The sequence below is a fragment of the Maridesulfovibrio sp. genome, assembly GCF_965230075.1.
In the GTDB taxonomy this organism is placed as follows: domain Bacteria; phylum Desulfobacterota; class Desulfovibrionia; order Desulfovibrionales; family Desulfovibrionaceae; genus Maridesulfovibrio.
Window position 1 is genome coordinate 2,525,001 of sequence record NZ_OZ245945.1, and the last position, 230,686, is coordinate 2,755,686.

Annotated in this window: 218 protein-coding genes, 1 tRNA gene and 1 riboswitch (1 of these 220 running past the window's edge); of the genes, 75 read left to right on the forward strand and 144 right to left on the reverse strand. The window is 47.8% G+C overall.

Annotation, left to right across the window (positions count from 1 at the left end; translation table 11 throughout):
- Positions 1-415: 415 nt before the first annotated feature.
- The 17 genes from ACO05Z_RS11445 to ACO05Z_RS11525 form a co-directional block, all read right to left on the reverse strand.
- A complete protein-coding gene (locus tag ACO05Z_RS11445; RefSeq protein WP_421902306.1) occupies positions 416-1,426 on the reverse strand; it encodes a PEGA domain-containing protein in 1,011 nt (336 codons plus the stop codon).
- An 83-nt stretch (positions 1,427-1,509) separates the two neighbouring features.
- Positions 1,510-1,863 carry an aspartate 1-decarboxylase gene (gene panD / locus ACO05Z_RS11450; protein ID WP_421902307.1) on the reverse strand — a complete coding sequence of 118 codons (354 nt, stop codon included), beginning with the start codon at positions 1,861-1,863 and terminating at the stop codon, positions 1,510-1,512.
- Positions 1,864-2,044: 181 nt separating this feature from the next.
- Entirely contained in the window at positions 2,045-2,272 is a 228-nt protein-coding gene (locus ACO05Z_RS11455; RefSeq protein ID WP_421902308.1) for a MoaD/ThiS family protein, read from the reverse strand.
- 151 nt (positions 2,273-2,423) lie between these two features.
- Positions 2,424-3,344: a manganese-dependent inorganic pyrophosphatase gene (locus tag ACO05Z_RS11460; RefSeq protein WP_421902309.1), complete on the reverse strand. Its 921-nt coding sequence runs from the start codon at positions 3,342-3,344 to the stop codon at positions 2,424-2,426.
- 75 nt (positions 3,345-3,419) lie between these two features.
- Positions 3,420-4,118, reverse strand: a complete 699-nt coding sequence (locus ACO05Z_RS11465; protein WP_421904184.1) for a PTS sugar transporter subunit IIC — start codon at positions 4,116-4,118, stop codon at positions 3,420-3,422.
- A gap of 13 nt (positions 4,119-4,131) precedes the next feature.
- Positions 4,132-4,593, reverse strand: coding sequence for a PTS sugar transporter subunit IIB (locus ACO05Z_RS11470; RefSeq protein ID WP_421902310.1), 462 nt, complete (start codon positions 4,591-4,593; stop codon positions 4,132-4,134).
- 2 nt (positions 4,594-4,595) lie between these two features.
- Positions 4,596-5,024 (reverse strand): PTS sugar transporter subunit IIA, encoded by a 429-nt coding sequence (locus tag ACO05Z_RS11475; RefSeq protein ID WP_421902311.1) that lies wholly within the window; start codon positions 5,022-5,024, stop codon positions 4,596-4,598.
- A gap of 29 nt (positions 5,025-5,053) precedes the next feature.
- Entirely contained in the window at positions 5,054-5,935 is an 882-nt protein-coding gene (rapZ, locus tag ACO05Z_RS11480; RefSeq protein WP_421902312.1) for an RNase adapter RapZ, read from the reverse strand.
- A 97-nt stretch (positions 5,936-6,032) separates the two neighbouring features.
- A complete protein-coding gene (locus ACO05Z_RS11485; protein ID WP_421902313.1) occupies positions 6,033-6,482 on the reverse strand; it encodes a PTS sugar transporter subunit IIA in 450 nt (149 codons plus the stop codon).
- A gap of 3 nt (positions 6,483-6,485) precedes the next feature.
- Positions 6,486-7,022: a ribosome hibernation-promoting factor, HPF/YfiA family gene (hpf, locus tag ACO05Z_RS11490; protein ID WP_421902314.1), complete on the reverse strand. Its 537-nt coding sequence runs from the start codon at positions 7,020-7,022 to the stop codon at positions 6,486-6,488.
- 51 nt (positions 7,023-7,073) lie between these two features.
- Entirely contained in the window at positions 7,074-8,489 is a 1,416-nt protein-coding gene (gene rpoN, locus ACO05Z_RS11495; protein ID WP_421902315.1) for an RNA polymerase factor sigma-54, read from the reverse strand.
- A gap of 331 nt (positions 8,490-8,820) precedes the next feature.
- Positions 8,821-9,543 (reverse strand): LPS export ABC transporter ATP-binding protein, encoded by a 723-nt coding sequence (gene lptB / locus ACO05Z_RS11500; protein ID WP_421902316.1) that lies wholly within the window; start codon positions 9,541-9,543, stop codon positions 8,821-8,823.
- A gap of 17 nt (positions 9,544-9,560) precedes the next feature.
- Positions 9,561-11,186: an LptA/OstA family protein gene (locus ACO05Z_RS11505; protein ID WP_421902317.1), complete on the reverse strand. Its 1,626-nt coding sequence runs from the start codon at positions 11,184-11,186 to the stop codon at positions 9,561-9,563.
- Between the two features lie 14 nt (positions 11,187-11,200).
- On the reverse strand, positions 11,201-11,791 hold the full coding sequence (gene lptC, locus ACO05Z_RS11510; RefSeq protein WP_421902318.1) for an LPS export ABC transporter periplasmic protein LptC: 591 nt from the start codon (positions 11,789-11,791) through the stop codon (positions 11,201-11,203).
- The gene (locus tag ACO05Z_RS11515; RefSeq protein WP_421902319.1) at positions 11,792-12,313 is read right to left on the reverse strand and encodes a KdsC family phosphatase; all 522 of its coding nucleotides are present in this window, start codon (positions 12,311-12,313) and stop codon (positions 11,792-11,794) included.
- Positions 12,303-13,115, reverse strand: coding sequence for a 3-deoxy-8-phosphooctulonate synthase (gene kdsA / locus ACO05Z_RS11520; RefSeq protein ID WP_421902320.1), 813 nt, complete (start codon positions 13,113-13,115; stop codon positions 12,303-12,305). Before kdsA ends, ACO05Z_RS11515 begins: the two co-directional genes overlap by 11 nt.
- 76 nt (positions 13,116-13,191) lie before the next feature.
- On the reverse strand, positions 13,192-14,826 hold the full coding sequence (locus ACO05Z_RS11525) for a CTP synthase (RefSeq protein ID WP_421902321.1): 1,635 nt from the start codon (positions 14,824-14,826) through the stop codon (positions 13,192-13,194).
- 289 nt (positions 14,827-15,115) lie between these two features.
- Between ACO05Z_RS11525 and ACO05Z_RS11530 the strand changes: the two genes are divergently transcribed.
- From ACO05Z_RS11530 to ACO05Z_RS11540, 3 genes are all read left to right on the forward strand, one after another.
- Entirely contained in the window at positions 15,116-15,925 is an 810-nt protein-coding gene (locus ACO05Z_RS11530; protein WP_421902322.1) for a phosphoribosylformylglycinamidine synthase subunit PurQ, read from the forward strand.
- A gap of 281 nt (positions 15,926-16,206) precedes the next feature.
- Positions 16,207-16,716, forward strand: a complete 510-nt coding sequence (locus tag ACO05Z_RS11535) for a nucleoside deaminase (protein ID WP_421902323.1) — start codon at positions 16,207-16,209, stop codon at positions 16,714-16,716.
- A gap of 458 nt (positions 16,717-17,174) precedes the next feature.
- Entirely contained in the window at positions 17,175-17,324 is a 150-nt protein-coding gene (locus ACO05Z_RS11540; protein ID WP_421902324.1) for a hypothetical protein, read from the forward strand.
- 90 nt (positions 17,325-17,414) lie between these two features.
- On the opposite strand, the gene ACO05Z_RS11545 is transcribed toward ACO05Z_RS11540, so the two are convergent.
- Positions 17,415-18,650 (reverse strand): phosphatidylserine decarboxylase, encoded by a 1,236-nt coding sequence (locus ACO05Z_RS11545; RefSeq protein WP_421902325.1) that lies wholly within the window; start codon positions 18,648-18,650, stop codon positions 17,415-17,417.
- A 265-nt stretch (positions 18,651-18,915) separates the two neighbouring features.
- Here ACO05Z_RS11545 and ACO05Z_RS11550 point away from each other — a divergent pair.
- Positions 18,916-19,008 (forward strand) — tRNA-Ser (locus ACO05Z_RS11550).
- An 81-nt stretch (positions 19,009-19,089) separates the two neighbouring features.
- Here the strand turns inward: ACO05Z_RS11550 and ACO05Z_RS11555 are convergent.
- The 3 genes from ACO05Z_RS11555 to ACO05Z_RS11565 form a co-directional block, all read right to left on the reverse strand.
- A complete protein-coding gene (locus ACO05Z_RS11555; protein ID WP_421902326.1) occupies positions 19,090-19,731 on the reverse strand; it encodes a VPLPA-CTERM sorting domain-containing protein in 642 nt (213 codons plus the stop codon).
- A 305-nt stretch (positions 19,732-20,036) separates the two neighbouring features.
- Complete coding sequence (locus tag ACO05Z_RS11560; RefSeq protein WP_421902327.1) at positions 20,037-20,510, reverse strand: Sbal_3080 family lipoprotein; 474 nt, start codon at positions 20,508-20,510, stop codon at positions 20,037-20,039.
- Between the two features lie 109 nt (positions 20,511-20,619).
- Positions 20,620-21,447, reverse strand: coding sequence for a class I SAM-dependent methyltransferase (locus ACO05Z_RS11565; protein ID WP_421902328.1), 828 nt, complete (start codon positions 21,445-21,447; stop codon positions 20,620-20,622).
- A 213-nt stretch (positions 21,448-21,660) separates the two neighbouring features.
- On the opposite strand from ACO05Z_RS11565, the gene ACO05Z_RS11570 reads away from it, so the two are divergent.
- On the forward strand, positions 21,661-23,010 hold the full coding sequence (locus tag ACO05Z_RS11570; RefSeq protein WP_421902329.1) for a DEAD/DEAH box helicase: 1,350 nt from the start codon (positions 21,661-21,663) through the stop codon (positions 23,008-23,010).
- Between the two features lie 60 nt (positions 23,011-23,070).
- Here the strand turns inward: ACO05Z_RS11570 and ACO05Z_RS11575 are convergent, their stop codons facing one another.
- Positions 23,071-23,697, reverse strand: a complete 627-nt coding sequence (locus tag ACO05Z_RS11575) for a LysE family translocator (protein ID WP_421902330.1) — start codon at positions 23,695-23,697, stop codon at positions 23,071-23,073.
- 108 nt (positions 23,698-23,805) lie between these two features.
- Here ACO05Z_RS11575 and ACO05Z_RS11580 point away from each other — a divergent pair, with 108 nt between their 5' ends.
- Complete coding sequence (locus tag ACO05Z_RS11580) at positions 23,806-24,678, forward strand: LysR family transcriptional regulator (RefSeq protein ID WP_421902331.1); 873 nt, start codon at positions 23,806-23,808, stop codon at positions 24,676-24,678.
- A gap of 20 nt (positions 24,679-24,698) precedes the next feature.
- Here the strand turns inward: ACO05Z_RS11580 and ACO05Z_RS11585 are convergent, their stop codons facing one another.
- Entirely contained in the window at positions 24,699-25,607 is a 909-nt protein-coding gene (locus ACO05Z_RS11585) for an AraC family transcriptional regulator N-terminal domain-containing protein (protein WP_421902332.1), read from the reverse strand.
- A gap of 181 nt (positions 25,608-25,788) precedes the next feature.
- On the opposite strand from ACO05Z_RS11585, the gene ACO05Z_RS11590 reads away from it, so the two are divergent.
- Positions 25,789-26,961 (forward strand): iron-containing alcohol dehydrogenase, encoded by a 1,173-nt coding sequence (locus ACO05Z_RS11590; RefSeq protein ID WP_421902333.1) that lies wholly within the window; start codon positions 25,789-25,791, stop codon positions 26,959-26,961.
- Positions 26,962-27,021: 60 nt separating this feature from the next.
- On the opposite strand, the gene ACO05Z_RS11595 is transcribed toward ACO05Z_RS11590, so the two are convergent.
- Positions 27,022-28,716: an FAD-dependent oxidoreductase gene (locus ACO05Z_RS11595; protein ID WP_421902334.1), complete on the reverse strand. Its 1,695-nt coding sequence runs from the start codon at positions 28,714-28,716 to the stop codon at positions 27,022-27,024.
- A 152-nt stretch (positions 28,717-28,868) separates the two neighbouring features.
- Positions 28,869-29,201 (reverse strand): CGGC domain-containing protein, encoded by a 333-nt coding sequence (locus ACO05Z_RS11600; protein WP_421902335.1) that lies wholly within the window; start codon positions 29,199-29,201, stop codon positions 28,869-28,871.
- A gap of 135 nt (positions 29,202-29,336) precedes the next feature.
- On the opposite strand from ACO05Z_RS11600, the gene ACO05Z_RS11605 reads away from it, so the two are divergent.
- From ACO05Z_RS11605 to ACO05Z_RS11625, 5 genes are all read left to right on the forward strand, one after another.
- Positions 29,337-30,230 (forward strand): LysR family transcriptional regulator, encoded by an 894-nt coding sequence (locus tag ACO05Z_RS11605; RefSeq protein ID WP_421902336.1) that lies wholly within the window; start codon positions 29,337-29,339, stop codon positions 30,228-30,230.
- Positions 30,231-30,338: 108 nt separating this feature from the next.
- Positions 30,339-31,067: a PAS domain-containing protein gene (locus ACO05Z_RS11610; protein WP_421902337.1), complete on the forward strand. Its 729-nt coding sequence runs from the start codon at positions 30,339-30,341 to the stop codon at positions 31,065-31,067.
- A gap of 270 nt (positions 31,068-31,337) precedes the next feature.
- Positions 31,338-32,528: an efflux RND transporter periplasmic adaptor subunit gene (locus ACO05Z_RS11615; RefSeq protein WP_421902338.1), complete on the forward strand. Its 1,191-nt coding sequence runs from the start codon at positions 31,338-31,340 to the stop codon at positions 32,526-32,528.
- Between the two features lie 94 nt (positions 32,529-32,622).
- Positions 32,623-35,778, forward strand: coding sequence for an efflux RND transporter permease subunit (locus ACO05Z_RS11620; RefSeq protein ID WP_421902339.1), 3,156 nt, complete (start codon positions 32,623-32,625; stop codon positions 35,776-35,778).
- Positions 35,779-35,957: 179 nt separating this feature from the next.
- Positions 35,958-36,836, forward strand: a complete 879-nt coding sequence (locus tag ACO05Z_RS11625) for a TIGR02285 family protein (protein WP_421902340.1) — start codon at positions 35,958-35,960, stop codon at positions 36,834-36,836.
- Positions 36,837-36,896: 60 nt separating this feature from the next.
- On the opposite strand, the gene ACO05Z_RS11630 is transcribed toward ACO05Z_RS11625, so the two are convergent.
- From ACO05Z_RS11630 to ACO05Z_RS11650, 5 genes are all read right to left on the reverse strand, one after another.
- On the reverse strand, positions 36,897-37,280 hold the full coding sequence (locus ACO05Z_RS11630; protein ID WP_421902341.1) for a ferredoxin-thioredoxin reductase catalytic domain-containing protein: 384 nt from the start codon (positions 37,278-37,280) through the stop codon (positions 36,897-36,899).
- Between the two features lie 155 nt (positions 37,281-37,435).
- Positions 37,436-38,140, reverse strand: coding sequence for an HAD family hydrolase (locus ACO05Z_RS11635; RefSeq protein WP_421902342.1), 705 nt, complete (start codon positions 38,138-38,140; stop codon positions 37,436-37,438).
- A 106-nt stretch (positions 38,141-38,246) separates the two neighbouring features.
- Entirely contained in the window at positions 38,247-39,170 is a 924-nt protein-coding gene (locus tag ACO05Z_RS11640; RefSeq protein ID WP_421902343.1) for a bifunctional helix-turn-helix transcriptional regulator/GNAT family N-acetyltransferase, read from the reverse strand.
- Positions 39,171-39,347: 177 nt separating this feature from the next.
- The gene (locus ACO05Z_RS11645; protein WP_421902344.1) at positions 39,348-40,028 is read right to left on the reverse strand and encodes a 4Fe-4S binding protein; all 681 of its coding nucleotides are present in this window, start codon (positions 40,026-40,028) and stop codon (positions 39,348-39,350) included.
- 71 nt (positions 40,029-40,099) lie between these two features.
- Positions 40,100-40,990: an AraC family transcriptional regulator gene (locus tag ACO05Z_RS11650; protein WP_421902345.1), complete on the reverse strand. Its 891-nt coding sequence runs from the start codon at positions 40,988-40,990 to the stop codon at positions 40,100-40,102.
- A 185-nt stretch (positions 40,991-41,175) separates the two neighbouring features.
- On the opposite strand from ACO05Z_RS11650, the gene ACO05Z_RS11655 reads away from it, so the two are divergent.
- The 3 genes from ACO05Z_RS11655 to ACO05Z_RS11665 all read left to right on the forward strand — a co-directional run bounded on the left by ACO05Z_RS11655 (position 41,176) and on the right by ACO05Z_RS11665 (position 44,466).
- Positions 41,176-42,039 carry a TIGR02285 family protein gene (locus ACO05Z_RS11655; RefSeq protein WP_421902346.1) on the forward strand — a complete coding sequence of 288 codons (864 nt, stop codon included), beginning with the start codon at positions 41,176-41,178 and terminating at the stop codon, positions 42,037-42,039.
- 70 nt (positions 42,040-42,109) lie between these two features.
- Positions 42,110-42,487, forward strand: a complete 378-nt coding sequence (locus tag ACO05Z_RS11660; RefSeq protein ID WP_421902347.1) for a PH domain-containing protein — start codon at positions 42,110-42,112, stop codon at positions 42,485-42,487.
- Between the two features lie 140 nt (positions 42,488-42,627).
- Positions 42,628-44,466: a UbiD family decarboxylase gene (locus tag ACO05Z_RS11665; protein WP_421902348.1), complete on the forward strand. Its 1,839-nt coding sequence runs from the start codon at positions 42,628-42,630 to the stop codon at positions 44,464-44,466.
- Positions 44,467-44,544: 78 nt separating this feature from the next.
- Here the strand turns inward: ACO05Z_RS11665 and ACO05Z_RS11670 are convergent, their stop codons facing one another.
- A complete protein-coding gene (locus ACO05Z_RS11670) occupies positions 44,545-45,309 on the reverse strand; it encodes a substrate-binding periplasmic protein (protein WP_421902349.1) in 765 nt (254 codons plus the stop codon).
- 216 nt (positions 45,310-45,525) lie between these two features.
- On the opposite strand from ACO05Z_RS11670, the gene ACO05Z_RS11675 reads away from it, so the two are divergent.
- Positions 45,526-46,797: a hypothetical protein gene (locus tag ACO05Z_RS11675; RefSeq protein WP_421902350.1), complete on the forward strand. Its 1,272-nt coding sequence runs from the start codon at positions 45,526-45,528 to the stop codon at positions 46,795-46,797.
- Between the two features lie 44 nt (positions 46,798-46,841).
- Here the strand turns inward: ACO05Z_RS11675 and ACO05Z_RS11680 are convergent, their stop codons facing one another.
- Complete coding sequence (locus ACO05Z_RS11680; RefSeq protein ID WP_421902351.1) at positions 46,842-47,339, reverse strand: hypothetical protein; 498 nt, start codon at positions 47,337-47,339, stop codon at positions 46,842-46,844.
- A 154-nt stretch (positions 47,340-47,493) separates the two neighbouring features.
- On the opposite strand from ACO05Z_RS11680, the gene ACO05Z_RS11685 reads away from it, so the two are divergent.
- Entirely contained in the window at positions 47,494-48,093 is a 600-nt protein-coding gene (locus tag ACO05Z_RS11685) for a DJ-1/PfpI family protein (protein ID WP_421902352.1), read from the forward strand.
- Between the two features lie 80 nt (positions 48,094-48,173).
- On the opposite strand, the gene ACO05Z_RS11690 is transcribed toward ACO05Z_RS11685, so the two are convergent.
- From ACO05Z_RS11690 to glnH, 4 genes are all read right to left on the reverse strand, one after another.
- Positions 48,174-48,749: a calcium-binding protein gene (locus ACO05Z_RS11690; protein WP_421902353.1), complete on the reverse strand. Its 576-nt coding sequence runs from the start codon at positions 48,747-48,749 to the stop codon at positions 48,174-48,176.
- 149 nt (positions 48,750-48,898) lie between these two features.
- Complete coding sequence (locus tag ACO05Z_RS11695) at positions 48,899-49,630, reverse strand: amino acid ABC transporter ATP-binding protein (protein ID WP_421902354.1); 732 nt, start codon at positions 49,628-49,630, stop codon at positions 48,899-48,901.
- 4 nt (positions 49,631-49,634) lie between these two features.
- Entirely contained in the window at positions 49,635-50,303 is a 669-nt protein-coding gene (locus ACO05Z_RS11700; protein ID WP_421902355.1) for an amino acid ABC transporter permease, read from the reverse strand.
- A gap of 78 nt (positions 50,304-50,381) precedes the next feature.
- Entirely contained in the window at positions 50,382-51,125 is a 744-nt protein-coding gene (gene glnH, locus ACO05Z_RS11705; RefSeq protein ID WP_421902356.1) for a glutamine ABC transporter substrate-binding protein GlnH, read from the reverse strand.
- Positions 51,126-51,958: 833 nt separating this feature from the next.
- Here glnH and ACO05Z_RS11710 point away from each other — a divergent pair.
- The 3 genes from ACO05Z_RS11710 to ACO05Z_RS11720 all read left to right on the forward strand — a co-directional run bounded on the left by ACO05Z_RS11710 (position 51,959) and on the right by ACO05Z_RS11720 (position 56,649).
- A complete protein-coding gene (locus tag ACO05Z_RS11710; protein WP_421902357.1) occupies positions 51,959-54,145 on the forward strand; it encodes a glutamine synthetase III in 2,187 nt (728 codons plus the stop codon).
- A 151-nt stretch (positions 54,146-54,296) separates the two neighbouring features.
- Positions 54,297-54,839 carry a hypothetical protein gene (locus ACO05Z_RS11715; protein WP_421902358.1) on the forward strand — a complete coding sequence of 181 codons (543 nt, stop codon included), beginning with the start codon at positions 54,297-54,299 and terminating at the stop codon, positions 54,837-54,839.
- Positions 54,840-55,110: 271 nt separating this feature from the next.
- Complete coding sequence (locus ACO05Z_RS11720) at positions 55,111-56,649, forward strand: methyl-accepting chemotaxis protein (RefSeq protein WP_421902359.1); 1,539 nt, start codon at positions 55,111-55,113, stop codon at positions 56,647-56,649.
- 48 nt (positions 56,650-56,697) lie between these two features.
- Here the strand turns inward: ACO05Z_RS11720 and ACO05Z_RS11725 are convergent, their stop codons facing one another.
- The 3 genes from ACO05Z_RS11725 to ACO05Z_RS11735 form a co-directional block, all read right to left on the reverse strand.
- Positions 56,698-56,925 carry a YgdI/YgdR family lipoprotein gene (locus ACO05Z_RS11725; protein ID WP_421902360.1) on the reverse strand — a complete coding sequence of 76 codons (228 nt, stop codon included), beginning with the start codon at positions 56,923-56,925 and terminating at the stop codon, positions 56,698-56,700.
- Between the two features lie 68 nt (positions 56,926-56,993).
- A complete protein-coding gene (locus tag ACO05Z_RS11730; RefSeq protein WP_421902361.1) occupies positions 56,994-58,646 on the reverse strand; it encodes a glycosyltransferase in 1,653 nt (550 codons plus the stop codon).
- A 10-nt stretch (positions 58,647-58,656) separates the two neighbouring features.
- Entirely contained in the window at positions 58,657-60,348 is a 1,692-nt protein-coding gene (locus tag ACO05Z_RS11735) for a CgeB family protein (RefSeq protein ID WP_421902362.1), read from the reverse strand.
- Between the two features lie 132 nt (positions 60,349-60,480).
- On the opposite strand from ACO05Z_RS11735, the gene ACO05Z_RS11740 reads away from it, so the two are divergent.
- A complete protein-coding gene (locus ACO05Z_RS11740) occupies positions 60,481-61,173 on the forward strand; it encodes a CatA-like O-acetyltransferase (RefSeq protein WP_421902363.1) in 693 nt (230 codons plus the stop codon).
- 57 nt (positions 61,174-61,230) lie between these two features.
- On the opposite strand, the gene ACO05Z_RS11745 is transcribed toward ACO05Z_RS11740, so the two are convergent.
- Positions 61,231-61,506 (reverse strand): GIY-YIG nuclease family protein, encoded by a 276-nt coding sequence (locus tag ACO05Z_RS11745; protein ID WP_421902364.1) that lies wholly within the window; start codon positions 61,504-61,506, stop codon positions 61,231-61,233.
- Between the two features lie 246 nt (positions 61,507-61,752).
- Between ACO05Z_RS11745 and ACO05Z_RS11750 the strand changes: the two genes are divergently transcribed.
- The 5 genes from ACO05Z_RS11750 to ACO05Z_RS11770 all read left to right on the forward strand — a co-directional run bounded on the left by ACO05Z_RS11750 (position 61,753) and on the right by ACO05Z_RS11770 (position 67,409).
- On the forward strand, positions 61,753-63,747 hold the full coding sequence (locus ACO05Z_RS11750) for an ABC-F family ATP-binding cassette domain-containing protein (RefSeq protein WP_421902365.1): 1,995 nt from the start codon (positions 61,753-61,755) through the stop codon (positions 63,745-63,747).
- On the forward strand, positions 63,747-64,151 hold the full coding sequence (locus tag ACO05Z_RS11755) for a (deoxy)nucleoside triphosphate pyrophosphohydrolase (RefSeq protein ID WP_421902366.1): 405 nt from the start codon (positions 63,747-63,749) through the stop codon (positions 64,149-64,151). The genes ACO05Z_RS11750 and ACO05Z_RS11755 overlap by 1 nt, the downstream gene beginning before the upstream one ends.
- 117 nt (positions 64,152-64,268) lie before the next feature.
- Positions 64,269-65,141: a methylenetetrahydrofolate reductase gene (locus ACO05Z_RS11760; protein WP_421902367.1), complete on the forward strand. Its 873-nt coding sequence runs from the start codon at positions 64,269-64,271 to the stop codon at positions 65,139-65,141.
- A gap of 93 nt (positions 65,142-65,234) precedes the next feature.
- Positions 65,235-66,263 carry an aspartate-semialdehyde dehydrogenase gene (locus ACO05Z_RS11765; RefSeq protein WP_421902368.1) on the forward strand — a complete coding sequence of 343 codons (1,029 nt, stop codon included), beginning with the start codon at positions 65,235-65,237 and terminating at the stop codon, positions 66,261-66,263.
- 195 nt (positions 66,264-66,458) lie between these two features.
- Positions 66,459-67,409, forward strand: a complete 951-nt coding sequence (locus tag ACO05Z_RS11770; protein ID WP_421902369.1) for an aminotransferase class IV — start codon at positions 66,459-66,461, stop codon at positions 67,407-67,409.
- 58 nt (positions 67,410-67,467) lie between these two features.
- Here ACO05Z_RS11770 and cobI read toward each other — a convergent pair whose 3' ends face one another.
- From cobI to trmFO, 7 genes are all read right to left on the reverse strand, one after another.
- A complete protein-coding gene (gene cobI / locus ACO05Z_RS11775) occupies positions 67,468-68,175 on the reverse strand; it encodes a precorrin-2 C(20)-methyltransferase (RefSeq protein ID WP_421902370.1) in 708 nt (235 codons plus the stop codon).
- Complete coding sequence (locus ACO05Z_RS11780) at positions 68,176-69,102, reverse strand: ABC transporter substrate-binding protein (RefSeq protein ID WP_421902371.1); 927 nt, start codon at positions 69,100-69,102, stop codon at positions 68,176-68,178. It abuts the gene before it with no gap.
- Entirely contained in the window at positions 69,020-69,796 is a 777-nt protein-coding gene (locus ACO05Z_RS11785) for an ABC transporter ATP-binding protein (protein ID WP_421902372.1), read from the reverse strand. Before ACO05Z_RS11785 ends, ACO05Z_RS11780 begins: the two co-directional genes overlap by 83 nt.
- Positions 69,793-70,848 (reverse strand): FecCD family ABC transporter permease, encoded by a 1,056-nt coding sequence (locus tag ACO05Z_RS11790; RefSeq protein ID WP_421902373.1) that lies wholly within the window; start codon positions 70,846-70,848, stop codon positions 69,793-69,795. Before ACO05Z_RS11790 ends, ACO05Z_RS11785 begins: the two co-directional genes overlap by 4 nt.
- A gap of 18 nt (positions 70,849-70,866) precedes the next feature.
- Positions 70,867-71,769 carry a sirohydrochlorin cobaltochelatase gene (locus ACO05Z_RS11795; RefSeq protein WP_421902374.1) on the reverse strand — a complete coding sequence of 301 codons (903 nt, stop codon included), beginning with the start codon at positions 71,767-71,769 and terminating at the stop codon, positions 70,867-70,869.
- A gap of 102 nt (positions 71,770-71,871) precedes the next feature.
- Positions 71,872-72,088, reverse strand: a riboswitch (cobalamin riboswitch).
- Positions 72,089-72,143: 55 nt separating this feature from the next.
- Positions 72,144-73,475, reverse strand: a complete 1,332-nt coding sequence (locus ACO05Z_RS11800; RefSeq protein ID WP_421902375.1) for an MATE family efflux transporter — start codon at positions 73,473-73,475, stop codon at positions 72,144-72,146.
- A 1-nt stretch (position 73,476) separates the two neighbouring features.
- Positions 73,477-74,796 carry a methylenetetrahydrofolate--tRNA-(uracil(54)-C(5))-methyltransferase (FADH(2)-oxidizing) TrmFO gene (gene trmFO, locus ACO05Z_RS11805; protein WP_421902376.1) on the reverse strand — a complete coding sequence of 440 codons (1,320 nt, stop codon included), beginning with the start codon at positions 74,794-74,796 and terminating at the stop codon, positions 73,477-73,479.
- 99 nt (positions 74,797-74,895) lie between these two features.
- On the opposite strand from trmFO, the gene ACO05Z_RS11810 reads away from it, so the two are divergent.
- Complete coding sequence (locus ACO05Z_RS11810; protein WP_421902377.1) at positions 74,896-75,858, forward strand: ABC transporter ATP-binding protein; 963 nt, start codon at positions 74,896-74,898, stop codon at positions 75,856-75,858.
- Between the two features lie 17 nt (positions 75,859-75,875).
- Positions 75,876-76,832, forward strand: a complete 957-nt coding sequence (locus ACO05Z_RS11815) for an ABC transporter ATP-binding protein (protein ID WP_421902378.1) — start codon at positions 75,876-75,878, stop codon at positions 76,830-76,832.
- 59 nt (positions 76,833-76,891) lie between these two features.
- Here the strand turns inward: ACO05Z_RS11815 and ACO05Z_RS11820 are convergent, their stop codons facing one another.
- The 5 genes from ACO05Z_RS11820 to ACO05Z_RS11840 all read right to left on the reverse strand — a co-directional run bounded on the left by ACO05Z_RS11820 (position 76,892) and on the right by ACO05Z_RS11840 (position 81,460).
- Positions 76,892-78,103, reverse strand: a complete 1,212-nt coding sequence (locus ACO05Z_RS11820) for an L-serine ammonia-lyase (RefSeq protein WP_421902379.1) — start codon at positions 78,101-78,103, stop codon at positions 76,892-76,894.
- Between the two features lie 282 nt (positions 78,104-78,385).
- Positions 78,386-78,832 carry an arsenate reductase ArsC gene (locus ACO05Z_RS11825; RefSeq protein ID WP_421902380.1) on the reverse strand — a complete coding sequence of 149 codons (447 nt, stop codon included), beginning with the start codon at positions 78,830-78,832 and terminating at the stop codon, positions 78,386-78,388.
- Between the two features lie 109 nt (positions 78,833-78,941).
- Positions 78,942-79,925, reverse strand: a complete 984-nt coding sequence (locus ACO05Z_RS11830) for an ABC transporter substrate-binding protein (RefSeq protein WP_421902381.1) — start codon at positions 79,923-79,925, stop codon at positions 78,942-78,944.
- Between the two features lie 40 nt (positions 79,926-79,965).
- Positions 79,966-80,454 carry a universal stress protein gene (locus ACO05Z_RS11835; protein WP_421902382.1) on the reverse strand — a complete coding sequence of 163 codons (489 nt, stop codon included), beginning with the start codon at positions 80,452-80,454 and terminating at the stop codon, positions 79,966-79,968.
- Positions 80,455-80,494: 40 nt separating this feature from the next.
- Positions 80,495-81,460, reverse strand: a complete 966-nt coding sequence (locus tag ACO05Z_RS11840; protein WP_421902383.1) for a serine/threonine protein kinase — start codon at positions 81,458-81,460, stop codon at positions 80,495-80,497.
- A 225-nt stretch (positions 81,461-81,685) separates the two neighbouring features.
- Here ACO05Z_RS11840 and rsgA point away from each other — a divergent pair, with 225 nt between their 5' ends.
- On the forward strand, positions 81,686-82,723 hold the full coding sequence (gene rsgA / locus ACO05Z_RS11845; protein WP_421902384.1) for a ribosome small subunit-dependent GTPase A: 1,038 nt from the start codon (positions 81,686-81,688) through the stop codon (positions 82,721-82,723).
- Positions 82,724-82,774: 51 nt separating this feature from the next.
- Here rsgA and ACO05Z_RS11850 read toward each other — a convergent pair whose 3' ends face one another.
- The 4 genes from ACO05Z_RS11850 to ACO05Z_RS11865 form a co-directional block, all read right to left on the reverse strand.
- Entirely contained in the window at positions 82,775-84,154 is a 1,380-nt protein-coding gene (locus ACO05Z_RS11850) for an esterase-like activity of phytase family protein (RefSeq protein WP_421902385.1), read from the reverse strand.
- A 144-nt stretch (positions 84,155-84,298) separates the two neighbouring features.
- Complete coding sequence (locus tag ACO05Z_RS11855; RefSeq protein ID WP_421902386.1) at positions 84,299-85,201, reverse strand: TIGR01777 family oxidoreductase; 903 nt, start codon at positions 85,199-85,201, stop codon at positions 84,299-84,301.
- Positions 85,202-85,219: 18 nt separating this feature from the next.
- Positions 85,220-87,283, reverse strand: a complete 2,064-nt coding sequence (locus ACO05Z_RS11860) for a transporter substrate-binding domain-containing protein (protein ID WP_421902387.1) — start codon at positions 87,281-87,283, stop codon at positions 85,220-85,222.
- 199 nt (positions 87,284-87,482) lie between these two features.
- Positions 87,483-88,055 (reverse strand): TetR/AcrR family transcriptional regulator, encoded by a 573-nt coding sequence (locus ACO05Z_RS11865; protein ID WP_421902388.1) that lies wholly within the window; start codon positions 88,053-88,055, stop codon positions 87,483-87,485.
- An 836-nt stretch (positions 88,056-88,891) separates the two neighbouring features.
- Here ACO05Z_RS11865 and ACO05Z_RS11870 point away from each other — a divergent pair.
- The 8 genes from ACO05Z_RS11870 (at position 88,892) to ACO05Z_RS11905 (ending at position 98,131) form a co-directional block, all read left to right on the forward strand.
- Positions 88,892-89,314: a universal stress protein gene (locus ACO05Z_RS11870; protein WP_421902389.1), complete on the forward strand. Its 423-nt coding sequence runs from the start codon at positions 88,892-88,894 to the stop codon at positions 89,312-89,314.
- A gap of 130 nt (positions 89,315-89,444) precedes the next feature.
- Entirely contained in the window at positions 89,445-90,362 is a 918-nt protein-coding gene (locus ACO05Z_RS11875) for an exopolyphosphatase (RefSeq protein ID WP_421902390.1), read from the forward strand.
- A 96-nt stretch (positions 90,363-90,458) separates the two neighbouring features.
- Entirely contained in the window at positions 90,459-90,893 is a 435-nt protein-coding gene (locus ACO05Z_RS11880; RefSeq protein WP_421902391.1) for a LexA family protein, read from the forward strand.
- Entirely contained in the window at positions 90,893-92,164 is a 1,272-nt protein-coding gene (locus ACO05Z_RS11885; RefSeq protein ID WP_421902392.1) for a Y-family DNA polymerase, read from the forward strand. The genes ACO05Z_RS11880 and ACO05Z_RS11885 overlap by 1 nt, the downstream gene beginning before the upstream one ends.
- Positions 92,165-92,350: 186 nt before the next feature.
- The gene (locus ACO05Z_RS11890) at positions 92,351-93,058 is read left to right on the forward strand and encodes a tetratricopeptide repeat protein (RefSeq protein WP_421902393.1); all 708 of its coding nucleotides are present in this window, start codon (positions 92,351-92,353) and stop codon (positions 93,056-93,058) included.
- A gap of 403 nt (positions 93,059-93,461) precedes the next feature.
- Complete coding sequence (locus ACO05Z_RS11895; protein WP_421902394.1) at positions 93,462-94,880, forward strand: biotin carboxylase N-terminal domain-containing protein; 1,419 nt, start codon at positions 93,462-93,464, stop codon at positions 94,878-94,880.
- A gap of 9 nt (positions 94,881-94,889) precedes the next feature.
- Positions 94,890-97,148: a carboxyl transferase domain-containing protein gene (locus ACO05Z_RS11900; protein ID WP_421902395.1), complete on the forward strand. Its 2,259-nt coding sequence runs from the start codon at positions 94,890-94,892 to the stop codon at positions 97,146-97,148.
- Positions 97,149-97,564: 416 nt separating this feature from the next.
- Complete coding sequence (locus ACO05Z_RS11905; RefSeq protein WP_421902396.1) at positions 97,565-98,131, forward strand: hypothetical protein; 567 nt, start codon at positions 97,565-97,567, stop codon at positions 98,129-98,131.
- A 78-nt stretch (positions 98,132-98,209) separates the two neighbouring features.
- Here ACO05Z_RS11905 and ACO05Z_RS11910 read toward each other — a convergent pair whose 3' ends face one another.
- The 3 genes from ACO05Z_RS11910 to ACO05Z_RS11920 form a co-directional block, all read right to left on the reverse strand.
- Positions 98,210-99,955 carry a tetratricopeptide repeat protein gene (locus tag ACO05Z_RS11910; protein ID WP_421902397.1) on the reverse strand — a complete coding sequence of 582 codons (1,746 nt, stop codon included), beginning with the start codon at positions 99,953-99,955 and terminating at the stop codon, positions 98,210-98,212.
- Between the two features lie 161 nt (positions 99,956-100,116).
- Entirely contained in the window at positions 100,117-100,269 is a 153-nt protein-coding gene (locus ACO05Z_RS11915) for a hypothetical protein (protein ID WP_421902398.1), read from the reverse strand.
- Positions 100,270-100,299: 30 nt separating this feature from the next.
- Positions 100,300-100,707, reverse strand: coding sequence for a winged helix-turn-helix domain-containing protein (locus tag ACO05Z_RS11920; protein ID WP_421902399.1), 408 nt, complete (start codon positions 100,705-100,707; stop codon positions 100,300-100,302).
- 288 nt (positions 100,708-100,995) lie between these two features.
- Between ACO05Z_RS11920 and ACO05Z_RS11925 the strand changes: the two genes are divergently transcribed.
- The 5 genes from ACO05Z_RS11925 to thiL all read left to right on the forward strand — a co-directional run bounded on the left by ACO05Z_RS11925 (position 100,996) and on the right by thiL (position 107,835).
- Entirely contained in the window at positions 100,996-102,387 is a 1,392-nt protein-coding gene (locus ACO05Z_RS11925) for an MATE family efflux transporter (protein WP_421902400.1), read from the forward strand.
- Positions 102,380-103,264 carry a DUF2156 domain-containing protein gene (locus ACO05Z_RS11930; RefSeq protein WP_421902401.1) on the forward strand — a complete coding sequence of 295 codons (885 nt, stop codon included), beginning with the start codon at positions 102,380-102,382 and terminating at the stop codon, positions 103,262-103,264. Before ACO05Z_RS11925 ends, ACO05Z_RS11930 begins: the two co-directional genes overlap by 8 nt.
- A 46-nt stretch (positions 103,265-103,310) precedes the next feature.
- Positions 103,311-104,606 carry an alkaline phosphatase family protein gene (locus tag ACO05Z_RS11935; protein ID WP_421902402.1) on the forward strand — a complete coding sequence of 432 codons (1,296 nt, stop codon included), beginning with the start codon at positions 103,311-103,313 and terminating at the stop codon, positions 104,604-104,606.
- A 126-nt stretch (positions 104,607-104,732) separates the two neighbouring features.
- The gene (locus ACO05Z_RS11940) at positions 104,733-106,856 is read left to right on the forward strand and encodes an ATP-dependent helicase (RefSeq protein WP_421902403.1); all 2,124 of its coding nucleotides are present in this window, start codon (positions 104,733-104,735) and stop codon (positions 106,854-106,856) included.
- Positions 106,857-106,863: 7 nt separating this feature from the next.
- Complete coding sequence (gene thiL / locus ACO05Z_RS11945) at positions 106,864-107,835, forward strand: thiamine-phosphate kinase (protein ID WP_421902404.1); 972 nt, start codon at positions 106,864-106,866, stop codon at positions 107,833-107,835.
- Here the strand turns inward: thiL and trhA are convergent, their stop codons facing one another.
- A complete protein-coding gene (gene trhA, locus ACO05Z_RS11950; RefSeq protein ID WP_421902405.1) occupies positions 107,836-108,495 on the reverse strand; it encodes a PAQR family membrane homeostasis protein TrhA in 660 nt (219 codons plus the stop codon). It lies immediately after the preceding gene.
- Between the two features lie 228 nt (positions 108,496-108,723).
- Positions 108,724-109,992, reverse strand: a complete 1,269-nt coding sequence (gene thiC / locus ACO05Z_RS11955; protein ID WP_421902406.1) for a phosphomethylpyrimidine synthase ThiC — start codon at positions 109,990-109,992, stop codon at positions 108,724-108,726.
- A gap of 328 nt (positions 109,993-110,320) precedes the next feature.
- Between thiC and ACO05Z_RS11960 the strand changes: the two genes are divergently transcribed.
- From ACO05Z_RS11960 to ACO05Z_RS11990, 7 genes are all read left to right on the forward strand, one after another.
- The gene (locus tag ACO05Z_RS11960; RefSeq protein WP_421902407.1) at positions 110,321-112,027 is read left to right on the forward strand and encodes a Na+/H+ antiporter NhaC family protein; all 1,707 of its coding nucleotides are present in this window, start codon (positions 110,321-110,323) and stop codon (positions 112,025-112,027) included.
- A 136-nt stretch (positions 112,028-112,163) separates the two neighbouring features.
- Complete coding sequence (locus tag ACO05Z_RS11965; RefSeq protein WP_421902408.1) at positions 112,164-112,766, forward strand: TetR/AcrR family transcriptional regulator; 603 nt, start codon at positions 112,164-112,166, stop codon at positions 112,764-112,766.
- 2 nt (positions 112,767-112,768) lie between these two features.
- A complete protein-coding gene (locus tag ACO05Z_RS11970; protein ID WP_421902409.1) occupies positions 112,769-113,803 on the forward strand; it encodes an HlyD family secretion protein in 1,035 nt (344 codons plus the stop codon).
- Positions 113,796-114,710, forward strand: coding sequence for an ABC transporter ATP-binding protein (locus ACO05Z_RS11975; protein WP_421902410.1), 915 nt, complete (start codon positions 113,796-113,798; stop codon positions 114,708-114,710). Before ACO05Z_RS11970 ends, ACO05Z_RS11975 begins: the two co-directional genes overlap by 8 nt.
- Entirely contained in the window at positions 114,707-115,846 is a 1,140-nt protein-coding gene (locus ACO05Z_RS11980; protein WP_421902412.1) for an ABC transporter permease, read from the forward strand. Before ACO05Z_RS11975 ends, ACO05Z_RS11980 begins: the two co-directional genes overlap by 4 nt.
- A gap of 169 nt (positions 115,847-116,015) precedes the next feature.
- On the forward strand, positions 116,016-116,795 hold the full coding sequence (locus tag ACO05Z_RS11985; RefSeq protein ID WP_421902413.1) for a DUF4198 domain-containing protein: 780 nt from the start codon (positions 116,016-116,018) through the stop codon (positions 116,793-116,795).
- Positions 116,796-117,290, forward strand: coding sequence for a hypothetical protein (locus ACO05Z_RS11990; RefSeq protein ID WP_421902414.1), 495 nt, complete (start codon positions 116,796-116,798; stop codon positions 117,288-117,290).
- Here the strand turns inward: ACO05Z_RS11990 and ACO05Z_RS11995 are convergent.
- Complete coding sequence (locus tag ACO05Z_RS11995) at positions 117,287-117,973, reverse strand: hypothetical protein (protein ID WP_421902415.1); 687 nt, start codon at positions 117,971-117,973, stop codon at positions 117,287-117,289. The genes ACO05Z_RS11990 and ACO05Z_RS11995 overlap by 4 nt on opposite strands.
- Positions 117,974-118,243: 270 nt before the next feature.
- On the opposite strand from ACO05Z_RS11995, the gene ACO05Z_RS12000 reads away from it, so the two are divergent.
- Positions 118,244-118,561, forward strand: coding sequence for a hypothetical protein (locus tag ACO05Z_RS12000; protein ID WP_421902416.1), 318 nt, complete (start codon positions 118,244-118,246; stop codon positions 118,559-118,561).
- 38 nt (positions 118,562-118,599) lie between these two features.
- Here ACO05Z_RS12000 and ACO05Z_RS12005 read toward each other — a convergent pair whose 3' ends face one another.
- The 15 genes from ACO05Z_RS12005 to ACO05Z_RS12075 all read right to left on the reverse strand — a co-directional run bounded on the left by ACO05Z_RS12005 (position 118,600) and on the right by ACO05Z_RS12075 (position 128,301).
- Complete coding sequence (locus tag ACO05Z_RS12005) at positions 118,600-120,267, reverse strand: portal protein (RefSeq protein WP_421902417.1); 1,668 nt, start codon at positions 120,265-120,267, stop codon at positions 118,600-118,602.
- Positions 120,268-120,277: 10 nt separating this feature from the next.
- A complete protein-coding gene (locus tag ACO05Z_RS12010) occupies positions 120,278-120,391 on the reverse strand; it encodes a Com family DNA-binding transcriptional regulator (protein WP_163292364.1) in 114 nt (37 codons plus the stop codon).
- Entirely contained in the window at positions 120,388-120,867 is a 480-nt protein-coding gene (locus ACO05Z_RS12015) for an aminobutyrate aminotransferase (protein WP_421902418.1), read from the reverse strand. Before ACO05Z_RS12015 ends, ACO05Z_RS12010 begins: the two co-directional genes overlap by 4 nt.
- A gap of 8 nt (positions 120,868-120,875) precedes the next feature.
- Complete coding sequence (locus ACO05Z_RS12020) at positions 120,876-121,136, reverse strand: hypothetical protein (protein WP_421902419.1); 261 nt, start codon at positions 121,134-121,136, stop codon at positions 120,876-120,878.
- Between the two features lie 2 nt (positions 121,137-121,138).
- The gene (locus ACO05Z_RS12025) at positions 121,139-121,729 is read right to left on the reverse strand and encodes a GNAT family N-acetyltransferase (RefSeq protein WP_421902420.1); all 591 of its coding nucleotides are present in this window, start codon (positions 121,727-121,729) and stop codon (positions 121,139-121,141) included.
- Entirely contained in the window at positions 121,729-123,270 is a 1,542-nt protein-coding gene (locus ACO05Z_RS12030; RefSeq protein WP_421902421.1) for a hypothetical protein, read from the reverse strand. The genes ACO05Z_RS12025 and ACO05Z_RS12030 overlap by 1 nt, the downstream gene beginning before the upstream one ends.
- Entirely contained in the window at positions 123,239-123,520 is a 282-nt protein-coding gene (locus ACO05Z_RS12035) for a hypothetical protein (protein ID WP_421902422.1), read from the reverse strand. Before ACO05Z_RS12035 ends, ACO05Z_RS12030 begins: the two co-directional genes overlap by 32 nt.
- Before the next feature lie 157 nt (positions 123,521-123,677).
- Positions 123,678-123,902 (reverse strand): hypothetical protein, encoded by a 225-nt coding sequence (locus ACO05Z_RS12040; RefSeq protein WP_421902423.1) that lies wholly within the window; start codon positions 123,900-123,902, stop codon positions 123,678-123,680.
- On the reverse strand, positions 123,899-124,108 hold the full coding sequence (locus ACO05Z_RS12045) for a hypothetical protein (protein ID WP_136673149.1): 210 nt from the start codon (positions 124,106-124,108) through the stop codon (positions 123,899-123,901). The genes ACO05Z_RS12040 and ACO05Z_RS12045 overlap by 4 nt, the downstream gene beginning before the upstream one ends.
- On the reverse strand, positions 124,101-124,490 hold the full coding sequence (locus ACO05Z_RS12050; RefSeq protein ID WP_421902424.1) for a holin family protein: 390 nt from the start codon (positions 124,488-124,490) through the stop codon (positions 124,101-124,103). The genes ACO05Z_RS12045 and ACO05Z_RS12050 overlap by 8 nt, the downstream gene beginning before the upstream one ends.
- Positions 124,487-124,693, reverse strand: coding sequence for a hypothetical protein (locus ACO05Z_RS12055; protein ID WP_421902425.1), 207 nt, complete (start codon positions 124,691-124,693; stop codon positions 124,487-124,489). The genes ACO05Z_RS12050 and ACO05Z_RS12055 overlap by 4 nt, the downstream gene beginning before the upstream one ends.
- 161 nt (positions 124,694-124,854) lie before the next feature.
- A complete protein-coding gene (locus ACO05Z_RS12060; protein ID WP_421902426.1) occupies positions 124,855-125,610 on the reverse strand; it encodes a sulfite exporter TauE/SafE family protein in 756 nt (251 codons plus the stop codon).
- Positions 125,611-125,612: 2 nt separating this feature from the next.
- Entirely contained in the window at positions 125,613-125,993 is a 381-nt protein-coding gene (locus tag ACO05Z_RS12065; RefSeq protein WP_421902427.1) for a rhodanese-like domain-containing protein, read from the reverse strand.
- A 206-nt stretch (positions 125,994-126,199) separates the two neighbouring features.
- Positions 126,200-127,210: a hypothetical protein gene (locus ACO05Z_RS12070; protein WP_421902428.1), complete on the reverse strand. Its 1,011-nt coding sequence runs from the start codon at positions 127,208-127,210 to the stop codon at positions 126,200-126,202.
- A gap of 125 nt (positions 127,211-127,335) precedes the next feature.
- On the reverse strand, positions 127,336-128,301 hold the full coding sequence (locus ACO05Z_RS12075) for an MDR/zinc-dependent alcohol dehydrogenase-like family protein (RefSeq protein ID WP_421902429.1): 966 nt from the start codon (positions 128,299-128,301) through the stop codon (positions 127,336-127,338).
- A gap of 231 nt (positions 128,302-128,532) precedes the next feature.
- On the opposite strand from ACO05Z_RS12075, the gene ACO05Z_RS12080 reads away from it, so the two are divergent.
- Positions 128,533-130,953: a methyl-accepting chemotaxis protein gene (locus ACO05Z_RS12080; RefSeq protein ID WP_421902430.1), complete on the forward strand. Its 2,421-nt coding sequence runs from the start codon at positions 128,533-128,535 to the stop codon at positions 130,951-130,953.
- A gap of 78 nt (positions 130,954-131,031) precedes the next feature.
- Here the strand turns inward: ACO05Z_RS12080 and hpnA are convergent, their stop codons facing one another.
- From hpnA to ACO05Z_RS12110, 6 genes are all read right to left on the reverse strand, one after another.
- Entirely contained in the window at positions 131,032-132,024 is a 993-nt protein-coding gene (gene hpnA, locus ACO05Z_RS12085) for a hopanoid-associated sugar epimerase (protein WP_421902431.1), read from the reverse strand.
- A gap of 194 nt (positions 132,025-132,218) precedes the next feature.
- Positions 132,219-132,830, reverse strand: coding sequence for a hypothetical protein (locus tag ACO05Z_RS12090; RefSeq protein WP_421902432.1), 612 nt, complete (start codon positions 132,828-132,830; stop codon positions 132,219-132,221).
- A 130-nt stretch (positions 132,831-132,960) separates the two neighbouring features.
- The gene (locus tag ACO05Z_RS12095) at positions 132,961-134,703 is read right to left on the reverse strand and encodes a carbon starvation protein A (protein WP_421902433.1); all 1,743 of its coding nucleotides are present in this window, start codon (positions 134,701-134,703) and stop codon (positions 132,961-132,963) included.
- A gap of 387 nt (positions 134,704-135,090) precedes the next feature.
- Positions 135,091-135,843, reverse strand: a complete 753-nt coding sequence (locus tag ACO05Z_RS12100; protein WP_421902434.1) for an N-acyl homoserine lactonase family protein — start codon at positions 135,841-135,843, stop codon at positions 135,091-135,093.
- A gap of 73 nt (positions 135,844-135,916) precedes the next feature.
- Positions 135,917-136,252: a YciI family protein gene (locus ACO05Z_RS12105; RefSeq protein ID WP_421902435.1), complete on the reverse strand. Its 336-nt coding sequence runs from the start codon at positions 136,250-136,252 to the stop codon at positions 135,917-135,919.
- 10 nt (positions 136,253-136,262) lie between these two features.
- Complete coding sequence (locus ACO05Z_RS12110) at positions 136,263-136,679, reverse strand: MarR family winged helix-turn-helix transcriptional regulator (protein ID WP_421902436.1); 417 nt, start codon at positions 136,677-136,679, stop codon at positions 136,263-136,265.
- 436 nt (positions 136,680-137,115) lie between these two features.
- Between ACO05Z_RS12110 and ACO05Z_RS12115 the strand changes: the two genes are divergently transcribed.
- The 6 genes from ACO05Z_RS12115 to ACO05Z_RS12140 all read left to right on the forward strand — a co-directional run bounded on the left by ACO05Z_RS12115 (position 137,116) and on the right by ACO05Z_RS12140 (position 144,892).
- The gene (locus ACO05Z_RS12115; protein WP_421902437.1) at positions 137,116-137,889 is read left to right on the forward strand and encodes a DUF169 domain-containing protein; all 774 of its coding nucleotides are present in this window, start codon (positions 137,116-137,118) and stop codon (positions 137,887-137,889) included.
- Positions 137,890-138,064: 175 nt separating this feature from the next.
- Complete coding sequence (locus ACO05Z_RS12120) at positions 138,065-139,225, forward strand: sulfite exporter TauE/SafE family protein (RefSeq protein ID WP_421902438.1); 1,161 nt, start codon at positions 138,065-138,067, stop codon at positions 139,223-139,225.
- A 112-nt stretch (positions 139,226-139,337) separates the two neighbouring features.
- Positions 139,338-139,964, forward strand: coding sequence for a hypothetical protein (locus ACO05Z_RS12125; protein WP_421902439.1), 627 nt, complete (start codon positions 139,338-139,340; stop codon positions 139,962-139,964).
- 52 nt (positions 139,965-140,016) lie between these two features.
- Positions 140,017-140,961: a phosphate/phosphite/phosphonate ABC transporter substrate-binding protein gene (locus ACO05Z_RS12130; protein ID WP_421902440.1), complete on the forward strand. Its 945-nt coding sequence runs from the start codon at positions 140,017-140,019 to the stop codon at positions 140,959-140,961.
- 10 nt (positions 140,962-140,971) lie between these two features.
- Complete coding sequence (locus tag ACO05Z_RS12135) at positions 140,972-142,900, forward strand: ATP-binding protein (RefSeq protein ID WP_421902441.1); 1,929 nt, start codon at positions 140,972-140,974, stop codon at positions 142,898-142,900.
- Between the two features lie 45 nt (positions 142,901-142,945).
- The gene (locus ACO05Z_RS12140; protein ID WP_421902442.1) at positions 142,946-144,892 is read left to right on the forward strand and encodes a PEP/pyruvate-binding domain-containing protein; all 1,947 of its coding nucleotides are present in this window, start codon (positions 142,946-142,948) and stop codon (positions 144,890-144,892) included.
- Positions 144,893-144,899: 7 nt separating this feature from the next.
- Here ACO05Z_RS12140 and ACO05Z_RS12145 read toward each other — a convergent pair whose 3' ends face one another.
- The 8 genes from ACO05Z_RS12145 to ACO05Z_RS12180 form a co-directional block, all read right to left on the reverse strand.
- A complete protein-coding gene (locus tag ACO05Z_RS12145) occupies positions 144,900-145,643 on the reverse strand; it encodes a tetratricopeptide repeat protein (protein WP_421902443.1) in 744 nt (247 codons plus the stop codon).
- A gap of 79 nt (positions 145,644-145,722) precedes the next feature.
- Positions 145,723-147,339, reverse strand: coding sequence for a SpoIID/LytB domain-containing protein (locus ACO05Z_RS12150; protein ID WP_421902444.1), 1,617 nt, complete (start codon positions 147,337-147,339; stop codon positions 145,723-145,725).
- A complete protein-coding gene (locus ACO05Z_RS12155; protein WP_421902445.1) occupies positions 147,329-149,719 on the reverse strand; it encodes a right-handed parallel beta-helix repeat-containing protein in 2,391 nt (796 codons plus the stop codon). The genes ACO05Z_RS12150 and ACO05Z_RS12155 overlap by 11 nt, the downstream gene beginning before the upstream one ends.
- 2 nt (positions 149,720-149,721) lie before the next feature.
- The gene (locus ACO05Z_RS12160; protein WP_421902446.1) at positions 149,722-151,896 is read right to left on the reverse strand and encodes a hypothetical protein; all 2,175 of its coding nucleotides are present in this window, start codon (positions 151,894-151,896) and stop codon (positions 149,722-149,724) included.
- A 20-nt stretch (positions 151,897-151,916) separates the two neighbouring features.
- Positions 151,917-152,891, reverse strand: a complete 975-nt coding sequence (locus ACO05Z_RS12165; protein WP_421902447.1) for a hypothetical protein — start codon at positions 152,889-152,891, stop codon at positions 151,917-151,919.
- 14 nt (positions 152,892-152,905) lie between these two features.
- Positions 152,906-154,111, reverse strand: a complete 1,206-nt coding sequence (locus ACO05Z_RS12170) for an S-layer homology domain-containing protein (protein WP_421902448.1) — start codon at positions 154,109-154,111, stop codon at positions 152,906-152,908.
- Positions 154,112-154,236: 125 nt separating this feature from the next.
- The gene (locus ACO05Z_RS12175; RefSeq protein WP_421902449.1) at positions 154,237-155,343 is read right to left on the reverse strand and encodes a hypothetical protein; all 1,107 of its coding nucleotides are present in this window, start codon (positions 155,341-155,343) and stop codon (positions 154,237-154,239) included.
- A gap of 29 nt (positions 155,344-155,372) precedes the next feature.
- Positions 155,373-156,314, reverse strand: a complete 942-nt coding sequence (locus ACO05Z_RS12180; RefSeq protein WP_421902450.1) for a hypothetical protein — start codon at positions 156,312-156,314, stop codon at positions 155,373-155,375.
- Positions 156,315-156,852: 538 nt separating this feature from the next.
- On the opposite strand from ACO05Z_RS12180, the gene ACO05Z_RS12185 reads away from it, so the two are divergent.
- Positions 156,853-157,329: a hypothetical protein gene (locus ACO05Z_RS12185; protein ID WP_421902451.1), complete on the forward strand. Its 477-nt coding sequence runs from the start codon at positions 156,853-156,855 to the stop codon at positions 157,327-157,329.
- Between the two features lie 79 nt (positions 157,330-157,408).
- On the opposite strand, the gene ACO05Z_RS12190 is transcribed toward ACO05Z_RS12185, so the two are convergent.
- Both ACO05Z_RS12190 and ACO05Z_RS12195 read right to left on the reverse strand, forming a co-directional pair.
- Positions 157,409-157,900 carry a YajQ family cyclic di-GMP-binding protein gene (locus tag ACO05Z_RS12190; RefSeq protein ID WP_421902452.1) on the reverse strand — a complete coding sequence of 164 codons (492 nt, stop codon included), beginning with the start codon at positions 157,898-157,900 and terminating at the stop codon, positions 157,409-157,411.
- 104 nt (positions 157,901-158,004) lie between these two features.
- Complete coding sequence (locus ACO05Z_RS12195; RefSeq protein WP_421902453.1) at positions 158,005-158,334, reverse strand: STAS domain-containing protein; 330 nt, start codon at positions 158,332-158,334, stop codon at positions 158,005-158,007.
- 139 nt (positions 158,335-158,473) lie between these two features.
- Here ACO05Z_RS12195 and ACO05Z_RS12200 point away from each other — a divergent pair, with 139 nt between their 5' ends.
- Together ACO05Z_RS12200 and ACO05Z_RS12205 are read left to right on the forward strand one after the other, a co-directional pair.
- Positions 158,474-158,770, forward strand: coding sequence for a YciI family protein (locus tag ACO05Z_RS12200; RefSeq protein ID WP_421902454.1), 297 nt, complete (start codon positions 158,474-158,476; stop codon positions 158,768-158,770).
- 154 nt (positions 158,771-158,924) lie between these two features.
- Positions 158,925-159,389: an arsenate reductase ArsC gene (locus ACO05Z_RS12205; protein ID WP_421902455.1), complete on the forward strand. Its 465-nt coding sequence runs from the start codon at positions 158,925-158,927 to the stop codon at positions 159,387-159,389.
- 64 nt (positions 159,390-159,453) lie between these two features.
- On the opposite strand, the gene ACO05Z_RS12210 is transcribed toward ACO05Z_RS12205, so the two are convergent.
- From ACO05Z_RS12210 to ACO05Z_RS12230, 5 genes are all read right to left on the reverse strand, one after another.
- A complete protein-coding gene (locus tag ACO05Z_RS12210; protein WP_421902456.1) occupies positions 159,454-161,661 on the reverse strand; it encodes an EAL domain-containing protein in 2,208 nt (735 codons plus the stop codon).
- A gap of 115 nt (positions 161,662-161,776) precedes the next feature.
- Complete coding sequence (locus tag ACO05Z_RS12215; RefSeq protein WP_421902457.1) at positions 161,777-162,184, reverse strand: bacteriohemerythrin; 408 nt, start codon at positions 162,182-162,184, stop codon at positions 161,777-161,779.
- A gap of 16 nt (positions 162,185-162,200) precedes the next feature.
- Complete coding sequence (locus ACO05Z_RS12220; RefSeq protein WP_421902458.1) at positions 162,201-165,203, reverse strand: HD domain-containing phosphohydrolase; 3,003 nt, start codon at positions 165,201-165,203, stop codon at positions 162,201-162,203.
- A 154-nt stretch (positions 165,204-165,357) separates the two neighbouring features.
- Complete coding sequence (locus ACO05Z_RS12225) at positions 165,358-166,488, reverse strand: hypothetical protein (RefSeq protein WP_421902459.1); 1,131 nt, start codon at positions 166,486-166,488, stop codon at positions 165,358-165,360.
- A gap of 30 nt (positions 166,489-166,518) precedes the next feature.
- Entirely contained in the window at positions 166,519-166,710 is a 192-nt protein-coding gene (locus ACO05Z_RS12230; protein WP_421902460.1) for a hypothetical protein, read from the reverse strand.
- A 453-nt stretch (positions 166,711-167,163) separates the two neighbouring features.
- Here ACO05Z_RS12230 and nhaB point away from each other — a divergent pair, with 453 nt between their 5' ends.
- Both nhaB and tsaA read left to right on the forward strand, forming a co-directional pair.
- A complete protein-coding gene (nhaB, locus tag ACO05Z_RS12235; RefSeq protein ID WP_421902461.1) occupies positions 167,164-168,786 on the forward strand; it encodes a sodium/proton antiporter NhaB in 1,623 nt (540 codons plus the stop codon).
- A gap of 138 nt (positions 168,787-168,924) precedes the next feature.
- A complete protein-coding gene (gene tsaA / locus ACO05Z_RS12240) occupies positions 168,925-169,317 on the forward strand; it encodes a tRNA (N6-threonylcarbamoyladenosine(37)-N6)-methyltransferase TrmO (RefSeq protein WP_421902462.1) in 393 nt (130 codons plus the stop codon).
- A gap of 175 nt (positions 169,318-169,492) precedes the next feature.
- Here the strand turns inward: tsaA and infA are convergent, their stop codons facing one another.
- The 12 genes from infA to ACO05Z_RS12300 all read right to left on the reverse strand — a co-directional run bounded on the left by infA (position 169,493) and on the right by ACO05Z_RS12300 (position 177,270).
- Positions 169,493-169,711: a translation initiation factor IF-1 gene (gene infA / locus ACO05Z_RS12245; protein WP_320170158.1), complete on the reverse strand. Its 219-nt coding sequence runs from the start codon at positions 169,709-169,711 to the stop codon at positions 169,493-169,495.
- 185 nt (positions 169,712-169,896) lie between these two features.
- A complete protein-coding gene (locus tag ACO05Z_RS12250; RefSeq protein ID WP_421902463.1) occupies positions 169,897-170,163 on the reverse strand; it encodes an RNA recognition motif domain-containing protein in 267 nt (88 codons plus the stop codon).
- A gap of 284 nt (positions 170,164-170,447) precedes the next feature.
- Positions 170,448-171,437 carry a ketol-acid reductoisomerase gene (ilvC, locus tag ACO05Z_RS12255; RefSeq protein ID WP_421902464.1) on the reverse strand — a complete coding sequence of 330 codons (990 nt, stop codon included), beginning with the start codon at positions 171,435-171,437 and terminating at the stop codon, positions 170,448-170,450.
- 125 nt (positions 171,438-171,562) lie between these two features.
- A complete protein-coding gene (gene ilvN, locus ACO05Z_RS12260) occupies positions 171,563-172,045 on the reverse strand; it encodes an acetolactate synthase small subunit (RefSeq protein ID WP_421902465.1) in 483 nt (160 codons plus the stop codon).
- Between the two features lie 9 nt (positions 172,046-172,054).
- The gene (gene ilvB, locus ACO05Z_RS12265; RefSeq protein ID WP_421902466.1) at positions 172,055-173,749 is read right to left on the reverse strand and encodes a biosynthetic-type acetolactate synthase large subunit; all 1,695 of its coding nucleotides are present in this window, start codon (positions 173,747-173,749) and stop codon (positions 172,055-172,057) included.
- A gap of 12 nt (positions 173,750-173,761) precedes the next feature.
- The gene (locus ACO05Z_RS12270; RefSeq protein WP_421902467.1) at positions 173,762-173,980 is read right to left on the reverse strand and encodes a DUF465 domain-containing protein; all 219 of its coding nucleotides are present in this window, start codon (positions 173,978-173,980) and stop codon (positions 173,762-173,764) included.
- Between the two features lie 30 nt (positions 173,981-174,010).
- Complete coding sequence (locus tag ACO05Z_RS12275; protein WP_421902468.1) at positions 174,011-174,331, reverse strand: DUF167 domain-containing protein; 321 nt, start codon at positions 174,329-174,331, stop codon at positions 174,011-174,013.
- Complete coding sequence (locus ACO05Z_RS12280) at positions 174,328-174,831, reverse strand: DivIVA domain-containing protein (RefSeq protein WP_421902469.1); 504 nt, start codon at positions 174,829-174,831, stop codon at positions 174,328-174,330. The genes ACO05Z_RS12275 and ACO05Z_RS12280 overlap by 4 nt, the downstream gene beginning before the upstream one ends.
- 15 nt (positions 174,832-174,846) lie before the next feature.
- Entirely contained in the window at positions 174,847-175,137 is a 291-nt protein-coding gene (locus ACO05Z_RS12285; RefSeq protein ID WP_015852274.1) for a YggT family protein, read from the reverse strand.
- A 191-nt stretch (positions 175,138-175,328) separates the two neighbouring features.
- Complete coding sequence (locus ACO05Z_RS12290; RefSeq protein WP_421902470.1) at positions 175,329-176,039, reverse strand: HAD family hydrolase; 711 nt, start codon at positions 176,037-176,039, stop codon at positions 175,329-175,331.
- Between the two features lie 21 nt (positions 176,040-176,060).
- Positions 176,061-176,858 carry a hypothetical protein gene (locus ACO05Z_RS12295; RefSeq protein WP_421902471.1) on the reverse strand — a complete coding sequence of 266 codons (798 nt, stop codon included), beginning with the start codon at positions 176,856-176,858 and terminating at the stop codon, positions 176,061-176,063.
- Between the two features lie 37 nt (positions 176,859-176,895).
- Positions 176,896-177,270: a hypothetical protein gene (locus tag ACO05Z_RS12300; protein ID WP_421902472.1), complete on the reverse strand. Its 375-nt coding sequence runs from the start codon at positions 177,268-177,270 to the stop codon at positions 176,896-176,898.
- Between the two features lie 190 nt (positions 177,271-177,460).
- Between ACO05Z_RS12300 and ACO05Z_RS12305 the strand changes: the two genes are divergently transcribed.
- Positions 177,461-177,646 carry a twin-arginine translocase TatA/TatE family subunit gene (locus ACO05Z_RS12305; protein WP_421902473.1) on the forward strand — a complete coding sequence of 62 codons (186 nt, stop codon included), beginning with the start codon at positions 177,461-177,463 and terminating at the stop codon, positions 177,644-177,646.
- A 70-nt stretch (positions 177,647-177,716) separates the two neighbouring features.
- Here ACO05Z_RS12305 and ACO05Z_RS12310 read toward each other — a convergent pair whose 3' ends face one another.
- Genes ACO05Z_RS12310 through ACO05Z_RS12340 form a run of 7 tightly spaced genes read right to left on the reverse strand, consistent with a single transcriptional unit; the run spans position 177,717 to position 183,964 of the window.
- Positions 177,717-178,292, reverse strand: a complete 576-nt coding sequence (locus ACO05Z_RS12310; RefSeq protein ID WP_421902474.1) for a CDP-alcohol phosphatidyltransferase family protein — start codon at positions 178,290-178,292, stop codon at positions 177,717-177,719.
- Between the two features lie 12 nt (positions 178,293-178,304).
- Positions 178,305-179,261 carry a hypothetical protein gene (locus tag ACO05Z_RS12315; protein ID WP_421902475.1) on the reverse strand — a complete coding sequence of 319 codons (957 nt, stop codon included), beginning with the start codon at positions 179,259-179,261 and terminating at the stop codon, positions 178,305-178,307.
- 18 nt (positions 179,262-179,279) lie between these two features.
- Positions 179,280-180,329, reverse strand: coding sequence for a hypothetical protein (locus ACO05Z_RS12320; protein ID WP_421902476.1), 1,050 nt, complete (start codon positions 180,327-180,329; stop codon positions 179,280-179,282).
- Between the two features lie 55 nt (positions 180,330-180,384).
- Positions 180,385-181,305, reverse strand: coding sequence for a tRNA (adenosine(37)-N6)-dimethylallyltransferase MiaA (gene miaA, locus ACO05Z_RS12325; RefSeq protein WP_421902477.1), 921 nt, complete (start codon positions 181,303-181,305; stop codon positions 180,385-180,387).
- On the reverse strand, positions 181,306-181,806 hold the full coding sequence (coaD, locus tag ACO05Z_RS12330; RefSeq protein ID WP_015852283.1) for a pantetheine-phosphate adenylyltransferase: 501 nt from the start codon (positions 181,804-181,806) through the stop codon (positions 181,306-181,308). It abuts the gene before it with no gap.
- Entirely contained in the window at positions 181,794-182,354 is a 561-nt protein-coding gene (gene rsmD / locus ACO05Z_RS12335; RefSeq protein ID WP_421902478.1) for a 16S rRNA (guanine(966)-N(2))-methyltransferase RsmD, read from the reverse strand. Before rsmD ends, coaD begins: the two co-directional genes overlap by 13 nt.
- Before the next feature lie 2 nt (positions 182,355-182,356).
- Positions 182,357-183,964 carry an MBL fold metallo-hydrolase RNA specificity domain-containing protein gene (locus ACO05Z_RS12340; RefSeq protein WP_421902480.1) on the reverse strand — a complete coding sequence of 536 codons (1,608 nt, stop codon included), beginning with the start codon at positions 183,962-183,964 and terminating at the stop codon, positions 182,357-182,359.
- 123 nt (positions 183,965-184,087) lie between these two features.
- On the opposite strand from ACO05Z_RS12340, the gene ACO05Z_RS12345 reads away from it, so the two are divergent.
- The 5 genes from ACO05Z_RS12345 (at position 184,088) to ACO05Z_RS12365 (ending at position 188,855) form a co-directional block, all read left to right on the forward strand.
- Positions 184,088-184,975, forward strand: a complete 888-nt coding sequence (locus ACO05Z_RS12345; protein WP_421902481.1) for a DMT family transporter — start codon at positions 184,088-184,090, stop codon at positions 184,973-184,975.
- A 473-nt stretch (positions 184,976-185,448) separates the two neighbouring features.
- Positions 185,449-185,670: a hypothetical protein gene (locus tag ACO05Z_RS12350; RefSeq protein ID WP_421902482.1), complete on the forward strand. Its 222-nt coding sequence runs from the start codon at positions 185,449-185,451 to the stop codon at positions 185,668-185,670.
- A 330-nt stretch (positions 185,671-186,000) separates the two neighbouring features.
- Positions 186,001-186,978: a tungstate ABC transporter substrate-binding protein WtpA gene (gene wtpA, locus ACO05Z_RS12355; protein WP_421902483.1), complete on the forward strand. Its 978-nt coding sequence runs from the start codon at positions 186,001-186,003 to the stop codon at positions 186,976-186,978.
- Between the two features lie 54 nt (positions 186,979-187,032).
- Positions 187,033-187,821: an ABC transporter permease subunit gene (locus ACO05Z_RS12360; RefSeq protein ID WP_421902484.1), complete on the forward strand. Its 789-nt coding sequence runs from the start codon at positions 187,033-187,035 to the stop codon at positions 187,819-187,821.
- A complete protein-coding gene (locus tag ACO05Z_RS12365; RefSeq protein WP_421902485.1) occupies positions 187,818-188,855 on the forward strand; it encodes an ABC transporter ATP-binding protein in 1,038 nt (345 codons plus the stop codon). The genes ACO05Z_RS12360 and ACO05Z_RS12365 overlap by 4 nt, the downstream gene beginning before the upstream one ends.
- Here ACO05Z_RS12365 and ACO05Z_RS12370 read toward each other — a convergent pair.
- The 12 genes from ACO05Z_RS12370 to ACO05Z_RS12425 form a co-directional block, all read right to left on the reverse strand.
- Positions 188,852-190,300: a polysaccharide biosynthesis C-terminal domain-containing protein gene (locus ACO05Z_RS12370; protein ID WP_421902486.1), complete on the reverse strand. Its 1,449-nt coding sequence runs from the start codon at positions 190,298-190,300 to the stop codon at positions 188,852-188,854. The genes ACO05Z_RS12365 and ACO05Z_RS12370 overlap by 4 nt on opposite strands.
- Positions 190,301-190,334: 34 nt before the next feature.
- On the reverse strand, positions 190,335-192,266 hold the full coding sequence (locus ACO05Z_RS12375) for a heparinase II/III domain-containing protein (RefSeq protein WP_421902487.1): 1,932 nt from the start codon (positions 192,264-192,266) through the stop codon (positions 190,335-190,337).
- A gap of 14 nt (positions 192,267-192,280) precedes the next feature.
- On the reverse strand, positions 192,281-193,261 hold the full coding sequence (locus ACO05Z_RS12380) for an ExeA family protein (RefSeq protein ID WP_421902488.1): 981 nt from the start codon (positions 193,259-193,261) through the stop codon (positions 192,281-192,283).
- A gap of 12 nt (positions 193,262-193,273) precedes the next feature.
- Positions 193,274-194,161: a polysaccharide biosynthesis tyrosine autokinase gene (locus ACO05Z_RS12385; protein ID WP_421902489.1), complete on the reverse strand. Its 888-nt coding sequence runs from the start codon at positions 194,159-194,161 to the stop codon at positions 193,274-193,276.
- A gap of 16 nt (positions 194,162-194,177) precedes the next feature.
- Entirely contained in the window at positions 194,178-195,929 is a 1,752-nt protein-coding gene (locus ACO05Z_RS12390) for a GumC family protein (protein ID WP_421902490.1), read from the reverse strand.
- A gap of 12 nt (positions 195,930-195,941) precedes the next feature.
- Positions 195,942-197,627 (reverse strand): hypothetical protein, encoded by a 1,686-nt coding sequence (locus tag ACO05Z_RS12395; protein ID WP_421902491.1) that lies wholly within the window; start codon positions 197,625-197,627, stop codon positions 195,942-195,944.
- Positions 197,628-197,665: 38 nt separating this feature from the next.
- Complete coding sequence (locus ACO05Z_RS12400) at positions 197,666-198,163, reverse strand: polysaccharide biosynthesis/export family protein (RefSeq protein WP_421902492.1); 498 nt, start codon at positions 198,161-198,163, stop codon at positions 197,666-197,668.
- 152 nt (positions 198,164-198,315) lie between these two features.
- Positions 198,316-199,707 (reverse strand): undecaprenyl-phosphate glucose phosphotransferase, encoded by a 1,392-nt coding sequence (locus ACO05Z_RS12405; protein ID WP_421902493.1) that lies wholly within the window; start codon positions 199,705-199,707, stop codon positions 198,316-198,318.
- A gap of 119 nt (positions 199,708-199,826) precedes the next feature.
- Positions 199,827-202,211: a tetratricopeptide repeat protein gene (locus ACO05Z_RS12410; RefSeq protein WP_421902494.1), complete on the reverse strand. Its 2,385-nt coding sequence runs from the start codon at positions 202,209-202,211 to the stop codon at positions 199,827-199,829.
- Between the two features lie 36 nt (positions 202,212-202,247).
- Positions 202,248-203,756, reverse strand: coding sequence for a VPLPA-CTERM-specific exosortase XrtD (gene xrtD, locus ACO05Z_RS12415; protein ID WP_421902495.1), 1,509 nt, complete (start codon positions 203,754-203,756; stop codon positions 202,248-202,250).
- A gap of 137 nt (positions 203,757-203,893) precedes the next feature.
- Positions 203,894-205,129 carry an O-antigen ligase family protein gene (locus ACO05Z_RS12420; protein ID WP_421902496.1) on the reverse strand — a complete coding sequence of 412 codons (1,236 nt, stop codon included), beginning with the start codon at positions 205,127-205,129 and terminating at the stop codon, positions 203,894-203,896.
- Between the two features lie 57 nt (positions 205,130-205,186).
- Positions 205,187-206,269, reverse strand: a complete 1,083-nt coding sequence (locus tag ACO05Z_RS12425; protein WP_421902498.1) for a glycosyltransferase family 4 protein — start codon at positions 206,267-206,269, stop codon at positions 205,187-205,189.
- A 257-nt stretch (positions 206,270-206,526) separates the two neighbouring features.
- Here ACO05Z_RS12425 and ACO05Z_RS12430 point away from each other — a divergent pair, with 257 nt between their 5' ends.
- Complete coding sequence (locus ACO05Z_RS12430) at positions 206,527-208,797, forward strand: GGDEF domain-containing protein (protein ID WP_421902500.1); 2,271 nt, start codon at positions 206,527-206,529, stop codon at positions 208,795-208,797.
- A 6-nt stretch (positions 208,798-208,803) separates the two neighbouring features.
- Here the strand turns inward: ACO05Z_RS12430 and ACO05Z_RS12435 are convergent, their stop codons facing one another.
- The 6 genes from ACO05Z_RS12435 to ACO05Z_RS12460 all read right to left on the reverse strand — a co-directional run bounded on the left by ACO05Z_RS12435 (position 208,804) and on the right by ACO05Z_RS12460 (position 215,955).
- Positions 208,804-210,996, reverse strand: coding sequence for an ATP-dependent RecD-like DNA helicase (locus ACO05Z_RS12435; protein ID WP_421902501.1), 2,193 nt, complete (start codon positions 210,994-210,996; stop codon positions 208,804-208,806).
- 252 nt (positions 210,997-211,248) lie between these two features.
- Complete coding sequence (gene recR / locus ACO05Z_RS12440; RefSeq protein WP_421902502.1) at positions 211,249-211,854, reverse strand: recombination mediator RecR; 606 nt, start codon at positions 211,852-211,854, stop codon at positions 211,249-211,251.
- 164 nt (positions 211,855-212,018) lie between these two features.
- The gene (locus tag ACO05Z_RS12445) at positions 212,019-212,330 is read right to left on the reverse strand and encodes a YbaB/EbfC family nucleoid-associated protein (protein WP_421902503.1); all 312 of its coding nucleotides are present in this window, start codon (positions 212,328-212,330) and stop codon (positions 212,019-212,021) included.
- Between the two features lie 68 nt (positions 212,331-212,398).
- Complete coding sequence (gene dnaX, locus ACO05Z_RS12450; RefSeq protein WP_421902504.1) at positions 212,399-214,330, reverse strand: DNA polymerase III subunit gamma/tau; 1,932 nt, start codon at positions 214,328-214,330, stop codon at positions 212,399-212,401.
- Between the two features lie 159 nt (positions 214,331-214,489).
- A complete protein-coding gene (locus ACO05Z_RS12455; protein ID WP_421902505.1) occupies positions 214,490-215,413 on the reverse strand; it encodes a branched-chain amino acid transaminase in 924 nt (307 codons plus the stop codon).
- Positions 215,414-215,646: 233 nt separating this feature from the next.
- Complete coding sequence (locus tag ACO05Z_RS12460; protein WP_421902506.1) at positions 215,647-215,955, reverse strand: isoamylase early set domain-containing protein; 309 nt, start codon at positions 215,953-215,955, stop codon at positions 215,647-215,649.
- A 336-nt stretch (positions 215,956-216,291) separates the two neighbouring features.
- On the opposite strand from ACO05Z_RS12460, the gene ACO05Z_RS12465 reads away from it, so the two are divergent.
- The 5 genes from ACO05Z_RS12465 to ACO05Z_RS12485 all read left to right on the forward strand — a co-directional run bounded on the left by ACO05Z_RS12465 (position 216,292) and on the right by ACO05Z_RS12485 (position 221,369).
- Complete coding sequence (locus tag ACO05Z_RS12465; protein WP_421902507.1) at positions 216,292-217,467, forward strand: aminotransferase class I/II-fold pyridoxal phosphate-dependent enzyme; 1,176 nt, start codon at positions 216,292-216,294, stop codon at positions 217,465-217,467.
- An 89-nt stretch (positions 217,468-217,556) separates the two neighbouring features.
- A complete protein-coding gene (locus tag ACO05Z_RS12470; protein ID WP_421902508.1) occupies positions 217,557-218,846 on the forward strand; it encodes a homoserine dehydrogenase in 1,290 nt (429 codons plus the stop codon).
- A 9-nt stretch (positions 218,847-218,855) separates the two neighbouring features.
- Positions 218,856-220,037 (forward strand): cofactor-independent phosphoglycerate mutase, encoded by a 1,182-nt coding sequence (locus ACO05Z_RS12475; RefSeq protein ID WP_421902509.1) that lies wholly within the window; start codon positions 218,856-218,858, stop codon positions 220,035-220,037.
- A 2-nt stretch (positions 220,038-220,039) separates the two neighbouring features.
- Positions 220,040-220,450 carry an acyl-CoA thioesterase gene (locus tag ACO05Z_RS12480; RefSeq protein WP_421902510.1) on the forward strand — a complete coding sequence of 137 codons (411 nt, stop codon included), beginning with the start codon at positions 220,040-220,042 and terminating at the stop codon, positions 220,448-220,450.
- A gap of 133 nt (positions 220,451-220,583) precedes the next feature.
- Entirely contained in the window at positions 220,584-221,369 is a 786-nt protein-coding gene (locus tag ACO05Z_RS12485; protein ID WP_421902511.1) for an amidohydrolase family protein, read from the forward strand.
- Between the two features lie 35 nt (positions 221,370-221,404).
- On the opposite strand, the gene ACO05Z_RS12490 is transcribed toward ACO05Z_RS12485, so the two are convergent.
- The 9 genes from ACO05Z_RS12490 to gpt form a co-directional block, all read right to left on the reverse strand.
- Positions 221,405-221,908: a DUF2867 domain-containing protein gene (locus ACO05Z_RS12490; protein WP_421902512.1), complete on the reverse strand. Its 504-nt coding sequence runs from the start codon at positions 221,906-221,908 to the stop codon at positions 221,405-221,407.
- Positions 221,905-222,372: a pyridoxamine 5'-phosphate oxidase family protein gene (locus ACO05Z_RS12495; protein ID WP_421902514.1), complete on the reverse strand. Its 468-nt coding sequence runs from the start codon at positions 222,370-222,372 to the stop codon at positions 221,905-221,907. Before ACO05Z_RS12495 ends, ACO05Z_RS12490 begins: the two co-directional genes overlap by 4 nt.
- A gap of 16 nt (positions 222,373-222,388) precedes the next feature.
- The gene (locus tag ACO05Z_RS12500; RefSeq protein WP_421902515.1) at positions 222,389-222,958 is read right to left on the reverse strand and encodes a TetR/AcrR family transcriptional regulator; all 570 of its coding nucleotides are present in this window, start codon (positions 222,956-222,958) and stop codon (positions 222,389-222,391) included.
- Positions 222,959-223,112: 154 nt separating this feature from the next.
- On the reverse strand, positions 223,113-223,610 hold the full coding sequence (locus tag ACO05Z_RS12505) for a cytochrome c3 family protein (protein WP_421902516.1): 498 nt from the start codon (positions 223,608-223,610) through the stop codon (positions 223,113-223,115).
- 503 nt (positions 223,611-224,113) lie between these two features.
- Entirely contained in the window at positions 224,114-225,652 is a 1,539-nt protein-coding gene (locus tag ACO05Z_RS12510; RefSeq protein ID WP_421902517.1) for an ABC transporter ATP-binding protein, read from the reverse strand.
- Positions 225,653-225,660: 8 nt separating this feature from the next.
- A complete protein-coding gene (locus ACO05Z_RS12515; RefSeq protein ID WP_421902518.1) occupies positions 225,661-226,581 on the reverse strand; it encodes an ABC transporter permease in 921 nt (306 codons plus the stop codon).
- Positions 226,582-226,593: 12 nt separating this feature from the next.
- Positions 226,594-227,652, reverse strand: coding sequence for an ABC transporter permease (locus ACO05Z_RS12520; protein ID WP_421902519.1), 1,059 nt, complete (start codon positions 227,650-227,652; stop codon positions 226,594-226,596).
- Positions 227,653-227,658: 6 nt separating this feature from the next.
- Positions 227,659-228,735 (reverse strand): BMP family ABC transporter substrate-binding protein, encoded by a 1,077-nt coding sequence (locus ACO05Z_RS12525; protein ID WP_421902520.1) that lies wholly within the window; start codon positions 228,733-228,735, stop codon positions 227,659-227,661.
- Between the two features lie 177 nt (positions 228,736-228,912).
- A complete protein-coding gene (gene gpt / locus ACO05Z_RS12530; RefSeq protein ID WP_421904185.1) occupies positions 228,913-229,383 on the reverse strand; it encodes a xanthine phosphoribosyltransferase in 471 nt (156 codons plus the stop codon).
- 358 nt (positions 229,384-229,741) lie between these two features.
- Between gpt and ACO05Z_RS12535 the strand changes: the two genes are divergently transcribed.
- Positions 229,742-230,686: the 5' portion of a GGDEF domain-containing protein gene (locus ACO05Z_RS12535; RefSeq protein ID WP_421902521.1), read on the forward strand. It continues 138 nt past the right edge of the window; 945 of the gene's 1,083 nt are visible here — the first part of the coding sequence; the start codon lies at positions 229,742-229,744; its stop codon lies beyond the right edge, outside the window.

Below are 230,686 nucleotides of genomic sequence, written 5' to 3' on the forward strand. Positions count from 1 at the left end.
CTTTGCTTTCACTCAGTGCGGAGAGGGAACCTATTCAAACTCGCAGCCCCTGTCAATCATTAATTTCGATGTTCTCACAAAATATTTTTTCAATGATCTCAGCGCCTTACTTTCGCTCAGCGCGGATTGGGAAACTATGTAATCCCGCTCCGAATGTCAACCGCTAATGTCCGGTCAGTCAAAAAAAAATCTCAGCTGTGCTGCGCCCGTTCAGGGCCGCCATCAGCCGAGGAAAGAGGTTCTATGGAAAACTGCGCTTGGGGTCAAGGGGTTTTTGAATTATTGTTGGTATATTTGAGCATTGAATTACAAGAATGGCTTAATGGTGCGGGTTACACAGTAATTGAAGATAAACATAATATAAAAAGGGTAGAGAATTCATCCCTACCCTCTATACTATCGAATACCTAAAAGACTACTTCTTATCGTTGGTAATCATATCCAAAACTTCCAAAGCCTGAGCAGGATTAACACTCACCCCAGCCTTCACTTTCGTAGACGAAGACTTCTTCGTGTAGGTATCACCATCCCAACCTTCACTGGATGAACCACCTTTAGCCGTGACACCACCATGTATTGTCGGGGCAGCCATAGCACCAGCCTTAACTGCGTCCTTTAAAAAAGTATCCGAGTTCATTGTAGCCGGCTGTGAAGTTTCTACCCCACTCCTATCATCGGTAATCATGGAAGTAGACGCACCATTACCGAGTATGCTCCATTTACCCTCACCTACCCTACTGGCCTTGGCATCATATTTAGATGTTTGGCCATGGGCGGTCATCTTTAATATAAAGGAACGGGTCGGCGCATCATATCCGGGAAGCACTGACCCTACTTTTACATCATACTTTATCCCGGTCTGTGAATTGGTCCAGTTAAAATCTGTCCCGGATTTCATAGTTTCCAGAATATAGCTGATTTGAGCACGGTCAGTTGTTGTCAGGCTTTGAATATCCGGCGCAGTTGATCCGGTCATCTCATACTGAGCCTGTGCTGTAAGCGGAACAAGCTGGACTGACACGGCAGAAGGAGCCAACACATAAGCATCGCCAGTCTCCTCCTGTGAATCAATAGAGTTCACCCCCTGCATCATTCCCCATGCTGTTTTATCTCCACCGCTACCAACTGCCATGGAAGAAGATTGCATCCCCTGAGACACCGCCTTCATCATCACTTTTTCCTGCTGGTAGACACGCTTAATGATCACATCCTGCTGACGGTACTGATCCTTCTTCACCGTAATAATATGATCAGCATTACGCGGTAGATCCACCGTACACGGAGAAGTGCAGACAACTTTACCATCTGCGTAAACAGTGGCACCCATGGGATTAGTCGAAACAGGTACAGATTGAGTCTTGATTACCGGAGCGCAACCGGACGCAAGAGCCAAACCGCAAAATATCGCTATAAATCTTTTCTTCATTAAATCCTCCCTTCTGATGCCTACTCTATACATAATATATAGGAATAAAAAAAGGCGCGGTAAACCGCGCCTTTTTGGTAGAGCTATTCAGCTTTCTTAACCTTGTTCCCGTCACCGAGAAGAACAACCTGTGGCTTATGAAGCCCAAGTTCATCTTCATCCAACCATGTGTAGGAACAAATAATAATCTTTTGTCCGGCTTCACCCTTATGTGCGGCTGCGCCGTTCAAACAAAATTCACCCGGACCGCCTTCAATGGCGTAGGTGGTAAGCCTTTCCCCGTTATCGACATTCAACACATCGACTCGTTCAAAGGGAAGGATTCCCGCTTTTTCCAGCAAATCCACATCAATTGAAATAGAACCTTCGTAATCGACATTTGCGTCGGTGATGGTTGCCCTGTGGATTTTTGACTTTAAAAGGCATCTACTGCCCATATTTTCCTCCTTCAGGAGTATTTAATTTTCCTGAACGGATAAGCCGATACCATGGGTTCAATAGATTATCAATATAATAAATATTACTTTTATTTATCCAAGTATATACTCACTCACAAACAAAACATCAAAAAACTAATACATTACCCAGTTAAGAAGAAATTTAAATCAAATAAAAAAATCAGCCGCCACCTACTGCTGGAAAAACACCAACCCGGTCACCATCCTGAAGTGCTGTATCAAACTTTGAAGACTTACCGTTAATAAAAACAATTTTTACCTCATCAATAGGAATCCCTACCCTTCCGAGTACATCTGTAACTGTCTCGCCTTCTGCTATAGGATATGCTTCAGAGTTCTCAGGACTCTTAACAGCGAAGGTAGCGTAACAAAGCAAAGTAATATTCATAGTACCCCATATTTAATGCCCACAGGCGGTTGAACCTAACAAAAAGAAACTTAAAAAAATTAATACACGAAATCAACCTCAACCAACCTGTAACAAAAAAGGCCCGGCAGAACTAATTCTGCCGGACCTGAAGAAACGATGTATACTTAACTTATGCGGAGAAAGCTTTCTCGAAGTTAGGTACAACCTGCTTTTTACGGGACATTACGCCTTCGAGGTATACTTTGGTACCTTCGGGAGCAACACCGAATGCTTTTTCAACAACGGAAGGATCGTCAGAAACGATGAGCATTTCGGAACCTTCTTTCATGATGTCGGTAAGCAGCAGGAAACAGCTGTGACGGCCGTCAGCTTTAACTTTTTCAAGTTCTGCGTAGAGGTCATCTTTGATGTCGTTGAATACGGACAGGTCAACAACTTCGAGCTGGCCGATGCCAACTTTGTTGCCGGACATATCGAAATCTTTGTAGTCACGGAAGATGAGTTCGTTCATGGAAGCGCCAGCTACTGCGGACTTAACGTTGAACATTTCCATTCCGAGAGCCATAACGTCTTCAACACCAGCGATCTTAGCCAGTTCTGCAACAGCTTCTTTGTCAGCATCGGTGCAGGTTACGGACTTGAACATAACGGTGTCGGAGAGGATTGCACAGAGAAGTACGCCAGCAATGTTTTTGGGGATTTCTACATTGTAGAACTTGTACATTGCGTTGATAACGGTACCGGTGCAGCCTACGGGCCATACCCACATTTCGAGGGGGTTGGGGGTAGTAACATCACCGAGTTTGTGGTGGTCAACTACTGCTACAACTTCACCCTTATCGAGGTTGTCCATGGACTGAGCAATGTCAGAGTGGTCAACGAGGATAACTTTCTGATCGGTAGCATCGGTCATTACTTCGGGAGCAGCGCAACCGAACTTTTCGAGAACAAAAGCGGTTTCAGGAGCGATTTCGCCCTGTGCAACAGCTTTGGTTTCTTCTTTTGCTTTGGACCAGAGGTCAGCAATTGCGATTGCGGATGCAATGGTATCGGTATCGGGGTTTTTGTGTCCTACTGCGATAATAGCCATAATGATTTCCTCCTAAGAAATATGGTAGCTAATTGAGCTTGTGTCTTCTATCACAATCTTTTTTCTATGCCAAGTCTATATAATCCCGGCAAGGATAAAAAAGCCAAAAAAGACCACTCCGAAGACAAAAGTGGCATAGGCTTTCCGCAATCTGAGGGCCAGAAGACCTCCGAGACTTGCTGCAATCCATAAAAAAGACCATTTCATATCCACACCGGCGACCAGTGGTCCCCATTTGTGAAAAAATATACAAAGTATATAATGAAGGATTATGGTACTTGTCCAGAAAAAAAGCCAAGAAGTGACAAAAGTTCTTAAAATAGAGCGTAAAACCAGCTTTTGCGGGAGCTGATCACCCGCCTTACCCTTGCGGGCCCAGCCGATCAGCTTGTTATGTCCCCTGTTATGCCATTGCCTGAGAGAAGAATCCATCCACGCTCCGATGCGTGCAAGCGGTAAACAGGCCAGCAGGATAACCATGACCTGACGCGCTTCGGTAAACGCAAAAGAGGTGGTCAGCGTGAGAGCGGCAAATGTCGGGGCTAGAATATGGGGAGGAATATAGGTTCCGGCTGGAATGTTATCCAGCCAGAAAAGTTCGAAAAAGACAGCAATTTTGAGACTTGTGGCTACATCTCCGGTAACAGCACCCCAGAGAGCACCGACGACAAGAGGACGTTCAAGAAGACCGGGATTTATTGTGAAGCGGAAAAGTGAAAAAATCGCAAAAAAAAACCAATCAGTGCAACCCAGACGGGAAAGGACAATGCTAATCCTTGGAACAGACTCATAAGAACCTCACCTGAACAGGATCATTGGGAACGCAGCGAAAATCGAGTTCTATGCCCTGCCCTTTAAAATAATGAAGACAGGATTCATCATCAGAACTCAAAGCCACGCTGGGGGAAATCTGCTTTTTGCCGGGACCATAATGAATATTGCCGATATTGACTGTATCGAACCTGAATCCGGAATCGAGGGCCCGACGCACATCAGCACAGGATGAAAACAAAATGATAGTACTGCCGTTACCGCTGGTCATAGCAGGAATCTTCTCATTCAAATCCTCTACTGAACAGAAAGAACAGCTTACCGACTGCGGAATTGCCAATGACATGATCTGCTGCTGCAAATCATCCCCGGCAACGGCATCGTTAGCCACGATTATATGTTTCGCGTGGGTGTACGGGAGCCATGTTTCAATAATCTGCCCATGAACAAGACGGTTATCAATTCTCACCCACATCATGGCTACCCTTTGGAAGTTCGTTTTCGCAGCATTTCGCCGGCAATTACAATACCTTTAGCCGCGGCCTTGCTGACCTCTTCGGCCATCTTCTGCAAAGACTCATTACGCATCTGAAAAGCTTTCAGAAGCATAGGCAGGCTGACTCCGGTAACCACCTCAATATCATCACCCTGCAGGAGGGAGAGACTCAGGTTGGTGGGTGTTCCGCCAAACATATCGGTAAGAATGAGAACTCCGTTCCCGTTATTAACCTCGGCAATATTGCTCTTCAAAGAATCCACAGCAGCATCAATGCCCTGAGAGACATCAACACTTAGGGAAAGTACTCCCTCCTGAGGACCTACAATAAGTTCACCCGCTTCAATAAGCGCCTGCCCGAAGTTACCATGGGTAACGAGAACAATTCCGTTTTTGCTAGATTCTATAACCATCAAAATTCCCGATATATTCAACTATAAAACTATTTCAAATGAATGTGCTTATGCTCAAGTGAGACAGAATAACCATTATCTTTAAGAGTTGCAAATATCCTTTCGGCCGTTGCGACGGACCGATGTCGTCCACCGGTACAACCTACGGCAATGGTCAGCCTGTACCTTCCTTCCGCCTCGTAAAGAGGAAGCACATATTGAAGGAAATCGAGATATTTCTCAATAAAAATTGAACCCGGTTCAGTACCTAATACGTAATCTGAAATAGCTTTATCCTGGCCTGAAAGCGGGCGGAGCTCTTCTTCGAAATAAGGATTGGGCAAGAAACGAAGATCCATAACCATATCCGCTGCAGTGGGTACATCATGTTTGAAACCGAAAGACATAACATGAACGCGCAATCCTCGTGTCTTTTCGCTCAATTCAGCCCATTTTTCCTGAATCCGGCGGCGAAGGTCGTGGATGGAATATGTAGTGGTATCGATGACCACATCCGCCTGCTGGCGAACCTCACCAAGAATCTCTTTTTCCTTTTCAAGGGCTTGTTCAAGGCCGATATCCTTAGACTCAAGGGGATGCAGACGGCGGGTGGTAGCGTATCTTCGGACAAGCTCCGGCAAACGGGCCTCAAGATAAAGGATGCTCGGGCGATAGCCCTTGGAAGTAAGCTCTTCACGAGTGGCTTCCCAGTCAACACTGAATTCAAGCTGGCGCAAATCCATTCCCAGCACCAGACCGCGATAAGCGTTGTCACGGGTATTGAACAGCTCAACCAATCTTGGAAGCATGCTCGCAGGCAAACCGTCTACACAAAAAAAACGCAGATCCTCAAAGACTCGCAGAACAGTAGATTTACCGGCCCCGGAAAGACCGCTGACAACAATAACCGGAAAGGAATCTACATCGACCACCCCATTATCCTCCTTGCGCAATAGCCTACAAACAAAATTAGCAATGACCTAAGTTCATTGCTAATCTAACTTTCATTAATTTGAAAAGAAACCGGTTCTAGTTAAGACCAAGAAGTTTAAGCAGTTCCTGCTTATCCTCTGTATCTATAAATGCCTGCCGGAACGCTTCGTCTTTCAGTTGCCGGGAAATCTGTGCCAGTACCTTCAAATGAGCACCGGCCCCCTGCTCGGGGGCCAGTACCATAAAGAATATCTTACATGGCTGCATGTCCAGAGATTCAAAGTCGACTCCCTCGCTAGATCGGCCGACCACCACGACAATCTCTTCAAGACATTCCAGTTTACCGTGGGGGATGGCTATGCCATCCCCGATTCCGGTTGTTCCAAGTTTTTCACGATCATTAAGGACCTTAAGGGCATTTTCCACATCCACATCCAGACCTGCGTCTTTGAGGGTGGAAACCATTTCTTTCAGAACTTCACTCTTATCAGAGGCCTGCAGTTCATGAACAACAAGATCCTTCGCCAGATTATCAGTTATATTCATCAGTTAGTATCCTGGGTCAATTAAACCGAAGTCACCGTTATTGCGGCGGTATATTACGTTTATGGCTTCGTTATCCGCATTGCGGAATACGAGGAATTCATGGTCGAGGGTCTGAAGCTGTTCTGCAGCTTCATCTACACTCATGGGCTTAGGAACGAAGGAGTCGGATTCAACGATCACAGGCTCCCTGTACTCTTCCTCTCCGTAGCTGAGAACATCCATGCGGGCAGGAGCTGCCTCCTTACGCCTATGGCTTCTCATCTTTTCGTTTGCGCGGCGAAGCTGAGCTTCAAGCTTGTCCAGAACCATATCCACGGTGGAATACATGTCCTCGGACACTTCGTAAGCTGAGACATGCATATGATCGGAGCTGAAAACAACTTCCGCAACATGCCTGAACTTATCAACTGACAGATTCACCTGCATATCAGTGTTATCGGGATTGCTAACGTACTTTACCAACTTGGAGAAACGGCTGTTTGCATATTCCTTAAGATGTTCGGATGCGTCGAAGTTCTTAAAAGTAAATGCTACGTTCATAAAGAGCCTCCTTAGTAAAGGGTGAATATGCGTTGATTTCTCCGGACTACATTAGAACACCTTTTTCCTCTTGGATGAGGAGAGGATCCCCATTGCAGTCCTATACTTGGCTACAGTCCTTCTGGCTATGTTGACTTCCAGTTTCTCTTTGAGAATCTCAGCTATCTTTTCGTCGCTGAGGGGTTTCTTTCCGTCTTCTTCACTGATCAATTTCTTGATCGTCGCCTTGACGGACTCGGAACCGACCTGAGAACCGTCATCCAGACCGAGAGCACTATTAAAAAAGAATTTAAGTTCATAGATTCCATGCGGAGTAGAAACATACTTGTTAGTAGTGATTCGGCTCACAGTGGATTCATGCATCTCGATGTCTTCCGCAACCTCCTTAAGAATAAGCGGTTTTAACTTGGTGACACCTTGGGCGAAAAAATCGCGCTGAAATCTCACTATGGATTCAAGAACTTTATATAAGGTACGCTGCCGCTGATACAGGCTCTTCATCAGCCATTGAGCGGAACGCATCTTGTCCTGAAAATATTCCTTGTCATCTCCCTTGGTTGATTCAAGAGTCTCCACATAAAATGCATTCATCTGCAATTTAGGAAGACCGTCTTCGTTCAGAACTATGACAAAATCTCCGTTATATTCATAAACATAAGCATCCGGGCTGACATAGAAAGAGTCTCCGCTTGAAAAACTTGCTCCGGGAAGGGGATCAAGTGTCTGCATCAAGTCCAGATAACTCTTCAAATCCTCCATGCTGAGCTTAAACTTCCTTGCCAGCGGCTTATACCGCTTCTTCTCAAGGTCATCCAGATGGTCCCGGACCAGCGAAACCAAAATCGGATCATTATCAAGCTTCAATGCTTCCAGCTGAATAAGCAGACATTCCTGCGGAGTCCTTGCCGCCACGCCTACCGGATCGAATCGCTGAACGCGATGTAGAACCTTTTCTACATCTTCGATTTCAGCATAGCACGTTTCACAGACATCTTCCAAGTCTATCCGTAAAAAACCTCCCGAGCTTAGATTCCCGATAAGACATTCACCGATAGCTATTTCCTTCTCAGTGAAATCGGAAAGACTCATCTGCCAATGCAGATGACCTTCAAGGGATGCCGACTTGGTCAGGCGGGCTTCAAAAGAAGTCCCTTCTTCGTATGATTCAGACTCGCGGGAAGCGGACTGCTTTGATGTACTGGAAAATTCACCGAGATAGTTTTCCCACTCGGCTTCCTTTGAAATTTGTGCTTCTTCGGCAGTAGCGGTGCCTGCATCAGCATCAGGAGTATCGGTTCTCTCCTGTGCTTCAGCTTCTTCAAGGATAGGATTCTCCATGAGCTCCTGATGGACGGTATCCACCAGCTCCAAGCGGGAAAGCTGCAACAACTTGATCGCCTGCTGCAGCTGCGGAGTCATTACCAGCTGTTGAGTAAGCTTTAATTGTTGTCTAAGTTCCAACCCCATATATTCAGGCCACCTTGTAAATTGATTCGTATATTTTCAGATTCAGATTTATTTCTGCATTAAATATCGGACTAGTCACTTTTTTCTCAATCTTCTAATCCGAGCTTGATTCAACTATGCCACATCCCGTTTCAAGATGCAAGAAAGACCTCTGATTTGTCTGAAATTTAAGGATTTTTTCAAAAATAGAAGTGCATATGAAAAAAGTGTACCAATGTTCTGCGCGACTGTAAATCTACAAAGGCAAAATTCATCAAACTTTGTTCCAAAAAAAACAAGCCGAAACTCCAGTGAGTTCCGGCTTGTACTATTAAGTTATAAGCTGGCAGGTCTACAGACTAAAACTGTCACCAAGATAAAGCCTGCGCGCCTTGGTGTTTTTCACGATACTCTCCGGCGAACCATTGAGAATTACCCTGCCCTCATAGACGAGATAAGCCCGGTCACAAATGGAAAGGGTTTCACGCACGTTATGGTCGGAAATAAGAATTCCCAACCCCATATCCTTGAGAGTCGAGATAATATCCTGGATATCAATAACAGCAATCGGGTCAATGCCTGCAAAAGGTTCATCAAGCAGAATAAACTTGGGATTGTTGATCATGGCCCGGGCAATCTCAAGACGGCGACGTTCACCACCGGAAAGATACATGGCCTTCTGGTCTGCAAGCCGGAGAATACCGAGCTGATCCAGCAATTCATCCGCCCTTTTGGGTACATCTTTACCGGAAAGACCGGTGTGCTCGATAATGATTTCAAGGTTCTTGCGCACGGAGAGCTTTTTAAAAATAGAACTTTCCTGAGGAAGATAACTAAGTCCCAAGCGTGCCCTCTCATGCAAGGGCAGCCGGGTTATCTGCTGTTTATTGTAATAGACGTCCCCTGAGGTGGGTTTAACAACACCTACAAGCATATAAAATGTTGTGGTCTTACCGGCACCGTTAGGCCCAAGCAGTCCCACAACCTCGCCCTCGCGCACGGTCAGTCCGATCCCGCGGACAACCTCTTTAGGTCCATAGTTCTTGACCAGTTTCTTGGCGATAATCGCAGACATAATGTTCCTTTAAAACCCTAAGGGGAAACATTTTTGGGAGTGTAGAAAATAGCCTCAATAGGCTTGCTGCCGCCAACAACCTCAGCACGGTTATCCTTCAGGTAAAATTTAATCTCATCACCCTGAATAAGGTTGGGGCCATCCTGCAGTTCTGCATTGCCATTCATATAAATTATGGAATCGCCCACAACATAAGTCAGCTTGTCACAGTGACCTTTACGCTTTTTCATGACTACTTTTACGTTACCCCCGGCCACGATCTTCTTGATCTTGTCCTGAGTATCGGAAAGGGAATCACCCTCCGGTCTCAGGTGTGCAGTAAGAGTATCAGAAGTAAGGGTCACATCAAGACGCACTACCTTAACATTACCGGCAAAAGTAATCCGGTTGCGATTCTCACTGAAAGTCATCTTGGTGGAAGTGATTTTGATAGGCACTTCATCAGGACCTCCGGGGACACTCTTTTTACGCGGTTTTTCCTTTTTCATGACCGGAGCTTCTGCTTTAAGGTAAGTACCGAAAACATAACCGACACGCTTAAGCTCTTTATCTTTACCGGGCTTGAAAACAGGATACCATTTCCCTTCTTCCTGCCCTACACTGACAGCTTCACCTAGTTCCAACTTGTCCACGATAAGAGACTTCGCACTAGGTTCGGACCGGACATTAAGCACAGCAGTGGCATACAAAGTTTTAGTCTTAACGGGAGCCATCAACATTTCATCCATGGCTTCTTCCATGGCGGCCAATTCACTTCCCCGCTTCACTTCCGCCTTTGCCTTACGTACCTCTTCCGCCTTGATCTCGGCCTTACGGGCATCTATCCCGGCCATCTGAGCTTTTTCCAGATTCTTGGGATAAGCAGCAAGGAAAGGCCCCCAAGCGTAACCCCAGACCGGAGTATCGTCCTTGACCATGGTATCAATGCGGTAAAGAGCATACATACCGCCCTTTTCCGTACCAACCTGTGCACGGTGTCCGGGACTAAGTACGCCAACAGCCTTTGAAGTGGCCACAGGCTTCTCAATCACGTTAATTTTACGAACAGCGTACCGGATACGGGCATCATCGAAAACGATGTCCACATCATCCTTTTTCACATAGCCAAGGGCATCAGCCTCGGAAGTTACAGGGCCATCAGCTTTGAAAATTGCATACCAGCCGTCTTTAAGAAAGCCGACCTTGATTTTATCACCGGACTTGATCATGCCACCAGTTGAAGACTTCACTGTCCGCTCAAGATGGAACTTCAAATCCTTACCTACGTAACGGATATCACCCCAATCTGCTACAGGGCTGTCGGCTGCAGCTGGCACAACAACCTTACGGGAGACATAACCCACAGGCTCGGCGTCCTTTTTTGCAGAAGCAGGATAGACCGGAAACCAGCTCCCCTGCACCTTGCCGACCAGAAAGCTTTCCGCCGGAGAAAGAACCCAGACAACCTCACCCTTGAGATCGGGCTTGGAACGGACGTTGGCAATAGTCCGGGCAATTTTCAACTCGGATTTATCGTAGGCATGGGCAACAGGACCAGCCAGAACAAAGGCAAAGAAAAATACCGCACAAACAATGGCAGGAGAAAACAACGCAAATAAGGACCTGCCGCGCAACAATGAACTATTTTCAGCTATATTAATCAAATGAATGCTCGCTTCTATTGAGGCATTACCACCATGTCCGGTGAAATCAGGGCTTCCATTCCGTCTTCAATCATTATTTCCCGGGTGACAAGGTCAACCTTGACCCGATTGGAAGTTATGTAAACAGCAGGACTCTGCACCTTTACATTCCCTTCGAGGAAAAGCAGATTGTCCTTGGGTTTGAAGTCAAGGCGGTCAGCCACAAGCCCCATATCGCCGTAATGTCCTTTGACATTATCCCAGAGCTTAAGACCTTCCCCCTTCTGACTTACTTCACCGTGCAAGGCACTGACAAAGACTTCCTTGCGGTCCCGACCAAGATAGTACGTTACCCGCGGCTTGTCAGCCATGACCAGCCCTTTTTCCTGATCATAATCAGCGCTTCCGGCCCGCAGAATCCACTCGATATCACCGCCTGTACCCTGAATCAGTTCAATCTCCTCAGCAGAGATATCAGACTGATTCTTATCTGCAACCAACGGATTCTCCACCGGCCCACGGGCCATATGCGGAAAAGTTCCGTACTTCTTCCCAAGCAGGGTTCCGGCGCAGACCCCGAGCAACAGGGCCAGAATCAAATATAAAACTAAGCCGACACGGCTCATCTAGCCTGCCCACTCTTTCCAGATGTCATTCAACTTGCCCTGCGCGTCAAGAATAAAAGAAATCGCTTCACGCACGGCTCCATGCCCGCCTTCACGGCTGGAAATCCATTTGGAGATACCGAAAATCTCAGGCTGGGCATTCTTAACTGCCATGGGCAGGCCCACGCGGACCATTACCGGGGCATCAATCCAGTCGTCACCAATGTAGGCGACTTCCTCGTCTTTCAGCCCTTTCTCAGCAAGCAGCTTCTCATAAAAAGGAAGTTTTTCCTTCTGGCCCGGGTAGTACTCGGTAATGCCGAGTTCGGTAACACGCTTTTCGACAGCACCGTGATTCAACCCGGTGATTACCGCCAACTCAATACCTGCCTGCTGCGCGAACTTGATTCCGAGGCCGTCCTGTACGTTGAACCGCTTGGTAACGTTCCCGTCCTTATCGTAATAAAGACCGCCGTCAGTCAGCACGCCATCCACATCAAGAATAAGCAGCTTGATTTTTTCAGCACGAACTTTAGCAGACATAATCAACGCTCCAGGCAGCCAGAAGGTCCTTGATCAAATCTTCAGCACGGTCAAGAGGCCAGCTGTTAGGACCGTCGCAAAGAGCGCAGTCCGGATCAGGATGGGTTTCCATGAACACGCCGGAAGCCCCCGCAGCCACAGCGGCACGGGAAAGCACTGGCACGAATTCCCGCTGTCCGCCGGACTTACCGTCCAGACCGCCGGGAAGCTGTACAGAATGGGTGGCATCAAAAACCACCGGACAGCCCAGTTCTTTCATAATCGCCATGGAACGCATATCAACAACAAGATTATTGTAGCCGAAAGATGCACCACGCTCGGTGAGCCAGATGCGTTCGTTGCCTGCTTCACGCAATTTACCAACTACATGGCGCATGTCATGGGGCGCAAGAAACTGCCCCTTCTTCACGTTAATGACCCGTCCGGTATTAGCGGCGGCGACAAGAAGATCTGTCTGGCGGCAGAGAAATGCAGGGATCTGGATCACATCGGCAACTTCGCCAACAGGCGCGGCCTGATCCGGGGTATGAATATCAGTGACAATAGGAAGTCCGGTTTCATCTTTAACCCGCTGTAACCATTTAAGCCCTTCCTCCAAGCCCGGTCCTCTGAAAGAAGTAATGGAGGTCCGGTTAGCCTTGTCGAAAGAGCTTTTGAAAATTACCGTCACATTAAGACGGGAAGCGATGTCAGCCAAAACTTCTGCAGCGCGCAGGGCGACATCTATAGTTTCCAGTGCACAAGGTCCCGCCAGAACGAACGGTCCCTGCAGACTTTTTTGATATAATTCATCGGGGCTCAAAAGGTACTGCCCTCCAATTATAAGATTGCCCGGGAACACTGCATACCAGTACCCCCGGGCAATACAAAGTTAATTTTTATTTTTTATTGTCGCAGGAAGCCTTGATGAAATCCCTGAACAGCGGATGTGCATGCATGGGATTGGACTTGAATTCCGGGTGGAACTGGCAACCCAGGAACCAAGGATGATCGGCTACTTCAACGATCTCAACCAGAGCTTCATCCGGGGAGAGACCGCTCAGCACCAGACCTGCTTCAACAAGCTGATCTGCGAATTTTTCTTTGTTGAACTCATAACGGTGACGGTGACGTTCCTGAATTTCAGTTTCGCCGTAAGCCGCCATTGCTTTGGTGCCCTCAACAACTTTACAGGGGTATGCGCCAAGACGCATGGTGCCGCCCTTGTCGCTTTCTTCGCAACGACTTTCAGTCTTCTTAGTACGATAGTCGTACCATTCTTTCATCAGGTAAATTACATTATCATCACCATCGGGGTTGAACTCTTCGGAGTTGGCACCCTTAAGCCCCATGACGTTGCGGGCGTATTCAATAACAGCACACTGCATACCGAGGCAGATACCGAAGAAAGGCACTTTGTTTTCACGTGCATACTGGATAGCAGTGATCTTACCTTCAACACCGCGGTTACCGAAACCGCCGGGAACGAGCACGCCGTCAAGACCGGCCAGCATTTCCTTGACGTTCTCGGGGGTGATCTCTTCGGAGTTCACATAACGCAGGTTAACCTTAACTTCGTTGGCAACACCGCCGTGGATAAGGGCTTCGTGCAGGGACTTGTATGCTTCCTTAAGGTCCACATACTTACCGACAATGCCGATTGTAGTTTCGCCTTTGGGATTCTCAAGAATATGATTGAGCTTTATCCAAGAATCAAGGTTACAATTCTTGGCCGGAAGCTTAAGCATGATAGCAATCTTCTGGTCCAGACCTTCATTATAAAAGCTGAGCGGAAGCTGGTAGATGGACTTTACGTCAACAGCAGTGAAAACCGCATCACGGTCAACGTCACAGAAAAGAGCGATCTTGCGTTTGATATCTTCATCCAGATCAACTTCACTGCGGCAGAGAATAATATCGGGATGAATACCGATTCCGCGCAGTTCCTTAACGGAGTGCTGGGTGGGTTTGGTCTTAACTTCACCTGCAGCAGCAAGGTAAGGTACGAGGGTCAGGTGGATGTAAAGAACATTCTCGCTGCCCAGTTCGGAGCGCAGCTGACGAATAGCTTCAAGGAAAGGCAGACCTTCGATGTCACCAACAGTACCGCCGATCTCGATGAGGGCCACGTCCTCGCCGTTAGGCATATTTTTCACGGCATTCTTGATTTCATCGGTAATGTGCGGAATCACCTGTACGGTACCGCCGAGGTAGTCGCCACGACGTTCCTTGGTAATAACGTTGTGGTAAACACGACCGGAAGTCATGTTATTTTTCTGGCTCAACGGAATATCGAGATAACGCTCGTAGTGGCCGAGGTCGAGGTCGGTTTCTGCACCGTCGTCAGTTACATAAACTTCACCATGCTGAAAAGGGTTCATGGTGCCGGGGTCAACATTGATATAAGGATCAAGCTTCTGAATGGTTGCGGTCATTCCTCTGGCTTTAAGAAGTGCGCCGATGGATGCTGCTGCAAGCCCTTTACCAAGTGAGGACAACACGCCCCCGGTGATGAATATAAATTTGGTTTTCATAACGCTCCCGTCCCGTGGCGGACAATTTATTTTAAAATATCGCTGTTACATAAAACAAAATGGACAGCGAATAAAGTCGATAGCTATGAAAAAAACACAAAAAGGCACCCGCCCCGTTAACATTCTCATATTCAGGCGTATCCCACTTAAAAAAAATGTGTTAGCGGTACGTCCTGAGGAATATAGAGTGTTGACGGGAGGCTGACCCGCAATTATGTTCCTCTCTTCAAAACACGCATTAGATAGTCTTGGAATATTTCTATTGTCAACATCTGGAGGACAAAAATATATGGCCCGCGTAAAAGTTTTGGTCATCACCGGTTACGGAACCAACTGTGAACACGAGTCTGCTCATGCCGCTAAAAAAGCAGGCGCAGACGAAGTAGACATCACTTATTTTTCCGATCTTGCTGCAGGTAAAAAAACTCTGGAAGGATATAACTTCCTGATTTTTCCCGGCGGCTTTCTTGACGGCGATGACCTCGGAGCAGCACAGGCTGCCGCGCTCCGCTGGAAACACGCCCACACCGCAGACGGAACCCCGCTTGTGGACCAGATCAAAAAATTCTTTGAAGACGGCGGCGTGATTCTCGGAATCTGCAACGGATTCCAGCTGCTGGTCAAACTCGGCCTGCTGCCCGCAGTGGGCGGTGAGTACTTCACCCGTCAGGTATCGCTCAGCTACAATGATTCCGCTAAATACGAGGATCGCTGGGTACACCTCAAGGCCAACCCCGATTCCCCCTGTGTTTTCACCAAGGGAATCGAAACTCTCAACGTTCCGGTCCGTCACGGCGAAGGTAAAATTATCCCCGCTGATGACGCCATGCTGGAAAAAATCGTGGAGAACAACCTCCACGCTGTTCAGTACATTGATCCTGAATCCAACGAAGTGACCATGGATTACCCTGCCAACCCTAACGGCTCCCCGCTGGGCATCGCAGGTCTCACTGATCCTTCCGGCCGCATTCTCGGACTCATGCCCCACCCTGAGGCATACAACCACCCCACCAACCATCCCAAGTGGACCCGTGGCGACATCCCCACTCTCGGGTTGGCGTTGCTCGAAGGTGGCGTGAATTATATTAAGTCTTTGTAATTGAGATGCCTCCGGCGGCTCTCCGAGGGCCAAAGAAGCTTTTGCAAAAGTTTCTCTGGACTCTTCAAAACAGTTTAATAGGACTTCGCCGCTTTGTAAGGCAGATCAGTACGGAAATTATCAAGGGGAGAGTTTTTGCTCTCCCCTTTTTTATTTAATTTTAATATTTGTTTTAACTTAACAGGCTAAAGCCACCCTTAAGGATTCCAAAGGGGATTATCCCCTTTGGCCGCCGGAGGCGAAATCACCCGACAAAGCGCGATAGCGCATCATATTTCCAAATGACAAATATTATTACCAGAGGAACCCCGCCCGCTGAACCTCCGCAGGGCCAGACATGGCGCGCTATGATGGACATTGCCATGCGTGAAGCCTTCAAGGCCCGCCAGCATGATGAAGTCCCCATTGGCGCGGCCCTTTTCACGGCTGAAGGTGAGCTCCTCGCTACCGGAAACAATACCCCGCTCACTAAAAATGACCCCACCGGACACGCGGAAGTAAACTGCATCCGCAATGCCTGCGAAAAACTGGATAACTACCGCTTGCCGCGCGGAACCATTCTGGTGGTCACGCTGGAACCGTGCATCATGTGCCTTGGCGCAATCATCCATGCGAGAGTTGGTGGTGTAGTCTTCGGCGCACCTGACCCCAAAGCAGGTGCTGTAGTATCAAATCTGGAAGGCACGGAACTTCCCTTTACCAACCACAAATTCTGGACTATTGGCGGAGTTTGTGAGGATGAGTGTAAGGAAATTTTGCAGAGTTTTTTTCTGCATAAACGCAAAAAATAAGTACAAGCTGGAATTTTGAGAAACAAAACCTGCAACATAACGCGATTAATCGTCTTTCTGCTGTTGGCATTATGTCTGATGCCGACGGACAGCGTGCGTCCGCTAGATAGCAGGGAACAACTCAGCCACGATTCCAGTTTTATCCACTCTGCTCCCAAGGCTGTAGGATCGACAACTTACATAGTTGAGACAGATCAGCCAGTAGACAACTTTTTTTCCGATCAAGAACGCCCCTTAGCTTTTCCGCCCACAAAATTAAGTATCGATTTTGTCAGGGCTACTGCATTTCTGTCTAAAGAAGTTAGCAGAGGTTTCATACCTCGCATTGCGCACAGGATTATACCAACCCGTGCTCCCCCCTTTGTTTAAATAGAGTTCTAAATCCGACTGACGACACCAAGGCTTATTTTGTCTTAGGTGAACCTATTACTCTTTTAAAACAAAAGGATACTATTCTTATGTCTAAATTATTATCTGCTAACAATGAAAAGTCAGTTTCATCTGAATCTGAAGCCGAAGATACTTCCAATGGACAATTATCAATAGGGCTTACGCTAGCTGCAATTGCTGCGTTTTTCGTCCTGTTTGTATGGATCTGCGGAGTATAAATTAACTGCTAACTAAAAAGTCCCTAGGCGAGCATTTCGCCTAGGGACTTATCTTTTAAAAACATTTCAGCGATACTTTTTATTTATCACCTATTTATTTGAACTGGTATCAAAAATACCGATCTGATTCCCCAGCCGGACCTTTATAGCCCCTGATTTATACTTGCCCGGCTCAAAAACCAGAATCACCAGTGATCCGCCATACAAAAAATGTCCAAGCTCATCCCCACGCTTGACCGCTACCGGGCCATTGGCCTTGAGAAATTTATCCTCAAATATAACCGACCCCACGGTGCTCAAACCGACCGGGACCACGCCGACCAATCCGTACTTTCCGGTATCAATGACGAAGTATCCGCGCTGGTAACTTTCAAATGCACCGAAGCTGGCCCCATAATAGCCGACATTACCAGTAGTAGGTACGAACTTAGGAAAGTCTTCCATTCCCAGCAAGGCACCGTCGATAAGCCTTGTCTCGATAACATTCCCGCTAACAGGAGAATGGTAATGATGATAGGTATTAGGCATCAAAATGCAGGACATGGCCGTCCCGCCCACGAATTTTTCCCAATGTTTTGATCCTGCAAGCAACTGCCTGATGTTAAGGACCTGCATTCCCTTAGTAGGTATTGTTGCTGTTTCAGCCACCAGTTTTGCCGGAATGGTATTTACAATGGCATCAGTAGGTGCTCCGATTACGTAATCACGCTCCGGCATTGTCTGGGGACGGACTTTCTTTATATCCTTGAACTTACGGGAGAAAAAATCATTGTAAGATTTGAAGCCACCATCAGCAGCCTTCGGGTCCGGTAAGACATACTCTTCTTTCTCAATACGAGGATCAGCCAACCAACGGGCCACATATTTTGTTGAAGCCTTGCTGTTTAGAAAATCGCCGCGCTCTTTCGCGAAATTATCGAAAATCATAATCCCCGGACGGGTCTGAAATGCAGCCCTACCAAATGGATTATTATAGGCAAATAGGTCCATTTGTTCGATGTACAAAAGCCCATTATCTGAGCTTCCCTTTGCTTCGGGCAGAAAAGAGCACCACTCAACAAAGAATGGAACCATGTCCGCAAAGCTTTTGCCCTGCCAAGGATTCCCCCCGGCACGATAGCCTTCCGGGGTAGGCTGTATATTTTGAAACGCTTCATCAATGAGCAACTTGAAGACCTGATCCCCTTCGTACGATTGTACAAGCTCCGAAATTGACTCCTTGCACGGACAATCATCGGGAACGGAATAGTCCGCCCCGTAAGTCAGGCATGGTAAAGTAAGTAATAACAGGCCGCTTAAAATCACCGGCAAATAGCTTTTGCTCATAACCGCTCCCTCCTGAAAGGATATATCAATCAAGTTGTCCACTACTTGAACACACGCAATACAAATGTCAGCATACTATAAATCAAGCCGCCCTGAAATCATAAAACATCAATCCAATCACATCCCGCATCTATCCGGCATTAAATGTATATTTTTAATCTCTACCCGCAATTCCATTCATTTTCACTTGCAAATCAACACAAAAACACATATAAATCGTGCCTTCCAAGACCGGATCGCCGGAATCGGTCTTGCTCATAAGAGTGGAAAGGTAGCGAAGTCCGGCCGTAACGCGCTCGACTCGAAATCGAGTTATGGGTCAAACCATACGTGGGTTCGAATCCCACCCTTTCCGCCAGAAACTAATAAAGGGTTCAGGAAAATTTTCCTGAACCCTTTTCTTTTTCTATACCCTTTCAGCAGGTAATTTAAGCGGAGCCTACACTCCCATCTTTCTGCGCACACCGACCAATGTAACCAGACCAGCTCCGAGAAGCCAGACCGCACCGGGAATGGGGGTGGGAGTTACAGATACAGCATTTATATCAAAACCGTCACCGTTAGTACCACCCTGCACACTGCCAGTAATATCTGTAATCTTCAGGTAACTATAAATTCCGTTCGTGAACACAGTCTGCCCACCCGATGAATCAACATTCTGGTTGTAAATTGAAGGACTGAGCAATACCCAGGCATCGCTGCCCAGATTTATTCCGGAATCTGACATAACATCAGCTGTTCCGCCCCAGACCTGAGCATATTCGTTATGATTATTGGGACGATTCCAAGTAGTTTCATAAATAGTAACTGCCCCGGTAAAAGTGCTTCCGAAGGAAAACACAGCACTCCCGCCCATACCGAGACTCAGGAAGTTATAGTTTCCCCCAACCGCGATATTCTGACCATCCACAGCAGGAGCATCATAGCTTCCCAGCGAATTCAGGGAATTCGCACGAACTGAGCTTGCAGAAAGCCCGCTTCCCATAAAATAGTCAACATCGTTCGCAAAGGTTGACGCATGCGCCGTTACTCCAAAAACAACAACGCCAATACATATTATTAAAAGAATATACTTTCTCATTGCACTCCCTCCTTTAGACCATCTCCGGACATTATAATATATTACATTTGGCGCAAAAGCTACCATTTTCGTATAAAATTAACCCTCAGAATCCAAAATCATGCGTACTTTTCTCTATACTCTTTAAATTTTGCCATAAGATCTTGGTTCTATAAAAAAATTTATCCGAAAGAAAAAATACTGAGAGCAAATGAAGGGCGTATTGTACGGGTAAGGAAGTAACGCAAGATAAATTTAAAAAGAAACAGGGTTCAGGAAAATTTCCTGAACCCTGTTTCTTAAATAATGCCAGATATAATTAAAAACTATTTCGCTTCGACTTTTCTTTTTGGCTTCGCAAGAACATAATGATCGACCTTACCGGAAAGCATATCCATCATTTTGCTGATTCTTTTTTCACCTGATTCGAACTTATATGCATCCCACTGCCCAACACGCAACTTTACTTCTCCGGTTTCCATCCCATCATGATAAGCTGTAATTTCTGCATCCGAGAGAAACAAGGCCACATCCCATGACCAGAAACCATAATAACGCAGAACCCAGTCGCAAGCGCTATTTTTAGAACCAGCAGGAACGACTTGATAATTGATATTTTCCTTGGTCAACCAATTCCCTACAGCCGCCTGAAACCCTTCACGTGTTTCCGGATTATTCACAATACAGACCTGTTCAGCCTGCAACAAGTCAGGGGTCGGCCTGTTCATCACATCAAACTTTCCACATCCAGAAACAGCAATAAGAACAACCAACAGAGAAAGAACTTTTATACACTTCATTACCGAACTCCTTTATTCTGGATCGGCAATAACATAAGCACTACAGAAGTCAATAAACCACTGTAAACAAAATGAAATCCATAGCCTACATGATTACATAGAGTTATGCTTACTTCTTATTCCACCAGATCATGGCACATTGCACTTCTCGCCGCAGTGTCGGAGTTTCCGTACTCGTATCAAGTAATTCCAGCAGCATTTCACGGATAATTTCCCGATGCTTTGCGTCAGTTACATATAAAGATTCCTGCCAGCATTGTACGGCATCGTCCAAGCATGCGTAGCTGGTTACATGCTTCAGAGGGAATATTTTTACGAAGGGATGTATATTCATGGAATTCAAAATATTCAAAAGAATTGTATGATCCGGTCCGGCTGAATACTCCTCGCCAAAAAGGACGGGCCAAAACTTATCGTAGCCGAAGCACTCCCGCCCTGCGAACCAGAAAATGCACACTGTATCTAAGGCCGCGTTATGCATGTCGGCGAGAGCTTTGCCCATGTCTTCCATGATCAGAGAATAGGACGAAAGCACAAGATCGTGCGGAATAATTTCTCCATCCCGCACCGCCTGTTCCCATCCTTTGGGGATGGTGGTGATGTTCTTCACCCCTTCGCTCAGCGCGAATCGCTCAAGATTATCAAGCATGGACTGCGCCGGGTCCAAGGCGGTAACACTTGCGCATTGCTTCGCCAGTGGCACTGCCAGATTTCCAGGACCGCAGCCTATATCAAGAACAGTTCTCGTAGAGTCGAGACCTGTATGTTCCATAATGGCCTGAACTCTATCCAGAGCTCCGTTATCCATGGCGCTGAAACGATCCGCACACCTATTCCAGTATTCAGGTCTGCTTGACCTGCGCATGGCTATGGATGAGTTCGCATAAATACGTTTCCATTCATTGCTCCAGTATACTCCAGCTTCGGTCGATTCCATTTTTCACCCCTTATTCAACACTACTTACCCACACAAACACACCAGCTTCGAATACGAATCCTATTTTAGTGCTACTAATTTTATAAAACAAGAAAGTCAATAAAGATAAACCGAAACTGACGTATTTCAAGACCAAAGCTATTCTTCTGCGATCGAAAAACATAGTCGACTTGTTGCGCTCCATAAGCTAAATGGGCAGCAACAGGAGTATACATGCTGATCGAAATTTCAAAAGACCTGACCATTACCGATGCCCCCGAAGAACTAATTGATGAAATCAAGGAAGCTTTAACCTTGATGAACCCTGATTACATCAATGCCATCAAATACCGGGGCAGGGTCGGGAAACGAATTCCTAAATATATCAAGATGTGGTCCGGTGACCGCAAAAAAAGACTGCATTGCCCACGCGGATTCGGCATTGAACTTCACCAGATTGCCAAAGCCGCAGACATTGAACCTACCTACGAAGATAAACGGCTGGAACTCGATCCTGTAGATTTTTCCTTCAAAGGCGAACTGCGTCCTTACCAGCAGGCAGCCCTGCAATCCTTTACCAACCAGACTCAAGGCTTGCTGGAAGCAGGAACCGGAGCAGGCAAAACTGTTATGGCATTAGCCCTGATCGCTGAGCGCAAACAGCCCTGCCTGATCATCGTACATACCAAGGAACTGCTCCTGCAGTGGATTGACCGCATCAACCAGTTTCTGGGCATTGAGGCCGGACAGATCGGCGGTGGGAAATTCAAGATCAAACCGCTGACAGTGGCAACAATCCAAACTGCCCGTAACCGTCTGAAGGACCTGAAAAAGACATTCGGTCATATTGTGGTTGACGAATGCCACCGCACCCCGGCCAGCACATTCCAGAAGGTAGTTAAAAATTTCGACGCCAAGTACCTGACCGGTCTTTCCGCAACCCCCTATCGTGCGGATGGGTTGGACCGCATGATCAACTTGACCCTCGGTCCTGTAGTACATCGGGTTAACCCGGACCTGCTGCGCGACACCGGAGCGATCCTTAAGCCGGAAATTTTCACCGTGGAAACAGCATTCAGGTTTGCCGGCAATGCTTCTGAAGAATATTCACTCATGATGACCGCCATTGCTGAGGATTATCCGCGCAACAAAATCATCGCCTCCTGCGTGAGCAAGGAACTCAAGCAGAATCCGGGAACCATGCTCATGGTCGCCGACCGCACCGCCCACCTCGACGCCCTTTCTAACCTCTTATTCGATCAAGGTGTAGAAGTCGCCGTGCTGACTGGGAAAACTCCCGCAGGTGAACGCGAAGAAATTATCAATGACCTCAACGCAGGCAAGATTAAAGTGCTGGCCAGCACCGCATCGCTCATTGGCGAGGGCTTTGATTGCCCGGGATTGTCCACCCTATTCCTCTGCTCGCCCATCAAATCAAAAGGAAGACTGGTCCAGATTATCGGCAGAATCCTGCGCCCCGCTGACGGCAAGCGGCCAAGGCTGTATGACTTTGTGGATATCGAGGTCGGTGTTTTAAAGCACAGTGCCGGGTTAAGGCAAAAAATTTATGCGGAGATTGCATAAAAAAAGGGTTCAGGATGATTTTCCTGAACCCTTTTTTAGTAAATCAACAATTCACTAAAGCTAAGTATCCAAAGCCAACTTCACCCCTAATCCCAAAAGACAGCAACCTACAACATTCTCAATCGCTTTTCGCCATTGCCCAAAAAGCCGCACGGTGCGCGGATTTGTCAGCACAAACACGACGAATGAGAACCACACCAAATGGGTCAACGAAATATAAACCCCTATCCCGACTTTGGTCATCAACGACGTTTCCGGGGAAATAACCTGAGTGAATAACGCGATAAAAAACATCATAGTTTTGGGATTAAGTGCGTTACACAAAAATCCATTTCGGAATGCGCTCCAAAACTCCACCGGAACAGCTTCTTCATCACACTCGATTTCCACATCCTTCCCGTTTGGAATAAATGCCGACGCCCCAAGCCATATCAGATATGCGGCCCCGATATAGCGCACAATTTCCAATATCCATGAAAATTCCGCTACGAGATAGCTCAGCCCTAAAAGGGTATAAGTAACATGCACAACCACCCCGCCAGCAATACCAAGGGCTGTTGCTAACCCCATTTTACGGCCATAACGCAATCCATTCCGGACAATTACGGCAAAATCAGGTCCCGGACTGACAACAGCCAAAATGGTCACGATTCCAACAACAAATAAATTTGATTCAAAAAAAGTCACAAATCACCTCCTCAATGGACATTCAATGACACTCGATATATCTTGATTTAAGTGAGATTAAAAACGAAAAGAAATCACATTTTACATGAATAAAATTCACAGATAAAAATGAGCAATCTTCCTCCGCTAAAACCACTTGTCAGCTTCAGGGCAGCAGCCCGCCACAACAGCTTTACCAAGGCAGCACAGGAATTAAACATCACTCATGGTGCTGTCAGCAGGGCTGTAAAACAATTGGAAGAATTCTTCGGCTTTGAACTTTTTGAAAGGCGTAACCGGAGACTCTATTTAACCGCAAAAGGAAAACAACTGGCTGCCGGAGTTGAGGAAACGTTGGCGAAGCTGGAGAAAATCAGTGAAGCAATACGCATCCCGGATTCAAAACGCAGGCTTTCGGTTTCCTGTGAACCATCCCTCGCCATGCGCTGGCTTATGCCCGGATTAGATGAATTCAGAGCGTCCAATCCCCAAATCGACATCCACCTTTCTGTCGGCGGCGGCCCCATAGACCTCTCGGCAGAAGGAGTCCATTTAGCTATAAGAAGATCGGACTTTAGCTGGCCTTCCCATTACAATTGTACTGTTCTGGGTAAAGAATCCGTCGGCCCGGTATGCAGCCCTGCATATTGGAAAAAGCACAAAAGCAATACGAAACAGATCCTCCACACCAGAACCCGACCGGAGGCATGGTCAGAGTGGCATGATCTTACCGGCAAACGTATTGAGACTGAATCTGAAAAATATTTCGACCACTTTTACTTCAGCCTGCAAGCAGCCTCCACGGGATTCGGACTGGCTATCGGCCCTGAGCCGTTAGTCCGCGAAGACATAAAGCACGGCCTTCTTGTTGCCCCGTATGGTTTTGAAACAACATCAATCGACTATATCATATTGTCCTTGGATAACCGGAAAAGGGCTGACGACCTGGACATATTCACAACATGGCTCAAAAAAGAACTAAATCTCCCGGATGGTCCGTAAATACATCTACGGCAGATTCTCTACCCCGCCATGCCTTGACTGTTCCGCACAGCCTCCCGCGGGGTGTATCCGAAGTGACGCTTGAACTCGCGGCTAAACTGGGAAGGACTTTCATAACCCACAAGATGGGCAGCCGAACTGGCCTGCTCCCCTTGAACAATCATGAACTGGCGGGCTTTTTCGAGCCGGATACGCTTCAAGTACTGCACAGGGGTTAATGCGGTCACAGCCTTGAAATGGTTGTAAAATGAACGCACTGACATATTCGCACCATCCGCAAGATAATCTATGACGATTCCCTTATCATAATTGTCGTGGATAAAACGCAGGGACTTGGCAATCAGGGCATAGTCAGATTCCCCGAAAGCAGCAGAGGCCAATAAATGTCCATGCTTACCCATGAGGATGCGGTAATATATTTCCCGGATAATCTGCTTGCCAAAAATATTTGCTTCCTTACGAGACTTCAAGATCTTGAGCAAACGGATCGTCGGCTCGATCACATCGTTGGTCAGGGGCTCGAAATAGATACCTGGTGAACTGGGAATTTTCCCTAACGCCTGCTTGTCGTATTTATTGATGGACTCCACCAGCTCCTGAATCACTTCAAAATCCAGCGGCACGGTAATGCTGAGCAAAGGATTGTCCCCCTCAGGCACTACTTCAATATCAAGTGGCACAATAGCGGGAACAACCAGAAATTCATCTTCGCCGTAAGTGTAGGTTGCATCGCTTAGGTGGCAATGCTTATGCCCGTGTACGGCAATACAGAAACATTGTTCATAAATCAGCGGACACTTGGGTTTATGCTCCGAGACCCGGAAAAGGGTAACCTCTTCCAGAAAAGTTTCATTTTGCCCTTCCCGAACAGCCCCGTCATCAAGGGCTTCTTTCAATTCTTCCAGCAGAATTTTATCCTGAACGCTCATTTTATTCTCCTTAAGCAACAACATTCTGTGCTATCCTGCTTACCATCGTTCAAAAATGATTCTACTAAAATATGCCTTTCTTGCAAAATAAGACAAACTGTTTGCAAAAATAGGTATTCATTAAAAATCGCGGACAAGGCATATAATAGCCAAAACATCACTTAAAAACACAGGAGTTAAAATGCTTAACTTTAGCTTTTACAACCCGACAAATATTGTTTTCGGCGAAGGCCAGCTTCAGGAATTGGACAATCTTGTTCCTAAAGATGCCAAAGTCCTAATCACTTACGGTGGCGGCAGCGCCAAGAAAACCGGACTGCTTGATCGCGTCAATGCCGAGCTTGCCAAAAGCGACCGCACCGTTCTCGAGTTCGGTGGTATTCCTGCTAACCCACGCTTTGAAGTACTTATGGACGCTATTAAAATCGTTCGTGACGAACAAATCGATTTCATCCTTGCAGTGGGCGGCGGATCTGTTATTGACGGCACCAAATTCATCGCTATTGCTGCGCCGGCCAAAGAATACGAAGGCCGCGAACGAGAGCTTATGAACTTCGGCTTCGCCGGTGTTCCGGTGGATTCCTCCGTGCCTTTCGGTACCGTGCTTACCCTTCCGGCCACCGGATCTGAAATGAACAACGGTGCTGTGATCAGTGACGGAGAAGACAAACTTGTGGTCATATCCCCCCTCAACTTCCCCAAATTCTCCATCCTCGATCCGAAAATAACCTTCACCCTGCCCAAGACTCAGGTAGCAAACGGCGTTGTGGATACCTTCATCCACACCATCGAACAGTACCTGACCTATCCGGTAGATGCACGTTTTCAGGACCGCACAGCTGAAGGAATTTTACAGACCTTGGTTGAAATCGGCGAGACAACCGTCAATGAACTGGAAAACTACGATGCCCGTGCCAACCTTGTCTGGTGCTCCACCATGGCCCTCAACGGACTCATCGCAGCGGGTGTCCCGCAGGACTGGACCACCCACATGATCGGACATGAGCTGACTGCCCTCACCGGGCTGGACCACGGAAAAACTCTGGCTGTAATGCAGCTTGCCAACTGGAAAGTGCGTCGTGCGGAAAAACGCGAAAAACTCATCCAGTATGCCGAGCGGGTCTGGGATATCCGTGAAGGTGACGATGAAGCTCGCATTGATCAGGCCATTGGCAAGACCGAAGAATTCTTCAACAGCATCGGAATGGCAACCAGACTCTCCGATTACGAAATCGGTGCCGACATCGTTGACCGGGTTGTTGCCAACTTAGATAAGCACGGCATGACCCAGCTCTCCGAACGTGGGGACGTAACCCTTGAAGTATCCCGCAAGATGCTGGAAACAGCACTCTAAAAGAAACAAGGGCCGTAGCACTTTGTGCTACGGCCCTTTGAATTTACTTGGTTAAAAAACCTACATCTCAACTTTAAAAGGCCAGCCCATAATACCGCCTTCCATAACTTTGACGTTGGTCCAGCCATTGGCTTCAAGAACCTGCTGCGCTTCATAGCCGCGCATGGAAATCTTGCAGAAGGTGATAATTTCAGCACTCTTGTCCTGCGGCAACTGATCAAGGGAATTGCGCAGTTTACCGAGCGGGATAAGATTTTCACCAACGTTGAGGCGCATCTCCTCAAATTCGTTGGGAGCGCGCACGTCAAGAATGAACGGTTTTTCTCCCGCATCCAGTTTTTCCTTCACCTCGGCATTGCTGATCCCGGTCATCTGTCCGGCCATCTTGTTATCAAGAATGTGCGAGGTAGTGATAAAGTGATCGATAGCAAGAGAAAATGGCGGAGCATACGGAAGGTCAGCCATACCCACTTCCCATATGGTATTTCCATTCATTACAGCCATAGCAGCCTCCGCCAGCTGACGGTTGACCTCACCGGGGCCAACGCACTGAAATCCGAGAATACGTCCGGTCCTGGCATCTGCTACCATTTTGGAAACCAGAAGCTTTGCTCCCATGAACCCTGGCTTATCCGGACTGGCATTGGTAGCGGTAATTACTTCATAACCTTCAGCCTTGGCCCTTTGCTCAGAAAATCCGGTAGCTCCGGCACTGAGATTAAAGACTTTGCATATCCCGCTGTTAATCGTGCCGGGGAATTTATGCTTATCACCACGGGCAATGTTATCCGCAACCACCCGGGCCTCAAGGTTGGCGAGGTCTCCGTAGGGGGCGTAGGTTTTCTTTCCGGTGATACGCTGGGTAATCTCTACACAGTCCCCGGCAGCATAGATATCAGGATCGGAAGTACGCATAAAGTCGTCAACAGCAATACCGCCGAATCCACCGATTTCAAGCCCTGCATCTGCAGCAAGCTTAGCATTGGGAGTTACGCCGATGGCAACCACAGCCAGTTCGCAGGGGACTACCGAACCGTCGTTTAGTTTAACCCCGGTAAGCTTACCGTTCTCGCCCAGAAATTCAGCCACACCGTTATCTGTGTGCACGGTAACTCCTTTGGAGGCTACGTGCTTCTCAACCAGCTTAGCAATTTCCCAATCAAGAAACATGAGCAGCTGGGAGAGCATCTCCACAACATTCACATTCATGCCTGATTCGGAAAGAGCCTCGCAAACCTCAATCCCGATCAGCCCGCCACCAACAATAACCGCATCTTTAACCTCGCCGGAATCAACCAGTTCACGTAGCTTATCAGCATCACGCATTTCAGAAAGGGAACGTACGCCTTCAAGGTCAATCCCCGGAATAGGCGGACAGCGCGGGGTTGCGCCAGTGCAGATAACCAGCTTATCGTAATCAATTGAGCAGGACTCTCCGGTCAGGACATCAGTGCAGGACACACTTTTATTCTGGCGATCAATGGCGGTTACTTCGGTATTAACCTTTGCATTCACTCCTTTTGCTGCGGCGAAAAACCCTTCATCGCGCACTACTCCGGTAGGCGTGGCAAGCAGTGCATTACGCTCATCAAAATTTCCACCGATGTAATACGGGTAACCGCAGGAAGCCATGGACAATTCCGGGGCCTTCTGGAGCAGGGTAACCTCCGCTTCAGCATCAAGACGTTTGGAACGGGCCGCAGCTTTAGGTCCGGCAGCGGAACCGCCGATAACGACTATTTTTCTGGAACTCATCTGTATCTCCTTTTTAGCTTTCAGCATTAATTGAATCATGGATTGGTTAGGCCGGAGCTTATCCTTCCTAAAAAACAACGCATTGATCCAGATCAACGGGAGCCATTTTTATCAGGTAAAACAAATGATTTGTATGTTCATTAATTACATTCTTAGTGCGTATAATCGAGAATCTCCACTCCCGGCCCGGCAACCTTAGCCACGGCTTCACGCATCTCGGCAAAATGGGGGCAGGCAAAGCCGATCGGGTTTCCCTTTGAAATACAGGAAGCAAACACAATAGCCTCCACTCCCCGGTCCACCATAACTTTCACCCTTCCGATGGCCCGTTTACCGGGGCAGCCACCACAGCTCACAAAACCGACCACTTCTGAGGGACCAAGTGATTCAAATCCTAGCTTGCCTTGTGCAGCAACTTTAAAATCAGTTGTTCCGGGACACATATCCTCAGTCTGCTGGCAACGGATAATTCCTACTTTTTTCATTTATTAAACACCCATATTTTCAAATTAACTAACCTTACATAAGTCGATACTTGAAAAGGGCTAACCAATCGAATACCACTTGTACAACGAATCTTTTTAGCTGTTTTAATCGAAATTTTCGATTGGAGAATATAAATGGAAATCCGCCAACTGAAGACCTTTTTGGTTACCGCTCAATTATTAAACTTCAACAGGGCCGCTGAAATCTTAAACTATGCCCAATCTACTGTTTCGTCACAGATACGGGGCTTAGAGCAGGAACTTGGAGTGCCGTTATTTGACCGACTGGGAAAAAGAATCGCCCTGACTGAAGCAGGAAAAAAAATGGTCCGCTATGCCCGTAAAATAACTGATATGGAAACAGAAACATTGGCTGAAGTTTCCGAACACTTGGAGCCAGCGGGATCTATATCCATCAGGATACCGCAAAGCCTCGGCACTCATATCCTGCCCGGTGTACTGAACACATTCAAAAAACAATATCCCCGGGTGAATTTGAACACGGACACCTGTTCTTACGAATCCCTAAAACAGGAACTGCGTAGCGGCATCATTGATGTTGCCTTTCTGCTTTTAGATGAAATCAATGAACCGGACCTAAAAAGTGAAGTGCTGGGATTCGTAAACCTGATATTTATATGTGCCAATGACAATCCCTTTGCCGGCCAAATGGACATCAGCTTAAAAGAACTCAGCCAGCAGACCCTAATCCTTCCCAAATATGACTGCCATTACAAAGTCCCTTTTGCACAGAATCTTACAGAACAAAACATTAAACCCCTATCCATTCTTGAAATAAACAGCATTGAAACCATCAAAGCCTGCGTAAAACTAGACGTAGGGGTCACAATTATCCCTGAGTTCGCAATCCAAAAAGATTTGAGTAATGGCAAATACGCACAGTTCCAGCTAAAGGAGGGGCCGATGGAAACCGCAGTGCTATTACTCCGGCATAAGAACAAGTGGCAATCTCAATATCTAAAGACGTTTATTGCTGAGGTACGTAATCATTTTTCTAAACACACATAAAACACATGGTATACTCAATTCTTGATTAAGATATTCACTTTTCTAATAGACGAATTCACACCAGTATCGTATAGTTTAATATATTTTTTTAAATATCAAAGGTGTTCCGTGGAATCAAAAAAACCGACATATAAAGAACTGGAGCAGCGCATAGCTGAACTGGAAAGGCATGAAGAAGTAAACTCATGCCTGAATACAGTCAATTTCCTTTTGGATGCCACCACAAAATCCGCTCTTTTTATGGATATACTTTTCGATTCCATCCTCAGCGGAGTTATCGTTGTTGACGCTGAGGATCACAGGATTGTTGAAATCAACAGCACAGCCCTTGAAATGCTGGGCCGAAGTAAAAACGAAGTTGTCGGCAAGGAATGTCACAAATTTATATGTCCTGCTGAGCGTGGAAAATGCCCTATCGCCGACCTCGGACAGACGGTAGATATGTCTGAACGAATTCTGCTCACTGCCAATTCTGACAACCACACCATACTCAAGACGGTTAAGACCTTGAGTATTGAAGAAAAAGACTATTATATTGAAAGCTTCATCGACATTACGAAACTTAAAAAAGCCGAAAAGGAAAAAGAGAAGCTCATCGCGGAACTTTCCGAAGCACTTGAAAAAGTAAAAGTGCTCAGTGGCCTTATGCCCATATGTGCCAAATGTAAAAAAATCCGCGACGACAAAGGCTATTGGAATAACCTTGAGTCATACATCGAAAAATACTCCGAAGCATCGTTCAGCCACGGCCTCTGCCCTGAATGTTCAGATGAAATGTATGGAGACCAGCAATGGTATATAAAACGCAAGCAAAAGCTAAAGAAAGACAAATCCTAGAAGGCTAGGATTCTCAATATCTTAAAAGGCGCGGACATTGATGTCCGCGCCTTTTCAATTCAAATTTCATGCGCACCGACACCGCAAAAAAACTTCATTTATCGCTCTACTCTCATTAGTACGCACTCACCTACATCATTTGTATGAGCTCAAACCAATCAAACTTATGATGTGAAAAAACATACCCGCAGATAGACACTTCCTCACGGGGGAAATCCCTCTATAAATTTTCACCAACAAACTTTTGCTAAAAATCTCGGGGGAGATGTCATGGTTAAAAATAAATCTAGTTTCATGAAAATTACTCTGGCAAGTGTGCTGCTCGTAATGGCTGGCGTCGCAACGGGTATTGTCTTTTACCTGGATCAGGGCGCCTTCGCGGAAACCGAAGCAGAAACAGTCAGCGCACCTGCTCCGCTTTCTGTGGAAGTAATGACAATCACCCCTAAGACCATGCGCCAGTGGTCTGAATTTTCCGGGCGTATGACTGCGGTTGATTCAGTTGAAATTCGTCCCAGAGTAGGCGGAACCATCCAGAATGTTCTATTTTCCGAAGGCACTGAAGTAAAAGCCGGAGATCCACTTTTCACCATTGACCCCCGTCCCTACGAGGCGGCCCTTGCCAGTGCTGAAGCATCCCTTACTTCAGCCAACCAGCAGGCATTACTGGCTAAAATAGAGCTTGAACGCAGGACCGACCTGAAAAACAAAAAAGTCATCTCAGACAGTGCCTATGATTCCATTCAAAACACATACAAGGTTGCCCTTGCCAGTGTGAAAGCAGCCAAGGCGGAAGTGAAGCAGGCCCGCTTGAACCTTGAATATGCGCATATCAGCGCCCCGGTATCCGGACGCATCAGCCGTGCGGAGATCACCAAAGGGAATGTTGTTGAAGCAGGCCCCAGTGCTCCGGTTCTGGCAACCATTGTCGCCAACGACAAGCTCTACGCTGAGTTCGCCATTGATGAACAGACATACATCCGCATGGCCCGCCAGATGGCTGCTGCCGATGAACTCCCGGTGGAGCTGCAGCTGGCAGAAGGCGCAGGAGTAACTTACAAGGGACATCTCTATTCGGTAGACAACAGACTGGATACAGATTCCGGCACAATCCGCGCCCGGGCTATTTTCGACAACAGCGATGGAGCCATGCTGGCCGGAATGTACGCCAAGGTCCAACTCGGTTCCGCAGGCAAGGAGAGCGTACTGCTGGTACCGGAAAGAGCCATCGGCACCAACCAGAGCCAGCGTTTTGTCTACACAGTGACCGAAGACAACACCATTGCTTACCGAATCATCCAACCCGGTAAAACAATAGATGGACAGCGGGTTGTAATTTCCGGGCTTTCCGCAGGTGAACAAGTAGTGGTCAATGGGTTGCACCGCATCCGCCCGAACATGACCGTTACTCCGGTGGAATCAGTCCTGTCTCTTAAAGAATCTTCCAAATCTTCTTCATAAACCCAATTCCCTCAAAAAAGGAGGCGGCTTCTGAAAGTGCCGCCTCCTGCCTTTTGCAGACAAACACACCATCGCCTTTAAGGAATAATCAGCCATGAATATTTCAAAGTTTTTCATCGACAGGCCTATCTTTGCCAGCGTGCTGTCGATCCTGATCATCGTCGGCGGGCTGCTCTCCATGCTGCAACTGCCTATTTCTGAATATCCGCAGGTCAGCCCTCCTTCCATTGTGGTCCGGGGCCAGTTTCCGGGTGCAAACCCCAAGGTCATCGCTGCCACCGTGTCCACTCCGCTTGAAGAACAGATCAACGGGGTTGAAAACATGCTCTACATGTATTCACAAGCGACCTCAGACGGACAGATGACCTTGACCGTAACCTTTGCCATCGGCACCGACCCCGACCTTGCCCAGCAGATGGTTCAGAACCGCGTGTCGCAGGCCCTGCCACGCTTACCGGAAATCACCCGCCAGATGGGTGTGACCACTGAAAAGAGTTCACCGGACCTGACCATGGTTGTACATCTCACCTCGCCCAATGACCGCTACGACATGCTCTATCTGCGCAACTACGCAGTGCTGAATGTCAAGGATGTGCTGGGGCGTATCAAAGGTGTGGCCCCGGTGCAGATTTTCGGTTCCGGTGAATACGCCATGCGTTTGTGGCTCAACCCGGAGAAGCTGGCCGAACTGGGCCTCACTGCTAATGATGTAGTGGCTGCAGTGCGCGAACAAAACGTACAGGTTGCCGCCGGGGTCATCGGCGGTGCACCCTATGCTGATATTGCCGAAATGCAGTATCCCATCAACGCCAAGGGCCGCTTACAGACCATTGAAGAATTCGAAAACATAATCATTAATACCGGGCAGGAAGGCCAGATCACCCGTCTTGAGGATGTTGCCAGCGTGGAGCTTGGTGCCAATGCTTACGTGCTGCGCTCCCTGCTCGATAACAAGCAGGCGGTGGGTATTCCCATCAACGCCATTCCCGGAGCAAACGCACTGGAAATATCCTCCAACATACGGGCGGCCATGGAAGAGCTGAAACAAAACTTCCCCGAAGGTGTGGATTACCGCATTGAATACGACCCCACTGTCTTTGTACGCAGCTCCATTGAAGCTGTTGTACATACCCTGTTTGAAGCCGTCGCCCTTGTTCTGCTGGTAGTTATCGTCTTCTTGCAGACCTGGCGGGCAACCATCATTCCCATGATCGCAGTTCCGGTCTCTATTATCGGTACATTCTCGGTCATGTTGCTCATGGGCTTTTCCATCAACGTACTCTCACTTTTCGGATTGGTGTTGTCCATCGGTATTGTTGTTGATGACGCTATCATCGTTGTGGAAAACGTAGAACGAAACATGGCCCTTGGTCTCTCACCCAAGAAAGCCAGCTATAAAGCCATGCAGGAAGTTACCGGACCGATCATCGCGGTGACGCTGGTACTGCTGGCGGTATTCGTGCCCATCGCCTTCATCAGCGGGTTGACCGGACAGTTCTATCGTCAGTTCGCCCTGACCATCGCCATCTCTACAGTAATTTCAGCATTCAACTCGCTGACTCTGAGTCCGGCGCTTTCCGCCCTGCTGCTCAAACCCCACGGCGAAGACAACGACTGGCTTTCACTGGGAATGCGTAAAATATTCGGCCCGTTCTTCAAACTCTTCAACCACTTCTTCGACCGCAGTTCGGAAGCGTACGCAAAGGGCACTTCCGGTATTGTAAAACGGCGCGGCGTGGGCATGCTGGTCTATGTGCTCCTGCTGGTGCTGACCGGATACGCCTTTAATGCCATCCCCAAAGGTTTTGTGCCTACGCAGGACAAACAATACCTGATCAGCTTTGTACAGCTCCCCGATGGCGCGACCCTGAAACGCACTGAAGAAGTAATTCGCAAAATGTCCGACATTGCTCTCAACGAAGAAGGAGTAAAAAGCACCATCGCTTTCCCTGGGCTTTCTATTAACGGATTCATCAACAGCCCCAGTTCCGGTATTGTCTTTGCCACCCTCAATGACTTTGAAGACCGCAAAGACCCGGCCCTTTCTGCAGACGCGATTGCAGCCAAACTGCAACAGAAGTTCAACGCCATCAGCGAAGGCTTCATAGCCATCTTCCCGCCGCCGCCCGTACCGGGACTCGGAACCACCGGGGGCTTCAAAATCCAGATCGAAGATAAAACCGACATGGGCTACGAAGCCTTGCAGAAAGTAATCAATGAAGTCACTGCCAAAGCCTATCAGCAGCCGGAGCTGCAAGGGGTCTACAGTAACTACAAGATCAACGTACCTCAGCTCTATGTAAACCTTGATCGCTCCAAGGCTAAACAGCTCGGCCTGAACATCAATGATGTATTTGATGCCATGCAGATTTACCTCGGTTCCCTGTACATCAACGACTTCAACAAATTCGGACGCACTTACCGGGTCATTGCACAGGCGGACAAAGCATTCCGCGATACCCCGGATGATATCCTGCGCCTCAAAGTCCGCAACAACCGTGGAGAGATGGTTCCGCTCGGTGCGGTCATGACCGTTAGTGAAACCTTCGGTCCGGAAAGCGCCCAGCGTTACAACGCCTTCCGCTCTGCGGATATTAACGGGAACCCCGCCCCCGGCTACTCCAGCGGTCAGGCTCAGGATGCTATTGTCCGGATACTGAAGGAAACTTTGCCGCAGGGCATGGGCTTTGAGTGGACGGAACTGACCTATCAACAGGTTCTGGCCGGGGATACCACCATGTATATCATTCCGCTGGTCTTGCTGCTGGTCTTCCTTGTACTTGCCGCGCAGTACGAAAGCCTTGTGCTGCCGCTGGCCATCATAATGATCATCCCACTGAGTATTCTGGCCGCCTTCACCGGAATCTGGCTGACCCACGGAGATAACAACATCTTCACCCAGATCAGCCTCTTTGTTCTGGTGGCATTGGCCGCGAAGAACGCCATTCTCATTGTGGAGTTTGCCAACGAACTGGAGGAACAGGGCAAAGGAATCGTTGAAGCAGCCATTGAAGCCTGCCGCTTGCGCCTACGCCCCATCCTGATGACCTCATTCGCTTTCATCATGGGTGTATGGCCTCTGGTGGCCTCATCCGGGGCCGGCTCAGAAATGCGCCAGACCATGGGTATCGCCGTATTCTCCGGCATGATCGGTGTAACCTTCTTCGGTCTCTTCCTGACCCCGGTATTCTATGTGCTGCTGCGCAAAATGACGGCTGGACGAAAAACTAAAAACACGCAAACACAATAGCTAAACAGCAACCGTACTAATTAAAACACAAAGCGGACACAGGTAATGCAACCTGTGTCCGTTTTGTGTTTCATTTTTGAGTGCGTAGAAACAAATCTTCCAAATTCTTTTTGTTTTTAAGCTTACATAACAACTATATTTAAATTATACTGAGCTAAAATCCAAAGCCAAGGAAACCTGTGAGATACATCATATCCATAATAGCCACACTGCTCTTTTGCCTGCCCCAACCTGCGTGGAGCGAAAAAGAGGCAATTGTCTGGTATCATGCGGACTATCCGCCAGGAAGTATCGGCAGTGGGCCGCTGAAAGGTACAGGATATCATGATCTGTTTCTTCAAAACCTAAGCAACTCTTTGCCGGAATACTCCCACTCCTACCGCATCGCCAACTACAGCCGAATAATCAAGCAACTCCAGACTTCAAATAGCTGCTGCATTGCCCTTTATAAAAATGCGGAACGAGAAAAATTCATACAATTCAGCCAGCCGACAATAATCGGACTGAGCAACGGCGTGCTTGTCCTTTCAAAAGACTTTCATAAGTTCAAGCCGTTTATCAATGCCGATGGGCGCATATCCATCTGTAAACTGTTCAACAATTCCGACCTGCGCTTGGGCATATCCAAAGGAAGACGCTACACAGGGGCAATAGATAAACTGATCCAAAAAAACAAAGATTCTGACAAAATATATATCTACTACAAGAAAGATGTATTTGAAGGACTTATCAAACTGCTCGAAGCTGAGCGCAATATTGATTATACCATAGGCCATCCGCAGGAAATAGCATGGCTGACCCGACAGGGAATTGTTGAAGATAAATTCAAGTTTATCCCCATCAAGGAAATTACACCTTACAGTATCGCCTACATTGGCTGCACGAAAAATAAATGGGGAAAGAAGGTGATCAGCAGAATCAACCAGATTTTGGAAGGGAATTATGATTCAGAATATGTCAATGCACATCAAAACTTCCTTCCCCCGGAAGGAGTCAAACTCCATCGGAAATACCTACAGGAAGTCTTCCCAATACGAGACGCAAGCGACCACAAATAAAAAAACGGACACAAGCCGTAAGAGCCTGTGTCCGTTCTGTTTTGATTACGGTAGTGCTGCCTAGTTAGGCAATTTGCGATGCATCTTAGCCGGATCAGGGTCAGCTATGTCACCGTATGTCTGACGACCTTCGTGATCTTCGGGCAGGTGCTCAGTTACAGGCATTCCTTCCTCATTTACGAAAAGCATGCAGTGACAGTACTTGTAAGTTTTCATATCTGAACAGGGACAGAGCCATTCACGCTCTGCAACAGCCTGCTGTTTGTCCGGGTAGAAACGGCAGGGACAGAGGGGACGCTTAAGTTCGTCAAGATGCATGGCCAGACCGGTGGTCACTGCATCGGAAACATCCTTCATAGGATGAAGGTTCAGTCCGGTACGCTTGCAATACTTCTCCACATAGGTGGAGACCAATTTTACACTTTTTTCAGTAGGCTGAGACAATGCTATCACCTTATATATTGATATTTTAACACAAATTACGCACTAAGAAACGCAAGCTGCATCCCGTAGTGCGTAAGCAACGGCTATTTAACATTCATTACAAAAGAATGAAAGTGATTAATGGCTATATAAAATTTTATAACAGTAACTTCGAATTATAAACTCATCAACAACGGCAACAACTCCCCTGCCTTGCTGATTTCAACATACTCACGTCCGCAAAGATCATCTTCACAGACCACCTCATGGACCCAAGTAGTGTGGAAAGGAATATGTACAGCACTTCCACCAATACCCACAACCGGAAGAATGTCTGATTTTACGGAATTACCGACCATGAGAAATTCATCATGCCGGATGCTGTGCTTATGAAGAATCCGCTCATAAGCAGCCTCATCCTTCTCGGTAAGAATCTCAATATGATCAAAATACACGGACATACCGGAAAGACTGATCTTGCGCTGCTGCTCCGCCACATCCCCTTTGGTAATCATAAGCAATTCATATTCGCGGCCCAAAGTCCTCAGCACTTCTTCGATCCCGGCGATGGGCTCAACAGGATTGGTCAACATGGACCTGCCAATTTCAATGATTCGTTCAAGTTCAGAACTTTTAATCCTGCCGGGAGCAACTATATTGGCCGCCTCAATCATGGAAATTACGAAACTCTTTACCCCGTAGCCGAATACCCCGATATTCCGGGACTGGGTTTGTTCCAGAATCTTCATAAAATCTACCGCCGGAACATACGCGGACATCATTTCAGCAATATCAGCTTTGGCCCGGTCAAAAAAAGGCTCATTGACCCACAAGGTATCATCAGCATCAAAGGCTACTGCCTTTACTTTTCCATGAAACATTACTTTCTCCTTGCTGAGAAATTAAGTACTGCTCCGCTGCAAGTCAAATACGAAGCCTAAAATCAACCTAGCACCATCAGCTTTTGCGTTTTAATTCATACCCCTATTAATCGAAACGATATAGATAGCGTAGCTCACAAACCTCGTGCCCTGTATCTCCTAAGGGATTATCCTGACGCTCAAAACCAAGAGCCTCATAAAGCGATACAGCCTCACGCAACTCGCCTGTCGTTTCCAGATAACAGGCCTCATAGCCACAACTCCGAGCGAATTCCAATCCCTTGAGAACCAGCTTCCTGCCCAATCCCCTACCACGACATTCAGATGTGAAATACATTTTCTGCAACTCACAAACACTACCTGTTCCGCCCTGCAAAGCCGCAACTCCGCCTCCGCCCACAACACGTCCCTCGCGTTCAACCACCCAATAACGGCAGCCTTCATCTGCATAAGCATGACTCATATGATCAACAGAAGGGTCACCTACAGCATAGCCATCCTCGGCACGTAAACCGTACTCTTCGGATACAACGCGTATTACTTGCGCTACAGCAAGATCATCCTCGCCAGTTATAGGACGAATGGAGAATCCTTCCTGAAGCCTGCAATAGCGGAGAGCCTTGGCATAAGTATGCAATCCCCGCTCTACCATCTCTCGTTCACGAACACCCAGCATCCCTAAAGCACAACTCACCTGCTCATCTGCTTCGGCATGTACCTTCGTAACTCGATCCCTACCTGCATCAGTGATAAATACGTCTTTAGCTCTTCGATCCGTATTATTTGCCCTGAAGTCCACTAGTCCTTGCTTTCCTAAAGATTTAAGGGCCCGACTAGCATTGGACTTGTCTATAAGCAATATATCAGCCACATCCTGAACTGAAAGCGACTCCACTGTTGACAGCTCCAGAAGAGAGTGCGCTTCAGATACACTTAGCCCCTGCGAATCCGCACGATTTGCGACCAACTTCCAATCACGGGCAAGACTTCGTGAATATTGCCTTACCTGCCGAACCTGACCATTTTTCATTTTTTTACTCCATAATATTTAGTTGCGCTACGCAACTAAATATTTAAAACAGCACAATGTGTCAAGCAACAATCCCTGAATAGATCTTATCCGGGAATAACAGAGCGGCCCTTGAAAACACAAAAAAGCACGATCCATAAAGAACCGTGCTCAATTATACTTTGGAAAATCTTATGGTTATATTGTCTGTGAAAGTTCTATAGCTTCAACCGGACAAACAAGCATACAGCTTCCGCATTCATCACAGCGGGAACCGTCTACCCGGTAAACATCCCCCGGAACAATCGCCTTGAACGTACAGGCTTCAAAACATTCGCCGCAGGCAATACATTTTTCAGGATCAATTCGCGCCCCTGCTTCATTGAAAGTTTCTCCCCCAAAAGCAAACCGGCTCCGCAAAAGCTTATGATCGCGTTGCGCCATTTCGAAATCAAAATCAAAGATCTCGCCTTTACCCTTATGAACACAAAACAACCGGATGGCAGGATAACGCTCGTGGTCCTCAAGAACATATTGGTGGATCGGATTTCCGGCTTCTGCCTTCTCACGCAGTTCATCCATGGAGACTTCGCGTGCTTCCCCGGTAATCCGCAAGGTATATCCCGGAGGGAAATATGGCTGGCCGTCCTTGTTCTTTCCTTCCTTGCGGCTGGTAGGATAAATACCGCACATGGAAACCTGGGGGTTGGCCTTAAGCTGGCGGTAAAAAGGCTTAACATCCATTGTCAGGAAGTAGAGTCCTTCATCATCCCCGCCACAAAGACTGATTATCCGGCTATGCATTGTTCCACCATCAAGGGTGGTCACAGACAAACAACCTATCTTCTCAGCTGCTTCAGTTATATCTTTCAAAGTCATGGGCTATCTCCTTTCTGCAAAAATTAACTGCAAACAGCGTAGCCCATCGCATTGACTATACGAAGGTAATTTTATGCCAATTGCTGGTACTTTCCTCTTACATGCTCGCGAAAAACTGAAGGAGTGAACCCGGTCTCACGCTTGAAAAACCTGCCGAAGTACGAAGGATCTTCAAACTTAAGCTCATAGCAGATCTCGGAAACATTCTTATCTGAATTAGCCAGCATACGCTTGGCAGTGGTAATCAGCTCATTACGGGCAATCTGTCCCGGAGTCATACAGGTCACTTCCTTGATCACCGCACTGAGCCTGCTCACGCTGACATTCATCCTTTCCGCATAATCCTGAACCCGTAACTGCGGGCTGTGATCAGTGGATACCAGCTTTTTGAACTCCCGCACAATACGATTTTCTGACCGGGCACCGGTACGCTGCAAACGGTCAGCAAACATGCGCTGCAAACTGACCATAAGAATATGAAAATATGACCGCAACACGGTTTCAAATCCGGGTTTTCTGGCACTGAATTCCCGACAAAGATTAGACATTACCCCTGACAACTCGGCTTTCTGTTCCGTGGAAAGCATGAACATGGGGGAATTGACTACACTGTTGAAAAATTCAAGCTCATAAGCACTATGGACCGGAGCTTCCGGAGACTTAAGAAAATCATCGGTAAAAACCATTACAAAGCCGTCCACCACTCCTTCAGGGTTCCACAAATGCAATTGTCCGGGCGAAACAAAATATAATGAACCGGGAATAATGTCGTAGGTCTCAAAATCAATAACACAACTGCCACGTCCCGCCGAAACATAATGGACTACATAAAAATCATGTAAATGCGGTTCCTGAATATCACTGATAGGGCATCCGGTCCCGTCAGTGAAAGGATATATCTTAAAATTCGACTCAATGCCGATCAACTCTTCAGCCTTATGAATGGTGTGGTTCTCTTTCATATCGACTGAATATCACCCCCAATAACTATTCATCAAGAATAAAAAACGCTCAGATTTCGACACTTGGGCAACTTTCCCCACAACTCAGTCTTAATTTTGAGAATTACATACTGACTTTAAACTAAAAAACGGATAAGGTTTAACTGCAAAACACAATTAAACCTTGCACAACCAATAAAAATATAATGAAACATATATTTTTAATAATTATTTATTTGTCATTGGTTATCCCTGCACCTGTTCAGGCTGATAACGTTATCCATTGGTATCATGCGGACTTTCCGCCATCCAGCATCATGTGTGGAGAGCTGAAAGGAAAAGGGCATGAAAATTATCTGGAAAAAAAACTGCAAAACGCCCTCCCCGAATACAAACACGCGGAACACATTGCCAACTACGGACGCATATTAAAGCAACTTGCCGAAACAAACGGTTGCTGTGTGACAATGATGAAAACACAAGACCGGGAAAAATTCATTGAGTTCAGCGAGCCGGTAATGCTTTACATTTCCAACGGAGTCATCACCCTGAAATCCAGGCTAAATGAATTTAAACCATTTATTGATGAACAGGGATTTATCTCCATAGCTGCCCTATTTAACACATCCCCCATGCGCATGGGCATTTCCAAAGGGCGTCGCTACGGAGGTATGGTGGATAAAATTGTGGACAACAACAAAAATTCTAAAAAATTAATAGTCCACTACAAGAGGGACTTACTTGAAACACTGGCAAAAAACATTCAGGCTGAGCGCACCATTGATTATGCCATAGGCTTTCCTCACGAATTACAATGGCTTGTTTCCCAGAGCTTCGTGGAAGACAAGTTCATTTTTATCCCCATCCGCGAACTGCCCGAATATGTTCTGAGCTACGTCGGATGTTCCAAAAACAAATGGGGTAAGAGAATCATAGGCAAAGTCAACCATATCATTAATGGACAATATGAAGATGAATATAAGAAAAAATACCAGCAATACCTGCCCGAGAAACTGATCGGCGTGCACGAAAAATACTCAACACAAGTTTTTCCATTGAAAAGTAATTGATTTTACTAAAAAACATTATATAATTTATCTCTAAAAAAACTGTTTTCACCGAAAACTAAACGGAGAGATTATGGGAATTCTTGACGGATTAATGGGCAATGCTTCAGAAGTCAGCATTGAAGATGTTCAGGAAGAACTCTCCCCTATAATGGGAGATAACGAAAGAGTTGAACGGGCCTTCAAGGTTATCCGTGACATGTATGTATTCACCTCTGGCAGGCTGATCCTCATTGATAAACAGGGCCTGACCGGAAAAAAAGTGGAATATTTATCAATCCCTTACAAATCCATATCTACTTTTTCCGTAGAAACTGCCGGACATTTTGATATGGATTCCGAACTGAAAATGTGGGTTTCCGGACGTCGCGACCCTATCATTAAAGAGCTAAAAAAAGGCAGCGATGTCGTTGGTATCCAGAAGCTGCTGGCTAATAAGATTCTGGGTTAGCAACCAGCTTTCCAAAATGGAAAATCTGAGCCTTTCGTAAGCGTCAGGCTCTTTTTTTTATGTTCGATTAAACTTGATTCCCGCCCCTTGAATCCATACACTCTGCCGCACAAATAAAAAATGACCACAAGGAAAATATAATGGGATACAAAAACACGAAAGAATGCCTTGATGCCCTTGAAGCCAAAGGCGACCTGCAACGCATAGATCAGGAAATCGATCCGAATATTGAAGCCGGAGTCATCCAACGCCGCGTTTTTCAAGCAGGCGGCCCTGCCCTGCTCTTCACCAATGTGAAAGGCTGCAAATTTCCCATGGCCGCAAATATTTTCGGAACCAAGGAAAGACTGCATTTCATTTTCCGCGATACCATCGAAACAGTGGAACGGCTCATGAAGCTGAAAATGTATCCCATGGAAGCCATCAAAAAACCGTGGCAATATCTCGGCGCACCGCGCACTGCCTACCACACCATGCCGCGCAAACTTTCCGAAGGTCCGGTAACTGCCAATGAAACCACCCTTGCCCAGTTACCGCAGCTCAAGTCATGGCCCATGGACGGAGGTGCATTTGTCACCCTGCCGCAGGTCTATTCCGAAAGCCCGGAAAGCCCCGGTTTTGCAGGCTCAAACATCGGTATGTACAGGGTCCAGATTTCCGGTAATAAATACAATAACACCGAAGTGGGCCTCCATTACCAAATCCATCGCGGCATCGGACACCATCATGCGCAGGCATTGAAAAAAGGCGAAAAACTCAAGGTAAACATTGTCGTTGGTGGGGCTCCGTCCATGAACATCGCCGCTGTAATGCCTCTCCCTGAGGGGCTGGCGGAAATTTTCTTTGCCGGAGCACTGGGCGGACATCGCATTCCCATGGTCATGCGTCCCAACGGCCTGCCTGTTCCTGCTGAAGCAGACTTCTGCATCTGCGGAACCATCAGTAATGAGCAGAAACCCGAAGGCCCCTTTGGCGACCACATCGGCTACTACAGCCTGACCCACGATTTTCCGGTACTCAAAGTGGATAAGGTTTACCACCGCAGCGACGCCATCTGGCCTTTCACAACAGTAGGACGTCCGCCGCAGGAAGACACCATGTTCGGTGACTTCATCCATGAGCTGACTTCCGAGCTGGTTCCCTCTGTCTTTACCGGAGTTCACGAAGTCCACGCCGTGGATGTAGCCGGGGTCCATCCGTTGCTGCTGGCAGTGGGCAGTGAGCGTTACGTACCCTACGCAGAAGAGCGCCAGCCACAAGAACTGCTGACCAACGGCATGGCTCTTCTGGGCAACACCCAGACCGCCCTTGCCAAATACCTTTTCATTGGCGCAAAGGAAGATATGGAGCATGGCGAAAACTGCCACAATATCCCGGTCTTCTTCAAACATATGCTTGAACGCGCCAACCTGAAACGCGATCTGCACTTTATCACCAGAACCACCATAGATACCCTCGATTACTCCGGTATGGGTTTCAACGAAGGCTCCAAGCTGATCTTCGCCGCTGCCGGATCAAAGAAGCGGGAACTTGCAACAGAACTGCCGCAACTCCCCACCCTGCCCGATGGATTCGGGGAAGCAAAAGTCTTTGGCCCCGGGATTATGCTCCTTAAAGGTCGCAAAAGCGATACCTCCAGAGGAGAACAGGACCCGCAAATGGAAAAACTTGGTGAAGCACTTAAGCACGCCAAAGGGATTGAAGGATTCCCCATGATTGTGGTTGTGGATGATCCTGATTTCACCTGCAAAAACTGGGATAATTTCCTCTGGGTAACCTTTACCCGTTCCGACCCGGCAACTGACATCTACGGAGCCGGAGCCTTCACCAAGGCCAAGCATTGGGGAACTGAAAAAGCACTCATCATTGATGCCAGAATGAAAACCTATCAGGCACCGCCGCTTGATCCTGACCCAGAAGTGGAAAAGCGTGTAGACGCGCTGGCTGCGTCCGGTGGACCTCTTTATGGAGTGATTTAGTCTCCGCAGTAAAAAAACGCCCTCCCCGGCTTACCAAAGCCGAGGAGGGGGAAGTTTATACGGAACCGAACAAGGCTCCTACTTCCCTGCTCTCTGCAACCCATACTTGCGCTTCAACTTTGCAAGCCGACCATCTACTATCATTTCCAGCAACCCTGCATTTATCCGCTTAATCAACTTTTCGGTTTTAGATGTATGGTTACCGAAAATATAAAAATGCAGGGACTCGACTCCGGGCATGGGCACAAATGCGATGTCCATACCATCAATACCCTGTAACCTCATCCGTGAGCACACGATCTGCTCAAATCCAATCGCCAGTTCAAAACGCTGTTTCTCCAGCATCTTGAGCATTGTTTCAATATCCTTGGCTCCTTGCTGGATTTTGGAAACATCAAAAGGGTACATCTTATAATTAAATCCGAACACTCCCCCCAATGAGAACTTATCAATATCAGCAACGGTTCTGATATGCGGGCCATTTGGAAATCGGCTTTTGAGATAAAACAAAGCATTATCTAAATGATAGATCTCCTTTGAAAATATAAAATTTTTAAGGCGCGGAGATTCCTTACTACCGTCAAGGACAAGATCAAGCTCGTTGTTCTCCAGCATTGCCAGACACCTTTTCCATGGCAGGGCCACAAGCTGAAGATCGTCTTCAGACCGGCTGAATACCTCTTTAAGAAAATCAACAGTGAAACCTTTAAGGTCATGTGGATCATCCGAGGATAGATAGCAATATGGCGACCAATACCCAGTTCCGCCGACCCTGATTTTATCGGCTGCTGCTCCTGACGAAAGCAAAACAAAAATTATTGCTGACAAGACAATATAGCGCATCATCACCCCATGTAATCTAAATATTACCTATATCTAAAACTGGATCATACATTATGATCCAGTTTTAAACTAGCTGAAGAATAATGGAGCTCTCATAAATGAAATATTGTTGAATTTACTCCACCACTGGTGCAACATTATCCTCGGAATAATTCATGCATAAAATTTAATAGAACTGAAAAAAGAGTCAAAAATATGCCTCACAGGAGGCAGCTCATGGTTAAACAGCATCGCAACAACCTATTTAATGACTGTGACTTAAGTGTAATTCTTGAGAACGTTTGCAACAGCATCATCCCGCAAATTGAAGCTATTCCGGAAGAGGAATTCTTTGCCGCTTCCAAAGCTGAACTTGTGGAAAATGTTATTGAACAGAATTCAATAAAGCAGATCACCCTGCTTGAAGAAAAAATATGTATACGCAAGCCTGTACTATGCCGGATAACCCCGGCAGGAAGAGTATACCGCCCAGACAACACTCAAGATCCCCCTGATTTAAAAGACGGCATAATTACACAGGTGGAGATTCCATACTCAGGCGATAAAAGACTTCTGGTCAGCAGACCAAGCATGCATTACAAACATGGCGGCCCCAGCTTTACCATCAAGAACGACCGCATAATCAAACACTATGTTCGTCCCCTTTATTCTGATCCGAAGGCATTCAAACATCATTTCCTGCGCAACTATGAAAAGATAAACAAGTATCTCACTTGGCAAGCCCACGACATCGCCCTGTTCGATGGTAAACTACGGGAGATTGTAACCACTGGCGTTGCGGATAGACGTCTGAAAGGTAGAACGATTAACCTGCATCTACCCTCCAAGGACGGCGCGAATGAGTTTAACCCCATCCATGTCCGTAGCAGGTTATCTCTTGTGCATAAATCAGGCTATTGCCGCACGCCGGTCATCTCTAACGAAGATTTTATCAAGGCTATCCGCGTATTGCGACACACAGGGAGCAGCTTTGAAAGAACCCCGGCTATCTATAGTGTCCACAACGACAAGGATCTGCGTAACATACTGGTCTCAAACCTGAATACCCATTTCGCAGGAGAGAACAACGAAGACTTATTCAGCCGGATAGGAGAAAACGGATTTAAGGTCGCTCTTGCGAATCAATCAGCGTTGATAGGCAAATGCTCGACATGGCACTGCACGGAGGCCCTTGTATATACCCTCAATTCCCTATTCCACGAAGAGCTCTGCCCAGCATGTAAAGTGGCACTTACAATATTCAACAGGACAGAAGAAAATTTCAGTTCCCTGCTTAAGCACATACGTAAACTGCTTATCGAGCATCCATGCCTGATAAGGCTTGAAAAAGAATATGCTGATAATGAATGGCATACCGTAATAAACACTAGGGCCGAACTGAACCAGCAACACTGGATGCATCTAATGATTTTCAACCTGTACTATAAAAAAGCTGTAGATCACCTGCACTTGAATGATGCGGAGCGTAAATTCTTTGCCGCGCTATAGAAAAAGACCTTCATGGTTAACATGAAGGCCCTCATATTGAAATTTTAATTAGTCTTACGTTCCCGATCATATTCAGTCAGATATTCAGGCAACTGGTATACCCTGCGAAAAAATCCGCTCAGCGACAATACTGTGGACGGTGAGCCAACAGTCCTGCGTTCTGCTAATAAAGCAGCAAATAGGCTGACCACTTCCGCATGGCTTTCCTGTCCGACTTTCCCACTATCAATGTCTGCTATTAATAGGTTGAGGCTGCTTAAAAGCTTCAGTCCAACAAAGTCATCAGGCAAAATCCTTACCGCCAGACCGGTATGCAACTGCCGCAGCTTTGCTACAGCCATATGCGCAGCCTTGTCATTTGCACAACCGCCAAATTTCCGGGGCGTATGATTGGTAATCAACAAAGCCATCTTCCGTATTTCTTTGCGCCACTGCTGAAATTCCTTATCCTCTACCCTGCCCTGCTCCCGTGCCTGCAACAGAGCATATGCCAGTCCAAATCCCCCGATACCCGCTAATAAAACCGCCCACGCATCGCTCATAATCCCCCCGCATCAGCTTACGTTTATTGATTTATTTAATCAGGACTATTTCACGGTAAGATATTTTTTTCAATCGCAAAAAACATAATCCCCCATTGACCTGATTAAATCTAGAATATATCAAATTGCTAATCAAATTAAAGGAGAGGTTGAAATGAAGAGATTACAAAAAGGCTTGATACTTCTTATTGCGATGATTCTGGTTCTGGGAATGGCTGCATCAGCTATGGCTGATACCCACGGCAAGAAAGCAATCATGATTGTCGCCAAATCTGATTTTGAACAAACTGAATATAAAAAGACTCGCTCAGCCCTTGATGATGCAGGTATTATCTGCGCCATTGCCAGCACCAAGGTCGGTACCCTCAAAGGTAACAAAGGCAAACGCATTGAATCGTCAATGCTGCTTAAGGATGTGAATGTAGCTGATTACGATGCCGTGGTTTTCATCGGTGGTAACGGAATCAAGAAAGTATGGAAAAATAAAAATGCCCACAATATTGCGCAGGAAGCAGTAAAACAGGATAAAATCCTTGCCGCTATTTGCGCAGCTCCCGGAATACTCGGTTACGCCGGAGTCCTCGACGGTAAACAGGCAACCGCACACCCTAAAAGCGGTGCCCGCAAAATCATGAAAAAGAATGGCTGTGACTTCCAAAACCAAAAAGTAGTTGTCGACGGTAAAATTATTACTGCAAACGGCCCCAAAGCCGCCGGGAAATTCGGTGAAACAATCGTGGAAGCTATGAATTAATTCAAAACCTCCCGAAATATATCTCACAAAACAAAAGGCACGGACCAAAATCCGTGCCTTTTTTAAATTTTAAAACAAATTTATTGCTTCTTTTTCCACTCATCCCATTCTTTTTTACTCAGTTTTCCATCCTTATTCAGGTCTGCTTCACGCATAATTCTTCCGGCATTAAGAGGATAAACCTTTACAATTTCAGAACGGATAACGGTTTTACTGCCATCTTTATCGATATCGACAAAGGCTCTGGCAAAACGAATTCTTTCCATTGTGTAGTAAATAGCTTTAGCTCTGCGACCGCTTTCAAGGTTATACAGGGACATATTTTCCTTACCTGTCAGGGTTCCCAAAGTGTAACCTTCTTCATGTTCAGCAAAATAAAGGCTCACGCCGTCAGCGCCGATGATGCCGCTGAATCCCTCGGTAATAAGATTTTCTTTATTTTCAGCAAACCATGCCTTTTCACCGGAGAAGAGATTGCCCTCCTGCTTTTTGATAACAAATACGGCCTTATGCTCTTTAATCTTTCCGTCTTTAGTGATCATCTTGACCAGACCGACCCATGTTCCACGCAATTCCGGAAAACCGCCAGCACAGGCAAAGGAGCTCATCAGAACCAATGTGAGGACAACAATACTGCAACTCAAAATTTTTCTCATTTTATCTACCTCCCAGATTTAAAATTAAAGATACTACCGTTATTTAGCAAACAGCAGAATACGTCAACCATTCCGGCAAAACAAGCTGTTATAAATAAAAAAAGGCAGCCCCTGAGGACTGCCCTTTATATTCTCGTTTTAAGATTCCCTTAAATATGGGAAACGACCTTTCCTAGAAAATCCTTAAGTCTGGGATTCTTGGGATTGGCAAAGACTTCAACAGGATCGCCTTCTTCCTGAATAATGCCCTGATCGATGAAAATGAGACGGTCTGCAACTTCCTTTGCAAAACCCATCTCGTGGGTAACTACGATCATGGTCATACCTTCCTTGGCAAGCTTCTGCATTACTTCTAGAACTTCTCCGACCAGTTCAGGGTCAAGAGCAGAAGTAGGTTCATCAAAAAGGATAACCTTAGGCTGCAGAGCCAGGGAACGGGCAATTGCAACACGCTGCTTCTGTCCGCCGGAAAGCTGTTCCGGGTAGTTACGGGCCTTATCCTTTAGACCGACCTTATCCAAAAGCTTGAGGCCGAGTTCATCAGCATCACTCTTGGACATCTTACGCACCTTGATGGGACCGAGAGTCACGTTATCAAGGATGGTCATGTGCGGGAAAAGGTTGAACTGCTGGAAAACCATTCCGGCTTCAGCACGCACTTCGTTGATATTAGTAGTAGAAGCCATGATGTCATGGCCATCCACAATAATGGTTCCGGAAGTGGGTTCTTCAAGCTTGTTGATGCAACGCAGCACGGTTGATTTACCGGACCCGGAAGGACCGATAATACAGACAACTTCGCCGGACTCAACCTTAAGGTCGATGCCTTTAATTACTTCAAGCTTCCCGAAACTTTTATGAAGGTTCTTAATCTCAATCATGTCACTACCTCCGGGAAGTATTCAACTTTTTCTCAATGCGACGCATTGCAAATGCGATGGACAGGGTCATAACAAGGTACACACATGCAACAGCAAGGTAGACCTCAAAGGCACGGAAGTTCACGGAAGTGATTTCCTGACCGGTTCTCATAAGCTCACCAACACCGATAACCATAAGCAGGGAGGTATCTTTAAGGCTGATGATGAACTGGTTGCCAAGGGGCGGAATCATCCGTTTAAGTGCCTGTGGCCAGATGATAAAACGCATGGTCTGGGCATTAGTCAGACCGATGGAGCGTCCGGCTTCAAACTGTCCTTTGTGGATGGACTGAACCGCACCGCGAACGATCTCGGCAATATACGCACCTGAGTTAACTGCGATGATAACAATCCCGGCGGTCATGGGGGGAATACGCATCCCGATTGCCATGGGAACCCCGTAATAAAGGAACATGGCTTGAACAAGCATGGGTGTACCCCTGATAGCTTCAACGTAAACCCCGGCAATCTTTCTAGTGAAAAAATTACGGGAAAGCTTCATCAAACCTGCTGCACTTCCAAGTAAGAATCCGAAAAATAGACCGCCGATGGTGATCTCAATTGTGAGCTTGAGACCACGCATGAGCATGGGAAATGTGTCCCAGAAAACTGTAGTGTCAAATGCGAATGCCATTAGGACCTCTGTTTAAAAAATAATTAGGGGCGGCCAAATAGCCGCCCCACAAAACACACTGAAATAGTTATAAATAAATTATTTAGGCTCAGTGCCGAACCATTTTACGTACAGTTCACGGTAGGTGCCATCTTTGCGCAGGTCTTTAAGAGCTGCGTTAACTTTGGCTACGAGGTCGCTTCCTTTGGGGAAAGCAATACCGTACTGCTGGCCGTTGTAAAGAGGGCCAACAACTTTAACCTGACCTTTACCGGCCTTACGCATGAAGTCTGCGATAACGGGGGAGTCAAAGATAACCGCATCAGCACCGCCGGTCATGAGTTCCATGAACATAGCGTCGTTGTTGGGGTAAAGCTTAACTTCCTTAGCGTTAGCAGTCTTAGCGAAATCAGCAGAAGAAGTGCTCAGCTTGGTGGAGATGATCTTACCTTTAAGATCTTCAATACCGTTGATGGAATTTTCGTCTTTCTTGACGAGAATAAGCAGGCCGGAGTTGTAGTAACCATCAGAGAAGTCAACAACTTTTGCACGCTCGGGCTTGATGGTGATACCAGCGATACCTACATCAATCTGGTTGGACTGGAGACCGGGAATGATGCCGTTGAAGTCCATGGGCTGCAGATCATAATCAACACCGATCTTCTTAGCGATAGCTTCCCAAAGCTCAACGTCAAAGCCGGTGTGCTTTCCGGTAGCAGGATCTTTAAATTCAAAAGGAGGGAAGCTGGTGTCACAGGCAACAGTAAGTTTACCTGCAAAAGCAGTTCCGACCATGGTCGCAGTAATCAGAGCGGCAACGATTATTGAAAGCAGTTTTTTCATGAATCCTCCAAGAATAAACATCATTTCTTAAAAATCTTCATCCCAATAAAAAATGAAGATAGACCGATCAACGAGGAATTTACCCGTCGATAATTTGTCGAAGGAGCAAAATTTAGCACCTTTTTACACTAAATTCAAGACACTGGCCGCACAACCATTCAATTAGAAATTCAATCAAACTCAATAGATACGATAACATCTCAGGAATACATGCATTTTAAAAGCGAACACTCACCTGATCAACCAATCAACCTACCCAAATTTAATTCGAAAATAACAACAGCCACACGCCCTCTTATTCATTAAATACCGCCTCACTTTTTATCTAAAAAACCCCAAAAAAATGAAACAGTTTTTCTCAAAAAAACCACGACAAACCATCACGAAAACGAAAACAATGCAGACTTTTTAAAATTATAAAAAATACTACTGACTTTCCTATTATATTAATGTAGGGAATCATAAAAATTCGCGCACAAGTGCAATCTTTCTCAATATATATTTTTCACATAAAGCATAGCATCCTCAGCCACAAACAACCGTTTACTCAATCAAAATGCACAATTTTGTAATCAAAATTCCCCACCTTTCTGGGTATACTTAATTTTAATGACAATTTTGTAATATGACTTCGAGGCGCACCCTGATCATTCTACATTTTTGTAAGTTAGGCATGCCTCTCAAAGAACCCAAACACAGATAAATATCTATAATATTTAACTTTTCACAACAACGGCACACCTCCTGCTTGTGTCTGAGCAGGTTTGATTAACGCCCAAAATTCTTCGCCGAGCGAAGATCACCAATAAAAAAGATTCAAGGAGTTTTTTCAAATGAGTTCAAACACCTCCCGCCAGGGTGCGATCACCGCAGTGACCAACTACTCTACCCCTGAAGCTTCCTTCAGCTTTGCCGACACAAAACCCACCGAACTCTTCGGCTGCAATGTCTTCAACGACAGCGTAATGAAGGACAGACTTCCTAAGAAAGTCTACAAATCCCTGAAAAAAACCATTGAAGAAGGTGCTGCAATCGATCCTTCCATCGCCGATACTGTTGCAAACGCAATGAAAGAATGGGCCATGGAAAAAGGCGCAACCCATTACACTCACGTTTTCTATCCCCTGACTGGCCTGACCGCAGAGAAACACGACAGCTTCATCTCCCCCGACGGCAGCGGTAACTGCATTGCTGAATTCGAAGGCAAGCTCCTCATTCAGGGCGAGCCCGATGCATCCAGCTTCCCCAACGGCGGCCTGCGCGCAACCTTCGAAGCTCGTGGGTACACCGCATGGGACGTAACAAGCCCCGCTTACATCCTTGAGAACCCCAACGGAACCTTCCTGTGCATTCCCACCGCATTCATTTCCTGGAAAGGTGAAGCACTTGACAAAAAGACCCCCCTGCTTAAAGCAACACAGGTAGTCAACACTTCCGCACAGCGTATCCTAAATATTTTCGGCGACAAATCCGGTAACCGCGTTGCTTCCAACGCCGGCCCCGAACAGGAATACTTCCTGGTTGACCGCAACTTTTACTTCGCACGCCCCGACCTCATGATGTCCGGCAGAACCCTTTTCGGTGCCAAACCCGCAAAAGGACAGGAACTGGACGACCACTACTTTGGTGCAGTTCCCCGCCGCGTTCTCTCTTTCATGATGGATGTTGAGCACGAACTCTACAAACTGGGCGTTCCGGTTAAGACCCGCCACAATGAAGTAGCTCCCGGACAGTTCGAAATCGCTCCTGTTTACGAACAGTCCAACATTGCTACCGACCACAACCAGATGATCATGACCACCCTCAAGAGTGTGGCTAAACGTCACGGCATGGTCTGCCTGCTGCATGAAAAACCTTTTGCAGGAATCAACGGCTCCGGCAAACACGTCAACTACTCCCTGAGCTGCAACGGATACGGTTCCCTGTTCGATCCGGGCGACAACCCCCATGAGAACGCACAGTTCCTCATATTCTGCGCTGCGGTAATCCGCGCTGTCCACAAGCACAGCAAGCTCCTGCGTGCAGTGGTTGCCACCGCTTCCAACGACCACCGTCTCGGTGCCAACGAAGCTCCTCCGGCGATCATGTCTATCTTCCTCGGCGAGCAGCTCTCTGAGATCTTCGGAAAGATCCAGGAAGGCAACTCCCCGACCCCGACTTCCACTGGCTTCCTCAAAGCCGGCGTAGACACCCTGCCTCCGCTGCCCAGAGATGCCGGTGACCGTAACCGTACCAGCCCGTTCGCATTCACCGGTAACCGTTTTGAGTTCCGCGCAGTAGGTTCCAACCTCTCCATCGCCGGCCCTCAGGTTGCCCTGAATACCATGATCGCAGATTCTCTTGATTTCATCGCAGATGAAATGGATGCATTCATGGGTGGTGACGAATCCAAACTCAATGATGCTGTAAACAAAGTAATCAAAGATATCATGGACGCCCATGGTCAGATCGTATTTAACGGCGACGGCTATTCTGAAGAATGGCACAAAGAAGCTGTTGAAGAACGCGGCCTGCCCAACCTGCGCACCTCCGCAGATGCTATCCCCGAGATCGCTTCTCCGGAATCTGTAGAACTGTTTACCAAATACGGTGTCTTCACTGAAGAAGAACTGGAAAGCCGTAAAGAAATCTACCTTGAGCAGTACAACCAGGCCATCGTTACCGAAGCTGCACTGGTAAGCAAACTCGCCAAGACCCATATCCTTCCCGGCGCAGTACGCTACCAGAAGGAACTGGCTGAAACCTGCGCTGCAATGAAAGCCATCGGCGTAGAATTCACCACCGGCACCCTCGAAGACCTGACCGCTAAGCTTCGCGGCATGCAGACTGCCAACATCGAACTTGAAAAGATCATGGAAGCCAAGCCCGAAGGCGATGTTGTAGAAGAAGCAAAATACCTCTGCTGCACCGCACTTCCCGCAATGCTGGAAGTCCGCAAATACGCAGATCAGCTTGAAGAAGTTGTTGCAGACGACCTCTGGTGCCTGCCCAGCTACTCTGAAATGCTGTTCATCAAATAAGAATCAATTACTGCCATATCCTTAAGCCAAGAAAGGTCCCTGCTTCGAAAGAGGCAGGGATCTTTCATTTTCTCCATCCCTCTTTACAAAATCTTAATTTAATATATACCGATAATCATTAGTCGGGGTAAATACTCAGCATGGAGGAACAATGCTTAAAAAAATATTGGTGCTGGTCGTACTGACCTTTCTTTTCGCATTCACAACAAATGCGGCTTCCCCTCTTACCGGGGATCAGGTAGAGCGGGTTGTAAAAACACTGGAACAGCTGGACCCGATAATGGAACAGATGGAAGAGGAAATGGAAGAATCCGGTGAAAGCGATGTAGATCCCCTTGATCCTGAAATGCTGCACAAGGAATTTGCCATGCTCTATGGCTACACCCCACAGGCCAAAAGAATCATTGAGGCAAATGGTTTTACCTACAAAACATGGCCTGAAACTGCTGGGCGAGTAGTTAAGGCATTTGCCTCCATCGCCATGGAAGAAGACGGTAACGCGGGCATGGCTGAACTTGAAGCCGCAATTGCCCAGATGGAAGCCGATCCGAACATGAGTCCAGAGCAAAAGAAGATGATAAAGGAACATATGCTCTCATCTATGAAAGTTGCTAAAGCAATGATGAAAGCACCTGCAGAGGATGTAAAAGTTGTCCGGCCTTATTTTGATAAATTATCAAGTGCCATAGAATAAATTATATATTAAAAATTTACTACAATAGAGGCCGGAAGGCCTCTTTTTTTGTATACTCTTTTATGACACACAAGCTAAAAGACTGATAAAACATTCAATTTACCGACACACCATCCACACCTGCATTCCACTGTGCTAATATGACTCACTTACAGTCTTCAGAAATAGCACAAAACACACTTCTCTTCCTGTTACAATAGGAAGATAAACACATGGCATTAAACATGCTTTATGGGCTACAGCACTTCTACTAAAAGAACGGGAGGCCCATATGACCGCACGCCTGTATGCCAGCATCGTAACAATTGCCCTTCTACTCGGAGCAGGACTATTCTTTGCCCAGAATCAAATAGCTATTCTCATTGTATCAATTTCCATTGCCGCTTTGCTTACCCTAGGCTTTGTTGTTCAAAGACATATAATTTCGCCGATTAAAACACTCATTGGAGAAGTAGAAAGAATTTCCAAAGCGGACTACACCCCGATCCCCCATCATAATTTCATGGCAGAACTCGGAGAGCTTTCAAACGCAATAGAAGGACTCAACAATATTCTAAACGAGAAAGTCGGCATGAGTGAATCGATGCTGAAAAATATTATGACCCCTATGGTGGTAGTCGACCCCAAAGGTAATATCAGCTGGATTAATGAAAGCATCGTAAAATTAATTGAAGAAGAGGAAGTAACAGACACGTATATCGGGCAGAATTTTTCAACCTTCTTCTACGGCACAAAACAGGAAACCATCTCCGAAAGATGTATGGATGAACGCAAAAAATTATTTGTCAAAGGACAGGTAGAGGGCCGCAAAGGCACAACAAAATATATCTCCGTTGCTTCTTCGCCAATTTTCGACTCCAGAGGGAATTTACTTGGCGGCTTCACCACAATCATGGATTTCACCAACATCAAGCTCAAGGAAGACTTTATCACCGCCCAGAATAAGAAAATTGCCAAAGGCGTGACTGATGCCTCAAAAATATCTGAGCAACTTGCAGGCACATCAGACGAAATAAGCTCAGAAATCCAAAATTCCAGCAAAGGTATCCATGACCAGCGGACCAGAACGGAAGAAGTGGCAACTTCCATGGAACAGATGAATGCATCTATCCTTGAAGTATCCAGAAACTCCAGTGATGCAGCCCGGATGGCCCGCCAGACTCAAGAAACAGCTAACGATGGTTCCGGGCTTGTTGAAAATGTCATCGGGGTTATGGACGAAGTGAATATGAAAGCGGGAAATCTCAAGCAGGAAATGGGAACCCTTGAAACCCACAGTAACGGCATAACCACCATCATGCAGGTAATATCCGACATTGCCGACCAGACCAACCTACTCGCTCTCAATGCCGCTATTGAAGCGGCCCGAGCCGGGGAAGCGGGACGCGGTTTTTCTGTTGTAGCCGACGAAATCAGGAAACTGGCTGAAAACACCATGCATGCAACCAAGGAAGTTGGCGAATACATATCCGCCATCCAAAACAGTTCACAGAAAAGCACTTCCGCCACAGAAGACACCTTAAACAGTATTCAGCAGGCCACGGAAATGTGCGATAAAGCTGATGCAGCTCTCAAGCAGATACTTGAAATATCCAAACAAACGGCAGGACAAGTCGAAGGTATAGCAACTGCAGCAGAACAGCAGTCAGCTGCCAGCGAAGAAGTCACAAGTGCAATCGACATGGTGAATAATATCGCATCACAAACTTCAGATTCAATGGGAATGGTTGCCGGATCGGTAGCCGAACTGGCTTCTCTTGCAACAGACCTTGATGACTTCATGAACAAGATGCAGGTTCAAGAAACATAAAAAAACCGGGATCTCACATACAATGAGATCCCGGCAGACTTAATAAATTTATTTCTTATTTTCCTCTATCTGCTGCACATCTTCACGCTTGATTGTCGTCTGCTGGCCGTCAAGATTCTCATAAGTATAGGTATTCGAATCTTTATTGTATTGCGGTGCGCCGACACTTACCGCTGTAGAACCATCAGTTTTGGTAATTGTATGATGCTTTGCTCCACAACCAACAAACGCAAACAACCCCAAACACAATAAGCCCGCAATAAGAATATTTTTCATTTTCCACTCCTTCTATGGTTTGGAAAACCCTAGCAGATTATTGCAGATACAACAACGAGCTTAATTAACTACTCCACTTCTTTCATCACATGCCCTACTTTAAGAGCCTTCTCGGTAAAATCATTCTCTAACCGCTCAATATCACGATCAATAATCTCCGCTACTTCCCGGGCTTCATACTTGGATTCCAACTTCAACACATTACCGGCCCCGCTGCCACGCGCGGCACGGCTGATTGAAACTGCAGCCCCCGACTTACGCTTGTGTTGAACTTTGAGTTTACCCTGATAAACAGCCGTTTTTCCGGCCTTGGCAAGCATCAAGTCATGATCGAGGTCATCATACTGAGTAGGTGAGTAACGCAGGTCAAAATCACCACTTTGGCTCAAAATATCCTGCCGGAAAAGATGGAAGCATCCGGTGACGGAAACGCATGGACGGCAATAATCAAACTGCCCATAATCAAGATCCTGATTATAAGGATCGAGATAGGCAAACTCGAAACTACGGACCACATCTTCAAATCCCGTCGGGGTTTCCCGCAAATGCAAATCAGCATGCTGAATGACTTCCTGCTGATCCTCATTGACCACCTTGCAGCCCCAGACCCCGGCATCAGGATAAGCCTCCACCGCCGCACTGAAATGGGCCTGCCAATCCGCCGGAATAAAGGCATCGTCATCAAGGTAGGCCACATAATCGTAGAGCTTAAGCTCATTCATATTTTTCAGCCAGTTACGAGCCGCAGGAGCACCCACATTCACCGGAAGATCGATACGGCTGAAACGATCCCCAAGCTGCTCTTTCCAACGGGTCATAATTTCAGAAGTATGATCCGAACTCCCGTTATCTAGGGCAAAGATATGCACATTATCCAACGGAGACTGCGCCAATGACTTCATGGTCACATCAAAGTCATCTGCTTTATTAAATGTGTACAGGCAAACCGCAACCTGACCGTCCAGCAGATTAGAACCGCCACTACCGAGCAGACGGTCATAAACCTTGAACCAAGTATTAACCTGCCACGGACGGGCAGTCATGCGATCCCGCCAGAGAACCATGGCTTCATCTCGCCTGCCCATGCGGTCTACACTTTCAGCCAGTCGCAACAAATTCTCACCCAAAATAAGAGCACCTTCAGAAGTATCAGAATAAATAGCTTCAGCCTGCTCGTAGTTACCGGAACAAAAGGCAATATCCCCGGCATATTTATTGAGCACCATATTCATGGATGTGGGCCAGTCACGAGCAAGGGCCGCACTGGCAACCTCGTGTCTGCCAAGAAAAAAAGCCAGATCAAGCAAATGCGATAGCCAGAATAAATTCTCGGGTTCACGTTCGGTCTGGCTGGAAAGATAATCAACCAGCTTATCCTTATCATCCTTAGCAATAAGCCGTTGCAGGTAGCCCAGATTTTCCGGGATGGCACTGTTCGAGGCAATGAGCGACATAGTTTCCACCAGCGGAGCTGGCAAAAAATTAAGCTGCTTATTGATTGCCAACAGATTGGAAGCAAGTTGTCCATCCAAAGGACTGGCTTCCCATGCAGCCAGAAACATATCTACGCCCAGATCAATGAGCGTACTTTTCTCGCGGCTACTCTCGGCGCTGTTGATGACCCGGTTAGCAGTCTCCATAAGGTGTGGCTTACCGTGCCCGGAAACCAGAAGCCTGTAGCGGGACGCGGTGTCGAGAAATCCCCAGAATTTACCTGACATAATCTTAATCCTACCCAAATGTTTGACGCATTTTTTCCATCAAAGTGGAAAGCCTATGTTTGTAGGTATGTTCGGCCATAATCCGCTTACGCGCGGCAGCGGTTACCTTGGACCGACCAACATCATCAGCCAACCACTTTTCCAGCAACGGACCGATTTCTGAAATATCATTATACGAAATAATCTCATTACCCGGCTCAAAAAGCGCTTCCATCTGCTCCCGATAGTCGGTGAGCACAAACCCTCCGCAGGCCGGAACATCGAAGACCCGCTGGTTGACCGCGCCCTTCATCTGCCTGCTGGTGCAATTGAAACCGATCTTGGACATAGGATAAAACCCGGGCAGATCATTATAATAGTCCAAAGAGGACAAATAACGCCAGTTTCCTTTTGAAAGCAATTCCTGCCAACCGTCATCCCCTACGATAAGCGGATTGAAGGGCAGCAATTCGCGCACACAAGAAAGACGGTAGCGGCGAGTAGCTTCCCATGTGATCAAACCTTCAAAGGCCAGCCTGTTTTCATCAGTGGCTAAATTTTCCATCTGTTCCAGAAGATCAGGGTACGAATTGCGCAAAAAATCTTCCACTGACAGCTCTGCCCGTTCACCGAACTCCACTGCCAATTCCGGAACTCTCTGCTCCATTCCGGCATCAAGACCACTCTGATGCAAATAGTCATTCACCGCATGCACCATGGAGTTACCAAGGAACGAAACATCCGCCCGCCACTCATCACGCCCGGGAAGTCCCGGCTTGAAACGCTCTACATCCGTTGCCAGCGGCAGGTAGAAAACATTCTCAAAACCTTTTTCGCTCATGATTTCCAGATTTCCGGCATCATAAGTAAAGATAGCCGTCAAATCGGGCAGTACATCAGCGTAACGGTAAAGGATCAGATGCGGGTTATCCACAAACCATGAGGCCAGCGGGAGTTTGAGTTTCAACAGCAGGTCGGTGAGCTTACCTTCCCGGTCCACGCCGAAGTGGTTCACTGTCAGCGCAAAATCTGGCTTAAAATCAACCACCGTACGCAACAGGTCTTCCACAAAACCTTCACGAACAGTGTCCCCGGTACCGATATCCACGCTGCGGAATTCAATGTCCAAGCGCTCCAGCGCGGCGGTAATCTCGCCCATCAGGAAGTACGGGCGATGGAAGAAAAGAACCTTCGGTTTTTCATTGCGAAATTTCGGATAGGCAACCTCAGCCCAAAAATCTAAAGGAGCGGAATCCTTTTCGTCCTCAATTGTGTTGCCGATAGCGAGGTACCATTCTCGGTCCAGACGCTGATATAAAGGTATTTTCACCAGCTCAAGCGGACCGTTACCGTTAGCCGAGCGCCACTCGCGGACCTGCTCCAACACCTGTACCGGATCACCGCTCAACCATGTAACCTGCGGATGATTTCGAAATTTATCTGCCCCAGAAGCCTCTGCTATGGACGGATCATTATCCAGCACCGCCAGCGGACCGGATTTCAGCAATTCTTCTATGCACACACCAAGTCCGGCACCAAGTAGCACGGGCAGCTTTCCGGGCGTGACCGCTTCAGCCAGCCCGCATTCACGCTCACCCCCTTTACGGCCCCAGAGATGCCATTTCTTACCCTCTATATGGATGCGCACGTCAACAACGCTACCCTGATCCATCACGGGTTCAACTGTATAAGCTCGTTTCGACATATTGAATATGTATGTCATTACAGCATGCTGTGACAATCCTTGATTGTGATTTTTTTAGATAAGTAATGAACTGTTTACGGACCGCCCATTCATTCGTTATAGCTGGCCCAAATTCGATTTTAAAACTAAAAAATATATACGAGAAAACTCATGACAAACAAAGCGCTGCTGACTGAAAGCAAAATGGAATTTCTGGACATGGAAACATGGGAACGAGCTGAACACTTTACCTTTTTTCAATCCCTGTGCACCAGCCGTTACGGGTTCACCGTGCAGCAGGATGTGACCGAACTTTTGAACTATCGCAAAGAGCAGAACAGCGGGTCCGCAAAAATCCGCTTCTCGTCTATGCTCTATTATCTGGCTACCCGTGCGGCAAACGAGGTCCCTGAATTCCGCACCCGCATAGTGGAAGGCAAGCCCGCCATTTACGATGTTATCCATCCTGCATTCACATACATACCCAAAGGACGCAGCCTGCACGCCAACTGCCTTTGCCGACTCGGCGAAAATTTCTGCGAAACCGCTGCCAATATCGAAGTTGCCCGTCAATCCGCAGATGAAAAACCGACTCTCACCCCCGCAGGTGGCGAAAAGCCCAACCTGTTCTATTTCAGCGTGGTCAACGGCGTGGCCTTCACCTCTGCCAGCAACCCGTGGGGGAACTGCAATACCGATTCAGTACCCCGAATCCTGTTCGGTCATGTAACTGAAAACGAATCCGGCAGAAAGATCATGCCTGTGGCAGTTGAAGCCCTGCACGGACTTATGGATGGTAAGCATTTCGGAGAGTTCTTCCAGAAATTTGATGCGATGTGTAAGGAACCGGGGGAATATTTGTAAGGCCTTCCCCAGACCCCATACCCTCAAAACTTATTAATTTGCTTCGCATTTAACGCGTTAAGACGGTGTATTTTCTTCCTGAATTGCTAGTTCCTTAAGAAATCCAACCTTCTGCCCTGCTCGCTTCTGCTTTACTGCATATTCAGCACGATAGGCAGCGCGTTTATCAGGGAAAGCTTCATATGCTTCAAATTCAACAGGCAGGCGGCAACGGGTGTACTTTGCGCCCTTGCCGGAATTGTGTTCTTCCAGCCTGCGCTCGGGATCGGTGGTCACTCCGCAATAGAGAGAATTGTCGCTACAACGCAGCAGATATACGTACCATGTGCTCATAAATTGGAGATAGCTTTTGCTTGCGGAGCAGTCAAAACTTTATTCTTGAATCATTTTTGCTGATTAACGTCCTGATACGCCCATTTACCCTTGCATTCTGCGGCTCGAACATATAATTTGGCGTGCTTACTCAGTTTATGACTGCCAGACGCATTTTTTCGTGCGCCTTGCGTATCTATATAAAAGATTTCATTTAATTTTCTGCCTTTTTTTTGAGAGGGCCGACAGCCCTGATCCGGAGACCAGATGCCCAGAATTACTATTTCATCCCTTGAAAAATCATATAACGGGGAAGACCTTTTCAGCGACCTTTCATTTGAAGTGAGCGCCGGAATGCGCCTTGCCGTAGCCGGTCCGAATGGTTGCGGTAAATCGACCCTGCTCAAGCTTATTGCCGGAAAGATTGAACCGGATGCAGGTGTGCTTTCCATTTCCAAAGGTGCACGCCTTGGTTACGTGGCGCAGGAACTGACCGGGGAAATCCTTGAGCACACCCTGCTCAGCTGGGTGCTTTCTGCCCTGCCATCCTGGAACAAACTCTGGGAGCAGTGGGAAGAAGCCGGACAGAAGAATGATCAGGCTCTCATGGAAAGACTTTCCGAAAAACAGGCCGAACTTGAGCACCAATTCGGATACAATCCTGAGCACAAGGCCCGAACTATCCTCACCGGGCTGGGCTTCTCCGAACACGACCTGCTCAGCAAAATCAAGGAGCTTTCCGGCGGCTGGCGTGAACGCGCCAAGCTGGGTCGTGTTCTGCTGCAGGGTGCAGACCTGCTGCTCCTTGACGAACCAACCAACCATCTTGACCTTGAAGCCGTGGAATGGCTGGAAAGTTACCTGCTATCCTTTCGTGGTGCGGTCATCTACGTGGCTCACGACCGTATTTTTCTCGATAAAGTCGGCACCCACGTGCTTTTCCTCGGTTCCGGACGTCCGCAGGTCAGACGCGGTAATTTCACCGAATTCCTTAAATGGCGAGCCGAGAACGCAGAGCAACGCAACCGCGAAGCTGCCAAGCTTTCCGCACGCATTGAGTCAGAGACCTCTTATATCAACCGCTTCCGGGTCAAAGCCCGCAAAGCTGCACAGGCTCAGTCCAAGATCAAGAAAGTTGAAAAAATGTCCAAAGAATTGGATAAGATCAAGGAAGAAGCTGATCTCAATCGATCCGGCAGAACCCTGAACTTCCGCCTCCCGCCGACCTCTCGTGGTGACAAGGCCGCCATCAGCATTGTTGATCTTGAGTTTTCCTACGACGGCAAGCCGCCGTCCATCTGGCCCCTGATGAATTTCCAGCTTTTCCGGGGCAAGAAAGTTGCTCTTGCTGCGCCCAACGGTGCGGGTAAGTCTACCCTGCTCAAGGTGATCATGGGAACACTTAAGCCCAATGCAGGCTTTGCCAAAATCGGACAAAACACATCTTTGGCCTACTTCAGCCAGCACCAGAGTGACATCCTGCGCGACGAAGCCACAGCCCTGTCCGAAATCCGCCGTCTTTGCGACCCGGACACCACCGAAGAACAGCTCAAGAGCGTTCTCGGCCTTTTTCTGCTAGGCGAAGGATATTTTGAACGCAAGGTTTCCGCACTTTCCGGTGGAGAGAAAAATAGGTTAATCCTCGCATCACTTTTCCTTTCACGGGCTAACCTGCTTATTCTTGACGAACCTACAAACCATCTGGACCTTGAAAGCCGCGAAGGACTCATCCGAGCTCTGAAAGATTATGACGGAACCCTTTTCTTTGTAGCGCATGACCGTTACCTGCTCGGAGAGGTTGCCGATGAAATCTGGGCTTTGACTGATTCCGGAATCGAAACATTCTTTTCTTTTGAAGAATACGATAATTATCGTAAAGAGAAACTGGCAACCCCCGCAGCCCGACCAGATTCCGACGATTCCGGCGACAGCTACAAGCCTGCCAAGCGCAAACTCAGCAAAGAAGACAAGCGTCGTCAGGCTGAAATCCGCAATGCCCTGTACAAGGAGCTTAAACCCAAGACAGCCGAGTATGAAAAACTCGAAAAAGACCTTGAGAAAACCTTGGAAGATCAGGCAGCCATGGAAGAACAGCTCAATGATCCTGAGCTGTACAGCGATGGTGCCGCAGCAGTGGAACTCAATTCCCGCTACACCGAGACCTGCGCATGGGCCGACGAGCTTATGGAAAAAATGGCTGTCCTCGAAGAAGAGATCGCTGAACTGGAAGAACGCAAGAAGCAACTTTTGGAAGAAGGTTAATGAAAAAGAAGCCTATTGAAGTTGTTGCCGGGGTTATCTGGAAAGACGGACTCTTTCTTTCCGCTGAACGCCCCAAGGGCAAAGATTACGCCGGATGGTGGGAATTCCCCGGCGGCAAAGTCGAATTTAATGAATCCCTGGGTGATGCGCTGGTACGCGAACTTCAGGAAGAGCTGGGTATAACTCCTACAAACTTTGACTTCTGGATGGAAAAAACTGTAGAGTACCCGGAATATACAGTACACTTAAATTTTTTCGACATCTGGGAATTTTCCGGTCAAGTGGCATCACTTGAAAACCAACGCTTTGACTGGTTTGATTTAACCAACATACGCGATGTAAGATTCCTGCCCGTCAATTACGAAATCCTAGAAAAGCTGAAAGAACGGGAACTTAACAAATAAGTTCTCTCCCCGCACAATCTGCCAGACAAAACGGCGAAGCCTACTAAAAGTTTTTGGGATTCTTAAACCCTTTTTTCAAAAAAGGTTTAAGCCGCCGGAGGCATACAGGAGACCATCATGAAAATTATCGACTTAATCAATAAAAACGGACAGTTTATCTCACTGGAATTCTTTCCTCCCAAGGACCGTGAATCATGGCCTAAATTCTTTGATGTAGTAGACAAACTCAAAGTTCTTAATCCTCTTTTTGCTTCTGTTACTTATGGTGCTGGCGGCGGAACTCAAGACAATTCACTTGAAATTGTTAAAAGAATGAAGCAGGATGCTGGGATTGAGCCTCTCGCACACCTGACCTGTGTCGGTGCCAGCCCTGAAAATATCAGTGAATTTGTCTCTGCTCTTCAAGAAGCGGACGTTGAAAACATTCTTGCCCTGCGCGGTGATGCACCTGCGGACGACAAGGACTTCGACTTCAATACCCAGACTTTCAAACACGGCTCCGATCTCGTCACTTACGTTAAGGAAAAACATCCCGGCGTAGGCATTGCAGTAGCAGGATACCCGGAAGCGCACCTTGAATCCCCTTCCATTAAGGAAGACTTCAAGTGGATGAAATACAAAATCGATGAAGGCGGTGAATTCATCATCACCCAGCTCTTTTTTGATAACCGAGTCTACTTTGACTTCTGCGACAGACTCAAAGGTATGGGCATTGATGTTCCCGTACTGCCCGGAGTGCTGCCGATCATGAGCCTCAAATCCGCCAAGTTCATCCTTTCCCTGTGCGGCGCAGCTATTCCCGGCAAATTTCTCAGTGCTCTGGAAAAAGCACACGCAGAAGGTGGAGATGACGCTGTTTACAAACTGGGTATCGAATTCGCGACCAAACAGGCTCAGGAACTGCTCGACGGCGGTGCACCCGGCGTCCATCTTTACACTCTGAACAGAGCTAAAGCCTGTCTTGAAATCGGTCAGGCATTAAAATTTTAATACGGCTGTCGAACGGCATTTCATATTGCCGAAAATGATTAACAAACAAACCGGACTGCCGATGGTCCGGGTTAAGAATACGGAGGTTTAGCTATGAGTACCAAGAATCCCAGAGTTGCTGTTGTAGGGGCCACAGGCGCGGTTGGACGTGAAATGCTCAAAGTGCTTGAGCAGCGCGACTTCCCCGCATCCGAAATTGTTCCCTTTTCTTCTGCCCGTTCCGCCGGAACCAAGGTTCCCTATAAAGGCGAAGAGCTGACCGTTGTCGAGCTTAAAGAAGATTCCTTTGAAGGATTCGATCTCGCTCTTTTTTCCGCAGGCGGCGGTACCTCCGAAAAATTCGCACCCCTTGCTGCTAAAGCAGGTTGCGTAGTTGTGGATAACTCCAGCCAGTGGCGCATGGACCCCAAAATCCCCCTCGTTGTTCCTGAAGTGAACCCCGAAGACCTCGACTGGCATCCCGGCATCATCGCCAACCCCAACTGTTCCACCATTCAGATGGTTGTTGCGCTGAAACCCATCCACGATGCAGCAAAAATCAAGCGCATCATTGTTTCCACTTATCAGGCTGTATCCGGTACCGGACAGAAAGCCATCACCGAGCTGGAAACCCAAGTCAGCAGACTTTTCAACGGTAAGGACGTTGTTCCCAGTGCCTACCCGCACCAGATCGCCTTCAACTGCCTGCCGCACATCGATGTTTTCATGGATAATGGCTACACTAAGGAAGAAATGAAGATGGTCAATGAGACTAAGAAAATCATGGGCGATGACTCCATCAAACTCACCGCTACCACCGTACGTGTACCCGTCTTCTACAGCCACTCCGAGTCCGTAAACATTGAGACCGAGGAAAAGGTAACTGTTGAGGAATGCCGCAACATGCTTTCCAACTTCCCCGGCTGTACCGTAGTGGACTTCCCCGAGAAGAACCTCTACCCCATGGCCATCGACGCCACTGGTGAAGACGATGTATTCGTCGGACGTATCCGCGAAGACGAAACCATTGAAAATGGCCTGAACATGTGGATTGTTTCTGACAACATCCGTAAAGGCGCAGCACTGAACACCGTACAGATCGCAGAGACCCTGATCGAACGTGATCTGGTTCGTGTAAAATAGCAAAGTAATTACCCAGTAATTTTGAAAAGCGGTGAAGTTGATATCAACTTCACCGCTTTTTTATTCTCTATTCCCCCTTGCGAAAGTCTACCCTTTGGCGGTAATGTAATTCGGTTTTGTAGAATATGAATTCTATGGAACTTATGGCGGTTATGATCCCTGATTGGGGTTTAAATAAATTTACGGAGTCCGGAATTGATTAGAAAAGTAGACAGCAACGAATATATTGATGCCATGCTTTCCGCCATGCGTGCGGGAACCGACAAAATTTGCGCATTTTACGAGCACCGTATTGGTCTGGTCTGCACCGACCCCAAACTTATGCTCATGCCTTGGGATGATCACTTGGTCCATCGCGGTGACGGTGTATTTGAAAGCATGAAATTTGTTGACGGCAAGCTTTACCAGCTTGAGCCGCACCTACGCCGCATGAAGCGTTCCGCCCGCACAATCAGTCTGGAACCTCCCTGCTCATGGGACGAACTCGGTAATATCATTCTGGAAGTCGCCGGAGCATCCGGCGTTGATTCCGGCATGGTCCGGGTGCTGTTGGGACGCGGTCCCGGTGGATTCGGTATAAGCCCTTATGAATGCCCGGTTCCGTCCCTGTACATCGTGGTCTACAAACACGAGCCCAAACCAGAGTCATGGTACGAAAAAGGTGTCACCGCCTTCAGAAGCAAGGTTCCGGCAAAGCAACCTTATCTGGCAACAATCAAATCCATCGACTACCTGCCCAACGTAATGATGAAAATCAATGCGAAGGAGGAAGGATTTGACGTGCCTTTCTGTTTTGACAACCTCAGCTTCCTTGCCGAAGGTGCCACTGAAAATGTCTGCATCGTCAGCCCTGACGGTAACCTTTACACCCCGAAATTTACCAACTCACTCGCAGGAACCACCATTGCTCGCGCCCTGCAGCTTATTGAAGATGAGATTGAAGTGGATTTCCGGGCCATATCCGAGGAAGACATCCTGCTGGCCAAGGAAGTTATCATCTGCGGCACATCCATTGATGCCGTTGGAGTTGTACGCTACAATAAAAAACCCATCCACGATGTCCGCCCCGGTCCCATCTGCAAACGCATGCGCGAACTACTGCAAAAAGACCTTGAAGAAACAGGGACACCGATTATTAAAAGCTAAAAATAAAGGCCGTGAATCTCGCTGGATTCACGGCCTTTTAAATTACTTACGAACTCTGCTACTTCTTAGCTGTCAGCAACATAAGTGAAAGATAGTTCGTTTTTTCCGGCACCTCATTAATGTCCAGATAAATAGCTTCGCCGTCCAGACCCAGACGGGTGTAGAATTTCACATCCATCTTATCCATTTCATTAACTGTTTCACGCAGTTCAGGAAAATTACGGTAGGCCTTAAGGATAACGGCATTATCCACCATTTCCAAAGATTTAGCGAATTTATCAGGATCGGCAACCCCGGAAGTAAGCAGCAGATTCTGCCCGGACTCCACCAACACCTGCTGCGACCTTGCTGCCGCAGCCTGATAGGAAGTGATACCGGGCACTACCTCGAATTCCACCTCAGGACACAGATGTTTCATGGTCTGCATCATGTAGCCGAAAGTGGAATATATCAACGGATCACCAAGAGTCAGAAAAGCTGCGGTCTTACCGCCCTTCAACATCTCACAAGCGATACGGCAGTTTTCTTCCCACGCCTCAGTTAATACGTCTTTATCGCGAGTCATGGGGTAGCCAAGTTTGACCACTTCACAATCATCACGCACAAATTCAGACGCAATTTCAAGTGAATGGGAATACTCGTTTTTGGTGGAAGAAGCAGCGAATACTACATCAACTTTTTCAAGTACCCGCACAGCTCTCACGGTCAGCAGGTCAGAATCACCGGGGCCGACCCCGATACCATATATTTTTCCGGAATTACTCATTTATTTCTCTTTGTTATTAAAAAGGAAGTCCGCAAGCAGCTCCACGGCTTCCACATTTCTGGGACCGGGACGGGAAAAGACCGACTCGTCCACCTTTAAAATTCTTTTGTGTCGCACCGCATCAATCAGCTTGAAGTGACTGCGTTCATCAGGTTTGACCGGAGACGGATTCATACGTCCGGTCTGATAAACATAATTTAGCGGGTTAAGCCTCATCAGCTCTTCCTCGCCCATACGCACAATCTTTTTATGATTGCTGACACAGTTGATGCCACCGGCATGGCGGATAATATCATTTACAATTGAACCCTGACCAGCAGCCAGCAGATTGGGATAGCGTATTTCAAAAAATACGGACGGCAACACTGATGAGGTCACATATTTTTGCAACACAGCGTCCAACCGTGCGTTCATGGATTCAACCAATTTATCCGCATTACCAGATTCCCCAGTAAGCACACCAAGCCTGCGGATCATGGAAAACATTTCCTCAAACGAGGCCACCTTGAACATGGCGCAGGGAATACCCCGCTCCCTCAACGGCTCAAGTGCTGTGGCTGCCTGAGAACGCCCTGCCATCTGCAGGACAAGATCAGGCTTCAGGGCCACGATAAGTTCCGGGTTGGGCCGCATGTGCGTACCAATGGACGGCAAAGCTGTAATCTTCTCAGGATAATGATCCGCAGCAGTGCGGGCCACCAGCCTGTCTCCAAGGTCCATTGCGTACAAAATCTCATTGAATGATCCGTACAAGGCAACAATGCGCTTGGCCGGAGCCTGCAGAGTTATCTCATTGCCGAAATCATCGTTAATTGAGACTGCGGCCTGTGCACTCCCTGCAAAACTAATCAGCAGCAGGAGAAAAAAGAACCTGCGGAACACCGAGCCGGGGATGCTCAACAACCGCAACGGATGTTTCATAAACATTTGAAATATTTTCCTCTGTAATGACTTCTGCAGGAGAACCGTCCAGCACCACATTTCCCTTGGAAAGGAAAACCAAACGGTCAAAATAAAGGGCCGCCAGATTAAGGTCATGGATCACGCAGGCAATGGTCGCTCCGTCACGATTCATAGATTTCAGCAAATCAAAAAGCTCTATCTTACCGGCAACATCCACTCCGGACGAAGCTTCATCCAAAACCATAATCCGGGCCTGCTGGGCCACAGTACGGGCCATAAGCACCCGCTGAAATTCCCCGCCGGAAAGCTCTGCAACCGATCGTTCTGCCAAATGGTTAATTCCGACCCGCTCAATGGCTTCAGAGACAATACGTTCATCTTCTGCATCATAACCGAAAAAACCGGAGCCATGCGCATAACGTCCCATCATGACCATGGATTTCACGGTCAATCCAAAAGCTGGCTCCACCCGCTGCGGCAGAACGGCCATAATCCCGGCCAGTTCACGGGGACGATAGGCATTGACTTCCTGTCCTTCAATCTCAATCCGGCCAGCCAAGGGGGAAAGCACACCGGAAATTGAAGAAACAAGGGTGGTCTTGCCGCTGCCGTTGGGGCCAAGAATGGCGGTCATGGACCCTGCGGGTAAATTAAGATTCAGCCCATGCAGCACCTCACGCCCTGCGTATCCGGCTTTCAGGTCCGTAATCCTGATCATGAGCCACTCCCTTTAAAACCGGAACGCAGCACAATACAGAAAAATGGTCCGCCAAGCAGGGCCGTAACAACGCCAACCGGGAGTTCCTCACCTCCTGACAGCAGCGAACGGGCAATGACATCGGACCAAACCAACAGTAAGCCCCCCAATAGGGAGGATGAAAGCAGTAGCGGCCTATGTTCAGCGCCCTGAAACATACGCACCAGATGTGGAACAATCAGCCCCACGAATCCGATAATCCCAGACACTGCAACCGCAGCCCCGGTCAACAAACCGGAACTGATAAGCAAGGCCATACGCACCTTGGAAACATCCATGCCCAAATGGCGGGCCTGAGTCTCACCGAGAGAAAGGATATCCAACTCTCGGGAATAATAAACCAGCGGAATCATTCCAGCGATGAAATATGGCAGAAACAATTGCAAATGAGACCAGCCACGCCCCTGAAAGCTACCCATAATCCAAAAAACAATGGACGTTACGGATTCTTCATCAAGGGATTTGAGCAGGGAAATCAGTGCAGAAAGAAAAGTAGCAACCACGATCCCGGCCAGAACCATGGTTTCGCGTCGCAATCTACCGCCGATCCTGCCCAGCATGAGTACTGCGCCAAGTGCTGCCATGGCCCCTGCAAGTGCTGCCAGCGGCAGGAACAGATTACCAAATCTGGCCCAGAGTTCCGCTCCAAGCATGGTCGAACCGGAAAAGATCGCCAAACTGGCCCCGAAAGCCGCCCCACTGCTTACTCCGAGAGTAAACGGATCAGCCAAAGGGTTGCGCAGGATGCCCTGATACACAGTCCCGGCCACAGCCAGTGACATGCCTACCAGAAACGACAGACACACCCGACTCAAACGCAAATCGATAACAATAAAAGAAAGGGCCTGATCGACCTTCTGCACGCCGATCCCAAGAGCGGATTTAAATACCGCCAGAACCTGCGCCGGATCGGTACCATAGGCCCCGAAAAGACAGGCGGCAAAGATGGAAATAGGGACGAGCATTGACAGTACTATAACTGCCTGTGCCCTTCTGTTACCTGAATATTCCATCCCCACCGCCTGATTTGATTAATGGTCGCCGAGGTGCTTGAAAGCAACCTTGAGGTGGTCAACCCAGATATCCACAACCTGAGGGAATTCAGCGGTACCCTTGAGTACGGAAACGCACTTGTAACCGTCTTTGGTCAGTTCGGATTTCCAGGAATCGTCTTCATCACCGGCCATATCGTTACGGGCATGGTCGCCGGCAACAGACATGTAAGGCATGAGGTAGACTTTCTTGGCCTTGCTCTTTTTGAGCAGTACTTTCACGTCGTCGAGGGAAGGCGCGCCTTCAACAGTACCTACGAAAATCTTGGGATCAACTTTGGAGAAGTAGTCCTGAGAAGCAGGATAGTAAATATTTGCAGCGTGATGGGTTCCGTGGCCCATGAGCACAACAGCGTCCTTGGCTTTACGATCCTTGGGGATGTTGGCAATGATAGCCTTCACAGTACGCTGCATGTCTTTATCAGAATAAAGAAGCGGCTTACCAACGGTCACTTTGCTCATACCCTTAGGCATACCTTCGAAAGCTTCCACGGTTTCAACGATACCACAATACTCTTCACCGGGAATAGTGTGCAGGGACTGCACAGCAACATGGGTGAAGCCTTCATCCATCATCTTGGTCATAGCCATGACCGGGGAATCAATATTGCGGCCTTCTTTAGCCAGAATATCCCTGATGATAGCGGAAGAGTATGCCCAACGTACGGGAACACCGGGGAAAGCTTTTTTCACTGCCTTGTCGATAGCGTCAAAAGCAGGCTTGGTTTCAGGCATGCTGGAACCGAATGCTGCGAGCAGGATTCCTTTTTTAACAGGTTTCGCTTCACCGTGTCCGGCCATGGCCAGTGAAGGAATCAGCAAAAAACAAACCAGAAGAATTGCGGGGATGAACTTGATTTTGTCCCCAAAACGGCACTGCATAACAGTCTCCTCAAATTTGGGGGGCTTAGGAATAGCGGAACCGCACATCGAAACATGTGCAGTAATTTCTGACAGGTAAAAGCCCCGTTATCCGTCAGAATGATCGTGATTTGCACCTGGGCAGGTCTTCCGACTCGTCCCGTTTTACCCGGCCTTCCCGAAATGGTTTCAGTGGCACGCTTGATATAAAATAAAATCTAATTTTATTTTAACGACATACGGGGTAAAATTTAACAGGACTTACGGCGGCGGGTCCGTTCCCGAATTTCACGGGATTCCCTATTAAGCTCGTGTAAGCACCTCAGGCAACAGCTTGATATGATTGTTCACTCACATTGTCAATGCAGACGGCTGATAAAGCACCATCCACTGTATTACTTCAATGCAAGCGGCCCTTCACCGATTCCGGGCCAAATACGGATCATGCCCAGCAAAGCACGCAAGCTGGTCCAAAGTCCGGCAACAATCCAGATCCAAAACAACATCTGCTGCGGCTGCAACCAATCTAACATAAAAAGGAGAGAGACGCTTGTCAGAACAGCAATGAGCATAGCATTGCGCAGGTAACGGAAATCCCCGGTTCCGAGATGAATTCCATCCGTGGCAAATGAAAGTGCGTTAATGGGCTGCAGGAAAGTTACAGCCAACCACGCAGGGGCAAAAACCATGGCAGCTTCATCCGGCACCAACAGCCAGACCACAGGCTGCTGCCCCAGATACATACCGAGAGTCAGCAGCACCCCGGTACCGAAGCTCCATATACAGACCAGAGCAGCAACTTTGCGTGCTGTAACGCGGTCTGCACGGCCTACAAAATAGCCAACCAAGGACTGCCCACTGATGGCAAAGGCATCCAGAAAAAGGGCCAGAAAAACAAAAAACTGGCGGATAGCCTGATGCGCAGCCCCGGATTCCGCCCCGGACTTGGTGGCAAAGCGGGTACAGAGCAGCAGAAACAGGCAGACACATCCGGTACGCACAAACATGTCCCCGCCAATCACAAACAACCTGCGGGCATCAGCAAGGCTGAATCCGGTATTAAATCCGTAATGCTTGCGCAGCACCAGCACCGCCCAGACTGCGCCGATCCATTGGCTGATGGCACTTGCCAATGCAGCACCGCCTACTCCCATCACCGGAAACGGCCCCTTACCGAACACAAGGCACCAGTCCAACACCACATTAATGGCATTCATGCCCAGCGCAATCCACAGCGGGGAACGCATGTCCTGATAGCCGCGCAAAGAACCGAAGCAGGAAAGAACCACCAGCACAGCAGGAGCGCCCAGCAGGCGGTAACTCATGTAATCCACGGCCAGATCTCGCACGCCTTCTTCTCCGCCCATCAATCCGGCAATACTGCCCAGAAAAGGAAAAACCGTAAACATAAGCACCAGTCCAAGCACTGCAGAAATACCCGCAGCCATCCAGCCAAGGGAAGAAGCGCGTTCAAGGTCATCCTTGCCCAGTGTATGTGAGACCTCGGTCTGGGTGCCGATACCTAAAAATCCAAAAACCCAGAATACGGACGAAAAGACAATGGTCCCGATGCCAAGAGAGGCCAACGGTTCCGGACCGAGTTTGGCAACAAAGGCAGTGTCCACCAGCCCGGTCAAGGGCTCGGCGACCATGGAAAAAAGAACCGGAATTGCTAAAGTCAGCAATGTCCGGTTCGGTTTAATTTCAAAAGGGTGTTTTGGAGTCATATTATTTTATATTTTCTTCAAACCAGGCTTCGAAGATTTCCATGGCCCGTTTGCCGTAGAGTTCTTTGCGAACGCGTTTAGGCGCGCGCTTCTTGAGAGCAGGCATGAGTCCGAACTGAACGTTGGAGGGCTGGAAATTCTTCTTGGCTTCTCGAAGATGCCCGAGCAGTGCGCCCATGGAAGTTTCCGGCGGAGGTGCGGGAAGTTCGTTGCCCTTGGCCTGCTCTGCGAGCATACGTCCTACCCAGAGACCGCAGGCTGCAGATTCGAGGTAGCCTTCGACACCGGTAATCTGTCCGGCGAGGTGAATACGTGGATCGGCTTTAAGAGCCAGTTTTTCGTCCAGAACTTCGGGAGCGTTGACGTAGGTGTTGCGGTGGATGGAACCCATGCGCAGAAATTCAACGTCCTCAAGGCCGGGAATCATGCGGAAAATACGTTTCTGCTCCGGGTACTTGAGCTTGGTCTGGAAACCTACGAGGTTAAAAGCTGTCTTGTCCTTGTTCTCGGCACGGAGCTGAACCACGGCATAGGCCTGTTCTTCAGTGCGCGGATCAATAAGCCCCACAGGCTTAAGCGGTCCAAAGGAAAGAGTCTGCTCACCACGGTCAGCCATTTCCTCGATGGGCAGGCAACCTTCAAAATGGATTTCCTTTTCGAACTCACGGGGAACAACACGTTCGCCCTCTTTGAGTTCTTTGATAAAGGAATAGTACTGCTCCTCGGTCATGGGACAGTTCAGGTAATCATCGTCTTCAGGCTTGTAGCGGGAGCCGTAGAAAGCCACGTCCATGTTCACGGAATCACGGCTGACGATGGGCGCGATAGCATCATAAAAATAAAGGCGCTGTTCGCCGATCTTAGAGATCAGGCTTTCGGTGAGACCTTCAGAGGCCAGCGGTCCGGCGCAGACAACGATCTTGGAAAAATCAGCAAGTTCAGAATCATCAAGAGAAGTGATTTCCTTACGGACAACGGTAATGAACTCGTTCTGCTCGATCTCTTCGGTGACCAGCTTGGAGAAAACCTCACGGTCTACGGCAAGAGCGGAACCTGCAGGAACACGGGCCTTCATGGCAGCACGCATAAGCACGGAATCAAGGGCTTCCATTTCCTTTTTAAGCACGCCGATGGCGGTATTCAACTCACCGGAGCGGAGGGAGTTGGAACAAACCAGCTCTGCCAGACCGGGCAGATGGTGGGCCTCGGAATATTTATCGGGCTTCATTTCATAAAGAACTACCGGAACTTCAGCCTTTGCCAGCTGCATTGCACATTCACAACCTGCCAGCCCGCCACCGATTACAGCAATTTTATCCACGTATATTACTCCAAAGTCGATTGAATTTTTCAGTTATCTCAATTAATAAATGATAGATCTGTTTCGCGATCCTGCAAAATTATACATAACTCACCATTTATGACCGCACCAATCTTAAAAATCAAGAATTTGACCACATCTTTCGCCACTCCGGGCGGAATCATCAAGGCTGTGGATAATGCCAGTCTGGACTTAGGGCAAGGAGAAACTTTAGCCATTGTCGGAGAATCCGGCTGCGGCAAGACAGTACTCTCCCTCTCGGTTATGGGACTTATCCCCGATCCACCGGGGCGAATCACCGATGGGCAGGTGCTCTACCGCAATCAGGATCTTGTGCAGCTTTCCGATCAGGAAATGCAAAAAATACGCGGTAACCGTTTATCCATGGTCTTTCAGGAACCCATGACCTCGCTCAATCCGGTTTTCAAAATCGGGGACCAGATCGGTGAGACCCTGCGGCTGCACAAAGGACTGGATAAAGAGCAGTCCGCTGAAGCCGCTGTAGAAGCCCTTAAATTAGTTGGAATTCCCAATCCTCACAAAAGGATCAACAACTTTCCCCATGAACTGAGCGGCGGCATGCGCCAGAGAGTCATGATCGCCATGGCACTGGTATGTTCCCCGGAAATCCTCATTGCCGATGAGCCAACCACCGCGCTGGATGTAACCATCCAATCCCAGATTCTACGGCTGCTGGACAACCTCAAGCACAAGATGAATGGATCACTCATGCTCATCACCCACGACCTCGGTGTGGTGGCAAGAGTAGCAACACGGGTTGCGGTCATGTACGCCGGACAGATCGTTGAAACCGCACCCATTTCAGACATTTTTAAGGACCCTCTCCATCCATACACACAGGGCCTGCTCAATTCCGTGCCCCGGCTGGGATGCCGCAATGTACTGACTCCCATCCCCGGCAATGTTCCGGCCCTGCTTGATCTGCCAAAGGGATGCCGTTTCCATCCTCGTTGCGATCGGGCATTCGACCTCTGCCGGGAGCAGGAACCGCAACTTCTAGAGAAAGGCGGCAGGCAGGTTCGCTGCTGGCTTCATACATAAAAAAGCATGAGCTAATAATGAATGAGAACATACTGGAAATAAAAGGCCTCAAACGCCACTACCCCGTCAGCAACGGATTACTTTCCCTGTCCAAGGCAACGGTCAAAGCGGTGAACGGGGTCACCCTTGAGGTGAAAAAAGGTGAAACCCTCGGGCTTGTTGGAGAATCTGGCTGCGGTAAATCCACCCTTGCCCGGCTGCTGACCGGACTGGAAAAACCGGATCAGGGCAATATTAATTTCAAGGGACGCAGGCTTGACGAATGGACCGCAACTGAACGCAGCACCATGCTCCAGATGGTTTTTCAGGACCCATATTCTTCACTCAATCCGCGCCAGAGAATCGGCAGGATAATTTCCGAATCCATGCGCATTCACAAATCTGGAAGCAAGGATGAAATCCAGCAGCGGGTCGAAGAATTGCTGGTACAGGTAGGGTTGAGACCTGAGCACCACAAGCGCTACCCGCACGAATTTTCCGGCGGCCAACGTCAACGTGTGGCAATTGCCCGGGCCATTGCCATGAACCCGGACCTGATCATCTGCGATGAACCGGTCTCCGCGCTGGATGTGTCCGTGCAGGCACAGGTCCTCAACCTGCTCAAAGCCATCCAGCAGGAATTCGGACTGAGCTACGTTTTTATTTCCCACGACCTTTCGGTGGTCAGCCACATCAGTGACCGGGTGGCGGTAATGTACTTGGGCCAGCTCATGGAAGTTGCCACAGCAGAAGAACTCTACCGTAATCCCCAGCACCCTTACACCCAGATCCTGCTTGATGCTGTACCAGTTCCGGACCCGGCAGTTCAGGGAGAAGATGTGATCATAACCGGAGATATGCCCAGCCCAATCTCGCCACCATCAGGTTGCCCCTTTCATCCCCGCTGCCCCAAGGCCATGGAAATTTGTTCGCAGGAGCAGCCGGAACTGAAGGAGACTGAAGACAGGCATAAGGTTTCCTGTCATCTGTATTAAAAAAAGGCCGGAACATCAGCCCCGGCCTTTCAAATATCTACTAAATCTTATCCTGGAATTTACTTTCCGCGTTCATTGTATGCTTTCGCCAGTCCGCCCTCGGCTGTTTCGCGGTAAAGGCTGGGCAGGTCATGTCCGGTTTTCTTCATAACTTCCACGACCTCGTCAAAAGGAATACGGTGGGAACCGTCGGAAAGAATGGACATCTGGGCACGGGCAAGGGCACGGGTGGAAGCACAGGCATTGCGTTCAATGCAGGGAATCTGCACCAGTCCGTCAACAGGATCACAGGTCAGTCCCAGATGATGTTCAAGGCCCATTTCCGCCGCATATTCAATCTGGCGCAAGGTGCCGCCCATAAGCTGGGTTGCCGCTGCGGATGCCATGGCACAAGCTGATCCGACCTCACCCTGACAACCGACCTCGGCACCGGAAATAGAAGCGTTGGTTTTGATCACATTGCCGAACAATCCGGCAGTAGCCAATGCGCGGAGCAGGTCATTTTCTTTGATGTGTTCCTGAGTGTCTTTAAGATAACGTAAGGTCGCCGGGACAATACCGCATGATCCACAAGTGGGAGCGGTTACAATTTCCCCGCCGCCAGCGTTTTCTTCGGAAACAGCAAGAGCATAGGCAGTGGTCATGCCGGTAAGTTGCATATCGGGACCGGCATGTTTGGTACGACGGTAATATGATTTAGCCTGCCTGCGAAGGCCGATGGACCCGGGCAGTACACCCTCAGCCTCAAGACCACGTTCAAGGGAAGCTTCCATTACTTCCCAGACACCTCGCAGAAAATCCCATATTTCTGGACCTTCACACTGTTCGACATATTCCCAATAGGTAATGCCTTTATCTTCACAGTGAGCCATTATGGCTGCAATGGTGCTCAAGTCATAAACCGGGTCCGCACTGGAAGCTGCAGCACCTTCTTCGCGAATGGCCCCACCGCCGACACTGTATACTTTCCAGGTATCCACAACAGAACCGGAATCATCCAAGGCTTCAAACTGCATACCGTTGGGATGCTCAGGCATCTTTTCCTCAGCTTTCCAGATCAGCTCAGCTTTATCGTCACCAAGAACACTGAGTATCGCCCAGTCGGTGAGGTGGCCCTTACCTGTAGCGGCAAGACTCTCAAAAAGCGTTACCCTGAACCGTGGTGCATCAGAATGTTTCTCCAGAAACCTTTCCGCAGCCATACGCGGGCCCATTGTATGACTTGAAGAAGGCCCCACTCCAATACGGTACAACTCTCTTAAAGACTCCATCTCTCCTGCCGCCTTGTAAAAATTTATATATCATCCCCTGACAGCACACATTGTGCTTTGCCATAAACAGAATCGCTTATATTACGCATTAACCAAAAATGACAACCAAAAAATACTGATTACGCGATCAAAACACAGTAAAATAGATTAAAAAGAATACAATTCATACGGTTCGAAAAGAAATATTCCGTGAAAAACCTGCATACCATGAACCTCAATAAATGAAAAAAACCTCCAGCTGTGTAGATGGAGGCTTTTTTAATACATATAGAGCAAATATTGTTAATCAACCAGCCCTTCAGGCAGGGTCTCAACAAATCTTCTGATCTCATCGCGGACCTTGCGAAAACTGTCGAGCTGTTCTTCATTGGAACCGCCCCTTTCCGCAATTTCTTTCGCCATTTTCGGCGGATCATCGAAACCGACATGCACAACTTTACTGCCACCGGGAAAGAAAGGGCAAGTCTCATGAGCATGGTTACAGACAGTCACCACTATATCAATGGAAACATCTCTCAGGTCATCAATGTGTGTAGATTTATGTCCGGAGATATCAACACCTGCTTCTGCCATAACTTTTACGGCGGAAGGATTCAGTCCATGCGTTTCAATACCCGCGGAATAAACGTTGATCTGGTCTGATTTAAGATGCCGGGTCCATCCCTCAGCCATCTGGCTGCGGCAGCTATTACCTGTGCACAAAAATAAAAGATTTATCTTGTTCGTCATTTTTTCACCCGTTTGGATATTTTGCCAAAGAGGAAACCTTCATAAAGAAGCATTCAACTTGAGTCAAGCAAACAGGAGAACCGTAACAGAATTGACACACCACGATTGGTTACTTGAGGATGCGAGCCTGTTCCTTAATATAGCGGGGCAATCTGATTTTCCACCTCTCCAACTCATGTCGACTGAATACAAAATCGCCCTGAGTAGGAATAACAGGCGCAATGGAGCAGGGAGCAGAACCTCCAAGAATTTCCATTACGATCTTTCCTGCGGCACGCCCTTGCTCTTCACCGCTCATAACCATTCCTCCGACAGCCTTACCCTTACCCACACTCATTTCCCAAAAGGCAAAGACCGGAACCGGAGAATGTTCAGAGGTCCATTCCAACACATCCTCACTAGCCACATGAATACCTTTCTTAAAAATACGATGATACAAACCGATAACTATTGCTTTATAGCCATTTCCCTGAGCTTCCTTGACTGCCTGCTTCCATTTATCAAAAGAAGACAACAACAATATGTCTGTTTCAATACCGCTGACAAACATACTGTCACTATCTTTAAACACCGAAGCCTTAAACGCTTCCGATGTCGTACCTTTATCAAGCAAAATTAAGACCTTGCCATCGCCAATTTTGAGCAATTCTTTCAAATAGCTGACTGTTCTTTTATATAAAGGCCGCTCAAGTACACCGGTAATATTCTTACCTAAGGGAGCATAATTACGTGGATTATTATTGATCCCCATGTAAACAACAGGAGTTTTAGTCTTAAGAAATCGTCCGGCAAGCAACATCATCGCATTATCATCAGACAAAACCACTACGTCCGGTTTTATCTTCAAATAATACAGCCATGCCTGATCAGCCCTTTCCATATATGCCGAAGTCGGCAATCGTTTGGTATCCATTTCAAAATCAAAAAATTCCACCTGTCCCTGAAAGACAGATTCAAGTCCAGCGCGCTGTTCCTGATCCCATGCATACTCAGCATGATAACTCTCAATAAGGAGCACCTTGGGCCTTGCCTGCACATGTACAGCACAAACAAACACCAACACAAAAATAAGAGCACTGACTTTTTTTAACATAACGCTCCGGGAACATAATCTAACACAGGATTTATTAATATCAGTTCACGACCCAGACAGTACATCCAACAGCAGACTGCACAACTTTCGTTGAAACAGAACCGAACAAGAACTCCTCAGCCTTGCTGACTCCGCGTCTGCCGATGACAATAGTCCCGTACTCTCCTTCTTCGCGGATACGTAAAATATCCATACCGATACTGCGCCCGGTAGAGCAGATATCAGTTTCATGGAAAGGAGACTTACAGCTGGCAAAATATTCCGTTTTTACTTCTTCCGGATTTACTCCCATAGAGACAAGAGTCTTCTCAGCCTCGGCCAATTTCACCATCATAGCCTGTTCATTCTCGCCGCACTGCTTTTCCCAAGCCGCATCATCAGGAAATATATCCTTGTCCGGCAGTCTTTCCACATAGAGCAATACGATCTCGCCACCGGAACAATTACGGGCAATATTACCCACATATTCCACAGCCTTGAATGAATTTTCCGAACCGTCAAAGGCAACCAGCATCTTCATGGATTCCATAATGATTTCCCTCCTGCGGACTTAAACTGCGCAAAACTGCCTACAAATTACGTATTTCCTTCAAGCTGTTATTCATATCCAGCATCAACTCATCCACACTCTCGTAAAAAACAGAACTGGAAGATGAAAAATGCATGAGTATATTATTTAATGACGGCGGGATGTAATCATAAATCTTACGCAGATTTACGACCCGGTTCCCGATGACAACCGAATAATCCCCCGGAGCTATGGACGAGAGCATAGCCGGATCAATATTATGATCCTTCATGGTCTGGGGCGTGATATTAGCCTTCCCCACCAGATAAATCAGGATACTCCCAAGTCCGAAGACATCAAGACCGAACGGATTTTCATAAAGTTCAAAAGCGTAATCAAAATCAATCCACCGATACTCCTCGGTTTCATATTCAACCCAGAGATGGTCACGACGGATATCGCCATGCTTTTCATCATTATCATGCAGAAACTTAATGGCCTCACAGGCTCCGATATACTTCTCAAAAATATCTGGAAAATGTTCATGAAAATAGGTACGATGATCCACAGGAATATTATGAACCCAGACATCAAGCCGCTTACCGCGCACAATATCCAGCACCCGCACATTATTCCCCGCAGTATCGTCCGCCGAGTACCCCTGCATGAAACGCGTATCACCCTTGACCAGATCAAGGATGCGGGCCTCCTTGCGAGGACTCCTGAAACACTCAATCTTGAACGGACCGATATTCATGGGAAACTTCTCATAAAACGCAAGCTTCAGAATCTGGGGCTGCCCGTCTTCCAGCCGCTTGCATCTCTTGACCCAATACTTGGGGTCATCAAGACCGAACCTGCGTTCCATTTCATTTTTTGAGACAAGAAAATGTTCATCACCAAGCTTAATTACGTCACTGAAATCAATATTCATAAATTCAGTAGTATCGGTATACAAGTTCCCGAAACGGGAACTGCTGTAATCAGGCAGATGCGTCTTGATCAGATCCCGGACTTCCTTGCTCATATCCACTCCCGCGATTCAAGCTGTTGGCAAAATCCACTTCTGTCCTTACTTTGAATCTAACACACTGATATCAACAATGAAAGAAAAAGCGATCGTAAGAAGGCATGATTATAGAAAAGCGTCGGGAATATATTATATCCCGGCCCTTGCCTGTTACTCATTTGTACCTTAAGTAGAAAGATTGAGATAAACACTTTAACCGCAACATTCTCAACAGAGGATTTCTTGAACCAAAAACATTATTCACTGGATGAACTGGGCTGGAAGGACTGCTTCAAAGACCAGCTGGACACAGACAATACTGATATGATCCCCGCCAGAGTGACCATGACCCACAAAGGGCATCTGGTTGTCTCCACCGGGCAGTCCGAACTGCTGCTTAAAATCGCGGGCAAAGGCATAGGCAGCCTGAACGAACAGCCCACCGTGGGTGACTGGCTGCTCATGGACCGTGAAACCATGGTCCCGGTAAAAGTGCTTGAACGCACCAGTCTGCTCCAGCGCATGGCCCCCGGCCAGGAAGTTAAGCTGCAACCCATTGCCGCCAACATCGATACACTTTTCATTGTCTCCTCCTGCAATACCGAGTTCAACCTGAACCGCATTGAGCGCTACATCTGCCTTGCCCTTGAGGCCGGTGTTAATTTTGTGCTCGTGTTGACCAAGGAAGACCTAACCGAAGAAGCTCAGGAATACCGCAAACAAGCCGAGCACCTATACGAATCCATGCCCATCGTGACCATCAACGGCAAGGACCCGCAAAGCGTGCAGAGCCTGCAAAAATGGTTCAAACCCGGTGAGACAGTGGCCCTGCTCGGCTCATCCGGAGTCGGCAAAACCACCCTGCTCAACACCATAAACGGTACCAAGAAAGAAAAAACCGGAGCCATCCGCGATGGAGACGACAAGGGTCGCCATACCACGACCACCCGCTCACTGCATGTAATGCCCAGCGGAACACTGCTCATTGATGTTCCGGGCATTCGCGAGTTGCAACTCCATGACTGCCATGCCGGTATTGACCGAGCTTTCAGTGAAATTGTTGAAGCCGAAGAAATGTGCCGTTTTTCAGATTGCAGCCACGAACGGGAACCGGGCTGCGGAGTGCGCGAAGCTCTTGAAAACGAAGTCATCACCCAGCGCAGGCTTGCGAATTACCTGAAATTAAAGGAAGAAGCTGAAAAGAATACTGCAGAGATAGCAGAACGGGCCAAACGAAAAGCCGGGAAAAAGAAAAAATATTCGCGAAAATGGAAGAAGTGATTTTTAAAAACGGTGCGGTCTCGAAAGATCGCACCGTTTATTTTTGAATTTCTAGTACTGGCTGATCTTCTTGGGCAGCTTGATCATCCAGAATCCTGCTTTCTCGCCAGTAGGTACAAGCTTGAAGGAAGTAGATACTTCCTGACCGTCGTAAGTCATCTTATCACCATCCATTACGTAGCTCTTGGCCTTCTTGACGGCTTTACCATCCGCATCAATGGCGGGATCAATTGTCTTGGAACCAAAACCGAAATCATTGTCGGAGCAGACCGCGAGAGTACGCATATCGGGCAATAAAGCCAGACCTTCGGCCTTGCTGGGCTTCCAGCCATATTCACGCAGGCTGATGATTTTCTTCTTGGTCGCCATCTTGATTCCAAGAGACTCAAACTCTTCTGCACCGGAAACAGCTTCCAGTTCTTTACCTTCTGCAGTCATCTTTCCGGTCAGGTCAGTTGCCTCGCTGATATCGATGAGATAAATTAAGTTACGCAGACCGTCCTTACCTTTACCCTGTTCAACAATAAGAAACTCAGTGTCACTCACAGCGTGCAGATCGCCGATCTTAACATCCTTGCAACGTTTATAGGCTTCAACGTCAACGGGATAGGCAAACATTTTAGTATCACCGGTCTCAGGATCAAGAAACACAAGACGGGTGAAAGGAGCCTTGCTAGCCTTCACATTGCCATCAATATCGCAGATAGACTGAACTGCACCAAGGACCTTATTAGAGGGTGTAACGGCAATGCCTTCCATGCCTCGGTTAGGCTGGCGCTTGCCTATAATCTTGGGCAGTCCTTCGCCGGGACCATACTTCTTAATCAACCGTCCGGTATTGGCATCCATCTTGGCAATGAAAGGACCGTATTCATCACAAATCCAGAGATTACCGTCCTTGCGGTCAATGGCAACACCTTCGGTATCAAGGCCTTCACGGTCGTAAGAAAGAACCTTGTATGAATCATTAAGCGGAACTTCACCGGTGGAACCGACAGTTCCCGGAGGGATGGGACGACCTGAGATCTTTCTGCCCTTGGTGTCTTTAATTTGAATGGTGCTCATGAGCGTAACCTTACCGTCTTTCAGACCGAGAGCACCATAGGAAGGAGTATAATTAGGAGCGGGAAAAACCTTGCAAGACACCTTTCTGCCATCAACCATAACCTTGGGGCTGTCAGCATTGGGACCGCGATCACCAATAGCGTAGAAAAAACGGGTACCGTCTTTACCCAGACCTATATAAGTCATGCCAGAACCGATTCCAATGGGAAAGCCTTCTGGAAATTCAGCTGCATACTGCCCGCTATAAGGGACATTATACTTCAGGGATGTATCAATTTCATACTTTTCGATTTCAAACTCAGACGCAACAGCAAGACCGGCACTGAGAGCAACTGCCGCACCTGCTACAATCAACTTTTTAAGCATGGTAGCCTCCAGATTCTTTTATCCAAAAGCAGCTACTCTTTTTGCACGTAAAGATGATCACAGACAGGTTACAAACAAGTCTCCTGTGCAAAGATAACGAATCATTTTAAAGAAATACTAAAAACAACAACGAGCAATTAATTATTACTCAACAATATCACGCAGAGCATCATCCACATCGGTAAAATTAAACTTGAACCCTGCAGAAATAAGATTTACCGGCATTACAAATTGCCCGCTCAGAAGCACCTCTTCGGCCATCTGTCCAAGAGCCAGTTTGAGAACAAAACCCGGCGCACGCAACAACACCCTCTTCCCAAGCACACGGCCGAGATCATCCGCAAACTTATTAAAGGTCAGTGGATGAATGGAGCTGAGATTAAATATCCCATTACATTTCTCATTTTCAATCAGGAAAATTATAGCCCGGACTTCATCTTTAATGTGAATCCATGAAACACCTTGATGCCCCGCCCCAAGATAACTGCCCAGCCCAGACTTAAAGGGACCGATCATCTTTGCCAGCGCACCACCGTTTCCTAAAACCATAGCTGTGCGAATAATAGCACGCCGTACTCCATGCTCTTCAACCGAAGCAGTGCTGGCTTCCCACTTTTCAACGACATCGGAAAGAAACAAGTCACCCTTGAGAGATTTCTCATTGACCGGCTCAGGCCCGCAGTCACCATAAAAGCCGATTGCTGATCCCTGAATGACCACTTTCGGCTTGTTCTGCGCTTTTGCAACAGCTTCACTGACCGCCTCACCCGCATCAACCCTGCTGGCAAGTATGGACTGCTTCTTGGCTGCAGACCAACGCCCGGACGCGATATTATCCCCGGCAAGATTAACAATGGCATCCGCACCGTCTACGTACTCCAACCATCCAGCTGAAGTTTTACCGTCCCAAACAACATTGCGGACCCCGGAAATATCAGAAGGATGGCTGGAACGGGTCAAACAAATTACCTGATACCCCGTTGCAACCAGTTCATGGCTCAGTCTTTTGCCTATAAATCCGGTTCCACCGGTAATTACGACTCGCATGGTTCCTCCTTTCCAGAATCAGCACTTTGTTTCTTCGATGGGCAATTGTATTATGAAACGGGTCCATTCACCGGGCATGGAATCAACTTCCATAGTCCCGCCATGATGTTCCGTAACGATAAAATAGGACACGGAAAGCCCCAACCCAGTTCCTTTGCCGACTTCCTTTGTAGTATAAAAAGGCTCAAAAATTCTCTTACTTACGCTTTCTTCCATGCCGGGGCCGTTATCTTCGATCTCAACCCTGACCAATTCTCCGGCATGCTTTGCCCTCAGAACCATACGCGGCCCACCACTTTCATAACTCTTTGCCTGAAGAGCTTCAGCCCCGTTCCTGATTAAATTCAAAAATACCTGCTGAATCTCGTTACTCTCACACCAGACATCAGGAACCCCGGCTTCAAATTCCCTGACTATCTCAATCTGCTTAAAATCATACTTTTCTTTCAAACTATAGCTGCTCGAGACCAGATCAACCGTCATATCCAACAATTCCGGCAAACTATGACACCCCTTAATCTTGTCACTTTTACGGCTGAAACTCAGCATATTTGAAACAATCTTGGCCGAACGGACTCCGGCTTCAAAAATACTTTCTATCTTACGGGAGACCCCCCGCTTTTCCATATAACTATGAATCACATCCATGGATGTCCCGCATTCTTTCGCAATAAGATCATTGGTCTCCAAACCGGGTGCTGTCTGGCGGGTAATGTTTTGTACATTCCCCAGAATAATAGCCAGCGGGTTGTTTATTTCATGCGCCATCCCGGCAGCAAGGCCGCCAACGGAAAGCATTTTCTCATTCTGCATGACCATCTGCTCAAAGTTCATACGGTCGGTAATATCATCAATCCTAATTACCGCCCCTTCAACACCGGGTTCGTTCAAGGGATAGATAGTGATATTTTCATAACGGACACGTTTATCAACATACCTGCGCACCTGCGGATCAACTACCTTTACCCCGGTCTTCAAGGCGTTGCGAACCCTCTCCAACTCTCCGGTCAGATTAGGTACGACTTCTGCCAGTGCCTTTTCAAGAACGTCTTCGCGCTTGATACCGTATACTTTTTCAGCTTCAAGGTTCCACTGGTTGATCCTGCAAGCTTTATCCACCCCGATAATAACGGAAGGCATTGAATTAATGATGCTTGCTAAATAAAGCTGAACTTCCTGCAGGTTTTGTTCAATCCGGCGTCTTTCCCTAAGTTCCTCGCGCAACAATTCAGTCTTCTGCCTGACTTTATGGCGCAACAGCCCGACCCAAAGCATGGACAGCGCAAGAAAAATCAAGAGAGGAGTCAGAACCAGAACGGCATAATGAATAATCTTAGCGTAAAGGCTCTGGCGCTCATAAACACCAAACCATTTTTCATAAATCTCATCATATTTCCCTGACTTCTTAATCAGGTTCAGTCCTTCATTCAGCCGCCCCAATAATTCCGCATTGCCTTTACGGACAGCAAAACAATATTTCCCGAAGGCAAAATCAGCCCCGGTAGTTTCCAAATTATCAATACCATCCTCGGCAGCGCGGAAGAGATTCTGAATCTTCCCAAGCAGAGCAGCATCATGCTTACCGGAAGCCAAAAGTTTCAGGGCCATTCCCTGATCGGGTACGGGAACAATAGTCGCGTTCGGATAATGCTCCAAAGCATAGTCATGCATGATGTCACTACGTTGAACTAGAATTTCTTTATCATGAAGGTCTTCAAGCCTTTTGATATCCGAGCCGGAACGCACGAAAATTGAGTGGGAAATTATATTATGGGGAATTGAAAAATCGAAAAGTTCAGTTCTGGCGGGGGAAAAATACATTCCAAGGACCACATCACTGGCCCCTTTTTCAAGATTCTCAACAACCTCACTCCAAGGAAGAAGATTAATTCCGATATTTAACCCGGAAGCTTCTGCCACAGCGCGAATAATATCCACATTAAATCCTGTAGGAACACCGTCTTCCAGATATTCATATGGAGGATAATTGTTATCCCCCTCCACAAGAATATTTTCAGCATAGGCAGCCTGCCCACAGAGCAACCAAAATCCCATGCAGAGCAAGCATAAAAATCTTAGCAATACGCTTTTCCTTAAAATCAAACCTACTCCCGTATTCAGACAACATCTCCCTGATGTACAATACTATTTTTGATATTAATAATAGATCATTTCCAAAAACTTTTGTCCAGAATTACAAGGAACCCACCCCTTAAAAACAAAAAATCCCGGACAGCCAAAGCTATCCGGGAGAGAAAAAATCTATGTTATAGCAATAAAGCTAGCTGGCTTTAAGTGCTCTGGTGATAAAATTCAAAATTTCTTTATAAAGACTGGGAGGACTATACGGGGTAAGCAGATTCGTTCTGACCGCACCAACAAGGTTGCACTGAACAACGGCAGCGGTTTCCGAAACAGGCAGATTAGGAATGGAACCGTCACGAACCCCACGAGCAACACAGTTTTCAAGCAGCACTGGAATCTGAACAAACTTATGAACCATTGCGTCCCGATCTTCCCCGGTCTTGAGGTCACTGTATGGTGAACATCTGATCAGCACCAGAAAATCTTCATCAGGGTCAACGGAAAACTCAAGGTAGCGGCGGGCAAATCTGTACACGGCATCAAAACCGTTCTCAGCCTGCACTACTTCATCCTGCAAAGCCTGAGTCAAACGTTCAGCAACATCAAAACCGGCCGCACGAAAAAGCTTTTCCTTATTTCCATAGTGATGGGAAAGCAATCCCACTGCAACACCGGCACGGTCAGCGATCTTTTTGAATGTAGTACCGCTGTATCCAAGCTCTCCGAAAAGCTCTTTGGCCGCTTTTAAAACTGTATCCTTTTTGGTCATTATAAAGTCTCGTTATTTCAATTTGTTGAAATTTATAGACACAAAAAAATCTTTACACGTAAAATCAAGTAAAGGTCAACTCTGAAAGTGATCACACCACCAAACAGCAACCTCTAAATAAGTATTTGATTCCCTATTCTCCAAAATACTTACCACTCACCTTTGCCGTAAAGAACAAAAGCCCCTCCGGTGGGGGAGGGGCCTATGCTTTAAGGAATGGAAACGGAAGGTGTTTTACTAAGCTGATCTGTAAAAACCTGACATCCGGAACATGTCCGCACATCATGGGCTTTTATCTTGATCAATGCCGATGTCCATCAGACTCGGGGAGAGATGCGGGCTTCCCCCCGTGTTGTGTCAAAGTAACTCTTACAATTTGCTGTTGCGGTTGAATCGTCATCCAACTATATCAGGCGAAGCTTTCAAACTTTCTTCCTAAGACCCCTACAGTCGCCGGAAGCAGGAAACATACTAGACCTGAAGGCTACATCAGCCCCTTGCAGACATCTACCCTGAACTCTTTTTCAGAGCGACATCAACTGAAAACAGTATCTACGTTCAGCACTGACTCCTGTCAACACTTTTTTCAAACTTTTTGATTTTTGAATCAACACTATACACAAGACGTTGTTTTATATTGCTTTTTACTCAAAACATCTTGCTACAACAACTCTTTCAATTTTCAAAAACACAGCAAAATCGAACCACAAACCCTACTGATCGAACGTTCAATCAGCCCTTGCAAGACAATTAAATCCATAAATCTACCCTCTATGTTGCAGCAATCCACCGCTTCAAGTAATATCCCCATAAACATCCATAGAAGGAGAACAGACATGATTTTTAACAAAATATTGATTCCTGTTGACGATTCCAAACACTCTGAAAGCGCTGTAAGCTATGGAGCATCCCTCGCAGAAATGTCCGGTGGCAAACTTATCATTCTCCACTGTCACCGCCCTGTCCCCACTGGACTGGGAGAACCCAATTTCCAGAAAGCAATCGACGACGCTACCCGCGAATCCTACGCAATCCTCAAACAAAAAACCGCCATCCTGAAAGACAAAGCCGTTGACTATGAAGAAAAAATCATTGGCGGCTCCACAGCAAAATCAATTAAAACTGTTGCCGAAACTGAAGGATGCGACCTGATTATTATGGGTTCCAAAGGCAAATCCGACCTTGAAGGCCTTGTTGTCGGCAGCGTAACCCATAAAGTCCTGCACATTGCCGAAAGCCCTGTTCTGGTTATCAAGTAGCCACAGTTAAATTTTGCGAGATCACAATCTATAATTAAAATGAGATTGTAATTAGAACTGTTTTCAATTAAGTATTTCAAAAAAATATTCGTGGAATTTTAATCACTATTCCCAGCATACGGAGAGTTTAATGCGGCTTTTGACACGATCAGACTTTGACGGCCTTGCCTGCGCTGTCCTGCTTAAGGAAATCGGAATCATGGACAACTGGATGTTTGTCCATCCCAAAGATGTGCAGGACGGACGCTACCCCGGCGATCCTAACGACATCGTCGCCAACGTTCCTTATATAGAAGGTTGCGGATACTGGTTTGACCACCATTCCAGTGAGGACGAACGCCTCAACATGAAGCTGGATTACAAGGGTATGTCTAAACCGGCCAAAAGTGCGGCCCGTGTTATCTGGGAATACTTCGGCGGTCATGAAAAATTCGCAGATAAATTCGATGAGATGCTCCACTATGTGGATAAAGTGGACAGTGGTGATATCACAGCCGAGGAAATAGCCAACCCCAAAGGCTGGATCCTGCTCGGCTTCATTATGGACCCCCGCACCGGCCTCGGCAGATACAGGCACTTCCAAGTCAGCAACTACCAGCTAATGGAACACCTCATTGACTACTGCCGGGAACTACCCATTTCAGAGATCCTCACCCTGCCCGACGTAAAAGAACGAGTGGACCTTTACTTCGAAAGGGATAAGCAGTTCCGCGAGATGCTGGAAGAACGGACCGAAATGTTCGGCAATGTCGCAATTCTCGACCTGCGCGAACAGGAAGAAATTTACCCCGGGAACAGATTTACCCTCTACTCCATGTACCCGGAATGCAACATCAGCATCCAGATTATTTGGGGTAAGATGAAGCAAAACACTGTATTTTCCGTGGGACACAGCATTCTCAACCGCACCAGCAAAATCGACGTCGGTAGCGTAATGCTCAAATTCGGAGGCGGTGGACACAAGCAGGTCGGAACCTGTCAGGTCCCGCACGATGAAGCTGACGCTGTCCTCGGCCAGATGGTCGCAATGTTCATGGATAAGAAATAGTTCCGAGAACCTGAGTGTACGTGCGCTCGGGTTCTTTTTTCTGCATATTGTTTATCTAAGATTGACATTGACACAAAAAGTCAATACAAGATAAACATGAGCCAAATTTTTGCAGAAATACTTAGCCCTAAAGCCGCAAGCAAAATTGAACTACCATTACTTCTGTCCGAAGTCATAGCAGGCTTCCCCTCCCCTGCAGATGACTACATTGACAGAAAAATGGACCTCAATGAACAGCTGATCAGCAACAAGGCGGCAACCTTCCTTGTCCGGGCCTACGGCGATTCCATGATAGACGCCAACATCAAAGAAGGGGATATACTTGTTGTCGACCGCTCCATGGACGCCCACAACAATTCCATCATCATCGCCATATTCAACGGTGAACTCACCGTAAAACGGCTGAAACAAAAAGAGGGCAGACTTTTTCTTATTCCGGAAAACCCGGATTACCCCCTGCTTGAAATAACCGAAGAAACTTCTTTTGAAGTCTGGGGAGTGGTAACCTACATCATCCACAAGGCAATATAATGAGAATCTTTGCATTGGTGGACTGCAATAATTTCTACGTTTCCTGCGAGCGGCTCTTCCGCCCGGAAATCAGGCACCGTCCGGTTGTCGTGCTTTCCAATAATGACGGCTGCGTGATCTCCCGCTCACAGGAAGCAAAAAATATAGGCGTACCCATGGGTGCCCCGGCCTACAAATACAAAAGTTTTTTTCTGCACAACAATGTGGAGGTCTTTTCATCCAATTACGCTCTATATGGCGATCTTTCACAACGAGTAACGTCCACTCTGGCCTCCCTTACCCCAAACCTTGAGGTCTACTCTATTGATGAATCCTTCCTTGAATTTCCCCCATGTATGCTCCGAGAACTCCCCTCCATAGGAAAGGAAATCAGATCGAGAATTCTCAAATGGACCGGAATTCCGGTCTCCATCGGCTTCGGCCCAACCAAAACACTGGCCAAAGTCGCCAGCAACTTTGCCAAAAAATATCCGCAAACCAACGGAACTTTCAGTCTATGTGCAAGAAAAGATATGGACCGTCTGCTGGACAAAGTTCCGGTCACTGACATCTGGGGCATCGGCAGACGACACGGCAAAAGGTTAATCGCACGCGGAGTAAGCACAGCTTGCGCTTTCAAAGACCTGCCCAACCTCTGGCTAAAAAAGAACATGTCCGTTACCGGACTGCATACCGCCCTTGAACTACGCGGCACTCCCTGCTTTGAACTGGATAATTCACCGCAGCCCAAGAAAACCATCTCCTCATCCCGTTCCTTCGGACGTCCGGTTTCAAGCCTCTTCGATCTCGAAGAATCTGTTGCCGCATATGTCGCCCGGGCCGGGGAAAAACTGCGTGAACAGCAATCCCTCACCAGCGGAGTAAAAGTCTACCTGACCACCAACCGCTTCAACGATCTGCCACAGTACTCCAACTCCGCTACCCGCATGCTGCCCATTGCCACGGACTACACCCCGGAATTAATCAGCACCGGGCTGCAGTGCATCCGCTCCATATATAAGGAAGGGTTCAAGTACAAAAAAACCGGAGTGGTCCTGCTCGACCTATGCGACAAATACAATCGCCAGTGCAATCTATTGGAGATGGAACATAAAGCCGAATCCGCGCAAAAAGAAAAACTAATGGACCTGCTGGACTCAGCCAATGCACGCTTCGGCAGACACACCCTGAGCTTTGCATCCGAAGGTCTTGAACAACCGTGGCAGATGAACAGAAAACACAAATCCCCTGCCTACACCACCTGCTGGGATGAACTGCCAATAATCGAATAATCAAACAAGAATCAAGGCACACCAATAACTCAAAGGACATCAAGCGAAGCATCCTGTGCCACAAAAATCACAAATGTAACCCCGATCCTGCTTGCTCATTCGAAAACTTTAGGGCATTAAACGGAGTGAAAGTAAAACTTAAAAGGCCCTTAATTGGGAAAAAACAGGATTACTGTCTATAAAACTATGAATACCACATTTACCAGCATCAGGACCAAGGCTACCTTGATCGGACTGCCCCTGATCATCGCAGCCCTGCTCACCGGTTGCGGCACGAAAAACGAAGCCACGGGGCTTCACCAGACAGGAACCGTCGCCTTCATGCTTAATAAAGACAAGGCGGCCTCTGTCTATTTTGAAAAGGCAATCGACGCTAACCCGGAATACGGCCCCAGCTATATCATGCTCGGCGACTGCTACCTCCGAGAAGGCAAATACAAAGAAGCAGTTGAAGTCATCAGTAAAGGACTCAACCTTGAACTGGAGCAGGGCCACATCAGGCTTGCTCACAGAAAACTGGCTAGAGCTTACAAAGAACTCGGAAATTCCGAAAAAGCACTTGAGCACATAACTATCTATACCCGCATGTCTGTCTGGCAGGACAAGTTCACCCCGCAGAAGATTTCTGAGACAGAAACTTTTGTCGCAGAACTGAACCTCCCGGAAGAGCAAAAAAACCTCGCGGTAGATAAAATCATGGAAGAGTCCGCCAAGGCCAAAGCCGGACCTGTTGCCACTCAACCTCAAGAAGAAGGCACCGACATCCTGAACATGCTCAGCTTCGGCCTCATGAAAGACTCCCCCGACACCAACGAAACCCCTGTTTCTGAGGCTCCGAAGGAGGAAGAGGAAGAAACCGACATCCTCGGTATGCTCAGCTTCGGTCTCATCTAATCTTTTTTGCGCAAGCATCTTTAAATCCCGCATTTTATAATATAAAATGCGGGATTTTATTTTTTAAATACAAACAGCAGGACCGAACCATAAATTTGACTAAGAAGGTATGTTTGTTTTATCAGAGCAAGCTGAAATGAATTCTGGCGGAGTTCATTACTAAAAAAAACTGAAGCAGTCCTGTAAGGTCAACTTTCAACAAAACCACCAACCTAACTCCTCTTACTGGTTATAATTTTATCCACAAAATCGGAGTGGGACCTATTATACCTACGTAAGTGTTAGTTATATTTAACTTGACAGAAGCCTTATTTGGCTTAAAACGGTTGCGTATTTTTTTGAAAAAAACAGTTTTACCGAACATAATATATCGAATTAACCAGAAAGACTCAGGAGAGTCATTTTGAATCCCAAAACAGATAAAGTACTTATTGCTAACCGAGGCGAGATCGCCGTGCGCATTATGCAGGCATGTAAAGATCTCGGACTCAGTTTTGTCAGCGTATACACGGCAGAGGACAAGGATTCCGGACACGTAACCCTCGCAAGGGAGCTCGGAGGCGAAGAAGCGATCTATATGATCAGATCCTACAACGATGCAGGAGACATCCTCTCCGTTGCAGACGAAACCATGTGTACCGCAGTACACCCGGGCTACGGCTTCTTCTCTGAAAACTTCCGTTTTGCCCGCAGGGTAACCGAAAGGGATCGTCCCATGACCTTCATCGGACCTTCCTGGTGGGTAATCCGCGACCTTGGTGACAAAATCAACACCAAGCGTCTGGCAAGAAAGCTCGACGTTCCTACCATCCCCGGTTCCGACAGGGCCATCTACGATGAGCTGGAAGCGGAAGAAATCGCGTCCAACCTGTTCGAATTCCAGAAAGAACAGGGTGTACGCAACCCCGTTGTCCTCGTAAAAGCATCCGCCGGTGGTGGCGGTATGGGTATTGACGAAGTTTACTCTATCGAGGAATTCCGTCAGGTTTACCGCCGCATCAGAAACTACTCCCTGCGTACCTTCAACGACGAAGGTGTTCTCATTGAACAGCGCATTTTCGACTTCAACCACCTTGAAGTACAGATTGTTTCTGAACGTTCCGGTAAAAAGCACGTCCACTTCGGCACCCGTAACTGCTCCGTACAGAGCCCCGGTCGCCAGAAGAGGATCGAAGTCGCACCCGGCTTCTGCCCAGAAAGCATCGCCTACTCCTTTGATGCCCAAAAAGTTCTCGACGACATTGTGGAACACTCCCTGAGCATGGCCCGCGAAATCAACTATGATAACGTGGGAACATGGGAATGGATTGTAACTCCCAAAGGCGCACCCTTCCTCATGGAAGTAAACACCCGTATTCAGGTTGAAAACGGTGTTTCCGCTGCCATTTCACGCATCAAAGGCGACCCGGACGTAAACCTGATCAAAGAACAGATCAGACTCGCACTGGGCGACGAAATGGGCTACTCTCAGGAAGACATCACCTTCGAAGGTGTGGGAATCGAATACAGAATCATCGCCGAAGACACTGATGATAAATTCGCTCCGTGGGCAGGAAAGATTGAAAACCTCCACTGGGATGAGCACGAATGGCTCAAGATGCACACCCACATCCCCACAGACCTGCCCTACCAGATTCCCACAGAATTTGACCCCAACCTGGCACTGGCCATCATCTGGGGCAAGGACCTTGAGGAATCCAAGAAACGCGGACTCGAATTCATTGATGAATTCGTTCTGGAAGGCAAAGACAGAAAGGAAGTATCCCTGAAGTCCAACCTTAAGTTTCTGGCCAAGAAATCAACAAACATACTGGAATTCTAATAATACATTATGGATATAGAAAAAAAACTGGACGGGTTGGTCAAGAGGGTCCAGTATGCGCGTGATATTCTCGGTGATGCCGAGGACAGACGCCTTACTGCTTTCGCCGCTAAACTTGATGCCTTCCTGGAAACCAGCATAGAAAAGACTCAGGAAGAACTGTGGGATAAACTCAACAATTACGATGAGAGCCTCGCTGTTCTGGAAAAAGACCTCGATAAAACCCTGTCCGCCATGGACAAGGTAAGAATCGTACGTCATTCCGAGCGAATCTGCCTCGAAGACATCCTTGAAAACGTCTACGACAACTACACTGTCGTAGGTGGTAAGGATGACATGAGCATCGACCCCGGCATGGTTATCGCCCGTGCCTACATCACCCGCCGCGTGGGCAAGAAAGTCCACAACCAGCCGGTAATGGTTGTAGGTCAGGAGAAAGGCCACGGCCAGGAATTCCGCAACGGCGGCTGCATCAAGCCATGGGGTAATGCCAACGCCCTGCGCTACATGAAAGTTGCCGCACGCGAGAACATTCCCATCCACACCTACGTATTCACCCCCGGTTCCTATCCGGTGGAAGATTACCCCGGTGCAGCTCAGCAGATCGCGGAAAACATCTACGAAATGTGCGGCCTTGATGTACCTGTCATCTCCGTTATTTCCGAAGGTGGTTCCGGTGGTGCGGAAGCAATCGCCATGGCCGACAAGCGCCTCATGCTTTCCCACGGTTACTACTCCGTTATCTCTCCCGAAGGTGCTGCCGCCATTGAAGGCCGTATCCGTGGCGGAGAACGTGCTCCCGCTGAGCTGATTGAAACCTGTGCCAAGTCCCAGTGCATCACTGCGGACGACAACCTGCGTTTCGGTTACATCGACGGCATCATCCGTGAACCCGCACTTGGTGCACGTCCCGAACACTTTGATTTCTACAAGATGGTCCGCTCCGAAGTTATCCGGGCTACCGATGAAGTAGTACTGAGCGTTAAAGGTCTTCGCCTGTTCAGTAAGGCCGCCATCAAGAACCGCAATAAAAAAGATCTCACTGACGAATCCGTATTCGTCCGCTGGCAGATCAGCCCCAATGCCAAAGATCGCCTCCTCTGGAAGCGTTACAAAAAATACCGCCGCATGGCCCAGGAAGCGTTCGACGACAAGCGTTCCTTCCTTGAAAAGCTCAACTCCGCAAAAGTTGATGCCATGGCCGCAGCGTACTCCACCGTACGCTACGACATGATCCGGAAGTACCAGTCCAAGATTCAGGCTCTTGCTGATGAAGCTAAGGACGAAATGCATGTTGTGACCAACAAGTTCGACAAGCTCAAGCACATGCTCCTCGGCAAGATGGGCGCGAGCACCAAGAGCGTGTCCGAAGTTGAGGCGGCCCTGACCAAGCTTTCCGTTGATGCGGAACCGGATATTCCACCGTCTGATTACCGTCACTACATCAGCCCCCGCGCCAGCGAAGACAAGGAAATTACCTGTCCCAACGCTGAGAAGAACGGCTGCCTTGAAATCTGGTCCCGTGACCTTTTCAACGAATTCGCCGGGGTATGCCCCACCTGCGGACACCATTTCCCCATGGAATACCGCTGGTACATGGCTAACCTCTTCGACTGGGGCACAGTGCGTGAATTTAACAAATCCATCTGCTCTGCCAACCCCACTGGCTTTCCTAACTTTCAGGAAAGACTGGATGGCGCCAAGGCCAAAACAGGCCTGCAGTCCGGTTGTATCACCTTTGAAGGTGCCATCAAGCACACCAAGGTGACCTGTGCGACCCTCGTAGCCCCCTTCCGTGGCGGTTCCGTAGGTGCAGCAGAAGGTGAAAAATTCATCCGCGCTCTGGAACTGGCAGGTAAGAAACGCTACCCCTTCCTCGCATACGTTCACGGTACTGCCGGTATCCGTATTCAGGAAGGTACCAACGGCCTAATCCAGATGCCGCGTGTAACCATGGCTGTACGCCGCTACATCGAGTCCGGCGGACTCTATATCGTTCTTTACGATACCAACTCCTACGCTGGCCCGGTAGCAAGTTTCCTCGGCTGCTCACCCTATCAGTACGCAGTACGCTCCTCCCGCATCGGTTTTGCCGGTCCAGGCGTTATCAAGGAAACTACAGGCATGGACATTCCGCCGGATTACCATTCCGCATACAACGCACTCTCCAGAGGTCACATTCAGGACATCTGGGATCGCCGCGACATCCGCCGCAACCTGCATCAGGCATTCCTGACCGTAGGTGGCCGCAATCTCTATTACAGATAGAGCCACTACACTCTATTCCTCATACCCCGAACACCCCCTGCTCCTCATGGAACAGGGGGTGTTTCAGTTTATAGATGTCATTATTCTGATAATGATATATAAATAAATGAGTAGTGAACCCTTTAAACAGGAGGCAGCAAATGAAACAGGCAATAAGATTCTTTATTCTGGTATGTTTGACCGTCCTCCTAATCCCTACAGTTTCCACTGCCGCCAATATGGCCGAAGGCCTACAATGTCCTTCTGACTGGCAAAGAACCAAAAAAATGCCGCCGCTGATAAGTTTCAGCTACCTTCTAAAACAATGCAGGCCGCGTACAAATGATGCAATAATTGAATTGTACGCAACTAGAACCAGCTCTAATTCAATGGTTGCAGAACTTGATAGGTGGACACAGAATTTAAGGCGCAGGGGCTTGCCGTATCAAAAGTTTTTAAACGAGCAGCCGGGACACGTTTCCGGTTACCCGGCAATACTCAGATTTTTTTCGGGCTGGGACAAAGAAGGAAAATGGTATGACTCCTATCTTGTAGTTTCACGCTATAAGGGAACAAACTACGTCTTCGTAGGCTACGCCATGAAAGGACATGACCGGGTCAGAATTCAAATGAGGAATGCCATGAACAATTGGTACTTTCCCGGCGTTTCAGGGCATACCAACAACCTGCCGGGTCCCGATCCTGTCATCAGCCAGAATAACAACCCGAATACCACTGTTAACATTAATCCGACTGTAAACGTAAATCGTCCCGGCTGCACACGCCAGACCAGTCAGAGTTCCACTTACACGAACACAATCAATGACTCCGGTAATTCGTATTCAAACACTCAAGACACAGACTATTCCAACTCAGGAAACACATACCAGAACAAGCCCGACACTGAACCTGACAGCAAACCCGACGACTCGAACAATAACGACAATGGCCAGAATAATAACCGTCCATCGGATAATCAATACCTAGACTATATACTGGAATAAACTCACATCCCCATTATAAGCAAAAAGCCTCCTACTTTTTAAAAAGTAGGGGGCTTTAGTTTACTGATTTAAATAGCTTTACTTTTTCCGCTTTTCCAACTTTTTACAAGCAATATCCAGAATTTTGACCATTTCATCATTCTTCAACTGCGCGTAAAGATCACGTGCCTTCGTCAAAGCCACCTCTGCCTGATCATACTTCTTCTGTTCAAGGTACAATCCACCGAGATTAAAATCACTGAAAGCAATCATATTTTTATCGCCATGCTGGGAAAAAAGTTGTCGAGCCTCTTTAAATAATGTTTCGGATTTTTCAAACTCAGACTGACGGAAATACAACCCACCTAACGAAAAACAGGACATCCCCTGAATTTCAGGCAAGTTATGCTCACGACCTAAGTTGTAGGCTTTCAAAAAATTTTCTTCAGCTTTTAAAAAATTCTGCTGTAGCAACTCATGGGCTCCGACTATGATACATCCACTTGCTTCTTCAATCTCGCTGATTTCACCTTTGCGCTGTTTCACCAACTGCTGGAAAAAATCAATTCCACCAGACATGTCACCAATGGTAAATGAACTCAGCCCCAAAACAGCATAAATAGCATCAACTTCTTTTTCCGCCCCCAAATCAGTATAAATCTTAAGGGCCTGAATCCAATCATTCATGGCTTCGATGGGCTGCTGTTTGTCAAATTTGATAAACCCCATATCCTTATGAATCTTAGCCACAGATTCACGCATTTTTAAGGACTTGTATAAATTTAACGCCTTACCATAACTTGCGAGTGCCTGATCTGCTTTCTGCTGCCCCATATAAAAATCAGCATAGAGCAGGTAACTCATGGCAAGGCCTAACTTATAGTCGGTATTTTGGTACCCGGAAACAGCTTTACGGATATATCCTTCAGACAACAACCAGTTCTGCTGGTCCACATAGAGCCTGCCAAGCTTCAAGTTCATGGCCGCAATATCTTTCTTCCATCCGAACTTCTCATACTCCTTCAAAGCCCTGCTATAATAAATTTCAGCGCTATAGAAATCCTTAAGCTGTTCACAAATCATACCCAGCTGAAAATAACCAACTGCCACACGATGGTCGTTACCCGCGACTTTACTTTTCTCCACTGAATTCAGGAAATACTTTTTCGCCAGTTTTCCCTTACCACGCATACGATAACTATAAGCTATTTCACTGGAAACTATACCCTGTATAGCTTCATCCTCAGCTTTCTGAGCCTGATACAGGGTCTTACGTAATACAACTTCTGCATTGGGATACTTACGCATGCGATTCAAATAAATTCCCAGATTCATCATCGCCTGATAGTTACCGGGTTCATGCCCGCTGGCCCGGTAAAGTATATTTACCCCGGAAGCAGGATCGTAAAACATTTTTAACAAACCGCAATACCGCAAACTTACTGCCGCTCCTTGAGGATCAATCTGCACATCCCGCAAATATTTATCCTTAAACCAATTTGCAGCTGGCCGAACATCCCCCTTGTCCATCGCTGCCAGTGCTGCGGCAGCCTTATCTGCATCCTTATTTTTAGCCAGTATGAAATAAGATTCCGTAAAACCATCTTTAAGTGAAGGATATGATTCCCGGTCCTTAAAAAGCGTACGATTTTTTCTGACCTGTTTTAAAGCATTAACCAATCCCTTCTCAGCCTGCTGGCCCAACTGAGCACCGTCTTTGACGCCCCTCTCGAAATCGGCTGTAGGTTTATCTGCTGTCTTGCAAGACATGCAGATGAAACAAAGTAATATCCCGCTAAGCAGGACAGGCAGTTTAGTTTTCAAAACATAAAAACCAGATGACATTCAACTCTCCTTAATGCGAAATCAGATCAAAAAAATAATAATAAAAATAATTCAGCAACTCATTAACCTACCAAGACCTTTTATATCAAGAACAAAAAAAACACCCCCCGCTCCTTATGGAACAGAGGGTGTTTCAGGTAAATCAATCAACGCCTATCTTTCTACTTGCTGCTTCCACCATCTATAGTTGAAACAGTTGCTGAAACTTCGCCGGATGTGTCGACTGTTTTGCAGGCAGCACACGAAAAGCAAAGCAGCGCCGCAAGAATTAAGACAGGTAATTTAACTTTCAGTAAACTCAAATCAAAAAACATTTCATTCTCCTGATGGAAACACGAAGAACTCTACTTCTTTCCCTTCTTCTCCTGAGCAATACGCTCCATATCTTCATCATAAGAAGCAATATTCCAAGGAAATGATTTACGGGCAGTCATAACTGCGAAATTCTCAACTTCCTGCACCCACTGGCGGTAATCTTCAAGAACCCGCTCTCCTAGCGGTGTAAGGCTACAGCCCTTGCGGCCCCGAGTTTTAAGCACGAGGGAATCACCGAGAACTTCTTCGGTATTCTTGAGCCTGCCCCATGCCGCACGATACGACATTCCAAGAGCCTTGGCTGCTTTATTCAGCGAACCCTGCTTTTCAATCTGCTCCAACAGTTGCGCCCTGCCAAGACCAAAAAGCATACCTTCTTCTGTTTCCAGCCATAGATTCAATCGCACCCTAGGACAGAAATTTTCATCGCTCGCCATTATTCAGCCTCCTTATATTTACAATCGCTTTTGGTTCAATCTTTTCGATAATATAAACAAAGCAACTCATAAAGTACATGATTCATACTCATGAGAATAAATCTATAACCCACGCAATCAACCACAAGAGCAAAAATCATATTATAGCTGTTCAACCCTTGCTTTTCCTGAAACTGTAACTAAACTCCTAGCTCCGCAGCCGAATCCGCCTTTCCTCTGATTCTTAAACACCGGATCTGCAATATAAGGCTGACTACGTTTTGAATTTTTACGGAGTTTTTCCCGCTTATGAATATGACCACCGCAGACATGACCAACGCTCCATACAGAACCATATGGAACCTGTCATGGCCGCAAATACTAATGATGCTCTTCCACTTGATGATCGGTCTTGTGGATGTCTGGGTAGCATCCAAACTGGGCCGTGAAATTCAGGCCTCTATGGGCATGATCAGCCAGTCCCTGTTCTTTTTTCTGGTTATCGCCATGGCCACGGCCAACGGTACTGTTGCCGCCATCAGCCAGTCAATCGGCGCGGGTATGATGCTACGGGCAAAACGCTACGTAGGGCTATGCTTCATCATCAGTGCAATATTAGGGCTGGCAATATTCACCCTCGGTTTTCCATACCGTAATGGAATCCTTACTATTTTACAGGTCCCCGATGAGATGCGCTACGTAATGGAATACTTTATTGAGGTATTCCTGTACCTCGTGCCCATCTATTACATGCTGATCATTACCAACGCGGTCTTCCGGGCCCAGAAAAAAGTGATGCTGCCCCTGTACAGTATGATCATTGTCACCGTTACCAACACTATAGGTGACTTAGGTCTCGGCATGGGCATGTGGGGTTTTCCCGATCTCGGCTACAGAGGGCTGGCCTGGGCAACCTTCGGCTCAATAACCATGGGTGCTATCTTCAACATCGCAATCCTTATCAGGTCAGGCGACTTGCGCCGTAAATGTATTGCCCCGCTGCGCTGGATGAAAAGCGCATTCCCATATCTTTTCAAAGTTGCTTGGCCCAGCGGATTGATGCAGCTGGTCTGGCATTCAGGCTACATGGTGCTCTATTCCATCACCGCCAGCCTACCCGAGAACAACGTAATCGCGCTGGCAGGAATGACCGCGGGCATCCGCATTGAATCCATACTCTTCCTGCCTGCATTTGCCTTCAACATGACAGCTTCCATCATCATCGGCCATTACCTCGGAGACGGCAAAGCTGACGAGGCCAAGAAATTCGGGTATAGAATATTGTTTCTGGCTATCGGATTCCTAAGCGTTACCGCGCTACTGCTCTGGCAGGTAATTTATCCGGTAACCTCCATCATCGCCCCGGAACAGGTGGTTCTTGATGAAGCTGTAAACTATCTTTTTTACAACATGCTCGCCATTCCATTTACCCTGACCTCCATGATCATGGCCGGGGCATTGAACGGAGCTGGCGCGACCCTCTACAATCTGTTCATTTTCGCCATCACCGTCTGGGGATGCAGGCTTCCGCTGGCATATGTGCTCGGCCATGAAATTATGAATTCCGCTACCGGAATCTGGATGGCCATGCTCATTTCACAAGGTGTACAGGCCTCTATCATTTTTTACACATTCTCGTGCAGAAACTGGCAGAAGTTCAGCATGATCAAGAAAAACAATAAAAGGACCAGTAATGACTAACGAATTCAAGCCCATTACCCTTGAATGTCAGGATGAATTTGAAAAAGCCCTTGCGGCCTGTCCGCAACACACCTCTGATTTCACCTTTGCCAACATCTGGGGCTGGACCGAGCATTACGGTCTTGAGCTGCGCTGCGGCGAATCAGGCCTTATCCACGTACGCCAAACCAAGCCTGAAATAATAAATTGGGCACCCATCGGAGACTGGTTCAGCGCGGACTGGGAAAAATGCGAACTCATGAACACCCCCGGCACCAAGTTCACCCGTATCCCTGAAAAGCTGGCCCTGCACCTCAAAGAAATCTTCGGCGACAAGATCGAAATCACCGAAAACCGCGACCACTTTGATTACATATATTCCGTACAGGAACTCATTGAATTACGCGGCAACCGTTTCCACAAAAAGAAGAACCTCTACCGCCAGTTCATGAAAAAATACGACTACGAGTACCGCGAAATTACCCCTGATTGCGTGGAAGAAGTTCTTGAAATGCAACTAGAATGGTATCGCTGGCAGGAAGAAAAGAACTTCTCACCCGCCCTCGTTGCCGAGAACGAGGCTATCGCCAAAGTACTCAAGGAAATGGATACCATCAAAAATCTTACAGGCGGAACCCTGCGTATCGACAACCGCATCATCGCCTACACCATTGCTGAACCTTTGGGTGATGACACCATCGTCATCCATTTTGAAAAAGGAAACACATATTTCAAGGGTGTCTATCAGGCCATCAATCAGATGTTCCTCGAAAACAATGCCAGCGACAAAAAATACGTCAACCGCGAACAGGATCTCGGTGAGCCCGGCCTGCGCAAAGCAAAAGAATCATACAATCCCGTACATTTTATGAAGAAATATGAATTGGTTGTATTGTAGTTTGATTTAATGCGCTCCGCGAAACTGACTGTGCGTTAATTTAATTATGCTTTTTAATCAAACTGAACGAAAAAGATTCGTAGCATTGGGGCTGGATGGACTTCCGGCCTCTCTTGCTTTGAAATGGGCTGTTAAATTGCCCAACCTTGGACGTATTGCGGGTAAGTGCGAACCGATCTGTGCCGAATTACCGGAACTATCCCCCGTAAACTGGACTTCTTTTTTTACTGCCCAGAAACCGGAGAAGCACGGTCTTTACGGATTCACTTCCATTGATCCGCAGACCTACACTCTCTCCATCAATAATTTCGAGCAGGTACTCTGCCCGACCATTTTCGATGCGCTGGGAGAAAAGGGTTTGATCAGCAAGGTCATCAACCTGCCTAACACTTACCCCGCCAAACCGCTGCGGGGTATGCTTATTTCAGGCTTTGTTGCCGATTCATTCGATCAGGCAGTTCAGCCTCCCTTCCTGCTCAGCCCGCTTCGCGATACTGGCTATCAGCTGGAAGCTGACACCAGCCGGGGTATCATGGACCCGGATTACCTTTTCGATCAGGTCGCTAAAACCCTTGAAGGCCGATTGAACGCATTGGAATTGCTCTGGAATGACCTTGCATGGGATTTATTCACCATTGTTTTTACGGAAACAGACCGTCTCTTCCACTTCTTTTATCCCGCATTCGAAGACGATAACCATCCCCTTTATCACAAGGCTTCTGAGTTCATGTACAAGTGGGACCGAGCGTTCGGCATCGTACTCGATAAATTCGAAGCACTTCCGGGTGAAAAAAAACTAATTTCATTTGCAGACCATGGCTTCGCAGCCCTCAAAACCGAGGTAGACCTGAACACTTTTCTCATACAACAGGGCTATCTTGAGTACACCCAGCCCGCAAAAGACCAGTGGGATTCCACAATTATTGCCCCATCCAGCAAAGCATTTGCCCTTGATCCCGGAAGAATATATATCCATACATCTGATTTTGCGCATGGACAGATTACCCCTGCGCAAGCAGGAATAATAGCAGGTGAAATTGCTGAAAAACTAAAGCAGCTTGAGTTCAACGGACAGCAGGTAATGGAAAAGGTTCTCACAAAACGTGAAGCATATGGAGACAATCCCATCGGCAACCCGCCGGACCTTATCTGCACAGCCAAGCCCGGATTCGATCTCAAAGCCAAATTCGACCGAGCTGAAATATTCGGATTCCACGGCAGAACCGGGACACACACTGTGAATGACGCATTCTTCTATAGCTCCGACGGGCAGCAGATAAGCAGCATGCACCAAACCGGACAAATCATACTTGACTGGTTCAATATTACTCTGCCAGATTAACAAATTCACAACTAATTCTACATACGAAGCGGCAAAACCCTATTAAAAGTTTTTGAAGAGTGTAGAGAAACTTTTTCCAAAAAGTTTCTTTGCTCCCCGAAGAGCCGCCGGAGGCATATATACATCATGATCGATTTCAAAAATGAATTGAACCCTGCACAGTATGAAGCTGCTACACATCCTCAGGGGCCGGTGCTGGTAATTGCGGGTGCTGGTAGTGGCAAGACCCGTACAATTGTATACCGTCTGGCATGGCTGGTCGAACAGGGCATCCCTCCGGAATCCATTCTGCTGATGACCTTCACACGTAAGGCTGCGCAGGAAATGCTCCAACGAACCGAGCTGATTCTGGGCAGAAATCTGCACGGCACTCAGGGCGGAACCTTCCACGCTTTTGCTTATTCCGTGCTGCGCCAGAATGCTGCCGAAATCGGCTTCCCCAACGGCATCACCCTCATGGACCGTAGTGACTCCGAAGCCGCAGTTAAAGAAGTCAAAGACCAACTGAAATTCGGTAAGGGCGATCGCTCATATCCCAAAAAGTCCACGCTGCTGGATATGATCAGTAAATCGCGAAACAAGGAGCTTTCCATTGATACACTGGTTAACTCCGAAGCCTTCCATCTGGCGACCTACGCTTCTGAAATGGAACAGATTGCCAAGGGCTACGCTATTTACAAAAAACAGCACGGGTTGATGGATTATGACGACCTGCTCTTCTACCTTGAAAAGCTACTGCAAGAGGACAAATTCCTGCGCAATTCCCTGCGTTCGCGCTACCAGTACATCATGGTCGACGAATATCAGGATACCAACCTTGTGCAGGCCCGTATCGTCGGTTTGCTGGCCGGAAAGAACGGCAACGTAATGGCTGTGGGTGATGATGCCCAGTCCATCTATTCTTTCCGTGGCGCAGATGTTACCAACATCCTTAAATTTCCTGAAATTTTCGAAGACGTAAAAATTGTTCGACTGGAGCAGAACTACCGATCCACACAGCCTATTCTCGATCTGACCAACGCCATTCTGGATGGTGCCGAAACCAAGTTTGATAAAAAACTTTTCACCGAGCAGACATGGGGTGACAAGCCGCAACTCATGGTTCCGCTCAGTGATTTCAGCCAGTCCAACCGCGTACTTGACCGGATCATCGAATTGCAGAAGAAGCATGGTCCCGAAGAAGTCGCCGTGCTTTTCCGCGCAGGATATCAGAGTTACGGACTTGAAGTTGCTCTGAAACGCCTCGGTGTAGGCTTCAAGAAATACGGCGGCCTGAAATTCAACGAAGCCGCGCATATCAAGGATGTGCTGGCCTTCATGCGTCTGGTCAGCAATCCGGCAGATATAATCGCGTGGCAGCGCACCCTTGGACACATCAAAGGCGTCGGTCCCAAGACCGCAACAAAGATTGCGCAGGCTGTGATCTCCGCAGACCAAAAGGCTCTCGGCAAATTTACCAAGAAGTACCAGCTACTGCAGGATATTCTGCGAGATCTGGACGGATTACGTAAAAAGAATTCATCTCCGGCAACCTGCCTTGAGATCATCGTGCCACTGTACAGACCGCTGCTGGTGGCTCAGTACCCGGACGATTATCCGCGCCGTGAAGCAGGAATCGAACAGCTCAGCCAGATTGCATCCAACTATGATGATCTGGAATTCTTCCTCACCGACCTCTGCCTTGATCCTGATCAGCACAGCGAGGAAGAGAAAAAAGAAGATGTGGTTACTCTTTCCACCATCCATTCCGCCAAAGGATTGGAGTGGAATGCGGTCATCATCATTGACCTTGTAGAAGACCGTTTTCCTTCCCGCAAATCCATGCAAAAGCCGCAGGAATACGAGGAGGAACGCCGCCTGCTCTACGTGGCCTGCACCCGTGCACGCAAGGAATTGATCATGTGTGCCCCGGCTTCCATCAACCGCAAGAATACCGATTTCTCTGAACCTGCTGTGCCCAGCCCGTTTCTGCGAGAGCTTGATAACGTGCTTTTTGATGAATTGCAGGAATCCTATTCCGGCGGCATGGCAAAGAAAAAGACTGCTCCGGTAAATCCTGCTGCTTATGTTGACACAGCTCCTTCAATCTCAACTTCCAAGAAGCCCTCACCCATGAAACTTGGTCATTGCAAGCACAAGATTTTCGGGCGTGGAAAGATCATCGAGCGCATTGAGCCCAACAAGCTGCGTATCAATTTCCCCGGTTTCGGCCCCAAGGTCATTGTCGAAGATTTTGTCGAGATGTTATAGGAAAATTATGACCAAGCTTAATTCTGAACAAGACTTCCTTACTTTGATTGATGAGTACTTTCCGTCCGAAAATGGCCATGTAACTCTTGGACGTGGCGATGACTGCTCTATTCTGCGTACAGACAAGGACCTGTGCATCAGTAAAGACTTGTTTCTGGAAGATGTGCATTTCCGGCGCTCGTACTTTTCCCCGGCGGACATCGGCTATAAATCCCTAGCGGTTAATATCAGCGACATTGCGGCCATGGGAGGTCAGCCCTGCGGCTTTGCATTGGGATTGATCATTCCGCCCAGTCTGGAAAATGAATTCTGGGAACCTTTCTTTGAATCCATGTCCGCCCTTGCCGAGCAGCACGGACTGATTCTAGCTGGGGGCGATCTTTCCGGCGGTCAGTATCTGGGAGTTTCTGTTACCGTCTGGGGCGAAGCTGCGGGAGGCCGCTTCCTTTCGCGTGGAAATGCTCAGCCCGGTGATGTTTTATTTTTACACGGCCCGGCTGGTATGGCCCGCACCGGATTACTGAGTCTTGAAGAATCAGGTGTTGAATCTACAAAACTTTACTCTGAATCAGTACAGGCGCACCTGCGTCCGCCCATGCGTGTTGCCGTCGGGATCAAGCTGGCCCAGTCGCCTCATGTAAAGGGACTCATGGACCTCTCTGACGGTCTGGCCCGGGACCTGCCCCGTTTTCTAGGCTGCTGCGATGGAGATGTAGGTGCTGAAATTTCACTGCCGGAATCGCAATTGCACGAAGAAATCATCCGCTATGCTGAGAACAAAGCTATTTCCGCTGTGGAACACGCTTTTCTCGGTGGAGAAGACTACGCCCTGTTCGGAGCAGCATCAGCCGATGGATTTGTAGAACTAAAAGCAGCAATCCCCGGCCTGCACCCAATAGGCACAATCACCGGGGACAACAAAATTTTACTCAACGGCAAGGAATACACTGCCGGAGGATTTGATCACTTCTCTAAGTAATTAGCTCCACCCGAGTGCGGTAATATATTTGTACATAACCCAGAAATGGCAGAAGCTTCCGGCCATGACAAAGACATGGAAAATTTCATGGAAGCCGAAGAATTCCGGCCATGGATCAGGGCGTTTCAGGGCGTAGATAACCGCACCGATTGAATACATGATCCCGCCTGCCAGCAGCCAGAGCAAGGCCCCGACCTGCAAAGCCTGAATCAAGGGATATGCTCCTACGATCACCAGCCAGCCCATGGCGAGATAAAACCCAGTGGACAGCCAGCGCGGTGCATTCAGCCAAACCATTTTTGTAATGATTCCAGCCACTGCCATAGTCCAGATCGCAGTAAATAACGACCAGCCCCATGCGCCCTTCAAGCCCACAAGGCAGATAGGCGTGTATGTTGCGGCGATATAAATGTAGATCATGGAATGATCGAGCTTGCGCAGCCACATTATGCCCTCTTTGGAAAGAGGCAGCCAGTGGTAGAGAGTACTGGCAAGGTAGAGCAAAACCATTCCCCCGCCAAAAACCGAAAAAGTGACCACATGCATCACGCTGGTTGGATTAACCGAGGCAATCAGCAATGCGACCAATCCGACGATAGCAAGGCAGAAACCTATAAAATGAGTTAACCCGCTCATGGGTTCGCGTACATATTGCAGCATAACATCCCGTCCTTGAATGGCGAATCTGATAGCATCTTGGGCCCCGACATTTTTTCCGGAAAAACAGCTTGCAGAGAATTCTGCAAAAAGCGGGCAAAAGCTCATATTCAAACGATCGTTTAAAAAACAATATGTAACATTACACAAAAAAAGCCCGTAACACCAGCGGTGTTACGGGCCATTATCATCTATAAAACGTACAGAGCGGCTCTAATTATTTAATCAGGACTATTCGGAAAGCATGCGTACTGCGCAGAATTTTCCACACATAGCGCATTCTTTTTCATCTTTGTGATCCTTTCTACGTGCGCAAGCCAGAGCGGGGTCGATTGCCAGTTCAGCAATGCGGTCCCAATCCAGTTCCTTACGTGCAATAGAAATATCTTTGTCACGCTGAACAGCATCCTTACGACCAAGTCCTACTTCACCGCACTGGGCAGCAACGAGAGAAGCTTTGACACCGTTCCAGACGTCGTCAATTTCGGGCAGGGTCAGGTGCTCTGCGGGGGTCAGGTAGCAGAGGAAGTCCACACCGTTCATAACAGCGATGGCACCACCGATAGCACCGGCAATGTGGTCATAGCCGGGAGCGGAGTCAGTTACCAGAGGTCCGAGGACGTAGAGAGGAGCGTTGTAGGTAGCAGCCTTGATGCCACGGATCTGTGCTTCAACGAGGTTCATGGGCACGTGGCCGGGACCTTCGATCATTGCCTGTACGCCAAAATCGTGAGCGCGCTTGGCAAGCTTACCGAGCATGAGAACTTCTTCCCACTGCGCTGCATCGCCTGCATCTTCACCGGCACCGGGACGGAGGCCGTCACCGAGACTCAAAGTAACGTTGTGCTTGAGGCAGATTTCAAGAAGACGGTCATAGTTGGTGAGCAGGGGGTTTTCCGCATCATGGTCACGCATCCAACGAGCAAGAATGGAACCGCCGCGAGAAACGATTCCCAGCAGACGTTCGCCTTCTTCAGTTGCCCATTCTGCACCACGGCGAGTCAGGCCGCAATGCAGGGTCATGAAATCTACACCCTGTTCAGCTTCTTTTTCCACTTCTGCAAAAAGTTCATCAATGGAAAAACCTGCGGGGTCTTCGTCACGTGCAACATACTGCTGCGCCATAGCATAAATGGGAACAGTACCCAGAGGCAGGGGGCAGCTATTGAGCATATCGGTCCTGATTCCGTCAAGATCACCGGCAGTGGAAAGGTCCATCACAGCGTGTGCACCTGCTTTCCATGCGGCATCAAGCTTCTTCATTTCCTTTTCACGGTCATTCTTAAAAGGAGAAGTACCGATGTTTGCGTTAACTTTTACCTTTGCGGGCTGCCCGATAAGGGTGGGAGTTACATTCTTGTGGTTGGGGTTCCCGAGCAGAACCATAGTCCCATCTTCAATGCCCTGAATAATGGTCTCTTTGGAGAGCCCTTCGCTCTTGCAGAGTTCATCAATGCTGGAATCAAATATGCTTTTGAGAGCTTTATTTTTTGAAAACATCTGATTTCCTTATACGTTATTTAGGATTGTGCATTTTTCGTATTATCAATGGTGTCTGTACAGGCACTGTCCATACCCCAAATTGTCACTGGGTACAATGAGACTTTTTAACCCGAAATTAAATAAGAGTACAACTTCCTGCCGACTTAGCTCTACTCTGCTCATTACTCTTTCATTAATTCTCTACGCTTAAAGTCTGTCATTTCAGAATTTTATCATGGAAAATTAAACAGATACAAAATCAAATTTGCGTTTATGGGAAAATTCTAGTAGATCAGCAGATCATATTTTTTTTGCGACACATAATATTTCAAGGGGGAAATTTAATATGCGCAATTGGAGAGGACTGTTTTTACTAACAGTTTTATTTACACTGCTCTGCCAGCCTGCGTTTGCGGCTGACTCCAGTCTCGGACCGGTAAATGCCAAAGTGTTCGGTATGTTTACACTCATTCCGCCGCTGGTGGCTATTGTTTTGGCATTCATTACCAAAAACGTTGTTCTGTCACTTTTCATCGGTGTTTTTTCCGGTGCTTTCATGCTCGAAGCCAAGGGCTTTGACATTTACAACGGCTTTGTTGGCGGCTTCCTGCGCCTGTCCAACGAAATCCTCGGCTCTCTCGCTGATTCATGGAACGCAGGTATCGTACTTCAATGTCTCGCCATCGGTGGCCTTATTGCGCTGGTTTCCAAAATGGGTGGTGCAAAAGCAATCGCAGATGCTCTGGCTAAAAAAGCAAAAAGCCCCCGCAGCTCCCAGTTTGTTACTTGGGTACTCGGCCTTTTCATCTTTTTTGACGATTATGCAAACTCCCTCACCGTCGGCCCCATCATGCGCCCGGTGACTGATAAAATGAAGGTTTCCCGCGAGAAACTCGCTTTCGTTATCGACGCCACCGCAGCACCCATTGCCGGTATTGCACTGATCTCCACCTGGGTTGCCTATGAAGTCGGCCTGATCCGTGACGGCCTGCAGGGCATCGGCTACACCATGAACGCATACGGCGTATTTGTGGAAACCATTCCTTACCGTTTTTACAACATCCTTATTTTGGTCTTCATCCTCGCTACCATCTGGTTCATGCGTGAATTCGGCCCCATGTACAAAGCCGAACAGCGTGCCCGTACCACCGGTAAAGTTCTTGACGATAACGCCAAGCCCATGGTCGCTGATGAAGCAACAGAACTGCAGCCCGCTGAAGATATCGAACCCAGCATCTGGTACGCAATTATCCCCATCGGAACCCTGATCGTTGCAGCTTTTCTCGGCTTCTATTTCAACGGTTACAATGGAATTATGGGCGGAGACGATGCTGCGTTGAAGCAGATTTTCGAAGATGCTCCCATGAGCTTCGTAGCCATCCGTGAAGCTTTCGGTGCTTCCGACGCTTCCGTTGTTCTTTTCCAGGCAGCACTTATCGCCGGCGTTGTGGCTCTGGCCATCGCCATCGGCAAGCGCATCCTGACTGTGGACGAAGCACTTTCCACTTGGGTACAGGGTGTTAAATCCCTGAACATCACCGCAGTTATCCTGCTGCTGGCATGGTCCCTTTCCGGTATCATCAAGGAACTCGGAACCGCCGCTTACCTCGTAAACGTGCTTTCCGACACCATTCCGACCTTCCTGCTGCCTTCCATCATCTTTGTGATGGGTTCCATTATCTCCTTTGCAACAGGTACTTCTTACGGAACCATGGGTATCCTCATGCCGCTCTGCATCCCGCTGGCTTTCGCGCTGGTACCCGAGCAGGGCTACGTAATCCTGAACATCGGTGCGGTTCTCACCGGAGCCATTTTCGGTGACCACTGCTCCCCCATCTCGGACACCACAATCCTGTCCTCCATGGGTTCCGCATGTGACCACATCGACCACACCAGAACCCAGCTGTTCTACGCCATCCCCGTAGCAATCATCTCCATCCTGTTCGGTTACATCCCCGCAGGACTCGGAATGCCCGTACTGATGGTACTGCCCATCGGAGTCCTTGCTGTACTGGCAACAGTAAGATTCCTGGGTAAGCCTGTTTCGAACTAATCGAATCAGCATATAAGTAATTATAAATCCCTCCCTCCGATTTGATTCGGGGGGAGGGATTTTATTTTGCCCTATTGACACAATAATTATTTCAAAGTTAAAGTGAATTCACATTCACATATTTGGAGAATATAAATTGAGTAAAAGAATGGATCGCCTTTCAAGGCGCGAACAGATTGCCGAAGAAGCCCTTAAGCTCGCAGCCAAAGGAATTTCTGCCATTACCGTGAGTAATGTTGCCAAGGCCTGCGGCATTGTACCCGCAGCCCTTTACCGCCATTACAAAAACAAAGACGCAATATTCGATGGAGTGCGAGAACTTATCCGTAAAAAACTCATCGACAACGCCAAAACCGCTATGGATGAAGGAGAGACTCCCTTGGATGTGCTGAAACAACTGGCCCTGCGTCATGCGGACCTGCTGCACAAACATCCCGGTATCCCGCGCCTGCTGTTCTCGGAAGCCGCTCTGGAGAAGAATTCCATCCGCCGCAAGGCTCTCTATTCCCTGCTAACTGAGTACCGCGCCGCTGCCGGGGAAATAGCCACCAAAGGGCAGGAACTGGGCCAGATCCGCAAAGATGTAGATCCTGCGGATATTGTTTTCATGCTACTAGGTACCGTAGTTCCTCCTTCCTTTCTCTTTCATATTTCCAGCGGTGAATTTGATCCGCGTGAACAAGTGAGGCGCAACCTGCAATTGTTTGAAGAAACAATCGCCGTGAAAAAGGAGAACTGACGATGAAATCCGGCCTGAAATTTTCATATGTCATCGTGGCAATCCTGCTCTCCACCCTGCTCTGTGGATGCAATGAGACGGAATCAAAGCTCTGGCAGGGATATGTTGAGGGGGAATTCGTATATGTTTCATCACCGCTAAGCGGACAACTAGATGAAATCAGCGTGCGTAAAGGCCAGACAGTCGTTGCAGGACAGCCGCTGTTCACCCTTGAGCGGGAATTCGAACAGGCGGGCGTTGCTGAAGCTGAAGAAAATCTGGATAAAATAATCAGCGACCTCGCAGACAAACGCAAAGGAAGAAGGCCTTCAGAAATTGCCTCCATTAAAGCCAGACTGAGGAAAGCAGTGGCCGCAGAAAAACTTGCGTCCACAGAATACAAACGCCGAGCAGCCCTCTACAGCTCCAGAACTATTTCCGAAGAAGAACGCGACCAGGCTCGCACTGATTACGAACAGGCCATTCAGCTGGTGAAGGAAATCAAATCCGAACTCAAAACAGCCACTCTCGGTTCCCGCAGTGATGAAATCAGTGCGGCGGAATCATCGGTGAGAGCAGCACAGGCAAAGCTTGAACAGGCTCGCTGGAACTATGATCAAAAAGCACAATCCGCGCCCCGCACAGGTTTAGTCTTTGATACCATCCGCTATCGAGGGGAATGGGTTGCAGCCGGGAATCCGGTCCTTTCAATCCTGCCACCGGAAAACCGCAAGGTCCGCTTTTACGTGCCGGAACAGATTGTCGGCGGCTTCAAGATCGGCGAAAGACTACTAGTCAATTTCGACGGACTGGCAGCACCTATCCCGGTTACCCTGAACTATATTTCAGCGCAGGCCGAATATACGCCTCCGGTTATCTATTCCAGCCAAAGCCGAGCCAAGCTGGTCTTCATGCTCGAAGCTGTTCCATCGAGAGACAAAGCTGTGCTGTTCAAGCCCGGTCAACCCGTTGATGTGAGCAGAACAGAAGAGGGGTTCATACTTGAGAACGGCTTCTTCGCCCGCATTAAAAACTACTTCCGGAGTAACAATGGGTGAACAGACTGTCATAGACGTCTCCGGTGTGACCAAATCCTTCGGCCCCAAGACCGTGGTCAAAGGGCTGGATATGCAGGTCCGCAGGGGTGAGATATTTGGATTCCTTGGCCCTAACGGCTCCGGAAAGACAACCTTCATCCGCATGCTCTGCGGCTTGCTGCGCCCGGATTCCGGTTCCGGCACCTGCCTCGGCTATGACATCATTAACGAAGCTGAATTCATCAAACCCAAGGTGGGCTACATGGCCCAGAAATTCAGCCTTTACGGTGATCTGACCGTAAAAGAAAACCTTGATTTCCTTGCCCGCGCATACCAATTGCCCAACCGCCGGAAGCTTGTGGATGAAGCAATCGAACGCATGAACATGGGCAAGTTCACCAACCAGCTTGCCGGATCACTCTCCGGGGGCTGGAAACAGCGTCTGGCCCTGACCGGATGCACCCTGCACAATCCGCAGCTACTACTCCTTGATGAACCCACCGCCGGGGTGGACCCTTCCGCCCGCCGCGATTTCTGGGACGAAGTGCACAACCTTGCCGCCCAAGGTATCACCGCACTTATTTCCACCCATTACATGGATGAGGCTGAACGCTGCCATCGTCTGGCATACATCGCATACGGAGACCTGCTAGCAAAAGGCACGCTTGACGAACTAGTCAGCAATTCCGGTCTGCACACGTGGACTCTAAGCGGGCCGAATTTAAATGAGCTAACCCCGAAATTACGCGCCAGTGAAGGGATTGATCAGGTAGTTGCCTTCGGTAACACCCTGCACATCAGCGGACGCGACAACGCTTTAATCGAAAGAGGAATCCGTGCCCATGCCGGAGCTGAAAACAAATTTGAGCCTTGCGAAACAAGTCTTGAGGAAGTCTTCATCGACCTCATGCGGGGGATGAATCCATGAGTTGGCGCTTGTTCTCATTCAAACGGTTTATGGCAATGGCAGGGAAAGAATTCATCCAGATGCGCCGGGATAGGCTGACCTTTGCCATGATGATCGGCATTCCGCTGATCCAAATTATCCTCTTTGGATTCGCCATCAACTCCGACCCGCGCCACCTGCCCCTTGCCATTCTTTCTGGGGATAATTCCCGCTATTCGCGCTCAATCGTAGCCGGAATGCAGGCCAGTTCCTACTTTGACGTCGACCGCTTTATCAATTCGCGAGCCGAGGCAAAAAGGTTGCTGGAGCTGGGCGAAATACAATTCGTACTGACCATCCCCCAACAATTTGGACTGGAAATTGAGCGAGGGGAACGCCCGGTACTGCTTCTGGAAGCAGATGCCACCGACCCCATGGCAACGGGCAATGCTGTAAATTCCATGCGCGAAATCATAAACAGGTCCTTAGCGCGGGACCTGAAAGGTTCACTCAGTTACCTGCTACCCAAAGAAAGCGCCGTAGACCTGCGCATCCATGCTGATTACAACCCGGAAGCCATCAGCCAGTACAACATCGTACCCGGCCTGATGGGAGTAATCCTGACCCTGACACTGGTCATGATCACCTCGCTGGCAATCACCCGTGAAACCGAACGCGGAACCATGGAAAACCTGCTGACTACTCCAGTGCGTCCCCTGGAAGTAATGATGGGCAAGATCATCCCCTACGTCATGGTCGGCTACATACAGATGATGCTGATCATGGCGGCATCCATTTTCCTTTTCCACGTCCCCATCAACGGCAACCCGCTAATTGTGTTCACATACTCAGCCATTTTCATCGCCGCGAACCTGACCGTAGGAGTGACCATCTCAACCGTAGCCCGCAACCAGTTGCAGGCCGTACAGATGTCCATATTCTTCTTCCTACCCTCGCTACTGCTCTCCGGCTTCATGTTCCCCTTCCGGGGCATGCCCGACTGGGCCCAAAACCTAGGCTCCATCCTACCGTTAACTCACTACCTGCGCTTAGTGCGCGGAGTATTGCTCAAAGGAACAGGCTGGGAAGAATCCCTTTACCACCTCTGGCCCATCGTGGTTTTCTGGATAATTGTAATTGTTGTTGGGTTGAAGAGGTATCGGCGGACTTTGGATTAATATAACCACTTCAAAAAATAAATTCAGTGTAATCAGCCCTCACCCCGTGAGGGCTTTTTTACGCCCACCATCCAACACCAACCTAATTTAAATTTCAACATTGACATATTTTTTTAAAATCCGTAGCACATAGACACAATCAATCTATAAACTTTAATCGGAGTTTGTCATGAAATTCATCAAACCAACCACACTCGTACTGTCTTGTCTGCTCGCGGTTCTGTGCTGCTCAACCGCATTTGCCCATGAATTCATCATTAAGCCTGTGCAGCTGACCGCTGAGAAAGACCATGTTGTGCCTTTCAGCGTCGTATCTGCACATGTCTTCATGATCAGCGAAGAAATGGAACCGATCAATGAGGTTGAAACCAAGCTTATTCTGGGCGGTAAAAACACTCCCTTGAAGCTGGCACAAAATGAAATGCTCATGACTTTGGACGGGCAGATCACCCCTAAAGCTGAAGGTACCGCTATCATTGCCGGACATCGTAATGGCATGATCTGGACTCAGACCACTCAGGGTTGGAAACAGCAGTCCAAGAAAGGCTTAAAGGGCGTAATCAGAAGCGGAAAATATGAAAAATTCTGTAAGACCTTGATCACAGTGGGTAAAGCTGACGGCAGCTACAAAAAGGCTGTGGGCCACAAGCTTGAAATTATTCCCATGAGCGACCCCACTCTGGCTAAAGTCGGTGATGAAATCGAATTCCAGACCCTGCTGGACGGTAAGCCTGTTTCTGTTGAGAGCATAACCGCCACTTATGACGGTTTCAGCATGAATCCCAACACTTATGCTTACTTTACCGAGCCTTATGGAAACGGCCTTGCAAAGGTAAAAATCAGCGCTCCCGGAACATGGATGGTTCGTGCACAGTATAAAAACGACAAGCCCACTGCAGACTATGACAGCCATGTCATGCGCGCAGTGCTTGTTTTTGAAGTAAAGTAAATGAGATTATTCAAGATTCTTCCGGTCGTAACACTCGTTGTGGCCGGAATTCTATACCTCAGCAATATCGCGTGGGCGCATGGGGTCGCTTATGAAATGGTCGAAACCTCACCGGCCGTGACATTCAAATCCGGCTTTTCATCCGGAGACCCCATATCCTACGGACAGGTACTTATTTACGCACCGGATAATGCTGAAGTGGAATTCCAGAACGGGCGAACAGACAGGAACGGGGTATTCTCCTTCCTGCCTGACCAACCCGGTGTATGGAAAGTGGAAGTTGACGGCGGACTGGGCCACAAACTTATTTTTGATGTGGAAGTCGCCGGATCAGATAAAAACGAACTTGCAGCCCATAAAAAAGAAGCCCCATTGCAGGGATCTATTGAGATCAGGGCATTGCTGGGAATAAGCCTGATTTTCAACCTTTGTCTTGCCGCATCTTACCTCCGGGCAAGACGAAAGGTTACGGCGATGAAAAAAATTGATGGCTAATCCTGGTAATAACCGGGAAATATGTACACCCCATTAGCCTGCATCCAGAAGCCCTGTTTGCCATTTCTACTTGTGTACAACCTGCTGAGTCCCGCACGGATGTATACTTCCTCCCCTCCGGCGAGCAGGGCTTCCAATTCATCCAAGCGCCCCTGTTGCACGTAATCCATTGCCATGCGGTGAAAACACAAGTCCGCAATGGGAGTATGGCGAAACCTTACACCTGCCTTATCGGAAAACCCAAGACGCAGTTTTAACCCTTCAGCGGATTCCACCACTGAAACACTCACGGATTTGGGGTCAATTCGAATAGTCCTAATGGAATGCGCACAAGGCGACTCAACAGGTACACACCGGTTCTTCGGTGTAATTAGCCCTTCAAATGCTTCTTCCATTGAATCTACGGCACTGCGTTCCAGCAAATCTTTAAAAGTATCCTCATCAACGCAATCAAGCCAGACATCATTCTCAAAAGTACAATCCTCTACATGAGGAGAATCGGCATCTTCATGGGGAACAACATCAGCAGAAACTATTATGCCCGGACGGATATTCCTGAATTCGACAAAATCCAGATTTTCATAAGGCAAGGGACGATAACATGTGCAGTCATCCTCATCCAGCAGGGCCATACAAACGTTATCGCTATCATTAAATCGCGTTAAATCAGTCAAAACCAGCATTAAAAAATCCTTTATCTCAAAAAATAAGAACAGACACCCTCGCTCCTGCATAGAAAGCACAAATAATCAAAAAAAGTCAAGCACATCAGTGCTCGAGAGGTCTCCTAACTAAAACTCAATAACCATAGATCGAAAAACAATTACTTATAAAATACACAGGGTTGATCCAGATCAATGAACACCCCCATCAAAGTCATTAAACATAAGAACAAGCTAAAAAATACTTATACATTTTTACACAAATCAACTTAAAGACCAAAGGAGTATCCCATGCAGGCAACTGGCGTAAATAAACAGGAACAGAAAATAGAAGTCATGGCAGACATACTTTCCCAACTCCACAGCGGGGCAAGCAAGCTATCCCTCAAAGGAGCTTTCAGACTAGGCATCAAGGAAACCCTCGCAAATCAAGGATTTAACAGCTGGAAGGAATTGGCTGATAAGCCCATAGCCATTAAGAAAACTTTTTTTACCAAACTACTTGATGAATCCATGATCCACCTTTTGAAAATGGGATTTCCTAAAGAACTGGAAAAAGAAGCACGAAACGCCCTGACAAAGGAAAATGACAAATTCCTACATAACTAAAAATTAAAAAGCGGAGCCGTAATGACTCCGCTTTTTAATTATTGTTGCATCATCTGCCCTGCCTGCGTGACCACGCCCTGCATCTGGGCCGGACTCAAACCTGAATATGAAAGATCCTTAACTATGCCCGCCCCCATGGATACAGCCTGCAGATTCTGCCGTAATTGCTGCTGCTTCATAAGCATATTCTTGCGCATATTCCTGAGCTTCTGCACCTCATCACCGGAACGGACAATGCCGTTGGGAACACCGATCAGTTCCGCGTAATCGTCCACAGCCCGGTCCATATCCACCTTATCCAACACTTCGGGATTAGCCTGTGACAAATTGCCCACAAACTGGGCCAGTGACTGAATAGACTGGGTACCAACCATCTTTTGAGACTGCGCCAGCACGGAAATATAATCAATCTTGATGTCCGCCCCCTCAAGGATTGACGGGGCTTCCGGTAATTGCCCGGAACGCATCAGAATACCGAAAATCCTGTCGATAAGCGGATCAAGCAATTCAGTATGCTGGCGTTCAATTACCGGCCCAAGTTGGATCAACTTTTCTTCATGCCGTTCTGCAACTTCAGCAGCGGTAATGGTCCCGCGATTGGTTCCGGCCATCATCATGAAAATGTCATTGTAAAAGCCTTCCCGGATAGCGGTACGCACATCCTGAATCTTATTACTGACGCCAGCCAGATCAGGACGGACCTGATAGAGCGGAGAAACCGAATCCTGCTGATTCTGCTCAACCGGGTTCTGACCACCGGGTAACAGATTCAGTCGCCTTGAATACATAGAAGGAACTTTCATGGGCGGCCTGAGTGTCAAATGCACAGCCTGAATCTGGCTCTTGCTCATTTCCATAAGCATTTTCACATCCGCCAGTACATCCATGGCCGGAGAGCGACCATAAACATCCATGGCTGCAGTATCCCAGCGCGGAGCCATATAAGGATTCTCCATGAATCCACTCTCGGAAAGCACATGCCCACCACGACCATTGAGCAAGAACACAGACTCAAAGGGCATATTCAGAGTATCCATGCGCTCCGCATCGAATTCGTCACGCGGTTGAACCACATGCAGAACATCAAACCAGTGGTCCCGATTCACGTTCAAGCTGGTGTGCACCGTGGCTGGCAGGTTCTGTTTGCCAAAACGTTTCTCAAGCTGGCGGGCGGTCATCTTGAATTCACGGTAGACCGTATCCACCCGCCCCTGTGCGTCGGTAGCAAGACAATATTCCCCGGCAGTGAGGGTACGGAAACGAATGCCCCGTTCATCGTCCGGTTCGCAATAAAGAATTCCGGTACCAAACCCGGCCAGCTCAGTATAAAGTGAATGGATGCAGGAATAAAAATTACTGCGAGCCAATGCGCGATACATGGTATTTTCCACCTTGGAAATCCATTCCCTTACAGATTTATGGCGGGCCAGATCGCGGTCCGAAATGCCAAGCCTGAACCACGGTCTTGCCGGAGAGGTCAGCCCGCCCTGCAAGCCCGCCGCAAGGATACGCAATGCTCTTGTTGCCGTGGAATCAATGACCTTACCGGATCTCACCCTCCCGTCATTGGGACGATGTCCGTCATAAACTCCCTTACGGGGCAGGATGTAATCGCTGATCTCCTGCCAGTGCGATTCCCAGCTGTTGCGTTCCTGACGCAGCCCCTGCAATCGTCTAAGATATTTGTTATTTTCAACATGCCTCATTGTATAATCTCTACTCTCCCACTATACGCACTATTTTCTTGCACTTGGGACACTTAACCTGAACTTCGACAACCTTGCCTTTCATCAAAAGCCTGCGGCAAACCGGACAACGATGCTCACTCATTTCATTACTCCTTTGGAACGATTTAATATTTCCCTGCTGATTTTTGCCTTGCCTGCCACTCCGTCCGGCCCGGTCAAAATAGTCTTCTTGCGCCCGAGAGCATGTACCTTACGCATACGCTCTTCACTTTCCTTACGACGGGCAACCGTAACTTCGAACTCGGCATTCTGGCGATCTACTTCTCGCTGACGGATGTCATTTGGATGCAGCCATTCGCCGTCAATCTTGCTGTACCCGGCATTCTGCATTTCCCCGGGCGTGTACCAATGCCCGGTCTTTTCCGAAAAAGTCCAATCCGCAGGAGCACGCCAATCAGCCGGAGCATTGAGCCCCGCTTTTGATGATGAAGGATTGGTGCCGTAAGTGTAGCGGTGCCATTTGTAATAACCGTTAAATCCAGGCGAACCGTTGGCGAACCAGACACTGGACTGACCGTCCTTTGCCAAAGGAAGATCGGGCCTGTAATAATTCGGCATACCTCCTCCTACTGACCGAGTTTGGTCTTCTGGGCCTGTAAATTCTGAGTGGCTGTTGCCAACTGCCCGGTATCGCCCTGTCCGCCAGTCAGCATAGTGGCGCTGCGGCCTTTCTTCATGCGCTCCATTTCACGCATTTTCTTGGCCTTTAATTCCTGTTCACTCTTAATGATCGCTTCCATCTTGGGTGGTTCAGGTGCCGGGGCCACCGGGGGTGCCGGTGGCGGTGTTACTGGTGAAGTTGGTCCTTTTCCTCCTCCGCCTCCCATAATCATTCTCCTTGTTTTGAAATTTTTGTTTCGGGTGTTCCACCCTCATTATTCCTAACCGCACAAAAAATTGCGGCATCAACGCTTTTGTCTTCGACCGCCAGATATGCGGCCTGCGGAAGAATTCCCGCTTTCCTGAAACCGGATCGTTCCGCCATACGGCAGGCCAACGGGTTGGTTACGGGTATCAACCCCTTTATGCAGTCAAAAATATATCCACTCGCTATGTCAGTTACTGACAGTAGATGTCGCAACACTCCCCGCCCCATCTGCAAAGTTCCCTTGCCGTGAAATCCGGGCATAATTGCGATATGCACAAAACACGACTTCGAGGTGAAACCGTTCAGCCAGAACAATCCAGCGGGCTGCTGATCCTTAAACCCAAAAAAGAAATGCTGGTCTTCACAGCGCACAAGTTTCTGAAAATCACCGAAGCCCTCCACGGTTCCATCATAAAAAATTACCGGCAGCTGTCCGGCCTTACGCATGGTTTCCCAGAACCAGCGCAAATGCCCGTCAGTGAGCAATTCAGTGCCGTCAAAGCCCCTGAATTTATAGAAGGTAAACCCTCCGTCCACTTCAAATCCGTACATCAGCCCGCTCCTGTAAAAATGTCATAATCCATCAAGCCCTGCATATCCTCCTGCTGCTCCAGCACATGCCGTTCTTTAGGAAAAACCGCACCTAATGCGGGGTCCAGAATACGGGCCATGCAATCAAGCATGTCGTCGTGCGGAGCCACCGGGAAAGCGAGATATTCATCATCGACAAATTCACGAACAAGATCGCGTTCCCGTCCCTGATGGTCCATAAACCGCACCCGCCAAGGCAGGTAAAACCGAGATTGTTCAAAAAGCGGGACCAATTTGCGGATACGGTCGGTCTTAGGCACATTTCCGCCCAGCGGATCGATGGCAAAGCGGTAATTCTGCTCATTCATTACATAACGCATGTGCTCCACATCGGCCTGCTGTCCGTACTTCTCGTAACCAACAGCCAACGGCGAGTAAGCCCGGTGCAGCCGGAACAAAGCCCGTGCCCGCTCAGTGAGATTCAAGCGATCACGGATACCGTCGATGAGGTAATAATTACGGTCCGGCCCTAGCCCGATAACCAGCATGACGGTATAATCACTGCCGGCCTTCTTCTCGCTTGCCGGGTCTACCAACAGATAGCGGTTAAACTGCTGCCAGCGCGTTTTGCCCCTGCTGTCCCGCGGGTCCCAGCGGCAAAGCCATTCTTCACGGAAGCCCTGCACATCGTCCGCGCGCGGGTCCTGCATCATCTGACAGCCGAAGACATAAGGCCCCATCTCCCGCCGTTTGGTCTGCAATTGTTCCCTCGTCAGCAACACAGGCTCACCATCCATGGTTCCGTCCGCAGTTGCCGGGTAAATCCGCGAGACCGCAGCCTCACGCTTCATCATTTCCCGGTATGTATCGTTAAAATGATAACGGGTTCCGATATAACGCTTGATCCCCTCACGGGTACCGAGGTTGATGGACAGGGCCCAAGCCTCGGTGGTCTTGAAAATCATATCCGGCGATGACACCGACTCACGGGTCACCACGTCATCATAAATAAGCCGGGAAAAATGTTTACCTGTGGGCTGACCATCCACCAACCCCCATGCTTCAACCGTGGCCTCCTTGGGATTGGATTTACGTTTGACGATAATCCCGTCCTCTTCCGCCCACTTGGGGGAATCCTTCTTCGGGTTGGACCAAAGCACATCCGGATAACATTGCTTAAGCAGCTCGTTGCGCTCAAATTCCTGCTTGATCTGACGCAGGAAACCTTTGGCAACAGGCCGGGTATGGCTGAAGATTCCCACAGTAACTTCCGGATCACGCAAAATATCCTGCACGGTCAGGGCAAAGGTAATAATGGTCGATTTGTAGTGCTCACGAGACCATAGATCGAGGCGCCCATCAGGGTTGGACTGCACTTCGCAACAACGCTCAAAAACCCATTCGTTGTTGGCGTCCACACGGCCCAGCAGTCTGGTCAGCAAGAAAAACAGGTCATTGCGACCCAGTTCAGCCATAACCAGTAAAGGCTGTTTCTTTGCTTCGGCTTCACGCAGGATTGCGGCGTACCACTTATTTGCACTGTCCAGATCCGTAAACTTCATCGAGTTTCTCCCTCAATTCCGGGCTGATGCTGCGATTTTTCTTTGCACCTTTTGCTGCTGCGCCCTCCTTTTTTGCATCCCCGATGCCCCAAGCCTTGCGTTCCATGTCGTGCCGCTTGTGCATGATGTCCAGTTTGGCCTTCAGGTCCTTGACCATGTCGGAATCATCGCCCTCTACTGCCAGTGCGAACACCTCCCGGAACCGGTCCAGCTCCTCTTTCTGTTTTTTAATGACTTCATTTTTTGTCATTCGTGCTAACTCCAAAAATCCTATTTGATTTGATGCGCTACGCGCTTTTAGTCGATTGGACTTCGCCTCCGGCGGGCAGAAAGGCTAAGCCTCTCTGCGCTCCCTAATAGTTGACGCTGGGCCATTCTATTTAATCGTGCAAAGGCGGTAATCAGTGCTAATGTATCCATTTTTCATTGGGCAGGCAGGATATTTCTGCTTCAACCCGTTTCATGCATTTGCGGCAGAGCCTTGCTTTACGAACTATCTTTCGCCCGCCGAAACTGACCTCAATTCTGAACGGTTCAAGTACATCAGAGCGTCCGCAACGCTCACACCGTTCTCCTTGAAACATCCCGCCAATCCATGCCGAAGCTTCGGCCAGTATTGCTGTCCCGGTCATTTAAAAGCCTCGTAGGCCACACGCCCGGCCACCCCGGCCACAACGGCTGCGGTTCCCCAGACCGCTCTTTCGAGATTGCGGAACTTTTCCGCATGGGTATGACACCGCCGTGCACCGTTAATTTCAGAAATGTCCTCCTGAATGGATTTAACCCGTTCATCTATACGGATAAGCAGGTCCTGCAACTCACTCCTTTCTTCAACCATTTTTCTCTCTCCATGTTTTCGCCACCTTCTCGGCACTACGCCCGACCACATATCCACCAAGCCCAAGTTCCATTAATGACCAAAGCTGCGCAGGCAGTTCCAGATGCGGGGCCTTGGCCCAAAACAGGGCAAGGTATGGATAGAGAAGGTAATTATTTGCCACGATAACAACGATGGTCAGCATCAGGATCGGCCGCCAAGAACGCTGCAACCAATTACCGGACATCTCCGCCAACATAATTTTTACCCGTGCTTCAAGGTCGGCCAGCTCACCCCGGTTCTGCATTTCCATAAGCCGAAGTTTGGCTTTTTCGCGCTCCCCGGCATCAGGCCAGATTTTGTCGATGATGGTTGATCCGAGATCAAGAATCGAACCGATCATCCCGACACCTCAACGCCACTCTTACCAACTCTTACTGATCCGGAATAAATGGGATTAACCTTCTGCCGCTTGTAATCGAGCAGGGAGTTTCCGGTTTCCAGCCAGTCAGGGTGCTCATAAATGAAAGCCGCATAGTTTTTAATGGTTCGCCTTGTCTCCAATGGATAGAGTGCGGCGAGTGTTTCTGCCTTGATTTTTTTCACTATTTCGTCCTCCTTTACCTATAAGGTAATTGGCATGGCGGACCTGAATCAGAGGACTCAGGTCCGCCTAGGGGACTTTTCTGAAATTAGGCAAAAAAAATCCTCCCCGGCCGAAACCGGAGAGGAAATTCACAAATCCTATGGAATTAATTTTTAAATTGTTAATTCAAAACAAAAGACCATAGTAGTTTTAAACCCAGCAAGATGATTGTCCCGCCGAGAAATTTCTTAACTGTTGCAGGTTTCATTCTAGCATGCATGACCTTTGTGCCAAGGTAACCGCCTCCCCAGGCAGCCAGTCCGGCAAAAATCAACAGCTTGATGGAAACCGAGCCCATCATGGCATAAGCTGCGAAAGCGGTGATGGATGAAAAAGGCACTGCAAACGCAGTCACAGTCGCCACTTTCTTGGGATTGAACCCCTGCATGATCATCAACGGGGAAATGACACCTCCACCGCCAACACCGAGCAATCCGGAAATAAATCCAGCCAGCACACCGACCAGAAAGGGGCCGCCGAAAGGACGGTCTTCACGGAACTGGTCCTTATATTTTGAAGCCTTGAAACAAAGCATCATTGTCCCGGAAAAACACAGGAAACAAATGAATAGAATCATCAAGGACTTCAACGGCAGGAAATGCCCGATCCAAGCCCCTACCGGAGCCATGACCACCGAGGCCACTACAATGGGAATACCCAGCTTAAAATCAAGGCGCTTTTCTTTTACATTGGAATAAGTCGCCCCGAGCATGCTGACGGCATTGACAAAAAGGCCGGTGGGCCGTGCCAGATTAAAAGGCACTCCCATCCATGTCAGCGTAGGAATAAGCACCAATGCAGACCCCACACCGCCGAGCGCAAATATAAAGCTCAACACAAATGAGGCTAGAGTGATGCCTATAGTCAACATATCCATAGCTACATGTTAGCCAGCGGGCTGGGCTTAAAAGCTTTGACCATATCTTCCATGGACGCAGCCATTCCCTTAACCTGCTCAAAACCATGAGCACGCAAGAGGGTATAAGCCACAGCAGAACGGAAAATAGAGGTGCAATAAGCTACAACCAGTTTATCCTTAGGAAGCTCGTCCATACGTGCAGGCAGTTCATGCAGCGAAATGTGCTTGGCAAAAGGCAACACAAGATATTCCATTTCCTTGTCAGAACGGACATCTAGAAAAACAACGTTATTCTGACCATTACCCAGAGCCTTGCGCATTCCTTCAACGCTCATGGTATGTTCACCGGAACTTAAAAACTCGAAATCCATTTCAGCAACAGCATCATCAAGAGCTTTCATTTCAGACTCCAATTGTATAAATATGGTTATTTGGCAAAATTACCAAGTTTGAAACACGAATTTGGTAATATTGCCAAATAAAGAACAAGTCAAGCGGCTGAAAAATTATTCTTCACAAGACAAGATAAGACCTCAACAATCTAGAATATAAGTATGTATTGCGAGAACCTACCACCATATTCAATTGTAGCGGCTTTGATAAGAATCTATCGCACAAGACTATCCAGTCCCTGCACATGCTTTCCGTCAGGAAAAACTTCCTTATATCGGTGCGCGTATTCCGCTGCCTTTTCCTGCTGATCGAGTTGCAGGAAGCAACGTATGGCACCATAAAGAGCATTCTCGTAGTGCGGTGTTTTGTGGTATTCGCGGATAATTCTGCGGTAAGAACGCAACGCCCCATGCACATCATTCAAATGGTAGAAATACAATCCCCCAATCTGAAGCAGTATTTCACCCTTCACACTCTGGCGAGAGCTGAGTTCTTCCGCAATGAGCAAAGCGGTTTCCGCATCTTCGGGCTTTCCGGCATCAGCCAGATAATGGGCATAATTAATAATCCATCGGGCAAGAATTTCGTTAAGCTGTGCCTGCCCCTTGAGCGACGGGGGAATTTCAATTGAAGTCAATAAGGACAGCCTGTCCCGAGCCTGAGACAGCCCAGACGACTTGCTGAAGGTGAAAACGGGTAAGGGTTTACGGCCCGCATAGGTTGCGGTCATCTGCCTGACGCCAAGAACAGCAGTTCTCCGTCCAGCCCGTACTCCTACACTACCTTCATCCAGAAAATAAAATCCGGCATTACCTTTCTGGGTGAGGGAAATATCAGTGCCCCGGATACCAAGCATTGTGCGGGGTGTGGCGATAAACGATCCTTCGCGCTTACTGAGTATGGCCCTTACAACCCCGCGATAAAAGGTTCCGATAAGATCCTGTTTCTCACCCTTAATTTCCCCACCGAGCATAAATTCACTGTCTTCACCGAAACTCATGGTTGATCCGGCATCAAGCCGGAGAACAGCCTTGCCGTCAGGTCCGGTACGCAACACATCCCCGACTTGCACTTCCTGACCGACCCGAACCTGAACAAAAAAATCCTGATTACAACGGCGCAGTTCAACCGTACCGGTAATTTTCTCAAATAAAGCGGCATGTGCCATGGAACCATCAATCATCCAGAACACCATCACGAATAAAAACAGACAAACACGCCGCATGGAAATCCCCCTTCATGCAAAGATTGAAGAGAACCGGAAACTAACCTAAAACCTCCGTAAGATACTAAAGAATAACACAAGTGCTGCTCAGAGACACTATAAAATCGGAAATCGACCATTCCCCTCTACATTCTAACCAGAACTTTCAAGGCCCCCTTGCTCATGGCCCGATCAAATGCATCTTTGAAATCAGCAAAATCGTACTCTGCTTCAATTAAACTGCTCACATCAATCATGCCCTGCTCCAACACATTCATGGCCAGACCGATATCACCACAACGGGAACCGACAATGGATATTTCATCCACCACCAGCTTGGCAAGATTGATTGAGCTGGGCAGATGAGAGGTAGTTTTGGCTACAATGGTTCCTTCCGGGCACACAAAATCAAGAGCATAGTTAATGCCCTGTTCACTGCCGGTTGCTTCGACCACCAGATCAAATTTATCCCACTGCCCTGCCTGCGCAGTCAATTCTTCAGGATCACTGATGCAATGGGTCTTCACACCCTGTTTCCCGGCAATGGCCAGCTTATCCTCGTGCTTACCCACAAGCAAAACGTGAGGATTGTAAAGCTTCAGAGCCAGTGCAGTCAGTAATCCCAGCTTACCGTCTCCCAGCACCATAACACGCATATCCCCGGTCACATGAATCTGCTGACTCACTTCCAATCCGGCAGCCAGCGGCTCAGCAAAAACAGCTGCACGGTCCTCGACACTATCCGCAACAACACAAAGATTCTCCGCAGGGGCTTTCAAATACTCAGCAAATGCCCCGTCGTGATTAACGATACCGATAACGGTCCGATTAGGAGCATGCCGATGGTCACCTTTAAACGGCCCTACCGGACAGTTAATATCAGCCACAACGCGCTTACCAACCAACTCCGGCCTATCAGGGCATTCTTCAACTACAGCCACAAATTCGTGTCCGGGCACTCCGGCAAATCCGTAGTAACCCTTGTGCAGTTCAATATCTGTATTGCAAATCCCGGCCAGCCGCATCTTGAGCAACGCCTCATCGGCTTGAAGTTGCGGTTTATCCTTCTCTACAAGATCAATTTTTCCATTCTCAAAATATATTGCGCGCATGATAACCTCAGAATTTAGATGTATTAATACAAGAAGCGATAATAAAATCTGGCACAACCAACTATATGTGATTTTTTTCTCAAACCAAAGCCATATGTTTTGCAAAATCTAATTATTTTTAAGGCAATTTGTGAACCAGCGAACTTTATGATGAAAATTTGATTTTAATTCAAAAAAATGTACGTGTCTGCCAACTTTGAAGACCCCTTATTTTCAATCTCGGAGGCCTACATGAAAATCAGTCATAAGATATTACTGCCACAGTCAGTTGCAATTATTTTTCTTGGATGTCTGAGCGTTTTTATTATCAGCTCTTCATTCAAATCGCTAAAAAAAATGCACATCGCAACGGTTGTGGACAGCACCTTTGAATCAGTATTGAACAAGGTTAAAAGTTCAGCAAAATCAGCGCAGGAAACTGCAGCACTATTTGCAGGCTCCCCTGAAATAATAGAAGCTTTTAAAGTCGCCCATACAGGTAATATCAGTAACGAGCGTTCTGAAAAATCTCAAGCCGCCCGCGAAATTATCCGCGAATTCATGCGTGATGAATTAACAAATTACAAATCAATCAGCGGCAAAAAGCTGCGCTTGCATTTTCACCTACCCAACGGTCGCAGCCTTGTCCGCCTCTGGCGCGAGAAACAAGCCAAAAGATCGGGACAATGGGTAGATATTTCAGATGATATTTCCAGCTTTCGCCAAACTGTCCTTGATGTGAACCGTCAAGGAAATCCCCTAGGAGGCATTGAACTCGGACGCGGTGGCTTTGCCATCAGGGGGCTTGTTCCGGTGAAAGACAATACTGGCAGAATCCTCGGGTCCGCAGAAGTTCTGAACAGCTTCGCCCCAATACTGCAAAGTGTAAAAGATGCCGGAATGTCCGCTATGCTTTTTATGAACAAAGATAAGCTGAGCACAGCAACATCCCTGAAAGACAGTTCAAAGCATCCTATTATCGGCGGCAACTATGTATTTGTCAGCGGAACGAACAAGAATGAAGATTTCTCAATCATCACCAAAGACCTTCTTGATAAAAGCCGCAATAAACGCGTTGTAATTCAACTTGAAAACTCAGCCATAGCGACCCTGCCCGTCCGGGATTATCTTGGGAAGCAAATCGGAGTCCTGGTCGGCATAATCGACTTGAATGAAATGGCTGCCCTTTCCGGAAAAGCAAACAAAGTCCTTTTCGGATGTATTGCTGCCATGCTCATCATTCCCCTTATCATGATCTACTTTACCCTGCGCGGACAGGTGGTGAAGCCCGTTGAGGAAATCAGAAACAAAATCAAAGATATCAATGAAGACCGTGCAGATCTCTCCAGTCATATAAACATCAAGTACAAAGACGAAATCGGAACCATGACTGAAGAGTTCAACTCCCTGCTGGGCAAAATATCAAAAATGGTCAATGAAATGCAGATCTATGTTGACGTGGTCAACTCCGTTCCCGATCCAATCTTTGTAGCTGATAAAGACTTCAATATCATCTTTGCCAACAAGCCGGTCCTTGATTTCACAGGGCTGACAGAGAGCAGACTTAAAAGTTCAAAATGTCATAACGTTTTCAAATCTGACATCTGTAACACAAGCAAATGTCCCGTAGAAATGACCCGTAAAAGCGGCAGCAGGGAAATCGCAGAAACCACTCAATTAACAGACCGAAACGGAAACACAATTTATGTTCAGCCCGTCTCCGACAGCATCGAGGACTCAAACGGTGAAATCATAGGTTACTTCGAAGTAGCTCGCATCGTTACTGAGCTGGTGCTCAAAGAAAACGACATCAACGAGCAGCTGCAAAAGATCAACGATGTTCACGAATCCGTGAGAGAGGCTTCAGGCAACATCTTTAACCGCTCCGAAGAAATGGGTCGGGAAGTGGATGATGTAAACAACGCAGCAACTGATCAGCAAAGACTTCTCTCGGAAACTGTGGCTGCTTTTGGACAAATGAACGACAGCGTTCTTGATATTGCTGAAAATGCTTCACTTGCAGCAGGTAAGACACAGGAAACAAGAGACAAAGCCGAAGAAGGCGCCCGCATCGTTATGGATGCCTCCACAGCAATTAATTCAGTGCAAACACAGACAGAAACCATGCGCGCAAGTATGACTGAGCTTGAGGAACAAGCTGAAAAAATAGGTACTGTCCTGCACGTGATCAACGACATTGCCGATCAAACGAACCTGCTGGCCCTTAACGCCGCTATTGAAGCTGCGCGAGCCGGAGATGCCGGACGCGGATTTGCCGTTGTAGCTGATGAAGTTCGCAAACTGGCCGAAAAAACAGTTGAAGCTACTAAGGAAGTTGAAACTGTAATCGTGGGAATCCAAAATCAAGCCGGCAACTCTCGCCAGCTAACGGAAGAAACCAACAACCTGGCTGAAAAAGCTGCTGAATTTGCAGATAAATCAGGTAAATCCCTGCAATCAATTGTTGATCTGGCTCATGATTCGGCATCCAGCGTAGGCAACATCGCCACAGCGGCAGAGGAACAATCTGCCAGCTCTGAACAGATCAATAAAGCAATGACTGAAGTAAACCAGCTTGCAGTCAAGGTGGCGGACAGAGTCAAGGATTCGGTTGAATCCCTCAATGGCATCATCAAGCTTGCAGAAGAACTAGATGATGTAGCTGGTAAGTAAAAATAAGTACCCCAACAAACAAAGCCCCCGGCAACCATCTGGCTGCCGGGGGCTTCAAATTTAATATCAATATATAGCCTAACCAAGCATATGCTGCGCCTTAAACCAGCAAACGGCATCCTGAACAGCCTCTAAAGCCGGGCGATGAGTGTAACCCAACTCTTTCTCTGCTCTATCGGAGCTGTAATACATTTTCTTAGCGGCCATACGCACACTATCCATGGTCGCCACGGGATTCTTGATCACCCCCAGCCTTGCCAGCAATTCCCCGGTAAAACCAGCGGAATACATCACTGCCTGCGGGACCTTGAATCTCGGCCCGGGCTTGTGGGTGATCCGGGCTGTCATGGCAAACAAGTCCTTAAGGCTGAGGTTATCTCCGCCAAGGATATACCTGCGCCCGACCTTGCCTTTCTCCAAAGCCAGCAGATGCCCATGGGCAATATCGTCCACGTGGGCCACATTCAGCCCGGTATCAGCATAGAACATCCCGCCGTCACGGGCCGCATTAAGAACCATAGTCCCGGTAGGCGTCGGGCGCGAATCTCCCGGCCCAACCGGAGTTGAGGGATTCACAATTACCGCTGGAAGGCCCTCGTCACGGACCATATCCATAACAACCTTCTCGGCCAGAAATTTGGATTTCTTGTAAGGGCTGATCATATCCGCCACAGTTGATGCAGCTTCCTCATCAGCAGGGCTTCCATCTACATTACACCCCAGCACGCAAACACTGGAAGTGTAGACAATACGCTCCACCTCGGCCTCAAGAGCCTTCTGCATGAGCAGACGAGTCCCTTCAACATTGGTACGGGTCATGAAATCAGGATCCGGAACCCAGAGGCGGTAGTCCGCAGCCAGATGAAAAAGATATTTGCAGCCCTGCAAGGCATCTTCAAGCGCGGCCCCGTTGTTTAAATCTCCGCTTACAAATTCAACTGGTTCCTTAATAAGCTGCTGCGCCCTGCCCTTATCCCGAACAAGGGCTTTAATATGGAATCCCTTGTCAGCAAGAATTTTAACAAGCCGGGACCCAATCAACCCGGTCGCCCCGGTGATCATTACATTCATAATATATGGTTGTTTATTGGTAAGGTATTGATATAAAATATTTTACTGGACCTTTTCGACTTCCGAGAGAGGGGTTTGATACGAGCAGGAAACATAAGAGGGAAAGCCGCACCTGCGCTTGCAGGAATGAATCAAGGAGGGAGTTGTGTCAAGTTTGGAATTGTAAATAAATGTTACGTGGAGGATTAAAGAGACTAGATTCCCCCTTTCGCGGCCTTAATCCCAGCCCGCACTTTTGCCGCAATTTCAGCATAGTGCTGTGGAGGGCAATCCATATAAAAAGGCTTGCTGTACCATGCGCCCTTAAATCTTATGACACAGTCATCAGGATAACAATCAATCTTCTTCATATCTGCAAAACTGATTTCAACGTACTCATCAGACTTAGCCAGCATCCCCTGTCCCATGGCTTGAGGATTTTCCATAATAGCAGCCAGAACGACTATCGCTGTTGCGGCATCTTCCATCTTCCCAGTAAACATCCTCGAATACACATATTTATCCGAGACTCCGAACTGATATCGAAAGACATGCCCCACCAAGGCAAGGGCCACAAAAATCAGCACCGAAAATCCTCCGACAGCGACAATAGAAATATAAAGTGCAGTCTGAACCTCCCTAATTCCTCCATCAACGCTAACCACAATAATGACCATCAAAACAGTAAACATCACCAAGACAGCCAGCAGCAATTTACCAAACTCCAGCATCCTGAATTTATCCGTAAGAATATGCTTGGCATTCCAGTTCCAGATTATTCCTGATTCATTGATGGTTATATCTGAGGCTCTGTCTTGGAGTTTCATGGCTTACGCTCTCCCGTTGGCGAGTGGAAAGGATAGGTGTTGCTATTTCCATCATACCCCAAATAAAACACCCCCGGCAACCAAAAGGCTGTCGGGGGCTTCTTCATTCCTAATATGCTAGAACGAAACGCTAGGCGCTGTCAGCAGCTCCTTGCGCATCATCTTCTCCGCCGTAAACCTTCTTCATGATCAGGTAGGTTTCAGCGATCATCCAGATTTCAAGCAGGAATACAATCAGGCCGACTACAAAGAGTAGCCATTTTCCGCCGGCAAAGAATTTCTGGAGGTTGTAAACCATTGCCCAACCAGTCATGGCGATCATGAAGACCATGGGAATACCGGTGTAGATGGCTTTAACTTTTTTGCGGGCAAGGTAGACGGTGATGATCAGCAGGGCCAGTGCGGCCAGCAGCTGGTTTACAGTACCGAACAGAGGCCAAAGAGCCAGTGCCCCCTGCTTAAGTGCACCGATGGAAAAACCACCGTTAAAACAAAGCACGGCAGCAGTACCTACTGCGATCAGGGTTGCGGGAACAGCACCGGACAACGCAGGCATCTTGTAAGCCTGTGCCAGCTCGCCCACTACGTAACGCTGGATACGGGTTGCACTGTCGAGGGTTGTGGCTGCGAAGCTGACCAAAAATACGCCCATAATTGCAAGAGCTATATTTGCGGGGATGCCGTAACTGGCCATCAGATTTGCGGAACCTTCAACAAAAGCACCGAGCTTTGCGCCGAGTCCGGCTGCGGAAGCCCATGATGAATAGTGAGTGGTGAAAGCTGCAGTTCCGGTCAGGAACTGTCCGTCAGCAGTGTGCTTGCCGAGGCCGAGCCCGGCACCGACAGCAACGATAACAAGGATGGACAGGGCTGCTTCCATAAGCATGGAACCATAACCGATCATACGGGAGTCGCGCTCGGTCTCGCACTGTTTGGCGGAAGTACCGGAACTTACCAGAGAATGGAAACCGGAAATCGCACCACAAGCGATGATTACGAACAGGAAGGGCAGCATCGGAGGTGCTCCCTGCGGCGAAAGGTCAAGTGCCGGAGCAACAAATGTGGGATGAGCCACAACAGCACCGACAACCAACAGGATCAGCGCTACGAAGAGCTGGTGACCGTTGATGTAGTCGCGGGGCTGCAATAGGGTGGTAACCGGAAGGATGGACGCAATGAAGGCGTAGACCAGCATGATCAGGGTCCAAACTACAATGGGGTTCATGCCTGCGATGGCGGGCATCTTGAAGGGCAGGTAAACACCGACCACTACAAATGCATACATTGCCAGCAGCGCGAGGATGGACCAGATAGTATGGTTCGCACCTTTCTTGTACATGAGCCAGCCAAGACCGATGGCGATGGGCACCTCACTCCAAACCGGAATGACAGCTGCAGGGTACATATTGAAAAGGATAGCGATAACCAGTGCGAATACAGCAATAACGATCAGCAATTCAAAGAAAATGATGATCAGGAACAGGGAACGCACACGGTGGTTAAGCAGCCCTGCTGCAATATCACCGACAGAACGGCCCTGATTACGCAGACTGACGACAAGAGAGCCGAAGTCATGCACGGCACCCATGAAAATGGCACCGAAGAAAACCCATAGTACAGCGGGAACCCAACCCCAGATAATAGCAATTGCAGGACCTACGATGGGACCAAGTCCGGCAATGGATGTGAAGTGGTGCCCGAAGAGCACCTCTTTCTTAGTAGGAACAAAGTCTTTACCGTCTTCAAGTTCGCAACTGGGACAAACCTTGTTCTCATCAACCTGAAAAATCTTTTTTGCCAGAAATTTGCCGTAGGTATGATACGCAATAATATACCCCACAAAGCAAAGACCGGCGATAACGAGTGAGTTCACCTCAATACCTCCAAAGAAAAAAGAACCAACACAGACAGAAAGACACAGAATCTTTCCGTAACCACACACTTTACAAGTACCCTGCCTTTAAAAACCCGTTCCGGATTCAGCCCGCCCGTTGCCTCATAGCAACATATAAACACTGAACCCGGCCCCCTCGGGACGGCAGTGGGCACTTATAATAATTTTAGGATTCTCATACCTAAATTATTTCAGCATGAATTACCAGTTCCCTTTTAAAAATTCCGTAACCACAACCGTTTGCAATTTCACGATTCAAAATAACGCTTTCGATATTAGCGATTAACCTGCAACAAAGTCATCGAAAATCGTTTTTACGCAAATAATACGGTCACAATTTAATTACAGAATCATCACGGAAGCCACCTAAGTCCCTTCCACCACGTCCACTTTTGCAAAAGCAGGCTCATGTAACGGGATAAGTATATCTGCCATTTCCTTGACCTTGAGCATGATGTTATATGCCTCGTAGGTATTAACTGAAGTTCCCGGAGGAATGACTTCCATCTCCATGCCCCGTACTTCCGGCGGAGGATTGAAGTTTTCCATAATCACACAGAATCCGGTAATGGCTGCCAAGCCGCCTTCGGTATCAATCAAAATAGTCATACCGCCCGGAGTGTGGGCCGGGGTATGCATCATACGTATACCGGGAACCACTTCATAATCACCGTCAACAGCGATCACCTGTCCGGCCTCCTCCACATCCTCCACGTAATCTTCCAGATAGCGGAAATCCAATGGATGCGGCTCGTGCACGTGATCAAGCTCCTTGCGGTGTACGTAGAATTTGGCATTGGTGCACTTGTAATCATTTTCGCAATGATCATTGTGCAGGTGGGTGTGGACGACGATATCAATATATTCAGGCTTTAATCCGTACTTGGCCAGACCGTCTTCAAATGTGTGGATTTTGCCGCCAAGGTCAGCTTCGCGATCCTCCGAAATAATGGGCTGCATCTCTCCGGTATCGACGATGATATTCTTATCACCGCCCTCAAGATACCAGCAGTAGATGGGGATAATGTACGGTTTCCCGTAATCATGCTGGTAGGTCATCATGCCCTTGTCGAATCTTTTTGTCCCCATAACGATGGGATGAATCCTGTACTTGGCCATTAGTAGCTCCTTACCCGGACAGCTATCCGCCTGATGCTGTTTATATTAATGATGGCTGCAACATAGCACTGATTTACTTCGGCATCCATTCCTTTAAACGTGAATCTGAAATGAATCCCTTAGTTACGAAAGGATCGCCTGCTACAATCTGATCGGCAGAATCCTCGCCTTTAGTTTCAAATATAATCATACCGCCTGATCCATCCGCAAACGGACCACCTTGAAATCCGGACAGATTGCGGGACTCCCAGTATTCCACATGTGCGGGAACAGCCTTGCCTATCTCCTCCGGACTGCCTTCCATTAAATAGTAATAAACGAACGTTCCCTTTGAATCCTTTTTCATATCGCCTCCAAATGCCGGGGTTACTGAAAATATCACCAGAAACACCAAAAGAAACCACTTCATAAGTCCTCCTTTAATCCATGGGTCGGATGGCCTTTAAAACCTTCACCACCTGTCCCAGTTCATATTCAGGAATATGTTGCAGCCATTTTTCATTCGAAGCCTTCATTACAGCCATGCATTTTTCGACGACATCCCGCCCTTCTTCTGTCACCTCACACAAGACAACACGGGAATCCTCTTCGGATCTGGAAGTCCGAACCAATCCAAGGGCGGAAAGACGCGAAATTGATTTGGATACGTTGGATTTCTCATAGAGTAGGTCCCATAAAATCGCCTTCTGCGATACAGGCCCCTGTTCCTTTATAGCCACCAGCACCACAAACTGCTGCTGGGCCAGACCAAACTCACGGGTGATACGCGCACCCTCCCGCTGTAAATACGCCCCCAGTCGAAGCAACTCGATAACCATTCTATTTGCGTGGGACATCACTTCTCCATTTAGTTTCCTAGTCAACCATATCTAAACCTCCCCTTAATTAGTTTCCTTGTCAACTAATTAGTTTCACAAGCGCATATCTCCTGCCAGCTAACTCACGTGAAAATTTAAACAACTACAAATAGGAATAAACAAACTGAAGACAAAGTAAATTCAAAGAAATTTGAATTAAAACATAAAAAACAACCCAACTATCCAGTATTATGTATTTTATTAAATATATAGTTATTTTTTTCACAATATTTTGTGATTAACATCAGAAATTAAGCCATAACCAATGTGAAAAAATGTTACTTTTTTCTTTATCCCAAAAAAGTTTGTTTATTTTTTCACAGACCCATAAAAAGGGTGTAAGTTAAAAAACTAACCGGCAATCACAGCACAATCATTATTTAAACTTAAATAGGACGAAAGCGAGGAGGTCACTATGACTTACAAAGAGATTCAAGAACTGCTGATGAAGGAAATGAGACTTTATCATTACCCTGTAGCCGTTAAATATTTCTTCGATCAGGCTGAAGTGGACGAATTCAAGGAAAAAGCAGATTTCCACGTCCCTATCAAGGCCATGACCTTCTGCCAGTGGGAAATTGCAGCCCGCATGAAAGGCCAGACCGTATACTCCGAAGTTGATGGTCTCGGTTGCGGTAACGCAAAATACGCTTTCGCATGGAAAGAGTTGGATGAAGGCGAGATCAAAGGCCACTCCAAATATGTTGTAGATATGGAACAGGCTGAAAAATTCGTACTCAGCAAGCCCCGCATCAAAGAAGGCCTCATCGGTATCGCTGTTGCGCCTCTCGGCTCCATCGACGGTATTTTTGAACCTGACGTAGTTCACTTCTACTGCGACAACATGCAGGCTTACCACTTTGCAGTAGACTACGCTGCAGCAACCGATACCCATCCTCTGCGCCCCAACGTTACCATGAACTCCTCCGCATGTGCAGGCTGCGTGTTCACCTTCAACGAGCAGGAATTCAACATGGTTCCCGCTTGTTCCGGTAGCTACAATGCCGGTAAAACCGAACGTGGCGAAATCAACGTCATGATCCCCGGTACCAAGTTCAAGAAAATGGTTCAGAGACTTGTGGACCGCATTGAACTCGCCAGCTCCGCCATCACCAAGCCCGGTGACGGATTCCCCGGTCAGGACGTCTGCAAGAACTGTCCTCTGGTTATCTTCAAAAAGGGCAAATAATTAAAAGCTAAAAAGCGATCCCCGAACACTGCAATGTCCGGGGATCGCACAAATAGGAATGAAGGCGCTGTTCCTGTTCAATCTGAATCTGAAAGGGTCTCCGGCTGCTGCAACGGCCGGTAAGGAAGCAGAAAGCAGACACAGCAAAACCAACTTTCGATCAAGGAGATACACTATGTTTAAATCACGCAAAAGCCTTTTGATCATGGCTCTCGCGGCACTGGCAGTGGTGGCCTATATCCAGCCTGCCTTTGCAGACCGTCTGGCAGACGCCATCAGCGCTACACCTAAAGGTGCTGAAGCCGGCCAGATCAACACCGAACTCGCTCCCGGTTTCCTCGGAATCCCCGGCGGTCCCAGCGTTAACCTCGTAATCGGCTTCGTATGGGCGATCTGGGTCGGTTGGATTTTCTCCACCGTTGGTGCATTCGGCGGTATCATGGCCGGTGTCGGTCACATCACCATTTACGGTTTCGGTAACTACGCATCTACCTTCAAAAAGACCTCTCCGGTCATGAACAAGCTCGTAACCGACTCCATCCGCGTATCTAACCAATGGCTGGTTGGTACTTCCGCGGCTATGTCCTCCTTTAACTACTACAAGATGGGCCGTCTCGTTCTGCCGCTGGGTCTTTCCCTTGCTGCAGGTTCCATCGCAGGTTCTTACCTCGTACCCTGGCTCACCGCAGGTAAGATCTCACTGAAATCCTACATCGGATTCTTCGGTCTCTTTGTTCTCGCTCTGGGTTGCTACCTGTTCTACGAAACCACTCCCAAAGGACAGGCTGGTAAAAAACAGGCTAAAGAAGCTGCAAAGGCATTCGAAGCTTCCATCAAGGAAGAAAAGGAAGGCGGAAAAGTTGATACTGCAGCCATGGGCGTAAAAGTTGTCAGCTTCTCCATCACCAAGTGCGTATTCACCTTCTACGGTGTTGAGTTCTCTTTCAACCCTCTCATCCCCGTAGTCGGTGGTTTCATCATCGCAGCACTTGCTTCCTTCCTCGGCGTGGGCGGCGGATTCCTGCTCGTGCCCTTCCTGACCAGTGTTGCCGGCCTGCCCATGTATCTCGTTGCAGGAACTTCCGCACTGGCAGTACTCGTAGGTATGACCACCTCCGTCTTCACCTACATGGTTGTTAAAGATACCCCCGTGTTCTGGCCCCTCATCGGTGTCGAACTCCTCGGTATCCTCGTGGGCTCCTTCATCGGCCCCCGTACTTCCAAGTACATCCCGGACGTATGGCTCAAGCGACTCTTCGTCGTACTGGCTCTGTACGTAGGTATCCGCTACACCTCCAAAGGATTCCTCGGCTACAGCCTGCTGCCTCCGTTCTAAGACTTTGTCTCCGACGGCTGGGGAAGGGAAAAATTTCCCTTCCCCAGACCCCATCCCTTCAAAATTTTTAATAGGACTTCGCCTCTTCGCACTTTAAAATGGGGTTTGATTTATGTTCGAGTCAATTTATCCGCTGATAGACAGTATACTTATCGCACCTTACCGCATTGGTTTACCTGCCCTTGCGGCTTTTTGGCTTGGCACTGCGATAATAGCTTTGTGGTGTACTATTGCCGGAGAAATCTCCATGAGCCTGATCTATATCTGGAACAGGGAGTACTACACCGACTTGAACCGCAAAATGACTCGTATGAACAATCTTTCTATTGAAGCGATCCGCCATAAGCAAAAGGACACATTCAAATCCGCCAATAAATGGGCCAATGAGTATTTCGGTAAGGTTTTCTTTTCCCATGCCGCACTCTTCGCCGTATCACTCTGGCCTGTCCCTTTTGCCATGGCTTGGCTGCAAACCAGATTTTCCGGCATTGATATACATGCCGTCCCCTTCACCAAATTTTCTCTCGGCTATCCTTTCGTTTTTATTTTATCATATATTATTGTACGCTATGGATTCTCCAAAGTAAGACCGTACATACCTGTACTCAAAAAAATTGACGATTTGAGAGCGGAAGACGCAAAAGAAGCCGGCGAACTCACTTCATGGAACGAACTTGCGCAGATTCCTGAAGAAAACAAGGAAACTGCAAACGGTAACAGTCTTGAAAACAAGGCTTAATCATGAACAGAATTCTCACCGGGAAAGCCAATCCCCTCTCGATGGAGAATTCATGTTCAAGCTCAAATATACCCTTCCGGCAATACTCCTGCTGATAGGAGCCTTAATTTATTTCTTCGGTTCTCAACCGGAAGAAAAAATTGTGCGCGTGGATATGTCCATCCGTGAAGAAGTCCGCGTACCGGAGCCACGTCCGGCCATAACTTATGCCTACCTGCCCCAATACTCACACCGGGTTTCATATTTAAGACACAGCAAACTTATTGATTACCTGTCCCGCGAATCAGGTTTTACAATCCGGCAGGTCTTTCCGGATACCTTTGAAGAACACCGCCGTATGGTCAAAGACGGTGAAATCGATATTTCATTCTCCAACCCCATGACCTATGTCAGCATTGCCAAGAGTGGTGCGCGGGCCTTTGCACGGATCATCGAACCATCCGGCAGCCCTACATTCAGGGGCCAGATCATTACCCGCAAAGATAACCGGGCCATCACCAGACTAAAAGACTGCATTGGCAAGACATGGATTGCCGTAGACCCTCTTTCAGCTGGCGGCTATCTTTTTCCCCTTGGGCTTTTCCTCGAACATGGAATCAAGGAGTCAGATTTCAAGGAAATCTCCTTTGCTCCCGGTCCGGGTGGTAAGCAGGAAAAAGCTGTCCTCGCTGTTTATGCCGGGAAATACGACTTCGCCTCCATTCGAGAAGGTACCCTCAACGTGGTACGCGATAAGATCAACATAGATAAGATCAGGGTCGTCGCGGAAACCGAACCTTTCCCAGGCTGGGTTTACGCTGCACGCAAGGGCCTTTCCGACAAAGTCGTTAATAAGATTAAATACTGCATGTTTCGCATGTCCATGGACAATCCTGAAGAAGCCGCCATTTTATATCAGGCGGGCATGCGCGGGATCATCCCGGCTCAGGACAGCGATTACGATACGGTGCGAAAGCTTACAGAAGAATTAGGACTGAACATTGATTACGGACAATAGGGAGGTTAAAATGACAGAAATTTTCTCCCGGCTTAAATTCCGGACAAAAATCAATCTCGGACTGACTTTAATTGTTGCTTTTACCTCGCTGATCATTGCAATTTTCGTCATCCGCATGTCTTCGGACGCGCTTATTGAACAGTCCCGCAAGCGTGGTGAAGTGCTGGCCGGGAATCTGGCCCTACGCGCGGAAAACCCTTTACTTTCTGTTGACCTGCTCAATCTTGGTTCCATGGTCAACGAATTGAAAAAAGCCGACGATGAAATCGTCTATGCTTTTATCATGGACGACCAGAACCGGGTGCTTGCCAACACTTTCAGCGAAGGCTTTCCTGTTCAGCTTAAGGACGCAAACACAAGCGAAAACAACAAAATCAACATAGTTACCATTGATACCGGCAAAAAACGTATTTTCGACTTTGCCGCTCCCATTCTTCTCAGTGACAAAAAGCTGGGCACAGTACGCATCGGCCTTTCCCGAAGCGGTATCCATGCCGTGGTCCAGAACCTCATTTTCGCGATTTTTGCCCTTACCGGAGCGGTTCTCCTACTCGCCGTGCTGATTTCCACCCAATTCGCACGGCAACTAACCTTCCGACTCGGCTCATTACAAAAGCACGCTGAAGACATCGTTACCACCCACCTTGGCCCCAGCCTGCGCAAAGAAGAGAACAAAGACATAACGTTCACTGACAGATTCAAACGGGCCATTACGCACGCCCCCAAAGGGGATGAAATTCAGGAATTGACCGACACTTTTGATGCCATGGCCATGAGCCTTGCCTGTCACATTGAAGACCTGCAAATCACTGAGTCAGACCTGACCCGACAGAAAGAACTGCTCAAAACCATCATCAATGTTTCCCCGGATTTTGTTTCCCTGCTGGGACCGCAGCTGACCTATCTCGCGATAAATAAAAGCTATGCCGAGCACCTGGGCCACACAGAAGACAACATAATTGGGCTGACCGACGATGAATTCTATCCAAATGAAATAGCAAGCGCACGCATGGAAGAAGCACGTATGGTTCTCAAAACCGGACGTATTGTGAACAAAGAAACACGCGAACCGGAAACAGACGACTCTCCTGCCCGCTGGTTCCACACTATCCGTGTTCCGGTTTACGGTCAGAGCAACAACATTATCGGCGTACTTTCCACATCTCGCGAAATAACCGAGCTAAAAAATTATCAGGCCCAGTTAATCCAATCCCAGAAAATGGAGTCCATTGGTAAACTGGCCGGAGGTGTGGCCCATGAGATCAACACCCCGTTGGGAATTATCCTCGGCTATGCCCAGCTCCTGCAGGATGATTTCAAACCAGAGGATCAGGTTTCCAAGGATCTGGAAATCATAGAGAAACAGGCCCGGGTCTGTCGCAAAATTGTTGCCGACCTGCTCGGATTCTCACGCCAAAATGAAAGTGAAAAAATCACCATGTGCTTTAACAACTCCATTCTAGAAGTGGTACAGCTGGTCAGCCATACCTTCAAGCTGGAACAAGTTGAAATTTCCACAGAGCTTGATGACCGGTACCCCATCATTCATGGTGACCCGGAAAAACTGAAACAGGTCTGGCTGAACCTGCTCTCCAACGCGCTGGAAGCAATTGATGAGAAAGGACACATTCACATCTCAACCAAGCTTGATACTGAGTCAATGACCATCACTGCTGTCTTCGCGGACAGCGGCCATGGTGTAGAGCCGAAGAATATCAATGCCATTTTCGATCCTTTCTACTCCACAAAACCTGTGGGCAAAGGAACGGGTCTTGGTCTTTCCGTCTCTTTCGGAATCATCAAAGACCATGGCGGAAGTATTAAAGCAATCAGCCCGCTTCCGCGAAGTTTACGCCGCAAACTGGACCTGCCAGAAAACGCCGGTCCCGGCACCTTGTTTGAAGTAACCGTACCCCTTGATGAACTCTCTGAAGAGTAACTTAGGGTTTTATTAACATAACCTCTTGTGATATGATTCACTATTATGAGATTTCGACACGTTTTCAGCCATTGGACTTACGAGACTTTCCCCCCCGGACGGTTGCTCAGGCGCAGGTACAACTCTTTTAAGAAACTCATGGAGCTTGAGGAAGAGTGCCTCAAAGCCATCTCGCACATTGAAGATATCGGCTTCGGCCTGACCGTCACTGATTGGGCCTATGTAGAAAAACAGGCCGCAGATCTGGGAATCAATATCCGGACCATGCTCGAGCATTTGCAGGACATGAATCCTGTGCGCTTCATGGATATCATGGATTACTACAACAAGATCAATTTCTACGTGCGCATGGCTGTGACCGTACCCGATCCTGAAATCTCAAAGCCGTTTACTTTTCCTCTTGAAGACGCCATCGACTATGAATTCAAAGCCGGAGCCTGCGCCGCAGACCTCGCACGGCTAAAACAGGCCGGTGTGCCTGTTCTGGATGGTATGGTCATCGGCTCCGATGTCTACAACTACTTCATCGAAGCAAACAACCTGCGAATTGCCATTGATGAGATTCTGGAATCAGCGGTGACCACCGGAATAACCGACCTGAACATCATTTCCCGAACCATCACTGACCGATTCATGCAAGGTGTAATGCCCGAAGCAATCGCTACCGAAATTGAAATCGCCGCACTTGAAACCTCCCGCGGAAGCGGCAACCTGAGCCTGACCGCATCTTCCACTCCTGAAGGAAGCCTCTATGCCCTGCCTGAAAGCTGGTGCACCATCTCCCCGGTCCCGGTACAGGAAATTGTTGAGGCATGGAAGAAAGCGGTCACCTGTAAATTTTCTGCGGAATCCATCAAGGCCCGCATTGAGTCCGGCTATGCAGACCGCGAAAGTCCGGCCTCGGTCATAATCCAGCCCATGAAGGACATCCATGATTCAGGGGTTATTGAAACCCTGCACGAATCATCCGATCTGCCGCCCAAAGACAGGGAAAGCGGCTGTTCAGCAATTTTCAGCCACAACTCAACTACACCTTTCCTGCTTTCACGAAGAGAAAAGCAACGAATTATCTCCCGACCGGAGAAATCACCGCTATCCACCCACTCGGCAAAAACAATTGCCGCCTTGGGTAAAAAGGCTGAAGAACTGTTTGATGTCCCACAAAAATGCCAGTGGATTACCGACCTGCGCAACCGGGTCATGATCACCTCAGCGCGTTCCTACCCATTCCAAGGGGAAAAGGAGACCGTGCGTATCAAACAGGCCCTTTCCTATATCGCCAACTTGAACATATCACCGCGCAACACGGAAATGTTCCTGCCGGAGAAAAGCCGCTCCATGTATGATCTGGTACGCTTTGCCAATGAAAAAGGCATTGAGGAGATGTTCTCGCTGGTCAGTAAAAAAGGACTGGGTATTGATGGTGCCAAACACTTAAAGGCACGCCAACCCATTTCTGTGACCGTACTGAATCTTGCTGACGGCCTGTTCAGCACTGCAGCCGGTAAAATGGATATTTCGCCAGACGACATCAAGTCTGCCCCCATGTGGGCGCTATGGTTCGGTCTTGGTGCGGACCGCGCAGGCTGGGACGGAGACAACAGCATCGAAGGGTATGCCATCCTTTCCAGAACCTATATGAATATCACTTTGAAATCGGAAAAAGACCTCACTGAAGTGGACGCTGTCTGCGACCCTGATGCACAGGCCAACCACATCCATTTCCGCTTTAAAGGCGGCAGTGGAAGCCCGAAGCAACGCATTGCGCGAATCAGGTTCATCAATACAACCTTGAAATCACAAGGCTTTGAGACAAACCATCAGGGAGATATGATCGAGGCGAGATTCAAGGGAGGCAGAGAGCCTGAAATCCAGAAACTGCTAGCAACAACAGGACACTTGATCGCCCATATCGGTACCCATCATCCAGTTGTAGAAGACGGCGAAAATGCCGATCAGGTAGCGGCGAGATTTATTTCGGGGCTGGGTTAAAAGAGTATTAGATTTTGACCTGCGATTTCTTATGAATCTGGACCAGAAAATGGACCAGTTTATCTTCGATCTCGCGGTCATCAACATATTCAATGATCATTTCCTTGGCATCTTCAAGCCCATATTCATCAAGAAGCTCACGCAAGCGCTTGCGCAGCTGTGCTTTCTCGCGTTTTATCTGCAGATCTTCCAGAATATCTGTGACGTAATCAAAATCTTTTTTGGCGAGAGCTTTGCGAAAATTTGTACGCACAAAATGGGAATAAAAACGGCTTGAAATCCCGGAAAGAAGAGTACCCAACCAAACACCTATAACCAACGTTACAAGGTCAGCTGCCCTTTCCTTGGCAATATTTATCCATTCATAAAAATCACGGTCACGCAACAAATCCTGAGTCTTTCGCATTTCAAGAACCATGCGTTTGGCTGCAGGGTTGTTCTTGTTGATATCCAAAGCCTTACGGAACTGGGCCTCAGCCAGTTCCAAATCACCCATCTTAAAATAAGCCCGCCCGAGCAGGCTGTACAGCCAGTCCGAGCGGGGATGTCTCTTTAAACTCTGTTCAAGGCTGGAAACCGCGAGTTCATAATCTCCACGGTCAATGAGTTCCTGTCCCATCCTGCCACAGGAGACCTCCGAATCAAGAGAGGCCTGTGAAGGTGTGCCTGCCCGGCACTCAATAATGCCGACCATCACGGTCAGGGTCAGGACCACACAAATCAACCAGATAATTCTTTCTGTTCTATTCATTAAGGGCCTTACTCATCTACCAGACATTCCTAAAATAAATTCATATTTATTTAAAAAATTAAGTTTAATCAGCGTAGTGCTACCACAACTGCTTAATACTGCTGCCCGGGTAGTAGAATTTCAAAATGTGATCGTACTTCTTGGTTTTACCCAATTCCGCAGCTCCCCACTGCGAATATCCTACACCATGACCCCAACCACGGCCTTTGAATGTATAATAATCTCCCTTCTTGTCAATCTGTAGGAGAATATCAGGCAATTTCAAAACACGTGAACTTCCAAGAGTGGTCCGTGTCCGCAGGTCCCGATAACCTGATTTGTACTTGATGCGCACTTTGACAATCCTGCCGGAAGGCCCCTTTTCAAGAGCTTTAATGGAACGGATGCCGGGTACGGAAATACCGATTTTCTTCAACTTGGCTTCAATGTCTTTCCTACTGTACTTCTTGGTCCAGGAAGCCATCTTACCCTTTAAACTGGCCGAGTCTTTCTGGGCGATAAGATAAGCCTTACCTGCTCCGAAGATGGCCTTGGCATCAGCGGTAAACCCACCACTGTTGGCCGTATACTGGGAAAGGATCGGCTTATCTTTGTAAAGCATGACCTGACCACTGGTCTGTTTCACAGCCTTGTCGGTGCGTTTATCTTCGCGATCCACTCCGCCATACATCTGATCGTAGGTATCGGCATAAACATCATAAAAAAGATGAGTGCGGTGCTTCTTCTGGTAGTAGGCATAAGTCCTTGCGGCAACAGCCTGAGCCTTCAAAGTCTCAGCAGGCCATGAAGCATAGGATTCCGCAGGAACAACAGAACGCAGATAATCTTCTATCTCGATAATGTTGAGAATCAGCAACTTGCCCTTACGGATACTGACATCAATGATCCCGCGCACCTTCTTGGATTCGGAACCGTAGCTGACTTTAAGTGCGCCGTTGGACTTAAACTTGATCCTTGTAGCGCTAACCACCTTACCGTCAAGAGTCAGCTGCTTGCCGGACATGCCAACCTTGTACTTACGCCCGCAGCCCAATTCATCTGTACAAATTCTATCTTTACCCGACCCTGTGGTCACGGTCATGGACTTTACCTTACGGCTAAGACAGACCCGAAGCGTCGGTTCCTTGCCGATCTTGGAAGGTATTTTTTCAACAGGCTTCTCGTCAGGCTTTTGTTCAGGTTTCTGATCAACCTTCTGCTCCTGCTTGGCCTGCATGGACGAAACTACAGCCTCGACCTGATACTTGAATTTACCCTTGGGAAAATAACGCAGATACTGACGAAATACAGACTTAGCCCGGTCATACCTGTTCATCTGATAATAAAGGAATCCCAGACGGTAGAGCGCAGTATCTGCATAATCCGGATAGTTGCGACCCACCATGCGGTAAACATCGGCAGCCTTTTCCGGGGCATCCAGAAATGTGGACAAAACCATAGCCTTGCCGAACATGGCATTGACTCGGGTCTTAGCCACCGGAGAATAATCCACAGCAGTATCGTATTGCTCAAGAGCCTCAAAATATTTGCCGATATCGATCAAATAACTGGCGTAATTGATGTGCCACTGTGCCTGAGCCTGATCCTCCAGCTCAATTGGCGAATATTTGCGAGCCTCTGCACTTGCCGGAACCAAAAGCAGCAAAATCAAAACCGGAAGAAAAACATTCTTTATCACACTAAATTTATTTCTCATCTTTCTTATCCTTTGTTTTATCTTCGCTCACTTTTTCTTCGCCATTATTAGTGGGAACGGACTCTGCCGGAACCGACAAATGCTCAAGGTAATCTTTCATATAGAGCAGATTGCTGTCTGCCGGACTAAGCAGCAAGGCTTTATCTAAGACCTGTCTGGCCTGCTTAATATCACCCTTATTCAGCAGGTAGCGCACGTTGAGTTGATGCAAACGGACGTCATACGGAAACTTTGAAATACCCTCGTCCAATATTTCGGAAAGAGCCACGTCATCTCCCAGAGCCAATAAAGTATAGGAAAGGTAAAGGTAGATATCACGGTCATCCTTCATCTTTACCGCCTGACTCAAGGCCTGAAAAGCGTCTCCGTAATGCTGGCTGTGAAAGGCATTCACTCCCAGTTCCTTGAGTTCGGCAAATTTCTTCTCACGCAATTCCGGAGTAATTTCCTTATCATCAATAAGTACAACCCTGCGCCCATGCGGATACGGGGCATCAAGGATGGATTTAACCAGAATATCGCCATCCAGCTTCAACTTCTCAATCGAAGCAGATCCGAAATAGTTATCACTGACCACCAGCTTTCCAACTGCGACAATATTGCGCTCATTGTCGAAAATATTGTTGTCCTTGATTTCAACACTGCCACCGATGAAATCAATTCCCTGAGTACAATTGGTAATACTTGAACGGACCACGGAACCATTTCCGGCACTAAGCACCAGTCCCTGCCGCACTCCGGATATACGCAATCCCTTGAAATCATAGTTACCTGTTTCCGTCACCGCTGCTGCGTATTTGCCGCCGCTAAATGATGAGGAACGAATTTCAGTATAACCGCCCGCAGAAGTGACAGCCTTGCTGAAACCATTAAATTCACACTGGGAAAACAAAGCCTTGCCACCGGACAAGATCTTCACGCCCTCAGTGGAATTTGATTCCAGCCGAACGGGAGCACTGATCTCACCGATGGATTCAAGTTCTCCTAAAACATCAATACGCCCCTTATCCTCAAAACGGATCTTCGTCCCGGACTGGAGGGTAAATTTCGCACCTTCGGGAACTGTCACCGGAAAGCCGATACGATAATTGCCCTTAACCAGAATCCCACTCAATTCGCCGAAAAGCTCCCGCTCATCAAACTGCGGCATGACCACACTGGTTATTCCGTTCAAAGGCGAAAGGTTTCCAGCCTTATCCTTGATACGTACACGATAAAAAGCAGTTGTCCCCTGCATGACATCAGTATCAACAAATTCAGGAGTCCGGGTCCGGGCGACAGTTTCAAATTCACCAACAGGATCACTGCCCTTTTCAACCACAAATTCCTCAAGATCGGTAGCTGAAGGAACCTGCCAATACAGTTGCACGCCGTCACGTCCTGTCTGGGACTGTACATTCTCTAAAACCGGGGGCAGCTCACCATCGAGGGAAATAAGCGAACCGGACTCGATCCAAAGCCTGTCCACCCCGTTGGCTTTACGCATCTTGACCATTAAAGGTTTGTTTATCGCCTTATCTCCCTCGGCAACCACATAAAACCCCTCATAAACGCCCTGCGATGTCTGGGGCAAAGGTATATTTTCCTTAAAATCTCCAATACAGAAGGAACACTTCAATCCCGGCTCGGCGTCTACACGCACCGCAACCCTCTGGCCCACACCGAAAAGAAGGTTGTCCACGTTGGTATCGACAGCAATGACCTCCGGAAGCTTCGGCCCCTTGGGGCAATCCGGCAGCACCTGCGCCATATTCCATGCCCAATCATAGACAACCATTCGCATCTGCCGCCTGATAGGATCGGAAAAGACTTCTTCCACAATGGTCCCGGCAAGACCGACCACACCAGTGGGCACTGAAATCCTGCGCTTGGATGCACTGTCCCGCCACTTACCGACCAAAGTCCCGGCAGCGTTATACATCATTACCTCCGCATCCAGTTGGAAGAGATCAAAAGCCAGAGCCTTGATCATATCCGCGCTGTAAATATCGGTCTTGACGATACCGTCCGCACCCAGCAGCTTGCAAAGTTCCACGTCGCTCATCTTGCGCCAGCCGTTATCGCGCCCCAACTCGGCAAGGGTGTTATCCACAACATCCTTTTGCAAAGGCATGAACCCTTTACCCGCCAACTGGTTGGTAATGGCCGCGCGGGCAATATCCGCAACAAACAAACGGTCATCATCAAGCACCAATACGGACTTATGTTCTGTCGAATTCTCGGCATGTTCGATGTATTCCGCAGGCAGGACCGCGATTTTATACGGAATTGCCTCTTCCTCGGTATACTGCACTGCCTGCGTTGTTTTCTTGGCAAAACAACCGCCAAGCAGCAATGCTGCCAGCAGCAGAAAAATTGTAAAACTATGCTTGTTATTCATGGCTATGACTTCAACTTCCTATCTACGTTAAAGGAATTAACCGTACCGAGCACGGAACGGACCTTCCCCTCCAGCTGCAGATGCTTGTCGGCAATGGAGTACGCCCCGCCGCCCCAAGCCTGCAATTGCCGCCCACTAAGGTTGAAGGAATTAATCAATAGTTTCCTGCCGCTTAAAGCCGCACGCATTCGGGCCGTGCTGAAGTTAAGCCCCTGCCCGCCTTCAGGGTTGAAGGAAACAGCGTCCAGCAGATCAATAAAGAATCCCAACCGGGGATCGAGATTGGCAAGGTTGAAAATGTGCAGCCCGTCAATCTTTGCGGAGGCCTCCCCGCGCACAGATTGGGCCAGCTCATCAACATCACTGCCCTGCATGAACATATTGGCGTTGAGATAAATTTTTCCACGCAGGGAAACAGAAAGATCCTTTGCAAAACAGGCAATCAGGCTGGGCAAACTGGTCCCGCGCCCTTTCACATTGCATTGCGCTGCAAGTTGATCCTGCGCCAACACAACATCGGCATTCAGATTGAGATGAAAAAGCTTACCGCTGGCCTTGAGCAAAGCGCGATCATTACCGGAATGGACAAAAACAGCTACATCGCTAAAGGGCCAGTCATTGTAATAAAAACGGCGGATAGATGCCTTGCCGCTGATATCCCGGCCAAGGAGCGTTTCAAAATTAAATTTCTCTTTTGCAGCGGCAACATCGGGAGAAGTAACACTTTCTTTCTTTTCAGGAATGCGGATACTTAATGATTTCAACTGGGCTTCATAGCCTGTCAGATGATTGCGGGGGGTATTAAAATACCCGGAAGCGGAAATTCGTGTTTCCTTATGGCTCAACTGGGTATCAAACACGGTCCGCGAAGGATTTTTTTTTTCAGCCTCGCAGGTGATGATGTAATCAAACAGTGAAAAATCAAGAGCCTCGGCCTTGAACCGGACCTGTTTCATATCGACCGGAAAAGCCACTGAGGCCTGCGCGTTCAGAGTCCCCCCGGTTGCGGAGGCGACATTAAAACTGCGCACGGAGACAACCGGCTTGCCGTCCTTGAATTCAACATCGGCATCAATCTCGGAAATGCTCAATTCCTGCTTCTTACCATCCAATGATTCCAGCACCAGCACAAGATCCTTCGCACTGACCGTCATTTTGCCGGAAAGCCCTTTGTTGGCAACACTGCTGGGCGGTGTATGCAAAGAAACTGCCTTGAAAATCAAGGTTCCCTGCGGCTTGATGGATTTCAGTTTGGCGGACTCACACAGGGAACGGGTGGCGTTACGGCCCCGCTCACTCTTCTGGGCCATTGCATAGAGTTCTCCTGCATCAACCAGTGCTTCATCAAGAGCAACCTGAAAGGTTCCGCCCTGCCCCATTTGCAGGGACAAACCCTTGCCGCTGGTAGAATCAAGTACCAGCCCCCCGGCTTTAACACTCATAGTTCCGGCAGCGCTGTCCACGCTAAAGTCAAGATCGGTAGTCTCAAACTTCCCGGCCTCGGCCAGTTCAGGGATGGTTGAATTGGCCATGTACCCGAATCCAGTCAAAAAACCCAAAAAGGAGGCCGGATCAATAGAGCACTCAGAGGCCTGAAGATTAAGCTTCAACGGTGATGTGGAAACCATGTCCAGACGGCCCGAGAACTTGAATCCCAGCTCGGCAATGGAAGCACTGCGCACGTTAAATGCAAATCCGCTGCTTTCCTTTTCCACGCTGGCGGAAACAGTAAGCGGATCGGCCTCATAGCTGTTGGTAAGCTGTACCCTGCCGGAAACAACATCAATTTTATCAGGAAAGATAGCAGGAAGTTCAAGTGCACCGGAAGCGGCCTCCCCCTCCTCTCGATGGGCAAGAGCCTTCACGTCCGGGTCCTGCAGAACCACATGACGCAGCTTGACCTCTCCGGTAAACAGACTGGGAACATCGGGGAAAATTTCCAATTGCGGGACACGGACTGTATCCATACCGCTCTGGACCCGCAGGTTGGTTACCCGCAGGGAAGGAAGGGGGGAGTAATGAAGTTCGATATCCTCCACTACCACCCCCATGTTGGTCATATCAGAAAGCAGCTTCTCTGCGGCATCCACAAAATGAACCCTGATCAGCACCATGGAACCGACCATAAGCATGGCCGCAATAATTCCACCAATGATGAGTCCCTTCTTATGCAACACCGCAACACCGCCTTTTTACTTTACTTAAGTACGAATACTACCCTTGCCTGTGCCAGCAGGTTATACTTCTGGTCATAGGCAAATACGGTAGACGCATCTTCAACGCTGACCACAGCATCAGTCACGTTCTGCACAGTCTTGCCCTTAAGCACCATGGGAGACTTACTGCCCCATGATTCGAGCAAAGCACGAGCCTTTTGCAGATCAGTAGTGTAACCGCCGCAGCCCCTTTCAATCAGGACCTGATTAAGGACCTTGGACGGATCAAAAAGAACTTCATTCTTTTCGGTCAGGATGCGGTTAACCAATGCAGGCTTGAAGTCAAAGTCGCGTACATCAACAATTATACCGTCAACCGGAGTTGCCACGGCTTGCTGAATTTTATCGGAAGCAGGTTCAGTGGTCTGCACCGGAGGCTCAACCTTTTCAGGCACTTCCACCTTTTCAACGACTTCACTAGGTGCTTCCACCTTTGCAACTACTTCTTCTTTTTTCTCCACTACAGGAGCAACAATTTCGGGAAGAGTTTCAGGCTTGAAGGCCGGAATCTCACGGATCTTAAGTTCCTTGGGCTCTTTGAGGATGATCTCATCAAAAGCACTGTATACGGAATCATGACCATGCAGATTCAAGCGCAGACAAACACGGGCATAACCTTCGGTGCGGTCAAAGGATTCACCGCAGGGAACAGCGCCGCGCAGGGTGCCGTCAACAGTGGTCCTGACTTTTTCGCTGGTAAGCATTCCATCACGGACGGTGGTTTTACCGCTCAAACGCAAGCCCTGAAAGATTTCAAGCATCCTTCTCTGGGCAACCACTTCAGCAGCGCGTTTAGCACGGTAACGGCTCTGCCCAGCCTCGGACTCACCGATTACCTGAATGTACCCCTTCTGGAATACTTCATCCGCATTCACAACCTCGACAATCTTTTCCCCGGCAACAGCGGAGCCGGCAAAAAGCACTACCGCTGTCAGGGCTAGCAATAATTTTTTCACATTATCCTCCACTGTTAGTAAATATTCATAATGTTACGCAGACGCATCAAGGAAAGGATGAGGTCCGCGCCATCCATATTGGCATCAGGACGGAAAGCACCGGACAGATCAGTTTCCATCAAGTTGCGGTTAACCACGGTGACAATGGCATTATACCATGCATCGGTGGGCTCCACGTCAGGATAGAGCGATTTTTTCTGCCCCATATGCTGTGTAGACATGGCTTCATCGCCGGTCAGCTTGATAAGCACATCTTCCAGCACAAAGGCCAATTCCTTACGAGTCATGGGCTTTTTAGGGTGGAAGAGATAAGCACGGGTCTGCTCGTCATAGGTAGGCTCAAGCCCGCGGACATGCCATTTAAGGACAGTCATGATTTCAGGCTCAAACATATGGCCGACAACATCGGCGGGAGTGAATTCGGCTTTTTTATCATTACCGGGAACAGGAATACGTCCGGCAAAAAGCCTGTCCAGATGAAGTTCATCCACCAGCAGTGCGGCAACGTCAGCCCGGTCAACTTCTTCTTTAACCGCGATCTGCTTGGCAACATCAGTCAAAGTATAGTTGCTCATGGCTCTCAGAATTTTCTGAGCACGGTTGTAAAGGGCATTGGATTTGTCATGCCACTTGCCCGGGGAAGCAGAAAGCACAACACCGAGCACGTCTTCTGCTTTACGAAATTCACCACCCTTGAAGTAAGCCTCACCCATAAAATAGTGTACGGCCTCGGTCTGACGGTAATAAGGAAGGTCTTCTTCAACCACATACTTAAGCATCAGCTTGGCATCGGCGTAAAGATCTTCCGCCCTCTGCAACCAGCCACGAGTGGTGATGTGGCTGTAAACCCGGATACCGGTCACGTAGACACTGAATTTCTGTGATCTGTCTCTCCTTGCCTCACGCACAGCCTTATCAAACTGCTTGATAGCCCTTTCGGCATCAACAGCGCGATAATCATCATCGCTTTCACTATCGGCACGCATAGCGTAGACAAGGGCCTTACCTGCGATAGCAGGAGCATATTCATCATCAAGGGCCACTGCCCGCTCAAAACGGACAAACGCCTTCTCAGGCATACCCTGATCTATGAGTTCCATCCCCATCAGATAGTGATGGGCCGGGTTATCTTCAATAGACATGGGTTTTACTTTTTTTCCGCATCCCGCAAGGGAGAGAATCAAAAGCAGGCCCGTTAGAAATATTAAATATTTTTTCATCCGGTTATCCTCCTTGCAGCGGATGCGTTCCGCCGACAATCATGATTTACCTGCATGATACATCAACATTTTATGCAGGCGAGGGGAAAAATTTCACCATTCACCCCCCGCCCGTTTATTGTCATTTAGAATCCTTCAGGATTCTGCCAACGGAATTTCAAATTCCTTCCGTCCATCTTACTCTGGAACTTCTCTACGCCCACATTTTTCAATGCGGTTGAAACCCGTTTGAGCAGGTTTTCAGCACGCAAGGTGGACCAGTAGGTCACTTCCATATTCATACCATTCTGACGCTTAACTTCCTTACGCACGAACCCGGGTACATCCTCGAGGGCTGTACCGATATGGGAAAGTTCGGGAAAGCCAAGAAAAGTCAGCGTGTAACGAAAGCCCTTACCTCGATCCAGCTCGGATTCCATGCGTTCAAGCAATTCCCGGGCAATCCTTACAGAAGCCCAGTAAGCCTCGGGCTTGGCTGCATCCACGGCACGGCTGTAGACTTCAGCAGGCTTGCCGGAAAGGCTCACATACTTTTCAATAGGCCGGCGCACTTCACCAATCTTGAGTCCATCAGAGATCCTAACGCAGGTCAGGTGCATGACCGGATTAGCATCCCTTGGCAACTCGAGTTCAACAGTGACTACATAGTCAGCCTTGAGCAGTCTGTTGAACTTTGCAGCCTTTTTAAGGTTCATTGAACCTTCAATCTCACTGTATTTGGCACGGGACATGGGCCAGTCGATCACTTCGAACTGGAACTTGTTCCCGAAAGTACGCGAAACAGCGTGCACAAGTTCTTTCATGGACTGCGGGGGAACAGAATTGAACCCGGCTCCGGAACCGAAGATAAGCAACCTCGGCAGGCCGGACATTTTCTGCAGGATGGCAAGAGTGGTGTAATCGGAATACATGAGCTTACTGTCAACCGCGGCATCAATTGTAATACTGTAACCGTCAGCAGTAGCCCCTTCCTTCAACACCTTATAAGAAGAGATATACCCTTTAGAATGGCTGGCAATCTCGTCACGAACCAGCACCCCGGACTCCACAAGGGAATCAGAAGCCACAGCCGTGCCGATCTGCATTTCAACCGCAGTACGTAAAGCGGAATTAAGCGCCTGCTGGCGATCAATTCCCTCGCCGATAGCCTCCACAGCAAATGCTGTGGAGGCAGCCAGCAATATTGCAAGCGAAATGGCAACCATTTGAGAGTACAGTTTAGTTAAGGACATACAGACCTCATTTTTTTACGGCAGACGACCTACCAATCACTGTTACTCTGCTTTCTGCGCTGCTTTACGCGATGCTGCTTTACGATCTTCACTTCGTTACCGGAAATGTAGACGCGTCCCTTCATGTTCAGCTTTCTGAGCATGCGAACCATGTTGCGCTTCAGATGCGCGGAATCAATGGAGGTCTTGTACCACAATTCGTGGTGGGAAGAAGTGTTCAGAGCATTGGTCTTGGGGCGATGGCTGTCATAACCGGTGAAAATGGTGATGTAGTCTTCAACGTCGAGCATATCGTCATCGCTGAAACCGTCAAAAATAAGAGTCCATTCGAGGAGGCGTCCGCCGGAACTGATACCGGAACCGCCACCGCCGCCGGAGCCACCACCGTCAGAATAGCTCTCACCTCCGCCACCGGGATGATACTGGTCAAGGCGGTCGGCAAGCACTGCGCCAACATCGGAACCGATGATTTTAGACAGCTTACCGATTGCTTCAAGAACATCGTTACGGCTGTAAGGTCTAGGTACGAGCTGGTACTGCTGGGGCTCAGCTTCAAAGTTACCCATTCTGGAACCATCCCAAACGGAAAGGAGACGCCCTTCGATGCGGGCGGTAACCCTTACACTGTTCTGGTTAGACTTGGCATTGGGGTAGATGCTGAAAATGCAGAGGACATCAATACCGGCATCCTTGGCGATCTGGATGAGCTCAGCATCATTACGTCTGGTGCGGCCCTGTGCATGAGTCATATGGGTCAGTGCGGTTTCGTCTTTAACATCGAAACCGAGATTGATCATCTCGTTGGAAATAGCATTAAGTACCCGTTTAAAAACTCTTGAATTACGGGGAACAGTATCTGGGTCAGCATCTTCTCCGACAATCATGACCCTCGGCAGGTCGGTAGCCAAAGCCATGGAAGGCGCCACAAAAAAGCAGACTATGGCGATGAGAAGCAGTATTGATTTCCTCATGTCACTCTCCTTAAATAATGTATGGTTACACCATTTTGCCCGATTCCCGATGTCCGGACAGTTTCTATAAAACAAATCCTCAACCCTTATCCCGACTCCGGAAATGGTTGAATCAGCCAAAGTTAACCTAACTCTAATTAGTAACTATATTATATTACACGACTTATGCAACACAATTTAATTTTTCGGCCCCAGTTTCATACATAGATGAATTTATTTTCAAGATAATCCCGAAATAATATGACAAACACCCTGACGAGTCAAACCTCTTTTAAAAAATAGAAACATTCCCAGAAGTTATACTTATCTCTTTTCATGCCCCCTCCTGTTGACTCAATCAGGTTGTATGTGTCCATATTGAAAAACACCCTGTTTTATGTATACCACATACAAACAATATTTATCCACGTTTTTTATAATGAATCCATTGGTTGGCAAAAGCGAGGGGAAAAATAGATCCAAATACCCCACGCATATTTTTTCATAACGCGCGAAATACCATACAAACACTAACCAGTTAAAATAAAGGCTTTTCCTAATGAAACCGAAAAAAACGAATATGGCTACAAAAACATGGGAAATGATGCAATGTTCCCGCGAAGCCCTTGGCGCAACCTGCATGCAGAAAATTTTCTCAAGAGGCCAGAGCCAGATCAACCGCTACTGTTCATCCCCCCAGCATGAAGACCACCAGCGAAATCCGTTGGACAGGCTTCATCTGCTCTTCAGCAAGCTTGAAGAAGAAGGGGAAAAGGAACTTGTTATCGCCGCACTGAATCATCTTTGCAGTTCAGTAGGTTACAGGATTCAGGAGCAACAAGAAATTATTCCCGACAAACTGACCGTGGAAGAAGAATGTCTTGATGACTATCCGGAAAAAGTAGAATTGGACAGACTAATCGCCATCAATGCTGCCCCGGAGCTTGTCCGCAGACAGGGAGAACAGACCTGCCGTGAGATCATGGAAACAGTGACCAGTTACGAGGAGCATTGTAAGAAGAATGGATACAAATAAAAAAACCGCCCGGAGTTTTTACTCCGGGCGGTTTCAGGTGCTTTATCAACTATCAGAGAGATGAGAAAGCGCTCTCTGATTATTTTTTCATGTTTACGAACTGGAAAGGCATGTCGAGATCGGAGTCCCTGACCAAAGAAATAACGGCCTGCAGGTCATCCAGCTTCTTGCCGGTAACACGGACCTGATCATCCTGGATTGCAGCCTGCACTTTCATCTTGGTGCCTTTGATCATTTTCACTATCTTCTTAGCTGTATCCTTATCGATTCCTTCCTTCAGTTTGATTTCCTGCTTGAGCTGGGCACTGGAAGTAGGCTCAACTTTACCGAAATCAAGAGACCTGGGGTCAACCTTACGTCTGGTGAAATGAGTAATCATCATGTCCTTAACAGCTTTGATTTTCATCTCATCACCGGTCACGAGACTGATTGTGTTTGTCTTCTTGTTCAGATCAATCTCAGTATTCACCCCACGAAAATCGTAACGGGTATCAATTTCTTTTAGTACGTTGTTTACAGCGTTATCAACTTCCTGTGCGTCAATCTGGCTGACAATATCAAAAGACGGCATTGTATATCCTCCATATAAAAAATAAATAGCTGTTTGAAGTCGCCGAGTAATTTAACAATCGGCAAGACATAGTCAAGTCCCGTATGCCTAAGTTTTTCAGGGCATCAGGGCATCAGGGCGTCATCAACGGATGGGTATATATCAAAAATGGTATTAAGCTTGGTAAGCCTGAATATCTGCTCCACTCTAGGATGCAGGCCGGCAATCAAAAGACGTCCGTCTTTAGGCAGTTCACTTGCGGTGGTAATCAATCCGGCAAGACCGCAAGAATCCATGAAAAGCACCGAAGAAAGATCAAGAACAAATTTTCTGTCGCCCTCGTCTACCAAGGAAGCCACATGTTTCTGCAACTCAGAAGAATTTGTTGCATCAACCCGGCTTTCACCGACACGCAGAATGACAAAGTCCCCGACCCGTTCATGAGACAAAATCATACTCTGTTCCTCAAGATTTATGCAATTACCCCACCTCGCATTGCAATGTGTAAAAAAAGCTATCAATCCAAAACATTGCAATGTATTACAGCACCTACAAAATATCATTTATCACCCCAAGCTAGAGAGGGCAATAAATATGTACATACTCAATTTGCGCTATATTAAACCATTAGAAAACATTGACGCATTACTGGAAGAACACATCAAGTTCCTTGAAAAATATTATGCGGAAGGAATTTTCTTCGCTTCAGGACGCAAAGTCCCCCGCACCGGGGGAGTCATCCTTGCAAAAAATATTGACCTTGAAGAACTCGAAAAAGCTATCAACGAAGATCCGTTTAAACGGGAAGGGGTAGCTGAATATGAAATAATTCAATTCATCCCTACCATGATGGCGGACGGTTATGAAATTTTAAAAGATACCCCTGGATAAAGGACTCCACAGCAAACTCTTCACAAATGTAACACAGCCGCAACAACCAATGACATTTCCTCAAGTAAAGGGAGTTTCTTATAGTAAATATGCACAGCCCACCTGCTCGGGTGTGCAATTGAAATCACCCCTACCCTCTAGAAGGAGCTTGCTGATGGAAAAAGTTCTTTTCATCTGTGTTCATAACAGCGCCAGAAGCCAGATGGCTGAAGAGTTACTCAAAAAATACGGCAATGCTGAATTTGAAGTCGAAAGTGCCGGTTTTGAGCCGACAGAAATTAACCCTCTCGTAGTGGAAGTAATGAAAGAAGAGGGAATAGACCTTAGCAGCAAAAAAACACAGTCCGTTTTTGAACTGTTCCGCGACGGTAAGATATTCAACTACGTAATCACCGTTTGCGACAGCAGCACAGATAAAGACTGCCCCATTTTTCCCGGTATTGTTCACCGCATGAACCTGCCCTTCGAAGATCCGGCCGCACTTGAAGGAAGTGAAAAAGAAAAGCTCGCAAAAACACGTATGATCCGTGATTCCATCAAATATACCGTTCAGCAGTTCGCTGCTGCAGTTGAATCCGGGACCATCAAAAAATTCTGCACTCTTCAGGAATGCGTATAAATCTGAAAAAAATGGGCCGAAACAACTCTGTTTCGGCCCTGAAAATACAAACAAATCCCCAAAATCAATCAGCAAGCGCTACCCGGGCAACCTGCAATTCTCTCTCACTGAAACAGCTTTGTTTTTCGTTCCAGTCTTCCATAAAACTTAAACACTCTTCGCCCGTTATCGGCCTGCTGAAATAATATCCCTGAAAACAGGTTCCCCCTAGTTTCTTCAAACTTTTCAATTGCTCAGCACTTTCCACGCCTTCAACAACAACCTTCATTTCAATGTTGCGACACAGTTCTAAGATACTTACAACGATATGCCTGTTTACATCATTTAAAGAACCGAATGTTAGTGATCGATCAATCTTAACTTTATCAATGGGCAACTCCCGCAGGTAGCGCAAGGAGGTATGCCCCATACCAAAATCATCAATAGATATACGGATACCAAGCTCGCGTAACCTGTTCAAATTCTGAAGCTCACGACCACTGGTCGACATAGCAACTGATTCAGTGATTTCAATTTCAAGACAGTAAGGGGGAACCCCGGCAGCCCTCAAGCAACCAAGCACCTCACTCTCAAGACCTTTATCTTTGAATAGAGATGGTGGAAAATTAACCGAAACAAAAAGATGGTAACCAAATCTCTCCTGCCAGACCGCAAGTTGATTGCACGATTCCCGAAGAACAAAATAACTCAATTCATCAACACAATTCATATCCTCGGCCAAGGCAACAACCACTTCCGGCGAAATGTGCCCATAAGCTGGATGATTCCAGCGAATCAAAGCCTCAACTCCTAATATTTCACCGGCATCGTCATCTATTTGAGGCTGAAAAACCATATACAGTTGTTCTTCGGTTCTCAACGCCCGTAGAAGATCGGAGGCCAGTGATCTAGCCACAAATCCTTCGAACCCGGGCAAACCAACACACTTAAATCCGGTTGCTACTTCTTCTCCCCTTGCCGCAGCAATAATTTCATTCATTCCCCGGTCGTACTGCTTTTTCATAACCTTATCGGAGATAAGCACAAAGGGCATATACAACCCGACACCTAAGCTCAAAACAAACACCTGCAACCAAACCCCGGACCATGCACCAGTAGACATATATCCATTCAAAAACACGGGCGTTGTCCAGTGCACAGCATGAACAACATAAGGCACTACACCTAAATATGTGGCCGCATAAGCTATGCAGTAAGCAACTGAAGGAATCAGAAGAAAAGGAATTGCATAGACCGGATTAAGGATCAAAGGAATGCCGAATAGCAGTGGTTCATTGACATTGAATAGACAAACCAAAAGGGCAAGCTGCGAAATCCTTTTGGTTCCAGAGTCCCGCCCTTTCAAAAAAATAGCTATTAGCAGACTCATGGTCAGTCCCGAACCGCCAATCATTGTATAATTATCTAAAAATCCCTTGGTAAGGATATGGACTGGAGCAAACCCCGATTGGATATTAGAAATATTTGCAGCCATATTGTCCGCAAAGATTGTACTATCAAAAAAAGAAAGGGAGTTTGGTCCATGCGCTCCAAAAAACCACAGTACCTGTGAAGCGAAAGTATAAATCAATCCAGTAAGAAAATCTGAACTGGTAAAACTCACAACGGCAAGGACAGCACTTCGATATAATTCACTTAAATTACTATATCCACTCATCAAAATGAGTTTTTTCAGTAGAACAAAAATAAGAATCACCGCAACACAGGCTGGAATCAAGGAAAGTATCTCCCTTGAAAAAACATCATACCCTGACCCGGATACAGCAACTCTAAAACGTAGCTGAATAAGCTTGTGTAAAAGATAACTAGAAAGGGAAGAAACAAAAAAAGCCTGAGCAATACCCTTGCCCAGTGAAGCAATCTCTGCAAAAGAGGCAAAATTAATATCACCGTGCAATACAAAGAAACACGACAACGATATTACGACAAACAAGTTTGGACTGACATATTCCCCGGAGTACTCCTTATTATGAATTACCCCGAAGTTGTAGCTCATACTGCAGAGCAAGACGAGAGCCGCAACACCGTACGTGCCGTTTACGACATCCTGCAAAAGCTTCGTGAGCGTACCGGATAACACTCCAGTTTCGCTTAAAAAAGGAAAATTAAGGATACACAGAAAAACAGCGCCGACAACGATTAGCGGAAAGACCTGCAATTGACTCCGCTGCAATACCTTGAAAAAGGCCAACGAACCTATCCAATCCAGCCACCGACCAAGGGCCAGCATAACTAGATTATCAGTAGTAACTCCACTCTTGAACTTATTCATCAAGTTTTCTGTCATGAACTGCTATATATAATTAAACTTATCTCTCTCCACTCCATTATGAATTCATAGACACAATTAAGAATAAAAATCAACTTAATCTATACTAGACAAAAATTTATCCCAACTTAGCCCTTAAAAATTCCCCCATTTTCTTGTCAGTATCGTTTATATGCGTAACCAGCCATTCACTTAAATAATTAAGAATATCCATGGTAAGGACGCACGTTCCAGCCGCGCAACCACTTTCAATTTCAGTAACCTTATCAATAAATTCCTGATGCTTGAGCTTATGGGCCGGAGCTTCAGGATATTCGTATTGATCCATATATCTTTCTTCAGTACCGAAATGTTCCACCGAATACCTACGCATATCCTCAATTACCTCTAAAACCTGAGGCCGGGCACTTTCCCCGGAGACGAGCAGGTCATGGACACGATTCACCATTTCAACCAACCCCTTATGCTGCTCATCAATTTCGGCAATACTGACCGACAAAGAATCACTCCACATCAACATCGACATATAACACCTCCAATAATTATTCTTCCTCCCTCAAATAAGGGGTTACGTCTTCAACATCACATTGTTCCGGGGCGAGAAATTTTTCTGCATATTCCATAAAAACATTCTTCCGCAAAAAAACATCCATAATATCGCCGTCAATATGCTGATCACCCCGCATAAAAGTCATTATCTTCAAAGCCTCAGAAAGCTTCTTGGCTTTTTTGTAGGGCCTGTCCGATGCAGTGAGGGCTTCAAAGATGTCAGCAATCGCTAATATCCGCGTTTCAACAGAAAGGCTGGATCGATCCTTTTTCAAAGGATATCCGGTTCCGATCAATGTTTCATGGTGCCCTGTTGCAATTTCAGTGACCCGCTCAAGGTGCTTCGGAAAAGGAATCTGCGAAAGCATCTCAAGCCCGCTAAGCATGTGCTCGTTTATCCTGAAGCGCTCTTCATCAGTCAGGGTTCCCCGCGAAATCATCAAGTTATACAGCTCACCGCGATTGTATTCATTCTCAGGTACTACAAGAGGATTCCCCAACACATCCCTGACATGATCATACTCTTTAGTTCTTGGGATGATGTGCTCCGGATTATCCATGAGCAGCTTTTCCCATACTGGAAGTTCAGCCCCTGAAGTCCTCATGCGCTCAAGCTCCAGATGCCCTACTCCCAGCCTCTTATCAAAATAGCGCAACCACTTACGTTCACCGATTTCGGCCACACGCTCCTTGCGCTCATCTGACATAAATTCACCACCAATATTGCACTCTGCAAGAAAGGCGAAATCATCTTCCAGCTGCTTAATTTCCGCATCCAGCCCTTCTTTCAGGCCAATCTTGTCGCCACCGTTGGCAAGCTTACGATAATATTCAATCTCCGCATCACGCCGCAGAACTTCAAACCTCATACGAACTTCATGAATGCGATCATAGATTGTTTCCAGCTTTGTTGCCTTATCCACTACATATTCCGGTGTGGTAACCTTCCCACAATCATGCAGCCAACCGGCAACCCATAACTCCCGCCACTCTTCATCAGTCTCCACTCTAAAATTCTTCAGCGGTCCTGAAGCCGTCTCGTGTACCGCTTTAGTCAACATCTCCGCCAGAACCGGAACCCGGGTACAATGCCCGCCGGTATACGGAGACTTGGCATCAATTGAGGCGGCAATAACCTTGATAAATGCGTTAAACAATTCCTCAAGAGAATTAACAAGATTGCGGTTATCCAATCCCACTGCAGCCTGCGCAACAAGAGACGCCAGTAAATCGTCCAGACCCTCTTCAGAAATATTTCCTTCCTTAGGATTGAACAGTTGCACAACACCAAGAACTTCATCACTTCGCGTAATGATAGGAGCGGTTATCATTGAATGAATGTGTCCACGCTCCGGTTCCTTCGCAAGCCCGGTAGGAAACAACGAAAGCTCCACTCCTTTTACCGAAAGAACCTTACGCCTGTTGTAAGCCTCACAGGCATAACGCAGCACTGAATCTTCACTCACAAAATCAATGATCTCGGGGATAACCATGACCCGGGGCGCAGGATTATCCGAAAGCCCTCCAAGAACAATACTGGAAGCATCAAGGGAAAGAAGCTCAACTGCCAGCTTATTCCCTTCCATCAGATACATTACCCCGCCATCTGCCTCTACAAGGTCGCGCGCTGAGTCAAATATTAATGAAACTAGCTTTTCAAGATCCTTTTCAGAGGAAAGAGCCAAACCACAGGTGACAAGTCTTTCCAGCTTTTCCTGAGTAGCAATAAGACTTGCGGTCTTGTCTCGAATGGTTTCCTTCATAAGAAGGCCGGCCTTACCAAGGGTATCAATTTCTTTAATTCGTGAATCAAGGGGCGGTGACTTGGAAAAATCAAAATTCTGAACTTTCCTGGCCTCACGCAAAAGCACTTCCATGACCCGCGTCCCCCGGCGACCAATATATGCAGAGGCAAAAGACAGGATCAGTAAGAGAATTGCAGAGCTGTAAAGGATTCGGGTAGACATTCTGGAAATATGCCCGGTTACATCACTCACCGGAGCTGCAGCAGCTATAACAAGCTGCAAACCGCTATCCCCGTATATCGGCGTCAGGCTGGCCATATAATCCTGATCATCTGCCCCTTCGAAAAATGAACAACAGGTCTTATCACCGTCGGGCATAGGGATACGGCGAGCTACACATTTTACAGTGAGGTCAGGATATGAACTAGCCATGGGAAGTTGTAAATTATCGCCTGCCAATGCCCATTCCTGATCAGGGTATGCGACCATACGATTATTATCATCTACAATCCAAAGCAGCCCATTATTGCTGACATGTTGTTTTGCAAGCATGCTGCCCAACTGCTTAAGGGAGATATCCAATCCGAAAACTCCCGTGCCATCCTCAAGAGTTCGAGCACAGGTTATCCCCGGCACCCCGGAACTGCTGAAAACATAGGGAGAGGTAAAAACACTTCCACAGGAGAGAAGGGCCTGCCTGTACCATGCCCGTCCACGGGGATCATATGGAGATGTGTCAAAACATTCCCCAAGCAAATGCAATGACGAATCAAAATAACGCCAACGCTGGGCTTTCCCTTTTCCCTTTTTCAAGCAAAGAAGTCGTTCAATATAAGAACAGCCTTCCGGAGCTTCATACTTTGCAAGAATCTTTCGACTCCCGCGAGGAGCAATAACCTGATAAAAAGCACCATCATCATACCCGATATATGCAGACATCAATTGACTATTTGAGTCGAGCATAATCTTCAACGGCTTGAATCTTTTGCAGTATAAAGAATCTCCCTTTCCTTCTCCATCGCGGCAAAGGGTCACCCCGGCCACATTGGCAAGAGCAACAACAGGATCAATAAAAGCATCAAGCTTTGCAGCTGTTTTACCGGTTATTTCCTCAAAATATTCCTCAGCGGATTCAATGGCAGCCTGATCAGATTCGCTCTTGACGATAAAAAGGATCGTCGCTGTGGTTAAAAGGCATGTCCCGACAAGCAAACAACTGATAATAAATGCTATCGACCATTTCCGCTCCATTGCCTTCTCCTTCTACGTCCGGAAGGACGCATCACCCAAATTAATTACAGCCCCATCATACATACCACTATAAAAACTATAAGACAACGAGCAGAAATAAAAAACCGTGCGTATTTTTATTACGCACGGTTCATTTAGAAACATACAGTTTATCTTATTTCAATGAGTTAATCCTATTAGTGATTTTCCTGAATTCTGTTTTCATTTCAATATTCTGGAAAACCACCAGATCAGGAGTTTGCAGTTCTGAAATACGATCCAACATGGCATTGGCATCCCGCATCAGGGTAATCAGGCTGTGCGCCCCCTGTACTGTCTCATAGGTATTCAAAGCAACCTCGTACTCATGAGAAATACCTGACTTTGCATTCGCAATGCGCTTTTTATTCTTACGCAAATAGTCGGCATACATCTTAGCCGTTCTCACGGTTAGACCTTGCGCTGCAAGATTTGTCTTGTATATTCCCCGATACTTTGCAGGCTCACTATTTATCTTCTCTACAGTCCTCTGGATCAACTCTTCCTGCTTCTTGATTATCTCAGCAATACGGATAAGATAGACATCATCTATTTTATGCTCATAACTTCCATAAAGATTGAGCAGTATCCGCAGCAGCAAGGTATGCATACCATAATAACGCTTGGCCATTTCAATATTCTCGTTGGCTTCAGCTGTCAGCCGCTGCAATTCCGTAGTAATCAATTTTACATTATTAAACACGGAAACAAGCCGCACATCGTCATCTCCGGTGACACTGTATACAAGCGTTTCCACCTGCTCCCGGTCAACCTTCATACCAATAGCCTGCATCTCGCTGAGTAATTTATCAATCAAACCTTCAACACGTTTATCATTTTCTTCCTCACGGATTTCAAGCTCCCTGATCTCAGCATCAATAGAATCCGTATCCTTTTTCCATACTTCCCACTTCTTCACTTTTTTAGGAGCAGCAAGACGCTCGGTCTTAAGCTCGGCCACCCGTTCTCTACAATACCGAGAATCCTCCTGTAACTTACGTATGGCAGCCTTGGATTCCGACATACCCGAGATACCCAGAACCTCAATACATTCATCCAACAAATCATTAATTTTACTGTCTACACTGTCCTTATCCGCCTCCAGAGGGTTCCAAGAAGAATCCGGCACACTAGAGCGCAGATCCAACTCAGAGACAGCATCAGAAAGCAAAGGATGAACCTCACCCCAAACATCTTCAAGCGAAGATGCCGAAGCAAAGTTCACACAACAAAAAACAAACGCAATCAAATAACAAAGAACTCTCACCAGTCTCCCCTCTAAATCCAGATACAAAAATCAATCATCACCGGAATCGCCGCCACCTGAGTCACTATCCCCGGAGTAGTCCCTATTCCGGTCATTGTCATAGTAATCGTCGTCATACCGATCACGACGATTTCCTCCCCGCAAATTCTTCTTTTTAAATTTGAGCACAACCCAGATAACCACGACAACAGCGAACAAACTTAAAAGACCTTCGAAATCCATGCGACCCCCCAGTGTTGAATGGTTCGAAACATAAACATAACACCTTATAAAAGCTGGTGTCATGCATTAAATGCAAAACATAGATACTTCACTATAAAACACCTGTCTCACAACTTACCCTTTCATTTCAAGCGAATGTGAATTTTTTCCCATTTATAAACTGAAAATCATATAATACTATAATTTAACACTTCACAACTGGACATCTGTTCAACAGAGGCATATAAAACCCGCCGAAGGATAGTGGAATTATATCCACCTCATCATACTGATACCTGCGACACAGCCCCTGGACCATCGCCAGACATCCGGCCCTTCGGCAGTGCCCCACCCCGGCTTCAAGCTTTACGCATTTCCCGCGAGCCATATCAACCACACCACAAATACGGGATATGCCGGGACTCTTACTTCAGTATTTATTGTTTTACAGATCTAAGCGAATGGAGAGAAGCTATGACCCAATCATTGGCAAAGACTTTTGTGAATACCTTTCTGGGCCATGCCCCGATGTGGTACAAACTGGCTATTCTGGCCTTCCTGATCATCAACCCCATAATCATGGCAACCGTAGGACCTTTCGTAGCGGGCTGGGTTCTGATTGCTGAATTTATTTTCACCCTGACCATGGCCCTTAAATGCTACCCCCTTCCGGCAGGCGGCCTGCTGGCAATGGAAGCAGTCCTCATCGGTCTGACCACCCCCGAAACCATCTATCACGAAGCTCACCACAACTTTGAGGTTATCCTGCTGCTGATCTTCATGGTAGCTGGTATCCACTTCATGAAGGATTTCCTGCAGTTCACCTTCACCCGCATTCTGGTAAATGTACGCTCCAAAAAGCTGATCTCCCTGCTGTTCTGCTTTGCCGGTGCTTTCCTTTCCGCATTTCTCGATGCGCTGACCGTTACCGCTGTTATCATGGCTGTAGCACTCGGTTTTTACAGCGTTTACCATAAGTACGTTTCCAGCGGTGCAGACGCAGGCTCACACAGCCTTGATTCCGACCTGCATCTCAAAGAAAAGAACCGCGAAGAGCTTAAAGAATTCCGCGGTTTCCTGCGTAACCTGATGATGCACGGCGCAGTTGGTACTGCTCTCGGCGGCGTATGCACCCTCGTCGGTGAGCCCCAGAACCTGCTCATCGGCCATGAAATGGGCTGGCACTTCATCCCCTTTGCTATAAACATGGCACCTGTGACCATGCCTGTATTCGTTATTGGTATGCTGACCTGCCTGCTCACCGAACAGTTCAAAATCTGCGGCTACGGTTACTCCCTACCCGGCAACATCCGCTCCTTCCTCTTCGAAGAAGCCATGCGACAGGAAGAAAAACAAGGACAGGCCGGTAAAGTTAAACTGATAATTCAGGCCCTCATCGGTATCTGGCTTATTCTCGCCCTGGCCTTCCACCTCGCTGCAGTCGGTATCGTAGGTCTGTCCATCATCGTCCTGCTGACCGCTTTCACCGGCGTTATCGAAGAAGGCCGCATCGGGCCAGCATTTGAAGAGGCTCTGCCCTTCACAGCCCTGCTGGTAGTATTCTTCGCTGTTGTTGCGGTTATTCACTCTCAGGAGCTCTTCAAGCCCATTATCGCATACGTACTGAGTCTACAGGGTCAGGCCCAGCTTATGGCATACTATGCTGCTAACGGCATACTCTCAGCCATCTCTGACAACGTATTCGTAGCAACCGTATACATCTCCGAAACAAAACTGCATTTCGTTGAAGTACTTAACGCCATCCCCAGTATCGGTATGAGCGGGCAGGAACTCATGGCCAAACTGACTGACCCCCATGCAGTGCGCGCAGATGTCATCTCCACCCTACCTCAGGCAGCCGGTGCACAGGTTCATGCCGCCATGCATCAGTTTGATAAACTCGCCGTAGCCATCAACACCGGAACCAACATTCCTTCCGTTGCAACACCCAACGGACAGGCTGCGTTCCTTTTCCTGCTGACCAGTGCTCTGGCCCCGGTCATCAGACTCTCCTACGGCAGAATGGTTCTGCTGGCACTTCCCTACACCATCACCATGTCCATCACCGGACTTCTGGCTGTAGACTGGTTCCTGTAAGCCATACACACAATTAAAACCCAAAAAGCGGGTAACCTGATTATCAGGTTACCCGCTTTTTCTTTTGCTCTCTCTGGACATGGAAAAACAAAAAATCTAACACATAAGCAGTATCAACTTTCAAACAGTAAATTGCTTATGAATACAACACTTGAAATTATCGGCTATCTTCGCTCAGAGATCAGAACACGTGACGATGCACCCAAGCAAGGCTGCGAGGGCGGAATCGAAGCGACAGCGGAAATTAAGGAAGAATACAGGGAAGCTCTTGAAGGATTAGAACCCGGCTCCGAGATACTGCTCTTCACCTGGCTACACGAAGCAGATCGTAGCTGCCAGAAAGTTCACCCGCGTGGCGATGAATCACGTCCGAAACGGGGCGTATTTTCCACCCGCTCCCCGGACAGACCAAATCCCATCGGCCTGCACCCGGTGACCATCACCGCCATTGACGGCTGCAAAATAAAAGTCCGTCCTATGGAAGCCATAGACGGAACGCCACTGGTAGATATAAAAACAGACCAGCGTTAAAAATAGGAATGAACCACCATCTTGGCAGCCACTAAATTCATCGATATGAATTTAACATAAAATAAATCTAATTTATTTTAAGGGAGACCACCATCCCACGGGGTCGGTAACAGAAGGCACCGACCCCGCATGGGGTATTCCATCGATACAGGTATCGTGAAATCTCGGGTAGTTACTACCGGGGACGGTAAGTAATTCTGCCGCGAGTGAGATCGTAAGGAGAGAGCTCAACAGTAACCTTGTCACCGGGCATAACCCTGATGCGGAACTTACGCATCTTGCCGGAGATGTGAGCCAAAACCTCATGACCGTTTTCAAGCTCTACGCGGAACATTGCGTTAGGGAGAGCTTCTTCAACAACACCATTAACTGAAATGCCTTCTTCTTTAGCCAAAACTTTTCCTCTTATTATTAGTAGTTATCATAAAAAAAGCCCGCATACGCAACTGCGACAGCGGGCTTAATTTTCGATTTTCCCGGACTCGGGAACATCAAGACTGTCTTTAGGTACAAAATGGTTTCGGCGAGAACTACGTATTCTCACCAGCCCAAAGGGGCTTTATACCAAATCGCAACAAATTACCAGCGTCTGGGACGTGGTTCGCGGGGACGAGCTTCGTTTACTTTCAGATTACGTCCGCCAAAGTCAGTACCATCAAGGTTTTCAATGGCCTGAATAGCGCCTTCGTCTTCCATTTCAACAAAACCGAATCCGCGGGGGCGGCCAGTTTCACGGTCATTGATGAGTTTAACGGAAATAACTTCACCAAACTCTTCAAAAGCAGCCCTCACATCTTCCTCGGAAGAGCTCCAAGGCAGATTACCCACGTAAATGTTCTTCGACATCTCAAAAAACTCCATAAAACGTTAAGACTTAAAACAACCCAGACAGCCGGCCCGAATCCAAAAATTCGTCACCACACTTTGGCACGGACCAGAATTACGCCCCTAGCCCATAAACCATTCAACTAAATACCCATACAGACAATCTACGATATTCGGCTGAAATCCGGTATCCTATGTAGCCCCATACCTCAGCAAAGATAAAAGAGCAATAGGCCCGCGCAAAAAAGGTTATATAAATTATACTTTTCTTACGCGGGCCATAAATTATCAAAGAGAGTGGCTACTTACTTCTTAAGCCAGCTCATCATTTTACGGAGTTCGCCACCGACCTGCTCGATCTGGTGTTCTTTGCCGATACGACGCATAGCAGAGAAGTGAGCCTTACCGGTCATGTTCTCAGCAATAAATTCACGAGCGAATTCACCCTGCTGGATTTCCTTGAGGATCTTCTTCATTTCCTCACGGCTCTTATCGTTGATTACGCGAGGACCGCGAGTCAGATCACCGTACTCAGCGGTGTCGGAAATGGAATCACGCATCTTGGCGAGGCCACCTTCGTAAATGAGGTCGATGATCAGCTTGCACTCGTGCAGGCATTCGAAATATGCGATTTCAGGCTGGTAGCCAGCTTCAACGAGAGTTTCGAAACCAGCTTTGATCAGCTCAGAGAGACCGCCGCAAAGAACAGCCTGCTCACCGAAAAGGTCGGTTTCAGTTTCTTCACGGAAGGTGGTCTGCAGTACGCCGGAACGGGTTGCGCCGATACCTTTTGCGTAAGCAAGAGCGATATCAAAAGCTTTACCGGAAGCATCCTGATCAACCGCGATGATTGCGGGAACAGCTCCGCCTTCAGTGTAGGTGCGGCGTACGAGGTGACCGGGGCCCTTGGGAGCTGCCATGATAACGTCAACGTCTGCAGGAGCTGCGATCTGTTCGAAATGGATGTTAAAACCGTGACCGAAAGCAAGGACGTCACCGGATTTCAGGTTGGGGGCGATATCATTCTTATAGACTTCAGCCTGAACCTGGTCGGGCAGAAGGATCATAATCAGATCAGCCTGAGCAGCAGCTTCAGCAGCGCTCACAGGTTCGAAACCGTGTTCCTTTGCAAGCTCGTAGTTGGCACCGCCGGGACGCTGACCGACAACAACTTTGATACCGGAATCACGAAGGTTCTGTGCGTGGGCGTGGCCCTGGCTACCGTAACCGATGATGGCAACTGTCTTATCTTTAAGCAGATTCAGATCAGCGTCATTTTCATAATAAACTTTCATTGCTTTCTCCTGATTTTTCTCTTTAATTCGGACACGAAACTCGCGAATAGTTTCCCGGCGGCTCGCCTTGAAAAAAAGCCAGCCGGAGGGCACTCCTGTGCCGAAATGTTGATGAAATTTTTTTCCTAAACTTGCAGAGCGCGCTTCATAGCGACGGTACCTGTACGGGCGACTTCCTTGATACCGAATCTACTGAGCATATTGATCAAAGCCTCGATTTTTTCATGGTCGCCAGTAACTTCAATAGACAATTCGTCCACACTGACATCCACAACTTTGCAGCGGAAGATATCCACAATACGTAGAATTTCTGCACGCTTGGCATCTTCGGCATTAACCTTGATAAGAACCATCTCACGCTCAACAGCCTTGTGTTCCACCATGTCCACAACCTTGATGACAGTAACCAGCTTACGCAGCTGTTTAACAATCTGCTCAACGATGTGTTCATCGCCGATGGTTGTGATGGTCATATGGGAAACCCCCTCCTCAAGGGTGGGAGCAACGTTGAGGGATTCAATGTTGAATCCTCGCCCGCTGAACAGTCCTGCAACTCTGGAAAGAACCCCGGGCTCGTTTTCAACTGTCACGGATAAAGTATGTCTCATTACTTCCTCCTAAACGAGCAGCATGTCGGTTAATGAAGCACCGGCGGGAACCATGGGATATACGTTCTCTTCCGGATCCACACGGACATCGATGATGGTGGGCTTTCCGTTGGAGAAAGCTTCCTTGAGCATCGGTTCGAGGTCTTTTTCTTCAGTAACCCTGTACCCGGCAGCTCCGTACGCTTCGGCAAGTTTCACGAAGTCAGGCTGGGCATCCATGCAGGTTTCACAGTAGTTGCGGTTGTAAAAAAGCTCCTGCCACTGGCGGACCATTCCGAGGTATCCGTTATTCAAGATAACAATTTTTACGGGAAGGTTGTTGCAGACGGCAGTCATCATTTCCTGAATATTCATCTGAATAGAACCGTCTCCGGCAATATTCACCACAAGTTTGTCGGGGAAGGCCATCTGAGCACCTAGAGCTGCGGGAAGTCCGAAGCCCATGGTCCCGAGACCGCCAGATGAGAGGAATGATTTGGAGCGTTTAAACTTGTAGAACTGGGCGGCCCACATCTGGTTCTGGCCCACTTCGGTGGCGACAATGGCATCCCCATTGCTGATTTCGTAGACTTTCTCCACGACCCGCTGGGGTTTGATATACTCAGTCTCGCTCTTTTTATAGCGCAGAGGATGGGTTTCAGACCACTCTTGAACCTGCCTGACCCATACGGCGTGGGCTACTTCCCAGTCCACGGAATCAAGCTTGGGTTCCATTTCACTCTTTAATGCAGACAATGCACTTTTGCAGTCAGAGACCAGCGGCACATGTACTGCTACGTTCTTCTGAATTGAGGTGGGGTCAATATCGATGTGAACAAGAGTGGCTTTGGGGGCAAATGTGCTGACCTTGCCAGTCACACGGTCATCGAACCTCGCCCCGATTGCCAGGACGAGGTCCGCGTTGTTTATTGCCATGTTTGCGGCGTAGGTGCCGTGCATTCCCAGCATTCCCAGCCAAAGGGGATCGTTTCCGGGAAAGGCGCCCAGCCCCATAAGAGTAGCTGTCACCGGAATGTCAAGACTCTTGGCGAGCCATGTCAGTTCATCCTCAGCTCCAGAGCTGATAACCCCTCCGCCTGCATAAATCAAGGGCCTTTCTGCGCCTTCGATCAATTTAGCGACTTTTTTAATCTGCCGCGCATGCGGTTTCAGATTGGGGTTGTAGCTCCGCAGTGACACATCTTCAGGCCATTCGAACTCGAATTTCTGCTGCATAATGTCCTTGGGCAGGTCAACCAAAACCGGGCCGGGACGTCCTGTACGGGCCAAGTAAAAGGCCTGTCGGACGGTGTAGGCAAGATCCTTAATGTCCTTCACCAGGTAATTATGCTTTGTGCAGGGACGGGTGATTCCTACTATATCCACTTCCTGAAACGCATCGTTTCCGATCAGCGGAGTGGGAACCTGTCCGGTGAAAATTACCACCGGAATTGAATCCATGTACGCCGTTGCTATGCCGGTAACAGTGTTGGTCGCTCCGGGACCTGATGTCACGAGGCAGACCCCTACATCGCCGGTGGCGCGTGCATAGCCGTCCGCAGCATGGATTGCACCCTGTTCGTGCCTTACAAGTATGTGCTTAAACGGATAATTGGGTAATTCGTCGTATATGTCGATTACTGCCCCTCCGGGGAATCCGAATACGACGTCCACACCCTCCTTTTTCAGACATTCAAGAAATATCTGAGCTCCGGTGAGCTCCATGGCTACCCTCCCTTATTTGTGCTTGTCGAGCAAAGCCTGCAGCTTTGTCTTTCCAGCGAGTTTTTTCTTTTTGAGTTCTTTAACTTCCTGAGTTTCGGTTTCACTCAGGTAGCTTTTAGCTTCCATTTTATCGATGAGTTTCTTGAATTCGTTGTGCTGATTCCATAGAGCGTTAATTTCGCTGTCCTGGCCCACTAGCTGCTCGATCAGATCAATTTCTCTCTGTTCCATTTGAAACTCCTTTTTGCAATGGTTTGCAACTCAGGCGTCGGCAGGGATTATCCCTTCCCAACGCGGTTCAACATCGGACTCCACCAGTAAAACCTTTTTACGGTTGGAATGTCCTGATGCAATGGAAATATTTCGCTTTTTGAGACCCAGACGGGTCGCGACAAATGCGGCAAGAGCCTTGTTGGCTTTGTTATCAACAGCAGGCGCGTTTATACGCACACGCACACTGTCCTGATACTCCCCGGTAATACCCTCATTTTTGGCGCCGGGTTGCACCCACACGGAGACCCTCCACGAACCTTGTCCGCAGGGTCTGATGTAAGATGGGAGTTCAGCTATAACTTCGCTCACTTGGCCTTCTTGAAGAATTTAAGTTTGGATTCGATGGCTTCGACTTTCTCAACTTCGGGATCACCTATCTCCAAAGTCTTGAGATGGGATTCAAGGAGTGCTTTCAGCTCAACCTCAAACCGGGTTCTCTGCCGTTTCAACTCGTTGATATCCTCATGGATCTGAGCAAGCCTGTTGTGGGCCTGCTGCAGAATCACCTCAGCCCTTGAGTGGGCTTCATTGATGATAACCTCGGCTTCTTTCCTTGCGGTGGCCTTAAGGTCGTCCACCATCTTCTGGGTGGTCATCAGGGTATCGCGCAGTGTTTCTTCACGCTGGCGAAACTCGGTGATAGTGCTCTCCCGGCGGGAAACCATTTTCTGGAGCTGCTTTTTCTCATCGGCAGAAGCACCCAGAACCTCCGCAAGCTCGACCATCAGCTGGTCTACTTCACTCTTGGAGTACCCGAACAGGGACTTGGAGAACTTCTTATTAAGTAAGTCTATTTTTGAAAGACTCATGCCCACCTCCGGCATTTACATACCATAAGCGAGTCTGGTGAGGTTACCCACCAGAGCAATGTCGAGCATCTGGATAGCCAGAAGCACAACAATGGGTGAAAGATCAAATCCACCAATATTTACAAAGGGAAGATACTGCCGCACTTTGGCGAAAACAGGCTCAGTCACGCTACGTAAAAATCTGACAATGGGATTGTAGGGATCAGGATTGACCCAAGTAATCAGGGCGGAAATGATAACCACCCACATATAGAGATTAAGTACGAGCGAAAGGACCTTCGCCACGGCAAGAATCACGTAATCCATTTAACATACTCCTAACGGGCTGGACCAGAAGCGATGGCTTCCGATCTTGACTATAAATTGGCACAGCAGGATTCAAGAATCAACTGTTTTTCCAAATTTAACTGAATTCAATCAAATATAAGAACAAGGATCACAAGGGGAGACAGACAAATCAAGCCCTGACGACTCCCATTCTGCTCCTTCATACTGATTTAAATAAACTTTTGCTGACCGCAACCGCAGTCGGACCAAACATCATTTCGCGCCTTTTCAAGCAGATTGCAGAGAGTCCAGTAACTGTCCACATGCAAACGTGCATTAAGGGTCGGACTGCGATAAGCCCAGAACTCAACTCCGGCACGCTCGGCGCAGCTCTCATCTATCCATGTGTCACCGATATAGACCACCTCTTCAGGCTTCATATTCCACTTCTCAAGAATGTAGTGAACGCCCTCTGGATGCGGCTTACTGTTCGGCAAAGTGGTCGAAGTAACCATTGGAGAAAAAAAGCCTTCAATATCAAACATCTGCAAAACCAAGGGGAGAGTGTCAGTGCGGTTGGTGTTGATCCCCATACGAATATTGTTGGTTCTCAACCACTCAAGTAAACGGGTTAACCCCTCTTCTACTTCAATATAACTGATCCCTTCCTTTAGGGAGATATTAGAGCTGAAGGCAAAGGCTTCTTCATGGAATTCTTCGGGCAGGATATGCTTCAAGGCTTCGGCATGGGTCAGCGCATGGACGGCTTTTTCTTCTTCAGCATCCATAAGCTCAAGACCGAATTTTTCCTTGAACTTGTTGTAGTACCACTTATTGGATTCAAAAGAATTGATCAAGACCCCGTCGCAATCAAAAATAACGCCTTTGATTTGTTTAACCACCGTGGGAGGGGTTACCGGGCTGATATGTATGGATTCCATCTTTGGATCTCCTTAACAGATTTAATTATCTTCTTTCACATTGAGGACTACGGTAAACTCCCGATCAAGCCAGGGCTTATCTTCAGGCAGCCCGGAAAGATCCAGCAATTTCCACACCTTTTCACGAAGAACCAGAGCCTTTTCAGCCAGCAATCCTTCTTTATCATAAAACTCAATATCGCGGTCCCGCCAGAGGGAAACAGCATCCACATCCCCGGTGATCAGCACAGAATTTTCCGGCAGAAACAAAGCAAAGCCTTCCAATACCTTCTTCCACGGCAACTGGAGATCTCCGCCGCCAAGTCCCGGCAAATTGGCCATGAGTCCACCGAGAGCCATGGCCTTGCGGTCATCTTCACTCTCTACATCAAGACCAAGGCTTTCACCGAATCCAGCCCACTTGTCATTCAAGTTCTGTTCAAGAGAACCAAGCTCAAGGTGCTTTTCCTCATAAGCATAGCAAAGGGCCAGCACGACCTGATTCTGAATCCGCGCTTCTTCAGCACTCTTGTCAGTAGTCTCAGGAGAGATACGGGCACTAAGTTCGTTCTGAATGGCACTGGTCCTTTCACCGAACTGGTCTTTATCATTGGACTGGGGGTTAGCGATGAATTTGAACATCTCGCCAAGGCTCTCGCCATAGCTGATAAAATCATCAACCATACGCTTGCAGCTCTGCGGTTCAACAGGCAGATCTTCAGGGCGGTAGACAGAAATTCCTCCAGTCTCTTCCCGATCGACACCCGGATCGAAAATCAAGGCACCCTCTACCTTTTCTTCCACCAACTCTTCATGCATTTGCGGGAAATATATCAACACGACAGAACTCCTTTTTAGACCCAATAATTCACTAAAATTATTCCTTACGCGATCTGAAACGACGGCAAACACCCTCGCATTCAGGCTGCTCAAACAGGCATATTTCTTCATGCAGCGCAGCGCAAAACGGAAACCCCTCATCGCCACGCGGTACCATCTTGCGACACACCACTGTGGATTTCAAGTGTTCTTCTATTCTTTGTTCCCAAAGATCGCGAAAGGCCTGCTCATCCAAATGGAAGTTATCGGCCTGCAGCAGGAGCTTGTCATACTCTCCTTCCAGATCCTTAAGGACCTTGCAGCGCCAACCACGGTTATGCCCGGGATTAAGCATCTCTTCGTAAATACATCTTCCATTTTTATAGAACCGACACATATGCCCCGGCATTCTGGTTACCTTAGCCAAATTCACTTACCTCCGGGAAACCCCGGCCAGCGGCCTGAAAATGTTAAACATTCAAATTTTGAATTATGTACGCATCGCTGCTTTGTAAAGCTCAAAAATATAAATTTTCCGTGTCGTTCCGAGATAAGAAGACATTCTTGACCAAAGAGCGAGGCCCGTGTAAAAGTTCACTACCGTCTAGCATTGGAGGATTAAAATGTTCGGTTTAGGTATCACAGAAATTCTTTTGATCTTGGGTATTATCATCCTGATTTTCGGAGCTAAAAAACTTCCTGAAGTAGGAAGTGGACTGGGCCGTGCAATTCAGAATTTTAAAAAGGCAAGCAGCGAATCTGATGAAATTGACGTAACTCCGTCAAAAGACAAGAACAAAGACGCATAGTCTTTGCTGCCAGCTTAATTTTTTGCAGGTCCAGCCTGCAAAACCCCGGTTTGCTTTGCGAGCCGGGGTTTTATTTTGCCCCGTTATCCACTGCCTCAGCAAACATGCCCAACCCGCGCCTAAGATATATGGTTCCGGAGATAAAAGTAAAAACGGCAGTGACAATCTCCACTTCCGGATGCAGGAAGCTCACATCCAGCCCAAAAGCCAGCCCGGTCAAAACGGTAAATACAACCAAAAGCTGCAAAGCGGTGGTTATCTTGCTGGTCCAAAGCGGCTGAATCCTCTTCTCCACTTCGACACCATAAAATTTCAGCAAAAAAAGACCCCCGACGATGATCAAGTCGCGGGAAACAGCAAGAACTGTCAGCCAGACGGGAACAAATCCCTGTGAAGAAAGACAGATAAAAGAAGTTACCAGCAGAATTTTATCAGCCAAAGGATCAATCATTGCCCCGAACTCGGTGCGCTGTTTCATGACCCGGGCCAAAAAACCGTCCAGTCCATCCGAGATACCGGCCACCATAAACAACAGCCATGCTGCAAAGAAATTGCCGTCAAGGTAGGTAATTACAAACCCCGGAGTCAGCAATATCCTAAAAATGGTGATCAGATTTGGTATGGTCCAGATCTTATGGCTCTGCACTGTCCTTCCTTTTTATTTTGCCTCCTCAAGTCCCTCCAGACTGAAAGTAAGCCCGCGGGGAGGCAGGTAGTCATTTAAGTATCCACGCAGCACCCACTGATCGGAAACTTCAAGGGACCAGCTTGCAGAAACTGCGGTAGGCTGCATCTCAACATCAAGTAATTTCACTTCCTGTACTGCGGCATCCCATGACTTAAGCTTACGCCCGAATTCGCGCACTCCTTCGGGATTAAACCAGCCGCTGACAACCAGCACAGCCTTGGGATTCATAAGCGCTTCGATGTTCTCGGAACCGAAATATTTACCCCATAATTCACGCCAGACCCGTTCCATACTGCTTCCGGAAGCATACCATTTTCCGCTGGAAGCATGCAGATCACCAGTCCAGCGCTTTTTGGATGCATGACTCACGGAAAGAACCGCTACAGTACCGTTACTGTCACCCACTGTAGCATTGGTCAGCCCGTAAAGCGCGATCAATTCATTAATTTTCTCATTCTGTTCCAACTGGCGTTCTTCATTAAGAGTATATTTTCCATTGGAAACATTGATCTGGGCAAGCACCTCTGCATTTGAAAAAAGTCCCAGCTTCTTCATGGCTGAACGCAAAGCCTTACGGTTCACACTAACATCAATGGCAACAGAAACGCCGTCTTCACCCATTTTGACGTTCATATCCTTGTAACCATTAATATATTCTTCGTAATAGCTGCCGAAAGCCTTCTTAACGGCATCGGTTCTTTCTGCGGACAAGGTACCGGGAAGCATGCGGGAAGCCTCGGAAAACAAGGCCTGCGCAAAAGCTTCTGTAACTGCTTCCTGACGCAGGGTTCGTTGGGATACTTCCTTTTCAGGATCAACAGGCTTAAAAATCTGAACCTTTACTGCATGGGCAGGCAGAGCGGAAAAAAGCAACACCGCAATGCAGGATGTTAAAAAAAACGGTTTTATCTTATCTGAAAAATTCAACTTATCGCTCCGGTAAATTTAACGCTGTTGATTCTGTTCGGCTGGAGTTGCATCAAGAGACTCTTCCTGAATCTCACTCTCGTTCGTTACTGCATCAGTTTCCTGCGGCTGTTCTTCATTAGCAGCGTCTGCGGATTCTTCAATATTTGCAGACTTATCAGGGTTATCCACAAGAATAACAACAGAACAATTCTCGCTCACAATCTTGCGCTTAAGCACAGCCCTGACCTTGGTGGCATCATCAAGAGAAAGAACAAAGTTACTCCGGGAGGTTCCGTGAGTATTGACGGCCTTAACCTTCAAAGGGAAATTTCCAACCCGTGAACGCAGATTCTCTGAATTCTCATCAACCATGTAAGTTACGAGTCCACGCTTGAGAACAGATTCCCTGCTGACAGCAAAAGGACCGTACACGCCCACTCCCCGGCCATCATAAATAAGGGGAAGCAAAACCGGGTTGAAATCAAGCCCACGGGCATCAACTAACACTCCGCTGTATACAGAACTGTCAATGTATCCATTTTCCTCGCTTTCCAAAGCCTGCAATTCAGCTCCGGTCTCACCTCGCTCACCGGAAATAGTTGGCGGGATACCGGTCTGAAAAGACAGGGTCGGCGGAATGATGATAGAAGAAAGGCCGTTACGCAGGTTAAGAGAAGAAGTGACAACCACTGTTCCGTTTGCATCAACAGCAGTATTTAGCAATGAGTTCTGTACATAACCGCGCAGGGAGTTCAAGGACTTGATATCATTCTTAATCAGTGAAGAAACCTTGCGGCGACTGTCCAGCGGCAAAGAAAGGACCATGTCCAGCAATCCCTTACGGGATTCAACGCCGCCCTGACGAACAGCGAGAGCTTTACTGCGTACGGGATCAATACTGTCCGGCAACAACTTGATCTCCGAAGAAGCGGAAAGGAATCCGTCCCCCCAATTAATAAGGGTACCATCAGATTTTACAACCAATCCCCCAAAACCGTTGCCGTTATCTGCAGCTTGCTCCTGTGCGGCCACGGAGGAAACTGCAAACAGCAGGATAAGTAAAACGAGAAATATATATTTTTTCATATGCATTCCAAATTAGCTTAATTATCTGTTCTGGGATTACTTACCCTTACCGGACTTAATCCGCAAGCCACTGCTCTACAAATTTAACAGCCTTGTCATGCTCGTCAGGTGCGAACCATTGGATGTCCTTCTCACGCTTGAACCAAGTCAACTGCCGCTTGGCATAGGCACGGGTATTCTTGGCCCAAAGTCGGATAGTCTCATCCATATCGATTTCGCCCTTGATGTAACGCATAAGCTCAATACAGCCGATCCCGGTCCATCCGGGAGCATTTTCATCATGACACTTTTCCCAAGCTTTACGCGCTTCTTCCACTGCTCCGGCCTCAAGCATCTTTTCAATGCGCAGCTTAAGCAACGGAGTCAGCTCATCAAGATCAACCTTAATGCCGATCTTTAGAAAATTATACGGAGAAGGCGGAACCTCGCGGTTATGCCACCAAGTGAAGGGCTTGCCTGTTGCCTCGTAAACCTCAAGGGCACGGGCATTGCGCTGGCGGTTGTTGGGATGGGTCCGCTTGCAATACTCCGGATCCACCTTTTCCAGCTCAACGTAGAGAGCCGGACCGCCCTCCTCTTCAGCACGCTTACGAATGCGCTCCCGAATCTCATCCGGAATATCGGGGATGGGTGCGAGACCGGAAATCAAGCTCTGAAGATACATGCCCGTTCCACCGACCAGTATAGGAAGCTCATCAGCTGCTGAAGCATCAATACGTTCCTTGGCAAGATCAACAAAACCCGAAGCATTGATAGTCTCTGTGGTGGGCAGGAATCCGTAAAGCTCATGCGGACAGACCGCCCTTTCTTCCGGGCTGGGCTGGGCAGTAATAACCGGAAAATCAGTGTAAACCTGCCGGGAATCAAAATTGATCACCCGCACGGGGAATTTCCGGGCCATGCCCAGAGAGGTGGCGGTCTTCCCGGCCCCGGTAGGGCCGAGAATACATACGACTGGTCTGCGCTTTTCCATCATCTATTTACCGGGAACAAGCCTTTCGATTACTTCATCATAAATCTGACGCGGCACAAGACCTTTAATGTCCCCGCCGTTCACAGCAACATCCTTGATGATGGAGGAACTGAGATACATCCACTTATAGTCGGTCATAAGGAAGACTGTCTGGATATCATTATCGAGACGACGGTTCATGAGCGCCATCTGGAATTCGTACTCAAAATCGGAAACCGCACGCAACCCACGCATGATCACGTTGGCCGGGCTTTGCTCCACATAATGGACCAGCAAACCGTCAAAGGAATCGACCTCCACCTGTGGGTGATGCTCGAAAATACGTTTTGCCATGTCCACCCGCTCCTCAAGAGAAAACTTAGTATTCTTGGAGGTACTACCCGCTACGGCGACGATAACTTTATGAAAGGTCTTGATCCCGCGCATGACCAATGAAAAATGCCCACGGGTAAAGGGATCAAAAGTTCCGGGAAATACTGCTGTTACTGGCTTTACTTCTGCCATAATAAAATCCTTGTTTGACCGTAGAGTTTGTTTACCAGCAAATCGAGGCGCTCCACATGTTCCGATTCAGGTGGCTCGACTTTATCCTCAACTTCCGCCAGCACAAACCCGTCCTCGGAAAGCCAGCCGTTCTCAAGGGCCGCATCAAGGGCCTTTGGCAGCAGGTCATATCCATAAGGAGGGTCGATAAAAATAAGATCATAAGGTTTATCCGGGGCTTTTCCGAGTACCTTAAACAGGTCAGTCTTGAAGACCTTGTACTCCTTGGGAGAAGCACCCAAATCCTTAAGATTGGTATTAATCAGGTTCGCGGCACGCCCGTTTTTTTCTACAAAAAGAGCGAACTCCGCACCACGACTCAAGGCCTCAATGGCAAGACTGCCGCTCCCGGCGAACATATCCGCCACGCGTAAACCGTCCCAGTCCACCCCCCTTGATTCGAGCATGGAAAAAATGGCCTGCCGAACCTTGGACGTTGCCGGACGGTACCCGGGTCCACTGGCGGTTTTGATTACACGCCCGCCATATTTGCCGCTGATAAGTCTCATATCTACAATTCCGAAATAAGTTCCACAACCTGACGGTTGATTTCAAGTAGCCTGTCTCTAAGCTCAGTCTGGCTGATAAATGACTGGGCCTCAACTTTATCCAGCCTGCCCCTGAATTCTTTGAAAAGTTTTTCAGAATCCTTGAGCAGAAAATCCCAGTCGATTTGGGGCTTAGCAGGCTTGCCCTTAATAACAGGCTGCATTTCACCACCGGGCACAAGCATTAGCTCTTCCTGATAATCGGCAATATGCACCTTGTAACCAAGCTCCTGCTTGATACGACCGGCCAGAACTTTCTGGCCCTTGGGTTCGCCGTGGGTCAATATGACTTTCATGGCCGGACTGTCAAAGTGTTTCAGCCAGTCGATCATCTCATCCTGACCGGCGTGACCGGAAAAACCATTAATAGTGAAGATTTTCGCCTCCACAGCCAGTTTTTCGCCAAAAATAGTGATGCTGTCAGCTCCGTTGACCAGTTTGCGACCCGGAGTACCCACACCCTGATAACCTACAAATACCACACTGGAATCTTTTCGCCAGATATTATGGCGCAAGTGGTGCTTGATACGCCCTGCGTTGGCCATGCCGCTGGCGGAAATAACAATAGCCGGACCTTCAGTATTGTTGATAGCCTGCGATTCCTCAGTGGTCAGGGTAAATTTCAGTTTGGGCAATGAAAGGGGATCATCGCCATTATGCATCAACTCTTTGGTATCAAGGTCAAAAAATTCCGGATGGTTTCTGAAAATTTCGGTAGCTCTGATAGCAAGAGGACTATCCAGATAAACAGGCATATCCGCCGGAAGCTTCCCGGCCTTATAAAGAAGGTGCAAAGTGTAGATGAGCTGCTGGGAACGTTCCACAGCAAAAGCCGGTATGACAACCTTCCCGCCACGCTCATAGCTCCATGCAATAGCTTCGGCCAACTCGTCTAAACTATTGGAAGAGTCCTTGTGGTTGCGGTCACCGTAGGTGGATTCCATGAGCAGATAATCGGCTTTCTCAATGATACTGGGATTGCGCACAATGAGCTGGTCCTTGTGCCCAAGGTCCCCGGAAAAAACAACCTTGGTGGTTTCACCGCCATCTTTAATCCACAGTTCAATAAACGCGGAACCTAGAATATGTCCTGCATCCTTGAAATTAACGGTAACGCCTTCCACAGGATCAAAACTGGCACCATATTGAACTGTACGCATGAGCGGCACAGTCTTCAGCGCGTCATCCTGCTGATAGATGGGAGAAATGGGAGACATACCCTTGCGCAATCTTTTACGGTTGGCCCACTCGGTTTCCATCTCCTGAATGTAAGCGCTGTCCAGCAGCATAATATCAAGCAGGTCCCGGGTTGGGGTGGTCATATAGATGGGGCCCTTAAATCCGGCACGAACTGCAGCGGGAAGCAACCCGGTATGATCGATATGGGCATGGGTGATCAGGATAAAATCAAGATTCTTGGGATCATAATCAGCAATACCCCGGTTACGTTTTTCAATCTCGGCGTTACCCTGATGCAGCCCGCAATCCACAGCGAATCTGGCACTTTCAGTCTCAATTATATAACAGGAACCGGTAACAGTTTTTGCGGCACCCATGAAAGTAATCTTCATTCATCCTCCCTAATCTTAACTTGAATCTATTCCGACTATGCTTGTTTTTCTTTTTTTGATAATTCGAATGCACTGTTACATGCACCAATAATCAGATTCAGGCAACATCGGAGCAATTAGAAAATGCAGCAGCACAACCAGAAAAAAGCATACCTCTACGGCCTTTCAGCCGTTCTCATCTGGTCCACAGTGGCATCAGCATTCAAAATAGCGCTGAGCTACATGGACCCTCTGCACCTGCTCTTCTACGCTGTAATTTTCTCCACCTTCTCCCTCTTCTTAATTTTAAAGGTACAGAATAAAACCGAGCATATAAAGCGCATGGGCAAAAAGGAATTACTGCGAAACGCTCTGCCCGGTCTACTTAATCCTTTCTTATATTATATCGTACTATTCAAGGCTTACGACCTACTCCCGGCTCAGGAAGCCCAACCGCTCAACTACACCTGGGCAATCACCCTTTCGCTGCTTTCCATCCCCTTGCTGGGCCAGAAAATGACCATGCGTGAACTGCTGGCAATCCTGACCAGCTACATGGGCGTGGTGGTCATCTCCACCCACGGCAATCTGCTCAATATTCAATTCAGCAATGGGTACGGAGTATTTCTGGCCTTATTCAGCACCATACTCTGGTCTCTGTACTGGATTATGAATACGAAAAGTAAATCCGATCCGCTGGTGAGCCTGTTTCTGAACTTCTGCTTCGGACTGCCATTAGTAGCCGGAGCCATGCTGATATTTTCCGGACCTCCGCCGCTTAACTTTCCGGCCATACTTTCCGCCGCATATGTAGGATTCTTTGAAATGGGTATAACCTTCGCGCTCTGGCTGAACGCCTTGAAGCTGACCGAAAAGGCATCACGGGTCAGCAACCTGATTTTCCTCTCCCCGTTTCTATCGCTGATATTAATCCACTTTATCCTTGGAGAGGAAATCCTGCCTTCTACGCTGGTAGGATTACTCTTTATCGTGGGAGGGAATGTGATCCAGCAGTTAGGTAAGAAGAGTTAGGCTATAAAAATACAAAAGGACCGGGCTGGAGGTGTCCCGGTCCTTTTTGTACTTAAAGGAGTGATGATGAGGAATGAAGACTATATGTATATTCGGGCACTTGTTGAAGAAAGTGCAGGGGAACAAATTCTTCGCCCGTCTTGAATTTCTACTTAGCATCTAGCGTGCCAAAACAATTTATCCTTTATTTACAGTGTATTATTTAAAAACACTCATTTCTTAACTCCGCCCTGCACATTCTTTTGCACATCTTTTTTGCACATATGTGCAATGCACATCTTCACAAACTGCACATCCATTCAGTCTGCCGCCCCAATGACAAGTTTAAGAATTGACGACAGAACGGTTAAAACCGCGCAACCCACTGTACATAACTATTTTTTCGTATTATGTTATAACTAGCGGAACACGAAGAAACATTGAATCGAAACTCAATATAAAAAATAGACCACTTAGAAGATAAGGAGGAAACTATGCACACACGCCTTTCAGATGTGTACCTGAATCATGAAATCAACGAAAAGATCGAAGAAGCCTGCCAGAATCTGGGAATTAGCAAGAGCATGTTCCTGAATGTGCTGCTGCAGGAGCTGTTCAGCAAGGCCGGTCCTGAGGACCTTTTTTACAACCGGGTTAAACTCTGCAACGACAAAGACCTTGCAGCCACAGCCAAAACTGAACAGATTACCCAGTAACAAACAGACAAGACATTAAAGCCACACAATCAAATCACTCATAAACAGCGGCACCAGAGACAGGGGACGGCGCAAAAATCAGGAACCGATAAACAAGCTGACCTGCATTTTTGCGCCCATGTTTCTTCACAAATCCCGCCGTAGGGACCTTACCGCGCAGCATTTTGATGCTGCTTTTTTTTGTTCTATTTTCAATTTCCGATCAGCTAAATTACTGGCAACCTATTATGCTCTCCATGACATATGTCAGATTTGACAACAATTCCCCTACTAAATATACGGTTATTCCAATTACCTTTTAATTTTAATATCCTAAACTGGAGAGAAAAAATGCGTTCAATATCTTTAGGAGTGATACTCGTTATGCTTTCACTGGTATCAGCTGTTCCCGGCTTTGCTGCCGAGAAACTCAGCGGCGATGTAATCATGTTCCACGCCGGCAGCCTTTCCGTGCCCCTTGCTAAAATGGAAAAGGAATTCGAAGCCATGCATCCCGATGTTGACATCAAGCGCGAAGCTGGTGGCTCCACCAAAATGGCCCGCATGATCTCCGAAGTGGGCAAACCCGCAGACATCATGGCTTCCGCTGACTACGTTGTTATCGACAAGAACCTGATCCCCAAGTTCGCAGACTTCAACATCCGTTTCGCCACCAACCAGCTGGTACTCTGCTACACCGACCAATCAAAATACGCATCTGAGATTAATGCCGACAACTGGTATGAAATCCTCGAAAAGCCTGACGTAGTATGGGGCCACTCTGATCCCAACCTCGATCCCTGCGGCTACCGCAGCGTAATGGTCCTGCAGCTCGCGGAAAAATTTTACGGCAAGAAAGGCCTCTACGACAAACTGGTTTCCCAGCGCAAAAAAGAATGGGTCCGCCCCAAATCCGTTGAACTGATCTCCCTGCTCAAGACCGGAAACATGGACTACGCATGGGAATACCTCTCCGTAGCTGTGCAGCATGGCCTGAAGTACATCACCCTCGATAAGCACATCAACCTTTCCGATTACAAATACAACAACTTCTACAAGCAGGCGAAGGTTACTGTCAGCGGCAAAAAGCCCGGCACCACCATTGACCGCGTAGGTAAATCCATCACCTACGGTATCACCCAGCTTAAAGATGCTCCTAACAAGGCTGCTGCCACCGCTTTCATGGCTTACATGCTCTCCCCTGAGGGCGGCCTGAAAATCCTGAAAGAAATGGGCCAGCCTCCGTTTGTTCCAGCTATTGTTCCTGACGAAGCCATGGTCAAGAACATGCCTGCCGAACTCCAGAAGCTCGTAAAAGTAAAAAAATAACCCGAATACAAAAGGGAAAGCCGGAATTTACCCGGCTTTCCCTACTTCCCGCCCATGAGAAAATTCCACAAGACTTCAATCAGCTCCATTATTTCCACTGTGATGGTCCTAGGCTTCATTCTGGTTCCTTTAAGCCAGTTGATCCTAGGCTCAAGCATTAATGAACTGCTTGAAACCATTCTGGACCCGGATGTACGCGCGGCCATCACCCGCAGCATGCTCTGTTCCGGCATGGCAGCGCTCATATCTTTCGCCATCGGCACCCCTTTTGCCTTCATGCTGGCCCGCAAGGATTTCAAAGGAAAAGCATTGGTGGAATCCATCATCGATATGCCGATCATGATCCCGCACCCGGTCATCGGTATTGCATTGTTGTCCATCGCCGGACGCAACCACTGGATCGGGCAGATGCTGCTCGATGCCGGAATCCGCATTATGGGTACCAATACGGGGATTGTGGCTGTACTTGTCTTTGTAGGTTTACCTTTTTATCTCAACGCCGCCCGGGACGGATTTGAAGCTGTCCCCGAAAGGCTGGAAAAAGCAGCCCGAACCTTGGGCGCTTCACCCACCCAGACATTTTTCCGGGTAACCCTGCCCCTGGCATGGCGCTCCCTGCTGACCGGGATGATTATGTGCATGGCCCGCGCACTTAGTGAATTCGGCGCGGTAGTTATTGTGGCCTACCATCCAATGATCGCCCCGGTACTCATGTACGAGCGGTTCACCGCTTACGGGCTTTCCTATTCCCGTCCGGTGGCTATCTGGCTGATCTTTCTTTCATTGGTGCTCTTTGCGGCACTGCGACTTCTTTCACGCGGACTGGGGAGCAGGGAATCATGATTAAAATTGAAAAGCTGAACGTCGAACTGCCCAAATTCGCGCTGCAGGGCATCAACCTGCACATTCCTGAAGGAGATTTCTTCACCCTGCTCGGACCTACAGGTTCCGGTAAATCCGTGCTCTTGGAAACTATCGCCGGACTGGTCCCGGTAGCTGACGGTTCCATAAAAATTTCCGGCAGTGAGATTGCCCATCTGCCACCGGAAAAACGCGGCCTGTCCATAGTTTATCAGGACTACGCCCTATTCCCGCACCTGAGCGTGCTGGAAAACATCACCTTCGGTGCAAAGTATAAGGGCATCAGCGAAAGTACAGCCGTGCGCAAAGCATCTGAACTGGCAGACAAGCTCAATATATCACACCTACTGACCCGCACCCCGCGCCATCTATCCGGTGGAGAACGACAGCGGGCGGCAATTGCCCGCGCCCTGCTGGTTAACCCGAAAGTTTTACTGCTCGACGAACCTCTTTCCGCACTGGACCCGGCTTTCCGTCAGGAAGTACAGGACCTGCTCAAGGACCTGCACCGCGAAACCGGGATCACCTTTGTTATGGTAACCCACGACTTTGACGAAGCCCTCTACCTTTCCACCAACGGAGCCATCATCAGGAACGGCAAGCTGATTCGCAAAGGTAAAATCAGGGATATATTCAATTCTCCGGGCTCAGAATTCGTAGCCGGATTCGTTGGTATGTCTAATATCTATCCCTGCAAAACCATGACTGATTACGTGAAACTGGCAGACCTAGACCTTACTTACACCAAAGAAAAAGCAGGTTCGGAAACCAGACTGGCTTTCCGCCCTGAAGAAGTGCTGTTGGGCAGTGAAATTGGGGAACGCAACGGGCAAAACAGTTTTTACGCAACCATTAAAGGCATCACCGCCGGAGGCTTCCACGCCAGGGTAACCCTTGATTACGACGGAATGGAAATCTCAGCCCTTGTACCGCGCAAGATGATCGGCAATGGCGAGCTGGAACCGGGACTCCCCATCAAGGTCGCTATCCCCGAACAGAGTCTGCATCTGTTTTAGTGCTGGGTGCGCAGTGTCTCAACCAAAGACCAGACTTTGCGATAATTAAGCAGCAGGTAAGCACTAAGCAAAACAATGATAAGCAACTCGCGATTAATTCCATATGAAGTGAGCAACAAATAAGCTGCAATAATAAATAATTGCAGGGATATAAAAAGCCTCTGGGTGATGTCAAACCAGATTACACCAAAGAACTTGCGGCACTGAAAATATCGAAACAAATTTATGATTACACTTGAGAGACAAAAAGCCGCCCCGGCTCCGCTCACTCCAAAGAAATTGTAAAGCACCACGCACAATCCAGCATTTAAAACAAGCCCTACGGAAGTATTGAAGACCTCCAGCTTGGATTTACCGGAAAGAATGAGCATATAGCCCACCGGACCGACATAGCAATTGCTGAGCTGACCGGCCAGCATCCAAAGCAAACACCCTGTTCCAGCCTCGTACTCCGCACCGAAGAACCCCATAGCCAAATCAGCATAGGCCGCCACGCCCACCAGCAGGATAAAGGAAAAAAAAGTAAGCGCATGGGTTGCGTCACGGTAAAGTGCGGGGATGGCTTGCATGTCGTTACGAGCATGGGCTGCGGAAATTTGTGGAGCGTAAACGCTGTTAAAGGTGTAAAGCAAAATTGAAATACTGAAGGCGATCTTCATGGCCGCAACAAAAACGGCAGCATCTGCAACAGCTCCAACAGCCCCGAGGATCAGTGTATTTATCCAGATAAGCGAAGTCTGGGAAAAAGCGATCACCAGCAGCGGAATGGAAAACAGTACAATTTCACGGACAGTTATATGACTGCGCAGCTTAAGTGATAGTTTTAATGCGTAATCATGACGGGTACTCAGCAATGCGTACACAAAAACCACAACATACAGGGCTGTCACAGCTATCAAAAAATTGAGCACACTTAAATCAGCAACAAAAGCCAATCCCACGAGAACCATCATCCCAAGCGGATGTACAAGGTTCTCCAGCACAGTGATCCCGGACATATCGCCCATACTCTGGCGAACCATAATGTTGATTCTGGTCAGGCTCCAGGCAAAAATTATGGGTGCGGCCCAAAAAACATACGCCCACTTTGACACATCCTTAAAGACAAGTTCAGCCACCGGTTTTGCGAAAAACATCACTGTTGCGGAAAAAAGAAAAGAAAACCCGCCAACAACCACCTGAGAAAAGGTCCACAAGGACGAAATGTCTTTCGATTCTTGCTCCCGGACCTGCGGAATAAAGCTGAGACAAGCGTTACCTATACCCAACTGGGCAAAGTTCGCACAAATAAATGCAAAGGAATAGGCAATGAAAAACAGTCCGGACCCGTAAGCTCCGTACTTCTCAGCCAGCAGCCATGCCACCAGAAGCCCGCTTACTCCTTTAATCCCCTTGGAGACAAACACATATATAAGTTTCCTAAGAGTGGAATGGTCACTGCTCACTTCATCATCCTATCGCAAGTTAGAAACACGCAAATCATAACTTACGCACTTCAAGCTTTGAAAAATCAATCATAAACCGACCACTGCGGCCCTCAACCAAAACAAGATCAGAATCAGGACCGGACTTCAACAGCAGTGACGGATTGGAACACCCTTCTGCGCTGCGCCCCACAGCCGTAAACATAGTGCTCGGAGACGCTGTCTTACGCTGAGCCTGATAGAGCATACCTGAACGGGGAATCTTCTTGGCCATAAACCACAGTAATGAAGAATAGCGTTTCATCCCGGTGCTGAACCCATTACCCTCAAAATTCAAGACATAGCCGCTGTCATTATCAATACAGACCTTCCCGTTAACCATGCGGGCCTTGCGGTAGAGATGCAAAGGATAGGTAATCTGGATAGTTCCCCCCGGAATAACGCGGTCCTTAATGAAAATATCCTCACCATTTATGACTACAACGGTTCTCTTCCACGATTTGGGACGAGCGGAAGCCGGGTAAAACCCAGCCAGTTCGACTTCAACAGCCTGAAAACCTTTGCCGCTGACATATCTGGGCCGGGGCATTGCGCCTCTTTCCTTCTTATAGACAAAAGCCCGGAAAAAGGTCTCTCCTTCCCCGGTCTGGCCCAGTTTATTAAAAGTCAGCGTATTGTGATTCACAGTCAGCTTCTTAAGCGGATAACCGTCATCATGAACCAGTGAACGTTTGCCCAGCCAGACGCCGAAATGTCCCGCATCAGGATGAATATGCGAACCGGGGTAAACTCCCTTGGATTGGGCATGAAATCCCTGCGGTGGACCGCATTTAAATAATATAAGGGAAGCGTCATCCTTCCACGAGGAGCGGGTCAGCAAAATACCGAGGTTATCGAACCAGGCATGCAATGGAAGATTTTGTGGATCCTGCGGCTGCACTTCCGGATCGTACCAGATGTAATCCTGCCAGAGTACTGAGCTCATTCTCTTCTTGCGCTCAATCTCATCAGCCAGCCACTGGGCATGTCCATCATTAAAGATTCCGGCCAGACAACGCAGCATTGTGCCGGGGCCATAATAATCAACCATAGGTGAGTCAGCAAAATCAACATTATACCGGAATCCCGGCAATGATGCATAAAGTCTGAACTTAGCAGTATTTTTCAAAAAGCTATTGGAACGGACCATTCCCAGACCTTGAGCAGGTTCCATAGCCATATAGTAATTTAAAAGCCAGAGAGTACCGTAACTCCAATAAGCGACTCCCTCATGGGAAGCACCGTCCGGGGAGAGCAACCCCAGTACTTCGTTGAAATTTTTCTCAGCTGTTTTCAACCACTTTAATGCTCGACGGTCCTCACCGTATAAGGCAATTCCCGCAACAGCCAAGGCTCCGGTATTCACATAGTTATGGTTCTGAAGCTGTCCACGCGACTGTGCCCACCATAGACGTTTTGAGACAAGTATTTCATGTAGTATTTCTGCATGTTCAACAATAGAATCCTTAATCATCAGCCGCATTGCTGAAGATAATTCATCATAAAACCAGTCATAGGCGAGTGAGAGGGCGAAAAGTCCGTGTGCGGCTCCAATATCCTCGTTATTACCCCAGACCTGCGCAGAACAGAAAGTCCGCAACAAGTTCTGCACAGCAATAAAGGAACTGGAATCTCCGGTAATTAAATAGTAGAAAGCATTATCCACCAACCCGTCAGCAGGGCGGCGCACAGATTCATTGTTGTAACGAAGCAGGTTGTTAGGCACCCTGTTGCCCACCATTGCACGGGCACGCTTGCGGATGATGCGTAGAAAATCGGAATAAGGCTTTTCGTTTTTAAAGGACCGCAATTGTTCTAAGCGGGCCTTAGTGAAATAAAGTCTGGGGCGTTCCTTGAAAACAGAATAATCGGCAGCGGATGCGGAAAATGGAAACATCCACAAAACCGAAACCAGCAACAGTACCGCCATGACCGGCTTATACCGCATTACGCCCCCTTAAGTTATTTTAAACTCAGAATCTTCATCTTCTTTATTATCTTTACCAAAGTACGCTTTACAATACCCACAGAAGATTCAAGGCTGGCAACCCTTTTTTCCAAATCATCAATATAGCGACCCACCTCATCCTCGGCATATGAATTTGAGGATTCAGGCACGGTAAGCAACCCGTCGCTTATGCGCTCTTTGGCAAAAGTCTCCACAACCTCGGCGGTAACAGGCTTAATATCATCCGCAAAACCGTAGATAAGCGAACCTTCACAAAGGACATTGATATTACGGGGAATTCCATGGGAATACTCATTAATCTTTGCCACCGCACCTTCAGTGAAAACCATAAACGGGTCCTCAGCTCCGCCCTGCCGCAAACGGTAATAAACATACTCCTGCACTTCCTGCTCCCGCAGCCGGGAAAGATGGGCACTAACTACAATACGCTGCACAATCTGACTATAGCGGGCCTTGCGAAGACGATCACGAAACCCGGTCTGACCAACCATAAGGATAGAGATGAGATTATCTTTTCCGGCCTGCAGATTGGAAATCATACGGACCTGCTCCAAGGCATCGTCACTCAAGTTCTGGGCCTCATCCAGAATGAGCAGCACACGTTTATCTCCATTGGTATAAATATCAAGTAAGTGCTGCTGCAAGGCATCAAGACATGAAGCCGGGGTAGGATTTTCAGGCAATTCAGCTTCCAGTTCAGTGAGAATCATCTCCACAATGTGGTCACCGCCGACTGCACTATTGAAGATAACCCCGACAATTGTATCATCGCAATGCTCCACCACCAGCTTATATATGATGGAAGTCTTACCTGTACCGGCATCCCCGGTAAGCAGAATCAAGCTGTCCCCGTTCATCAAGCCGTAATCAATATGGGTAATGGCCTGCTGGTGCCACTGGCTCAAATAAAAATATTCAGGGTCAGGCAGAATATTGAAAGGCTTTTCATTCAAGCCGTAGAATTCTCGATACATTTAACCACCACCTCAGCTGACAACATCAAGGCTTTCTTTTTCGGTCTTATTGAGGACAACACCTACGATATTACGTCCTTCAAGAAGATTGAGGGCTTTCTGCACATATTCACGCGAAGTTTTACCAGCTTCCACAACAAATATAATACCATCTACATAACTAGAAAAAACCAAAGCATCAGGCGCATGCAACAAATCCGGGCAATCAAAGACAACGTAACGGTCCGGATAACGTTCCTTCATTTCCATAATCAACTCCTGCAGCTTCGGGGACCCCAGAATTTCGGTGGACCCTTTGATCGGCTCCCCGGCAGGAAGGAATGAAAGTTTGCTAATGCCCGGTTTGATTAAGAGATCAGGTACAGGAATATCATGAAGCAGGTGATCGGTCAGTCCCTTTTCCACTTCTATTCCCAGATACTTATGGATACTCGGGTTACGCATGTCAGTATCCACCAGCAAAGCGAACTGGTCCACCTCGCGGGCAATACTTATGGCCAGATTAATGGAAGTAATGGTCTTGCCTTCCCCCGGCATGGCACTGGTAACCATCAGTACATTATGCTTTTTACGCTTGGTGCGATGAAAAATCTGGGTCCGCAAAAGGTTGTAGATATCAGTAAAAGCAGAACTACTGTGCTTGGTAAGAATCCTGTTCTTAGCAAGCTCCAGTTCATCAAGCACAATATCATCATTATAAAAAGTTGTTGGAATGTTACAGCTTTGTCCCATTTCTACCGCTGCATCAGATTTATCATCCTTATCAGCTTCAAGCACAGGGGGTGGCATTTCAGCAACAGCATGTTCAACGGTTACTTCCCCGTTCCTAACGCTGGACTGTTCTTCCTGCAATATGCGATTTCGTCTGGCCTTTTCAACAGCCTTGAGCAGCTTGCTCATATTGACTCCCTGTCCATTAGAAATTCAAAATTATTTTACGCACAATTTTAACAGCAATAACATCAATCGGCATAAAGAAAATATGGATCGCAGCCACACTCAATGCCATGGAAGAGAAAAACACGAGCGTCATAATCCACTTTTTACGCACCAATGCCCGGGCCTCCAACTCTGTCTCCCAGTAGGGGACAATGGCAAGCACAGGATATTTCACAATAGCCGACAACTCTTCCGGCCTGCGAATTGAGCGATCCATAAACTCCAAAACAGTACCGGTACCAGCTCCCACACCGAGGGAAAGCACAAAACCCACCAGAATCAAAGCCAGCCTGTTGGGTCTAATAGGCTTTTCCGGAACAATTGGCGGATCAATAAGGGTAAACCGCTCAGCAAGCTGACTCTGTTCCAACCCCTTTGCTTCACGGGCAGACAGCAGCCTGTTATTGATATCCTGATACTTGATCTGTGCGTTTTCATAATCACGCAGCAACACCTTATATTCCTGCTCTACCTGCGGGGTATTGATTATTCTGCGCTGATAGGATGCATACTTGTTGGCAAGCTCCGCATAATTCCTTTCCGCCTCGGCAATTTCAAGTTCGGTTGAAGCAATCTGGGTTTCAATCTGAATGTATCCCGGGTTATCGGGAAGCTCAGATGTAGAATCAAACATTGCATCCTGCAAAGCAGCTTCTTCAAGACTCTCGTTAAGAGAATCAATTTGCTTTCGCAGCAAAACCACTTCAGGGTGCTTCTCCGAATATCTCTTGCGCAGGACAGTAAGCTCCTGCTCTTTGTTCTTAATTTCCCGGCTTATGGATTCAAGGTTATCAGCTGCATCTACTTCCTTTTCAAGGGATTCAATCTGCTTTTGCATGGCCAGCACGTCAGGATGTCTTGCTGAATACCGCGACTGCAAGGAAAGAAATTCGCGCCTAAGTTTTTCAAGATCCTCACGGGCAGTGGGAAAACGGGTTCCGTCATTAGAAACAATACGCAGGTGAGGATCAATACTGGCCCGCTGCCCCTCGAGGTAAACCTTACGGTTCTTCAGAGATACGATTTGCTCCTGAACCTGATCCAGCTCCCGTTGGAGGCGTTCCATAGAATTCATGTTGTGAATCAACAGTTCCGGTAACTCATTTACATGGTCTTCTTTAAAAGCGGCAATATTTGATTCCAGCTCCAAAATCTCGGAACGCAACTCAGCAAGCTGTAATTCAAGGAATTCAAAGGTCGAGGTAGCTTTTTCCTCTCTCTCCTTCAGGTTTTCCTTAAGATAAAGAGAGGTAAGGACGTTTGCGACCTGCGCAACCTTTTGCGGACTACGCCCCTCATAAGAAAGGGTAAATGCTACAGTTGCCGTACCCGGACGCCCGGAATACTGGTTGGTAACTTCAGCGGTAATAGGCTCCAGCTGGATATCCTCGCGCATCTTGGCGATAATTTCTTCGGTGGTATATTTACCGACCAGATCAGGATACAGTTCAAATTCCTTAATAATATTCAAAAGGTTACCATGGCTGAGAACTACCTGTGAAATGGCCTGCAACCTTTCTTCAACAAATCCTGTAACCGTGGTCTGGACTAAATCCTGCGGGATATCCTGATCTTCAATCAGAATAGTTGCCGTGGATTTGTATACCGGGGCGAGAACAAAAGCCAAAATGAAGATCAAGGAAAACACAGCTCCCGCAGGCAAAAGAAACTGATACTTCCTGCGCTTAAGTACATCGAAATAATATGCAATATCCGAGCTTTCCTGCATATGCCCGCTCCCTTATTTTATCTCAGTCGGAAATGAATAAGAAAATCCGACCCAACTTTTAAATCTTTCATCAGTATCGCCACTAATCTCATCACGCGAGAGGTTGACGCTTACTCCGCAATATGCGGTCCAATCTTTTTCAAATATCCAATTAAATATAGCCTGGGAAAAAACACCTGTTGACTTGTGTTTGTCTCCCCCACTCTTACCGTCAGACTCATTCATCCAGTAAGTATTAATATTGTCCAGAGTGAAGTACTCCGAAAACTCATATCTAAAATAAATTTCCGCTTGATCAAAAATTTCATTCTCACCATACCGTCCGGGACGAACTGTCCTTTCAAGAGCGGGAACAAAGGCGAATTCCAGTTCACGATATGCCAACTCGGCACGAAACTGGTAGAGAAAATCAAGGCTATCCCCGGTAGTTGTATCACTGGAATAATTAGAGGAAGTAATTCCCGGCCCACCTTTTACTGAAAGCTTCCAGCCCTCGGTGAACTGATGGTCAATACCAACTACTCCCTGAAAGGAAATCTGATCACTCTTGAAATCATCAATTTCACGGCTGAAGTGAGTAAAGGTATTCATTTCACCCACATAAAGAGTAGTCCGTTCGTTGTCCAGAGCATGGCCCCAAACAAAACTGAGCACATTGGTCAGGTAATCCGAATCGCTCTTACGCTCATAGTTGGTTTTATCTATGTAATTACTGATTACAAGACGGTCCTTTTCTCCCATAAGCCATGTAAGTGAAGGAGTGGCTGAGGTCTTCAAAATGACAGTCGGGTCAATATCCACACCACCTGATTCATAAGTATTCTGGTCAACATTGTGGTAACGCTTATGATTCAACTCCAGTGAACCTTGCAGAGCCGGACCGAAGCGATAATTGCCGGAAAGATTTAAATCATAATCATACCTATCCAGCTCATTATGATTCAGATAGTCCTTGTAGATGAAATCCCCCCTGAAATTGACCTGCATGGCTTCATCATAAATATCAAGCTTTAACGCGGGTGTAATCTCAGTAACGAAATCATCAAAGTCCTTGTAATCCACATTACTGTCGTACATTTCCCGCATCCTAATAATAGGCTTGACCTTGACAACTTTGCCGGTCAAACCTGCAGCACGCTTTGGAGTTGTGAAAAAACCGCTATCGCCTGATGCAATTGCTTCCTTTTTCCGGGCATTTTCCGAAGGAATAAGCGAAACAGAATCGGCCTTGATACTCTCTTTATCTTCCGGCAAGTCCTCTTTAGTTCGCCCAGCGGACTTTCCTTTAATATCAGTAGAAGCAAGCATGACCGGGGAAGTTTCTGAATGAGAACTTAAAACCGGAGCATTAGATTCAACAACATGTTTTTCAGCCTGTGTATTTTCAACTGAAGCGCGTGGCGCTGCACGCCGATGCACGATTTCATCGGGGACAACAGCCCTGACCTGCGCCCCCTGCTCGCCAACAGGCTCAAAAGGCTCAGCCACAAGGGTCACATCATTTACCGGCCGCTTAAGGTCAGCCACAAAAATAGCTGAACCAGTTTCCGCCTTGCCGGACCAGCTTTCAAGCGGCTGAATCACAGGAACCTTGACCCGCCAGGAGACTCCTCCTTCTCCTGCAAGAACAACGCAGACCGGTACCAGCACGAGGCTGAATACCATAGCGCGTAAGATTCTGCGAACCGGTCCTGACATCTGACTCCCCTGTCAAAATCGATTAAAGCAGGCATATCCTAAGGTACGATAATGGTATCGCCGGGTTTCAGGAGGATATTCTGCTTCAAATTTTCCCCTTCAGCCAATTGGTCATAGTCAAAAGGAAATACCTTCTGTGAACCGTCCTTATTTTTGCGGACGATGATAATGTTGCCGCTTTCCGCAAAAGGACTTAATCCCCCGGACATGGCCAGCGCCTGAACCACTGTCATATCCTGTCCCATCACATGGACTTTGGGGTTATTCACCTTTCCCATGACATAAACCTTAGGGTGCTCCACCTTGCGCAGGATAACCGTCACCGGAGCATCAGGAACGAACTCGGCGATACGCTCCTTCAGCTTCTCACTCAGTTCATTCACGGTCAGCCCTCCGGCCTTCAAATCCCCGGCAAGAGGAAATGAAACGCCGCCGTCCGGCCTCACTACAACCTCTCTGGCAAGTTCTTCATCGCCCCAGACCGAAATTTCAATGATATCCTCAGGCCCTAACCTGTATTCATCATTGACAGTCAATTGGGCGGAAGCTCCCCGAGGGGACAATGCAAAGAAAATGACAAATAAACACAAAGCAAATAATTTCAAGACTTTCACGTCGCCTCCCAAAAGAACACAAAATTCTTATTTAATGAAATTAAACTCTTAGGTCATTTTTCAGACATATACGGTTACTGTCTCCATGCAGACTTAAAGACAGTCTTCAAAATAATCTTCAAATCCATAAGCACGGACCAGTTCTGAAGGTATTCAATGTCAAAGGAAATACGCTTCTGCATATCCTCATCACTTTTAACCTCGCCCTTGTATCCGTTAATTTGCGCCAGCCCGGTAATTCCCGGCTTTGAAATATGCCGCAACATGTATCCGGGAATATGCTTGCGATAATCTTCATTCATTTTAACGGCATGCGGTCGAGGCCCGACAATAGACATGTTTCCCGCCAGCACATTAAAAAACTGTGGCAATTCGTCAAGACTGTTCTTGCGCAGAAACATGCCGAAGCGGGTAACGCGAGGATCTTTTTCCGTGGCCGGTGTAAAATTGTATCCATCTTCCAGAACCTTCATTGTCCTGAACTTATAGATCTGAAAAGGCTCGCCTTCCAGCCCGTACCGCCATTGCCGAAAAAAGACCGGACCTTTTGAAGTCAGCTTAATCCCCATTGCTATCAGGAGCATGAAGGGAGAAATCAAAATTAAAATCACGCTGGCGACAATCAAGTCTTCCATCCGCTTGGCGAAACCGTTCATCCCTTCAAACGGAGAACTCCGGAGCACAATTGCAGTCTGTCCGGCGACATGGGCAACATCCCCGCCCATGAGATGTTTAAAAATGGTCATGTCTGGGAAAAAATAAATTTGGGCCGTAGTATCTTCCAGCCCGAGCAGAAGCTTATTGAGCATGGCTTCATCACGCATTGGCAAAGCAACAAAGACAAGCTGTATATGGTTTTCCTTCACATAATCCGGCAGGTCATCCAATACACCGACACAAGGGGCGGCCCCCTTGCAGCTGGAGTCAGTAGAATCAAAAAACGCCATTATCCTGATTCCCGCCCAAGGATTATCCTGCACCCAGCCATCAAGGGAATTAGCGAGTTTCCCGCAACCGGCAACAATCGCTTTTCTTCCTGCTACATTTTCCGCAAAAAAACGGGAAACAATCTTGCGTATGAAAACACGTTCCAGACAGAGCAAAGCAGGCCACAAAATCATCGCCGCAAGAACAACCCGCCTAGAATAAACACTTGAAACCTTAAAGGCATACCCCGAAAGCAACAACCCTCCGAAGACAAGCAGAACAGCTACGATAATACGGTTACATTCCTGAATAATATCTGATCCAGCCCAGTCCCGGTAAACACCGCCAATATGGAAAGCAACAAGTCCCAATGCCGCAGTAACTGCAACCAGCAACGCAAGATATGTCGGCCGGGATGAAAAAGATTCCGGTGAAAAAATATTGTAAAGGACAAGAAGCAAAAAAATCCCAACCCCTATGTCCACAATCCGGTGAAACGGTTCTAGCATATTTGGCGAAATGCTGATCTTCCGGTCCATCGTCCCTCCTGAACTGAAGCAAAAAAAAGAAACTGACTAATTAACTATAATCTTAACAAAAAAAATGGAGGATGCATAACTTTGCATCCTCCATAATTTTTCTTAATATTTTTTTCATCCTAAAGCCGCTCAAGCAAATTGACAGCATCCTTTCGCTCTGGGAAATCATCTTTGCTTTTCAACAGCTTATTAAGAATCTTCTTCGCTTCATCATTTTTACCTTCACGGTAATAAACTAAAGCCTTGTGGAACTGAGCAGCAGAAAACTCCGGCAACAGCTGCAGGGCGGAGTTAAAGACATGCAGAGCCTGCTGGTATTCACCATTCAGGTAAAGCACATATCCAAGGGTATCCAGAGCTTCCGGACTTTGGCTGCTAGCCGCCACCCTAGCCAGCTTAAGGGCCTGCTCCATGTATTCTCCACTATCGGAAAACTTAGTCGCAAGCAGGTAAGCCAGGTTGTTTGCAGCCAACTGAAAGCCGGGGCGCTGTTCCAGAAGCTTGGAGTATACTTCCCGCGATTTCTCATACTCTCCATTCTGCTCATAAAGAAGACCGAGCAGAAACTGCGGGCCTGGATTTTCACTATCCTTTTTTATCTCTTCCTTAAACTTGGCTATACCCTGCTTAAGCTTCTTATTACTTACATAGAGATCGCCGATACGCAGATACGGAAGCATCCATTCCGGTGCGAGGGTCACTGCTCTGGAATAATTGGTTTCCGCAGCCTTAAAATTCCCCCTGGCGGCATAGACCTTACCCAGAAGCTCATAAATACGCGCATTATCCGGGAATTTTTGAAGCAGCTTTTCGCAGAAATTAGTAGCAGCAGTATATTTGTGCTGAAGAATAAAGATATCCACTTTACCCTGAATAGCCGCAAGGGATTCCGGTGAAACCTTCAGGGCAGCGGTATAATGTTTCTCCGCCAAGGAATTCTTACCCAAAGAGCGGGCCAATTCGGCCAACTTCATCTCTCCTACAGGAGAATCGGGAAACTTCTGAGCCAACTCGGTAAAAGTACGGCTGGCGAGATTCTTATCACCTTTAATGGCATAAACATCGCCGATTGCAGCCAGTATCTGGATATCATCCGGTCTTTTCTCCCTGAGCCGCTGCAATTCAAGAATTGCCTGATGCCAATCTTTACGGTCAAGGTAAGTATTAATCAGCACTTCCCTTGCCGGGGCATACCCTGAATCAAGGTTGATCGCTTCCTTAAGATTTTCAATGGCTATATTGGTTTCATTATTAATCAAATGAGCACGGGCCAACAGGACGTAGGCAGGCGCACTTTCGGGGTTATCCCTAACCACCTGGCGGAACTCGGAAACAGCAAGATTTCCACGCCCCTCAAAAAGATAAATCTGACCACGCAGATAATGAGCCTCAGCATCCTTGGGGTTCAATTCAATTACATTATCAAGCTGCTCAATAGCTTTTTTAGGTTCATTCATGTCCAGATACATTGTTGCAAGCTGCTTGCGGTAAACAACGTAATCAGAACTGTCCGCTCCTTCCGGGTCCAAAGCGACACCATCCAAGAGGACTTTCACTGCTTCTCCCTGCCTCCCCTGCGACATATAAAGTCCGGCCAGAGATGTCCTGATCGGCAATGAGGCTGGATCAAGAGCCAGCCCTTCGTTAAGAACTTTTTCAGTTTCAACAAACTTTTTCTGGGAATTAAGGACCCTTGAGTAAAGTACCCTGTATTCTGCTTCTTCAGGGTGATCATGGACAACTTCAGCCATCAACTCTGCGGCCTTGGCATCATCGTCCATGGCTGAATAAAATTCAGCCGCAAAAACCTTTGTACGGGGATCACCTGCACTATTCTGCAAAAGTTTTTCCACATACTTCAAAGCTATATCAGACTGGTTGTTCTGACGGTAAAAAGCCACAATCTTCATCAGCAGAGAAGCATTGCGAGGCAGACGGCTAAGTCCCTCCAGCAAGGCGGCTTCAGCCTTCTTCATATTGCCCTGTCTGGCAAAAACACTACTCATGGAAAGATAGACATCAGGGTTACCGGGATCTTCGTTCAAGGCAACTTCAAGCATTTTCTGTGCTTCAGCAAACTTCTTGCTTTCAGCAAGGACAGACGCCAGCACCAAACGAGCCTCAATGTTTGAAGCATCTAAATTCAAAGCCTTACGAGCCATATCCCCGGCATCATCATATTCACGGGCCAACAGATAAAGCTTGCTAAGCTCCACCTTAGCTTCAGTCAGTGTCGGGTCAAGATCTACGGCGTACCTGAAATTGATGAAAGCGCCTTGGAAATTGCCATTTTCCAAGGCAACCTTGCCATATAACAAGCGGCACGCAGCACACTCGGGATCAATGGAAAGAGCATTCTTTATTTCAAGACCGGCCTCGGTAATCATCCCTTTATTAAAATATTCCACTGCCTTCTGATAAAAATCATCCCGCCTCTTTTCGCACCCTCCAAGGATACAGACGGTTAAAACTATCAGGAGTACCGTAAGAAAATACTTTCGCATTGATTTCCCCGTATTTTTAAATTCAATACCTAAACACTATTCAGGAATATAAGGTTTAAGCCTTGTTGAAAAGTTCTTAATGAAACTCTCAAGAATCTGCTGACCATGCTCCACACTTTCATCCTCATTCAAGAGAAGTTCAACCCTGATGAGAGCACCGTCAGTGCGTTGTTGGGTAATGGAATCAACGGCCAGATAAACCTTATTCATATATTCATTAGTTATAACCCTGCCCCGCTGCTGAAACCAGTAAAAAGCCAACAACCGTTGCCCCGGTTTATCAAGCAGCAACCTGCGGACCTTGAATGGACGCCCATTCTGCGGATTTGCAGGCAAGTCACGGGATGAAGAAAGACTCCATCCGCCTCCGCCCAGCATGCAACTGACAGGATTATGGGCTGCCCGCTGCGGTTCCTGATAATCATAGTAGGTAACCAGAACTAATATATCACGTCCGCTACGCTTGTCCCGGAAAACCCCGGAAAGGTAATCATCGGAACCAAGTGATTCGAGGATGTCATCCCCGTAAAACTGCTTCTTCCCGGTATAGTCCCCGGTTTCCATCGGAAAACTTTCAAAGCTTGTGCGCTGCGGTATTACACGCCCGGTAAGCAGATACATATTCCCGGCAAAATAAATCCCAAGAACTGCAGCCATCAAAAAAACATGCAAAGCCCTTCCCGTAGGCACTCCGTAATATCCGGGCCGGGAGTCTGCCCGCTGCTCCGGTTTCCGTCCGCCAAAAAGGTTTAACAGCAGGCTCCATGTTGCCAGCACAATTATCGAAAGCAGATAAATTACAATCCCAGAAGCATCATGAAAAAAACTCTCTGCTGTTTCCACGGAAACATAGCGGGCCAGATAGCCGACAATAGTTATGCGCAAGGCATTGGCAAAAATCGCAGTAGGTACGGTGGACAGGATAACCAGTATCCGCTGCCATGTGCGGGAATTAAACCAATACCCCATCAAAATACCAAGCAGGATGGTGGGGAAAACATAACGCAGCCCGCTGCAGGCATCCACCACATGCAATTGAATCACACCGAGATCAATAACATTCCCCTCCCGGAAGACGGGAATGTCAATGAGTTGCATTATGCGCACAGATATATCGGAAGAAATAAGGCGCAACTTAAAAGTAAGGGTTCGATTGATAAAAGGCGGCGGCGGGACAGCAAACGCAAGCACAAGCAGCGGAAAGAAGAAAGCTTTCATAGAGCGCCAGCCGTAGACAAAAAGTACCAGTGCCACAATTGTCAGCCACATGGAAATAAACACCAAAGCATCTACAGCAGCAGCCTTACCCAGAAAAAAGAAAACACCACCGAGCAGGAGCACCAGATAACCGGAGCCTGACGATGGTGTAATCACTTTCGGAAGCAAATCTTTACGTTGCCACGCCACATAAAGGGCAAGCGGGACAACCAACCAGCAATATGAATAGTCATCGGTATTCCACCTCCTTAAAAGAGGCGGAAAGGAGTCCCAATACAGCATGATCCATGCTGCAACAACAGAAATGAAAGATAAAACGGCTGCCACTTATAACACTCCCGGATCAAGAAATACCGCAGGGCTTGCAAAAACAACTTGTTTTATCATTCAGTAACAGAAAAAAGCATGATCAGGAACATCAAAACAGCTTGAAATAAAAAACTTAGTTAAAAACAGTTCCATAATCATGGCTGTTTTCCGCTCTCAATTATCCTTTCTGCTTCTTGCTGTACTCCTTCAAGCTTCTGTTCTCTGCGGAGCTTATGTTCCGGCAACTCAATATAAGCCAGTAAAGCATAAAACATCTGTCCCAAGCCAAAGCGGGTCACATAACTGTTGCTGACAAAGTTCACAAATGTCACGGTCAGAAAAAGAGCAAGGAAGACATAGCGCTCCCTGCCCTCAAGTTGTCGTATCTTTTGAAAAAGACAGAATTGAAACCCCATAAACAGGAAGAAACCGACAAGTCCTGTCTGGGTCAGGACGTCAAGAAAATCATTATGACTGTTCAAAACGTCACCGCTTTTCAGGCGCAGGTTAATATGTGCATTGATGTTCCCAACCCCCACTCCGGCTAATATACCGTCTAAGGGCTGGGAGGCATATGCTTCAATATTGTGCTTCCAGATAAGCGGACGCCCTGATCCGAACTGCGACTTGTCCGGTCCCTTCACTGCATCGACCATATCGAAAAAGATCGTATACACTACAGCGGCTGAAAGAATGAGTATAACCCCCATGACCAGACTTAGAAAAGCTAGAAGTTTTTTATTAACCCTGAACAGATAGTAATAAATAAAAAGCATAAAGCCAAAAAAACAAGTTCGCACATAACTTTTATACAGGCAGTAAAGAGCAAAAACACTTATCATGCAGGAAAAAACAAAAAAGAACCTCTGCTTAATAATAGGTATAAGTTCCTCATGCTGTGCGCATATTACTGCAAAAAGAACCAGAGTCATCAAATATAAGGACATGCAATGCCCAAGATTATGGGGATTCACATACACACCACTGTAGCGGAACAAATTATTCCAATACAAAACCCTATACAACCCCTTACCCTGTACAATAAGAAATGTACTTGCTAAAATAGGGATAGAATAGCCAATAAGCATTAGTTTTATATAATGGGCATATTCTTTAGTAGTAGTAATAACATTTTTCAGAACAAAATAGGTAATGAACGGAAGGACAAATTTTGCAGCGTCCTTAATATTAGAACGGTCAATATAGAGCAGATAAACAAACCAGACCCAGAGAACAAAAGAAAAAAGGAAGAAATCTACAACTGAAATATTTATTGTTTTTGTTGCAATGGCACGAAGAATAAAAGCAATAACCAAAATCCCAGAAGCAAAAATAGCGAAGACCTCGGTCACATTAAGACCGAAGACCAGCCACCCGATATCAACAAACATGATCGGGCGGAAGAAAAAGAACATGAACAATAACGCAGTCATGCAACACCCACCATTTTAAGTCTGAGAATTTAACTGTTCATAAAAACCGAAAATACGATCCGTAACCCTACGGGAACTAAAATGTTCAGCTGCATAATTTCGGGCATTTTCAGATAATTCTAATCTTAAACCGGGATCATCAACCACTCTACCAACCGCATCGGCAATCGCCTCGGCACTGATTTCCTCCAGCAGAACTGCTGTCTGCCCCGGTTTGACCACATCTTTGATGCCTCCGGCAGAGGTCACAACCGGCACAAGACCTGAAGCCATGGCTTCAAGTAATGAAACCGGACAGCCCTCTGATCTGGACGGAAGCAGAAAAACACATGATTCTCTCAATGCCCTATCCTTATCAACTCCCTCAATGTATCCCGGAAAAAATGCGTTTTGAAGCTTGAGACTCGCTGCTTTTTCCATAAGCCGTTCACGCTCAGGGCCATCCCCGGCCATGAGCAAGCTCAGACCATCATACCTTTCATTCAACAACGCAAAAGCTTCGAGAAGTTCATAGGCTCCCTTACCCCTGATCATCCGGGAAAGAAACAACAATGTCTTCCCATCCTTGTTACAGGCTTCGGACCGGGGGATACTATCAATATCAACCATTGTACTGACGACTACTACCCGACTGGGATCAACCCCAACGTGCGCCAATCTTTGCTTAAACTCATCAGCAAGCACAACAACCTTACCGGCTCTGTTTAAAATCATACAAAACAAGCGTGAAGTTACAGTTCTGGCTGCAAGGCGATTAAAAAAAGCATGGTCCCAGCCATGATTAAAAATCAAAATTCTGCCGGAATATCCAAAGAGAAAAAAAAGTAAGATTAGAGCGGATTCCTTAAGAATAGACACAAGATTCATCGACGGGTTCATATGAATGACATCGAAACGATTGAACAAAAGCAACCGGGTAAATAAGAAAAGATCTGCAAGAGTCCTCAAATAACGGACAATCCCTTTCTGCCCAAACCTGCGTCCGTACGGAGCAAGTGTCACATCCATTCTTCCTTCAAGCTCACGCAACAGCAACTTTACAGTTTCAACCACTCCTCCCATATGGCGTAAATCTGTCGAAACAAGCAGCAGCCGCATTTGTACTCCAAAATTAGTTTACGATTATCTTTATTTCTAAATAGCTCAATTAGCACCAGTACTCCAGTTAATTGTGTCTGATAAATATCACAGACAACACACATAAAACGCACCGCTCATATCGAAACAATTCTTAAACACATTGTAACAGCACAGTAACACCCGACTCTGAATTGAGAGTAGTTTTTTCGCACCGTATAAAAACGGACTATCACGCGACTAACACGCTGAACACTGTCTATCTTCCGGGGAAATTTATGTTACAACTATTAAAGAAAAAAGCTGCTGACTTTTCCGAAAACCACGATGAAGGAATCAACATCCTTGAAGGACCGGGAATAGGAAGCCTTATTCAAAATGTAGGCTGGCTCAATATATTATACTTTGCAATTCAGGATTTTCCTACCCTCTCAGCCATGTATGGCCCGGAATGGGCGGAGCAATTGGAAAAAGGAATCCGCTCTGCCATCACAGAAGAGGGCGAAGAAAACCTTAAACATTCAGATTTTCACATATTTTCTTTTAACGCAGGGGAATTCTTCTTATTGGACCCTACCGATACGATGAATTGCTCCTCCCTGCAGGAATTAGCCTATAAATTCAAAGTAAACACGGAAAACAAGCTCAAAAGTGACCAGATCGGTCGCATTGGAAACAATGTAACCATCAACAGCGGCCACTCAGCATTCAAGGCTGAACACTCCAACGATAAGCTCTGGTCAAACTTTCTTTCAGCAATTGGTGAAGCCCGTCTTGAGGCTCAGAAAAGCTTGGATATCACCAACCTTGAGCTTAGCAATGAATTCAATGAAATTCTGATCAGCTCAAACCTGCGCAGCCATTACCAACCCATAGTCAATTTAAATGATAAATCCATCCACGGCTGGGAGGCTTTGGCACGAGGACCGCAAAACTCTCCTTTCCGTTCGCCATTAACCTTATTTGATATGGCTGAAAAACTTGGCAAACTGTTCCAGCTCGAAAAATTATGCCGGGAAGCAGCTATCAAAACATTCGGTAACCACGGTCCCCAGCACAAACTTTTTCTTAACATCCACCCCAGAACAATTGTCGATCCCAACTTCACAACTGGTGAAACCAAACGATTGCTGGATAAATGGGGTCTCAAACCGGGCAACATTGTCTTTGAAATCACCGAACGCCACAGCGTGAAGGATTTCAAGACATTCCGCAAAACCTTGGATCACTACCGCAACCAAGGTTATCTGGTTGCTATTGATGATGCCGGGACCGGGTATTCCGGTTTGACTTCCATTGCCGAAATCAAACCTGATTACATAAAAATGGATAAATCTTTTGTCGATAACATTGAGACAAATCAGGTCAACCGGGCCTTGATCGACACATTTACCGACTTTGCAGAAAAAATCGGCGGCAAGCTCATCGTCGAAGGCATCGAAACACAGGAACAGGCACTGACCCTGATCGATATGGGTGTACATCTGGGACAGGGGTACTTTTTTGCCAGACCGCAACGCGAAAAACCGCAACTCAGCGATGAAGCCTTAACCCTGCGCCGAACCTCCGACCTGATCGCCAATACCGGCACTTATGGAATTCCAGTAAAGAATCTGGTCAATAAAGTTGAATCTGTAGAATCAGACACCCCGGTGCCCATGGTGCAACAGATTTTCAAGGAGACCAACGCTCTGAACAGTCTCGTTGTGGTCAAAAACAACTACCCCTGTGGTCTGGTCATGGAATACAACCTGAACAAACATCTTTCCGGTAAATACGGTGTGGCCCTTTATTCAAACAAGCCCATTTCATCGGTCATGGATGACGGACCGCTCATTGTGGACCTTGAGACCACAGTGGAAAAAGTATCCCAGCAGGCCATGGCCCGCTCCAGAAAGCAAGCCTACGATGATGTCATCGTCACTTGGCAGGGACAACTGCTGGGGACAGTGTCGGTACAACGTCTGCTGGACACTCTGGCTCATGTACAGGTGGAGATGGCCAAGGGCACAAACCCACTCAGCGGTTTGCCCGGGAACCTTGATATTGAAAAAGAAATAGACCGCCGCATGAAGGCGAACGAAAAATATAGCATCGTTTACGCTGACCTCGACAATTTCAAGGTCTACAACGACACTTACGGATTCAAGAACGGCGATAAAATCATCCTTCAGATCAGCAAGATCATCGCATGGGCCACTAAAAAGCACGGGGCAAACGGCGATTTTGTTGGCCACATCGGAGGAGATGACTTCGTTATGGTCACCAATCCCTCTAAAGCTGAACGCATCTGCAAATCCGTGACTCGCATTTTCAAACGGCTGGTCAAGAATAATTACAACGAAAATGATGCACAAAACGGCTGGATGGAAGGCAAAGGGCGCGACGGTTCCATCTCCAAATTCCCGCTGGTCTCGGTGTCACTGGCAATCCTCGATTGCGAACCGGATCAGAATCTCATGGAAATTGGCGAACAAGCCGCGTCCCTAAAAAAATGGGCCAAGTCCATTGAAGGAAACTGCTGGGTTCGGGAAAGACGCAGGAGATAAGAATGCCTACAATAAATTCTCGTCGAAAATCTGCTTGATGCGATGCCGCAGGTTGGTAAATCTTTTGCCTGCGGTAACGTTATTGAGACCAATATGAAAGGCCCGTTTGCTACCGATGAGCACTGCCAGCTTGCGGGCTCTGGTCAGCCCAGTATAGAGCAAGTTACGCTGCAAGAGCATATAATGCTGCGAAACAATGGGCATGACCACGGCAGGATATTCACTGCCCTGCGATTTGTGCACACTGACCGCATAAGCAAGGGTCAGTTCATCCAGCTCGGAAAGTTCGTAATGTACGATATTACCGTCGAACTCGGCAGTGAGTTCGTTTTCCTCGGTATCAATGTACATGACCCGACCAAGGTCGCCGTTAAAGACTTCCTTCTCATAGTTATTGCGCAGCTGCAAAACACGGTCACCCACGCGGTATTCAACAAAACCGCGCTTCAGCCCTTTACCATTGCCGGGATTAAGTTTTTCCTGCAGCACTGCATTAAGCTTCTGGGTACCCACATCACCTTTGTGCATAGGGGTCAACACCTGCACATCTGTCATGGGATCAAGTCCGTAACGCTCAGGGATACGCTCACAAACGGTTTGGACAATCATATCCTGAACCTTCTGGGTGGACTCTTGCGGAATCCAATAGAAGTCCGCTTCCGGCGCTTCTGCGGGATGCGGCTGAGGAAATTCACCGTCATTGATGCGGTGGGCATTGACGACGATATAGCTTTCCTGCGCCTGACGGAAAATATGGCTCAGCACCGCGCTCTGGACCTGCCCACTCTGAAGTAGATCGGAAAGCACATTACCCGGTCCAACGGATGGCAGCTGGTTTACATCACCCACAAAGATCACCCGGCAGGTCAAGGGAACCGCACGCAGCACAGCAAGACAAAGCTGGGCATCAAGCATGGACGCTTCGTCCACAACCAGAACATCAGCTTTCAGCTTCTGGTCTTCGTTATAATAAAAACCGCCGTCTTCCGGTGTGAACTGCAACATGCGATGGATGGTGGAAGCCTGCCGTCCGGTTGCTTCAGAAAGTCGTTTGGCCGCACGTCCGGTGGGGGCAGCAAGCTTAATCTTCAGCCCCAGTTCTTTGAGGGTCATGACCACAGCACGGGTGATGGTTGTCTTACCTGTGCCCGGTCCTCCGGTGATGATAAAAAATTTATTTACACAGGCTTCGAAAACCGCCTCACGCTGCTCATCGGAAAGTTCAAAGCCAAGCTCGGATTCAACTTCGGGCAGAGCCTTTTCCACCTTCTCCCGGCTTACCGGGGATGGATGGCTGATCAACCCGTGCAGACGCTTGCAGATCTCCCGCTCAAAACGGTAGAAATGCATCAGGAAGACAGCTTCATCAATACCCTGTTCAGGCAGGTCTTCAACCCGAACCCTTTTGCGCTCTTCCAGTGACTGAATACCCTCGCTGATCAATTCCAGATCAACACCGCCAAGCATCTTGGCAACATCTTCAACAAGCTTGGCCTTGGGCGAGAACATATGCCCGCCCCGCTCACTCACCGAAAAGAGGGAATAAACAATGGCTGCTTCAATACGCTGCGCGGAATCAGGGGCAAACCCAAGCTTGAGGGCCATAGCATCAGCGGTCTTAAAGCCGATACCGCGAATCTCATAAGCCAATTCATAGGGGTTCTCGCTGATCTTGGTAACAGCCTGAGCGCCGTAGAGATTAAAAATTTTAGCCGCATAAGTAGGCGGAACTTCATGGGTATGCAGGAAGAGAATCAGATTTTTAATGTCGCGCTGAGATGACCAAGACTCTTTGATCGCTTCCAGTTTTTTCTTGGAAATACCTTTGATCTTGAGCAGCTTCTCGGGTTCTTCATCAAGAATATCAAGCACCTCGATGCCGAATTCCTTGACCATCTCCGTAGCGATAGCTTCACCGATGCCTTTGATGGAAGACGATTTTAGGAATCGAATCACCCCGGCCTCAGTTGCCGGACGGACCCGTTCATAGAAATCAGCCTCGAACTGACGACCGAATTTGGGATGCTGTTTCCAGCGACCGTGCAATTCTACTGATTCACCGGGTGTGAGAGAACCCAGAACTCCCACAACTGTAATATGCGAAGGCTCGTCCTTGGATGCGACACGGGCTACAATGTAGCCGTTCTCTTCATTATGATAAACAACTGCCCGGACTTCACCAGTGAGAGTATCTGACATTCTTGGTCCTATGTAAGCCTTCGGCGACCCTGTGGGGCTGGAATTTGATGCGCTTTGCGCCTTTTGATTAAAAGAGTTTGCCTCCGGCGGCTTAAACCCTTTGAAAGGGTTTGCTCCGCTGTCGCTATCTCTAAGACTCGCGGAAGACCGCTCGCCTAAGAGCTAGTGCAAGAATCCCAACCTTTTTTAGCGAGGCTTCGCCGCTTCGTTTGGGAAATCGTCATTAGCATAAAGAACAAAAACAGATACAGCCTACAACTTCTGGCGATATTCCAGAGACTGCCGAAGCGTTTCTTTGTCGGTGTATTTTACTTCCGATCCAATAGGAATACCCTGTGCCAAGCGGGAAAGGGCAACTCCGGGAAATTTGGATTCAACCATATTCTTGATAAAAGAAGCTGTTGCTTCGGCATCAACAGTAGCTCCCAGCGCGAGGATAAGTTCCTTGACCTCACCTTTGGCAAGACGCTCTTCAAGCTTCTGGAACTCAAGCTGCGCCGGAGTCACACCATCAAGCGGAGATAGAAGCCCACCCAGCACCAGATAATAGCCGCGGTACAAGCCCATTTCTTCAATCGCCAGCAGAGAGTCCCATTCAGAAACAAGACAAAGTTTGTCATGCTCGCGCTTGGGATCGGAACAAATCTTACAGGGACAGGTATCGGTAATGCTGGCGCACTGATCACAGATACAGAGCTTATCACGCAGATCAATTACACTCTGCCCGATGCCCGTGACTTTCTCTTTGGGCATCTTCAGCATGGTCAATGCGATTCTCAGGGCGGACTTGGGTCCAAGGCCGGGAAGTTTCGCAAGTTCCTGCGCAACAACCCGTAAAGGCTCAGGTAAATTATCCATTATATATCTTCGACAAAGCGTGGAGATAAAAATTAAATAGAATCCCCTCAACCCAATTCTCCCAGCGGCGAAGCCAACTAAAAGGTTTTGAAGGGGATGGGGTCTGGAGAAGGGGAAACTTTTGCAAAAGTTTCCCCTTCCCCAGCCGTCGGAGACAAAATAATTTAGAACATTCCAGGAATATTCATACCGCCGGTGATGGCAGACATTTCTGATTCCATCATGGCTTTTGCTTTTTTGTTAGCATCGTTAACAGCTGCGAGAACGAGATCCTGAATCATTTCGGTATCGCCGGACTCAACGATGGTAGGATCGATTTTGATTTCAAGCACTTCGGAAGAACCGTTAACCTTAACGTTAACCATGCCGCCACCAGCGGAACTTTCCACTTCGCGGGTTTTGAGGTCTTCCTGTAGAGCAGTCATTTTACGCTGCATAACTTGAGCCTGACGTACGAGATCGTTCATACCTTTCATTATATTACTCCTTGAAATTATTAACTTGTTTATTCACACACAAGACGACCGGACAAACCGGAAGCCCATTAAACATCTTTGCGCGGTTCAACAGAAATGATACTTGCCCCGAAGGACTCCATCACCCTTTTCACATCCGGATGAGCTTCCACATCATCACGGATTTCCTTTCTGCTCTTGCGATTGCCCTTAGAACTGAGCTGTATTTCCAACTCAGTCTCAGAGCCGAAATATTCCGAAACCAACCGCTCAACAACCCCACGGCTTTCACGTCCGCAGACCTGCCCCTGATGAAAAGAGTTGGCACAGGTCAGAACCAGTTTGCCGTCAATAAGCTCACCCTTGCATTTGCTAAGACCAGAAATGGAGCCGTTCACCCCGCTATCGTTCACGTACTGTAAAAAGCCCTCGAAGTTACGCGGTCCACTCACTGAAGCCGGAAATGACGGCTTGGCTGGAGCTGGTTCGGGAACACACTCCAACTGCGGAATAGATTCCGGTGCAGGGTTTTCCGATTGAGGAACAGGGGGAGTTAAATCAGTACCGGTCTGTAAACCTGCCGCGTCCGGAAGGGAGGAATCATCAGCTCCCATATCGTTTGTAGAACGATTGCCAGCCGGGGAACCGGACTCAGTGCGTCCCATGGGACGACCATTTGCCCCCATGCCCTGTGGTGCCATTCCCTGATTCTGGGTCGGAACCTGCTGCTGTGCCTGCGGCGCCATTCCCTGCTGCGGACTACCCTGCCACGGGGGAGTCTGCCCACTGGGCTGTCCGCCTGCCTGCCCCATAGGCGGCTGACTTGGCGGAGATGTCTGCGGCGGAGCCTGAGTCGGTGCTGCCTGCGGCGCTTGTTGCGGGCTTGGTGCTGCTGAGGCAAGGGCTCCGGCACGTTCCATTGAAATAAGGTCAGTCAGGCTGGCCATGTTCAGCAAAAGCAACTCAAGAGCCATTGCAGGTTCAAGACTGGTCATGACCTTGCGCTGACCGTCCACGGTCATCTGCCAGCAGGCATGGATGAATGAACGGTCAAAGGTCTGGGACCATTTCATGAACTCGGCAGCTTCCTCGGAAGAAAGACCGAGCAAAGGCACAGCCCGCTCACCGGACTGGTTAAGCAGAAACATATTCCGCCAGCAGTTTCCCAGTTCGCGGATGAAAAATCCAAGATCTAGTCCACGGCCGAGAACCTGCTGCACGATGTCACCCACTGAAACAAGATCACGCCCGTGAATAGCCTGCATGAGCGAGAAAAACACATCGCGTCCGGCAAGGCCGAGGATTGAGCGGACATCATCTTCAAGTAGTTTGTCACTACCAAGGGCCAACACCTGTCCCAGCAGGGACATGGAGTCACGCACACTGCCCGCACCTCGTTTGGCAATGAGATTGACTGCTCCGTCTTCATACTCAATCTGTTCCATATTCAGAATCTTGGACAGATGGGCAAAAAGCTCATCATTGGTGAGCATCTTGAATGCGTAATGCTGGCAACGACTGATGATCGTAGCCGGAAACTTGTGGGTTTCCGTGGTCGCCATGATGAAAGTTGCGTGCGGCGGCGGCTCTTCAAGAGTTTTCAGCAGGGCGTTGAAGGCCTGCACGGTGAGCATATGCGCTTCATCGATAATGAAAACCTTGTAGCGGAATTCAATAGGCGCATAACCGATATCTTCCTTGAGCCTGCGGGCATCATCAACCTTACCGTGTGATGCGGCGTCAATCTCAACCACATCTACACCGACACCTGCGGTAATCTGGCGGCAGTTGTCGCATTCGTTGCAAGGTTCGGCAGTGGGTGCGTTTTTGCAGTTGAGAGCCTTGGCGAAAATTCTGGCAATGGTGGTCTTGCCTACCCCACGTGTACCGCTAAAAAGGTATGCGGGAGCGATCTTATCCTGCGCTGCTGCGCGGGAAAGGATCGTTTTGACTGCTTCCTGTCCTGCGACTTCACCAAAAGTCTGCGGACGGTATTTTGCTGTCAGATTGGATGTACTCATATAATTAAGATGCCTTCGGCGACCCTGCCGGGGGCCTTAAATCCTTTTCCAAAAGGGTTTAAGAATCCCAAAACGTTTTGTTAGGCTTCGCGTCTATTCTTTTAAAGATAAACAATTAGCTTGAGGATCTGCGTAACAGATCCTCAAGCAATTTAAATACTAAATCTCGTAGTAATCCAGCCAGCCTTTGTACTTGTCATTACCGCCTTTAACAGCGTTGAAGTACTCTTTCTGGAGGACAGTACCGATGGGACCACGTTTGCCTTCACCGATAACGCGGTTATCCACTTCACAGATGGGGGTAACTTCAGCAGCAGTACCGCAGAAGAAAGCTTCATCAGCAACGTAGAGTTCATCACGGGTGAAAAGCTGCTCTACTACTTCGTAACCGAGATCACGGGCAACCTTCATCAGGCTGGCGCGGGTGATACCGGGAAGCACGGAAGTAAGCGGAGTGGTCTTGATAACGTTATCTTTTACGATAAAAATGTTCTCACCGGTAGCTTCGGAAACAAAACCTGCGGTATCGAGCATGAGAGCTTCGTCATAACCGTCCTGCACAGCCTCAACCTTGGCGAGGATGGAGTTGACGTAGTTACCGCAAGCCTTTGACTTGGTCATCATGACGTTCACATGGTGGCGGTTGAAGGAAGAAGTCTTAACGCGGATACCCTTTTCAAGAGCTTCTTCACCAAGGTAAGCACCCCAAGGCCATGTTGCGATACAGACACGGATGGGGTTGGAACCGGGATGCACACCCATGGCACCGTCACCGATGAAAACGAGGGGACGGATGTAACCTTCTTTCAGGCCGTTAACCTTCAGGGTCTCAAGAATCGCATCGTGAATTTCTTCAACAGTGAAAGGAATGGTCAGACCGAGAATTTTTGCGGAATCGAAAAGACGTACCACGTGCTCACGAAGTCTGAAAACAGCAGACTTGCCGTCTACAGTTGCGTATGCGCGGATACCTTCAAATACACCGGCACCGTAGTGCAGGGTGTGAGTCAGCACGTGAACCTGTGCGTCGTCCCAATTAACCAATTCACCGTCAAACCAGATTTTTTCTGCTTTTTGAACCATTATGTCCCCCTAATTTTCTTCTATAAATATAGTAAGCGCAGGCCGTATGGAAGCCCCGCTTGATAACAACAGCGAACAACAGAATGAATGAAGCTAAAAAAAAGAGGGTCCAAGGTCAAGAAGGAACGGGAAGATCAAGGTCAGGAAATGATAAATAACACCAAAAAGAACGCACGAAATGGACGGAAACCGGAAAGCTCCCGCCCTTATATTCGAACCATCAACGGCTGAAATCAGACGCTGACAACAGAGTTTTCGCAATCTCCGTATGGAGTCATCTCTGTACGATCCGGGGAAGTATCATTGAACCAGATATTATTCCCGGCCAGATAGCGGAACTGGTAGTCACGTCCGGTTTCAAGATCAACGGTCACGGTATACTTGCCGCTTTTCAATTTTTTCATGGGGATGGAATTTTGATCCCAACCGTTGAAATCACCAACCAGATAGATCGCTTCACCGTTTTCCACCTGATCCTTTTCCACTTCAAACTTAACCTTGCAGACAGGTTTGCTTTTAAGAAATTTTTTGGAAAGAGCCACCGGAGCCTCCTGATGGTTTTTTAATTTCAAAACGTCAGTGATAAAATTTTTCTGTTAATAATTAATCGTTATTTTTTTTTAATGTCAACATCACTCTAAAAAAATCATACAACTGTCACCTGCCTATTTTGATTGAATATTCTAAAAATTTAGTTTTTCACCCTATTATAACATGCATAGATCTCTTAAGATTCGAACTTAATTCTGTTTATCTTATTTTAACAAACTTTTTTTCTCCAGAAACATTGTCATACACACAAATATTAGTTTTGACAGCGATAGGCACCATGGTTACATATCACCTTTAAGTTTATATTTTATTTAGGAGTAACGACCATGGACAAGTTTCCAAGAGTTCACCGGCTGCCCCCCTATGTGTTTGCCAAGGTGAACGAACTGAAAATGCAGATGCGCCACGACGGTGAGGATATCATCGACCTTGGCATGGGGAACCCAGACCTCCCCACCCCCCAGCACATTGTAGACAAACTGGTTGAAGCGGCGCAGAAGCCCGCCAACCATCGCTACAGCGCGTCAAGGGGAATCAAGGGCCTCCGCAGGGAGATGGCACTTTGGTATAAAAGAAGATATGGCGTTGAACTGGATTATGATCAGGAAGTGGTCGTTACCATGGGCGCCAAAGAGGGGCTGGCGCACCTGGCGCTGGTCATGCTTTCACCCGGTGATGTTGTTTTTGCACCGGACCCGTCTTATCCCATTCACCCGTATGCAAGTATTATCGCAGGTGCGGACGTAAGACGTATTCCTATCGGAGCTGACCGTGACTTCTTTGAAGATCTTGAACTCGCAATGCGCCAGACATGGCCCAGACCGAAACTTTTGATTATCAACTACCCGCACAACCCCACCGGAGTAACTGCGGATATTCCCTTCTTTGAAAGGATTGTTGATTTCGCAAAAGAAAATGATCTGCTGGTCATTCACGACCTTGCTTATGCCGACTTCACCTTTGACGGCTACGAGGCACCCAGCTTCCTGCAGGCTCGCGGCGCTAAAGACGTTGGCGTAGAATTCTTCTCCCTGTCTAAAAGCTATTCCATGCCCGGTTGGCGCGTGGGATTCTGCTGTGGTAATCAGGAGATGGTGCAGGCCCTTACCCGTATCAAAAGTTATCTGGACTACGGTCTGTTCCAGCCCATCCAGATTGCTGCCTGCCATGCCCTTTCCGGACCGCAGGAATGTGTCCGCGAAATCATGGACATCTATCAGGACCGCCGCGATGCCCTTTGCGAAGGATTGCAGCGTATCGGTTGGGATGTAACCCCGCCCAAGGCCACCCAGTTTGTCTGGGCGCCGATCCCTGAACAATTCAAGGATCTCGGCTCGGTGGAATTCTCCAAACTGCTGCTGCGTGAATGCAAGGTTGCAGTAGCTCCCGGACTCGGCTTCGGGCACTACGGGGATGACCATGTGCGCATGGCCCTTGTAGAGAACAGACAGCGAATAAATCAGGCAGTACGGGGCATGAAAGACCTATTTGCAAAAGGGTAAAAGATAATTATTCAAATTTCTGGCAGGTTGCGGTATAAAGCAGCCTGCCAGTTTTTTTTGAAACATGAGAAATGAATTAAGAGGTTTTAATGCAGACTGTTAAGCTTGCCATCGCCGGATTCGGCACTGTCGGAACCGGACTCGCCCGGATTTTGGAAGAAAACGAAGATGTAATCCTCGCCCGCTGCGGGAAAAAGTTCGAGATTACATCCGTTCTAGTCCGTGACGTAAACAAAAAAAGGGATTTCCTGCCCGGACCTGAAGTAAAATTCACCGCCGATCCCGACGAGTTCACATCCAGCCCGGATGTAGATATCGTAGTGGAACTAATGGGCGGCACTACCGTGGCCAAGGAAATCGTTATCAAAGCCCTCAAGGCAGGCAAGCATGTAGTCACCGCCAACAAGCATCTGCTGGCCGAACACGGTATCGAACTTTTCAAGATCGCCGCTGAAAACAAAGTAGGCCTGTACTACGAATCCAGCGTTGCCGGCGGAATTCCCATCATCCAGTCCATCAAGGAATCTCTGGCCGGGAACCGCATTAAATCCATTGTCGGTATCCTCAACGGAACCGCAAACTATATCCTTTCCGAAATGTCCACCAGCGGACTGGAATTTGACAAAGCGCTGGAACAGGCCACCGAACTGGGCTACGCTGAAGCAGATCCGACCTTTGATATTGAAGGCATTGACGCCGCGCACAAAGTTTGCGTGCTGGCCCGCATTGCTTACGGGAAGGACTATCCTCTTGCAGAACTGCCCATTGAAGGCATTAGCAAAATTGAAGGTCAGGACATCCGCTTTGCCCGCGAATTCGGTTACCGCGTCAAACTCATCGGCGCAGTCCAGGATGTAGGCGGTAAGCTGGAAGCAGGAGTTTTTCCGGCACTGGTCAAATACACTCTGCTGCTGGCCCGCGTCGGCGGCAACTACAATGCCGTGCGCGTTGAAGGCAACGCAGTAGGTCCCGCATTTTTCCACGGTCAGGGCGCAGGTTCACTGCCCACCGGAAGCGCGGTACTAGCCGACATCATGGCCCTTGCCCAAACCGATACTCCGGACAACACCGGATTCTGCAACGCTCCCATGGAGAGAGCAAACATCCTGCCCCCGGAACTGGCAACCTCTGAGTACTACTTCCGATTCACAGTTCAGGATAAGGCCGGTGTTATGGCAGCACTTTCCAAATGCCTCGCCGAACACAACATTTCCATTGCGCAGGCGGTCCAGAAAGGCAATCCCGAAGAAAAAGACATTCCGGTAGTCTTCACTACCCACAAGGCCAGCACCAAGGACGTGAAGGCAGCTATTGCTGAAATCGACAAGATGCCCTTCATCACCAAACCGACCATGTCCATGCGCATTTTAAAAGGATAGCTTTTAGATATGAAACTTCTCTTTCTCATTGCCGACGGAATGGGGGGCTGGCCCATTGAGGAACTTGGCAACAAGACCACTCTTGCAGCCGCCAAGACACCAAACATGGACATGCTGGCTGGCAAAGGACTCATCGGAACATGCCGGACCGTGCCCAAAGGCATGGCTCCCGGCTCAGATGTCGCCAACATGTCCCTGCTGGGATTCGACCCCGCTACCTACCACACCGGACGTGGTCCCATCGAGGCCGCCGCACAGGGACTCAGGCTTGAGCCTGATGATCTGGTCTGGCGCATGAATCTGGTCAATATTTCTGAATTCGCAGAAGACGGCACCATGTATGACTACTCTGCCGGACACATCGGGACTGATGAATCTGTGCCACTAGTGGAAAAACTGCAGGCCGAACTGGGCAATGATGAATTCACTTTTTACCCCGGTATCCAATACCGCCATCTGCTGGTCCATAAAGGCGGTGCCAAAAAGATGGAAGCAGGTCTGAATATCCGCCCGCCCCACGACCTGACCGACAAACCCATTGACGAGGACGTGCGCGAATTCGCCAAAAGCCCGCTCATGGACAAACTGGTCCGTGATGCCGTGAAAGTGCTTGCCGATAACGGAACCAAAGCAGTATCCATCTGGCCTTGGGGACAGGGACGTCCGCTGATCCTGCCGCCTTTTGAAGAAAAATTCGACATGAAGGGTGCTGTTATTTCCGCAGTTGACCTGATCAAAGGACTGGGTAATGCTTCGGGCATGGAAGTAATCGACGTGGAAGGCGCTACCGGGCTGGTAGATACCAACTACGAAGGCAAGGTCGAAGCAGCCCTGAAATTCCTTGAGCACGGCGATTTCGTATACGTACATCTAGAAGGACCGGACGAGTCCGGCCACATGGGCAGCGTAGAAGACAAAGTCAAATCCATCGAGCGTTTTGATTCTCGCATCGTGGCTCCGCTGTTGGAAAAATATCCGCTGGACAAAGCCAACTACGTAATCACCTGCGACCACTATACTCCAATTGAAACCAGAACCCACGATGAAACCCCGGTTCCCTTCATCATGACTTCACCACGGCTGATTCCGTCCGGTGAAAAATCATTCACTGAAGAAACCGCTGACCGGGCCGGAATCATCATCCCGGACGGCCACGATTTCATGCAATGGGTGCTGAATAAGACAAGATAATCATGAACACCGAATTCCCAAGCCCGCACTCATGGCTGGCGCACAGCGTTTCCTACGGTGAGACCGATGCCATGGGTGTGGTTTATTATGCAGAATACCTGCATCTTTTTGAGCGGTCCCGTTCGCTTTTCATCCGCGAGCGGGGCATGAGCTATGCCGAAGTTGAAGAGCGCGGCATCTATCTGCCCGTGCGTGAAGCCAATTGCCGTTACCGCATCCCTGCTCAATACGACGACCAGCTTGATATTCAGGTCGGCATAAGTGAATGGAAACGCGCTTCCATCAAGTTCACCTACAACATCTTCAAGGATGAACGGACCACGCTCATCGCAACCGGATTCACCGAGCACGCCTGCGTCAACAAAAACGGCAGGCCCGTGCGTGTACCCGAATGGTTGCGCGAAATCTTCTAATCAAACTTTTAATCCCCACTCGAGACTCTCGTCATTTTCCCTGACTTCAGATTCCCGTGAGAGGAAATAAGCAGGGTGTGAATATTCAATGTTCACACCCTGAATAAATAATTTCAAACACGGACATACTATCATGTACTACGACGTTCATACACATGCATTCCACCCCAAAATTGCCGATAAAGTAATCCAGCAACTTCACGATCATTACGGTATAACAGCTGTAGGTAACGGCCACCCCGAAGACCTGCTTAACCGCGCTACCCGTGCGGGGCTGGACCGAGTTATTATCCATACTGCGGCAACCGCCCCGGATCAGGTCATTCCAGCTAACAACTGGTCCATCGAACTGGCAAAATCAGACGAGCGCATTATAACTTTCGGAACCATGCACCCCGATTACGCCGACCCGGAAAAAGAATTCGCAAGGCTGGAACGAAACGGCATCAAAGGCTTGAAATTCCACCCGGACTTTCAAGGCTTCTTTATGGATGACCGCAAATTTTACCGCATCATGGAAATGGTGCAGGACCGCTTTGTATGCATGTTCCATATCGGGGACAGGCTGCCGCCGGAAAAGAACCCATCCTGCCCGCTCAAGCTGAAAAAACTGCTTCAGAACTTCCCTCGACTCAAAGCCATCGGCGCGCACATGGGAGGACTCTATCACTGGAAAATGGTCGCCGAAGAGCTGGCCGGAATGAATGTTTACTTCGATACTTCAAGCTGCCTGCCCTTTATGGATAAACAAGTACTTTATAAAATTATCGACAGGCACCCGCGGGAACGGATTCTCTTCGGCAGCGACTATCCGCTTTTTGATCCGCAGGATTCAATGAAAGAGCTTCAACACGCGCTCAAGTTAAAAGACAGTGAGCTGGAACAACACATGAGTGCAGTGGAAGGGTTACTCGAATAAAATAAAAACGCACAAGGCCAACCTTGTGCGTTTTTTTATTCTGCAGCGTACTTACCCATAAAATAGACCACTAAATGACTGAACGGCCTGATCAGATTAAAATAAACCGGGCCAGTCCAATGTTTATAATGAACAATCGTAAAGACATGATAATAATTCAAGCCAGTTTCAGCAGGCTCAGAAACCACTCCGATATATCCGCTGAGGTGCTTATCCGTGGCCTCGCCAATCCAGAATTTATTCGCCTCAAAATCAATTGAATTAAAAAAATCCACCTGCCCGCCACGGCTAAAATCGTAATCAGAGACTTCAAGACCGTGATTCATAAATTCATCATGCTTGAGCCCCATTATTCCGGCCAGTACGCCTCTGACTTTGTACAGAAAAGTAAGCCACCCCGGCTTGTAGGACATCAAACGGATCAGGAAGTCTTCCATGTCACGACGACTGTCAAAGCCCACGCTGTAGATGTGATCGGCGTTAGAACAAATTTTTTGCAGTTGGGGAATAGAATTTAAAATTGCTGCTGACTTGCTCATGGATTCATCCTCCCCGCTTCAAGACCTTCAATACGCAACACCTCAAACTCACGAACCACATTCATATCCTTCCAAAGCAAATCATGTCCTTTGAAAAAACGATACATACTTACTTTGCCAAGGAAATTATCAATCTCTGTCTGAGTTGCTTTTCTCCTTACCCCTGTCCGGCAAAATAATCGCAGAGCAGGCTGAGAGGTGAAGCGTCCTTTCCATAAAGATTTAATCCAGAATCCCGCACCAGGTTGGGCCACCATGAGAGTCATGCGGGAATCACGTTCAATATTTTCGCGCATTGTTTTGGGAAATTTTTCAAAATAATATCCCTTGCCCTCTCCGGTGAAAGTGACTGAACCAATAGGTGAAATGCGTGGAAAACCATCAGCATCCACAGTGCCAAGGGACGCATACTCTACCTTCCCAAAAAGCACTTCAACCTCGTTCCATAAAATATCTGACTGCATGATACAAACTCCCTTTCTATTTCGCAGGAATTCTGTACAACTCCTGCTTCATTGTTTTGAGAATAAGGCTATGCTCTCCTTCCGAGATATTTGCCCCCATCATACGAACACCTAAGAACATGGAGTAACTAATTTTTGAAAGAAGGGCTGCCCGCTCTGGATTTCCACTCACTTCTTCAAAAATCGAACGCAAATATTCAATTCGCATACTGTCGACACGCTCGATATACTTCTGTGCAAGTTGATCATGTAGTGCCCACGCCCTGATACTGGTCTCTGTTCCTGATGGCAGCTTGTGTGATTTTTCAACAATCAAATTGAAGCGTTCAACGGCATCAACGCCCTCGTCCGCAGCTTCGATACTGGCAAGCGTCCAGCCTTCTACCCAATGCTCAAGCATCCGCTCCAAAAAATCTGCACGGTTCTTGAAATGATGATAAAAGGACCCCTTTGTAACTCTTAATTTCCTGCAAAGCGCATCAATTGTCAGCTGCTGTACGCTTTCGGTTTCAAGCAACTTTAAACCTGCATTAAGCAGATCTTCAGCACAATGCCGAGACTCATTCCCTTCCGATTTCTTTGTCATTCTATCCTCCACCAAACAATACCATACCGTATGGTATGTTAAAATTATACGAAACATAAACCATAGTCAACATACTAACAATAAAAAAAGAGCCGCCTGTGGGGCAACCACAGACGGCTCTAGCGTACAACCTAAAAAAGTTATGAAATACTTTCTAGTTGTGTGCTCTTTCCTGCTTGGGGTGACATGCGTTGTTTGCACAAGGAGCAGTAGCAATATCAGTCTTGCCTTCCTTGTTCATCTTCACATGGCAACCACGACAGCTAATGTCACTCTTAAGGGTATGGAACGCCTTGAAGTAAGAGTGCGGTGCAGCTTTCTGTTTCAGATTGTCATGACATCCGGCAGCAGCACAGCTTTTGATCTGAGTCTTGCCGTCCCAAGTGTGGTGACACTTAGCACAGTTAACGTCCTGGTGGTCAAAGTGAGAAAACTTAACCGGGGTGAACCGGACCTGATTCAGCACTTCAGGGCGTTTGAATTCAAGATTTACGGGAAACCTCACAACCAACTCTTCGGAGACAATTTCTACCTTCTTGTCACCAGAGATATTTGCAATCTCCTCACTGAGATTGCTGGTCGCAGTTGAGTACACAATTACGAGAACGGCAAAAACAACAGCCGCTCCAACATACAGAAAATTAGTCTTCATTCTATTCCTCCTCATGAAAGTCGTATCTTCCTAATCAAAATCAGGGATTATTTCAATAAAAATACGTAGATGTACATACTCTGCAACGCCTGAAAACAACGGTTTAAGCGACTACACAACACAGATTGGGAAAATTTTCACACAAGTCGGTTTTATGCAAAATACGCCCTATACACCTTCAAACAACTACAACTATGCATATCAATATAATTTTACACAGCTCAACTTAGAAAAGTTATATTCAGTAAGCAGAGATTTGGAGAATTTTACACAAAAACATAATCATAATCGACGAAATTAATATCTACTTATATGAAAATAGAAATAAAAAAAACTTCACTTTTTTTCTATAATGACACATTTTCCTTCCCAGTCCTGAATAACGGACATTCACAGACGGGAATTTATACCCCGTTTTATATTCAAAACAATAAAAAGCCCCTCTTTGTTACACAAAGAGGGGCTTACTTTTTTAGTATTAATTAAGACAAAAAGCGGGAAAGCTACTCGCGTACTCCAGCCATAAGCAGACCGATGCTGTCCACTTTCTCTTTGTCGTTAACGGAGAACTCATCCATGATCTGACCACAGTACATTACTGCTACACGATCAGCCAGCTGCAATGCCTCACCAAGATCTCCAGTCACAAGCAGAACACCGGCCATCTTACGGGCCTCAAGAAGTCTGTTCCAGACTTCCTCGGTAGCAGAGATATCCAGCCCCTGTGTAGGCTGCTCAGCTACAATGAGATGCGGCTGGCGGTAAAGCTCACGAGCCAGTACCATCTTCTGCAGGTTACCACCGGAGAGCTGCCATGCCAGAGCGCGGATACGTCTGGGACGCACATCGTATTCTTCGACCAACTCTTCGGCTACTTTAGCAGCTTGATCGTGCTTGAGCAGCGGCCCTGCGGAAAATCCCTGACGGGTGGTCAAAAGCAGGTTGTCTACCAGATCAAGATTACGGGCGGTGGCAAGATCAAGACGGTCTTCCGGAATATAAGACATGGAGTTATTCCAAGTCATTTCCGCAAAAAACTTCCGCCACGGCTTGCCCATGATGAAAATAGTATCTTTGGGCGGCTTGCGCATACCGCAGACGCCTTCAACAAGCTCCTGCTGGCCGTTACCCGCAACGCCTACAATAGCGACAACTTCACCCTTGCGAACATCAAGATTAATATCGCGCAAGCCGATTCCGGTCATATTCTTTACTTCCAGAACCTTATCGCCGATCTCGACCTCCTCCTTGTCCACTTCGAGGATGACTTCCTTACCGACCATGCGGCAGGCCAGATCAGCCTTGGAGGTAATCTTGTCGCGAGGAACCTCGGCATCGATGTTACCACGGCGCAAAATGGCAACTTCGTCAGCGATGGCCATAACTTCTTCAAGCTTATGGCTGATGAAAACTACGGACTTGCCCTGACGAGTCATGGCCCAGAGGGCTTCAAAAAGACGGAAAGCTTCGCGGGGAGTAAGAACCGCAGTGGGTTCATCGAAAATCAGCACCCTGCTCTCGCGATAAAGCAGCTTGAGAATTTCAACACGCTGTTTCTCACCCATGGACAGGGTTGAAACCTTTGCGGAAGGATCAATCTCAAGTTCGTAATCTTCAGCAAGCTTGCGGACTCTTGCTTCCATCTCCTTGGGGTTGACGAAAAATCCGCCTTCCTGACCGAGCAGCACGTTCTGGGCAACGGTCATGGTATCGACCAGCATGAAGTGCTGGTAAACCATACCGACCCCGGCTTTAATGGCATCCTTGGAGTTGGAAAAATCAACGCGCTTGCCGTCAACTTCAATGTACCCTTCGTCGGGACGAAAACGTCCGGCAAGCATAGACATGAGTGTACTCTTGCCCGCTCCGTTCTCACCGAGTAGGGCCTTGATGCGGCCGGGATAAAGATCGAGTGAAATTTTATTGTTAGCGACAACCTTACCGAAACGCTTGGTAATGCCTTTCAGTGAAATTAATGGGTCACAACCTTCAAAGCCAGTCGCCTTCTGGCATTCGGGACGGGTGAAATCCTGTTGACTCATGTTACCACCTATCCTTCAGGCTCGATGTTGATTCCCAGATGCGCAGGAGCATTACCGCTGCGTCCTCTCATCGCGGAGAAGATCAGCACCAGAATGGTCAGGGCATAAGGCAGCATCAGCAGCAGGGAAGACGGGATATGGGTTCCCACTGCCTGCAAACGTAACTGGAATGCCATGACACCACCGAAAAGGTAAGCACCGAAAACTGCGCGGCCCGGTCTCCAGAAAGCAAAAATAACCAAGGCAACCGCAATCCACCCGCGTCCGCCGGAAAGGCCGTTAGCCCAAAGATGGGTGTACGCAAGAGAAAGATACGAACCGCCCAGACCGATAAAGAAACCACCGCCCAGCAACGCGATCCAGCGCAGACGAATGGCCTTCAGCCCCACGGCTGCAGCCGCAGCTGGCTTCTCACCTACTGCTGAAATTGCAAGCCCAAGACTGGTCCGATTGAGAAACAACATGAATAGGACCGGAACCAGATAAGAAACATAGACAAGGGCATCCTGCTTGAAGAAAATATCCCCTATATAAGGAATGGCGGAGAGCACCGGAAAGCTGAACTTGTCAAACCCGTCAGTGGCGGTACCGATGTACGGAGTACCGAGGAAGTTACACAGGCCCACACCGAGGATGGTCAGTGCCAGACCGGAAACAACCTGGTTACCGAGGCAGGTAATACAGACGATACCGTGCAGCGCAGCCATGAATGTTCCGGCAATACCTCCGGCAATGAATCCGAGCCACGGATTGCCGGTGGTCATGGTAACAAAAAAGGCCGCGAAAGCCGCCATGCTCATCATACCTTCGACACCGAGGTTGAGCACTCCACCCTTCTCAGTGAGAATCTCACCGAGAGTAGCGTAGAGGATCGGTGTACCGGACTGCACCGTGGCAGCCAGCAGGGGGACAATAAAACTTTCCAACATTATATCACCCGACTACTTCTTCTTAACAATCTTATATGTAACCAACATCTGGCCTGCGAGGACGGACATAAGGATAAGTCCTTCCATAATAGAGCCGAATGATGCCGGAGTCTGCAATTCAAGCTGCATATTTTCAACACCTACACGCAGTGCTGCGAGCAGGTAGGCGGAAATACCGATGTACAGGGGATGCAATCTCGCCAGCCACGCAACAACAATAGCAGTATAACCGTAGCCGACCATAATGGAAGGCTGAAGCCTGTTGATGGTGGCTGAAGCTTCAATGCATCCGGCCCATCCGGCCAGAGCACCGGAAATAGCCATAACCAGAATGGTCAGCATTCCGTACGGCAGACGAGAATACATGGCGATGCGCTCGCCCTCACCCGCAACCTTGATCTCAAAACCGAGGCGGGTAAAACGCATAAACGCCCACATGGCAATACCGGAACCGACACAGACCGCAAATCCCCAATGCAGACGGGAATCACCGATCTGCCCGATGATAGCTCCGGGAGTGAATTCCGGGGTAACCGGGAACCCGAAACTGGCCGGGTCCTTCCATGCGCCGAACACAAGGTATTCAAGCAGCAGGATAGCAATGTAGTTGAGCATCAGGGTGGAGATAATCTCGTTGACCTGCAATTTAAGCCGCAGGATAGCCGGGATATAAGCCCAGGCAGCACCAAAGAGCGCAGCGCAGATAAACATGAGCGGCATGAGCAGGTAACCGGGCAGACCGGGAAAAGTAAGCGCGGCCCATGTGGCCCCGATTGCGCCGAGCGCAAATTGGCCTTCAGCCCCGATGTTCCAGACCTGCATCCTGAAGGCTGTAGCAACACCCAGTGCACAGAGAAAAATGGGAATAGATTTTAAAAGGGCATCTTCCAAAGCCCATGAAGCACCAAAAGACCCCTGCCAGAGTACGAGGAGTCCTTGTACAGCAGATTTTCCCTGCAATTCAAGCAGGAGCGCGCTGATCCCGAAAGATAGAACCAGAGCGCCCACGATAATAAACGGGGCGCCCCAGTTCCAGGGTTCGTCACGCTTTTGTAAGCGATAACCCAACATAAATTATTACTTGGTATTTCCGATTACGCCTTCAACAAACCACATCATACCGAGCATCTCAGGATCGGTCATGGTTTTTCCGGCCGGAACCATTTCTTTACCGTTCTGGTCCTTGAGGGGACCTACGAAAATTGCGTTTTTGCCTTCAACGATAGCTTTCTTGGCTTCAGCAACTTTGTCCTTAACATTCTGGGGAACCATGGGACCGTAAGGAGCGATGTCTACGATGCCCTGATCCATGCCCCACCACAGGGATTCATTACCCTGCCAAACACCGTCGCGCAGCTGCTCAACAGCGTTCTTGAAAAGAGGAGCCCAGTTCCAGACAGCAGCGGTCAGGTGAGCCTTGGGAGCCATCTTGGACATATCAGAGTTGTAAGCGATGGAGTACTTGCCGCGTTCCTGAGCTGCTTCCTGAGGACCGGGGGAATCCTGATGCTGGGTGATAACGTCAGCTTTCATATCCAGCAGGGAGATGGCTGCGTCTTTTTCCAGTGCAGGATCGTACCAGGTCTTGGTCCATACTACGCGAACGGTAGCTTCGGGATTAACGGAACGCACACCGAGAGTGAAAGCGTTGATGCCGCGGATAACTTCAGGGATGGGGAAAGCAGCAACGTAACCGATTACGTTGGACTTGGTCATCATACCAGCAACGATACCGGTCAGGTAACGAGCCTGATACATGCGGCCAAAGTAGTTGCTCATGTTAGGGGTGGTTTTGAAACCGGAGCAGTGCATGAATGCGGTCTTGGGAAATTTTTTGGAAACTTTAACCATGGGGTCCATGTAACCGAAGCTGGTACCGATAACCATGTCGTAACCTTTACGGGCGAAGTTCAGCACAACGCGCTCGGAGTCCGGACCTTCAGCAACGGATTCTACGTAGGAAGTCTCAACCCAGGGCAGAGCATCAATAGCCTTACGGCCCTGATCCTGTGCATAGGAGTAACCTTCGTCACCCACGGGAGAAATGTAAACAAAACCGACTTTCACTTTGTCCTTTTTAGCACCAGCAAACGCAACGGATGCCAGCATCACGGACATGGCTGCAACAGCAACCATAAGCAGAACTTTACGCATCATCCACTCCTTGAGAATTAGTTAGTAAACCCTGTTGAAGCTCCGTATCAACGAACCTTCCCCTGATTTTGAAAAAACAAAAAAACAAATACACAACCAGCCCCCGGACTCCCTGCGTCCGGCAGCTGGAAATGCAAATGTCTATCTGAACCTAAACCGTGTTAAGATATTAAAACCTTAACTATTATTCTCCTGACAAACCTTCACAATGGGCTGTGCGAACTGTGTTTCACTATCCCACGGGAAGAGGATCCAGGTATCCTGACTAACTTCTGTGATGAAGGTGTCTACTAAAGGACGACCTTCAGGTTTGGCGTAAACCGTGGCGAAGTGGGCCTTGGGAACCATTTCCCTAACCAGTCTGGCTGTACCTCCGGTATCAACGAGATCGTCGACCAGAAGCCAGCCTTCCCCATCGCCTTTGAAATCTTTAAGCACAGTGGCTTTCTTTTCCTGAACTTTCCAATCATAAGTGGAAATGCAGACGGTGTCGATAAGTCTTATATCAAGCTCACGGGCCAAAATCGCCGCAGGTACAAGCCCGCCGCGGGTAATGGCTAAGATACCTTCAAAAGGGCCTTTTTCAAGCAACCGCCAGGACAAAGCCCTGCAATCACGGTGCAGCTGTTCCCACGAAATGGGGTACATTTTATTATATCTGTCTGCCTTGGACAATTTATCTTCTCCTTAATTTCCATGCATGCACGCGGTTTCCCTAGCCCAAGGAATGAACAAGAGCAACATAAAAATAAACGCAATTCCACATTTATGAAAATTCAGGCTATAATTTCACCAGCCCAGATCAGCTTCAATTGTCGTAAAACAACAGTTTAAACAGCAAAAAACCTTTTAGCAGCAGAAAACTGATCCCGTCTACCCTGAGCTGTCAGTGAGAAACTCCACCTGAGTCATTATTTATTTTTGATTTTACATAAAACACAGGCAAGGATAAAAGAATAATTGGAGCTGAGAAAATCAATCAACTCAAAATCAAAGGTCTATACTTATGAGATTTCAGGATGCGGCCCGACTGCGTTACAAAATAACTCTGCCCTTAATCCTTGTGCTGGCCCTTGCTGCACTTTATCTTTTTCACACCATACTCATTGAACGTAAAAACCTCATAGACACCCAAAACCTGCTCAGTGGGCTGCGCACAACAGCCGTTGAAATGCTGACTGCCCCTGAAGGTTTAAGCCATGACTCCACAATACAGATATTCAACTCCATTATTGAAGAACTGCAGAATTACCCAGAGGACAGCCGCTTAAGCAACCTGTTGGACAACGAGAATTCCAATCTTTTTGGTTCTGCTGATATTTTCCTCAAAGCCATCACATCCGGGGACAACAAAGCGACAACCGCAGCTGCGCGTAAACTTGACTCATCCATAAGCATGGTTTCAGGAGATATCTGCAAAATTTCTGACTATTTCCATGTAAACAGGGTAAAGTATGAATATGGAATCCTCTTCCTGATCTGCATTCTGGTGGCTCTCCATCACTTTCTCGTGGACCGCCCCATGCATGAAGAATTGATCCGTTGCGCCCGGGAAAAAGAAGTCAGCAAATCAACCATCAAAAAACTTGCTGAACGGGATACCCTGACCAACCTGCCCGGCAGGATGAAATTTTACGAGGAATCGGAAAAAGCAGTTTCAACCGCCACAAGGTATGGCTCGGATCTGGCACTCATAAAAATGGATATCCACGACTTTAAAACCATCAACCAGAAACACGGTCAAAAGGCCGGAGACAAGATTCTGGCCGGATTTGCGCGTGTGGTGCGTAAGAACTTAAGACGACCGGACAGCTTCTTCCGGGTCGGAGGAGATAAGTTTATCATCCTTGCTCCGCATACAAGCGTAACCAATGCAAAGAATCTTACGGAAAAGATCAATAAGCTGATTTCAACCACCAAGAGCCTGAAGGCTGTTCCCTTCACGATGAAT

Bases quoted from the DNA above. Each gene is read 5' to 3' on its own strand.
- rpoN (WP_421902315.1), bottom strand. From the start codon at position 8,489: ATGGGGTTGGAACTTAGACAACAATTAAAGCTTACTCAACAGCTGGTA.
- ACO05Z_RS11595 (WP_421902334.1), bottom strand. From the start codon at position 28,716: ATGAGTTCCAGAAAAATAGTCGTTATCGGCGGTTCCGCTGCCGGACCT.
- ACO05Z_RS11930 (WP_421902401.1), top strand. From the start codon at position 102,380: ATGACTAACGAATTCAAGCCCATTACCCTTGAATGTCAGGATGAATTT.
- ACO05Z_RS11635 (WP_421902342.1), bottom strand. From the start codon at position 38,140: ATGTTTCATGGAAAAGTAAAGGCAGTAGCCTTTGATGCTGATGATACC.
- ACO05Z_RS11855 (WP_421902386.1), bottom strand. From the start codon at position 85,201: ATGCGAGTCGTAATTACCGGTGGAACCGGATTTATAGGCAAAAGACTG.
- ACO05Z_RS12025 (WP_421902420.1), bottom strand. From the start codon at position 121,729: ATGTACGGATTTGAAGTGGACGGAGGGTTTACCTTCTATAAATTCAGG.
- ACO05Z_RS11555 (WP_421902326.1), bottom strand. From the start codon at position 19,731: ATGAGAAAGTATATTCTTTTAATAATATGTATTGGCGTTGTTGTTTTT.
- ACO05Z_RS11725 (WP_421902360.1), bottom strand. From the start codon at position 56,925: ATGAAAAATATTCTTATTGCGGGCTTATTGTGTTTGGGGTTGTTTGCG.
- ACO05Z_RS12320 (WP_421902476.1), bottom strand. From the start codon at position 180,329: ATGAAAAAATATATATTTCTCGTTTTACTTATCCTGCTGTTTGCAGTT.
- ACO05Z_RS11880 (WP_421902391.1), top strand. From the start codon at position 90,459: ATGAGCCAAATTTTTGCAGAAATACTTAGCCCTAAAGCCGCAAGCAAA.
- ACO05Z_RS12170 (WP_421902448.1), bottom strand. From the start codon at position 154,111: ATGAAAAAATATTTAATATTTCTAACGGGCCTGCTTTTGATTCTCTCC.
- ACO05Z_RS11545 (WP_421902325.1), bottom strand. From the start codon at position 18,650: ATGAGCAAAAGCTATTTGCCGGTGATTTTAAGCGGCCTGTTATTACTT.
- ACO05Z_RS11655 (WP_421902346.1), top strand. From the start codon at position 41,176: ATGAAACATATATTTTTAATAATTATTTATTTGTCATTGGTTATCCCT.
- ACO05Z_RS11565 (WP_421902328.1), bottom strand. From the start codon at position 21,447: ATGGAATCGACCGAAGCTGGAGTATACTGGAGCAATGAATGGAAACGT.
- ACO05Z_RS11755 (WP_421902366.1), top strand. From the start codon at position 63,747: ATGAAAAAGAAGCCTATTGAAGTTGTTGCCGGGGTTATCTGGAAAGAC.
- ACO05Z_RS12220 (WP_421902458.1), bottom strand. From the start codon at position 165,203: ATGGAGCGGAAATGGTCGATAGCATTTATTATCAGTTGTTTGCTTGTC.
- ACO05Z_RS11920 (WP_421902399.1), bottom strand. From the start codon at position 100,707: ATGGCGAGCGATGAAAATTTCTGTCCTAGGGTGCGATTGAATCTATGG.
- ACO05Z_RS12045 (WP_136673149.1), bottom strand. From the start codon at position 124,108: ATGGTTGAAGAAAGGAGTGAGTTGCAGGACCTGCTTATCCGTATAGAT.
- ACO05Z_RS12500 (WP_421902515.1), bottom strand. From the start codon at position 222,958: ATGACAAAGAAATCGGAAGGGAATGAGTCTCGGCATTGTGCTGAAGAT.
- ACO05Z_RS11700 (WP_421902355.1), bottom strand. From the start codon at position 50,303: ATGGCATTCGCATTTGACACTACAGTTTTCTGGGACACATTTCCCATG.
- ACO05Z_RS11865 (WP_421902388.1), bottom strand. From the start codon at position 88,055: ATGACCAAAAAGGATACAGTTTTAAAAGCGGCCAAAGAGCTTTTCGGA.
- ACO05Z_RS11515 (WP_421902319.1), bottom strand. From the start codon at position 12,313: ATGTCTGCTAAAGTTCGTGCTGAAAAAATCAAGCTGCTTATTCTTGAT.
- ACO05Z_RS12200 (WP_421902454.1), top strand. From the start codon at position 158,474: ATGTACATACTCAATTTGCGCTATATTAAACCATTAGAAAACATTGAC.
- coaD (WP_015852283.1), bottom strand. From the start codon at position 181,806: ATGGCAGAAGTAAAGCCAGTAACAGCAGTATTTCCCGGAACTTTTGAT.
- ACO05Z_RS12250 (WP_421902463.1), bottom strand. From the start codon at position 170,163: ATGTCGAAGAACATTTACGTGGGTAATCTGCCTTGGAGCTCTTCCGAG.
- ACO05Z_RS12475 (WP_421902509.1), top strand. From the start codon at position 218,856: ATGAAACTTCTCTTTCTCATTGCCGACGGAATGGGGGGCTGGCCCATT.
- ACO05Z_RS11665 (WP_421902348.1), top strand. From the start codon at position 42,628: ATGGGATACAAAAACACGAAAGAATGCCTTGATGCCCTTGAAGCCAAA.
- ACO05Z_RS12445 (WP_421902503.1), bottom strand. From the start codon at position 212,330: ATGAAAGGTATGAACGATCTCGTACGTCAGGCTCAAGTTATGCAGCGT.
- ACO05Z_RS12100 (WP_421902434.1), bottom strand. From the start codon at position 135,843: ATGGCCAAGTACAGGATTCATCCCATCGTTATGGGGACAAAAAGATTC.
- ACO05Z_RS12105 (WP_421902435.1), bottom strand. From the start codon at position 136,252: ATGAAGTGGTTTCTTTTGGTGTTTCTGGTGATATTTTCAGTAACCCCG.
- trhA (WP_421902405.1), bottom strand. From the start codon at position 108,495: ATGCTGCAATATGTACGCGAACCCATGAGCGGGTTAACTCATTTTATA.
- ACO05Z_RS11460 (WP_421902309.1), bottom strand. From the start codon at position 3,344: ATGGCTATTATCGCAGTAGGACACAAAAACCCCGATACCGATACCATT.
- ACO05Z_RS11870 (WP_421902389.1), top strand. From the start codon at position 88,892: ATGATTTTTAACAAAATATTGATTCCTGTTGACGATTCCAAACACTCT.
- ACO05Z_RS12040 (WP_421902423.1), bottom strand. From the start codon at position 123,902: ATGACCGGGACAGCAATACTGGCCGAAGCTTCGGCATGGATTGGCGGG.
- ACO05Z_RS11600 (WP_421902335.1), bottom strand. From the start codon at position 29,201: ATGAAAAAAGTAGGAATTATCCGTTGCCAGCAGACTGAGGATATGTGT.
- rsmD (WP_421902478.1), bottom strand. From the start codon at position 182,354: ATGAGACTTATCAGCGGCAAATATGGCGGGCGTGTAATCAAAACCGCC.
- tsaA (WP_421902462.1), top strand. From the start codon at position 168,925: ATGAATACAACACTTGAAATTATCGGCTATCTTCGCTCAGAGATCAGA.
- ACO05Z_RS11735 (WP_421902362.1), bottom strand. From the start codon at position 60,348: ATGACATACATATTCAATATGTCGAAACGAGCTTATACAGTTGAACCC.
- ACO05Z_RS12010 (WP_163292364.1), bottom strand. From the start codon at position 120,391: ATGAGTGAGCATCGTTGTCCGGTTTGCCGCAGGCTTTTGATGAAAGGC.
- ACO05Z_RS11995 (WP_421902415.1), bottom strand. From the start codon at position 117,973: ATGCTGGTTTTGACTGATTTAACGCGATTTAATGATAGCGATAACGTT.
- ACO05Z_RS11795 (WP_421902374.1), bottom strand. From the start codon at position 71,769: ATGCAGTGCCGTTTTGGGGACAAAATCAAGTTCATCCCCGCAATTCTT.
- ACO05Z_RS12525 (WP_421902520.1), bottom strand. From the start codon at position 228,735: ATGCGTAAAGTTCTGCTTATGGTTGCTGTTGCAGCCATGTCCGTGATG.
- ACO05Z_RS11620 (WP_421902339.1), top strand. From the start codon at position 32,623: ATGAATATTTCAAAGTTTTTCATCGACAGGCCTATCTTTGCCAGCGTG.
- ACO05Z_RS12215 (WP_421902457.1), bottom strand. From the start codon at position 162,184: ATGTCGATGTTGATGTGGAGTGATTCTTTGTCGGTCAGTATTGCCGAA.
- ACO05Z_RS11740 (WP_421902363.1), top strand. From the start codon at position 60,481: ATGACAAACAAAGCGCTGCTGACTGAAAGCAAAATGGAATTTCTGGAC.
- ACO05Z_RS12180 (WP_421902450.1), bottom strand. From the start codon at position 156,314: ATGAGGAAATCAATACTGCTTCTCATCGCCATAGTCTGCTTTTTTGTG.
- ACO05Z_RS12405 (WP_421902493.1), bottom strand. From the start codon at position 199,707: ATGGACCGGAAGATCAGCATTTCGCCAAATATGCTAGAACCGTTTCAC.
- ACO05Z_RS11765 (WP_421902368.1), top strand. From the start codon at position 65,235: ATGAGTACCAAGAATCCCAGAGTTGCTGTTGTAGGGGCCACAGGCGCG.
- ACO05Z_RS12190 (WP_421902452.1), bottom strand. From the start codon at position 157,900: ATGCCGTCTTTTGATATTGTCAGCCAGATTGACGCACAGGAAGTTGAT.
- ACO05Z_RS11455 (WP_421902308.1), bottom strand. From the start codon at position 2,272: ATGAATATTACTTTGCTTTGTTACGCTACCTTCGCTGTTAAGAGTCCT.
- ACO05Z_RS12485 (WP_421902511.1), top strand. From the start codon at position 220,584: ATGTACTACGACGTTCATACACATGCATTCCACCCCAAAATTGCCGAT.
- ACO05Z_RS11650 (WP_421902345.1), bottom strand. From the start codon at position 40,990: ATGAAAGAGAACCACACCATTCATAAGGCTGAAGAGTTGATCGGCATT.
- ACO05Z_RS11675 (WP_421902350.1), top strand. From the start codon at position 45,526: ATGGTTAAACAGCATCGCAACAACCTATTTAATGACTGTGACTTAAGT.
- ilvB (WP_421902466.1), bottom strand. From the start codon at position 173,749: ATGGAGCTCACCGGAGCTCAGATATTTCTTGAATGTCTGAAAAAGGAG.
- ACO05Z_RS11720 (WP_421902359.1), top strand. From the start codon at position 55,111: ATGACCGCACGCCTGTATGCCAGCATCGTAACAATTGCCCTTCTACTC.
- ACO05Z_RS11915 (WP_421902398.1), bottom strand. From the start codon at position 100,269: ATGTTTTTTGATTTGAGTTTACTGAAAGTTAAATTACCTGTCTTAATT.
- wtpA (WP_421902483.1), top strand. From the start codon at position 186,001: ATGCGTTCAATATCTTTAGGAGTGATACTCGTTATGCTTTCACTGGTA.
- ACO05Z_RS12175 (WP_421902449.1), bottom strand. From the start codon at position 155,343: ATGTCCTTAACTAAACTGTACTCTCAAATGGTTGCCATTTCGCTTGCA.
- ACO05Z_RS11760 (WP_421902367.1), top strand. From the start codon at position 64,269: ATGAAAATTATCGACTTAATCAATAAAAACGGACAGTTTATCTCACTG.
- ilvN (WP_421902465.1), bottom strand. From the start codon at position 172,045: ATGAGACATACTTTATCCGTGACAGTTGAAAACGAGCCCGGGGTTCTT.
- ACO05Z_RS12280 (WP_421902469.1), bottom strand. From the start codon at position 174,831: ATGAGTCTTTCAAAAATAGACTTACTTAATAAGAAGTTCTCCAAGTCC.
- ACO05Z_RS11660 (WP_421902347.1), top strand. From the start codon at position 42,110: ATGGGAATTCTTGACGGATTAATGGGCAATGCTTCAGAAGTCAGCATT.
- ACO05Z_RS12145 (WP_421902443.1), bottom strand. From the start codon at position 145,643: ATGAATAGAACAGAAAGAATTATCTGGTTGATTTGTGTGGTCCTGACC.
- cobI (WP_421902370.1), bottom strand. From the start codon at position 68,175: ATGAGTAATTCCGGAAAAATATATGGTATCGGGGTCGGCCCCGGTGAT.
- ACO05Z_RS11825 (WP_421902380.1), bottom strand. From the start codon at position 78,832: ATGACGAACAAGATAAATCTTTTATTTTTGTGCACAGGTAATAGCTGC.
- ACO05Z_RS11540 (WP_421902324.1), top strand. From the start codon at position 17,175: ATGTCTAAATTATTATCTGCTAACAATGAAAAGTCAGTTTCATCTGAA.
- ACO05Z_RS11890 (WP_421902393.1), top strand. From the start codon at position 92,351: ATGAATACCACATTTACCAGCATCAGGACCAAGGCTACCTTGATCGGA.
- ACO05Z_RS11910 (WP_421902397.1), bottom strand. From the start codon at position 99,955: ATGTCATCTGGTTTTTATGTTTTGAAAACTAAACTGCCTGTCCTGCTT.
- ACO05Z_RS12205 (WP_421902455.1), top strand. From the start codon at position 158,925: ATGGAAAAAGTTCTTTTCATCTGTGTTCATAACAGCGCCAGAAGCCAG.
- ACO05Z_RS12285 (WP_015852274.1), bottom strand. From the start codon at position 175,137: ATGGATTACGTGATTCTTGCCGTGGCGAAGGTCCTTTCGCTCGTACTT.
- ACO05Z_RS12060 (WP_421902426.1), bottom strand. From the start codon at position 125,610: ATGGATATGTTGACTATAGGCATCACTCTAGCCTCATTTGTGTTGAGC.
- ACO05Z_RS12185 (WP_421902451.1), top strand. From the start codon at position 156,853: ATGAAACCGAAAAAAACGAATATGGCTACAAAAACATGGGAAATGATG.
- ACO05Z_RS12030 (WP_421902421.1), bottom strand. From the start codon at position 123,270: ATGAAGTTTACGGATCTGGACAGTGCAAATAAGTGGTACGCCGCAATC.
- ACO05Z_RS12340 (WP_421902480.1), bottom strand. From the start codon at position 183,964: ATGAAGATTACTTTCATGGGTGCCGCAAAAACTGTTACCGGTTCCTGT.
- panD (WP_421902307.1), bottom strand. From the start codon at position 1,863: ATGGGCAGTAGATGCCTTTTAAAGTCAAAAATCCACAGGGCAACCATC.
- dnaX (WP_421902504.1), bottom strand. From the start codon at position 214,330: ATGAGTACATCCAATCTGACAGCAAAATACCGTCCGCAGACTTTTGGT.
- ACO05Z_RS11525 (WP_421902321.1), bottom strand. From the start codon at position 14,826: ATGAAAACCAAATTTATATTCATCACCGGGGGCGTGTTGTCCTCACTT.
- ACO05Z_RS12020 (WP_421902419.1), bottom strand. From the start codon at position 121,136: ATGGGAGGCGGAGGAGGAAAAGGACCAACTTCACCAGTAACACCGCCA.
- ACO05Z_RS11680 (WP_421902351.1), bottom strand. From the start codon at position 47,339: ATGAGCGATGCGTGGGCGGTTTTATTAGCGGGTATCGGGGGATTTGGA.
- ACO05Z_RS12430 (WP_421902500.1), top strand. From the start codon at position 206,527: ATGTTACAACTATTAAAGAAAAAAGCTGCTGACTTTTCCGAAAACCAC.
- ACO05Z_RS11925 (WP_421902400.1), top strand. From the start codon at position 100,996: ATGAATATGACCACCGCAGACATGACCAACGCTCCATACAGAACCATA.
- ACO05Z_RS12130 (WP_421902440.1), top strand. From the start codon at position 140,017: ATGTTCAAGCTCAAATATACCCTTCCGGCAATACTCCTGCTGATAGGA.
- ACO05Z_RS11685 (WP_421902352.1), top strand. From the start codon at position 47,494: ATGAAGAGATTACAAAAAGGCTTGATACTTCTTATTGCGATGATTCTG.
- ACO05Z_RS11750 (WP_421902365.1), top strand. From the start codon at position 61,753: ATGCCCAGAATTACTATTTCATCCCTTGAAAAATCATATAACGGGGAA.
- nhaB (WP_421902461.1), top strand. From the start codon at position 167,164: ATGACCCAATCATTGGCAAAGACTTTTGTGAATACCTTTCTGGGCCAT.
- ACO05Z_RS11780 (WP_421902371.1), bottom strand. From the start codon at position 69,102: ATGTTTATGAAACATCCGTTGCGGTTGTTGAGCATCCCCGGCTCGGTG.
- ACO05Z_RS12125 (WP_421902439.1), top strand. From the start codon at position 139,338: ATGTTCGAGTCAATTTATCCGCTGATAGACAGTATACTTATCGCACCT.
- ACO05Z_RS11850 (WP_421902385.1), bottom strand. From the start codon at position 84,154: ATGCTTAAAAAGTTGATTGTAGCAGGTGCGGCAGTTGCTCTCAGTGCC.
- ACO05Z_RS11475 (WP_421902311.1), bottom strand. From the start codon at position 5,024: ATGGTTATAGAATCTAGCAAAAACGGAATTGTTCTCGTTACCCATGGT.
- recR (WP_421902502.1), bottom strand. From the start codon at position 211,854: ATGGATAATTTACCTGAGCCTTTACGGGTTGTTGCGCAGGAACTTGCG.
- ACO05Z_RS12520 (WP_421902519.1), bottom strand. From the start codon at position 227,652: ATGTTGGGTTATCGCTTACAAAAGCGTGACGAACCCTGGAACTGGGGC.
- ACO05Z_RS12375 (WP_421902487.1), bottom strand. From the start codon at position 192,266: ATGCGGTATAAGCCGGTCATGGCGGTACTGTTGCTGGTTTCGGTTTTG.
- ACO05Z_RS12510 (WP_421902517.1), bottom strand. From the start codon at position 225,652: ATGAGTCAACAGGATTTCACCCGTCCCGAATGCCAGAAGGCGACTGGC.
- ACO05Z_RS11580 (WP_421902331.1), top strand. From the start codon at position 23,806: ATGAGCAATCTTCCTCCGCTAAAACCACTTGTCAGCTTCAGGGCAGCA.
- ACO05Z_RS12080 (WP_421902430.1), top strand. From the start codon at position 128,533: ATGAAAATCAGTCATAAGATATTACTGCCACAGTCAGTTGCAATTATT.
- ACO05Z_RS12350 (WP_421902482.1), top strand. From the start codon at position 185,449: ATGCACACACGCCTTTCAGATGTGTACCTGAATCATGAAATCAACGAA.
- ACO05Z_RS12495 (WP_421902514.1), bottom strand. From the start codon at position 222,372: ATGCAGTCAGATATTTTATGGAACGAGGTTGAAGTGCTTTTTGGGAAG.
- ACO05Z_RS12155 (WP_421902445.1), bottom strand. From the start codon at position 149,719: ATGAATAACAAGCATAGTTTTACAATTTTTCTGCTGCTGGCAGCATTG.
- ACO05Z_RS11835 (WP_421902382.1), bottom strand. From the start codon at position 80,454: ATGGAATCCATGAAGATGCTGGTTGCCTTTGACGGTTCGGAAAATTCA.
- ACO05Z_RS12420 (WP_421902496.1), bottom strand. From the start codon at position 205,129: ATGTTTGTTGATATCGGGTGGCTGGTCTTCGGTCTTAATGTGACCGAG.
- lptC (WP_421902318.1), bottom strand. From the start codon at position 11,791: ATGAGCCGTGTCGGCTTAGTTTTATATTTGATTCTGGCCCTGTTGCTC.
- ACO05Z_RS11690 (WP_421902353.1), bottom strand. From the start codon at position 48,749: ATGAGAAAAATTTTGAGTTGCAGTATTGTTGTCCTCACATTGGTTCTG.
- ACO05Z_RS11485 (WP_421902313.1), bottom strand. From the start codon at position 6,482: ATGAATATAACTGATAATCTGGCGAAGGATCTTGTTGTTCATGAACTG.
- ACO05Z_RS11875 (WP_421902390.1), top strand. From the start codon at position 89,445: ATGCGGCTTTTGACACGATCAGACTTTGACGGCCTTGCCTGCGCTGTC.
- ACO05Z_RS12385 (WP_421902489.1), bottom strand. From the start codon at position 194,161: ATGAGCAAGCTGCTCAAGGCTGTTGAAAAGGCCAGACGAAATCGCATA.
- ACO05Z_RS12490 (WP_421902512.1), bottom strand. From the start codon at position 221,908: ATGAGCAAGTCAGCAGCAATTTTAAATTCTATTCCCCAACTGCAAAAA.
- ACO05Z_RS12465 (WP_421902507.1), top strand. From the start codon at position 216,292: ATGGACAAGTTTCCAAGAGTTCACCGGCTGCCCCCCTATGTGTTTGCC.
- ACO05Z_RS11970 (WP_421902409.1), top strand. From the start codon at position 112,769: ATGAAATCCGGCCTGAAATTTTCATATGTCATCGTGGCAATCCTGCTC.
- ilvC (WP_421902464.1), bottom strand. From the start codon at position 171,437: ATGAAAGTTTATTATGAAAATGACGCTGATCTGAATCTGCTTAAAGAT.
- ACO05Z_RS12110 (WP_421902436.1), bottom strand. From the start codon at position 136,679: ATGTCCCACGCAAATAGAATGGTTATCGAGTTGCTTCGACTGGGGGCG.
- ACO05Z_RS11885 (WP_421902392.1), top strand. From the start codon at position 90,893: ATGAGAATCTTTGCATTGGTGGACTGCAATAATTTCTACGTTTCCTGC.
- ACO05Z_RS11445 (WP_421902306.1), bottom strand. From the start codon at position 1,426: ATGAAGAAAAGATTTATAGCGATATTTTGCGGTTTGGCTCTTGCGTCC.
- ACO05Z_RS12290 (WP_421902470.1), bottom strand. From the start codon at position 176,039: ATGGAATCCATACATATCAGCCCGGTAACCCCTCCCACGGTGGTTAAA.
- ACO05Z_RS12050 (WP_421902424.1), bottom strand. From the start codon at position 124,490: ATGATCGGTTCGATTCTTGATCTCGGATCAACCATCATCGACAAAATC.
- ACO05Z_RS11615 (WP_421902338.1), top strand. From the start codon at position 31,338: ATGGTTAAAAATAAATCTAGTTTCATGAAAATTACTCTGGCAAGTGTG.
- ACO05Z_RS11820 (WP_421902379.1), bottom strand. From the start codon at position 78,103: ATGGAGTCTTTAAGAGAGTTGTACCGTATTGGAGTGGGGCCTTCTTCA.
- ACO05Z_RS11840 (WP_421902383.1), bottom strand. From the start codon at position 81,460: ATGAGCAAGGAAGTCCGGGATCTGATCAAGACGCATCTGCCTGATTAC.
- ACO05Z_RS11990 (WP_421902414.1), top strand. From the start codon at position 116,796: ATGAGATTATTCAAGATTCTTCCGGTCGTAACACTCGTTGTGGCCGGA.
- ACO05Z_RS12210 (WP_421902456.1), bottom strand. From the start codon at position 161,661: ATGAATAAGTTCAAGAGTGGAGTTACTACTGATAATCTAGTTATGCTG.
- ACO05Z_RS12230 (WP_421902460.1), bottom strand. From the start codon at position 166,710: ATGGATTTCGAAGGTCTTTTAAGTTTGTTCGCTGTTGTCGTGGTTATC.
- ACO05Z_RS12515 (WP_421902518.1), bottom strand. From the start codon at position 226,581: ATGTTGGAAAGTTTTATTGTCCCCCTGCTGGCTGCCACGGTGCAGTCC.
- thiC (WP_421902406.1), bottom strand. From the start codon at position 109,992: ATGTTTTCAAAAAATAAAGCTCTCAAAAGCATATTTGATTCCAGCATT.
- ACO05Z_RS11530 (WP_421902322.1), top strand. From the start codon at position 15,116: ATGGCCCGCGTAAAAGTTTTGGTCATCACCGGTTACGGAACCAACTGT.
- ACO05Z_RS12410 (WP_421902494.1), bottom strand. From the start codon at position 202,211: ATGCGAAAGTATTTTCTTACGGTACTCCTGATAGTTTTAACCGTCTGT.
- ACO05Z_RS11715 (WP_421902358.1), top strand. From the start codon at position 54,297: ATGCTTAAAAAAATATTGGTGCTGGTCGTACTGACCTTTCTTTTCGCA.
- ACO05Z_RS11900 (WP_421902395.1), top strand. From the start codon at position 94,890: ATGGATATAGAAAAAAAACTGGACGGGTTGGTCAAGAGGGTCCAGTAT.
- ACO05Z_RS11695 (WP_421902354.1), bottom strand. From the start codon at position 49,630: ATGATTGAGATTAAGAACCTTCATAAAAGTTTCGGGAAGCTTGAAGTA.
- ACO05Z_RS12470 (WP_421902508.1), top strand. From the start codon at position 217,557: ATGCAGACTGTTAAGCTTGCCATCGCCGGATTCGGCACTGTCGGAACC.
- ACO05Z_RS12195 (WP_421902453.1), bottom strand. From the start codon at position 158,334: ATGATTTTGTCTCATGAACGGGTCGGGGACTTTGTCATTCTGCGTGTC.
- ACO05Z_RS11980 (WP_421902412.1), top strand. From the start codon at position 114,707: ATGAGTTGGCGCTTGTTCTCATTCAAACGGTTTATGGCAATGGCAGGG.
- ACO05Z_RS12360 (WP_421902484.1), top strand. From the start codon at position 187,033: ATGAGAAAATTCCACAAGACTTCAATCAGCTCCATTATTTCCACTGTG.
- ACO05Z_RS12480 (WP_421902510.1), top strand. From the start codon at position 220,040: ATGAACACCGAATTCCCAAGCCCGCACTCATGGCTGGCGCACAGCGTT.
- ACO05Z_RS11645 (WP_421902344.1), bottom strand. From the start codon at position 40,028: ATGACTTTGAAAGATATAACTGAAGCAGCTGAGAAGATAGGTTGTTTG.
- ACO05Z_RS11960 (WP_421902407.1), top strand. From the start codon at position 110,321: ATGCGCAATTGGAGAGGACTGTTTTTACTAACAGTTTTATTTACACTG.
- ACO05Z_RS11790 (WP_421902373.1), bottom strand. From the start codon at position 70,848: ATGGAATATTCAGGTAACAGAAGGGCACAGGCAGTTATAGTACTGTCA.
- ACO05Z_RS12120 (WP_421902438.1), top strand. From the start codon at position 138,065: ATGTTTAAATCACGCAAAAGCCTTTTGATCATGGCTCTCGCGGCACTG.
- ACO05Z_RS12395 (WP_421902491.1), bottom strand. From the start codon at position 197,627: ATGTCAGGACCGGTTCGCAGAATCTTACGCGCTATGGTATTCAGCCTC.
- ACO05Z_RS11585 (WP_421902332.1), bottom strand. From the start codon at position 25,607: ATGAGCGTTCAGGATAAAATTCTGCTGGAAGAATTGAAAGAAGCCCTT.
- ACO05Z_RS12115 (WP_421902437.1), top strand. From the start codon at position 137,116: ATGACTTACAAAGAGATTCAAGAACTGCTGATGAAGGAAATGAGACTT.
- ACO05Z_RS12345 (WP_421902481.1), top strand. From the start codon at position 184,088: ATGCAGCAGCACAACCAGAAAAAAGCATACCTCTACGGCCTTTCAGCC.
- ACO05Z_RS11985 (WP_421902413.1), top strand. From the start codon at position 116,016: ATGAAATTCATCAAACCAACCACACTCGTACTGTCTTGTCTGCTCGCG.
- ACO05Z_RS12380 (WP_421902488.1), bottom strand. From the start codon at position 193,261: ATGTATCGAGAATTCTACGGCTTGAATGAAAAGCCTTTCAATATTCTG.
- ACO05Z_RS12140 (WP_421902442.1), top strand. From the start codon at position 142,946: ATGAGATTTCGACACGTTTTCAGCCATTGGACTTACGAGACTTTCCCC.
- ACO05Z_RS11640 (WP_421902343.1), bottom strand. From the start codon at position 39,170: ATGAAAAATGGTCAGGTTCGGCAGGTAAGGCAATATTCACGAAGTCTT.
- ACO05Z_RS11940 (WP_421902403.1), top strand. From the start codon at position 104,733: ATGATCGATTTCAAAAATGAATTGAACCCTGCACAGTATGAAGCTGCT.
- ACO05Z_RS11710 (WP_421902357.1), top strand. From the start codon at position 51,959: ATGAGTTCAAACACCTCCCGCCAGGGTGCGATCACCGCAGTGACCAAC.
- ACO05Z_RS11730 (WP_421902361.1), bottom strand. From the start codon at position 58,646: ATGTCAGGTAAATTCTGGGGATTTCTCGACACCGCGTCCCGCTACAGG.
- ACO05Z_RS12390 (WP_421902490.1), bottom strand. From the start codon at position 195,929: ATGCAGGAAAGCTCGGATATTGCATATTATTTCGATGTACTTAAGCGC.
- ACO05Z_RS11830 (WP_421902381.1), bottom strand. From the start codon at position 79,925: ATGTTAAAAAAAGTCAGTGCTCTTATTTTTGTGTTGGTGTTTGTTTGT.
- ACO05Z_RS11800 (WP_421902375.1), bottom strand. From the start codon at position 73,475: ATGACTCCAAAACACCCTTTTGAAATTAAACCGAACCGGACATTGCTG.
- ACO05Z_RS12005 (WP_421902417.1), bottom strand. From the start codon at position 120,267: ATGAGGCATGTTGAAAATAACAAATATCTTAGACGATTGCAGGGGCTG.
- ACO05Z_RS12070 (WP_421902428.1), bottom strand. From the start codon at position 127,210: ATGCGGCGTGTTTGTCTGTTTTTATTCGTGATGGTGTTCTGGATGATT.
- ACO05Z_RS12455 (WP_421902505.1), bottom strand. From the start codon at position 215,413: ATGGTTCAAAAAGCAGAAAAAATCTGGTTTGACGGTGAATTGGTTAAT.
- ACO05Z_RS11785 (WP_421902372.1), bottom strand. From the start codon at position 69,796: ATGATCAGGATTACGGACCTGAAAGCCGGATACGCAGGGCGTGAGGTG.
- ACO05Z_RS12505 (WP_421902516.1), bottom strand. From the start codon at position 223,610: ATGAAGACTAATTTTCTGTATGTTGGAGCGGCTGTTGTTTTTGCCGTT.
- ACO05Z_RS11935 (WP_421902402.1), top strand. From the start codon at position 103,311: ATGCTTTTTAATCAAACTGAACGAAAAAGATTCGTAGCATTGGGGCTG.
- gpt (WP_421904185.1), bottom strand. From the start codon at position 229,383: ATGTACCCCATTTCGTGGGAACAGCTGCACCGTGATTGCAGGGCTTTG.
- hpnA (WP_421902431.1), bottom strand. From the start codon at position 132,024: ATGAATGTAATGATCACCGGGGCGACCGGGTTGATTGGGTCCCGGCTT.
- ACO05Z_RS12135 (WP_421902441.1), top strand. From the start codon at position 140,972: ATGACAGAAATTTTCTCCCGGCTTAAATTCCGGACAAAAATCAATCTC.
- glnH (WP_421902356.1), bottom strand. From the start codon at position 51,125: ATGAAAAAACTGCTTTCAATAATCGTTGCCGCTCTGATTACTGCGACC.
- hpf (WP_421902314.1), bottom strand. From the start codon at position 7,022: ATGAACGTAGCATTTACTTTTAAGAACTTCGACGCATCCGAACATCTT.
- ACO05Z_RS12365 (WP_421902485.1), top strand. From the start codon at position 187,818: ATGATTAAAATTGAAAAGCTGAACGTCGAACTGCCCAAATTCGCGCTG.
- ACO05Z_RS11605 (WP_421902336.1), top strand. From the start codon at position 29,337: ATGGAAATCCGCCAACTGAAGACCTTTTTGGTTACCGCTCAATTATTA.
- ACO05Z_RS11975 (WP_421902410.1), top strand. From the start codon at position 113,796: ATGGGTGAACAGACTGTCATAGACGTCTCCGGTGTGACCAAATCCTTC.
- ACO05Z_RS11560 (WP_421902327.1), bottom strand. From the start codon at position 20,510: ATGAAGTGTATAAAAGTTCTTTCTCTGTTGGTTGTTCTTATTGCTGTT.
- ACO05Z_RS12090 (WP_421902432.1), bottom strand. From the start codon at position 132,830: ATGAAACTCCAAGACAGAGCCTCAGATATAACCATCAATGAATCAGGA.
- ACO05Z_RS12425 (WP_421902498.1), bottom strand. From the start codon at position 206,269: ATGCGGCTGCTGCTTGTTTCGACAGATTTACGCCATATGGGAGGAGTG.
- ACO05Z_RS12035 (WP_421902422.1), bottom strand. From the start codon at position 123,520: ATGACAAAAAATGAAGTCATTAAAAAACAGAAAGAGGAGCTGGACCGG.
- miaA (WP_421902477.1), bottom strand. From the start codon at position 181,305: ATGATGGAAAAGCGCAGACCAGTCGTATGTATTCTCGGCCCTACCGGG.
- thiL (WP_421902404.1), top strand. From the start codon at position 106,864: ATGACCAAGCTTAATTCTGAACAAGACTTCCTTACTTTGATTGATGAG.
- ACO05Z_RS12000 (WP_421902416.1), top strand. From the start codon at position 118,244: ATGCAGGCAACTGGCGTAAATAAACAGGAACAGAAAATAGAAGTCATG.
- ACO05Z_RS12065 (WP_421902427.1), bottom strand. From the start codon at position 125,993: ATGAAAGCTCTTGATGATGCTGTTGCTGAAATGGATTTCGAGTTTTTA.
- ACO05Z_RS11470 (WP_421902310.1), bottom strand. From the start codon at position 4,593: ATGATGTGGGTGAGAATTGATAACCGTCTTGTTCATGGGCAGATTATT.
- ACO05Z_RS11810 (WP_421902377.1), top strand. From the start codon at position 74,896: ATGACCGCACCAATCTTAAAAATCAAGAATTTGACCACATCTTTCGCC.
- ACO05Z_RS12015 (WP_421902418.1), bottom strand. From the start codon at position 120,867: ATGCCGAATTATTACAGGCCCGATCTTCCTTTGGCAAAGGACGGTCAG.
- ACO05Z_RS11745 (WP_421902364.1), bottom strand. From the start codon at position 61,506: ATGAGCACATGGTACGTATATCTGCTGCGTTGTAGCGACAATTCTCTC.
- lptB (WP_421902316.1), bottom strand. From the start codon at position 9,543: ATGTCTGCGATTATCGCCAAGAAACTGGTCAAGAACTATGGACCTAAA.
- ACO05Z_RS11815 (WP_421902378.1), top strand. From the start codon at position 75,876: ATGAATGAGAACATACTGGAAATAAAAGGCCTCAAACGCCACTACCCC.
- ACO05Z_RS11570 (WP_421902329.1), top strand. From the start codon at position 21,661: ATGCTGATCGAAATTTCAAAAGACCTGACCATTACCGATGCCCCCGAA.
- ACO05Z_RS11535 (WP_421902323.1), top strand. From the start codon at position 16,207: ATGACAAATATTATTACCAGAGGAACCCCGCCCGCTGAACCTCCGCAG.
- ACO05Z_RS11590 (WP_421902333.1), top strand. From the start codon at position 25,789: ATGCTTAACTTTAGCTTTTACAACCCGACAAATATTGTTTTCGGCGAA.
- ACO05Z_RS12270 (WP_421902467.1), bottom strand. From the start codon at position 173,980: ATGGAACAGAGAGAAATTGATCTGATCGAGCAGCTAGTGGGCCAGGAC.
- ACO05Z_RS12435 (WP_421902501.1), bottom strand. From the start codon at position 210,996: ATGTCAGATACTCTCACTGGTGAAGTCCGGGCAGTTGTTTATCATAAT.
- ACO05Z_RS12150 (WP_421902444.1), bottom strand. From the start codon at position 147,339: ATGAGAAATAAATTTAGTGTGATAAAGAATGTTTTTCTTCCGGTTTTG.
- ACO05Z_RS12075 (WP_421902429.1), bottom strand. From the start codon at position 128,301: ATGCGCGCAATATATTTTGAGAATGGAAAAATTGATCTTGTAGAGAAG.
- ACO05Z_RS11670 (WP_421902349.1), bottom strand. From the start codon at position 45,309: ATGCGCTATATTGTCTTGTCAGCAATAATTTTTGTTTTGCTTTCGTCA.
- ACO05Z_RS12305 (WP_421902473.1), top strand. From the start codon at position 177,461: ATGTTCGGTTTAGGTATCACAGAAATTCTTTTGATCTTGGGTATTATC.